General features: G+C 63.1%; 204 protein-coding genes, 3 tRNA genes, 3 pseudogenes and 2 riboswitches (1 of these 212 cut by a window edge). Of the genes and pseudogenes, 97 read left to right on the forward strand and 113 right to left on the reverse strand.

Annotated elements, in window-relative coordinates; translation table 11 throughout:
- The 8 genes from NCR39_RS13415 to flgB form a co-directional block, all read right to left on the reverse strand.
- Window positions 1-124, reverse strand: partial view of a flagellar basal body P-ring protein FlgI gene (locus NCR39_RS13415; protein WP_250452608.1) — the start only. 1,004 nt of this gene lie to the left of the window's left edge; 124 of the gene's 1,128 nt are visible here — the first part of the coding sequence; the start codon lies at window positions 122-124; its stop codon lies beyond the left edge, outside the window.
- 2 nt (window positions 125-126) lie between these two features.
- Entirely contained in the window at window positions 127-810 is a 684-nt protein-coding gene (locus tag NCR39_RS13420) for a flagellar basal body L-ring protein FlgH (RefSeq protein WP_250452609.1), read from the reverse strand.
- A gap of 76 nt (window positions 811-886) precedes the next feature.
- Window positions 887-1,675 carry a flagellar basal-body rod protein FlgG gene (gene flgG, locus NCR39_RS13425; protein ID WP_040052864.1) on the reverse strand — a complete coding sequence of 263 codons (789 nt, stop codon included), beginning with the start codon at window positions 1,673-1,675 and terminating at the stop codon, window positions 887-889.
- 26 nt (window positions 1,676-1,701) lie between these two features.
- The gene (gene flgF, locus NCR39_RS13430) at window positions 1,702-2,454 is read right to left on the reverse strand and encodes a flagellar basal-body rod protein FlgF (RefSeq protein WP_250452610.1); all 753 of its coding nucleotides are present in this window, start codon (window positions 2,452-2,454) and stop codon (window positions 1,702-1,704) included.
- A 37-nt stretch (window positions 2,455-2,491) separates the two neighbouring features.
- On the reverse strand, window positions 2,492-3,760 hold the full coding sequence (flgE, locus tag NCR39_RS13435) for a flagellar hook protein FlgE (RefSeq protein WP_250452611.1): 1,269 nt from the start codon (window positions 3,758-3,760) through the stop codon (window positions 2,492-2,494).
- 46 nt (window positions 3,761-3,806) lie between these two features.
- Entirely contained in the window at window positions 3,807-4,535 is a 729-nt protein-coding gene (locus NCR39_RS13440) for a flagellar hook assembly protein FlgD (RefSeq protein ID WP_250452612.1), read from the reverse strand.
- 22 nt (window positions 4,536-4,557) lie between these two features.
- Entirely contained in the window at window positions 4,558-4,983 is a 426-nt protein-coding gene (flgC, locus tag NCR39_RS13445; protein ID WP_250452613.1) for a flagellar basal body rod protein FlgC, read from the reverse strand.
- 28 nt (window positions 4,984-5,011) lie between these two features.
- Window positions 5,012-5,500 (reverse strand): flagellar basal body rod protein FlgB, encoded by a 489-nt coding sequence (flgB, locus tag NCR39_RS13450; RefSeq protein WP_250452614.1) that lies wholly within the window; start codon window positions 5,498-5,500, stop codon window positions 5,012-5,014.
- Window positions 5,501-5,791: 291 nt separating this feature from the next.
- Here flgB and flgA point away from each other — a divergent pair, with 291 nt between their 5' ends.
- From flgA to flhA, 5 genes are all read left to right on the forward strand, one after another.
- Window positions 5,792-7,120, forward strand: a complete 1,329-nt coding sequence (gene flgA / locus NCR39_RS13455; RefSeq protein WP_250452615.1) for a flagellar basal body P-ring formation chaperone FlgA — start codon at window positions 5,792-5,794, stop codon at window positions 7,118-7,120.
- Window positions 7,121-7,335: 215 nt separating this feature from the next.
- Window positions 7,336-7,695, forward strand: a complete 360-nt coding sequence (flgM, locus tag NCR39_RS13460; RefSeq protein WP_284507210.1) for a flagellar biosynthesis anti-sigma factor FlgM — start codon at window positions 7,336-7,338, stop codon at window positions 7,693-7,695.
- Between the two features lie 83 nt (window positions 7,696-7,778).
- Window positions 7,779-8,213: a flagella synthesis protein FlgN gene (locus NCR39_RS13465; RefSeq protein WP_250452616.1), complete on the forward strand. Its 435-nt coding sequence runs from the start codon at window positions 7,779-7,781 to the stop codon at window positions 8,211-8,213.
- A 211-nt stretch (window positions 8,214-8,424) separates the two neighbouring features.
- Window positions 8,425-9,633 (forward strand): flagellar biosynthesis protein FlhB, encoded by a 1,209-nt coding sequence (flhB, locus tag NCR39_RS13470; protein WP_250452784.1) that lies wholly within the window; start codon window positions 8,425-8,427, stop codon window positions 9,631-9,633.
- Window positions 9,630-11,735, forward strand: a complete 2,106-nt coding sequence (gene flhA, locus NCR39_RS13475) for a flagellar biosynthesis protein FlhA (RefSeq protein ID WP_250452617.1) — start codon at window positions 9,630-9,632, stop codon at window positions 11,733-11,735. The genes flhB and flhA overlap by 4 nt, the downstream gene beginning before the upstream one ends.
- 9 nt (window positions 11,736-11,744) lie before the next feature.
- Here the strand turns inward: flhA and NCR39_RS13480 are convergent, their stop codons facing one another.
- From NCR39_RS13480 to gcvT, 7 genes are all read right to left on the reverse strand, one after another.
- Window positions 11,745-12,500, reverse strand: a complete 756-nt coding sequence (locus NCR39_RS13480) for a hypothetical protein (protein WP_250452618.1) — start codon at window positions 12,498-12,500, stop codon at window positions 11,745-11,747.
- Complete coding sequence (locus NCR39_RS13485) at window positions 12,491-12,988, reverse strand: hypothetical protein (RefSeq protein ID WP_250452619.1); 498 nt, start codon at window positions 12,986-12,988, stop codon at window positions 12,491-12,493. The genes NCR39_RS13480 and NCR39_RS13485 overlap by 10 nt, the downstream gene beginning before the upstream one ends.
- Window positions 12,989-13,140: 152 nt before the next feature.
- On the reverse strand, window positions 13,141-14,529 hold the full coding sequence (locus NCR39_RS13490) for an L-serine ammonia-lyase (protein ID WP_250452620.1): 1,389 nt from the start codon (window positions 14,527-14,529) through the stop codon (window positions 13,141-13,143).
- Window positions 14,530-14,548: 19 nt separating this feature from the next.
- Window positions 14,549-15,613, reverse strand: coding sequence for an alginate lyase family protein (locus NCR39_RS13495; RefSeq protein WP_250452785.1), 1,065 nt, complete (start codon window positions 15,611-15,613; stop codon window positions 14,549-14,551).
- A gap of 157 nt (window positions 15,614-15,770) precedes the next feature.
- Entirely contained in the window at window positions 15,771-18,701 is a 2,931-nt protein-coding gene (gene gcvP / locus NCR39_RS13500) for an aminomethyl-transferring glycine dehydrogenase (RefSeq protein WP_250452621.1), read from the reverse strand.
- Between the two features lie 51 nt (window positions 18,702-18,752).
- Window positions 18,753-19,133, reverse strand: a complete 381-nt coding sequence (gene gcvH, locus NCR39_RS13505) for a glycine cleavage system protein GcvH (RefSeq protein WP_250452622.1) — start codon at window positions 19,131-19,133, stop codon at window positions 18,753-18,755.
- Window positions 19,134-19,194: 61 nt separating this feature from the next.
- Complete coding sequence (gene gcvT, locus NCR39_RS13510) at window positions 19,195-20,319, reverse strand: glycine cleavage system aminomethyltransferase GcvT (protein WP_250452623.1); 1,125 nt, start codon at window positions 20,317-20,319, stop codon at window positions 19,195-19,197.
- 112 nt (window positions 20,320-20,431) lie between these two features.
- Window positions 20,432-20,563, reverse strand: a riboswitch (glycine riboswitch).
- Window positions 20,564-20,571: 8 nt separating this feature from the next.
- A riboswitch (glycine riboswitch) is annotated at window positions 20,572-20,683 on the reverse strand.
- A 148-nt stretch (window positions 20,684-20,831) separates the two neighbouring features.
- Here gcvT and NCR39_RS13515 point away from each other — a divergent pair.
- Entirely contained in the window at window positions 20,832-21,158 is a 327-nt protein-coding gene (locus NCR39_RS13515; protein WP_250452624.1) for a hypothetical protein, read from the forward strand.
- Window positions 21,159-21,161: 3 nt separating this feature from the next.
- On the opposite strand, the gene NCR39_RS13520 is transcribed toward NCR39_RS13515, so the two are convergent.
- Complete coding sequence (locus tag NCR39_RS13520) at window positions 21,162-22,205, reverse strand: oxidoreductase (RefSeq protein ID WP_250452625.1); 1,044 nt, start codon at window positions 22,203-22,205, stop codon at window positions 21,162-21,164.
- A gap of 230 nt (window positions 22,206-22,435) precedes the next feature.
- Between NCR39_RS13520 and NCR39_RS13525 the strand changes: the two genes are divergently transcribed.
- Window positions 22,436-24,523 carry a UvrD-helicase domain-containing protein gene (locus NCR39_RS13525; protein WP_250452626.1) on the forward strand — a complete coding sequence of 696 codons (2,088 nt, stop codon included), beginning with the start codon at window positions 22,436-22,438 and terminating at the stop codon, window positions 24,521-24,523.
- Window positions 24,524-24,588: 65 nt separating this feature from the next.
- Here the strand turns inward: NCR39_RS13525 and NCR39_RS13530 are convergent, their stop codons facing one another.
- Window positions 24,589-25,494 (reverse strand): c-type cytochrome, encoded by a 906-nt coding sequence (locus NCR39_RS13530; RefSeq protein WP_250452627.1) that lies wholly within the window; start codon window positions 25,492-25,494, stop codon window positions 24,589-24,591.
- Window positions 25,495-25,779: 285 nt separating this feature from the next.
- Here NCR39_RS13530 and NCR39_RS13535 point away from each other — a divergent pair.
- A tRNA-Arg gene (locus tag NCR39_RS13535) sits at window positions 25,780-25,855 on the forward strand.
- Between the two features lie 141 nt (window positions 25,856-25,996).
- Here the strand turns inward: NCR39_RS13535 and NCR39_RS13540 are convergent.
- From NCR39_RS13540 to flhF, 3 genes are read right to left on the reverse strand one after another with little or no spacing between them, the layout of a single operon-like run.
- Window positions 25,997-26,728 (reverse strand): RNA polymerase sigma factor FliA, encoded by a 732-nt coding sequence (locus NCR39_RS13540; RefSeq protein WP_040052846.1) that lies wholly within the window; start codon window positions 26,726-26,728, stop codon window positions 25,997-25,999.
- 20 nt (window positions 26,729-26,748) lie between these two features.
- Window positions 26,749-27,666: a MinD/ParA family ATP-binding protein gene (locus NCR39_RS13545; protein ID WP_250452628.1), complete on the reverse strand. Its 918-nt coding sequence runs from the start codon at window positions 27,664-27,666 to the stop codon at window positions 26,749-26,751.
- Entirely contained in the window at window positions 27,659-29,392 is a 1,734-nt protein-coding gene (gene flhF / locus NCR39_RS13550; RefSeq protein WP_250452629.1) for a flagellar biosynthesis GTPase FlhF, read from the reverse strand. Before flhF ends, NCR39_RS13545 begins: the two co-directional genes overlap by 8 nt.
- Before the next feature lie 351 nt (window positions 29,393-29,743).
- On the opposite strand from flhF, the gene NCR39_RS13555 reads away from it, so the two are divergent.
- From NCR39_RS13555 to NCR39_RS13565, 3 genes are all read left to right on the forward strand, one after another.
- The gene (locus tag NCR39_RS13555; RefSeq protein WP_250452630.1) at window positions 29,744-31,444 is read left to right on the forward strand and encodes a thiamine pyrophosphate-binding protein; all 1,701 of its coding nucleotides are present in this window, start codon (window positions 29,744-29,746) and stop codon (window positions 31,442-31,444) included.
- 76 nt (window positions 31,445-31,520) lie between these two features.
- Entirely contained in the window at window positions 31,521-31,784 is a 264-nt protein-coding gene (locus NCR39_RS13560) for a PepSY domain-containing protein (protein ID WP_250452631.1), read from the forward strand.
- A 20-nt stretch (window positions 31,785-31,804) separates the two neighbouring features.
- A complete protein-coding gene (locus NCR39_RS13565) occupies window positions 31,805-32,326 on the forward strand; it encodes a cytochrome b/b6 domain-containing protein (protein WP_250452786.1) in 522 nt (173 codons plus the stop codon).
- A gap of 103 nt (window positions 32,327-32,429) precedes the next feature.
- Here NCR39_RS13565 and NCR39_RS13570 read toward each other — a convergent pair whose 3' ends face one another.
- Together NCR39_RS13570 and putA are read right to left on the reverse strand one after the other, a co-directional pair.
- Window positions 32,430-33,578, reverse strand: coding sequence for a branched-chain amino acid ABC transporter substrate-binding protein (locus tag NCR39_RS13570; protein ID WP_250452632.1), 1,149 nt, complete (start codon window positions 33,576-33,578; stop codon window positions 32,430-32,432).
- 97 nt (window positions 33,579-33,675) lie between these two features.
- Window positions 33,676-37,605 (reverse strand): trifunctional transcriptional regulator/proline dehydrogenase/L-glutamate gamma-semialdehyde dehydrogenase, encoded by a 3,930-nt coding sequence (gene putA / locus NCR39_RS13575; RefSeq protein WP_250452633.1) that lies wholly within the window; start codon window positions 37,603-37,605, stop codon window positions 33,676-33,678.
- Window positions 37,606-37,902: 297 nt separating this feature from the next.
- Between putA and NCR39_RS13580 the strand changes: the two genes are divergently transcribed.
- Window positions 37,903-38,058 (forward strand): hypothetical protein, encoded by a 156-nt coding sequence (locus tag NCR39_RS13580; RefSeq protein ID WP_250452634.1) that lies wholly within the window; start codon window positions 37,903-37,905, stop codon window positions 38,056-38,058.
- Window positions 38,059-38,064: 6 nt separating this feature from the next.
- Here NCR39_RS13580 and NCR39_RS13585 read toward each other — a convergent pair whose 3' ends face one another.
- Together NCR39_RS13585 and hemE are read right to left on the reverse strand one after the other, a co-directional pair.
- A complete protein-coding gene (locus NCR39_RS13585; RefSeq protein ID WP_250452635.1) occupies window positions 38,065-40,299 on the reverse strand; it encodes a primosomal protein N' in 2,235 nt (744 codons plus the stop codon).
- 417 nt (window positions 40,300-40,716) lie between these two features.
- Window positions 40,717-41,802 carry a uroporphyrinogen decarboxylase gene (gene hemE / locus NCR39_RS13590; RefSeq protein ID WP_350029672.1) on the reverse strand — a complete coding sequence of 362 codons (1,086 nt, stop codon included), beginning with the start codon at window positions 41,800-41,802 and terminating at the stop codon, window positions 40,717-40,719.
- A 180-nt stretch (window positions 41,803-41,982) separates the two neighbouring features.
- On the opposite strand from hemE, the gene NCR39_RS13595 reads away from it, so the two are divergent.
- On the forward strand, window positions 41,983-42,816 hold the full coding sequence (locus tag NCR39_RS13595) for a transporter substrate-binding domain-containing protein (RefSeq protein WP_250452637.1): 834 nt from the start codon (window positions 41,983-41,985) through the stop codon (window positions 42,814-42,816).
- 4 nt (window positions 42,817-42,820) lie between these two features.
- On the opposite strand, the gene NCR39_RS13600 is transcribed toward NCR39_RS13595, so the two are convergent.
- The 28 genes from NCR39_RS13600 to NCR39_RS13735 all read right to left on the reverse strand — a co-directional run bounded on the left by NCR39_RS13600 (window position 42,821) and on the right by NCR39_RS13735 (window position 73,463).
- Complete coding sequence (locus NCR39_RS13600; RefSeq protein ID WP_250452638.1) at window positions 42,821-43,768, reverse strand: alpha/beta hydrolase; 948 nt, start codon at window positions 43,766-43,768, stop codon at window positions 42,821-42,823.
- 100 nt (window positions 43,769-43,868) lie between these two features.
- Window positions 43,869-44,132: a hypothetical protein gene (locus NCR39_RS13605; protein ID WP_250452639.1), complete on the reverse strand. Its 264-nt coding sequence runs from the start codon at window positions 44,130-44,132 to the stop codon at window positions 43,869-43,871.
- 238 nt (window positions 44,133-44,370) lie between these two features.
- The gene (locus NCR39_RS13610; RefSeq protein ID WP_250452640.1) at window positions 44,371-46,101 is read right to left on the reverse strand and encodes an AMP-binding protein; all 1,731 of its coding nucleotides are present in this window, start codon (window positions 46,099-46,101) and stop codon (window positions 44,371-44,373) included.
- A 237-nt stretch (window positions 46,102-46,338) separates the two neighbouring features.
- Window positions 46,339-46,764, reverse strand: a complete 426-nt coding sequence (locus NCR39_RS13615) for a F0F1 ATP synthase subunit epsilon (protein ID WP_008352481.1) — start codon at window positions 46,762-46,764, stop codon at window positions 46,339-46,341.
- Between the two features lie 75 nt (window positions 46,765-46,839).
- On the reverse strand, window positions 46,840-48,234 hold the full coding sequence (gene atpD / locus NCR39_RS13620; RefSeq protein ID WP_040052834.1) for a F0F1 ATP synthase subunit beta: 1,395 nt from the start codon (window positions 48,232-48,234) through the stop codon (window positions 46,840-46,842).
- Between the two features lie 38 nt (window positions 48,235-48,272).
- Window positions 48,273-49,157, reverse strand: a complete 885-nt coding sequence (gene atpG / locus NCR39_RS13625) for a F0F1 ATP synthase subunit gamma (protein WP_250452641.1) — start codon at window positions 49,155-49,157, stop codon at window positions 48,273-48,275.
- A 70-nt stretch (window positions 49,158-49,227) separates the two neighbouring features.
- Window positions 49,228-50,769: a F0F1 ATP synthase subunit alpha gene (gene atpA / locus NCR39_RS13630; protein WP_040052832.1), complete on the reverse strand. Its 1,542-nt coding sequence runs from the start codon at window positions 50,767-50,769 to the stop codon at window positions 49,228-49,230.
- Between the two features lie 57 nt (window positions 50,770-50,826).
- On the reverse strand, window positions 50,827-51,369 hold the full coding sequence (locus tag NCR39_RS13635) for a F0F1 ATP synthase subunit delta (RefSeq protein WP_250452642.1): 543 nt from the start codon (window positions 51,367-51,369) through the stop codon (window positions 50,827-50,829).
- Between the two features lie 2 nt (window positions 51,370-51,371).
- The gene (locus tag NCR39_RS13640) at window positions 51,372-51,842 is read right to left on the reverse strand and encodes a F0F1 ATP synthase subunit B (RefSeq protein ID WP_250452643.1); all 471 of its coding nucleotides are present in this window, start codon (window positions 51,840-51,842) and stop codon (window positions 51,372-51,374) included.
- Window positions 51,843-51,975: 133 nt separating this feature from the next.
- Window positions 51,976-52,245, reverse strand: coding sequence for a F0F1 ATP synthase subunit C (gene atpE, locus NCR39_RS13645; protein ID WP_007180033.1), 270 nt, complete (start codon window positions 52,243-52,245; stop codon window positions 51,976-51,978).
- A gap of 89 nt (window positions 52,246-52,334) precedes the next feature.
- Window positions 52,335-53,186, reverse strand: a complete 852-nt coding sequence (gene atpB, locus NCR39_RS13650; protein WP_250452644.1) for a F0F1 ATP synthase subunit A — start codon at window positions 53,184-53,186, stop codon at window positions 52,335-52,337.
- A 183-nt stretch (window positions 53,187-53,369) separates the two neighbouring features.
- Window positions 53,370-53,876 (reverse strand): ATP synthase subunit I, encoded by a 507-nt coding sequence (locus NCR39_RS13655; RefSeq protein WP_250452645.1) that lies wholly within the window; start codon window positions 53,874-53,876, stop codon window positions 53,370-53,372.
- Between the two features lie 293 nt (window positions 53,877-54,169).
- Window positions 54,170-55,267, reverse strand: a complete 1,098-nt coding sequence (locus NCR39_RS13660) for an SLC13 family permease (protein WP_250452787.1) — start codon at window positions 55,265-55,267, stop codon at window positions 54,170-54,172.
- Between the two features lie 52 nt (window positions 55,268-55,319).
- Window positions 55,320-56,225 carry a ParB/RepB/Spo0J family partition protein gene (locus NCR39_RS13665; protein WP_250452646.1) on the reverse strand — a complete coding sequence of 302 codons (906 nt, stop codon included), beginning with the start codon at window positions 56,223-56,225 and terminating at the stop codon, window positions 55,320-55,322.
- A complete protein-coding gene (locus tag NCR39_RS13670) occupies window positions 56,222-57,037 on the reverse strand; it encodes a ParA family protein (protein WP_250452647.1) in 816 nt (271 codons plus the stop codon). Before NCR39_RS13670 ends, NCR39_RS13665 begins: the two co-directional genes overlap by 4 nt.
- A gap of 61 nt (window positions 57,038-57,098) precedes the next feature.
- Window positions 57,099-57,749 (reverse strand): 16S rRNA (guanine(527)-N(7))-methyltransferase RsmG, encoded by a 651-nt coding sequence (gene rsmG / locus NCR39_RS13675; RefSeq protein WP_250452648.1) that lies wholly within the window; start codon window positions 57,747-57,749, stop codon window positions 57,099-57,101.
- Entirely contained in the window at window positions 57,746-59,704 is a 1,959-nt protein-coding gene (mnmG, locus tag NCR39_RS13680) for a tRNA uridine-5-carboxymethylaminomethyl(34) synthesis enzyme MnmG (protein ID WP_250452649.1), read from the reverse strand. Before mnmG ends, rsmG begins: the two co-directional genes overlap by 4 nt.
- A 155-nt stretch (window positions 59,705-59,859) precedes the next feature.
- Entirely contained in the window at window positions 59,860-60,606 is a 747-nt protein-coding gene (locus NCR39_RS13685) for an ABC transporter ATP-binding protein (protein WP_502800214.1), read from the reverse strand.
- Window positions 60,606-62,378 (reverse strand): branched-chain amino acid ABC transporter ATP-binding protein/permease, encoded by a 1,773-nt coding sequence (locus tag NCR39_RS13690; RefSeq protein WP_502800211.1) that lies wholly within the window; start codon window positions 62,376-62,378, stop codon window positions 60,606-60,608. The genes NCR39_RS13685 and NCR39_RS13690 overlap by 1 nt, the downstream gene beginning before the upstream one ends.
- 4 nt (window positions 62,379-62,382) lie before the next feature.
- Window positions 62,383-63,438: a branched-chain amino acid ABC transporter permease gene (locus NCR39_RS13695; protein WP_250452652.1), complete on the reverse strand. Its 1,056-nt coding sequence runs from the start codon at window positions 63,436-63,438 to the stop codon at window positions 62,383-62,385.
- A 143-nt stretch (window positions 63,439-63,581) separates the two neighbouring features.
- Window positions 63,582-64,754 (reverse strand): ABC transporter substrate-binding protein, encoded by a 1,173-nt coding sequence (locus tag NCR39_RS13700; protein WP_250452653.1) that lies wholly within the window; start codon window positions 64,752-64,754, stop codon window positions 63,582-63,584.
- Window positions 64,755-65,026: 272 nt separating this feature from the next.
- Window positions 65,027-66,193, reverse strand: coding sequence for an ABC transporter substrate-binding protein (locus NCR39_RS13705; protein WP_040052821.1), 1,167 nt, complete (start codon window positions 66,191-66,193; stop codon window positions 65,027-65,029).
- Between the two features lie 520 nt (window positions 66,194-66,713).
- Window positions 66,714-67,685 (reverse strand): branched-chain amino acid ABC transporter permease, encoded by a 972-nt coding sequence (locus NCR39_RS13710; protein WP_250452788.1) that lies wholly within the window; start codon window positions 67,683-67,685, stop codon window positions 66,714-66,716.
- Entirely contained in the window at window positions 67,685-68,569 is an 885-nt protein-coding gene (locus tag NCR39_RS13715) for a branched-chain amino acid ABC transporter permease (protein WP_250452654.1), read from the reverse strand. Before NCR39_RS13715 ends, NCR39_RS13710 begins: the two co-directional genes overlap by 1 nt.
- Window positions 68,570-68,640: 71 nt before the next feature.
- Complete coding sequence (locus NCR39_RS13720; protein WP_250452655.1) at window positions 68,641-69,861, reverse strand: ABC transporter substrate-binding protein; 1,221 nt, start codon at window positions 69,859-69,861, stop codon at window positions 68,641-68,643.
- Between the two features lie 88 nt (window positions 69,862-69,949).
- Complete coding sequence (locus NCR39_RS13725) at window positions 69,950-70,711, reverse strand: ABC transporter ATP-binding protein (RefSeq protein ID WP_250452656.1); 762 nt, start codon at window positions 70,709-70,711, stop codon at window positions 69,950-69,952.
- Window positions 70,708-71,487: an ABC transporter ATP-binding protein gene (locus NCR39_RS13730; RefSeq protein ID WP_250452657.1), complete on the reverse strand. Its 780-nt coding sequence runs from the start codon at window positions 71,485-71,487 to the stop codon at window positions 70,708-70,710. Before NCR39_RS13730 ends, NCR39_RS13725 begins: the two co-directional genes overlap by 4 nt.
- A 299-nt stretch (window positions 71,488-71,786) precedes the next feature.
- Window positions 71,787-73,463: a GMC family oxidoreductase gene (locus NCR39_RS13735; protein WP_250452658.1), complete on the reverse strand. Its 1,677-nt coding sequence runs from the start codon at window positions 73,461-73,463 to the stop codon at window positions 71,787-71,789.
- A 435-nt stretch (window positions 73,464-73,898) separates the two neighbouring features.
- Here NCR39_RS13735 and NCR39_RS13740 point away from each other — a divergent pair, with 435 nt between their 5' ends.
- Window positions 73,899-74,801, forward strand: a complete 903-nt coding sequence (locus NCR39_RS13740; RefSeq protein ID WP_250452659.1) for a LysR family transcriptional regulator — start codon at window positions 73,899-73,901, stop codon at window positions 74,799-74,801.
- A 59-nt stretch (window positions 74,802-74,860) separates the two neighbouring features.
- Window positions 74,861-75,400 (forward strand): class IV adenylate cyclase, encoded by a 540-nt coding sequence (locus tag NCR39_RS13745; RefSeq protein ID WP_250452660.1) that lies wholly within the window; start codon window positions 74,861-74,863, stop codon window positions 75,398-75,400.
- Here NCR39_RS13745 and NCR39_RS13750 read toward each other — a convergent pair.
- Entirely contained in the window at window positions 75,376-75,861 is a 486-nt protein-coding gene (locus NCR39_RS13750; protein ID WP_250452661.1) for an Lrp/AsnC family transcriptional regulator, read from the reverse strand. The genes NCR39_RS13745 and NCR39_RS13750 overlap by 25 nt on opposite strands.
- A 149-nt stretch (window positions 75,862-76,010) precedes the next feature.
- Between NCR39_RS13750 and NCR39_RS13755 the strand changes: the two genes are divergently transcribed.
- From NCR39_RS13755 to NCR39_RS13765, 3 genes are all read left to right on the forward strand, one after another.
- Window positions 76,011-76,340, forward strand: a complete 330-nt coding sequence (locus NCR39_RS13755) for a hypothetical protein (RefSeq protein WP_250452662.1) — start codon at window positions 76,011-76,013, stop codon at window positions 76,338-76,340.
- 8 nt (window positions 76,341-76,348) lie between these two features.
- A complete protein-coding gene (locus NCR39_RS13760; RefSeq protein WP_035962098.1) occupies window positions 76,349-77,035 on the forward strand; it encodes a response regulator transcription factor in 687 nt (228 codons plus the stop codon).
- An 89-nt stretch (window positions 77,036-77,124) separates the two neighbouring features.
- Window positions 77,125-78,603, forward strand: coding sequence for a sensor histidine kinase (locus tag NCR39_RS13765; RefSeq protein ID WP_250452789.1), 1,479 nt, complete (start codon window positions 77,125-77,127; stop codon window positions 78,601-78,603).
- 9 nt (window positions 78,604-78,612) lie between these two features.
- On the opposite strand, the gene NCR39_RS13770 is transcribed toward NCR39_RS13765, so the two are convergent.
- The 7 genes from NCR39_RS13770 to mnmC1 form a co-directional block, all read right to left on the reverse strand.
- Window positions 78,613-79,065: an SET domain-containing protein gene (locus NCR39_RS13770; protein ID WP_040052813.1), complete on the reverse strand. Its 453-nt coding sequence runs from the start codon at window positions 79,063-79,065 to the stop codon at window positions 78,613-78,615.
- Between the two features lie 147 nt (window positions 79,066-79,212).
- Window positions 79,213-80,325 (reverse strand): NADH:flavin oxidoreductase/NADH oxidase, encoded by a 1,113-nt coding sequence (locus NCR39_RS13775; RefSeq protein WP_250452663.1) that lies wholly within the window; start codon window positions 80,323-80,325, stop codon window positions 79,213-79,215.
- A 72-nt stretch (window positions 80,326-80,397) separates the two neighbouring features.
- Window positions 80,398-81,114 (reverse strand): glutamine amidotransferase, encoded by a 717-nt coding sequence (locus tag NCR39_RS13780; RefSeq protein WP_250452664.1) that lies wholly within the window; start codon window positions 81,112-81,114, stop codon window positions 80,398-80,400.
- 153 nt (window positions 81,115-81,267) lie between these two features.
- Window positions 81,268-81,912, reverse strand: coding sequence for a MarR family winged helix-turn-helix transcriptional regulator (locus tag NCR39_RS13785; protein ID WP_040052810.1), 645 nt, complete (start codon window positions 81,910-81,912; stop codon window positions 81,268-81,270).
- A 716-nt stretch (window positions 81,913-82,628) separates the two neighbouring features.
- Entirely contained in the window at window positions 82,629-83,744 is a 1,116-nt protein-coding gene (locus NCR39_RS13790; RefSeq protein ID WP_250452665.1) for a YbdK family carboxylate-amine ligase, read from the reverse strand.
- Window positions 83,745-83,784: 40 nt separating this feature from the next.
- Window positions 83,785-84,987, reverse strand: a complete 1,203-nt coding sequence (locus NCR39_RS13795) for a cation:proton antiporter (RefSeq protein WP_250452666.1) — start codon at window positions 84,985-84,987, stop codon at window positions 83,785-83,787.
- A 753-nt stretch (window positions 84,988-85,740) separates the two neighbouring features.
- On the reverse strand, window positions 85,741-87,570 hold the full coding sequence (mnmC1, locus tag NCR39_RS13800; protein WP_250452667.1) for an FAD-dependent 5-carboxymethylaminomethyl-2-thiouridine(34) oxidoreductase MnmC1: 1,830 nt from the start codon (window positions 87,568-87,570) through the stop codon (window positions 85,741-85,743).
- Between the two features lie 503 nt (window positions 87,571-88,073).
- Between mnmC1 and NCR39_RS13805 the strand changes: the two genes are divergently transcribed.
- Window positions 88,074-88,352 (forward strand): HU family DNA-binding protein, encoded by a 279-nt coding sequence (locus NCR39_RS13805; protein WP_035962086.1) that lies wholly within the window; start codon window positions 88,074-88,076, stop codon window positions 88,350-88,352.
- A 186-nt stretch (window positions 88,353-88,538) separates the two neighbouring features.
- Here the strand turns inward: NCR39_RS13805 and NCR39_RS13810 are convergent, their stop codons facing one another.
- Window positions 88,539-89,726: a GTP-binding protein gene (locus tag NCR39_RS13810; RefSeq protein ID WP_250452668.1), complete on the reverse strand. Its 1,188-nt coding sequence runs from the start codon at window positions 89,724-89,726 to the stop codon at window positions 88,539-88,541.
- Between the two features lie 156 nt (window positions 89,727-89,882).
- Window positions 89,883-90,329, reverse strand: a complete 447-nt coding sequence (locus NCR39_RS13815; RefSeq protein WP_250452669.1) for a lytic transglycosylase domain-containing protein — start codon at window positions 90,327-90,329, stop codon at window positions 89,883-89,885.
- Between the two features lie 634 nt (window positions 90,330-90,963).
- On the opposite strand from NCR39_RS13815, the gene gspD reads away from it, so the two are divergent.
- From gspD to NCR39_RS13875, 12 genes are all read left to right on the forward strand, one after another.
- On the forward strand, window positions 90,964-93,426 hold the full coding sequence (gene gspD / locus NCR39_RS13820) for a type II secretion system secretin GspD (protein WP_250452670.1): 2,463 nt from the start codon (window positions 90,964-90,966) through the stop codon (window positions 93,424-93,426).
- Window positions 93,427-93,431: 5 nt separating this feature from the next.
- On the forward strand, window positions 93,432-94,943 hold the full coding sequence (gene gspE, locus NCR39_RS13825; protein WP_250452790.1) for a type II secretion system ATPase GspE: 1,512 nt from the start codon (window positions 93,432-93,434) through the stop codon (window positions 94,941-94,943).
- 16 nt (window positions 94,944-94,959) lie between these two features.
- Window positions 94,960-96,177, forward strand: coding sequence for a type II secretion system inner membrane protein GspF (gene gspF / locus NCR39_RS13830; protein WP_250452671.1), 1,218 nt, complete (start codon window positions 94,960-94,962; stop codon window positions 96,175-96,177).
- On the forward strand, window positions 96,177-96,590 hold the full coding sequence (locus tag NCR39_RS13835; RefSeq protein WP_250452672.1) for a type II secretion system protein N: 414 nt from the start codon (window positions 96,177-96,179) through the stop codon (window positions 96,588-96,590). The genes gspF and NCR39_RS13835 overlap by 1 nt, the downstream gene beginning before the upstream one ends.
- A gap of 153 nt (window positions 96,591-96,743) precedes the next feature.
- The gene (gspG, locus tag NCR39_RS13840) at window positions 96,744-97,208 is read left to right on the forward strand and encodes a type II secretion system major pseudopilin GspG (RefSeq protein ID WP_040052801.1); all 465 of its coding nucleotides are present in this window, start codon (window positions 96,744-96,746) and stop codon (window positions 97,206-97,208) included.
- A gap of 23 nt (window positions 97,209-97,231) precedes the next feature.
- Window positions 97,232-97,705, forward strand: a complete 474-nt coding sequence (locus NCR39_RS13845; RefSeq protein WP_250452673.1) for a GspH/FimT family pseudopilin — start codon at window positions 97,232-97,234, stop codon at window positions 97,703-97,705.
- Window positions 97,705-98,091: a type II secretion system minor pseudopilin GspI gene (gene gspI / locus NCR39_RS13850; RefSeq protein WP_250452674.1), complete on the forward strand. Its 387-nt coding sequence runs from the start codon at window positions 97,705-97,707 to the stop codon at window positions 98,089-98,091. Before NCR39_RS13845 ends, gspI begins: the two co-directional genes overlap by 1 nt.
- Window positions 98,069-98,752, forward strand: a complete 684-nt coding sequence (locus tag NCR39_RS13855; RefSeq protein WP_250452675.1) for a prepilin-type N-terminal cleavage/methylation domain-containing protein — start codon at window positions 98,069-98,071, stop codon at window positions 98,750-98,752. The genes gspI and NCR39_RS13855 overlap by 23 nt, the downstream gene beginning before the upstream one ends.
- Window positions 98,749-99,864 (forward strand): type II secretion system minor pseudopilin GspK, encoded by a 1,116-nt coding sequence (gspK, locus tag NCR39_RS13860; protein ID WP_250452676.1) that lies wholly within the window; start codon window positions 98,749-98,751, stop codon window positions 99,862-99,864. Before NCR39_RS13855 ends, gspK begins: the two co-directional genes overlap by 4 nt.
- Before the next feature lie 31 nt (window positions 99,865-99,895).
- Window positions 99,896-101,245 carry a type II secretion system protein GspL gene (gene gspL, locus NCR39_RS13865; RefSeq protein ID WP_250452677.1) on the forward strand — a complete coding sequence of 450 codons (1,350 nt, stop codon included), beginning with the start codon at window positions 99,896-99,898 and terminating at the stop codon, window positions 101,243-101,245.
- Entirely contained in the window at window positions 101,242-101,745 is a 504-nt protein-coding gene (locus tag NCR39_RS13870) for a type II secretion system protein M (RefSeq protein ID WP_250452678.1), read from the forward strand. The genes gspL and NCR39_RS13870 overlap by 4 nt, the downstream gene beginning before the upstream one ends.
- Window positions 101,742-102,524: a type II secretion system protein N gene (locus NCR39_RS13875; protein ID WP_250452679.1), complete on the forward strand. Its 783-nt coding sequence runs from the start codon at window positions 101,742-101,744 to the stop codon at window positions 102,522-102,524. The genes NCR39_RS13870 and NCR39_RS13875 overlap by 4 nt, the downstream gene beginning before the upstream one ends.
- Here NCR39_RS13875 and NCR39_RS13880 read toward each other — a convergent pair.
- Window positions 102,521-104,098: an efflux transporter outer membrane subunit gene (locus NCR39_RS13880; RefSeq protein ID WP_250452680.1), complete on the reverse strand. Its 1,578-nt coding sequence runs from the start codon at window positions 104,096-104,098 to the stop codon at window positions 102,521-102,523. The two genes, NCR39_RS13875 and NCR39_RS13880, sit on opposite strands and share 4 nt — an antisense overlap.
- Window positions 104,099-104,295: 197 nt before the next feature.
- Window positions 104,296-104,589 (reverse strand): hypothetical protein, encoded by a 294-nt coding sequence (locus tag NCR39_RS13885; RefSeq protein ID WP_250452681.1) that lies wholly within the window; start codon window positions 104,587-104,589, stop codon window positions 104,296-104,298.
- 183 nt (window positions 104,590-104,772) lie between these two features.
- Here NCR39_RS13885 and NCR39_RS13890 point away from each other — a divergent pair, with 183 nt between their 5' ends.
- On the forward strand, window positions 104,773-105,267 hold the full coding sequence (locus NCR39_RS13890) for a MarR family winged helix-turn-helix transcriptional regulator (protein WP_250452682.1): 495 nt from the start codon (window positions 104,773-104,775) through the stop codon (window positions 105,265-105,267).
- A 93-nt stretch (window positions 105,268-105,360) separates the two neighbouring features.
- Window positions 105,361-106,932, forward strand: coding sequence for a DHA2 family efflux MFS transporter permease subunit (locus tag NCR39_RS13895; protein ID WP_284507213.1), 1,572 nt, complete (start codon window positions 105,361-105,363; stop codon window positions 106,930-106,932).
- Window positions 106,933-106,955: 23 nt separating this feature from the next.
- Here the strand turns inward: NCR39_RS13895 and NCR39_RS13900 are convergent, their stop codons facing one another.
- From NCR39_RS13900 to NCR39_RS13955, 12 genes are all read right to left on the reverse strand, one after another.
- Window positions 106,956-107,471, reverse strand: coding sequence for a hypothetical protein (locus tag NCR39_RS13900; RefSeq protein WP_250452683.1), 516 nt, complete (start codon window positions 107,469-107,471; stop codon window positions 106,956-106,958).
- A 155-nt stretch (window positions 107,472-107,626) separates the two neighbouring features.
- Entirely contained in the window at window positions 107,627-109,246 is a 1,620-nt protein-coding gene (gene gshA / locus NCR39_RS13905; RefSeq protein WP_250452684.1) for a glutamate--cysteine ligase, read from the reverse strand.
- A gap of 210 nt (window positions 109,247-109,456) precedes the next feature.
- Window positions 109,457-110,542: a bifunctional DNA-binding transcriptional regulator/O6-methylguanine-DNA methyltransferase Ada gene (gene ada, locus NCR39_RS13910; RefSeq protein WP_250452685.1), complete on the reverse strand. Its 1,086-nt coding sequence runs from the start codon at window positions 110,540-110,542 to the stop codon at window positions 109,457-109,459.
- Window positions 110,543-110,887: 345 nt separating this feature from the next.
- Complete coding sequence (gene hslU, locus NCR39_RS13915; RefSeq protein WP_250452686.1) at window positions 110,888-112,225, reverse strand: ATP-dependent protease ATPase subunit HslU; 1,338 nt, start codon at window positions 112,223-112,225, stop codon at window positions 110,888-110,890.
- A gap of 12 nt (window positions 112,226-112,237) precedes the next feature.
- A complete protein-coding gene (gene hslV / locus NCR39_RS13920) occupies window positions 112,238-112,774 on the reverse strand; it encodes an ATP-dependent protease subunit HslV (protein WP_250452687.1) in 537 nt (178 codons plus the stop codon).
- Between the two features lie 360 nt (window positions 112,775-113,134).
- Window positions 113,135-113,551 carry an RNA polymerase-binding protein DksA gene (gene dksA / locus NCR39_RS13925; protein WP_035962045.1) on the reverse strand — a complete coding sequence of 139 codons (417 nt, stop codon included), beginning with the start codon at window positions 113,549-113,551 and terminating at the stop codon, window positions 113,135-113,137.
- A 562-nt stretch (window positions 113,552-114,113) separates the two neighbouring features.
- Complete coding sequence (locus NCR39_RS13930) at window positions 114,114-115,184, reverse strand: CobW family GTP-binding protein (protein ID WP_250452688.1); 1,071 nt, start codon at window positions 115,182-115,184, stop codon at window positions 114,114-114,116.
- A gap of 107 nt (window positions 115,185-115,291) precedes the next feature.
- Window positions 115,292-116,491 (reverse strand): class I SAM-dependent rRNA methyltransferase, encoded by a 1,200-nt coding sequence (locus NCR39_RS13935; RefSeq protein ID WP_250452689.1) that lies wholly within the window; start codon window positions 116,489-116,491, stop codon window positions 115,292-115,294.
- A 34-nt stretch (window positions 116,492-116,525) separates the two neighbouring features.
- Window positions 116,526-117,452: a tyrosine recombinase XerC gene (gene xerC, locus NCR39_RS13940; RefSeq protein ID WP_250452690.1), complete on the reverse strand. Its 927-nt coding sequence runs from the start codon at window positions 117,450-117,452 to the stop codon at window positions 116,526-116,528.
- 11 nt (window positions 117,453-117,463) lie between these two features.
- Window positions 117,464-118,174, reverse strand: a complete 711-nt coding sequence (locus NCR39_RS13945) for a DUF484 family protein (protein WP_250452691.1) — start codon at window positions 118,172-118,174, stop codon at window positions 117,464-117,466.
- 33 nt (window positions 118,175-118,207) lie between these two features.
- Entirely contained in the window at window positions 118,208-119,080 is an 873-nt protein-coding gene (dapF, locus tag NCR39_RS13950; protein WP_250452692.1) for a diaminopimelate epimerase, read from the reverse strand.
- A gap of 61 nt (window positions 119,081-119,141) precedes the next feature.
- Window positions 119,142-120,026 carry a lipid A biosynthesis lauroyl acyltransferase gene (locus tag NCR39_RS13955; protein WP_250452693.1) on the reverse strand — a complete coding sequence of 295 codons (885 nt, stop codon included), beginning with the start codon at window positions 120,024-120,026 and terminating at the stop codon, window positions 119,142-119,144.
- Between the two features lie 273 nt (window positions 120,027-120,299).
- Between NCR39_RS13955 and metK the strand changes: the two genes are divergently transcribed.
- The gene (gene metK, locus NCR39_RS13960; RefSeq protein WP_250452694.1) at window positions 120,300-121,487 is read left to right on the forward strand and encodes a methionine adenosyltransferase; all 1,188 of its coding nucleotides are present in this window, start codon (window positions 120,300-120,302) and stop codon (window positions 121,485-121,487) included.
- An 84-nt stretch (window positions 121,488-121,571) separates the two neighbouring features.
- Here metK and NCR39_RS13965 read toward each other — a convergent pair whose 3' ends face one another.
- Window positions 121,572-121,922, reverse strand: a complete 351-nt coding sequence (locus tag NCR39_RS13965; RefSeq protein ID WP_250452695.1) for a hypothetical protein — start codon at window positions 121,920-121,922, stop codon at window positions 121,572-121,574.
- 316 nt (window positions 121,923-122,238) lie between these two features.
- On the opposite strand from NCR39_RS13965, the gene NCR39_RS13970 reads away from it, so the two are divergent.
- Window positions 122,239-123,015 (forward strand): phytanoyl-CoA dioxygenase family protein, encoded by a 777-nt coding sequence (locus NCR39_RS13970; RefSeq protein ID WP_250452696.1) that lies wholly within the window; start codon window positions 122,239-122,241, stop codon window positions 123,013-123,015.
- Window positions 123,016-123,025: 10 nt separating this feature from the next.
- On the opposite strand, the gene NCR39_RS13975 is transcribed toward NCR39_RS13970, so the two are convergent.
- Window positions 123,026-123,229, reverse strand: coding sequence for a DUF3185 family protein (locus NCR39_RS13975; RefSeq protein ID WP_250452697.1), 204 nt, complete (start codon window positions 123,227-123,229; stop codon window positions 123,026-123,028).
- Window positions 123,230-123,311: 82 nt separating this feature from the next.
- Window positions 123,312-124,106, reverse strand: a complete 795-nt coding sequence (locus tag NCR39_RS13980; protein ID WP_250452698.1) for a mechanosensitive ion channel family protein — start codon at window positions 124,104-124,106, stop codon at window positions 123,312-123,314.
- Between the two features lie 213 nt (window positions 124,107-124,319).
- Between NCR39_RS13980 and mgrA the strand changes: the two genes are divergently transcribed.
- The 12 genes from mgrA to NCR39_RS14040 all read left to right on the forward strand — a co-directional run bounded on the left by mgrA (window position 124,320) and on the right by NCR39_RS14040 (window position 137,596).
- On the forward strand, window positions 124,320-125,363 hold the full coding sequence (mgrA, locus tag NCR39_RS13985) for an L-glyceraldehyde 3-phosphate reductase (RefSeq protein WP_250452699.1): 1,044 nt from the start codon (window positions 124,320-124,322) through the stop codon (window positions 125,361-125,363).
- Window positions 125,364-125,723: 360 nt separating this feature from the next.
- Complete coding sequence (locus NCR39_RS13990) at window positions 125,724-126,494, forward strand: ferredoxin--NADP reductase (protein WP_040052776.1); 771 nt, start codon at window positions 125,724-125,726, stop codon at window positions 126,492-126,494.
- Window positions 126,495-126,814: 320 nt separating this feature from the next.
- Window positions 126,815-127,651, forward strand: coding sequence for a sensor histidine kinase (locus NCR39_RS13995; protein ID WP_250452700.1), 837 nt, complete (start codon window positions 126,815-126,817; stop codon window positions 127,649-127,651).
- Between the two features lie 9 nt (window positions 127,652-127,660).
- A complete protein-coding gene (rqpR, locus tag NCR39_RS14000) occupies window positions 127,661-128,317 on the forward strand; it encodes a response regulator transcription factor RqpR (protein ID WP_250452701.1) in 657 nt (218 codons plus the stop codon).
- Between the two features lie 147 nt (window positions 128,318-128,464).
- Entirely contained in the window at window positions 128,465-129,898 is a 1,434-nt protein-coding gene (gene bcaP / locus NCR39_RS14005) for a branched-chain amino acid transporter BcaP (protein ID WP_250452702.1), read from the forward strand.
- A gap of 319 nt (window positions 129,899-130,217) precedes the next feature.
- Entirely contained in the window at window positions 130,218-130,694 is a 477-nt protein-coding gene (locus tag NCR39_RS14010) for a (2Fe-2S)-binding protein (RefSeq protein WP_250452703.1), read from the forward strand.
- A gap of 55 nt (window positions 130,695-130,749) precedes the next feature.
- Window positions 130,750-133,131 (forward strand): xanthine dehydrogenase family protein molybdopterin-binding subunit, encoded by a 2,382-nt coding sequence (locus NCR39_RS14015; RefSeq protein WP_250452704.1) that lies wholly within the window; start codon window positions 130,750-130,752, stop codon window positions 133,129-133,131.
- Between the two features lie 11 nt (window positions 133,132-133,142).
- Window positions 133,143-133,949 (forward strand): FAD binding domain-containing protein, encoded by an 807-nt coding sequence (locus tag NCR39_RS14020; RefSeq protein ID WP_250452705.1) that lies wholly within the window; start codon window positions 133,143-133,145, stop codon window positions 133,947-133,949.
- On the forward strand, window positions 133,949-134,857 hold the full coding sequence (locus tag NCR39_RS14025; RefSeq protein WP_250452706.1) for an AAA family ATPase: 909 nt from the start codon (window positions 133,949-133,951) through the stop codon (window positions 134,855-134,857). The genes NCR39_RS14020 and NCR39_RS14025 overlap by 1 nt, the downstream gene beginning before the upstream one ends.
- Window positions 134,821-136,053 carry a vWA domain-containing protein gene (locus NCR39_RS14030; RefSeq protein ID WP_250452707.1) on the forward strand — a complete coding sequence of 411 codons (1,233 nt, stop codon included), beginning with the start codon at window positions 134,821-134,823 and terminating at the stop codon, window positions 136,051-136,053. The genes NCR39_RS14025 and NCR39_RS14030 overlap by 37 nt, the downstream gene beginning before the upstream one ends.
- The gene (locus NCR39_RS14035; RefSeq protein WP_250452708.1) at window positions 136,044-136,604 is read left to right on the forward strand and encodes an SRPBCC family protein; all 561 of its coding nucleotides are present in this window, start codon (window positions 136,044-136,046) and stop codon (window positions 136,602-136,604) included. Before NCR39_RS14030 ends, NCR39_RS14035 begins: the two co-directional genes overlap by 10 nt.
- Window positions 136,577-137,596: an XdhC family protein gene (locus NCR39_RS14040; protein WP_250452709.1), complete on the forward strand. Its 1,020-nt coding sequence runs from the start codon at window positions 136,577-136,579 to the stop codon at window positions 137,594-137,596. Before NCR39_RS14035 ends, NCR39_RS14040 begins: the two co-directional genes overlap by 28 nt.
- Window positions 137,597-137,637: 41 nt before the next feature.
- Here NCR39_RS14040 and NCR39_RS14045 read toward each other — a convergent pair whose 3' ends face one another.
- The 3 genes from NCR39_RS14045 to NCR39_RS14055 all read right to left on the reverse strand — a co-directional run bounded on the left by NCR39_RS14045 (window position 137,638) and on the right by NCR39_RS14055 (window position 139,822).
- Entirely contained in the window at window positions 137,638-138,360 is a 723-nt protein-coding gene (locus NCR39_RS14045) for a PepSY-associated TM helix domain-containing protein (RefSeq protein ID WP_250452710.1), read from the reverse strand.
- A gap of 165 nt (window positions 138,361-138,525) precedes the next feature.
- Window positions 138,526-139,557 (reverse strand): serine/threonine protein kinase, encoded by a 1,032-nt coding sequence (locus tag NCR39_RS14050; protein WP_250452711.1) that lies wholly within the window; start codon window positions 139,555-139,557, stop codon window positions 138,526-138,528.
- Window positions 139,558-139,609: 52 nt separating this feature from the next.
- Complete coding sequence (locus NCR39_RS14055; protein WP_250452712.1) at window positions 139,610-139,822, reverse strand: hypothetical protein; 213 nt, start codon at window positions 139,820-139,822, stop codon at window positions 139,610-139,612.
- A gap of 333 nt (window positions 139,823-140,155) precedes the next feature.
- On the opposite strand from NCR39_RS14055, the gene NCR39_RS14060 reads away from it, so the two are divergent.
- Window positions 140,156-141,412, forward strand: a complete 1,257-nt coding sequence (locus tag NCR39_RS14060; protein WP_250452713.1) for an MFS transporter — start codon at window positions 140,156-140,158, stop codon at window positions 141,410-141,412.
- 208 nt (window positions 141,413-141,620) lie between these two features.
- A complete protein-coding gene (locus NCR39_RS14065; protein WP_250452714.1) occupies window positions 141,621-141,803 on the forward strand; it encodes a hypothetical protein in 183 nt (60 codons plus the stop codon).
- A gap of 45 nt (window positions 141,804-141,848) precedes the next feature.
- On the opposite strand, the gene NCR39_RS14070 is transcribed toward NCR39_RS14065, so the two are convergent.
- A complete protein-coding gene (locus NCR39_RS14070; RefSeq protein ID WP_250452715.1) occupies window positions 141,849-142,553 on the reverse strand; it encodes a dienelactone hydrolase family protein in 705 nt (234 codons plus the stop codon).
- Window positions 142,554-143,113: 560 nt separating this feature from the next.
- Here NCR39_RS14070 and NCR39_RS14075 point away from each other — a divergent pair.
- On the forward strand, window positions 143,114-144,259 hold the full coding sequence (locus tag NCR39_RS14075; RefSeq protein ID WP_250452716.1) for a branched-chain amino acid ABC transporter substrate-binding protein: 1,146 nt from the start codon (window positions 143,114-143,116) through the stop codon (window positions 144,257-144,259).
- A 56-nt stretch (window positions 144,260-144,315) separates the two neighbouring features.
- On the opposite strand, the gene NCR39_RS14080 is transcribed toward NCR39_RS14075, so the two are convergent.
- Window positions 144,316-145,539: an MFS transporter gene (locus tag NCR39_RS14080; protein WP_250452717.1), complete on the reverse strand. Its 1,224-nt coding sequence runs from the start codon at window positions 145,537-145,539 to the stop codon at window positions 144,316-144,318.
- Between the two features lie 170 nt (window positions 145,540-145,709).
- On the opposite strand from NCR39_RS14080, the gene NCR39_RS14085 reads away from it, so the two are divergent.
- From NCR39_RS14085 to NCR39_RS14095, 3 genes are all read left to right on the forward strand, one after another.
- Window positions 145,710-146,375: a HugZ family pyridoxamine 5'-phosphate oxidase gene (locus NCR39_RS14085; RefSeq protein WP_250452718.1), complete on the forward strand. Its 666-nt coding sequence runs from the start codon at window positions 145,710-145,712 to the stop codon at window positions 146,373-146,375.
- A gap of 349 nt (window positions 146,376-146,724) precedes the next feature.
- Complete coding sequence (locus tag NCR39_RS14090) at window positions 146,725-147,030, forward strand: H-NS histone family protein (RefSeq protein WP_040052759.1); 306 nt, start codon at window positions 146,725-146,727, stop codon at window positions 147,028-147,030.
- Window positions 147,031-147,240: 210 nt separating this feature from the next.
- Window positions 147,241-148,419 (forward strand): cation diffusion facilitator family transporter, encoded by a 1,179-nt coding sequence (locus NCR39_RS14095; RefSeq protein WP_250452719.1) that lies wholly within the window; start codon window positions 147,241-147,243, stop codon window positions 148,417-148,419.
- 25 nt (window positions 148,420-148,444) lie between these two features.
- On the opposite strand, the gene NCR39_RS14100 is transcribed toward NCR39_RS14095, so the two are convergent.
- The 3 genes from NCR39_RS14100 to NCR39_RS14110 all read right to left on the reverse strand — a co-directional run bounded on the left by NCR39_RS14100 (window position 148,445) and on the right by NCR39_RS14110 (window position 150,288).
- Entirely contained in the window at window positions 148,445-148,903 is a 459-nt protein-coding gene (locus NCR39_RS14100) for an Lrp/AsnC family transcriptional regulator (RefSeq protein ID WP_040052757.1), read from the reverse strand.
- Window positions 148,904-149,020: 117 nt separating this feature from the next.
- The gene (locus NCR39_RS14105) at window positions 149,021-149,647 is read right to left on the reverse strand and encodes a 3'-5' exonuclease family protein (protein ID WP_250452720.1); all 627 of its coding nucleotides are present in this window, start codon (window positions 149,645-149,647) and stop codon (window positions 149,021-149,023) included.
- Window positions 149,644-150,288: an MBL fold metallo-hydrolase gene (locus tag NCR39_RS14110; RefSeq protein WP_250452721.1), complete on the reverse strand. Its 645-nt coding sequence runs from the start codon at window positions 150,286-150,288 to the stop codon at window positions 149,644-149,646. The genes NCR39_RS14105 and NCR39_RS14110 overlap by 4 nt, the downstream gene beginning before the upstream one ends.
- 667 nt (window positions 150,289-150,955) lie before the next feature.
- On the opposite strand from NCR39_RS14110, the gene NCR39_RS14115 reads away from it, so the two are divergent.
- Window positions 150,956-151,576, forward strand: coding sequence for a septal ring lytic transglycosylase RlpA family protein (locus tag NCR39_RS14115; RefSeq protein ID WP_250452722.1), 621 nt, complete (start codon window positions 150,956-150,958; stop codon window positions 151,574-151,576).
- A 56-nt stretch (window positions 151,577-151,632) separates the two neighbouring features.
- On the opposite strand, the gene rsmI is transcribed toward NCR39_RS14115, so the two are convergent.
- Window positions 151,633-152,517, reverse strand: a complete 885-nt coding sequence (gene rsmI / locus NCR39_RS14120; RefSeq protein WP_250452723.1) for a 16S rRNA (cytidine(1402)-2'-O)-methyltransferase — start codon at window positions 152,515-152,517, stop codon at window positions 151,633-151,635.
- Between the two features lie 63 nt (window positions 152,518-152,580).
- On the opposite strand from rsmI, the gene NCR39_RS14125 reads away from it, so the two are divergent.
- From NCR39_RS14125 to dnaB, 11 genes are all read left to right on the forward strand, one after another.
- Window positions 152,581-152,940: a YraN family protein gene (locus NCR39_RS14125; RefSeq protein ID WP_250452724.1), complete on the forward strand. Its 360-nt coding sequence runs from the start codon at window positions 152,581-152,583 to the stop codon at window positions 152,938-152,940.
- A 120-nt stretch (window positions 152,941-153,060) separates the two neighbouring features.
- Window positions 153,061-153,648, forward strand: coding sequence for a phosphoheptose isomerase (locus tag NCR39_RS14130; RefSeq protein ID WP_250452725.1), 588 nt, complete (start codon window positions 153,061-153,063; stop codon window positions 153,646-153,648).
- A gap of 24 nt (window positions 153,649-153,672) precedes the next feature.
- Complete coding sequence (locus NCR39_RS14135; RefSeq protein ID WP_250452726.1) at window positions 153,673-154,464, forward strand: BON domain-containing protein; 792 nt, start codon at window positions 153,673-153,675, stop codon at window positions 154,462-154,464.
- A 12-nt stretch (window positions 154,465-154,476) separates the two neighbouring features.
- Window positions 154,477-154,833 carry a c-type cytochrome gene (locus tag NCR39_RS14140; protein ID WP_502800215.1) on the forward strand — a complete coding sequence of 119 codons (357 nt, stop codon included), beginning with the start codon at window positions 154,477-154,479 and terminating at the stop codon, window positions 154,831-154,833.
- Between the two features lie 67 nt (window positions 154,834-154,900).
- Window positions 154,901-154,976: transfer RNA gene (locus NCR39_RS14145), tRNA-Ala, on the forward strand.
- A 165-nt stretch (window positions 154,977-155,141) separates the two neighbouring features.
- Window positions 155,142-155,408, forward strand: a complete 267-nt coding sequence (locus NCR39_RS14150) for an Arm DNA-binding domain-containing protein (protein ID WP_250452727.1) — start codon at window positions 155,142-155,144, stop codon at window positions 155,406-155,408.
- Between the two features lie 73 nt (window positions 155,409-155,481).
- Complete coding sequence (locus tag NCR39_RS14155) at window positions 155,482-156,666, forward strand: tyrosine-type recombinase/integrase (RefSeq protein ID WP_250452728.1); 1,185 nt, start codon at window positions 155,482-155,484, stop codon at window positions 156,664-156,666.
- 891 nt (window positions 156,667-157,557) lie between these two features.
- Complete coding sequence (locus NCR39_RS14160) at window positions 157,558-157,857, forward strand: helix-turn-helix transcriptional regulator (protein WP_250452729.1); 300 nt, start codon at window positions 157,558-157,560, stop codon at window positions 157,855-157,857.
- A gap of 512 nt (window positions 157,858-158,369) precedes the next feature.
- Window positions 158,370-158,612, forward strand: coding sequence for a hypothetical protein (locus NCR39_RS14165; protein WP_250452730.1), 243 nt, complete (start codon window positions 158,370-158,372; stop codon window positions 158,610-158,612).
- The gene (locus NCR39_RS14170; protein WP_250452731.1) at window positions 158,612-159,664 is read left to right on the forward strand and encodes a hypothetical protein; all 1,053 of its coding nucleotides are present in this window, start codon (window positions 158,612-158,614) and stop codon (window positions 159,662-159,664) included. The genes NCR39_RS14165 and NCR39_RS14170 overlap by 1 nt, the downstream gene beginning before the upstream one ends.
- Window positions 159,661-161,058 carry a replicative DNA helicase gene (gene dnaB, locus NCR39_RS14175; RefSeq protein ID WP_250452732.1) on the forward strand — a complete coding sequence of 466 codons (1,398 nt, stop codon included), beginning with the start codon at window positions 159,661-159,663 and terminating at the stop codon, window positions 161,056-161,058. The genes NCR39_RS14170 and dnaB overlap by 4 nt, the downstream gene beginning before the upstream one ends.
- 1,200 nt (window positions 161,059-162,258) lie before the next feature.
- Here the strand turns inward: dnaB and NCR39_RS14185 are convergent.
- Together NCR39_RS14185 and NCR39_RS14190 are read right to left on the reverse strand one after the other, a co-directional pair.
- Complete coding sequence (locus NCR39_RS14185) at window positions 162,259-162,618, reverse strand: hypothetical protein (RefSeq protein ID WP_250452733.1); 360 nt, start codon at window positions 162,616-162,618, stop codon at window positions 162,259-162,261.
- Window positions 162,619-163,102: 484 nt separating this feature from the next.
- Entirely contained in the window at window positions 163,103-163,249 is a 147-nt protein-coding gene (locus tag NCR39_RS14190; RefSeq protein ID WP_250452734.1) for a hypothetical protein, read from the reverse strand.
- Window positions 163,250-163,446: 197 nt separating this feature from the next.
- On the opposite strand from NCR39_RS14190, the gene NCR39_RS14195 reads away from it, so the two are divergent.
- Together NCR39_RS14195 and NCR39_RS14200 are read left to right on the forward strand one after the other, a co-directional pair.
- The gene (locus tag NCR39_RS14195) at window positions 163,447-163,800 is read left to right on the forward strand and encodes a hypothetical protein (RefSeq protein WP_250452735.1); all 354 of its coding nucleotides are present in this window, start codon (window positions 163,447-163,449) and stop codon (window positions 163,798-163,800) included.
- Window positions 163,801-164,343: 543 nt separating this feature from the next.
- Window positions 164,344-165,267 carry a hypothetical protein gene (locus NCR39_RS14200; protein WP_250452736.1) on the forward strand — a complete coding sequence of 308 codons (924 nt, stop codon included), beginning with the start codon at window positions 164,344-164,346 and terminating at the stop codon, window positions 165,265-165,267.
- A gap of 401 nt (window positions 165,268-165,668) precedes the next feature.
- Here NCR39_RS14200 and NCR39_RS29905 read toward each other — a convergent pair.
- The 3 genes and pseudogenes from NCR39_RS29905 to NCR39_RS14215 form a co-directional block, all read right to left on the reverse strand.
- Window positions 165,669-165,808: pseudogene (locus NCR39_RS29905) on the reverse strand (IS66 family transposase); the annotation flags it as partial.
- Between the two features lie 132 nt (window positions 165,809-165,940).
- Complete coding sequence (locus tag NCR39_RS14210) at window positions 165,941-167,236, reverse strand: HNH endonuclease (protein ID WP_250452737.1); 1,296 nt, start codon at window positions 167,234-167,236, stop codon at window positions 165,941-165,943.
- Window positions 167,233-167,688 (reverse strand): DUF29 domain-containing protein, encoded by a 456-nt coding sequence (locus tag NCR39_RS14215; protein ID WP_250452738.1) that lies wholly within the window; start codon window positions 167,686-167,688, stop codon window positions 167,233-167,235. The genes NCR39_RS14210 and NCR39_RS14215 overlap by 4 nt, the downstream gene beginning before the upstream one ends.
- A gap of 516 nt (window positions 167,689-168,204) precedes the next feature.
- On the opposite strand from NCR39_RS14215, the gene NCR39_RS14220 reads away from it, so the two are divergent.
- The 4 genes from NCR39_RS14220 to NCR39_RS14230 are packed head-to-tail and all read left to right on the forward strand — an operon-like array spanning window position 168,205 to window position 169,458.
- Window positions 168,205-168,378, forward strand: a complete 174-nt coding sequence (locus NCR39_RS14220; protein WP_250452739.1) for a hypothetical protein — start codon at window positions 168,205-168,207, stop codon at window positions 168,376-168,378.
- On the forward strand, window positions 168,378-168,512 hold the full coding sequence (locus NCR39_RS29640; RefSeq protein ID WP_284507214.1) for a hypothetical protein: 135 nt from the start codon (window positions 168,378-168,380) through the stop codon (window positions 168,510-168,512). Before NCR39_RS14220 ends, NCR39_RS29640 begins: the two co-directional genes overlap by 1 nt.
- Window positions 168,513-168,553: 41 nt before the next feature.
- Complete coding sequence (locus NCR39_RS14225) at window positions 168,554-169,084, forward strand: hypothetical protein (protein ID WP_250452740.1); 531 nt, start codon at window positions 168,554-168,556, stop codon at window positions 169,082-169,084.
- Window positions 169,081-169,458, forward strand: coding sequence for a beta-sandwich lipoprotein (locus NCR39_RS14230; RefSeq protein ID WP_250452741.1), 378 nt, complete (start codon window positions 169,081-169,083; stop codon window positions 169,456-169,458). The genes NCR39_RS14225 and NCR39_RS14230 overlap by 4 nt, the downstream gene beginning before the upstream one ends.
- 357 nt (window positions 169,459-169,815) lie before the next feature.
- Here NCR39_RS14230 and NCR39_RS14235 read toward each other — a convergent pair.
- The 4 genes and pseudogenes from NCR39_RS14235 to NCR39_RS14250 form a co-directional block, all read right to left on the reverse strand.
- Window positions 169,816-170,407: pseudogene (locus NCR39_RS14235) on the reverse strand (recombinase family protein).
- 457 nt (window positions 170,408-170,864) lie between these two features.
- Window positions 170,865-172,688, reverse strand: a complete 1,824-nt coding sequence (locus NCR39_RS14240; protein ID WP_250452742.1) for a hypothetical protein — start codon at window positions 172,686-172,688, stop codon at window positions 170,865-170,867.
- Between the two features lie 114 nt (window positions 172,689-172,802).
- On the reverse strand, window positions 172,803-173,357 hold the full coding sequence (locus NCR39_RS14245; protein ID WP_250452743.1) for a YfbU family protein: 555 nt from the start codon (window positions 173,355-173,357) through the stop codon (window positions 172,803-172,805).
- Window positions 173,358-174,128: 771 nt separating this feature from the next.
- Window positions 174,129-174,467 carry a hypothetical protein gene (locus tag NCR39_RS14250; RefSeq protein WP_250452744.1) on the reverse strand — a complete coding sequence of 113 codons (339 nt, stop codon included), beginning with the start codon at window positions 174,465-174,467 and terminating at the stop codon, window positions 174,129-174,131.
- Window positions 174,468-175,924: 1,457 nt separating this feature from the next.
- On the opposite strand from NCR39_RS14250, the gene NCR39_RS29790 reads away from it, so the two are divergent.
- The 9 genes from NCR39_RS29790 to NCR39_RS14290 all read left to right on the forward strand — a co-directional run bounded on the left by NCR39_RS29790 (window position 175,925) and on the right by NCR39_RS14290 (window position 184,532).
- Window positions 175,925-176,143 carry a helix-turn-helix transcriptional regulator gene (locus NCR39_RS29790; protein ID WP_350029674.1) on the forward strand — a complete coding sequence of 73 codons (219 nt, stop codon included), beginning with the start codon at window positions 175,925-175,927 and terminating at the stop codon, window positions 176,141-176,143.
- On the forward strand, window positions 176,086-176,598 hold the full coding sequence (locus tag NCR39_RS14255) for a hypothetical protein (RefSeq protein WP_250452745.1): 513 nt from the start codon (window positions 176,086-176,088) through the stop codon (window positions 176,596-176,598). Before NCR39_RS29790 ends, NCR39_RS14255 begins: the two co-directional genes overlap by 58 nt.
- On the forward strand, window positions 176,595-176,849 hold the full coding sequence (locus tag NCR39_RS14260) for a hypothetical protein (RefSeq protein WP_250452746.1): 255 nt from the start codon (window positions 176,595-176,597) through the stop codon (window positions 176,847-176,849). The genes NCR39_RS14255 and NCR39_RS14260 overlap by 4 nt, the downstream gene beginning before the upstream one ends.
- Before the next feature lie 6 nt (window positions 176,850-176,855).
- The gene (locus tag NCR39_RS14265) at window positions 176,856-177,362 is read left to right on the forward strand and encodes a hypothetical protein (protein WP_250452747.1); all 507 of its coding nucleotides are present in this window, start codon (window positions 176,856-176,858) and stop codon (window positions 177,360-177,362) included.
- A gap of 477 nt (window positions 177,363-177,839) precedes the next feature.
- On the forward strand, window positions 177,840-178,937 hold the full coding sequence (locus NCR39_RS14270) for a DNA adenine methylase (RefSeq protein ID WP_284507226.1): 1,098 nt from the start codon (window positions 177,840-177,842) through the stop codon (window positions 178,935-178,937).
- Window positions 178,938-178,949: 12 nt separating this feature from the next.
- Entirely contained in the window at window positions 178,950-179,444 is a 495-nt protein-coding gene (locus tag NCR39_RS14275; protein ID WP_250452749.1) for a hypothetical protein, read from the forward strand.
- The gene (locus tag NCR39_RS14280; RefSeq protein WP_250452750.1) at window positions 179,441-180,622 is read left to right on the forward strand and encodes an McrB family protein; all 1,182 of its coding nucleotides are present in this window, start codon (window positions 179,441-179,443) and stop codon (window positions 180,620-180,622) included. The genes NCR39_RS14275 and NCR39_RS14280 overlap by 4 nt, the downstream gene beginning before the upstream one ends.
- Before the next feature lie 21 nt (window positions 180,623-180,643).
- Window positions 180,644-182,014, forward strand: coding sequence for an McrC family protein (locus tag NCR39_RS14285; protein ID WP_250452751.1), 1,371 nt, complete (start codon window positions 180,644-180,646; stop codon window positions 182,012-182,014).
- A complete protein-coding gene (locus NCR39_RS14290; RefSeq protein WP_250452752.1) occupies window positions 182,001-184,532 on the forward strand; it encodes an Eco57I restriction-modification methylase domain-containing protein in 2,532 nt (843 codons plus the stop codon). Before NCR39_RS14285 ends, NCR39_RS14290 begins: the two co-directional genes overlap by 14 nt.
- A gap of 353 nt (window positions 184,533-184,885) precedes the next feature.
- On the opposite strand, the gene NCR39_RS14295 is transcribed toward NCR39_RS14290, so the two are convergent.
- Window positions 184,886-185,437, reverse strand: coding sequence for a YaeQ family protein (locus NCR39_RS14295; protein WP_250452753.1), 552 nt, complete (start codon window positions 185,435-185,437; stop codon window positions 184,886-184,888).
- A 217-nt stretch (window positions 185,438-185,654) separates the two neighbouring features.
- Window positions 185,655-185,999, reverse strand: coding sequence for a surface attachment protein Sap1 (gene sap1, locus NCR39_RS14300; protein WP_250452754.1), 345 nt, complete (start codon window positions 185,997-185,999; stop codon window positions 185,655-185,657).
- Between the two features lie 419 nt (window positions 186,000-186,418).
- Between sap1 and NCR39_RS14305 the strand changes: the two genes are divergently transcribed.
- The gene (locus NCR39_RS14305) at window positions 186,419-187,045 is read left to right on the forward strand and encodes a LysE family translocator (RefSeq protein WP_250452755.1); all 627 of its coding nucleotides are present in this window, start codon (window positions 186,419-186,421) and stop codon (window positions 187,043-187,045) included.
- The gene (locus NCR39_RS14310) at window positions 187,042-187,512 is read left to right on the forward strand and encodes an SgcJ/EcaC family oxidoreductase (protein ID WP_250452756.1); all 471 of its coding nucleotides are present in this window, start codon (window positions 187,042-187,044) and stop codon (window positions 187,510-187,512) included. Before NCR39_RS14305 ends, NCR39_RS14310 begins: the two co-directional genes overlap by 4 nt.
- Here NCR39_RS14310 and mnmE read toward each other — a convergent pair whose 3' ends face one another.
- The gene (gene mnmE / locus NCR39_RS14315; protein WP_250452757.1) at window positions 187,513-188,901 is read right to left on the reverse strand and encodes a tRNA uridine-5-carboxymethylaminomethyl(34) synthesis GTPase MnmE; all 1,389 of its coding nucleotides are present in this window, start codon (window positions 188,899-188,901) and stop codon (window positions 187,513-187,515) included.
- A gap of 300 nt (window positions 188,902-189,201) precedes the next feature.
- Between mnmE and NCR39_RS14320 the strand changes: the two genes are divergently transcribed.
- On the forward strand, window positions 189,202-189,618 hold the full coding sequence (locus NCR39_RS14320) for a helix-turn-helix domain-containing protein (RefSeq protein ID WP_250452758.1): 417 nt from the start codon (window positions 189,202-189,204) through the stop codon (window positions 189,616-189,618).
- A gap of 81 nt (window positions 189,619-189,699) precedes the next feature.
- Here NCR39_RS14320 and yidC read toward each other — a convergent pair whose 3' ends face one another.
- The 4 genes from yidC to rpmH all read right to left on the reverse strand — a co-directional run bounded on the left by yidC (window position 189,700) and on the right by rpmH (window position 192,458).
- A complete protein-coding gene (gene yidC, locus NCR39_RS14325; protein ID WP_250452759.1) occupies window positions 189,700-191,367 on the reverse strand; it encodes a membrane protein insertase YidC in 1,668 nt (555 codons plus the stop codon).
- 30 nt (window positions 191,368-191,397) lie between these two features.
- Complete coding sequence (gene yidD / locus NCR39_RS14330; protein ID WP_250452760.1) at window positions 191,398-191,724, reverse strand: membrane protein insertion efficiency factor YidD; 327 nt, start codon at window positions 191,722-191,724, stop codon at window positions 191,398-191,400.
- 58 nt (window positions 191,725-191,782) lie between these two features.
- Window positions 191,783-192,259, reverse strand: a complete 477-nt coding sequence (gene rnpA, locus NCR39_RS14335; RefSeq protein WP_250452761.1) for a ribonuclease P protein component — start codon at window positions 192,257-192,259, stop codon at window positions 191,783-191,785.
- 64 nt (window positions 192,260-192,323) lie between these two features.
- Complete coding sequence (gene rpmH, locus NCR39_RS14340) at window positions 192,324-192,458, reverse strand: 50S ribosomal protein L34 (RefSeq protein ID WP_006998755.1); 135 nt, start codon at window positions 192,456-192,458, stop codon at window positions 192,324-192,326.
- Between the two features lie 406 nt (window positions 192,459-192,864).
- Here rpmH and dnaA point away from each other — a divergent pair, with 406 nt between their 5' ends.
- The 6 genes from dnaA (at window position 192,865) to dbpA (ending at window position 201,059) form a co-directional block, all read left to right on the forward strand.
- Window positions 192,865-194,442 carry a chromosomal replication initiator protein DnaA gene (gene dnaA, locus NCR39_RS14345; protein ID WP_040053226.1) on the forward strand — a complete coding sequence of 526 codons (1,578 nt, stop codon included), beginning with the start codon at window positions 192,865-192,867 and terminating at the stop codon, window positions 194,440-194,442.
- A 284-nt stretch (window positions 194,443-194,726) separates the two neighbouring features.
- On the forward strand, window positions 194,727-195,833 hold the full coding sequence (gene dnaN, locus NCR39_RS14350; RefSeq protein WP_040053225.1) for a DNA polymerase III subunit beta: 1,107 nt from the start codon (window positions 194,727-194,729) through the stop codon (window positions 195,831-195,833).
- Window positions 195,834-195,946: 113 nt separating this feature from the next.
- Window positions 195,947-198,418, forward strand: coding sequence for a DNA topoisomerase (ATP-hydrolyzing) subunit B (gyrB, locus tag NCR39_RS14355; RefSeq protein ID WP_250452762.1), 2,472 nt, complete (start codon window positions 195,947-195,949; stop codon window positions 198,416-198,418).
- A 76-nt stretch (window positions 198,419-198,494) separates the two neighbouring features.
- On the forward strand, window positions 198,495-199,406 hold the full coding sequence (locus NCR39_RS14360; RefSeq protein ID WP_250452763.1) for a phosphorothioated DNA-binding restriction endonuclease: 912 nt from the start codon (window positions 198,495-198,497) through the stop codon (window positions 199,404-199,406).
- A 73-nt stretch (window positions 199,407-199,479) separates the two neighbouring features.
- The gene (locus tag NCR39_RS14365) at window positions 199,480-199,674 is read left to right on the forward strand and encodes a hypothetical protein (protein WP_250452764.1); all 195 of its coding nucleotides are present in this window, start codon (window positions 199,480-199,482) and stop codon (window positions 199,672-199,674) included.
- A gap of 2 nt (window positions 199,675-199,676) precedes the next feature.
- Window positions 199,677-201,059, forward strand: a complete 1,383-nt coding sequence (gene dbpA, locus NCR39_RS14370) for an ATP-dependent RNA helicase DbpA (RefSeq protein WP_250452765.1) — start codon at window positions 199,677-199,679, stop codon at window positions 201,057-201,059.
- Window positions 201,060-201,206: 147 nt separating this feature from the next.
- Here dbpA and NCR39_RS14375 read toward each other — a convergent pair whose 3' ends face one another.
- Window positions 201,207-202,571 (reverse strand): MFS transporter, encoded by a 1,365-nt coding sequence (locus tag NCR39_RS14375; RefSeq protein WP_250452794.1) that lies wholly within the window; start codon window positions 202,569-202,571, stop codon window positions 201,207-201,209.
- 198 nt (window positions 202,572-202,769) lie between these two features.
- On the opposite strand from NCR39_RS14375, the gene NCR39_RS14380 reads away from it, so the two are divergent.
- Window positions 202,770-203,156, forward strand: coding sequence for a DUF488 domain-containing protein (locus NCR39_RS14380; RefSeq protein WP_250452766.1), 387 nt, complete (start codon window positions 202,770-202,772; stop codon window positions 203,154-203,156).
- 47 nt (window positions 203,157-203,203) lie between these two features.
- Here the strand turns inward: NCR39_RS14380 and NCR39_RS14385 are convergent, their stop codons facing one another.
- From NCR39_RS14385 to NCR39_RS14400, 4 genes are all read right to left on the reverse strand, one after another.
- Complete coding sequence (locus NCR39_RS14385) at window positions 203,204-203,881, reverse strand: DUF799 domain-containing protein (RefSeq protein ID WP_250452767.1); 678 nt, start codon at window positions 203,879-203,881, stop codon at window positions 203,204-203,206.
- Between the two features lie 9 nt (window positions 203,882-203,890).
- Window positions 203,891-204,256 (reverse strand): DUF4810 domain-containing protein, encoded by a 366-nt coding sequence (locus NCR39_RS14390; RefSeq protein ID WP_250452768.1) that lies wholly within the window; start codon window positions 204,254-204,256, stop codon window positions 203,891-203,893.
- 30 nt (window positions 204,257-204,286) lie between these two features.
- Complete coding sequence (locus tag NCR39_RS14395) at window positions 204,287-204,964, reverse strand: CsgG/HfaB family protein (protein ID WP_250452769.1); 678 nt, start codon at window positions 204,962-204,964, stop codon at window positions 204,287-204,289.
- A 237-nt stretch (window positions 204,965-205,201) separates the two neighbouring features.
- A tRNA-Lys gene (locus NCR39_RS14400) sits at window positions 205,202-205,277 on the reverse strand.
- Window positions 205,278-205,436: 159 nt separating this feature from the next.
- Here NCR39_RS14400 and NCR39_RS14405 point away from each other — a divergent pair.
- From NCR39_RS14405 to NCR39_RS14415, 3 genes are read left to right on the forward strand one after another with little or no spacing between them, the layout of a single operon-like run.
- Entirely contained in the window at window positions 205,437-205,844 is a 408-nt protein-coding gene (locus NCR39_RS14405) for a PaaI family thioesterase (RefSeq protein WP_250452770.1), read from the forward strand.
- Entirely contained in the window at window positions 205,845-206,714 is an 870-nt protein-coding gene (locus tag NCR39_RS14410; protein WP_250452771.1) for a patatin-like phospholipase family protein, read from the forward strand.
- Between the two features lie 10 nt (window positions 206,715-206,724).
- Window positions 206,725-207,201 (forward strand): OsmC family protein, encoded by a 477-nt coding sequence (locus NCR39_RS14415; protein WP_040053218.1) that lies wholly within the window; start codon window positions 206,725-206,727, stop codon window positions 207,199-207,201.
- A 3-nt stretch (window positions 207,202-207,204) separates the two neighbouring features.
- On the opposite strand, the gene NCR39_RS14420 is transcribed toward NCR39_RS14415, so the two are convergent.
- Window positions 207,205-208,221: a D-2-hydroxyacid dehydrogenase family protein gene (locus NCR39_RS14420; protein WP_250452772.1), complete on the reverse strand. Its 1,017-nt coding sequence runs from the start codon at window positions 208,219-208,221 to the stop codon at window positions 207,205-207,207.
- A gap of 499 nt (window positions 208,222-208,720) precedes the next feature.
- Here NCR39_RS14420 and NCR39_RS14425 point away from each other — a divergent pair, with 499 nt between their 5' ends.
- Window positions 208,721-210,592 (forward strand): phosphoenolpyruvate carboxykinase (GTP), encoded by a 1,872-nt coding sequence (locus NCR39_RS14425; RefSeq protein WP_250452773.1) that lies wholly within the window; start codon window positions 208,721-208,723, stop codon window positions 210,590-210,592.
- Between the two features lie 220 nt (window positions 210,593-210,812).
- On the forward strand, window positions 210,813-211,907 hold the full coding sequence (locus NCR39_RS14430) for a transcriptional regulator GvmR (protein WP_040053215.1): 1,095 nt from the start codon (window positions 210,813-210,815) through the stop codon (window positions 211,905-211,907).
- Between the two features lie 142 nt (window positions 211,908-212,049).
- On the opposite strand, the gene NCR39_RS14435 is transcribed toward NCR39_RS14430, so the two are convergent.
- From NCR39_RS14435 to dprA, 3 genes are all read right to left on the reverse strand, one after another.
- The gene (locus tag NCR39_RS14435) at window positions 212,050-214,707 is read right to left on the reverse strand and encodes a DNA topoisomerase III (RefSeq protein WP_250452774.1); all 2,658 of its coding nucleotides are present in this window, start codon (window positions 214,705-214,707) and stop codon (window positions 212,050-212,052) included.
- A 160-nt stretch (window positions 214,708-214,867) separates the two neighbouring features.
- On the reverse strand, window positions 214,868-215,245 hold the full coding sequence (locus NCR39_RS14440; RefSeq protein ID WP_040053213.1) for a thioredoxin family protein: 378 nt from the start codon (window positions 215,243-215,245) through the stop codon (window positions 214,868-214,870).
- Between the two features lie 71 nt (window positions 215,246-215,316).
- Window positions 215,317-216,540 (reverse strand): DNA-processing protein DprA, encoded by a 1,224-nt coding sequence (gene dprA / locus NCR39_RS14445; protein WP_250452775.1) that lies wholly within the window; start codon window positions 216,538-216,540, stop codon window positions 215,317-215,319.
- Window positions 216,541-216,740: 200 nt separating this feature from the next.
- Between dprA and def the strand changes: the two genes are divergently transcribed.
- Complete coding sequence (def, locus tag NCR39_RS14450) at window positions 216,741-217,244, forward strand: peptide deformylase (protein WP_040053212.1); 504 nt, start codon at window positions 216,741-216,743, stop codon at window positions 217,242-217,244.
- 39 nt (window positions 217,245-217,283) lie between these two features.
- Window positions 217,284-217,667 (forward strand): annotated as a pseudogene (locus NCR39_RS14455) (methionyl-tRNA formyltransferase); the annotation flags it as partial.
- Window positions 217,668-217,772 lie beyond the last annotated feature (105 nt).

Genomic DNA, 217,772 nt, shown 5'->3' on the forward strand with positions numbered 1-217,772 from the left:
TGTCGCGCACGCCCTGGAACGAGACGAGATCCTTGAGACGTTCGGCATGCGCGTGCTGCGCGGCGCCGATGGCGACCAGCGCGGCCGCGAGCGAGAACGAAAGGAAACGTTGGAGCGGAGTCATGATCAGAACGGCGCGACGTTGAGGAAGAAGCGTTGGAGCCAGCCCATGTTCTCCGCTTCGTCGATATAGCCCTTCGCCGAATATTCGATCTTCGCGTCGGCGATTTGCGTGGAGTACACGGTGTTGCTGCCCGAGATGGTCGTCGGATTGACGACGCCCGAGAAGCGCACGAATTCGTTGCCCTGGTTGATGAGCATCTGCTTCTCGCCGCTCACCATCAGGTTCCCGTTCGGCAGCACTTCGGTGACGGTCACGGTCAGCGTGCCGCTGAACGTGTTGGCCGCGCTCGCGCCGCCCGCCGCCGTGAACTTGTTCGCGCCGGTCGCCGACAGATTCGTGTTGTTGAAGAGACCGCCGAAGATGCCGGGCGTCGTCGGCACGGAGAACGAGCCGGAGCCGCCGCGGTTGGTGTTCGCCGCCGACGACTTCGTCGCGTTGACGTTTTCGGAAATCACGATCGTCAGGATGTCGCCGACATTGCGCGGCCGCTGGTCTTCGAAAAGCGGCCGGCCCGCGTAGCCCGCGTTGTAGATCGCGCCGGGCGAGCGCGTGCCGGAAGGCGGCTGCGGCGGACGCGCGGTCATCGGCTGCTGGATGATCGGCTCTTTCGGCACGAGGCCGCATGCGGCCAGCGCGGCAACCAGCGCCGCCGTCGAGGCACGCGCGAGGAGGTGTTTAAGCGACATCTTGATAACTCGTCTGATGCGAAATGTAGCGCTAGTGTGACGCCATCCTCGCGAATTCCATCTGTCGAATAGAGGGTTAAACCTGCATTTGCGAGAGCGTCTGCAGCATCTGGTCGGACGTCGTCACGGCCTTGCTGTTGATTTCGTACGCGCGCTGCGTCTGGATCATGTTGACGAGTTCCTGCACCACGTTCACGTTCGACGCTTCCACGTAGCCTTGCTGCAGCGAGCCCGCGCCGTTCAGTCCCGGCTGCGACACGTTCGGCGCGCCCGAGCTGCCCGTTTCGGAGAACAGGTTTTCGCCGCGCGCTTCGAGACCGGCCGGGTTGATGAACGTCGCGAGCTGAATGGCGCCGACGTTCGTGGCGGCCGTCGTGCCCGGCTGCGTGATCGACACCGTGCCGTCCGAGCCGATGGTGATCGACGTCGCGTTCTGCGGAATGGTGATCGCCGGATTCAGCTGATAGCCGCTCGACGTCACGAGCTGGCCTTGCGCGTTGGTCTGGAAGGAGCCGTCGCGCGTGTAGGCGGTGGTGCCGTCGGGCATCGTCACCTGAAAGAAGCCTTGCCCGTTGATGGCGACGTCCTTCGAATTGCCCGTCTGCTGCAGGTTGCCCTGCGTGTAGAGGCGCTCGGTCGCGACTTGCTGCACGCCGGTGCCGAGCTGGATGCCCGAGGCGAGTTCGGTTTGCTGCGTCGAGTTCGCGCCCGGCTGGCGGGTCGTCTGATACAGCAGGTCCTCGAACACCGCGCGCGAACCCTTGAAGCCGTTGGTGGCCACGTTCGCGAGGTTGTTCGAGATCACGTCCATCTGCGCTTGCTGCGCGTTCATGCCGGTCGCGGCGATGTAAAGAGAGCGATTCATGTTCGTTTCCTGATGTGCTTCGCCGCTTAGGAGAAGTTAAGCAACTTGTTGGCCGATTGTTCGTTCTGGTCCGCCGATTCCATGAGCTTCGTCTGCATCTGGAACTGGCGCGCGTTGGTGATCATCGAGACCATCGCGGAGACCGGATTCACGTTGCTGCCTTCGAGCGCGCCGCCGGCCACGACGACGCTCGGGTCCGCGTCGGCGGGGTCGCCGCTCGCGGTGCGATACAGGCCGTCGTCGCCGCGCGTGAGCGTCGCCGGATCGGGATTGACGAGCTTCAACTGATCGACGGTTGCGATGGCGGTCGGCGGATCGCCCGGAATCAGCGCGGAGATCGTGCCGTCTTTCCCGATGGTCACTTCGGCGCCCGGCGGCACCGACATCGGGCCGCCGTTGCCGAGCACCGGCAGGTTGTTCGCCGTGACGAGCTGACCGTTCTGATCGACGTGCAGATTGCCCGCGCGCGTGTACGCCTCGCCGCCGTCCGCCGTTTGCACGGAGAGCCAGCCCGGTCCCTGAATGGCGACGTCGAGCGGATTGCCGGTCTGCTGGATCGGGCCGGCGGAGTAGTCGGCGGTCGGCGTCGACGAGAGCACGAAGGTGCGCGTCGAGCCGTCGGCGGACTGGTTCTCGAACGACATCGGCACCTGACGGAACGCCGCGAGCTGCGCCTTGAAACCCGTGGTCGATGCGTTCGCGAGGTTGTTCGCGACGACGGCTTGCTGCTCGAGCGACTGGCTTGCGCCGGTCATCGCGGTGTAGATCAGACGGTCCATGAATCGCTTTCCTGTTTCCTATGCGTGCGGACGCTGCTTACAGATTGATCAGCGTCTGGTCGACGGTCTGCTGCGTCTTGATCGTTTGCGCGTTCGCCTGATAGTTGCGCTGCGCGGTGATCAGGTTCACGAGCTCGCTCGTCAGGTCCACGTTCGAGTCTTCCACCGCGCCGCCTTGCAGCGTGCCGTGGTTCGTCGAGCCGGGCACGCCCACTTGCGCCGCGCCCGAAGCCGCCGTCTGCGCGTACACGTTGCCGCCGAGGTTCTGCAGGCCGTTCTGGTTGTTGAAGTTCGCGATGGCGATCTGGCCGAGCGCCTTCGTTTCGCCGTTCGAGTAGTTGCCGGTCAGCATGCCGTCCGTGCCGACGGTGAAGCCCGTCAGTTCGCCCGTGCTGTTGCCGTCCTGATGCAGGTTCGACAGGCCGCTCGTCGCGCCGTACTGGGTCGTGCCGGACAGATCGAGCGTGATCGTCTGCGTCGCGCCCGGCGTCTTGTCGGCGCCGTTGGGAATCGTGAACGTGAACTTGGTGCCGCCGCTCGACGGCACGCTCACGCCCGACGTCGACGTGGACGACAACGCCGTGCCCGTCAGCGCGCCCGACGAATTGAAGCTCACCGCGCCGAGGTCGGTTTGCTGCGAGACGGGGTCGCCGTAGCCGGCATACGCTTCCCACGTGCCGGTGTCGGTCTTGGTGAAGTAGACGGACACTTTCTGCGTGCCGCCGAGCGAGTCGTACACATCCACCGAAGTCGATGCGTTGTACGTGTTGCCGTTGGTCGGATCGAAGCCGGAAACGGGCTTGTCGGCGTCCTGCGAGTTCAGGTTGAACGCCGCGGTGATCGTCTTCGTCGCGCTCGGCGCGATGTTCGCGGTCGGCACCGTGAGCGGCACCGTGCTCGCGCTGTTGACGACGCCGCCCGAATCGGCTGCGTAGCCCATCAGTTGCAGGCCGGCCGAGTTGACGATCTTGCCGCTGTCGTCCAGATGGAACACGCCGTTGCGCGAATACACGATCGAGCCGTTGTTCGACAGCTGATAGAAACCGTTGCCGTTGATGGCGACGTCGAGCGCCTGGTTGGTCGTCGTGATCGTGCCTTGCGAGAACTGCTGCTGCACTTCCGCGAGGCGCGTGCCGATGCCGATCTGGTTCGACACGGCCGTGGCCATGGAACTCGCGTACATGTCGGCGAACTGCGCGGCGCCCTGCTTGAAGCCGACGGTATTCGCGTTCGCGATGTTGTTGCCGATCACATCGAGGTCGCTCGACGCGGCGCCCAGACCGCTCAATGCTTGTTGGTAGCTCATGTTTGTCTCTCGGCCGGGCGTGTCCCGGCATCAAAGGAATAGGGAATCAAAGAATCGAGGCGACGCTGGACAGCGCGACCGTCGAACCGTTCGCGAGCTTGAGGCCCGGCGCGCCGCCCGACATCTGCACGACGCTCTGCACCTGCGAAGCCGACAGCGTCGTGGCGGTCGCCTGCTGGCCGTTGATCGTGCCTTGCGCGGTGATCGTGTAGCTGCCGTCCGCGAGCGTGGCGCCCTTCGAATCGACCGGCGTCCAGCCCGATACCGGCACGACGCCCGCGCCTTGCGCGCCGAGATCGAGCGTGTTGACGATGTTCCCCGACTTGTCCTTCACGACGATCTGCAGGTCGCTGACATCGTTGGCGAGCTGCACGCCGAAGTTCGACGACGCGCCGCTCGACACGCTCACCGTGTTGCCCGGCGCGAGCACGTTCGAGCCGATGAGCAGCGCGGCTTGCGTCGACTGGCCGGCGGAGAGTTGCGTCGCGAGCGAACTGAGCGACGTGTTCAACTGGCCGATGCCCGACACGGTGTTGATCTGCGCGAGCTGCGAAGTCATCTGCGAGCTGTCGGCGGGATTGGTCGGGTCCTGGTTCTTGAGCTGCGTCACGAGCAGCGTCAGGAACGTGTTCTGCAGATCCGAGGCGGACGTGCCGGACGTGCCGCTCGTGCTGCTGCTGGATGACGACGACGCGCTCGACGCGCCGTTCATGGTGTCGAGCAGCGTCTGCGACACGGTGGTGCCGTTGCTGCCGATCGTGGTGTTGGTGGTCACGGGTTAATCCTCAGAGTCCGGTTCAGGTTCCGATGGTCAAGGTCTTGAGCATCAATTGCTTGGCGGTATTGAGCGTCTCGACGTTCGCCTGATAGGAACGCGACGCGGAAATCATGTTGACCATCTCCTGCACGGGATCGACGTTCGGCATCGTCACGTAGCCGTCCGCGTTCGCTGCGGGATTGCTCGGGTCGTAGCTGGTTTTCATGGGGCTCGGATCGTCGATGACGCCCGTGACCTGCACGCCGCCGACCTGCTGGCCGGAGCCGCTTTTCGCGCCGCCGAGCGGATCGACGGCGAACACGACCTGCTTCGCCTTGTACGGCTGGCCGTCCGGGCCGGTCGTGCTGTCCGCGTTCGCGAGATTCGACGCGGTCACGTTCAGGCGCTGCGCCTGAGCCGACATCGCCGAACCGGCGACGCTGAATATGTTCATCAATGAAGGCATGGCTTCCCTTAACCTTTCTTAACTGCGCTTAGCTGTTGGACGTGATGGCGGACAGCATCGACTTGATCTGCGAGCTGAGCACCGTCATGCCGGCTTCGAAGTGCAGCGCGTTGTCCGCGAACTGCACGCGCTCCGAGTCCAGATCGACGGTGTTGCCGTCGAGCGACGGCTGGCTCGGCACGCGATACGCGAGCCGGCCGTAGTCGTCGCTCGAACCGCCGGATGCGGCGAGCGTCGACGTGCCGGACATGTGACCTTGCGCGGTCACGGCCATCGACGCGCCGCTGCTGATCGAGACCGGCTGCGCCATCTTGAGCGTCGATCCATTCGATGCCGCCGATGCCCCGCCGCCCTGCTTCAGCGCGCCGGCGAGCGCGGTCGAGAAATCGACGTCGCGCGCCTTGTAGCCGGGCGTGTCGGCGTTGGCGATATTCGACGACAGCAGTTCCTGCCGGTAAGCGCGTACGTCGAGCGCCTCGCGGCCGAACGCGAATTCCTTGTCGAGCTTGTCTAGCATTCCCGGGGTTCCCCAAGTTGGTGTCGCATGCGCCCGGCGCACCGCGCGGGCCTTTTTGCATGACACGCATCTTAGGAGCGGCGCGCAATTACTAATCCGATGAATAACCGGGAAACGCGGCCTCTATTCGAGGCTTGGACGCGGCGCGGCGTATCTAGAATCTGGGTCGTGGTGAGAAGCCGGCGTTTTTTCCGGCGCTTGGGCCAGGTTGCCGCCGTGGGCGGATCGAATGAATCGAACGAATCGAATGACGCGTGTGCGCCTTGGCGCGGCGAGCGAGGGAGAGAAGTGATGAGCAGGTCCGCCAGGCATCCGTCGAAAGCAGCGGCGCTTCGTGCAGCGTCGTTCGCACGCAGCGCGTCGCGATGCGTGGCGGGCGTGTCGCTGTTCGTCGGCGTCGCTACGGGCGCGTTCGCGCAGCAAAGCGACGGCTTCATCGCGATTCCCGGCAACGCGGAGACGAATCCGTCAGCGGTGGCGGACATGGCGAAAGGGTTGGCCGCGAAGCCTGCCGCTGCGCCGTCTGCGTCGGTGGCCGTCGCCGCTCCCGCTCCGGCGCCCGCGCCCTATCTCGCGCCTGTGCCCAGCTATCGCGCCGCGACGAAGGCCGCCGATGCCGCCATGCGCCACGCCGCGCTCGCGCTCGATGCCCGCGCCGAAGCCGCCGCCGACGCAATGGACGCAATGGACGACGCCAGCGGAATGATCGTCATTCCCGGAACCGGCGAGCCGAAGCCCGCTGCTGCGGTTGCCGCGACTGCCGCCGTTGCGCCAGCAAAGCCGGCCGCATCGCGCGATGTGATTCCCGTCGTGGTCACGCGCGACGACACGGCTGCGTCCCGCAACGCCAGCGCGCGTCCGATCGCGGCCGGCGATGCATCGCCCGTCAAGCGCGCCACTTACAACACGCCCGCGAGCGCGGACGCCGCTTCCCCGATGAAGCGCGTGAGCTTTTCGCCGTCATCGGCAACGACGCAAGCGCCCGCTGCCGCCGCCACGGCGCAGGACGGCGAAGCCATCCGCGCCGCTGCGCTCTCGTTTCTCCAGCAACAGACCGCGGGCCTGCCCGGCAAGGTCGATATCACCGTCACGCCCGTTTTCCCGCGCGGCCTCGCCGCCTGCTCGGTGCTCGATCCGTTCATGCCCACGGGCGCGCGTCTCTGGGGCCGCGTGACGGTCGGCGTGCGCTGCGTCGGCGAGCGCCCGTGGACGCTGTATGTCCAGGCGCGCATCTCGATCAACGCGACGTACTACACCGCCGCGCGCGCCATTTCGCCGGGCGAAGTGCTCGCCAGCGCCGACCTCGTCGCCCGCGACGGCGATCTCACCGCGATGCCGCAAGCCGTCGTCACGGATCCGTCGCAGGCAGTCGGCGCGGTCGCGTTGTCGCGCGTGCCGGCGGGCCTGCCGCTGCGCACCGACATGCTGCGCGCGGCGAGTTCGGTGGCGATCGGCCAGACGGTTCACGTGGTCGCGGACGGCTCCGGCTTCTCCATTTCCTCCGAAGGCAGCGCGATGAACAACGCCGCGCCCGGCCAGCAAATCCGCGTGAAAACGGCGGGGGGCCAGATCATCACGGGCGTCGTGAAGGACAGCCAGACGGTGGAGATCCGGATGTAAAGAGGCGCTGGCCGTCCATTCCCGACCGGGCCAGCGCGGTTCAGATCGCATCGAAAATCGTCACCAGCTAGATGTTTCATTTTGTTGCAATTCCAGCGAATCCCCGTCCGACAAGGCTTTCCGGGCGATGATCGCGCCGAACGTGTGTTGCGCCACACAGGCCAGGGTAAAGTTTTCCAAACCCTCCGCCGATAAAAGACTCAACACGTTCGGGAATGGACATCGTGAAAATCGAATCGAATAGCAACACCACTCTGGCGAGCCTGCAAGACGGCGCGCAACGTGCATCGCAGGGCGATGCGAAAACTGCCGCAACCACCGCGCCGGCGAATGACGTCAAAGCGGACGTGAGCGCGGGCGGGAAAGCGGGCGGAACATCGACGGTCAGCCTGTCGACGTTGTCGTCCGACTTGCGCGCATCGAACGGTTCGGACATCGATACGGCGAAAGTCGAATCGATCAAGGCCGCGATCCGCGACGGCAGCCTGAAGATGGACACCAGCAAGATCGCCGACGGCATTTTGAGCACCGCGCGCGACCTGCTGCAAACGAGAACCCCGCCGACCGGCGGCTGAAACGCAACGACCCGGGTTCGCCCGGAATACGACGTGGACAGCGCCGGGCGGCTTCGACCCAACCCGCGTTTTAGCGAGCTGCAATGAGAGACGCCCTGCTTGCCACTGTCATCGAAGAAGTCGCCGCCGTTCTGGCGTTCGAATCCCTCCTCGCCCACGAGGAAAAAGCGCTGATCGCCGCGCAGCCGCTCGCCGCGCTGCCGGGGATCATCGAGGAAAAGACCGCGCTGACCGAGCGCATCGGCACACTCGAAAAGCAGCGCGACGCGCAACTTGGCGCGCTCGGGCTGCCGGGCGGATTCATCGGCATGGAAGCCGCCGCCGAAACCGACGCGCAGATCGCCGAGCAATGGGCGCTGCTGTGCGCCGCCGCCCGCCGCGCGAAACAGGGCAACAACAACAACGGCGTGCTGATCCGCACGCGCATGGAATACAACCGCAAGACGCTCGCGGCGTTGCAGGTCGCGCCGTCGAGAGCCGGTTTCTACGGCCCGGACGGACGCGTGCCCGGCGCCTGACGCGCGTTTCTCCCCTACTCTCACGGCGCATGACTTCACCGGTCATGCGCCGTTTCCATTGCCGCTTCCGCTATCCGTCGATTAACCCGGTTTTTGCGAGCCTAATCCGCCGATGGCCGCTCGACGCCTTCCGCAATAATCGCTTCCATCAGAAAACGGCTCGATGCCGTTTGCAACCTGCTGGACAGCGAAGTACGGAGCGGAGCACGCGGTGTCGGAAGAAAGCGATCTCGAAAAAACCGAATCAGCCACTCCCAAGCGCCTGGAAAAGGCGCGGGAGGAAGGCCAGGTTGCGCGCTCGCGGGAACTCGCGTCGTTTGCGCTGCTGGCGGCGGGATTTTTCGGCGTGTGGGGTTTGTCGGGGCCGATCAGCGGTCATTTGCAATCCATTCTGCGCGGCGCGTTCACGTTCAATCACGAGACCGTGCTCGACACGCGCCAGATGATGATCGGCGCGGCCAACGCCAGCAAGGAAGGGATGCTTGCCGTGCTGCCGGTGCTCGCGCTGACGGCCGTCGCCGCGCTCGCCGCGCCGATGGCGCTCGGCGGCTGGCTCATCACCACGAAGCCGCTCGCGCCGAACTTCGGGCGGCTCAATCCGGTCAGCGGCCTCGGCAAGATGTTCTCGTCGCAGGGACCGATTCAGCTCGGCATGTCGATTCTGAAGACGATCGTCGTCGGCGGCATGGCGGGATCGGCAATGTGGAGCCGCAAGGCCGAAGTGCTCGGTCTCCTGACCAAGCCGCTCGGCCTCGCGCTCGCGGATGTCATGCATCTCATCGTCGTGTGCTGCGGCATGGCGATCGGCGGACTGTTTCTCGTCGCCGTCGTCGATGTGCCGTACCAGATGTGGTCGCACGCGAAGAAGCTGCGCATGAGCAAGGAAGAAGTGAAGCGCGAGCACAAGGAAAGCGAAGGCGATCCGCACATCAAGGGCAAGATTCGCGCGCAGCAGCGCGCGGCCGCGCGCCGCCGGATGATGCAGGCGATTCCGACCGCCGACGTCATCGTCACGAACCCGACGCACTTCGCGGTCGCGCTGAAGTACGCCGACGGCGAGATGCGCGCGCCGAGGGTCGTCGCGAAGGGCGTGAATCTGGTCGCGGCGCGCATCCGCGAACTGGGCCGCGAAAACAACGTGCCGCTGCTCGAAGCGCCGCCGCTTGCGCGCGCGCTGTATCACAACGTCGAGATCAACCGCGAGATTCCGGGCGCGCTGTACGGCGCGGTCGCGCAAGTGCTGGCGTGGGTGTATCAGCTCAAGCGTTATCACGATGAAGGCGGCATCCGTCCCGACGATCCCACGGATCTCGACGTGCCGAAGGAACTGGACAAAGGCGGCGTATCCGACGCCGACGCCGACGAGGAAGCCGCTGAAGCGCTTTCCGGCGACAACCCATCACAAGGAGCCGCAGCATGAACGCGCGCGCTGGATTTTTCGCCAAACGGCCGGACGCGCTCGGCACGCAGAACCTGCGGGCGCTCGCCGGCCCGATCCTGATCTGCATGATCCTCGGCATGATGATTCTGCCGTTGCCTGCGTTTCTGCTGGATCTGCTGTTCACGTTCAACATCGCGCTTTCGGTGATGGTGTTGCTCGTCAGCATGTACACGCAAAAGCCGCTCGATTTCGCGGCGTTCCCGAGCGTGCTGCTGTTCTCGACGCTGCTGCGGCTTTCGCTGAACGTGGCATCGACGCGAATCGTGCTGCTGCAAGGCCATACGGGTCCGGACGCGGCGGGCCAGGTGATCGAATCGTTCGGGCACTTTCTCGTCGGCGGGAATTTCGCCGTGGGTATCGTCGTGTTCGTGATCCTGATGATCATCAACTTCATGGTGATCACGAAGGGCGCGGGACGTATCGCGGAAGTCGGCGCGCGCTTCACGCTCGACGCGATGCCCGGCAAGCAGATGGCCATCGACGCCGACCTGAACGCCGGCCTCATCAACGAGGAAACCGCGAAGAAACGCCGCACGGCGGTGGCGCAGGAATCCGAGTTCTACGGCTCGATGGACGGTGCATCGAAGTTCGTGCGCGGCGACGCGATCGCGGGCTTGCTGATCATGGTGATCAACATCGTGGGCGGGCTGATCGTGGGCATGCTCCAGCACGACATGGACTTCGCGCACGCGGCGACCAATTACACGCTGCTGACCATCGGCGATGGCCTCGTCGCGCAGATTCCGTCGCTCATCATTTCGACGGCGGCGGGCGTGATCGTGTCGCGCGTCGCGACCGACGAGGACATCGGCACGCAGTTGACCGGACAGTTGTTCCAGAACCCGCGCGTGCTGATGATTACCGGCGTGATCATCGGCGTGATGGGGCTGATTCCCGGCATGCCGCACTTCGCGTTCTTGCTGCTGGGCGGCGGGCTCATCTACGCGGCCCGTTCGATGAACAAGCGCGCCGAAGCGAAGAAGAAAGCCGGCGTCGTCACCGATGTCACGCCGATCGCCGCCGCCGCTGCCGCGTCCGCCGAGAGCGCGGAAGCAAGCTGGGAGGATGTCACGCTCATCGATCCGCTCGGGCTGGAAGTGGGCTATCGGCTGATTCCGCTCGTCGATCGCAATGCGGACGGCGAACTGCTCAAGCGCATCAAGGGCATTCGCAAGAAGTTCGCTCAGGAAATCGGCTTTCTGCCGCCGGTCATTCATATTCGCGACAATCTGGAGCTGCGGCCGAACGGGTATCGCATTGCGCTGAAGGGCGTGGAAGTGGGCATCGGCGAGGCGTTTCCGGGTCAATGGCTCGCGATCAATCCGGGCCAGGTTTCGGCGACGCTGCCGGGCGCGCAAACTACCGATCCGGCGTTCGGCCTGCCGGCGGTGTGGATTGATACCAACATGCGCGAACAGGCGCAGGTGTATGGCTACACGGTCGTCGATGCGAGCACGGTGGTCGCGACGCATTTGAACCATCTCGTCGTGACGCACGCGGCGGAACTGCTCGGGCGACAGGAAGTGCAGGCGCTCTTGGAGCGCATCGGCAAGGACACGCCTTCGCTCACCGACGATCTCGTGCCGAAGGTGTTGTCGCTCACGACGTTGCAGAAGGTGTTGCAGAATCTGCTCGACGAGAGCGTGCCGATCCGCGACATGCGCACGATTCTCGACGCGCTGCAGGAACACGCGCCGCGCATTTCGGACGCGTACGAATTGACGGCGGCGGTGCGTCTGTCGCTGGGGCGCGCGATCACGCAGCAGTGGTATCCGGGCAGCAACGACTTGCAGGTGATGGGCCTCGATCCGACGCTGGAGCGGGTGTTGTCGCAGGCGCTATCGACGGGGCCGAATCCGGGGCTGGAGCCGGGGCTGGCGCAAACGCTGATGAATTCGACGCAGAACGCGATGATGCGACAGCAGAATCTCGGGTTGCCGCCGGTGCTGCTGGTTCAGCATTCGCTGCGCGCGATGCTCGCGCGGTTCCTGAGACGGAGCTTGCCGCAGTTGAAGGTGATCTCGTATGCCGAAGTGCCGGATACGAGGAACGTGAAGGTGGTTAATTTGATTGGGGGGTGAGCGTTCACCCTAGTGGAGCGACGAAGCAATCATGCCTTTGAGGTTGCCGGCGTCGAACGCGACGGTCTTGTCCGTGTAGTAACTCGCGCGCTCGAACTGCTTCTTCGTGACGGCTTTCTGGCTTTCCGCAATGGCGAGCACGTAACCGTCCATCTTCTGCACCTTGTACTGCATGAAGATCATCTCGGCTTCGAGTAGCCGCGCGGCACTCGACGCACCGATGATGATCAGTGGCTTCTCGATATCCACGACGTGGTCCGCGACCCAGCCGCCCGCGATCGGCAGTTCGACATCGGACCGAAGCCGAACGCCGAGTTCCTGTGCGATTTCGACGAGCACGCTCGTCAATTGCTCCTTGAAATCGCTGCCGGATTGCCGGTCAGCCTGCGACGTCGCCACGGCATAGAGTTGCTGCGCGGCTTCCGCGACGCGAAACACGTAGGGCGCGATCAGCCGCTGGTCGTCCGTGGTGGCGCGAATGACTTCGTCGCCGCAAAGACGCGCGGGACTCAGCTCGGCGAGCTCCTGAGACCATCGGCTGACCGCCGCCGATTCGACATCGCCGCCCGCCATGCTTGCATTGAGGCAAGCTTCACCGTTTTCATCGATCACATAGCCGCTGTTCTCGGGCCGAACGCGCACGACCACGCGGTCGCCGGTTCCCGCGTATTCGAGCGGCGTAACGATTCGATGCACGCCGTTGGTATCGGCGTGCACTTCGAAGAGCGAGCAAATGCCACCCGCGAGCGTCTGCGTTAATTCCATAACTGGCCCTGGCGAACGTCTTCGAACATCGTCTCGATTCCCACTGCCTTGCAGAAAACTTTGATCAATGCGGCGCGATCGTGCTCCGACGCCGGATCGAACTCGCGGGAAGGCTTGAGCGTAAGCTCGGGCGCGCCCGGCAGCAAGCGGTTGCGGTAGTTCGCGCCCGTCTGACAAGGCACTTTGCAGTGCAGGCCCTTGTGAGCAGGATGATAGTGGAACTCAAAGAGCGGATACAGATCGCCGTTTCGCGCAACGCTCAGGAGATACGCGTAGAACGAGCGGTCGGTACGTTCCGGGCCATCGTGCCACATGAACAGAACGCGATGATCGTCCGACACGGCCAGCAAATCAGTGGACTGACTGCCTTGCCGCCCGATTCTATTGAACGGCTTGGGCAGCGCATTGCGCACGAGCTTCCTGAATTTGGGCGCGGCTGCCAACAGCTTGGGCGCGCTCTTATGAGCGGCGAGGTCCTTCGGGTGCAATTGCGGCTCCCTCGATTCGACTAGTAGGCAACCGCAATGCAGCGAAACAGGTAATGCGGTCGGCGAACGCGATTTTCATACCGATGCTATACGCATCCACCGCCCGCCAATCCTTCGTTGAACGAATGTTTCAGTTGGCTTCAGCGCCCGCCTCAACACTCCACGATATTCACCGCCAACCCGCCGCGCGACGTCTCCTTGTACTTCGTCTTCATATCGGCCCCGGTTTCGCGCATCGTCTTGATGACCGAATCGAGCGACACATAATGCGACCCATCCCCGCGCATCGCCATGCGCGCGGCGTTCACCGCTTTCACCGATCCCATCGCGTTTCGCTCGATGCACGGAATCTGCACCATCCCGCCGACCGGATCGCACGTCAGCCCCAGGTTGTGCTCCATGCCGATTTCCGCCGCGTTCTCCACCTGCGCCGGCGTGCCGCCGAGCACCGCCGCGAGCGCGCCCGCCGCCATCGAACACGCGACGCCCACTTCGCCCTGACACCCGACTTCCGCGCCGGAAATCGACGCGTTCATCTTGTACAGAATGCCGATGGCCGCCGCCGTCAGCAGAAAGTCGATCACGCCCTGCGCGTTCGATCCCGGCACGAAGCGGTCGTAGTAATGCAGCACGGCCGGGATGATGCCCGCCGCGCCGTTCGTCGGCGCCGTCACGACGCGTCCGCCCACCGCGTTCTCTTCGTTCACGGCGATCGCGTAGAGGTTGATCCAGTCGATCATCGACAACGGATCGCGCAGCGCCTGCTCAGGCTTCCCCGCGAGCGCGCGATAAAGCTGCGGCGCACGACGCTTCACCTGAAACGGACCGGGCAAGTTGCCGTCCGCTTCCGGATTGCCGATGCCGCATCCGCGCGCGACGCAATCCTGCATCACGTCCCAGATGCGCATGAGGCCCGCGCGAATCTCGTCTTCGCTGCGCCAGATGCGCTCGTTCTCCCACATCAGTTGCGCAATCGACTTGCCGGATTCGGCGCACATCTTCATCAGCTCGTCGCCCGTGTGGAACGGATACGGCAACTGCTCGTGCGCCGTCAGCACCGCCGTGTTCGCCGCGCCCGCCGTCACCACGAAGCCGCCGCCCACCGACAGATACGTCGCTTCGCGCAAGAGCTGGCCGTTCGCATCGAATGCATGCAGCTTCATGCCGTTCGGATGCTCAGGCAGCGCCTGCCGATAAAACGCGATGTTCTCCTTCAGCGCGAACGGAATCTCGTGCGTGCCGAGCAGCGCGAGCGTCTTCGACGTGCGCACGGCCTCGAGTCTGGGAACGATGCTCGACGCATCGACGGTATCGGGGGCGTCGCCCATCAGGCCGAGCATCACGCCGCGATCCGTGCCGTGGCCCTTTCCGGTCGCACCGAGCGATCCGTACAGCTCGCATTTCACCGATGCCACCGCGCCCAGCAGCCCGTCGCGCTCGAGCCCTTGCGCGAACATCAACGCGGCGCGCATGGGTCCGACGGTGTGCGAACTCGAAGGTCCGATGCCGATTTTGAAGAGATCGAAAACGCTGACTGCCATGACTGTTCCTGCTGAATGATTAGCGCGCCGGCAGCGGCAGACACACCGCGAGCCACGCGGGCGGCGTCGGCGCGAGCCGCAGTGCCACCGGCGCATAGCGGCCGTCCAGACGCGCCGCCAGATGAAAGAGTTCCGCCGCGTTCTTCGGGTCCCATTGGCCCGAAAAACCCGGCAGGCCGGCCTCGCGACGCTTCGCATCGAAAGGTACGGTCGAATGCACGAACTCGTCGTGCGTCCGGGTGCCGAGCGCATACGGCGTGAGCCAGTTGAGCGCATCGGCCAAGGTCGCGCCCGTCGCCGCGCGCTCGGGCAGCCAGTTGCGGTTGTGGCGACGCGCGGCGAGCGCCGCCGTCACGAGCGGTTGCAGGTCATACGTGACGTAGTGCAGCGCATCGCGTTCGGAGAAATCGACCGTCGATCCGTCCGGCGCGATGTTGTCGCCGATATGCTCCACGAAGAGCCGCTGCGCCGCGTTGATCAGCTTGCGATCGTCGATGGTGAACGCGCCCATCGCCACCAGCTTCACGCGATGGCTCTGCCAGTTGTTCCGGTACGTGCCCTTGAGCGGACGCGCCTGTTTGTCGATGTCGGCGATATAGCCCGTCACCATCTTCGCGATGAACGCGTTCGCCGCGTTGCGCGTCTTCACGGGCAGCGCGCTCGCCGTCAGGTCGTACGCGAGGATCAGCGACTCGAAGTTCGTTTCGTCGATCGGATTGAAGCTCGGCCGGTACGTCGTCGTCCACGCGAGCAGAAAGCGGTCGACGAGGCGCAGATAGCGCTCGTTGCCCGTCGCGCGCCAGGCGAGCGCCGCGTCGCGCATGAGGTCGAGATCGCGCTCCGCTTCGACGCTTTGATCGTAAATGCCTTCGTGCGGCAGCGTGCCTTCCGTGTGCAGCGTGGCGCGCGGCTTCGGCTGATCGTCCACATGCGATTGCACCGATTTCACCAGCGCCTTCACGCCCGGATCGGCCTGAATGCGTTCGCTCGCCTGCATGGCGGGCGCGGCGCAGAAGTTCATCGCCGCGTGCGCGGCCGGTGCGGCCAGCAGCGTGCAAAGCGCGGCCAGCGTGGCGTGCTTCATCGAAAAACGGCTCGCCTCGTTCACCTTTCGCACCTTCCGCGTCATATGAACTCCCTGATTGCTTTGGTCAGGGGTGAGATGTTAGCCGTTCCCGAACGCGCCGCAAGCTCGCCGACAATGCTTTACGCTTGCCGGCGACTCGCGGCGCGCCGCAGCGTCACGCGTCCGCGTACTCCGAAACCGGCACGCACGAGCACATCAGGTTGCGGTCGCCATACGCGTTGTCCGCGCGGCCCACCGGCGACCAGTACTTGCGCGCGACCAGCGACTTCACCGGATACGCCGCCGCCTCGCGCGTGTACGCGTGATTCCACTCGTTCGCGGTGACGACCGCCGCCGTGTGGGGCGCGTTCTTCAGCACGTTGTCCTCGCGGTCGGCGCGGCCTTCTTCCACCGCGCGGATTTCTTCGCGAATGGCGATCATCGCGTCGATGAAGCGGTCCAGCTCTTCCTTCGACTCCGATTCGGTCGGCTCGACCATCAGCGTGCCGGGGACGGGGAAGCTCATCGTCGGCGCGTGGAAGCCGTAGTCGATCAGGCGTTTCGCCACGTCTTCCACCGAGATGCCGCTTGCTTCCTTGATCGGCCGCACGTCCAGAATGCACTCGTGCGCGACAAGCCCGCCCGCGCCGCTGTAGAGCACCGGATAGTGCGGCGCGAGTCGCTTCGCGACATAGTTCGCCGCGAGAATCGCGCTTTCGGTGGCGGCGGTGAGACCTTGCGCGCCCATCATCGCGATATACATCCACGAGATCGGCAGGATCGCAGCCGATCCGTACGGCGCCGACGACACCGCGCCAATGCCCGCTTCGTCGCGCTTGTAACCGGTGGACGCCTGATTCGGCAGGAACTTCGCCAGATGCGCGCCGACCGCGACCGGACCGACGCCCGGTCCGCCGCCGCCGTGCGGAATGCAGAACGTCTTGTGCAGGTTCAAATGCGAGACGTCGCCGCCGAACTGGCCGGGCGCGCAGAGGCCGACCATCGCGTTCATGTTCGCGCCATCGACATAAACCTGGCCGCCGTGCTGATGCACGATGTCGCAAATCTCGCGCACGTTGCGCTCGAACACGCCGTGCGTGGACGGATACGTGATCATGATCGCCGCGAGATTCGCCGAATGCTTTTCGGCCTTCGCCTTGAGATCGTCGATATCGACGTTGCCGTTCGAATCGCACGCGACGACGACGACCTGCATGCCCGCCATTTGCGCCGACGCCGGATTCGTGCCGTGCGCGGACGCCGGAATCAGACACACATTGCGATGCCCTTCCCCGCGCGACTCGTGATACGCGTGAATGATGAGCAAGCCCGCGTATTCGCCCTGCGATCCCGCGTTCGGTTGCAGCGAAACAGCCGCGTAACCCGTGCACGCGACGAGCATCTGTTCGAGCTGATCGATCATCGTGCGATAGCCGACCGTCTGCTCGGCGGGCGCGAACGGATGAATCTGCGCGAACTCGGGCCACGTGACGGGCAGCATTTCCGACGTGGCGTTGAGCTTCATCGTGCAGGAGCCGAGCGGGATCATCGTGCGGTCGAGCGCGAGATCCTTGTCGGCGAGGCTGCGCAAATAGCGCAGCATTTCGTGTTCGGAGTGATGGCGGTTGAAGACCGGATGCGTGAGGTAATCGCTCGTGCGCTTGATGTCCGCCGGAAGCGAGTCTTTCAGCGCGGCGTCGAGCGCGTCGATATCGAACGTTTCGGTCTTGCCCGCGACATCCGCGAAGAGCGCGAAGAGCTTCTGCAAGTCGTCGCGCGTGGTGGTTTCATCGAGCGATACGCCGACCTGGGTCGCGCTCACGCGGCGCAGGTTGATGTGCGCGGCATACGCGGCCTGATGCAGCGCGTTGGTGTTCGCGCCGCTGTCGATGGTCACCGTATCGAAGAACGTTTCGTTGGCGATGCCGTAGCCGAGCTTCGCGACGCCCGCCGCGAAAATCGACGCGACGCGGTTCACGCGCAACGCGATCGTCTTCAGACCTTGCGGACCGTGATAAACGGCGTACATGCTCGCCATGATCGCGAGCAGCGCTTGCGCCGTGCAGACATTCGACGTCGCCTTCTCGCGGCGAATGTGCTGTTCGCGCGTTTGCAGCGCGAGGCGCAGCGCGGAATTGCCTTGCGCGTCGACGGTCACGCCGACGAGACGCCCCGGCATCTGGCGCTTGAATTCGTCGCGCACGGCCATGTACGCCGCGTGCGGACCGCCGAAGCCGACCGGCACGCCGAAGCGCTGCGTATTGCCGATGGCCACGTCCGCGCCCCATTCGCCCGGCGGCGTGATGAGCGTGAGCGCAAGCAGATCCGCCGCCGCGACCACATGCCCGCCCGCCGCGTGTATGGCTTCGGCGAGCGCGCGGTAGTCGCGCACATCGCCATTCGCGCCGGGATATTGCAGCAGCACGCCGAACGCGTTCGCGCTCGCGGCGTCCGCAGCCGGCCCGACCTTGACGTCGATGCCCGCCGGTTTCGCGCGCGTCTTCACCACTTCGATGGTTTGCGGCAGCACGTCGTCGGCGACGTAAAACACGTTCGACTTCGGCTTGCCGACGCGTTGCAGCAGCGTCATGGCTTCGGCGGCGGCCGTGGCTTCGTCGAGCAGCGATGCATTCGCCATCGCGAGACCGGTCAGGTCCATCACCATTTGCTGGAAATTGAGCAGCGCTTCGAGCCGCCCTTGCGAAATTTCCGGCTGATACGGCGTGTAAGCCGTGTACCACGCCGGATTTTCGAGCACGTTGCGCAGGATCACGGTCGGCGTGTGCGTGCCGTAGTAACCCTGGCCGATGAAGGTTCGAAACACCAGATTCTCGTCCGCGAGCTTGCGCAGCGACGCGAGCGCTTCCGCCTCGCTCTTCGGCTGCGTGAACGCGGCGAGCGGCAGCGTCTCCTTGCGGCGGATCGTGTCAGGAATCACCGCGTCGATGAAAGCCGCGCGCGATGCGAAACCGAGCGCGTCGAGCATGGCGCGCTGATCGGCGTCGTCGGGACCGATGTGCCGGCCGGCGAACGCATCGTGACATTCGAGCGCGGCGAGTGACAGGGAGGTGCGGTTCATCAGGCGATCCGGGTGTTCGAGCTTCATGTGAATTCCGACTGACGACGAAGGCGCGGCGGCCTTCGTCCATGAGAAAAGTTATTCGCCGATCGACTTGCCGTAGCCTTCGGCGTCGAGCAGCTTCTCGAGGCCCGCGTCGCTCGCGGGCTTGATCTTGAAGAGCCAGCTTTCGTACGGCGCGCCGTTCACCTGATCCGGCGACGACGTCAGCGCGTCGTTGGATTCGACGATTTCGCCCGAGACCGGCGCGTAAATGTCGGATGCCGCCTTCACCGATTCGATGACGGCGATCGCATCGCCCGCCGCAACGGACTTGCCCGCCGCCGGCAGCTCGACGAACACGATGTCGCCGAGCGCTTCCTGCGCGTGATCGGTAATGCCGACGGTCAGCGTGCCGTCGGATTCCGTGCGGACCCATTCGTGCGATTCGGTGTATTTCAGATCGGCCGGGATGCTCATTGGATGCTCCTTGCGTGGTTCGTTCGTGAGTTTCTTGATCGGTGGGACGCGCGCATCCGGCTTATTGAAGGTCCACGAGAACCTTGCCGTTGCGCACGAACGGAAGTTTTACCACGCGCGCGGGGACTTGCTTGTCGCGGATGACGACCTGCACCGTATCGCCCGGTGCGACCGCCGTCGGGACGCGGGCGAACGCAATGGATTCCTGCATCGACGGGGAAAACGTGCCGCTCGTGATTTCGCCGTCGCCGTGCGGCGTGACGACTTTCTGATGCGCGCGTAGCACGCCGCCCGCACGACCGTTTTCCTTGATGAGCACCAATCCGACGAAGCTCGCCTCCGAGCCGTTCGCTTCCAGCGCCGCCCGGCCGACGAAATCGCGCGGCGTCTTGAGATCGACGGTCCAGGCGAGGCCCGCGTCGAGCGGCGACACGTTTTCGTCCATGTCCTGGCCGTAGAGATTCATGCCGGCTTCCAGACGCAGCGTGTCGCGCGCGCCGAGGCCGGCGGGCTTCACGCCGGCTGCGTGCAGCGCGTTCCAGAGCGCTTCGACGTGCGTCGCCGGAACGACGATCTCGAAGCCGTCCTCGCCGGTATAGCCGGTGCGCGCGAGCATCACGTCGCCGAATGCGGTGGACGGAAAATCGACTGCGTTGAACGGCTTGATGTCCTGCGTCTGCGCGCGCGTGTCCGGCAGCACTTGCCAGACTTTTTCGCGCGCGTTCGGCCCCTGCACGGCGATGATGCCGAGATCGCCGCGCGGCGTGATCGACAGGTTGAATTCGCCCTCGGCGTTCAACTGCCCGAACCACGCGATGTCCTTGTCCGCGGTGCTCGCGTTCACGACGACGCGGAAATACGTTTCGGAAAAGTAATAGACGATGAGGTCATCGATCACGCCGCCGTCGCTCTTGAGCAGGCACGAATAGAGCGCTTTGCCGGGCGTCGTGAGTTTGTCGACGTTATTGGCGATGGCGTAGCGGAAGAAGTCGCGGACGGCCTCGCCGTGGAAATCGACGACGCGCATGTGGGAGACGTCGAACATGCCGGCGTCGGTGCGCACGGCGCGGTGTTCGTCGATTTGCGAACCGTAGTTGACGGGCATGTCCCAGCCGCCGAAATCGACCATGCGCGCGTTGAGCGCGAGGTGTGCGGCATGCAAGGGCGTGTGTTGAAGAGAAGTCATCGGGGCCTCGGTTCGCCAGACAAAAAAGGCCACGCAGCGAACGTCCGTCAGCGGAAACGCGCCTTCGCCGCTGGATGCGGCATGCGGGCGCGACCGCGATGCGGTTGCGATGCGTGACCCCTCTGTCCTCGGTACCTGAGAGATTGCGCGGACACCGGCGTGTGCCGGCGGTCCATCGCGCGCCCCTTCGGTGGGCAACTGGTTTCGTTCGACGAAGCCGCTGCCGCTCTCCAGAGTGCGAGGAAATGCTTCCTCGACGCGGCCGGTCCTTTTGCCTGAGAGTTTGCGGGTGTGCCCCTTCGGCGGCGCGGCGTTCGCTGATTTTTCGCCCAGCGGCGGCCACGCGCTCTCCCGACGCGTGCGGCAGAATTTACGCGACGCCAATTGCCTTGTCAAACGGATTCGGACCGCGGTGATTGCCTGAATTAGCCGGGTGTGATGGGCACGAATCGTGACGTTCGCGGTGCGGCACGCGCCTACACTCGGGGTTTGCAACTTACTCTGGAATGGTCATGGCATCCGTCACCATCAATGGCCGCACGGTCACCGGCAAGAACATCTCGATACGCGGCAAGCAAGTGACCGTCGACGGCGAAATCGTCAGCGGCGATAGCTCGCCGGGCGTGACCGTCGAGATTCATGGCGATGTCGAAAAGATCGACGTCGAGAGCTGCGACAAGCTCACGGTGCATGGGCAGGTCGGAGCGGTGTCGGCCGTATCGGGCAATGTGTATTGCGGCGATGTCGGCGGGTCGGTGCAGACGGTGTCGGGAAGCGTCGCTTGCCGCGACGTCGGCGGGAACGTGAGCACGACGTCGGGGAGCATCAGGCGGGGGTGAGAATCACCCCCGCACGAACTCCACCCTCCGCCCTTCCCGCTCGCTCTGCATCGCCAGTTCGATGACCGTCATCGTATCCACCGCATCCTGCGGCGTCACGGGAAACGCCTTGCCATCCAGCACCGACGCCGCCAGCGCGCGATAAAACTCCACGTAAGCGCCATCGCGCGTGGCGAATTCGTGGCGCAGATCGTGATCGCCATCCACTTCGCGCAGCAGTCCCGGCGGATTCTTGCCGAAGCCCGCATCGCCCGGACGCATGCCCGAGCGCAACTGGTCTTCCTGCACGTCGAGACCCGTCTTCACGTAACTGCCGCGCGTGCCGTGGATCGCGAAACGTGGCGGCTCCAGCGCGGCCAGCGCGCTCGCGTGCAAGACGGCTTCCTTGTCCGCGTAACCGAGCACGAGATGCACGTAATCCGGCGCGTGCGCGTGATCACGATGCGCCTTCACGAACGCCGTCACCGTCTGCGGCGCGCCGAACAACGCGAGCGCCTGATCGATCAGATGCGGCCCGAGATCGAACAGCAAACCGCCGCCGCGCGCCGCTTCCTCGCGCCAGCGCTGCGGCACTTTCGGGCGAAACCGGTCGAAATGCGATTCGTAATGCGTGATGCGCCCGAGTCGCCCGCTCTCTATCAGCCCGCGCGCCGTCATGAAATCGCCATCCCAGCGGCGATTGTGAAACGGCGCGAACAGCAGGCCGCGCTCGGCGGCGAGGTCGGCGAGCGCGCGGGCATCGCGTGCGGAAAGCGTCACCGGCTTGTCGACGACCACGTGCCTGCCCGCCGACAACGCGCGCCGCGCGAGATCGAAGTGCGTGTCGTTCGGCGTGGCGATGACAATGCACGCGATGTCGTCGATGGCGAGCAGCGCATCGAAGTCGGCGACGATTTGCGCATCCGGATAGTCGGCCTGCGCGCGCTCGGCCTGGCTCGTCGCGATGGCCGCCACGCTCGCGCGTTCGCAATGCTCGATGACGGGCGCGTGGAACGTCGCGCCGGCAAGTCCATAGCCCATCAGGCCGACTTTCAGTGCTGAACTCATGTGGGCATCATCCTGTGGTGAATCGTGAATCGACTCGACATTGTGGCACGCGCCCGAAACGCCGCCACCATGAAACGAACGAGGGCCAAAACCCGCCGCGTTCTATCGTGTTAACATCGCGCTCTCGAATTCGCCGCGCGCGTGCATCGTCTCGTGCGCGGTCTCGCAGTCCATCAGCGGCGGTGTTTTTTACCGCTCGCCGCTCGCCTCACTCTCCAAAGTCCAGAACGATGTCCGCAGGTCTCAACGCCGCGCAAAGCGAAGCGGTGCGCTATCTCGATGGTCCCTGTCTCGTGCTCGCCGGCGCGGGCAGCGGCAAGACGCGCGTGATCACGCAGAAGATCGCGCATCTGATCGAAGGACGCGGCTTCGAGCCGAAGCACATCGCCGCGCTCACCTTCACGAACAAGGCCGCGCTCGAAATGCGCGAGCGCACCGCGAAGCTGCTCGAAGGCAAGACGCTCACCACGCCCGGCAAGGAAGGCCGCAAGGTGCCGGTCAACCAGTTGACCATCTGCACGTTCCACTCGCTCGGCGTGCAGATCATGCGGCAGGAAGCGGAGCACGTCGGCCTGAAACCGCAGTTCTCGATCATGGATTCCGACGACTGCTTCGGCATGGTTCAAGAGCAGCTCGGCACCACGGACAAGGGCTTGATCCGCAAGATCCAGTCGATCATCTCGCTGTGGAAGAACGCGATGGTCTCGCCCGATCAGGCGTCCGTGCTCGCGAGCAACGAGGACGAGCATCAGGCGGCGATCGTCTATCGCAGCTACGCCGCGACGCTGCATGCGTATCAGGCGCTCGATTTCGACGATCTCATCCTGCGTCCCGCGCAACTTTTCGCCGAGAACGAGCAGGTGCGTGAGAAGTGGCAGAACCGCCTGCGCTATCTGCTGATCGACGAATATCAGGACACCAACGCCTGCCAGTATGAATTGCTGAAGCTGCTGGCCGGCCCGCGCGCCGCGTTCACGGCCGTGGGCGACGACGATCAGGCCATCTACGGCTGGCGCGGCGCGACGCTCGAAAATCTCGCGCAGTTGAGCAAGGACTTTCCGAAGCTGCACGTCATCAAGCTGGAGCAGAACTATCGCTCGACGGTGCGCATTCTGACGGCGGCGAACAACGTCATCGCGAACAATCCGAAGCTCTTCGAGAAGAAGCTGTGGTCCGAGCACGGCATGGGCGACACGATCACCGTCACCGGCTGCAACGACGAAGAGCACGAAGCCGAATCCGTCGTGTTCCGGCTGTCGGCGCACAAGTTCGAGCGGCGCGCAGCGTTTCGCGACTACGCCATTCTGTATCGCGGGAATTTTCAGGCGCGCATTTTCGAGCAGGTGCTGCGGCGCGAGCGCATTCCGTATGTGCTGTCGGGCGGGCAGTCGTTTTTCGATCGCGCGGAGATCAAGGACATCATTTCGTACTTGCGGCTGATCGCGAATCCCGACGACGATCCCGCGTTCATCCGCGCGATCACGACGCCCCGGCGCGGCGTCGGCAACACGACGCTCGAAGCGCTCGGCGCGTTCGCGGGCGCGGCGAAGGTGTCGCTGTTCGAAGCGGTGTTCATGGGCGGCATCGAGGCGCGGCTGTCGGCGCGTCAGGTCGAACCGCTGCGCACGTTCTGCGAGTGGATTCGCCGCCTGTCCGACCGCGCCGCGCGCGATCCGGCGACCACCGTGCTCGACGACATGATGGAAGCCATCCATTACGAAGCCTATCTCTACGATGCCTTCGACGAGCGGCAGGCTCAATCGAAATGGCAGAACGTGCTGGAGTTTTGCGAGTGGCTGAAGCGCAAGGGCACGAAGCCGGAGGCGTCGCCCGAAACGGAACAGACCGGCTACGACACCGCCGACGGTCTCTCCGACGACGGCAAGAATCTGCTCGGCCTGATCCAGACCGTCGCGCTGATGTCGATGCTCGAAGGCAAGGACGAAGATCCCGACGCGGTGCGGCTTTCGACGGTGCATGCGTCGAAGGGGCTGGAGTATCCGCACGTGTTTCTGGTGGGCGTGGAGGAAGGCATCATGCCGCATCGGGGGAATTCGGACGATGACAGTCCCGTCGACGATGCGCGCATCGAGGAAGAGCGCCGGCTGATGTACGTGGCGATCACGCGGGCGCAGCGCAGTCTGCATCTGAACTGGTGCAAGAAGCGCAAGCGCGCGCGGGAGACGGTGGTGTGCGAGCCGTCGCGCTTCATCCCCGAAATGCTGCTCGACGATGCGCCGCCGCCGACCGCGGAAGAAGCGCCGCTGTCGCCGAAAGACCGGATGGCGATGCTGAAGGCGATGCTGCAAAAGGGCTGATCGACGCCCGAAAAAAACCCTGCGACGCGTGATGCGTGCGCAGGGTTTTTTCTATCGCCGCGACGTTACTTCGACGCGTTCACCATGTAATCGACGGCGGCTTTCACGTCGGCGTCCGGCGCATTCGATCCGCCTTTCGGCGGCATCGCGCCCTTGCCGTGCAGCGCGTAGTTGTAGACGGTATCCATCGAATCCTTGAGGCGCGGCGCCCAGGCGGCTTTATCGCCGAACTTCGGTGCGTTCAGCACGCCCGCCGCGTGACACGCCTGGCAGACCTGTTCGTAGAGCGCCTTGCCCGCTTGCGATGCATCCGCGCTTTGCGCGCCCGCAGCCGGAGCCGATGCCGTCTGCGGCACGGACGCCAGCGCGGCGACGGCGGCAGCGGCCTGCGCGTTTTCGGTGGCGCCCGAAGCAGCCGCCGGAGCCGATGCCGATCCTGGAGCCGACGCGCCCGTCGATGCCGCCGCGCCCGATGCCGGTTGCGCCGGCTCCGCGAACTTGCCGCCGCCGTTGTTCGCCATGTAGACGACGGCGCGCGCGATTTCGAAGTCGCTGTAATCGTCGGGGCTGGTGCCGCCGCGCGGGGGCATCGCGCCCTTGCCGTTGAGCGCGTTGTGCAGCAGCGTGTCGTAGCCTTCGCCGATGCGCGGGGCCCACGCGCCGGAATCGCCGAATTTGGGTGCGCCGGCTGTGCCTGTCGCGTGACAGGTGGAGCAGACGGCCTTGAACACTTCCTCGCCGGTTTTGTAGACGCGGGGCGCGTTGGCGTCGCGGATATCGACCTTCGCGGCGGGCGCGATGCGCTCGACGACGGAAGCGTCGATGTTGGTGCCGGCGCCGGTGCGCGTCGAGGAATCGACGTAGACGGCCAGCAGAATGATGATGGCGACCGGGATGCCGAACCCCGCGATCACCGCCGCGATGAGTTGGCCGGGCGTTCTGATCGGGGCTCCGTGGGGGGCTTCGCTCATGCTTGTCTCGTCTCCCGTTTTTTGATTGAGTCGGTTCAGACAGCGTGACGGCTACGGCTTTGCCCTTTGCGTCGCCAAGGGCACGGTCGATTATAGACGGAACGTTTAACGGAAGGCGCAGGGGCGGCGAGGCGTGTAGCGGGCGTTTACCCGCATTTTCGCCGATGCCGCGCGGCCCGCCGAACCCTGCGCGATGGACGGATCTGCGGAAAACAGGTATTCTCTCGGATTCGCATGGGTCTTGCTGTCGCCTTTCGGCACCTGCAAGCAAGGCCTTCCGCCGATGCGCCCGTAGCTCAATGGATAGAGTACTGCCCTCCGAAGGCAGGGGTTGCTGGTTCGATCCCAGCCGGGCGCGCCATCTTTGTCGTGCAACAGCCGACGCGCTGACCACCAGTTGCCAACAACCCGAGCGTAAACCTGCATCGCTCGTAAACCAACAGCGGCCGAGTCACCCAAGACCCCAGCCGCCGCGCCAAGCCACGAAACCTGAGCTAAAAGCTCAAGCCTCCACGCCCGTCCACTCCTGCTCCCGCAACTTCGCCCGCAGCCGCGCCACCGCCTGGCTATGCAGCTGGCACACGCGCGACTCGCTCACTTCCATCACCGCGCCGATTTCCCGCAGATTCAGCCCGCGCTCGTAATAGAGGCTCATCAGCAGCTTCTCCCGCTCCGGCAAGCGATCGATCGCCTCGATCAGCGCGCCGCGCAAGCTATCGTCGAGCAACGCCGACAGCGGGTCCGACCGATCCACGCAGTATCGATCCAGAAACGGCTCGTCATCCGCCGAACGATCGAAGTCTTCGTAATAGATCAACTGGCTGCCGTGCAAGTCCTGCAGCATCGACTGGTACTCGTCGAGCGGCAACTGCATGTGCTCGGCGATCTCCATCTCGCTCGCCGACCGGCCGAGGCTCTGCTCGACCTTGTGCACCGCCGATTCCACCTCGCGCGACGTCTTGCGCATGCTGCGCGGCAGCCAGTCGTTCGCACGCAGTTCGTCGAGCATCGCGCCGCGAATCCGCTGGCTCGCGTACGTTTCGAACTGCGCGCCCTGATCTTCCTTGTAACGGCTCGCCGCATCCATCAGGCCGATCATGCCGGCCTGAATCAGATCGTCGAGATCCACGCTCGCCGGCATCTTGGCGACGAGTTGCAACCCCAGTCGACGCACGAGCGGCGCATAGCGCGTCAGCACGTCGGATTGCGAGAGTTTGCCTTGGGCGTTGTACATCTGGGTCACCTTTGTCTTGATCACATCGACGCCGTACTGCTCAATGCATGGCCGGAAAACGCCGGCGCTCTGCGCACCGTTTCCCGCCCGCCCTTGTCAGACTCGCCAACCAAAAACCGCGCATCGTCTCCGGCTTCCGCGTCGCGCGCACCAGGCGCGGCCCGCATCGGCCAGTGCAGAAGCTCCGCCGCGATCTGGCGGTAATCGCGTGCCGCAGCCGTAGCCGGAAACGCTTCCACCGCCGAGCGCGAGAGCTCCCTCGCCCGAGCGACGCGCGCATCCTCGGACACATATCCCGCCTGCACGAGCGACACAGCCAGATACCGGCTCGCCACACCCGACAGGTTCTCGAACGCGACCGCCGCATCGGCCGGGTTCTGCACATGATTCATCAGCACGCGGAACTGGCCGATCGCATGCGCGTAATGCAGACGCTTCATGCACGCGTACGCCTCGGTGATCGCCGCCGCGGCCACGCGCGTCACGATCAGAAAGTCATGCGCCTGCGCCGCGAGCGACGACAACGCGCCATGCCGATCCAGCTGCGCATCGATCAGCACGATGTCCGCCGGGCCGTCGAGCAGCGCGCGACACTGCGCGGCATCGTGGCTCACGCGTTCGTCGCGGGGCGCGGCGATCAGCGAAAAGCCGAGCGGCGTGCGCGTCACCACGTCCTGCGGCGCTTGCCGTCCGGACATCACCGCGGCGAGCGCCTGCGAATCCGAAAGCCCCGCCATGCGCGTCACCGATGCGCTGTTCTGCCGCTCGTCGATGACGAGCACATCCTTGCCATGCACGGCGAGCGCCGCGCCGAGATTCACCACCGCCGACGTGCAGCCGATGCCCGCCGGTCCGCCCGCGACCGCCACCACGCGCGAACCTGCACGCGTGAGAAGCCGTCTCAGGCCTTCAGCCTGGTCGAGCACGAGCTTATCCAAAGCGAACCTCATGAAGTTCGGCCGTCGCGCGCGCGGACAATGCGGAGAGCAGTGCCGGCACTTCCTCGTCCTGCGGCACGAACGGCGAGCCGTCGCGCGGAATGCAGAACGCACTCTTGATCAGAAAACGCTTGGTCGCGACGTACAGGTTCTCCGGCACCTTCTGTCCGGTCGATACGTAATGCACCGGCAGCTTGTAGCGGATGACCGTGTCGAGCACGCCGCCGAGATTCGTCGCTTCGTCGAGCTTGGTCAGAATGCAGCCGGCGAGCGGCGGCTGATCGACCGCGCTCTTGTACGCCTGCACGACTTCGTTGAGCGTGTCGCCGTGGCTCGTCGCGTTGAGCAGCAGAATGCGCTGCACCGGATGACCCGCGCCGCACAGCATCGAAATCTGGTCGGAGACCATGCGATCGCGCTGGCTCATGCCGATCGTGTCGATCAGCACGATGTGTTTGTTGCGCAGTTCGGAGAGCGCGAGTTGCAGGTCCGCCGCGTCCTTCACCGCATGCACCGAGACGCCGAGAATCTTGCCGAAGATGCGCAGTTGCTCGTGCGCGCCGATCCGGTAGCTGTCCGTCGTCAGAAGCGCGACCTTGCTCGCGCCGAAGCGCATCACGCAGCGCGCGGCGAGCTTCGCGGTGGTCGTCGTCTTGCCGACGCCCGTCGGGCCCATCAGCGCGAACACGCCGCCGCGTTCCATCAGCGCGTCTTCGCTCGCCATCACCGGCAAATTCGATTCGAGCACCTGCTGCACCCATTCCATCGCGTGCTCGGCGCTTTGCATTTCCGGCATGTTGTCGATGACCATGCGCACGAGTTGCGCCGAAAAGCCGGCGGCGAAAAGACGCTTGGTCAGCACGGCGTCGCTCGGCGTGCGGCGCTGGCGGTCGCTCCAGAGCAGACCCGAGAAGTGTTCTTCCATCATGGCGCGCATCGACGAAAGCTCGTTCATCACGGTTTCGTTGACGACCTGCTCCATGCGCGCACGGATCGCTTCCGTGACGACAGCCGCCGCGTTCGCGGGCAAGCCATCGAACGCACCTTCCGCCGATACAGCCGGCACGTTCACCGCCGGCGATGCGTCCACTTGCGGCGCGCTCGCGTTGATCTTCTGCGCGGCGCGGCGTGCGGCGACCTGCGCGGCTTCGCGCGCCCACTCGGGCGTGTCGATCTTCGCCGGCGCGGGCTGGCGCTGGGCGTGGATCGCGGGTTCGGGCTTGTCGATGGCCGGTGCTTTCGGCGCGACGGGCACGCCGAGACCGCGCGCAATCGCCGACGATGCCGACAGCGGCCGGCTCGACGGCGTCGCGGCCTGTTCGGCGATGCGTCGCGCATGCTCGATCAGCCACGGATTCGAATCGGCCATCGTGCGCGATGCGTCATCGGCGGGCGATTCGTCGTCGGCGTCGGTATTCGCGCCGAACACGGACGAGAACACATCGCCGCTTGCATACGGATTCGACGCGGCCGGCTTGGCCGCAGCGGCCGCCGCCTGCGCGAGCGCGGCGCGCGGCGTGGCGCTTGCAAACGGCGCGGGTGCCGATGCGGCCTGCTCCGCTGCGGGCGAAATGGACGCGATATCGCTGTCCGCGACGCCCATGATTTCAACGGAACCGTCGTCGAGGGTACGGTTCGACAACACGATTGCATCGGGGCCGAGCGCTTCCCGAACCTGTCGCAGTGCGTCGCGGCTGTTCGCGCCAATGAATTTACGAATGTTCAAACTTGCCCCCGATGAGGAATAACTGCGATCTTTGCGAGGCGGACGCCGCCGGATGTTTCGTCGTGTCCGCTTTTCAGTGAAGCCATTATTGCGAACTTGAGGCCTCGCCTATCGCTGGATAAAGGGTGTGAAAAAGGGGTATTTCGGCTGATGGACGGCAGCGACGCGTTCGGCGAGCGCGTCGCGGAAAAAGATTCCGCTTCCGGCGGCGTCCACGGCGGCGCGTCGCGGCGTAAGCTGTAGGGCGCTCGCGCGGCGCGCAGCCGCGCCGGAAGAACCGACAACCCGCTTTCACGCGACCCAGGTCAGCGACGCCGAGCGCTGGCCGGCACCGACAGGAGACTTTTACGCATGGCGTCCGATGTTTCCCCCGCTTCGACCGCTTCCTCTCAAACCACCGGCGCGCGTCTCGTCGTCGATGCGCTCGTGCATCACGGCGTCGAGCGCGTGTTCTGCGTGCCCGGCGAGAGCTTTCTCGCCGTGCTCGATTCGCTGCACGACGAGACCGGCCAGATAGAGACCATCGTGTGCCGCCACGAGGCGGGCGCGGCGAACATGGCCGAAGCGGTCGGCAAGCTGACCGGCCGGCCGGGCGTCGCCATCGTGACGCGCGGCCCGGGCGCGACGCACGCGTCCATCGGCGTGCACACGGCGTATCAGGATTCGACGCCGATGATCCTGCTCATCGGCCAATGCGCGCGCGACCACATGGATCGCGAGGCGTTTCAGGAGATCGACTATCGGCGCATGTTCGGGCAGATGGCGAAGTGGGTCGCGCAGATCGACGATCCGCGCCGCGTGCCCGAATACATGAGTCACGCCTTTCATGTCGCGACGGCGGGGCGTCCGGGGCCGGTCGTGCTCGCGCTGCCCGAAGACATGCTGACCGAAGCCTGCGACGCCGTGCCCGCCGCGCCGCGATATCAGCGCGTGGCGGCATCGCCTTCGGCGGCGCAGATCCAACGCCTGCGCGACACGCTCGCGAATGCGAAGCAGCCGTTCGTGATCGCGGGCGGCAGCGGCTGGACGCAGGACGCCACGCAAGACTTCGCGCGCTTCATCGAGCGCTGGCAGTTGCCCGCGGGCTGCGCGTTCCGCTTTCAGGACACGCTGAACAACGAGCATCCGAACTATGCGGGCGATGTCGGCCTCGGCATCAATCCGGCGCTCGCCGCGCGCGTGCGCGATGCCGACGTGCTCTTCGTGCTCGGCCCGCGCATGGGCGAATCGACGACGGGCGGCTACACGCTGCTCGACATCCCGAAGACGAAGCAGACGCTCATCCACGTGCATCAGGGCGCGGAGGAACTCGGGCGCGTCTATAGCGCGGATTTGCCGATCGTCTCGGGCATGCCGGAGATCGCGTCTCTTCTGGCCTCTCTGGAACCGCCCGCCAACGTGCCCTGGGCCGGAAGCGCCGAAGCCGCGCACGCCGCGTATCTCGAATGGCGCAAGCCGAAGCCGATGATGGGCGACGTTCAGCTCGGCGAAATCATGCGCCAGCTCGCGGAAACGATTCCCGCCGATTCGATCCTGACGAACGGCGCGGGCAATTACGCGACGTGGCTGCATCGGCACTATTCGTATCGGCATTTCCGCTCGCAAGTGGCGCCGACGAGCGGCGCGATGGGCTACGGCGTGCCCGCCGCCATCGCCGCGAAGTCGCTGTATCCGGAGCGCACGGTGATCGCGTTCGCCGGCGACGGCTGCTTCATGATGTCGAGCCACGAAATCGCCACGGCGATGCAGTACGGACTGGCGGTGATCTTCGTCGTCGTGAACAACGCGCAGTACGGCACGATCCGCATGCATCAGGAGCGGCACTATCCGCATCGCGTGCACGGGACGGGACTCACGAACCCGGATTTCGCCGCCTATGCGCGCGCGTTCGGGGCGCACGGCGAACTCGTCGAGACGACGGACCAGTTCATGCCCGCGTTCGATCGCGCGGTGAGTTCGGGGCTGCCCGCGGTCATCGAGATTCGCATCCCGCAGGATCAGAGCACGCCCGGCGCCACGCTCGAACAAATTCGGCAACAAGGCAAGCGATAGTTCTAGCTTTCGATTTGCTTGCAGTTAACTTCCGGTGGCAGTAGAGTGATCCGCTCGAAAACACCGGGAGTTAGCGATGCTTAAGATTGTTGCGGTTGCTTTGGCGCTGGGCTTTTCGGGCGCGGCGTTCGCGAAGGCCGATTGCGCGGCGCATCCGAAAAGCGAGTGGATGAAGGAATCGGACGCGAAGGCGAAGATCGAGTCGCAGGGCTACAAGATCCGCAAGTTCAAGGTCGATGGCAACTGCTACGAAATCTACGGTCACGACAAGGACGGCAAGAAAGTCGAGATTTACTACGACACGAAAACGCTCGATGTCGTGAAGTCCGAAGTCGACTGAGCGCGCCGTCTCTCATGCCGATGCGCGTAAAAGTGTGGGACATCTGGGTCCGGCTCACGCACTGGACGGTGGCGGGCATCGTCGTGTGGAATCTGTTCGGACCGACCGATGCCACGCATCGGCTATTGGGATACGTCGCGGCGGGACTGGTGATGGCGCGCATCGTGTGGGGCTTCGTCGGCTCGGCGAATGCGCGCTTCTCCGCCTGGTGGCCCACGCCCGCGCGACTGCGGCACTATGTGCGCTCGCTCGCGGCGGGAAGGCCTGCGCATCATCGGTCGCACAATCCGCTTGGCGGCCTGATGGCGCTCTTTCTGTGGTTCCTGATTCTCGCGCTCGGCGTGTCGGGATGGCTCATGCGGCTCGATGCCTTCTGGGGCGAAGACTGGCCGCAGGAGATTCATACGTGGCTTTCGCTGATCATCGAGATTTGCGTTTGCGTGCACGTCGCGGCGGCGGTGCTCATGACGATGTGGACACGCGAAGGCCTCATTCGCGCGATGGTGACGGGGTATAAGCGAGGCGGGAAGGCGTCGGATTGAGTGGTTTGTCGGCAAAAAACAAAACGGCCCGGCCGCTTTCGCGAACCGGGCCGTTCCGATCAAGCCTCGAAGCCTCGAAGCCTCGAAGCCTGAAGCGTGACGCTTACTTGCCGCCCACGCTTTGCAGCGTCGTCCACTTGCCGCCGACAACCTTGTACAGCGTGATGCCGCCGTTCTTCAGATCGCCCTTCGCGTCGTACGACAGATGCTTCGCCGTCACGCCCTGCATGTCGGTCTTCGCGAGCACCGGCAGGTACTTCGCCGGATCCGTCGAGTTCGCGGCCTTCATCGCGTCGAACATGGCCATTGCGCCGTCGTAAGCGTACGGCGAGTACGTCTGCACGTCTTCGTTGAAGCGCTTCTTGTACTTCGCTTCGTATGCCGCGCCGCCCGGCATTTCGTTCATCGGCAGACCGGCCAGCGATGCCACCGTGCCGTCAGCCGCGTCGCCCGCGATCTTCAGGAACGTGTCGGTCTTCACCATTTCGCCCGCCATCAGCGGTGCGCGGAAGCCGAGCGTCTTCATCTGCTTGACCATCGGGCCGGCTTGCGAATCGGCGCCGCCGTAGTACACGAGGTCCGGATTCGTCGACTTGATCTTGGTCAGAATCGCCTTGAAGTCGACAGCCTTGTCGTTCGTGAATTCGCGATCGACGATGGTGCCGCCCGCGGCCTTCGCCGCCTTCTCGAACTGGTCGGCGAGACCCTGGCCGTATGCCGTGCGGTCATCGACGATAGCGATCTTCTTGACCTTCAGCGTCTTCACCGCGAACTCGCCCGCGACCGAACCCTGCTGCGTGTCGGACGTCATCATGCGGAACGTGGTCTTGAAACCTTGCGTCGTGTATTCCGGCGCGGTCGCCATCGCGATCTGCGGAATGCCCGCGTTCGCGTAGATGCGCGATGCCGGAATGGTCGTGCCCGAGTTGAAGTGGCCGAGCATGCCCTTGATGCCGTCATCCACCAGCTTCTGCGCGACGGTCGTGCCCGTGCGCGGGTCGGCCTGGTCGTCCGCCGAATCCAGCACGATGCGAACCGGCTTGCCGCCGATCACCGGCTTCGTCGCGTTGAAATCTTCGACCGCGAGCGTGATGCCGTTCTGGAAGTCCTTGCCGTAGTGCGCTTGCGCGCCGGTCATCGGGCCGGCGAAACCGACCTTCACGTCCTCGGCTTGCTGGGCAAACGCGGTCCCCGTCAGCGACAGGCCGGCGAGCGTGAGGGCTGCCGCCAGCTTGTTCATCGTGTACTTCATAGCTTCTCCTAGTACCAGTGTGGATGGCAGCTTCTGCCGGGATCGCCGTGCCGGCTGCCGTTTGTTTGAATTTGTTGAACCGAGCGCCGCGAACGTCTCAACCGATCGTCATCAAATTCGCATTGCCGCCCGCCGCCGCCGTGTTCACGCTCACCGAGCGTTCCGTCAGCAGACGTTCGAGCGCGTAGTCTTCGCCGTCGTGGCCAGCGTCGGCGAAGGCCCCCGCCGCGACGCCCTGCACCGATACGATCGGCCCGGGGCGCTTGGCGATTTCCTTCACGAGCGACAGCAGTTCGTCGCTGTCGCCTTCGAACAGCACGGCATCGAAGCCGGCTGCGGGATCCTTCTTCACCGCTGCATGCGCCTTCAGCGACGCCGGCAGCGACGCGGCCAATTGCTCGCCCGCCGATCCCGCGAAGAGCGCCTTGTTGCCCGTCGCCAGCACGGCGGCGAACTGCGCGCGCGCCCCGCTTTCCGTCGATGCCACGCACAGCACCGTGCCGCGCGCGCTCAGCGTGTACGTGTTGCGCTCGCCGGTCGGGCCGGCCAGCACGGCGGTCGCGCCCGCCAGCACGTGCTGCAGATAACCGTCGCAACGCGCGGCGGTCTGCGGATCGCGCTCGCCGATGGCCCAGTCGCGCAAGGCGGCAAGCGCGGCGGCGGGCGTATCGGCGGATGCGGTTTCATCGACGACGAGCGTGCTCGCAAGCGACTTCGGCAAGCCGGTCGGGCGCTTGGCGAGCAGACGCTGCAAGTACAGTGCGCCACCCGCCTTCGGACCCGTGCCGGACAAACCTTCGCCGCCGAACGGCTGCACGCCGACCACCGCGCCGATCACATTGCGGTTCACGTAGATGTTGCCCACGTGCGCGCGCGAGATCACATGCGCGATGGTTTCGTCGATTCGCGTGTGGATGCCGAGCGTCAGTCCGTAACCCGTCGTGCGAATTTGGTCGAGGAGTTTATCAAGAGACGCGCGGCGATAACGCACCACGTGCAGCACCGGCCCGAAGACTTCGCGCTTCAACTCGTCGATGCTGTCCAGTTCGATGAGCGTCGGCGGCACGAACGTGCCTTGCGCGCAGCCTTCCGGCAGCGGCAGTTGCACGACCTTGCGACCCTTCTCGCGCATCGATGCGATGTGCGCGTCGATGCTGCGCTTCGCGTCGATATCGATGACCGGGCCGACATCCGCCGACAGCCGGTCCGGATTGCCCACGGCGAGCTGCTTCATCGCGCCGGTCAGCATTTCGAGCGTGCGGTCCGCGACGTCGTCCTGCAGGCAAAGCACGCGCAGCGCCGAGCAGCGCTGGCCGGCGGAATCGAACGACGACTGCATCACGTCCGCGACGACCTGCTCCGCGAGCGCCGACGAATCGACGATCATCGCGTTCTGGCCGCCGGTTTCGGCGATCAGCGGAATCGGGCGGCCTTCGGGATCGAGGCGCTCGGACAGCGTCTTGTTGATGAGGCGCGCCACTTCCGTCGAGCCGGTGAACATGACGGCGCGCGTGCGCGAATCCGCGACGAGCGCCGCGCCGACGGTCTCGCCATCGCCCGGCAGCAGTTGCACCGCGCCCGCCGGCACGCCGGCCTCGCGCAGAATCCGCACGGCTTGCGCGGCGATCAGCGGCGTCTGTTCCGCGGGCTTCGCGAGCACCGGATTGCCGGCCGCGAGCGCTGCCGCGACCTGACCCATGAAAATCGCGAGCGGGAAATTCCACGGGCTGATGCAGACCACCGGCCCGAGCGGACGATGCGTGTCGTTGGAAAACTCCGCGCGAATCTGCGACGCGTAGTAGCGCAGGAAATCGACGGCTTCGCGAATCTCGGCGATCGCGTTCGGCAGCGACTTGCCCGCCTCGCGGATGATGAGGCCCATCAGCGTGTGCATTTGCGCTTCGAGCAGATCGGCGGCGCGCGCGAGGCAGTCGGCGCGATCTTCGACGGGCGTCGCCTGCCAGATGGGCGCGGCGGCCACCGCGTTCGCGAGCGCGGCGCTCACCTGTTCCGACGACGCTTCGATCACCGCGCCGACCACATCGCGATGATCCGCCGGATTGCGGATGTCGCGCGCGACACCGTGGACGGCCGTGCCGCCTTCGAGCATCGGCGCGGCTTGCCACGGATGATTGCCGCTCGCCAAGAGCGCCGACGACAGCGACGCCAACCGATGCTCGTTCGACAGATCGAGGCCCATCGAATTGAGGCGCTCGTTGCCGTAGAGTTGGCGCGGCAGCGGAATCTTCGCGTGCGGCGCGCCGAGCGGCGTGATCTTCTGCGCTTCGTCGATCGGATCCTGCACGAGATCCTTCACCGGAATCGATTCATCCGCGATGCGGTTCACGAACGACGTGTTCGCGCCGTTTTCGAGCAGACGCCGCACGAGATACGCGAGCAGCGTTTCGTGCGTGCCGACGGGCGCATACACGCGGCACGGACGGTTCAGCTTGTCGCGGCCGGTGACTTCTTCGTAAAGCGGCTCGCCCATGCCGTGCAGGCACTGGAATTCGTACTGGCCGGGATAGTAGTTCTGCCCCGCGAGGTGATAGATGGCCGAAAGCGTGAACGCGTTGTGCGTCGCGAATTGCGGATACACGGCGTCAGGAGCCGCGAGCAGCTTCTTCGCGCACGCGAGATACGAGATGTCCGTGTAGATCTTGCGCGTGTAGACGGGATAACCTTCGAGGCCGTCGACTTGCGCGCGCTTGATTTCGGTGTCCCAGTACGCGCCCTTCACGAGACGAATCATCAAACGATGACGGCTGCGTCGCGCCAGATCGATCAGATAGTCGATCACGAACGGGCAGCGCTTCTGATATCCCTGCACCACGAAACCGATGCCGTTCCAGCCCGCGAGTTCGGAATCGAAGCACAGCGCTTCGAGCAGATCGAGCGAGAGTTCGAGGCGATCCGCTTCTTCGGCGTCGATGTTCAGGCCGATGTCATAGCGGCGCGCGAGTTGCGCCAGCGCACGCACGCGCGGCAGCAGTTCGGTCATCGTGCGCTCTTGCTGCGAGCGCGAATAACGCGGATGCAGCGCCGAGAGCTTGATCGAGATGCCCGGGCCTTCGTAGATGCCGCGCCCGCCCGCCGCCTTGCCGATGGCGTGAATCGCCTGCTCGTAGGACGCGTAGTAGCGCTGCGCGTCTTCCTCGGTCGTCGCCGCCTCGCCGAGCATGTCGTAGGAGTAGCGGAAACCGCGCGCTTCGAACTTGCGGCTGTTCGCGAGCGCTTCGGAAATCGTCTCACCGGTGACGAACTGCTCGCCCATCAGGCGCATCGCCATGTCGACGCCCTTGCGGATCAGCGGTTCGCCGCCCTTGCCGATCATGCGCGTCAGCGCCGACGACAAGCCCGCTTCGCTATTCGTCGTCACGAGCTTGCCGGTGATCATCAGGCCCCACGTCGCCGCGTTCACGAACAGCGACGGCGCCTGGCCCATGTGCGAGCGCCAGTCGCCCTTGCTGATCTTGTCGCGGATGAGCGCGTCGCGGGTCGCGCGGTCGGGAATGCGCAGAAGCGCTTCGGCGAGGCACATCAGCGCGACGCCTTCCTGACTCGACAGCGAGAACTCGTGGATCAGCCCTTCGACGCCGCCGCCCGTGCTCTTCGCGCGCAACGCTTCGACGAGCTTCGTCGCGAGCTTTTCGGTGTCGGCGGCGACGGTGGTCGGCAGCCGCGCCTGGCCGATCAGGAACGGCACGCACTCCGGCTCCGGCCGGCGATACGCCGCCGTGATCGCCGCGCGCAGCACCGATTGCGGCTGCACGTTCTGCGCGAAATCGAGAAAGGGATGCGGCGCGCCGTCTTCGTCGCTGTCGACGGAAGCGGCGTCGCTCAGATCGGATGCGCCGTTCACGCCCGACAGTTCCGGCGGAAGCTGGCCATGCTCGATGCGTTCGAGATAGGCGAAGATCGCCTGCTTGATGAGCCAGTGCGGGGTGCGTTCCAGCCGCGTGGCGGCGTCTTTCAGCCGGGACCGCAGCAAATCGTCGACTTTCACGCCAAGGGTTGTGCTCGCCATAATTCCTTCGTTTGCCGGTCGTGCCCACCCGGCCAGAGACCAAAAAGTTGGCGAATCGTACCCCGCTGATTTAAAAGGTGCAACCGATGTTTCCGAGATGGTTGCACCCCGTTCAAACCGTTGTGCCACAAGGCTTTGCGCCATTCGCCCGCTGGCTGGCGGATGGCGGAAATTGCCTAGTAGTTTCCCTAACTCAAGTTTTTTGGGACAAAGCCCTAAGTAAATGCGGCTCCGGAGCCGATATAAAGGCGACGCCCGCCAACGACGCGGCTTGGGGCTTACGGGGAGAAGAGGAGCATGAGTACTTGGATGTGGGTTGTCGGCGCCTGGATCATTTTCGCGATCTGCGTCGTGCTGTTCGTGCGCGGGGCGTCGGCGCGCACGGATGCGGTCGATGAATCGCGCCAGGAAACGGCGCCCGCGCAGGGCGAGCGCTCGGGCGCGAAGGTCTGAACGCGCTCAGACGTCGAGCGGATCGACTTCCACGTTCCAGCGCAACACGCCCTTGAGCGAGCGCAGGACCGGTTGCCACGCGCGCAACGCGGACTGCAGCGCGGCCCGCGATCCGCTTTCCAGCAGCAATTGCGCGCGATGCACGTTGAACACTTTCACGATGGTGAGCGGCACCGGATCGTAGACCGTCACGCGATCCGCGCCCGGCAAGGGCGCAAACACCGCCGCCGCTTCTTCGAGAAACGCGATGGCCGCCTCCAGCGTGCGACCTTCGGCGCGCAGCATCGCCTGATAGACGAACGGCGGCAGGCGCGCGTCGCGGCGCTCGGCGAGCGTCGCGTTGGCGAATCCGACGTAGTCCTGCCGCGATAACGCCAGATACAGCGCGTGACGCGGATAACGCGTCTGAATTAGCACTTCTCCCGGCAGACCGGCGCGGCCCGCGCGGCCGCTGACCTGCGTGAGCTGCGCGAAAAGCCGCTCGCTCGCGCGGAAGTCGTGCGAAAAGAGCGCGGTGTCGGCGTTCAGCACGCCGACGAGCGTCACGCGGCGAAAGTCGTGTCCCTTCGCGATCATCTGCGTGCCGACGAGAATATCGACTTCGCCCGCGTGGACATCGGAGAAAAGCGCCTCGGCGCTGCCCTTGCGGCGCGTGCTGTCGGCGTCGATACGCAACACGCGCGCGCCCGGCACCACGCTCGCGAGCGTCTCCTCGACGCGCTGCGTGCCGCGTCCCATCGGCGCGATATCGATGTTTCCGCACTCCGGGCACGACTTCGGAATACGCGATTCCCAGCCGCAATGGTGGCAGCGCAGCGCGCGCTCGGGCTTGTGCAGCACGGCGTAGGCGCTGCAGCGCGGGCAGCCCGCGACCCAGCCGCACGCTTCGCAGGAAAGGATCGGCGCGTAGCCACGGCGATTCAGGAACACGAGACTTTGCTCGCCGCGTTCGAGCCGCGATTTCAGCGCGGCGATCAGCGGCCCCGACAGCCCTTCCACCGATGCGCGGCCACGCTGCCGTGCCTCTTCCAGATCGACGAGCCGCACGGCTGGCAGCGCGGCGTCGGCCACGGCGCGGCGCGTGAGCGTCAGGCGCGTGTAGCGGCCCTGCTCGGCCTGCCACCAGGTTTCGAGCGATGGCGTCGCGGACCCGAGCACCACCGGAATATCCAGTTGCTTCGCGCGATACACGGCCAGATCGCGCGCCGAATAGCGCAAACCTTCCTGCTGCTTGTACGCGGGATCGTGTTCCTCATCGACGACGATCATCGCGAGCTTCGGCAGCGACGCGAGGATCGCGAGCCGCGTTCCCAGCACGATCCGCGCGCTTCCCATATGCGCCGCGAGCCAGTTCCGCGCGCGTTCGCCTTCCGCGAGTCCGCTGTGCATCGTGACGATGGAACCCGCCGCGAGCGCCGCGAATCGCGCGCGAAACGCCGCTTCGAACTGCGGCGTCAGGTTGATTTCCGGCACGAGCACGAGCGCCTGGGCATCCGGCTGCGCGGACAGCATTTCCGCGAGCGCGTGAAGATAAACCTCGGTCTTGCCGCTGCCCGTCACGCCGTGCAGCAGGAACGGCGCAAAACCTTGCGCGCCGGCGATGGCCGTCACCGCGTCGCGTTGTTCGTCGGTCAGTCGGGGAAGCTGCGCGGCGCCGGTCGGCGATCGATGCTGCGGCGGCGTCTCAGGCGCGGCCCGCTCGATCCATCCGCGCGCGAGCCAGTCGTCGAAGATCGCGGCGGCTTTCGGATGCAGCGCGCGGGCATCGGACAAGCCGAGCGACTTTTCCGCCGCGAGCGCATCCGCCAGCCGACGCAGCGCGGTCGCGCGCGCGGGCAACGCATCGTGGATTTCGGCGCGTCCGGACGGCAGCAGGCTGAAGCGCTCCTCCACCGCGAGCAGGCGTTCCCAGCGCGAGGCATCGCGCAACGCCTGCGGCAGCGCGGGCAACGCCACTTCGCCGAGTCCGCGCTGATAGTAGTCCGCCGCGAAACTCGCCAGCGCGATCCATTGCGCCGAAAGCGGCGGGCAATCGAGGCAGATCTTGCTGACGTCGCGCAGCTTGTTCGCCGGAACATCCGTCGCCGATAGCACTTCGCAAATCAGCCCGACCACCTCGCGTCGTCCGAACGGCACGAGCACGAGCTTGCCGGCGATGGGATCGGCAGCGAGCGAATAGCGGTAGTCGAACAGCACGGGCATCGGCTGATCGATGGCAACGCGCACGAAAACGTCGGTCATCGTCCGGCGCGGGCGAAAAAGCTCGCCGTGAAACGTGCACACGGTGCGACAGGCCGTCGCGTAGCGAAGTTAAAGTGAAACATCACAATCGGCCGTAAGTAGCCGATTATTTTTAGATTTCCCGCGCTTTCCACAGGGCTGTGGATAACTTTGTTGAGAAGTCCGCGCGGCGCGGCCCGAAGGAATGTCACGAATCGCTTATGTGCGTTTGCCCACATTCCGGACAAGACTCGCTAAAGTTGTTAGAAATCAGATACTTGCGACGAGAATAGAGCGACTTTATTGGCCGCGTGCGTCCATATGTCTGATGGCGCGACGCAACGAACAAAATGTGCATAAGTCGATCTTGACATCTCGGCGCGCCGCAAAGGACGGGCGATGCGGCCGACGCTGCACCGCAGCATCATTTCGCCTTCATTACGCCGCGCGCATTTTACGGCTGTGCCGGTGAACTTCGTCGACGAGTTCGGCGACGTGATCGGGCGGCGTGAATTGCGAAATGCCGTGGCCCAGATTGAAGACGTGGCCCGGAAAATTCCCGAAGCTCTCGAGAACACCGCGCGCTTCGGCGCGAATCGTCTCAGGCGGCGCGAACAGCACGGCCGGGTCGATGTTGCCCTGAAGCGCCACGCGGTCGCCTACACGCTCGCGCGCGACGCCGAGATTCACCGTCCAGTCGAGGCCGACCGCATCTACGCCGGTCGCGGCGATCTCGTCGAGCCACAGCCCGCCGCCCTTCGTGAACGTGATGACCGGCACGCGTGCGCCGTCGTGCTCGCGCTTCAAGCCGGCGACCACCTTCGCGATGTAGTCGAGCGAAAAGCGCTGATACGCGCCGTCGGCAAGCGCCCCGCCCCATGTGTCGAAGATCATCAAGGCTTGCGCGCCCGCTTCGATCTGCGCGTTCAGATACGCGGTCACGGCTTGCGCGTTGACGTCCAGAATGCGATGCATCAGGTCCGGCCGGGCATAAGCCATCGACTTCACCGTGCGATGGTCGTCCGAGCCGCCGCCTTCCACCATGTAGCAGGCAAGCGTCCACGGACTGCCGGAAAAGCCGATCAGCGGCACTTTCTGGCGGCCCTGCGCGTCGGTGAGCGCGCGGCGGATCTGGCTCACGGCGTCGGTGACATAGCGCAGCGTCGCGTCGATGTCCGGCACGGCCAGGCGCTTCACGTCGTCTTCGGTGCGGACGGTGCGCTCGAAGCGCGGACCTTCGCCCTGCACGAAGTTCAGGCCGAGGCCCATCGCGTCGGGAACGGTCAGGATGTCGGAGAACAGAATGGCGGCGTCGAGCGGAAAGCGTTCGAGCGGCTGCAGCGTCACTTCCGTCGCGAAATCCGGATTCTTCGCCAGCCCGAGGAAACTGCCGGCGCGCGCGCGCGTGGCGTTGTATTCGGGCAGATAGCGGCCCGCCTGGCGCATGAGCCAGATCGGCGTGTAGTCGGTCGGCTGGCGCAGCAGCGCACGCAGGAAAGTGTCGTTGAGAAGAGTCTGTGCCACGTCGCTCGGTGCTGAAGCCAGAAGAGAATCGTCCATTCTACCGGACCGGCTGCCCGTTTTCGTGGCAGCGCGGCGGCAAATCCGCGCGGCGCGCCTATTTTCGAGACGATGTTCAGACGCCCGCGTGCTCGCTATCATCGATGGCCGCCTCATCGCCATTACAACAACTCAGGAGCATCGATGAAACGCACGTCCTTCTGTCTCGCCGCGTGTGCCTTTGCGTGGTCGCTTTCAACGTCGGGCGTCGCGCACGCCCAGACGGTTCAGGCCGGCAGCGTCGCGCAAGCCGCGCCCGCGCCGGCCGCGCCGACCGCATCCCGGCTCGACGACATCCTCGCGCGTCACACGCTGCGCGTCTGCACCACCGGCGACTACAAGCCGTACACGTTCCTGCGGCCGGACGGGCAGTTCGAAGGCATCGATATCGATCTCGCGGACAACCTCGCCAAATCGCTCGGGGCGAAGGCCGAGTACGTGAAAACGTCGTGGTCGAATTTGATGAACGACTTCATCGCGAAATGCGATATCGCGGTGGGCGGCGTCTCGACCACGCTCGATCGCCAGAAGCGCGCGTTCTTCACGGCGCCGTACATGGAAGACGGCAAGACGCCGATCGTGCGTTGCGCCGACGTCGACAAATACCAGACCGTCGCGGCGATCGATCAGCCGGGCGTGCGCACGATCGTCAATCCCGGCGGGACCAACGAACGCTTCGCGAAGCAGTTCTTCCCGCACTCGCAGTTGATCGAGTATCCGGACAACGTGACGATCTTCAAGCAGATCCTCGACGGCCAAGCCGATGTCATGGTCACCGATGCGTCCGAAACGCTGCTCCAGCAGAAACTGAATCCCGGCCTGTGCTCGGTGCATCCCGACAAGCCGTTCCAGTTCGGCGAGAAGGCTTATTTGCTGCCGCGCGGGGATATCGCGTGGCAGCAGTATGTCGATCAATGGCTGCACCTCGCGCGATCGACCGGCGAGTTTCAGGCGGTCGTCGACAAGTGGCTCAAGTAAGCGCTCATCGCTCGGCGCGCAGCAACTCGCCTGCGCGTTCGCCGATCGTCCGGAACCAGCCGAGCGCCGCGTCCGATTGCGTGTGCAGCCGCGCGAAGCCATGCGTCATGTCGTTGGCATCGATCATTTCGACGCGGCCGCCGTTCGTTTCGAGGAAGCGCTGAAGCTCGAAGGCGTCGTCGTACAGCGGATCGTAGGCCGCCGCGACGATCAGCGCCCGCGCCGGCGTGCGCTCGAACGGCTCGGCGAGCGGGAAGGCGCGCACGTCGTGATCGCCGGGCGCGACGCCGGACAGGAATTGCGTCCAGTACCACTTCATTTCGTCGTTCGTGAGACCCGGCCCGTTCGCGTTGGCGATGCAGCTCGCGCTCTCGAATTGCCGGCGCATCACCGGATAAAGCAGCAGTTGCAGGCCGACGAGTCCCGCCACGCGCTCGTTCGCGCCGCGCGCCGCGACGACGGCCAGATGCGCGCCCGCACTGTCGCCGCCGACGCCCAGACGGTCGGTTGCGAACCCCATCCGCGAGCGATGCTCCGCGAACCAGATCAGCGCGTCGAGGGCGTCATCGCAGGGCGCGGGAAACGGATGCTCGGGCGCGAGGCGATAATCGACGCTCGCCACCGCGCATTGCGCGTCGCGCGCGAGGCGGGCAACGAGCGCGTCGTGCGTATCGAGATCGCCGACCACCCAGCCGCCGCCGTGGAAATACACGAGCAACGGCAGCGGGCCGGACGTCGCCTTCGGCTTGTAAATGCGCGCGGCAAGCGTCCGCGCCTGTAAAGCAATCTCAATCTCCTCGACGGTCACAGCGTCGTCACGCGCGCGCGCGTAGGCTTGCGCTACGTCCTTGAACCGCTGGCGTATCGCGGGCGCATCGGCGTCCGGTCCGAGCGGCGGGAACGCTTCCGCGACCTCCCGGTAATAGCGGAGCAAGGCTGCGTCGATGGTCATGCAAGTCTCCAAGATTGGTTTTTGATGAGAGAAACGAGCGTAATCTCTGCGTGAAATCGATTTTCATCCGTCCGCACGTGCTATTTCTCGTACGAATCGCTTAAAGGCCGCTGACCCAAAAAATCGCATTTTGCCGATAATCGCCGACAACAGAATAAATGCCCTGAATAAAAGACAACATTTGAACGACAAATGCAGAATTTGCGCGAGAATGTTTAATCACATTTCCCCATATGCGAGTTACAACCTGAAACACTTTGTTACGGCGATCCGGATTCAATTCGCCCACAATCTGTTCAAACGGTTTCAACACGGATGGGTTCGGGCGCGCAGTGCAAATGCCGCGTGTCTCGATGGTCGGCACAGTTCGAAGCTCTTTTCAGGGGCATCCGTGTTGGGATCGTTCTTCGATGTGGTATCGAAGTCTCCCACAGTTGGTCTCCTCGCGCTAACCCCGTAGCGTGTGGTTTTTAGCGGGCTCCAGGCCCGCTTTTTTTTCGCTTGAACAAACGTTTGCGCCTCGTGTGCCCAACGGGTGTTCCTTGACAGAAGGGAGCGCAACGCGCTCCCTTTGTCTTTTCCGGCGCGCTACAGCGGCGCGTTCACGCGGTTTTGGCTTCGGCAAGTTTCAGTTCGTCGATCATGCGCGCGCGCATCACGAACTTCTGCGCCTTGCCGGTCACGGTCATCGGCAATTCGTCGACAAAACGGATATAGCGCGGAATCTTGTAATGCGCGATCTGCCCTTGGCAAAACGCGCGGATATCGTCCTCGCTTGCCTGTTCGCCGGGCCGCACCACGATCCACGCGCAGACTTCCTCGCCGTACTTTTCGTCGGGCACGCCGAACACTTGCACCGATTGGATCTTCGGATGCCGAAACAGGAATTCTTCAATTTCACGCGGATAAACATTCTCGCCGCCGCGAATGACCATGTCCTTTAGCCGGCCGACGATATTGCAGTAGCCATCCGCGTCGAGCGTGGCGAGGTCGCCGGTGTGCATCCATCCGTCGATAATCACTTCGCGCGTCCTGGCGTCGTCGCCCCAATAGCCCTTCATCACCGAATAGCCGCGCGTGCAGAGTTCGCCCGTCTCGCCGACCGGCACGATCTCGCCGAGCGGATCGACGATCTTCACTTCGAGATGCGGCTGAATGCGGCCGACGGTCGTCGTGCGCTTGTCGAGCGGGTCCGTCGTCGAACTCTGGAACGACACGGGGCTCGTCTCCGTCATGCCGTACGCGATCGTGATTTCCGCCAGATGCATCGTGGAAACGACGCGTTTCATCGTTTCGATCGGACACGGCGAGCCCGCCATGATGCCGGTGCGCAATCGGCTGAGATCGTATTTCGCGAAGTCGGGGTGATCGAGCTCGGCGATGAACATCGTCGGCACGCCGTGCAGCGCGGTGCATTTTTCCTCGTGGACGGCGGCGAGTGTCGCGACGGGATCGAACGCTTCGCCGGGGAAGATCATCGCGGCGCCGGTCGAGACGCACGCGAGCACCGCCAGCACCATGCCGAAGCAGTGATACAGCGGCACCGGGATGCACAGCGAGTCTTGTTCGGTGAGGCGCATCGCCATCGCGATGTATCGCGCGTTGTTGACGATATTGCGATGCGTGAGCGTCGCGCCCTTCGGATTGCCCGTCGTGCCACTCGTGAACTGGATGTTGATCGCGTCGTCGGGGGACAGCTTCGCTTCCAGCGCGTCGAGCCGCGCCGTGTCGAGGGCAGCGCGGCCCTGGCGCATCACGTCATCGAAATTCAGCATGCCGGGCGTGGCGGTGTCGCCCATGCGGATCACCGTGCGAAGTTCGGGCAGCCGCGCTGCGTGCAGCGCGTTCGGCTCGGCATCGGCGAGTTCGGGCGCGAGCGTCTGAAGCATCTCCAGATACTTCGACGTCTTGAACTGTTCCGCCGCGACGATCGCCTTGCAACCGACCTTGTTCAGCGCGTACTCGAGTTCCGCCAGCCGATACGCCGGATTGATGTTGACGAGGATCGCGCCCATGCGCGCGGTCGCGAACTGCGTCAGCAGCCATTCCACGCGATTCGGCGACCAGATACCGACGCGATCACCCGCTTCGATTCCGAGTTCCAGCAGTCCGCTCGCGAGCACATCGACTTGATCGGCGAACTCGCGCCACGTCCAGCGGATGCCCTGCTCGCGGAACACGACGGCCGGCCGGTCCGGAAATCGGCCGACGGTGTCGAGCAGGAAGCGCGGCACGGTGGCGTCGCTCAAGGGAATATCGGTCGCGCCGCGGACATAGGAAAGCCCGTCGCGTGGTTCGATCTGCGCGCCGGCCTGCGTCGGTTCAGTTGCCATCGATGGTCTCCGCCGAATGTAGGCTCATTGGAAGGCCATTGTGCACGCCGGTCGAACGTGCGGGCATTGAGTGTTACCCGCAGCGGATTTCGGAAACCGCTTTGAATCAAGCGCTTGAGCGATCAGCGGCGCTTCGCATGTTCGATATGCAGTTTTGCAGGCAAAGCCGCGCGCATAAAAAAAGCAGCCCGAAGGCTGCTTTCTTCAACTGCTTACGAAGCGTGTTGCTAGCGCTGCTTAATGCTTCGCGTGCGCCTTGCGCAGACGCTGAATTGCTGCGAGCTGAGCGGTCGCATACGCGAGTTCGGCTTGCGCCGTGGCGTATTCGAGCTCCGAGGTGTTGTTTTGAATCGCTTCCTCGGCGCGCTTCTTCGCCTGCTCGGCCTTCGCTTCGTCGAGATCGGCGCCGCGGATGGCGGTATCGGCGAGCACGGTCACGATGCCCGGCTGAATTTCGAGAATTCCGCCAGCCACGAACACGAACTCTTCCGTGCCGTCTTCCGCCTCGATGCGCACCGCGCCCGGACGAATACGCGTGATGAGCGGCGTGTGGCCCGGCAGAATGCCCAGCTCACCCGCTTCGCCCGGCAGCGCGACGAACTTCGCCTGGCCCGAGAAGATTTGCTCTTCCGCGCTGACGACGTCTACCTTGATGGTTGCCATATGTGTCGACTCCAAGTTGAGTGTAGTTCGCGGACGTCAGCCGTCAGACCGACGCCCTCAGAGACACACTCGCCTTTACTGGATCTTCTTGGCCTTTTCGAAGGCTTCGTCGATCGTGCCGACCATGTAGAACGCCTGCTCCGGCAGATGATCGCATTCACCTTCGACGATCATCTTGAAGCCGCGGATGGTTTCCTTCAGCGGCACGTACTTGCCCGGCGAACCCGTGAACACTTCAGCAACGTGGAACGGCTGCGACAGGAAACGCTGGATCTTACGAGCGCGCGCGACCGACAGCTTGTCTTCCGGCGACAGTTCGTCCATGCCCAGAATCGCGATAATGTCGCGCAGTTCCTTGTAGCGCTGCAGCGTTTGCTGAACGCCGCGCGTGATCGAGTAGTGCTCTTCGCCGATCACGTTCGGGTCGATCTGACGCGAGGTCGAATCGAGCGGGTCCACTGCCGGATAAATACCGAGCGATGCGATGTCACGCGACAACACGACGGTTGCGTCCAGGTGGCCGAAGGTCGTAGCCGGCGACGGGTCGGTCAAGTCGTCCGCAGGGACGTACACGGCCTGCACGGACGTGATCGAGCCGGTCTTCGTCGACGTGATGCGCTCTTGCAGCTTGCCCATTTCTTCAGCCAGCGTCGGCTGATAGCCCACTGCCGAAGGCATACGGCCGAGCAGAGCGGACACTTCCGTACCCGCCAGCGTGAAACGATAGATGTTGTCGACGAAGAACAGCACGTCGAGGCCTTCGTCACGGAAGTGCTCGGCCATCGTCAGACCGGTCAGCGCAACGCGCAGACGGTTGCCCGGCGGCTCGTTCATCTGGCCGTACACCAGCGCGACCTTGTCCAGAACGTTCGAGTCCTTCATTTCGTGATAGAAGTCGTTCCCTTCACGGGTACGCTCACCTACACCCGCGAACACGGAGTAACCGCCGTGTTCCTTCGCGATGTTGTTGATGAGTTCCATCATGTTCACGGTCTTGCCCACGCCTGCACCGCCGAACAGACCGACCTTGCCGCCCTTGGCGAACGGGCAGATCAGGTCGATAACCTTGATGCCGGTTTCGAGCAGTTCCGTCGACGGCGACAGTTCGTCGAACGAAGGCGCGTGCTGGTGGATCGAGCGCGTGGTTTCCGACGTGATCGGACCGGCTTCGTCGATCGGACGGCCGAGCACGTCCATGATGCGGCCGAGCGTCGGCTTGCCGACCGGCACGCTGATGGGCTTGCCCGTGTTCTTGACCATGGTGCCGCGGCGCAGACCGTCGGAGGCACCCAGACAGATGGTGCGCACCACGCCGTCGCCCAGCTGCTGCTGGACTTCGAGCGTCAGTTCGGTGCCTTCCAGAATGAGCGCGTCGTAAATCTTCGGCATTTGCGCACGCGGGAATTCCACGTCGATAACGGCGCCGATGCACTGTACGATCTTGCCTTCTACCAAAGCAGTGGTACTCATCGCATTTCCTTTAGATACTGTGTTCTTTCACGCGGCCGTCAGACCGCTGCGGCGCCGCCGACGATTTCCGACAATTCTTTCGTAATCGCGGCCTGGCGGCTCTTGTTGTAGACGAGCTGCAGTTCGTTGATCACGGTCTTCGCGTTGTCGGACGCGGCTTTCATCGCGACCATGCGCGCCGATTGCTCCGACGCCATGTTTTCCGCGACCGCCTGATACACGAGCGCTTCCACGTAGCGCACGAGCAAATCGTCCACCACCGTCTGAGCGTCCGGCTCGTAGATGTAGTCCCACGACGTCTTCGGCGTCTCGCCGTCCGCGCCCTTCTGTTGCAGGTCATCGACCGACAGCGGCAGCAACTGCTCGATCACCGCTTCCTGCTTCATCGTGTTGACGAAGCGCGTGTACGCGAGGTACACCGCGTTGATCTTGCCTTCCGAATACAGGTCGAGCTGCACCTTGATCGCGCCGATCAGCTTTTCCAGATGCGGCGTGTCGCCCAGTTGCGTGACTTGCGACACGACCTTGGCGCGCAACCGGTTCAGGAAGCCGAGCCCCTTGCCGCCGATCGCCGACGCTTCAACGGACACGCCCGACTGGTCGAGTTCCTTGATCTTGCTCAGCGACGCACGCAGGATGTTCGTGTTCATGCCGCCGCACAGACCCTTGTCGGTCGTGACGAGGATCAGGCCGGCCGTCTTCGCGCCGTCGTTCTTCACCATGAACGGGTGACGATACTCGGGGTTCGCTGCGCTCATGTGCGCGGCGATTGCGCGGACCTTGTCGGCATACGGACGGGCGGAACGCATGCGCTCCTGGGCGCGGCGCATCTTCGATGCGGCGACCATTTCCATCGCTTTCGTGATCTTGCGCGTGTTTTGCACGCTCTTGATCTTGCCGCGAATTTCCTTCATTCCAGCCATTGCTTACTCCTTGATCGAAGCCGCGCGGCGTTCATTCGATGATGCGCCGCGCGTGGCTCCTCTGTCCCGATCAATAAGCGCCCGACTTCTTGAAGTCCTTCAGCGCGGCATGCAGTGCGCCTTCGTCGTCCTTCGACAAGTCTTTGTTGTCTTCGATGCGCTTGATCAAATCGGCATGGCTCGTCTTCAGGTATTCGCGCATGCCCTTTTCGAACGGCAGCACCTGCGCAACTTCCAGATCGTCGAGATAGCCGTTGTTGGCCGCGAACAGCGCCACCGACAGCTCCCACACCTGCAGCGGCTGATACTGCGGCTGCTTCAGCAGTTCCGTCACGCGGCGGCCGCGCTCCAGCTGCTTGCGGGTGGCTTCGTCGAGGTCCGACGCGAACTGCGCGAACGCCGCCAGTTCACGATACTGCGCGAGGTCGGTACGGATACCGCCCGACAGCTTCTTCACGACCTTGGTCTGAGCCGCACCACCGACGCGCGACACCGACACGCCCGCGTTGATCGCAGGGCGGATACCGGCGTTGAACAGGTCGGTTTCGAGGAAGATCTGGCCGTCGGTAATCGAGATCACGTTCGTCGGAACGAAGGCGGTCACGTCGCCGGCTTGCGTTTCAATGACGGGCAGTGCCGTCAGCGAGCCGCTCTTGCCCTTCACTTCGCCGTTGGTGAACTTCTCGACGTACTCTTCCGAGACGCGAGCAGCACGTTCCAAAAGACGCGAGTGCAGGTAGAACACGTCGCCCGGATACGCTTCGCGGCCCGGCGGACGGCGCAGCAGCAGCGAAATCTGACGATACGCCCATGCTTGCTTGGTCAAGTCGTCATAGACGATCAGCGCGTCCTGGCCGCGATCGCGGAAGTATTCGCCCATCGTGCAGCCGGCGTACGGCGCGAGGTATTGCATCGCGGCCGATTCCGAAGCCGACGCCGCCACGACGATGGTGTAAGCCATCGCGCCGGTTTCTTCGAGCTTGCGCACCACGTTCATGATCGACGAAGCCTTCTGGCCGATCGCGACGTAGATACAGATGAGGTCCTTGCCCTTCTGGTTGATGATCGCGTCGACAGCCACGGCGCTCTTGCCGCACTGACGGTCGCCGATGATCAGCTCGCGCTGGCCGCGGCCGATCGGCACCATGGCGTCGATCGACTTGAGACCCGTCTGCACCGGCTGCGACACCGACTTACGCCAGATCACGCCCGGGGCGATCTTTTCGATCGCGTCGGTCATCTTCGCGTTGACCGGACCCTTGCCGTCGATCGGGTTGCCGAGTGCATCGACCACGCGGCCGATCAGTTCCGGGCCGACCGGCACTTCGAGAATGCGGCCCGTCGTCTTGACGATGTCGCCTTCCGTGATGTGCTCGTACTCACCGAGAATAACGGCGCCGACCGAGTCGCGCTCGAGGTTCAGCGCGAGGCCGAACGTGTTGCCCGGGAATTCGAGCATTTCGCCCTGCATCACGTCCGACAGGCCGTGGATACGCACGATACCGTCGGTCACGGAGATCACGGTGCCCTGGTTGCGAACGTCCGCGCTCGCTTCAAGGCCCTGGATCCGGCTCTTGATCAGCTCGCTGATCTCAGAGGGATTGAGTTGCATTATTCGCTCCTGATAGTCAATTCTGTTGCGTGCCAGCTAAGGCGCTTCCTGGAAGCGTCAGGCGGTCAGAGCCGTCTGCATGCTGGCGAGGCGCGCGCGGACCGAGGTATCGAGCACTTCGTCGCCAACCGTCACGCGAACGCCGCCGATCAGCGACTGATCGATTTCGACGATCGGCTTCAGCTTGCGCTCGAACTTGCGTTCGAGGCTTGCGACCAAGTCGTTCAACTGTGCGCCTTCGAGGGGGAACGCGCTGACGATATGCGCGTCGGCCGCACCTTCACGGGCGTTCTTCAGCTCGTCGAACTGGACGGCGATTTCCGGCAGCAGCGGCAGACGATGATTCTCCACCAGCATGCGCACGAAGTTCTTAGCCTGAGCATTGCCTTGGGCGAGCGGCGACTTCACCGCGGCGAGCAGCAAATCGGAGATCTGCTCGCGGCTCACCTTCGGGCTCGAGGCGACCGATTCCACTTCGGGCAGACGCGCAACCTGTGCCAGCTCCTCGACGAAGGTGGACCAGCCCGCGAGATCGCCGGTTTCGGCCACGCGGAACAGCGCTTCTGCGTAAGGACGAGCGATGGTTGCAAGTTCGGCCATGATCAGAGCTCGGTTTTGAGTTGATTCAGCAGATCGGCGTGAGCCTTCTGATCGACTTCGCGCTTCAGAATTTGCTCGGCGCCCTTCACGGCCAGCGCGGCGACTTCGGCGCGCAGTGCTTCGCGTGCCTTGACGACCTGCTGGTCGGCGTCCGCCTTGGCTTGCGCCACGATACGCGCGGCTTCAGCGTGAGCGTTGGCCTTGATTTCTTCGGCGACGGCGGCAGCGCGCTTTTCGGCATCAGCAATACGCTGCTGGCCGTCGTTGCGTGCCTGGGCGAGTTCCTGGTCGACGCGCTTGTGCGCTGCTTCGAGTTCCGCCTTGCCCTTGTCGGCGGCGGCGAGGCCGTCGGCGATCTTCTTCGAGCGCTCGTCGAGGGCGTTGATCAACGGCGGCCACACGAACTTCATCGTGAACCACGCGAGGATCAGAAACACGACCATTTGCGCAAACAGGGTTGCGTTGAGATTCACGGTGTTTCCTTAAACGTTGCTTGATCGGAGGTGAAACGGTTAAAAGGCGCTCATCGGCTTGTTGAGCTCGATCAGCGCCTCACCCGTTCCGTTCAGGCGTCTTTAAAAGTCAGACGCACAGTTCCGAGGAACCTCAGCCTGCGAGCTTCGAGAGCAGCGGGTTCGCAAACGCAAACAGCATTGCCACACCAACGCCGATCAGGAACGCCGCGTCGATCAGACCAGCCAGCAGGAACATCTTGGTCTGCAGCGGGTTCATCAGTTCCGGCTGGCGGGCGCATGCTTCAATGTACTTGCCGCCCATCAGACCGATACCGATACAGGCGCCGATTGCACCCAGGCCGATGATGATGCCGATACCGATGGCGGTCAGACCCTGGATGTTGGCGATGAAAGCTTGCATGATCACTCCTTTGATTAAAGACTTTGGAACTGGATTTATAGAAAACGAAAACCTAAAACCTGAACGATTCCGGAACGTGCCGCAACGCGTCAGTGTGAGTCATGCGCCTGGCCGATATAAACCAGCGTCAGCATCATGAAAATGAACGCCTGCAACAGCACGATCAGAATGTGGAAGATCGCCCAAACCGTGCCCGCGACCACATGGCCGATGAAGCCGAGCAACGAAGCGTCCGCACCGAACGTCCACATGCTGCCCAGAAGGGCGATCAGGAGGAACAGCAGTTCGCCGGCGTACATGTTGCCGAAAAGCCGCATGCCGAGCGAAACCGTCTTGGCGACGAACTCGATGATGTTCAGCGCGAGATTCGGAATCCACAAGAGCGGATGCGCGCCGAACGGAGCGGACAGCAGTTCATGCACGAAGCCGCCGGCGCCCTTGATTTTGAAGTTGTAGTAGATCATCAGCACGAACACGCCGAGCGCGATGCCGATGGTGCCGTTGAGATCGGCCGTAGGCACGATGCGATGATGCGGCAGCACTTCCGACAGACCCAGCCAGCCGATGACGCGGCCCGGAAGATCAACGGGAATGAAGTCGAGCGAGTTCATCAGGGCGACCCAGACGAACACGGTCAGTGCGAGCGGAGCGATGAAGCGGCGGCTGCCGTGAATCATCGACTTCGACTGGTCTTCGACCATTTCGACCAGCATCTCGATGGCGCACTGGAACCGCCCGGGAACACCGGAGGTTGCCTTGCGTGCGGCAAGACCGAGAATGATGATGGTCAAGAGACCGCACACGATCGACCAGAACAGCGTGTCGAGATTCCAGACGTGAATGTCGAAAATCGACGTCTGCGTGTGCGTGGAAAGATTCTGCAAGTGGTGCGCAATGTACTCGGACGGGTCCAGAGCGTGCGTTCCTTCGCTAGCTGCCATATCGTTAAAGCCACCCAAATTGTCAAAAATCTTTCGACGCCTGCCGCATCCGAGCCGCCGCTTCGCGTCGCGGCTCCGGGGCGGGAGGCCCGTGTGCGGAACGTGTTCCGCACATGTTCAATCTAGTTGCCGCGCAGCCGTCCCGCACTTACCTGGGAGGTCATCGCGGCCAAACACGCCGGGTTATCGCAGGGCCATTGCAATCCAGTACGTCTTCAAAGCCACGATGTACGTGACGAGCAGCGGCAGCCACAACGCGCTCTTGTACCAGAATGCAACCGCGACGAACATAGCAATCGTCGCTCCCATCTTGATTGCTTCGCCGACCATCCAGCTCATGATCGTCTCCGCGCCGGTCTTCGCTCGCAGACGCGCCGCGAACAGCGCGGCAGGCAGCCAGCAGATCGCTCCTCCCAGAAAGGCGGACAGCGCAGCATCGCCCGGCGGCTTATAGAACAGCCACCACAGGAGCGTCGCACCCAGGGACAAAACCATTTGCGCCGCCACGATCCTAAACGGCGTGACACGCGATGGACGACTCACTTCGGGGCCGAACAGCTTCTCTGCCTGATCCCGTGTGAGCGGAACGATATTGTTATCTTGCGCTTCGGCATCCCACGAGTCGTCAGAGGGGCGCGGCTGATTTCCGGATGTGTTGGTATCGCCGGTTGAGCGAGCGCTGACTTGCATGTTTCGTTCGCGCATTTCCGTCGCATTTGCTGAAGACTCGCGCGCCCGTTTTGCTCTCGCGCCGTCTTCCAGCCCTCAACCGAGAGTCCGGGGAATCACCCTGCGCTTTCGTCGCGCTTTCGAGGTGGCCTAGCTGATAAATCCGGGCGATTGTAAGCGATTGTTGTCACGGATTCAATAGTTTAGGTGTGTCAAAAGCCAAGCAAAGAGAGCTTGAAAATTGGTCTCAAAACCGAGATTTTTCTTGTGACTGCAAGCAGAATTTCAGATTGCTTCGTGGGTTGTTCGAGTCGTCAAACGAGCGCCCATCCGATCAGGGCCGCGGCGATCCAGAACGGGATCGAGACCGCGTGGAATCGCATCCACATGTTCTTTTCGCCTGACAAACGGACCGCGATGAGATTCGCGAGCGAGCCGATCGCGACGCCGAAACCGCCGACGCTCACGCCGAACGCCAGCGCGCGCCAGTCCTTCGAGAACTCGGCGAGCACGATCGCGGCGGGAACGTTGCTGATGCCTTGCGACAGAACCGCGCCGGCGGCGAACGCACGCACGGGCGAGCCGACGCCGAGATGTGCGATCGCATCATGAACCGATGGCAACGCGGCCGCGCTGCGCAGCACGATGAACATCAGCACGAAGATCAGCAGCAAAAGCCAGTCGATGCTGAATACGATCTTGCGCCGCCACAATAGAAAGCCGATCGCGACGGCGGCCAGCCCCGGCCCCGCATGATGCGCGTCCGCGAGCGCCACGAAGCCGGCGAACGCGACCGCGCTCACGGCGCACAGCACGCGATCCACGGGATGCGCTTCGACATCGCCCGAAAGGTCGAGCGGCGCGTTGCGAAACATCGCGAAGGTGACGACGGCGAGCAAGGCCATCAACGCGGCGCAGAGCGGCAAAAGCGCCCACACGAACGCGCCGAACGACACGCCGCTCGTCTGCCATAGGAAAAGATTCTGAGGATTCCCAAGCGGTGTGAGAATCGATCCCGCGTTGACGGACAGCGCGATCACGATCACGAGCCGCTTCATCGGCAACGGCGCGAGCTTGTGCAACGACAACGTGAGCGGCACGACGGCGAAAAGCGCGACATCGTTCGTCAATACCGTCGAAAGCGCTGCCGCCAGCGCGACGAGAAAGAGCGCAAGGCCGCGCACGCCGTGAATGTGATGCACGAGCCGATGCGCCGCCCACATCAGGAATCCTGAATATTCGATGGCCTTCGTCAAAATCAGCAAGCCCGCGAGCGTCAGTACCGTCTGCCAGTCGACGAGACCCGGCAGCGATATCCACGGGCGCGGGCGCACGATCTGCAAGAGCACCAGCGCCGCAACGAGGATGGCGAGAACCGGTTCCTTACAGACGATTCTCCAGACGCGCGTCAACCAGTCGGGCCGTACGCCCTTCGCGTTGAATTCGGACAAAGCCGGGGCTGGCTCAGACTGCGGTCGTCGGCGCTTCGACGTTGCTGCCGCGCAGCTTCGTCAGGATGCCTTCGAGCGCGTCGAGGTTGCCGAAGTCGATCGTCACCTTCCCGCGCCCTCTTCCGCCGAGCTTGATCTTGACGCTGGCCGCGAGCAAATCCGAAAGCTCTTCTTCGAGGCGTCGCGTGTCGCGGCCGCCGTCGTTGGCCGCACGCGCTTTCGTCGCGGGCGTTTGCTTCAGCGTCGCGGCGACCAGGCGTTCCGTTTCACGCACCGACAAACGGCGATTCACGACATGGTTGGCAAGCTGGATTTGCGTGGCGGCATCGACGGCGAGCAGCGCGCGCGCGTGGCCCATGTCGAGATCGCCGGCGAGCAACATCGTCTGAACGGGCGATGCGAGGTTCAGCAAACGCAGCAGGTTCGACACCGCGCTCCGCGAACGGCCGACCGCTTCGGCGGCTTGCTCGTGCGTGAACGTGAACTCGTCGAGCAGACGCTGGATGCCCTGCGCCTCTTCCAGCGGATTCAGGTCCTCGCGCTGGATGTTCTCGATGAGCGCCATCGCGGCGGCGGCCTGATCGGGCACGTTCTTGACGAGCACCGGCACTTCGTCCAGGCCGGCCAGACGCGCGGCGCGGAAACGCCGCTCGCCCGCGATGATTTCATACCGCTGATCGCCGATCGAGCGCACGAGAATCGGCTGCATCAGGCCTTGCGCGCGGATGCTCGCCGCCAGCTCCTGCAGCGCGCCTTCGTCCATGCGCGTGCGGGGCTGATACTTGCCTGCTTGCAGCTTGTCGAGCGGCAAGACATTGGGCGTGCCCTCGCCGCGCACGGCTTCGGTGATATCCACGCTGCCGCCGAGCAATGCGTCCAGACCGCGGCCAAGCCCCTTCTTCTTCATCACAGCGCTCATTTCGATTCCTCCGTCGGCGATTCCTGCCGCATCGAATGGGGTTGCAGCGCGCGCACGCGCTCGATCATTTCCGTGCCGAACTGGATGTACGCCTGCGCGCCGCGCGACGACTTGTCGAACACGACGCCCGGCAGCCCGTAGCTCGGCGCCTCGGCGAGACGCACGTTGCGCGGGATCACGACATCGAAAACCTTGTCGCCGAAATGCGCCTTCAGTTGGTCGGACACCTGCTGCTGCAGCGTGATCCGCGGATCGAACATCACCCGCAACAAGCCGATGACCTTCAGATCGCGGTTGAGGTTCGCGTGAATCTGTTTGATTGTGTTGACGAGGTCCGACAGCCCTTCCAGCGCAAAGTATTCGCACTGCATCGGAATGACGACGCCGTGCGCCGCGCACAACGCGTTCAGCGTGAGCAATGACAGCGCGGGCGGGCAATCGATCAGAACGAAATCATAGTCATCCGCTATATCGGCGATGGCGTCGCGGAGAATCCGCTCGCGATTTTCCATGCCGACAAGCTCGACTTCAGCGCCCGCCAGTTCGCGATTTGCGGGCAGCACGTCGTAACCGACTGCTTCCGGACGCACGCGCGCTTCGCGCAACGTCACGCCATCGACGAGCACTTCGTACACCGTGTTCTCGCACGCGGCCTTGTCGACGCCGCTGCCCATCGTCGCGTTGCCCTGCGGATCGAGGTCGATCAACAGCACGCGCTGCCCGAGCCCGGTGAGGCTCGCCGCGAGATTGACCGCGGTCGTCGTCTTTCCAACGCCGCCCTTCTGATTCGCGACGCAGAAGATTTTTGCCATCGTTTAGTGTCCTCGTTTCTTCGCTGTCAGAAGATCAGCATGGCTGGGTCGGTGCGGGCACTCAGGCATCGAACGCGACTTCGATCAGATGCCGCTCGGCATCGAGCATCGGCACGGTCAAGCGGTCGATGCGCGTTGCCGTCGCGTCGGCCGGCAAGCGGGCGATTTCGGCGTCCGGTTTGACGCCCTTCATCGCGAGAATCCGGCCGCCTTCCGCCACCAGATGACGCGAAAGTGTAACGAAATCCGAGAGCTCTGCGAATGCGCGCGACACGATTACGGCGAATTTTTCCGGGACTTCGACGCCCGGCGTCAGACTCTCGACGCGGCCAGTCACGACCGACAGGTTCGACAGGCCCAAATGCGCCTTCGCCTGCGATTGAAACGCGGTCTTCTTATGAACGATATCGTTCAGCGTGACGTGCACGTTCGGCAACGCGATCGCGATGACGATGCCCGGCAGTCCGCCGCCCGAGCCGACATCGAGCACGTTGGATGCGGTGCGCTCGCTGATCGCCGGGACGATCGCGAGCGAATCCAGAATGTGCTGAATCATCATCTGCTTCGGGTCGCGGATGGCCGTCAGGTTGTAGACGGCATTCCACTTTCCGAGGAGCGCCACGTAGTCGAGCAATTGCTGCTTTTGACCTGCCGACAGCGCCACGCCGAGTTGCGCGGCGCCATCGTCGAGCATTCTTGCCAGATCCGTCATTGAGCCGCCGTCGTGCTGGATGCCGCATCGCCACCGGCGTTCTTGCCGCGACGTCCGAGCCCGCGTTTGAGGTGCACCATCAGCAGCGAAATCGCGGCTGGCGTGATGCCCGAGATACGCGACGCCTGCCCGATCGTCTCCGGTCGATGCTGCGACAGCTTCTGGCGCGCTTCGAACGAAAGCCCGCGCACTTCGCTGTAGTCGATTCCGTCGGGCAAGCGCGTGTTTTCCTGCGCTCCGTTGCGGACGATCTCATCGGCCTGGCGGTCGATATAACCTTGATACTTCACGCCAATCTCGATCTGCTCTTTGATCTGCGCGAGCAACACCCGATCGTCGGCAAGCGGCGCTTCCGGACCGCAATCGCCACCACGCAGTGCGCAGATTCCATCGTACGAAACGCCCGGACGTCGCAGCAAATCGGCCAAGCTGTACTCGTGATCGATCGGCTTGCCGAGGAGCGCTGTCGCCTCTTCTGCCGGCAGCGTCTTCGGATTCACCCACGTCGAGCGCAAACGCTCTGTTTCACGTGAAACAGCGTCGCGCTTTCGGCTGAATGCGTCCCAGCGGACATCGTCGATCACGCCAAGTTCGCGCCCGACTTCCGTCAAGCGCATGTCAGCGTTGTCTTCGCGCAGGGAAAGGCGATATTCCGCCCGGCTCGTGAACATGCGATAAGGCTCCGAGACGCCGCGCGTCACGAGGTCATCGACCAACACGCCGAGGTACGCTTGATCGCGACGCGGCGACCATGCTTCCTTGCCCTGAACCTGCAAGCCCGCATTGATGCCGGCGAGCAGCCCTTGAGCCGCCGCCTCTTCATAGCCGGTCGTGCCGTTGATCTGTCCGGCGAAGAACAGCCCGCTGATTGCCTTCGTTTCCAGCGACGCCCTCAGCGCGCGCGGATCGAAGTAATCGTATTCGATCGCATAGCCGGGCCGCAGGATGTGCGCATGCTCAAGGCCACGCATCGAACGCACGAGTTCCAGCTGAACGTCGAACGGAAGGCTCGTGGAAATGCCGTTCGGATAGAACTCGTTCGTCGTCAGCCCTTCCGGCTCAAGAAAGATCTGATGCGCATCCTTCGACGCAAATCGATGAATCTTGTCCTCGATCGACGGGCAATAGCGCGGTCCGACGCCCTCGATCACGCCGGTGTACATCGGCGAACGATCCAATCCGGAGCGAATGATGTCGTGCGTCTGCGCGTTCGTATGCGTGACCCAGCACGGCATCTGGCGCGGATGCTGCTCGACGCGGCCCAAGAACGAGAAAACGGGAATGGGATCGAGGTCCCCCGGCTGCTCTTCGAGCTTGTAAAAATCGATCGTGCGGCCGTCGATTCGCGGCGGCGTGCCCGTCTTGAGGCGGCCTTGCGGCAGCTTCAGCTCTTTCAATCGTGCCGAGAGCGACACGGCGGCGGGGTCGCCTGCGCGGCCACCGACGTAATTATTGAGGCCCACGTGGATCTTGCCGTCGAGGAACGTGCCGGCGGTCAGCACGACCGCACGCGCGCGAAAGCGTAGTCCAACCTGCGTCACAGCGCCGACGACGCGATCGCCTTCGACCATCAGATCGTCGACTGCTTGCTGGAAGAGCCACAAATTCGGCTGATTTTCGAGCCGATGGCGAATCGCCTGCTTATAAAGCAGCCGGTCCGCCTGCGCGCGCGTGGCACGGACAGCCGGCCCCTTCGACGAATTAAGAATGCGAAACTGGATGCCCGACTCGTCCGTTGCGGCTGCCATGGCGCCGCCGAGCGCATCGACTTCCTTGACCAAATGGCCTTTGCCGATGCCGCCAATCGACGGATTGCAGCTCATTTGGCCCAGCGTCTCGATATTGTGGGTCAAAAGCAGTGTTTTGCAGCCCATTCGAGCGGACGCGAGGGCCGCTTCTGTGCCTGCATGACCGCCGCCAACGACGATCACATCGAATTCTGTGGGATAAAGCATTGGGATTTCGTGTGCGAACGACACGAACCTGAAGATGGAATATCGCAGGATTATATAGGCTTCCGCCGCGCGCGATTCGCCTCGCCCCGCGCAGACGAAAAAAATGGCGTGTTTCACGTGAAACACGCCACTCGAAAACGACCGGTCGCGCTTGTTTAAGCGGCCTTTTTAGCCAGGCCGAGATAGGTTTCGATGACCTGCGGATTGTGCTGCAGTTCGTCCGCTTTGCCTTCGAGCGCAAATTCGCCGGTTTCCAGCACATAGCCGTAGTCGGAAATTTGCAACGCCGCTCGGGCGTTTTGCTCGATGAGCAGCGTCGCCACACCCGTCTGCCTGAGCGCACTGATGATGTGGAAGATTTCCTTCACGATCAGCGGCGCGAGTCCCAGACTCGGCTCGTCGAGCATGAGCAACTGCGGCTTGCCCATCAGCGCACGCCCCACTGCCAGCATTTGCCGTTCACCGCCCGATAGCGTCCCCGCCGCCTGCTTCCGACGCTCCTTCAGTCGCGGAAAAAGTTCGAAGACGTGATCGAGCTGGTCGAGGAAATTGCGCTCACCGGCTCGCTTGCGCCGATACGCCCCCAGCACGAGATTGTCCTCAACGGTCATCGATGCAAAAAGCTCGCGCTTCTCCGGCACCAGACACATTCCACGTGCGACACGGCGTTCGATCGCAACCGCCGATACGTCCTCGCTCAAGTACCGAACGCTTCCTTTCGCATGGCCCGTTTGCGGCAGTGCGCCCATGATCGCGTTCAACAGCGTAGATTTGCCCGCGCCGTTCGGCCCGATGACCGACACGATTTGTCCCGCGCCGACCTTCAGCTTCGCGTCGTGCAACGCCTCGACCTTTCCGTATCGCACGGACAAGCCGGTTACTTCCAGAATCGATCCGCTCATCATTCCACCCCGCCCAAATACGCTTCGAGCACTGCCGGATCCTTCTGGACTTCCTCCGGCAAGCCTTCCGCGATCTTCGTTCCGAACTCCATCACGACCAGCCGATCCGTCAGATTCATCACGAAATCCATGTCGTGCTCGACGAGCAAAATGCTCATGCCTTCCGCGCGCAGCTTGCGCAGCAACTCGGCGAGCTGCTGCTTCTCTTGATAACGAAGACCCGCCGCCGGCTCATCGAGAAGCAGCAGCGTCGGATCGCAACAGAGCGCGCGCGCAATCTCCAGAATGCGCTGCTGGCCGAGCGCGAGACTGCCCGCCTCGCTGTACATGTGTTTTTCCAAGCCGACGCGCGTAATCTGCTTCGCCGCTTCCGCCATCAGCCGCGCTTCTTCAGCCGCGTTGAGCCGCGCGATGCTGCGCCACACGCCCGTATTCCCGCGCAAATGCGCGCCGATGGCCACGTTCTCCAGCACGCTCATCCCCGGCAGCATCTTGACGTGCTGGAACGTCCGCCCGATGCCGCGCTTCACGATCATCCGCGACGTCAGTTTCTCGATGCGTTCGCCGTGAAAAGTGATCGCACCGCTCGTCGCCTGAAGAACGCCGGTGACCAGATTGAACGTCGTCGACTTGCCCGCGCCGTTCGGACCGATCAGGCCGATGATCTCGCCGGCTTTGACATCGAAGCTCACGTCGTTGACGGCGACGAGACCGCCGAACTGCTTTCGCGCCTTGTCGACGACCAGCAGCGGCTCGCCCGCCGACGGTTTGCTGCGCTGCGGCAACGGCTCGCCGTGATCCGGCACATGGGCGCGCGGACCACGCGGAAACAGTCGCGCGACGAACGGCCATACGCCCTGCCGCGCGTACTGCAACAGCAGCACCATCACGACGCCGAAGACGATGATCTCGAAATTGCCGTTCGCGCCGATCAGCTTCGGAAGCAGCGTCTGCAGATAGTCCTGAAGGACGGTGAGGATCGTCGCGCCGAGAATCGCACCCCAAACATGCGACACCCCGCCGACCACCGCCATGAACAGGAATTCGATGCCGTGATTCAGCCCGAACGGCGTCGGATTCACCGCGCGCTGCAGATGCGCGTAGAGGAAGCCGGAAATCGCCGCGAGGACCGCCGCGTAGATGAAGATCACCACGCGCATCCATGCGGTGTTGACGCCCATCGCTTCCGCCATGATGCCGCCGCCGCGAAGCGCGCGGATCGCGCGTCCCGGTCGACTATTAAGCAGATTCTGAACAGAGACCACCGCCAGCAGCACGACGACCCAGATCAGGTAGTAGATGCTGCGCCCCGATTCGAGCTGCCAGCCGAACACGTTCAGCACGGGAATGCCGTTGATGCCGTCGTACTTGCCGAGCATCTCCATGTTTCCGAACAGATAGAACAGCGACAGCCCCCACGCGATGGTCCCGAGCGGCAGAAAGTGACCTGAAAGCCGCATCGTGACGAGTCCGAGCAGCAGCGCGATGAACGCCGTCAGCACGACGCCCGCGATCAGCGCGAGCCACGGCGAGATGCCGTAGCTCGTCGTGAGGAACGCGGTAGCGTAGGCGCCGACGCCGACGAACGCCGCCTGCCCGAAGCTCGTCATGCCGCCGATGCCCGTCAGCAGCACGAGGCCGATCGCGACGATCGAATAGAGGCCGATGTAGTTCAGCAGCGTGATCCAATATTCCGGCACCGCAACCGGCCCCGGCAACACGGGCAACGCGAATACGACCAGCAAGAAGACCCAGAAAAGTCGGAATTTCATCGGATTACTCCTCGTCTTCATCCGAATGCGGGCTCGCCAGGCTTCGCCACAGCAGCACCGGAATGATCAGCGTGAAGACGATGACCTCCTTGTATGCACTCGCCCAGAACGACGAATACGACTCCAGCAGCCCGACCAGCAGCGATCCGGCCGCCGCGAGCGGATAGCTCACCAGCCCGCCGACGATCGCGCCGACGAAGCCCTTCAGGCCGATCAGAAAGCCCGAGTCGTAGTAGATGGTCGTGATCGGCGCGACGAGCACGCCACACAACGCGCCGAGGCCCGCCGCGAGCGTGAACGCGAGGCGTCCCGCCTGCGTCGTTCCGATGCCGACCAGCCGCGCGCCCAGCCGATTCACCGACGTCGCGCGCAGCGCCTTGCCCGAGATCGAACGGTCGAAGTAGAAGTACAGCGCCGCGATCAGCACGACGGCCGTGCCGACGACCCACAGGCTTTGCCCGGAAATCGAGACGCCGCCGATATCGAAGTTGGCGTCCGAGAACGCGGTCGTGCGCGATCCTTCCGCGCCGAACATCACGAGCCCGAGGCCGACCATCGCGAAATGCACGGCCACCGCGACGATCAGAAGCAGCAGCGTGCTCGCCTCCGCGATCGGCTCATACGCGAGCCGATACACGAACGGTCCCATCGGCACGACGATGAGCAGCGTCAGCGCGATCTGCGCGATCATCGGCAACGGCTGCGCGAAGACGGATTGCGTCAGTCCCCACACGGCGACGGGAAACAGCAGATACTTGCCGGCCAGCACCGCGAGCAGGCGACCGATCTGGTGGTAACGCGCAGGATGCCGCACGATCGATGCGACTTCCGCGACGAAGCAGCCCACGCCCATCGCGATGAGCAGAAAGCACGTCGCGGGCAGCTTCTGCGTTTGCAGCGCCGCCAGCGTCAGCGCGCCATACGCGACGAACTCCCCCTGCGGAATGAAAATGACGCGTGTCACGGAAAACACGAGCACCAAGGCGAGCGCGAGCAAGGCGTAGATCGCTCCCGTCGTGATCCCGTCTTGCGCGAGAATCGCCGCAATCGATAAGTCCATACTTCCTCTTTGAGCTTCCTGAAAAACCTGAAGGGCCGCGAAAGCCCGTGGAACATGGGAAAGCGGCGCACCATCGGCGCGCCGCTTCCCTATCTTGAAAATTGGAGGCGAGCACGCTCACACACGGCCACGCCTCGCACGGCTTAGTCGTTCAGCAGCTTCCACTTGCCGTCGACGATCTGCACCATCACGCGTGCGCGATTGTCGAAGCCGTTGTGATCGTTCGTCGTGGTGTTCATGATGCCGTGCGCGACCGGCAAGTCCTTCAGGTTCTCGAGCGCGGCGCGCAGCGCTTCGCGGAACTCGGGCGTGCCCGGCTGCGCTTTCTTCAGCGCCTCGGGGATGGCACGCTCGAGCATCTGACCGGCATCCCACGCGTGGCCGCCGAACGTCGACAGCGATCCCGCGCCGTTGGCCTTCTCGTACGCGTCCTTGTACGCCGCCGACGACTTCTTCACCGGATTGCTGTCCGGCAGTTGCTCGGTGACGAGCACCGGACCCGCCGGCAGGATTTCGCCTTCGCAGTCCTTGCCGCACACGCGCAGGAAGTCGTTGTTCGCGACACCGTGCGTCTGATAGACCTTGCCCTTGTAGCCGCGCTCCTTCAGCGCCTTCGCCGGCAGCGCGGACGGCGTGCCCGCGCCCGCGATCAGCACCGCGTCCGGGTTCGCGCCCATCGTCTTCAGCACCTGGCCCGTGACGGACGTGTCCGTGCGGTTATAGCGTTCGTTCGTGACGATCTTCAGCTTGTGCGCCGCGGCCGCCGTGTTGAACACGTTGTACCAGCCGTCGCCGTAGGCATCCGCGAAGCCGATGAAGCCCACCGTCTTCACGCCGTGCTTCTCCATGTAACCGGCGATGGCGTCGGCCATGAGCGCGTCGTTCTGCGGCGTCTTGAAGACCCACGCCTTTTTCGCGTCCATCGGCGCGATGATCGCGGCGGATGCGGCCATCGAGATCATCGGCGTCTTCGCGCTGGATGCCGGATCGATCATCGCGAGCGAATTCGGCGTGACCGTCGAGCCGATGATCGCGTCGACATGATCCTCGTCGATCAGCTTGCGCGTGTTTTGCACGGCGCGGCTCGTGTCGGAACCGTCATCGAGCACGATGTATTGCACCGACTTGCCGCCCATCTCCTTCGGCAGCAGCGCGACGGTATTTTTCTCGGGAATCCCGAGCGATGCCGCCGGACCCGTCGCCGACAACGTCACGCCGATCTTCACCTGCGCGAACGCGGCGCCCGTGCCGAAAATCGCGCTGCCCGCGAGTGCGAACGCGATGCTCCTGCCAACCCATGCTTTCTTCGTTTTCATTGCTCGTCTCCAAACGCGACTGTGCTCGTTTTGCTGTCAGGCACCCTTGCGGTGCGCTGCTGCGAGTTTTTATCCATGCGCCCGACTTGAGGCGCACTCAATCTATTTACCGCGTTACACCATGCCAAGGCTCGTTTTCCCTGACCATTACCGCGCGATGCCCAAGCCAATGCGCGGGGCTTTGCGCCCTCTTCTTTCCACTTCTGCACAACAAAAAAGGCGCGTTCGTTGCAACGCGCCTTTGATGTCCGGATCGATTCACATATCGACGTTCAGTTAGCCGACAACTTCCACTTGCCGCCGACGATCTCCACCATCACGCGCGCTCGCTGATCGAGTCCGGAGTGATCGTTCGCGCTCATGTTGAAGATGCCGTGCGACGCGGGCAGGTTCTTCGTCTCTTCGATGGCCGCGCGCAACGCCTCGCGGAAAGCCGGCGTGCCCGGCTGGCCCTTCTTCAACGCGATGGGAATCGCGCGTTGGAGAATGAGGCCCGCGTCCCACGCGTGACCGCCGAACGTCGAGACCGATCCCGCGCCGTTCGCCCCTTCGTATGCCTTCTTGTAGGCGAGCGCGGCCGGCTTCACGGGATTGCTGTCGGGCAACTGCTCGGCGACCAGCAGCGGTCCCGCCGGCAGGAACGTGCCTTCGCAATCCTTGCCGCACACGCGCAGGAAGTCGTTATTGGCGACGCCGTGCGTCTGATAGATCTTGCCCTTGTAGCCGCGCTCCTTGAGCGTCTTCTGCGGCAGCGCGGCCGGCGTGCCCGCGCCCGCGATCAGCACCGCGTCCGCGTTCTGCGACACCATCTTCAGCACCTGGCCCGTCACCGACGCGTCGTTGCGCGCGAAGCGCTCGTTCGCGACGACCTTCAGCTTCGCCAGATCCGCCGCCTTCGAGAACTCCTTGAACCAGCTCTCGCCGTACGCATCCGCGAAGCCGATGAACGCGACCGTCTTCACGCCGTGATTCGCCATGTGCTGCGCGATGGCCGTCGCCATGAGGATGTCGTTCTGCGGCGTCTTGAAGACCCACGCGCGCTTGCTGTCCATCGGTTCGACGATGCTGGCGGCCGCGGCCATCGAGATCATCGGCGTGGTGGTTTCGGCAGCGATGTCGATCATCGCGAGGGAATTCGGAACGACGGTCGAACCGATGAGCGCATCGACGTGATCTTCGCTCGTGAGCTTGCGCGCATTCTTGACGGCTTGCGTGGAATCGGTGGCGTCGTCGAGCACGATGTATTGCACCTTTTGCCCCGCCACTTCCTTCGGCAATAACGCGATGGTGTTCTTCTCCGGAATGCCGAGCGATGCGGCCGGGCCTGTCGCCGAAACCGTCACGCCTATTTTCACGTCCGCCCGAACCTGCGTGCTCATAACCGCCGTTAATCCCGCAACGGCCATAGCGACCGCTTTACCGCGTAACGCCCACTTCATTGATTTGCACCCCGTGAATCGTCAGTTCGAATTGAAGTAATGCCAGGAAGAAGTCATGCTTGAACGCCCGCGGATTTTATGTCGCGAATCGCCGACCAGCGGGTCGGGAAATGCAGTTTAGCGGACGCAAGCGCCGCGCAGCAAGCGTTTTGAAGGGCTTGCGCCCCGCCGCGTGAGGCTTGGCGCACGTGACGCGATGGCTTGAAAAGCTCGCCCGCATTATCTGTCTGTTAAATCGCTTGAGCGGCGAACGTATTATCGGCGGGCAAATAAAAAAGCGCTGTTGGAGTCATCCAACAGCGCTTTCGATTTGGGCACTTTGTGCCTCATGTCTCCTCGTTCTCCACCTCAAAATTCGGGTGCAACAGAACTAGGAAGGATATTAATGTCGTGACCATAACACGACAACCTAGCATTTACCCTAGTGGTGCATGCAAGCACCTTAAATGGGCGCATTTTGCGCCGTCAACCATGCGCTTTCCGATGCATGCCATTCGTTCGGATTTCCAATTAAATCGCGTTATCCCTGCAACGGTCTCACGCGCGCCACGATTTCCCCGACGATCCCGCGCCGGAACGCCAGCACGCACGCGATGAAAATCACGCCGGTCACGATCGTCACCGATTCGCCGAGCGACTGGAACCACTCGACGCCCGTGAGATTCGCGATGCTCGTGCCGATATCGCCCAGCCGGTCTTCCAACGCCACGATGATCGCCGCGCCGAGCAGCGGCCCGAACATCGTGCTCATACCGCCGACGAGCGTCATCAGCACGACGAGGCCGGACATCGTCCAGTAGGCGTCGCCGAGCGTTTCGAAGCCGAGCACGAGCGTCTTCGTCGCGCCCGCGAGACCCGCGAGCCCCGCCGACAGCACGAACGCGAGCAGCTTGTAGCGCGCCGTGTCATAGCCGAGCGATACCGCGCGCGGCTCGTTCTCCTTGATCGCGATCAGCACCTGCCCGAACGGCGAATGCACGATGCGCACGATCAGCGCGAACGCCAGCAGCATCACCACGAGCACGATGTAGTACAGCGTGATGTCGCTGCTCAAGCTCAAGATGCCGAACAGCTTGCCGCGCGGCACGCCCTGCAGGCCGTCCTCGCCGTGTGTGAACGGCGCCTGCAGGAACACGAAGTAGACCATCTGCGCGAGCGCGAGCGTGACCATCGCGAAGTAGATGCCTTGACGCCGGATCGCGAGCAGCCCGACGACCACGCCGAGCAGCGTCGCCACCACCGTGCCGGCGATCACGCCGAGTTCGGGCGTGAAACCGAGCGTCTGGATCGCATGACCGGTCGTGTAGCCGGCGCTCGCGAGGAACATCGCGTGCCCGAAGGAGAGCAGCCCCGTATAGCCGATCAGCAGGTTGAACGCCGCCGCGAACAGCGCGAAGCACAGCACCTTCATCATGAAGACCGGGTACACGCCCGCGAACGGCGCGATCAGGAGACCGATCAGCAACAGGCCGTAAAGCGCTTTTCTCTGCATCATTTTTCCTTGCCGAAGAGCCCTGCCGGACGCACGAGCAGCACGAGCGCCATGATGACGAAGACGACCGTCGCGGACGCTTCCGGATAGAACACGCGCGTGAAGCCTTCGATCACGCCGAGCAGCAGGCCCGTGAGGATCGAGCCCATGATCGATCCCATCCCGCCGATCACCACGACCGCGAACACGGTGATGATCATCGACTGCCCCATCAGCGGCGAGACCTGGATGACCGGCGCGGCCAGCACGCCCGCGAACGCCGCGAGCGCGACGCCGAAGCCGTAGGTCAGCGTGATCATCAGCGGCACGTTGACGCCGAATGCCTCGACGAGCTTCGGGTTCTCCGTGCCCGCGCGCAGATAAGCGCCGATGCGCGTCTTTTCGATGACGAACCACGTCGCGAAGCAGACGATGAGCGACGCCACGACCACCCATGCGCGATAGTTCGGCAGGAACATGAAGCCGAGATTCGTCGCGCCGGACAAAAGCGACGGCACGTCGTACGGTTGCCCCGACGAGCCGTAGATGGAACGGAACACGCCTTCGATCACGAGCGTGAGGCCGAACGTGAGCAGCAAGCCGTAGAGATGATCGAGCTTGTAGAGCCAGCGCAGCATCGATCGTTCGATGACCATGCCCAGCAAGCCCACGATGACGGGCGCGAGCAGAAGCATCGCCCAATACGGGACGTTGAAGTATGAGTAGCCCATCCACGCGAGCATTGCGCCCAGCATGAAGAGCGCGCCGTGCGCGAAGTTGATGACGTTGAGCAAGCCGAAGATCACCGCGAGTCCCAGACTCAGGATCGCGTAGAACGAACCGTTCACCAGCCCGAGCAGCAACTGGCTCATCATCGCGGCGAGCGGGATGCCGAATATTTCCATTGAACCGCCGTCAGAAACGTTGTGGCGACGGGCGGCCCGCGAGCCGCCCGCCACGTCTGCTCACCGAAAACCTACTTCCAGGCCGCGCAGCGCGATTCCGCCTTGGTGCCGAACGCCTGATCGCCCGGAATCGTCGCCGTGATCTTGTAGTAGTCCCACGGTTCTTTGGACTCCGAAGGTTTCTTCACTTCCATCAGGTACATGTCGTGAATCATCGCGCCGTCCTGGCGGATGTAGCCCTTCGCGTAGAAGTCGTCGATCTTCGTCTTCTTCATCTCGGCCATGACCTTGTCGCTGTCCGTGCTGCCCGTCGCTTTCACGGCCTTCAGATACGTCGTGACGGCGGAGTAGTCGGCGGCCTGAAGACTCGTCGGCATCTTCTTCATCTTCGCGAAGTAGCGCTTCGCCCATTCGCGCGTCTTGTCGTCCTTGTTCCAGTACCAGCTATCCGTCGCGACGAGACCTTGCGTCGTTTCGAGGCCGAGGCTGTGGATGTCCGTCAGGAAGATGAGCAGCGCGGCGATCTTCATCGACTTGGTGATGCCGAATTCCTTCGCGGCCTTGATCGAGTTGATGGTGTCGCCGCCCGCGTTCGCCAAGCCGAGCACTTGCGCCTTCGATCCTTGCGCCTGCAACAGGAACGACGAGAAGTCCGACGCCGACAGCGGATGACGCACCGCGCCCAGCACCTGGCCGCCGTTGGCCTTCACGACATCCGACGTGTTCTTTTCCAGCGCCTTGCCGAACGCGTAGTCGGCGGTGAGGAAGTACCACGTCTTGCCGCCCTGCTTCGTCACCGCGGAACCGGTGCCTTTGGCGAGCGCCATCGTGTCGTAGGCGTAGTGGACGGTGTACGGCGAGCACTGCTCGTTCGTGAGGTTGTCCGCGCCCGCGCCGATGTTGATGTACGGCACCTTCTTTTCTGCCGACACTTGCGCGGTGGAAAGCGCGGTCGCCGAGTTGGTGCCGCCGATGATCACGTTCACGCCGTCACGGTCGATCCACTCGCGCGCGCGCGATGCCGCGATATCCGCCTTGTTCTGGTGATCCGCGTACACGAGTTCGATCGGCTTGCCGTTCACCTTGCCGCCGAAATCGGCGATCGCCATGCGGATGGCTTCGAGGCCGCCTTGCCCGTCGATGTCGGCGTAGAGGCCCGACAAGTCGGTGACGAAGCCGATCTTGACGCTGTTGGCATCGGCCGCCTGCGCGCCGCTGCTCATCAGCGTCACACTCGCCGCCGCAGCCGCAAAACAAAAAGTAGAGAGGCGCGCGAGGGTCTTCTTTTTCATTCCAGTCTCCGTGAGTTTTGGTTCTTGCCGTGTTACTGGTCGTGCTTGCTGCCCTACTGCGATGCAGTCCTTGCCGCGTTGCCGGCGATCACACGCCGAGCAGTTCGTGCAGCACCGGCATCTTCGCTTCGAGTTCCCCCGCACCGAAATGCTCGACGATGTTCCCGTGCTCCATCACATAGAAGCGGTCCGCGAGCGGCGCCGCGAATCGAAAATTCTGTTCGACCATCACGATGGTGTAGCCGCGCGCCTTGAGCATGAGGATCATGCGCGCGAGTGTCTGCACGATGACGGGCGCGAGGCCCTCCGAGATTTCATCGAGCAGGAGAAGATTGGCGCCCGTGCGCAGAATGCGCGCGACGGCGAGCATCTGCTGTTCGCCGCCCGAAAGACGCGTGCCCTGGCTCGCGCGCCGTTCCTGCAGGTTCGGGAACATGGCGTACAACTCGTCGAGCGGCATCGCTTCCTTCGGATTGCCGACGAGCGGCGGCAGCAGCAGATTCTCTTCGCACGACAGGCTCGAAAAGATGCCGCGCTCTTCCGGGCAATAGCCGACGCCGAAGTGCGCGATCTTGTGCGTCGGCAACCCGATGGTCTCGCGTCCGCTCACGCGAATGGAACCCGTGCGCCGCCCGGTGAGGCCCATGATCGCGCGCAACGTGGTCGTGCGTCCGGCGCCGTTGCGGCCGAGCAGCGTGACGACTTCGCCGCGATTCACCTTCAGATCGACGCCATGCAGGATGTGCGATTCCCCGTACCACGCCTGCAATCCCGCGATTTCCAGCGCGGGCGCATTGCCCGCCGCGCCGTTCGCCTCGCGCGAGCGGCGCTCTTCCACGATCGTACTCATGCGTGCGCTCCGGTGAGCGCCGCGTCGGCGCTGCCCATGTAGGCTTCCATCACCAGCGGATTCTTCGACACTTCCGCGTAGTTGCCTTCCGCGAGCACTTCGCCGCGCTGAAGCACGGTGATGGTGTCGGAGATGCCGGCGATCACGTTCATGTTGTGTTCGACCATCAGGATCGTGCGCCCCGCCGATACTTTCTTGATGAGCGCCGTCACGCGATCGACATCTTCGTGGCCCATGCCTTGCGTCGGTTCGTCGAGCAGCATGAGTTCGGGTTCCATCGAAAGCGTCGTCGCGATTTCGAGCGCGCGCTTGCGTCCGTATGACAGCTCGACGGTTTTGGTATCGGCGAAATCGGTGAGGCCGACTTGCGTGAGCAGGTCCATCGCGCGATCGTTCAGGGCGTCGAGCGAACGTTCGCTGCGCCAGAACTGAAACGACGTGCCGAGTTGCCGCTGCAAGCCGATACGCACGTTCTGCATCACGCTCAAATGCGGAAACACGGCGGAAATCTGAAACGAACGGATGATGCCGCGTCGCGCGATATGGGCGGGACGTTCGCGCGTGATATCGGTACCGTTGAAGACGATCTGGCCCGCCGTGGGTTCGAGAAACTTGGTGAGCAGGTTGAAGCACGTGGTCTTGCCCGCGCCGTTCGGGCCGATCAGCGCATGGATCGAGCCACGGCGCACGCGCAGGTTCACGCCATTCACGGCCGTGAAGCCCTTGAATTCTTTCGTGAGCCCTCGCGTTTCCAGAATGGTATCGCCGAGAATCATGTCCCCTTCCATGCGAAGTGAGGCGCTAAACGATGAATTCGCCTGCGCCTTATTGTTCTTTCCGCGCGCGCCCGAACGTTGTCTCCATTCCGGCGCGGCGTCGCTTCGTGCTGCGACTCTATGTGCATTGCGTGCTGCACAAAGCGGACACGAGGTAAGCCGAGCATCACTTTGATTCGGGGCCATTGTCGCGCCAATGATGCAGCGCAATCATTGGGATTTGCACTAACTCACGCGGCACGCAAAGTAGCCGTCGATGCACGCGATCGGGGCACGCCGCGTGCTCGTGCTCGTCACATTCACGCAAGCGCGGATGCGATCACTTCGTGTGTATGAAGCGCGTCGCGGTCTTCGCGGATCATCTGGCTCGCGCGCTCGGCGATCATCAGCGTCGGCGAATTCGTGTTGCCCGATGTGATGACCGGCATCACCGATGCATCCACCACGCGCAATCCGCGCACGCCGATCACGCGCAAGCGGCTATCGACGACCGCCGCCGGATCGTTGTCCGCGCCCATGCGGCACGTGCCGACCGGATGAAAGATCGTCGTGCCGATATTGCCCGCTGCTTCGACGAGTTCTTCCTGCGTCTGGAACTGAATGCCCGGCAAGATCTCTTCGGGCGCATGACGCGCCAGCGCCGGCGCGCTCACGATGCGTCGCGTGAGACGCAGCGAGTTCACGGCGATTTCGCGATCGCGGTCCGTCGAAAGATAATTCGGCGCGATCAACGGCGCGGCATGCGCATCCGGCGATTCGATATGCACGCTGCCGCGCGACGTCGGCCGCAGATTGCACACCGATGCAGTGAACGCGTTGAACGGATGCAGCGGTTCGCCAAAGCGTTCGAGCGACAAAGGCTGAACGTGGTATTCGACATCGGCGCGCTTGCTGGATGCATCGTCAGGATTAGACTTCGCGAACACGCCGAGCTGCGACGGCGCCATCGACATCGGGCCGCTTCGCATGAGCGCGTATTGCATGCCGATGAAGAGCTTGCCCCACCAGCGCGCGGACAACGTGTTGAGCGTGCGCGCGCCGTTCACCTTGTACGCCATGCGCAGTTGCAAGTGGTCCTGCAGATTTTCGCCGACGCCGCGCAGATGATGCACGACATCGATGCCGAGCCGCTGCAGCCGCGCGCCATTGCCGATGCCCGATAGTTCGAGAATCTGCGGTGAATTCACCGCGCCCGCGCTCAGCACGACTTCGCATCGCGCCCTCGCGATGAAATCGGTATCGCCGCCGCGATATTCCACGCCCACGCAACGTGCGCCTTCGAACACGAGCCTTTGCGTATGCGCGCCGGTGATCGTCGTCAGATTCGGGCGCTTCATCGCTTCGCGCAGGAACGCTTTGGCCGCGTTCCATCGGATGCCGCCGCGCTGGTTCACATCGAAATAGCCGACGCCCGTGTTGTCGCCGCGATTGAAGTCGTCGGTCGCGGGGATGCCGGTTTGTTGCGCGGCCTGCGCGAAGGTTTCAAGGATCTTCCACTTCAGACGCTGTTTTTCCACGCGCCATTCGCCGCCCGCGCCGTGCCATTCGTTCTCACCGCCGTGATGGTCTTCGCTGCGCTTGAAGATCGGCAGGACCGAGTCCCACGACCAGTTCGAATCGCCCGTGATGTGCGCCCAATCGTCGTAGTCCTCGCGCTGGCCGCGCATGTAGATCATGCCGTTGATCGACGAGCATCCTCCTAGCACTTTTCCTCTCGGGTAGGAGAGCGATCGGTTGTTCAGGCCGGGTTCTTTTTGCGTCTTGTACAGCCAGTCGGTGCGCGGGTTGCCTATGCAGTACAAATATCCCACCGGGATGTGGATCCAGTGGTAATCGTCCTTGCCGCCGGCTTCCAGCAGCAACACGTTCGTGTTCGGATCCTCCGTCAGGCGGTTCGCCAGCACGCAGCCCGCCGTGCCCGCGCCTATCACTATGTAGTCGTATGTGCCCTCTTCTTTCCTTGCTGTCTGTTTCATCTCTGTCTCCTGTCTGTTTTTGCCTTTTTTTCTCTCTCTCTCTTGCGGCTTTTCGTGTCGGTCTATTAGTGCGCCCCTCCCCGGGGCGGGGGTCACTTTCTTTGCTGCTGCAAAGAAAGTAACCAAAGAAAGCAGCTCTCTTTCGCCCGCAGCACGCCCTTGCTCGCCCATTCTTGACGCTTGCCTTGGCACTCGCCTAAGTGTCGCCCTCATCAGTCCCACCCGGCTTGGTGCGAATAGCCACTGGCTCATCGCACCTTCTCACTTTCTGGCACAGCACCAAATTGCTCCGCCCCCCGCTTCGCGGGCGTTCGGTCTATTCGTCCTTCTTCTTAGTCTTCTTGGTCGTCTTAGTCTTCTTAGACTAGTGCTAAGTCGCCGTCTTAATCCAATCAGATTCGTTCAAACGCTTTATAAGTCGCGCTAATATCACGCATGGACTACACCCTCCTGCGCGCCTTTCTCACCGTCGCCCGCGAAGGCAATCTCACGCGCGCCGCTGCACAACTCCATCTCACGCAGCCCGCCGTCAGTCTCCAAATCAAGAACCTCCAGGAAATGCTCGGGGTCGTCCTCTTCACCCGAACCTCCCACGGACTCCTCCTCACTCGCGACGGCGAAGCGCTCCTCCCCCACGCCGAACGCGCACTCGCCGCCGCCGCCGACGTCAAGCGCGCCGCTGCCGCACTGCGGCACGAACTCTCCGGGACACTTCGCATCGGCACTATTCTCGATCCGGAATTTCTGCGGCTCGGCGGATTTCTCCGGCAGTTCGTCGAAACGTATCCGCGCATCGAAACCGCACTGCGGCACGGCATGTCCGGATGGGTCATCGAACGCGTCCGCGCCCGCGATCTCGACGTCGGCTACTACATCGGCGATCCCACCATCGACGGCACGCGCGACGGCGACCGCTTTCACGTCGTCCGGCTCACGCCATTCCTGTATCGCGTGCTCGCGCCCGCCGGATGGCACAACCGCGTCAACAAAGGCAAACGCTACTGGGCCACACTCGCCAAGCTGCCCTGGATCTGGACGCCGCCCGAATCCGCCCACAACCGGCTGCTCTCGCGCGTGTTCCGCGAAGCCGGCGCCACGCCCGTCATCGTCGCGGAAGTCGATCAGGAACCGTCCATGCTCGATCTCGTGAAATCCGGCGTCGGGCTCTCGCTCGCGCGGGATTCCATCGCGCTCGCCCAGGCGCACGCCCACGCGCTCACCATCGTCGATGGCGTCACCGTGCCGACACAACTCTCCTTCGTCACGCTCGCCGAACGTCGCGAAGAACCGGCCATCGCCGCCGCGCTCAAACTCATCGACGCCCAATGGTCCGTGTAACGCACGGGTCACGGTATGCTTGGTACGCTCGGAATCAGCCCACCAACGGAGACCTTTCCATGGCACGCAACATCGAAATCAAGGCGCGCGCGCATCAGTTCGACCAGTTGCGCGAGCGCGCAGCCGCCCTCGCCACCGATGCGCCCCTCGTCTTTCGCCAACAGGATTTCTTCTACGACGTGCCCACCGGCCGTCTCAAGCTGCGCCAGTTCGACGACGGCACGCCGCCCGAACTCATCTTCTATCAACGCGACGACCGCGATGGCCCGAAAGTCTCCTACTACTCGCGCAGCCCCGTGACGAACGCCGAAGCCATGCACACGCTGCTCGCGCAGGCGCTCACGACGCGCGGCATCGTTTCGAAGGAGCGGCATGTTTATCTGGTCGGGCGCACGCGCATTCATCTGGATCGCGTGGACGGACTAGGCGATTTCGTCGAGCTGGAAGTGCTGCTCGGCCAGGACGACGACGAAGCCGGCGGCGAACAGGAAGCGCACGACATGTTCGCGCGGCTGGGCGTCGCGCAAGCGGACCTCGTGCCGGTCGCGTACGTCGATTTGCTGAATCCCGCGCCTCAGGCGGCGTCGCCGGAAAGGTGAGCGAGCGGCAGCGGGCCGTTGCGCTTGAACGTCGTCAGCACGATGTTCGAGCGCACGCTATCCACGCCCGGCACGCGCATCAGCTTCTTCATCACGAAACCGGACAGCGCGTTCAGGTCCGGCGCGACGATGCGCAGCAGGTAATCCGCATCGCCGACGGTCGCATGGCATTCGAGCACTTCCGGCAGCGCGTCGATTTGCTGCTGGAACTGCTCGATGACCGAATCGCCATGATGCTTGAGCTTCAGGCTCGTGAACGCCGTCACGCCGAGGCCGAGCTTCTCCGGCCGCAACACCACGCGATAACCTTCGATCACGCCCGTCGCTTCCAGGCGCTGCAGGCGTCGCCCGATTTGCGACGGCGATAGCGGCACCTGCTCCCCAAGCTGCTGATGCGTGGCGCGCCCGAAACGCTGCAGGACGTCGAGCAGGGCAAGGTCGAAATGATCGAGTTCCAGCATGAGGCGAATTCGCGCGAAGTCCCAGGGAAATGCGACTTTAGCGCATCGGCGGGGCATGGATCATCATCCCGGCGCACTCAAGCGCACTTGCGCGCGCATATTAATACTTGCTTACATCGCCCAACAAGGTAACGGACGTATTACGAATCGTGACACCTGCGAAAGCGGTCGCCGCCGAAAACGCGCCCGAAAAAGGCTGTTTGGAAGCAGATCAAAATGCGCACGTAAGCCGATTCGCGGCGTATCTTTCAGTGATGAAGGCGGATTTTCAACCGCTCGTAAACTCCGCGAACGGTGCAAGATACCGCCTGCTGGCGCGCTGGTCGGCGTGCGCGCCCGAAGCGGTACAATCGGCAGCGAATTATTTCGATGTCACCCGCGCGGCGCCGCATGTAACGGTTTTGATCCGGCCGACCCCGCGCTGCCGCCGCCGCCTCGCGCGGCCTGCGCGCCGGATCGCATTCAACCCTTTGTACTGAGCGACTTCATGCGAATCCTCCTGATCGAAGACGACCGCCCCATCGCGCGCGGCATTCAAAGCAGCCTCGAGCAATCGGGCTTCACCGTCGACATGGTTCACGACGGCATCTTCGCCGAGCAGGCGCTCGCGCAGAACCGCCACGAACTCGTCATCCTGGATCTGGGCCTGCCCGGCATCGACGGCATGACGCTGCTTTCGCGCTTCCGGCAAGGCAATCGCCACACGCCGGTCATCATCCTCACCGCGCGCGACGAACTGCACGACCGCGTGCAAGGCCTCAACAGCGGCGCCGACGACTACATGCTCAAGCCGTTCGAGCCGCAGGAACTCGAAGCGCGTATCCGCGCGGTGATGCGCCGCAGCGGTCCGCACGGCGACGTGCCGCGCCCCGAAGTCACGCTGGGCGGCTTGCGCCTGTCGGGCGTCGATCGCCGCATCTTCAACGACGAACGCCCGCTCGAACTCTCGCCGCGCGAATTCGCGGTGCTGGAAATGCTGCTTTTGCGTCACGGCCGCGTGGTGAGCAAGGCGCAGTTGCAGGATCACCTGACGCATTTCGGCGGCGATCTCGGCGATACGGCCATCGAAGTGTATGTGCATCGCGTGCGCAAGAAACTCGAAAACACGCGTGTGGAAATCGTGACGGTGCGCGGCTTCGGTTATCTGCTTCAGGAGATCCGGCAGGCGGCGTGATGCATCGCGCGTCGTTGCCGTAAAACGCTTTGCGACTTCCCACCCGGCGCGCGGGCGATCAGCGTTTCGCCCGCGAAGACTGGCTCGATCTGGCGCGATCGACGCCCACCCAACCTCCTGCGCCGCCGAGCCTGCGGCGCACGTTGTTGCGCCGTCTTGCCGCGCCGCTCTCGCTGCTTGCGCTGATGAGCGGTCTCATGGCGTACTGGCTCGCGTGGCAGTACACGCAGCACGTGGTCGACCGCTCGCTCGCCGATCTCGCCACCGCCATCTCGAAGCAAATCCAGCTCGCGGGCGTCGATGCCCCCGTCACCGTTCCGCCGCTCGCCCAGGCGATGTTCTCCGATCCCGTCGAGCAGCTCGTCTACCGCATCAGCACGGGCGACGAGGAAATCGCCGGCGACTCCGATTTGCCGCTCACCGGCACGGCCGTGCGGCGCATTCATTACGCGTACGTCTTCGAGACGCATTACCAGGGCACGAGCGTGCGCGCCGCGCAGGTGCGCGTGCCGCAGCAGACCGGCAATCCGATCGTCGTCGAGGTGGCGCAGCGCGTGGGGTCGCGCTATCGCATCGCGGTGGAGTTTCTGATCGCGATCATGATGCCGCTGCTGCTTCTGCTGCTCGCCGGCTGGGTGATCGTGTGGCGCGTCGTGAATCAGCAGTTGAACCCGCTCACCGATCTCGCCGACGCGCTGAATCGCCAGACGCATAGCTCGCTGGAGCCGGTCGACGAATCGCATGTGCCGAGCGAAATCCGCCCGCTCACGAGCGCGATGAACGGCCTGCTCGTGCGTCTGCAAGCGGCGCTGGATGCGCAGCGCAAGTTCATCGCCGATGCCGCGCATCAGTTGCGCACGCCGCTCACCGCCGTGAAGCTGCACGCGGAGCAGGCGCTCAGTTCACGCGATCCCGCGAAGGCCGTCGAAGCGGTGAAGGAATTGCGCGCATCGGCGGACCGGGCGGTGCGGCTGTCGAATCAGTTGTTGTCGCTCGCGCGCGCCGAGCCGGGCGAACAGGCCGCGCGCTTCACGGACTTCGATCTCGCCGCGCTCGCGTTCGAAACCGGCGCGGAATGGGTGCCGCGCGCGCTGGCGGCGCGGGTCGATCTGGGCTTTCAGCGCACCGACGATCCGGAAAACGAGCATCCGATGATCGTGCGCGGCAATGTCGTGCTCGTGCGCGAAGTGCTGGCGAATCTCATCGACAACGCGCTCAAGTACGTGCCGCCCGCGCGTTACGAAGGCGCGCGCATCACGCTGACGGTCGGCGACTGGCGCGATCCGCAAGATGCGCAGGGCGCGCGATTCGGCGAAGTGGTGATCGAGGACAACGGTCCCGGCGTGCCGCCCGACCAGCAGCCCGATCTCTTCAAGCGCTTCTTCCGGGGCGACGGCCAGAGCGTGGAAGGCGGCGCGGGACTGGGACTCGCGATCGTGCATGACATCGTCGTGCTGCACGGCGGCAGCGTGCATTACGAAGACGCGCCCGAAGGCGGCGCGCGCTTCATCGTGCGGATACCGCTGAAGGCGCAAGCCGACGCCCGCGCCACGGATTCCGAGAAGTAAGCGGAGCGCTTATTTCTTTTTGAGCGCGAGCATGGTGCCGCGGCACTTCTTCGCGCCGCAGCGGCACTCGTATTCCTTCTTGAGCTTCTTGGTGATCCGCCCTTCGATCACGAGCCCGTAGTCGTAATTCAGCTCTTCATCGGGGTCGATGTCGCGCAGCGCGTGAATGAACACGCGCCCTTCCACTTCCTCGGCCTCGCAGTTCGGCGCGCACGAATGATTGATGTACTTCGCGCTGTTGCCGTCGATCTTGCCGTCGATCACGCGGCCGTCGTCGAGCGCGAAGTAGAAGGTGTGATTCGGTTCGTCCGGATTGTGCGGATGACGGCGCAGCGCTTCCTTCCACGAAATGCGTTCGCCCTTGTATTCCATCACCTTGTCGCCCGCGGCAATCGGCTTCACGGCAAACACGCCCTTGCCATGCACGCCCGAGCGGCGAACGGTGACCTTGCGTGAACTCATCGAACGAATCCTTAAAAACGAATCGGTGGGGACGTCATGCGCGCGCGGACGCGGGCATAAAAAAACGCGGTGGCCATGAAGGCACCGCGTTCAACGGTATCGACGGTATCGTACACTCCCGCGCGCTCGCTGCTCAACTGTGTCGAATCAACGCTGCCCGAACGAGATGTCGCCGAACAGATGCTTCTGCTCGCGCGGCTGCGAACGCCAGTACTGCGGCGGCGCGCTGACGGTCGCGCCGAGTTCGGCGGCCGCGTGCCACGGCCAGCGCGGATCGTAGAGCATGGCGCGCGCCATCGCGATGAAATCGGCCTGCCCGCTCGCGACGATCTCTTCCGCGTGCGCAGCCTCCGTGATCAGCCCGACGGCAATGGTCGTCACGCCCGTCGCTTCCTTGACCGCCTTCGCGAACGGCACCTGATAGCCGGGTTCGAGCGGAATCTTCTGTTGTGGCGATACGCCGCCCGACGACACGTCGATCCAGTCGACGCCTCGCTTCTTCAACTCCGACGCGAACGCGATCGTGTCTTCGATGCCCCATCCGGCTTCGACCCAATCCGTCGCCGAAACGCGCACGCCGACGGGCTTGTCGCCGGGAAACGCGGCGCGCACGGCATCGAAGATGTCGAGCGGATAGCGCATGCGGTTCTCGCGCGAACCGCCGTATTCGTCGGTGCGCTGATTCGCGATCGGCGAGAGGAACTGATGCAGCAAGTAACCGTGCGCCGCGTGAATTTCGAGCGCGTCGATACCGAGGCGCGCCGCGCGCCTCGCCGACGCCACGAACGCTTCCTTCACGCGCAGAAGGCCTGCGGTATCGAGCGCGAGCGGCGGCGTTTCATCGGGCTTGTGCGCGATCGCAGATGGCGCGTGCGTCATCCAGCCGCCATCCGCGACGGAAATGAGCTGGCCGCCTTCCCACGGCGTGTGGCTCGATGCCTTGCGGCCCGCATGCGCGAGCTGCATCGTCACCGCGATGTTCGAGTGCTGGCGGATCGCGGCGAGCACCGGACGCAGCGCCGCTTCGGTCGCGTCGTCCCAGAGGCCGAGATCGCCGGGCGTGATGCGTCCGTCAGGCTCGACCGCCGTCGCCTCGATGCACAGCATGCCCGCGCCGGACAGCGCCAGATGGCCGAGATGGATCATGTGCCACGCCTGGGCCTCGCCGCGTTCGGCGGAGTACTGGCACATCGGCGAAACGACGATGCGATTCGGAACTTGCAGACCGCGAAGGGTCGCGGGAGTGAAGAGCGCGCTCATGTCTTAAGCTCATCGCGAAGAAGGAAGCGGTCGAGAATAGCACCGCACTTTTCTTCGTGCAGCGCCGGCTGCTCAGGCGGGACGCGGCGCGCCCGGAAAGCGGTCGAGCCATTCGCCGAACATCGCGCGGGCGGCGGTTTCGAGCGCGGCGCCGTGGCGCGCGGTGGCCTCGCGCAATCCGGCGACGGTCGCGCCGCTTTGCGCGATATCGCCGGGATACGTGATCAGCCAGTTCTCGAAGCGGTCCGTCAGCACTTCGGCATGACATTGCAGCGCGAGCACGTGCCCGCCCCACGAGAACGCCTGATGCGCGCACGCTTCTGTCGATGCGAGCAGCGTCGCGCCTTCGGGCAGATCGAACGTGTCGCCGTGCCAGTGAAAGACGGGCACCGAACCGAGATGATTGAGCGGCGACGCGCGCCCCGCTTCGGTCAACGCAAGCGGCGACCAGCCGAGTTCGAGCGCGCCCGACGAATACACGCGCGCGCCGAGCGCCCGCGCGATCAGTTGCGAGCCGAGACAGATGCCGAGCGTGGGAAGCCCCGCCGCGATGCGTTTTTCGAGCATCGACAGCAGCGGAGCGAGATGGGGATACTGCGCGTCTTCGTAAGCGCCGATCGGCCCGCCGAGCACGACGAGCAACGACGGATCCAGCGGATTGGGCGCCGCGATGCGTCCGCGCCCGACATCGAGATAACGCACGAGGTGGCCGCGGTCGCCGAGGACCAGTTCCAGACTGCCGAGATCTTCGAAATGGACGTGGCGAATCGCCAGGACTTCATGTTTCATCGGCGCTTCCAGAAATCGACGCGTGGCTCGGAACACAAACGAGGGACGAGCCGCGCCTCGCTGCGAGGCGCGACGGCACAGTCTAACCGACTCGCCGACGCCCCACAGCGCGGAATGCCACCGACGCCGCCAAAGCCGGCGGCCTTATCGATCTCAGGCGATCTGCGCGAAGATCTTCCAGACCTTCTTTTGCTGAGTGAGATCGCCTTCTTCGTATACCGAACAGTCGAGACGGAGATCCGTGTCGGCCATGTCGATCTGAAGGAGCGCGCAATGGTGCGGGACCTTCTTCGGATTCTTGCTGACTTCGAGATGCGAGCACGAAAGGCACATGCGATGCGCCGGAATCTGCTGCTGCGTCTCGAGCTGGCGAATGGTCTTGAGCAGCGAGCGATACAGCGACGCCTGCTCCTCTTCGCGCAGCGTGCCGACCGCCTTCGAGAGGAAGTCCGGCCATTGCAGCGCCTTCTTCGCGGCGGTGCGGCCGCGTGCGGTCAGACGGACCGCCAGGGCGCGGCCATCGTCCAGCGCGCGGCGCTTTTCGACGAGCCCCTTGCCTTCGAGCGTGCTCACGGCATCGCTCGTCGTCGCGGCGGTCAGCGCGGTTTCGCGCGCGATCTCGCCCAGTCGCATCGGCCCCTTACGCTGCATCAGCAGCACCAGGATTTCACCTTGAGTCGGCGTGAGCCCCGCTCCTTCCGCCCACTCCCATGCCTGGCTGCGCATCGCGGTGCTCAGCCTCAGCAGGCCGTGGGTCACCCGCCCCGTCGCCTGCTCTCCGTAAACGCCTTCACTCATAATATTTCGCTTGTTTTCCGCTTTATAGGTTTCGACGGCATGTTCGCATGAAACCGCGAACCCCTCGTCCCGAAAGCCCGCCCCGATTCACGTTTCCCGTTCGTCGGGATGCCTCCCGGTTCGTGGTCCCCGCCGTCTCAAAATTCAGGCGTACAAAGCCAATTCGCTGTGCCTAATGGGGACATTGCAACCCTCTTCGTTTTGCGCCTTCTTGTGTGCAGCCGTGGCGCTCATTCGCCGACTATAACCCGCCGTCGCGAAAGTCGCCATTCTAAGCGACTGAGACCAAACGTACACCTTAATTATCCACGCAAAACTGTGGATAACCCGTGGAAAACCGCCTTATTTCGTTGTGAGTGAGGTTTTCATAACGGCCACATCGTGCGCAAGGCCACCTTTCCGGTCGCGCCGCTTTGCACGGCGGCGGACATCGATCGACAAAGGTTGATCGGCGCGTCTCGTGACTCGGCTGCGGACTCACCTGCGGCAATCGATCTTTTTCGTTACCGAGTATTACTCAGGTATACGGACGCTGAATGCAAACCTTAAGGATGCCGTTCCGCTTTCCCTCCAAACGATGACGACGCGAAGTTATTCCATCGACCGACATGCACGCGTTTCATACAGACACGTCGCGCGGCCCGGAAAACAAAAAGACCGCTTCGATGTTCGGAAGCGGTCTTTCGACTCCTCATGCTTTCAGCGCGTTTAACGCCTCACGCGCGCCACTGCAGACATTGCTGCCGGACGGCTTCATGCAGGGACTTTTCCTTGTCGAACACGCCGCGCAGCCAGGTTGCATCGTTGATGCCGCCGCGTGCAATGTCCGCCACCTGCGCGAGCGCGGCCTGCGAACCGAGCGCTTCGGCGTGCGGCGCGAGCACGTCGATGGTCGCGAGAATGTCTTCGCCGATGGTATGCCGCTCGCCCGTCTGCGGATGGACGCACGTGCCTTCCAGCCCGAAGCGGCACGCCTCGAACCGGTTGAACGTATAGACGAGGTAGTCGTCTTCCTGCGGCATGAGCGGCTTGTCGAGCAGCAAATAGCGCGACAGCGTCTGGATGTAGCACGCGATGGCCGCGGCGCGATCGACGGAAAGCGGCGTGTCCATCACGCGGACTTCTATCGTGCCGAAACCCGGCTTCGGCCGGATGTCCCAGTAGAAGTCCTTCATGCTGTTGACGACGCCCGTGTGGACCATCTTCGAGAAATACTCCTCGAAGCTGTCCCACGTCAGCACGAACGGCGCGCGCCCGGACAGCGGAAACGCGAACACCGAGTTGAGCCGCGCCGAGTGAAAGCCCGTGTCGACGCCCTGAATGTAAGGCGACGAAGCCGACAGCGCGATGAAATGCGGGATGTAGCGCGACATGGCGTGCAGCAGGAACAGCGCGCTATTCGGATTCGGACAGCCGATATGCACGTGCTGCCCGAACACCGTGAACTGCTTGGCGAGATAGCCGTACAGCTCGGAGATGTACTGGAAACGCGGCGCATCGTAGATCTGGCGGTCGCTCCATTGCTGGAACGCGTGCGTGCCGCCGCCCGCGAGTCCCACGTTCAGTTGATCCGCCGCGGCGACGAGCGTATCGCGGATCGTGCGCAGATCGGTGACGGCCTGCTCGTGCGTCGTGCAGATGCCGGTGGAAAGCTCGATCATGCTTTCGGTGATTTCGGGCGTGATGTTGCCCGGAATCTTTTCGTCCTTGATGAGCCGCATCAGGTCGGATGCGGCGCGTGTCAGATCGTAGTCGTGCGTATTGACGACCTGGATCTCCAGCTCCACGCCGAACGTGAACGGCTCGGAGTCGATGAATGGTTCTAGTGCCATGACGCCTCTTGTTGATCAATGCATGAGCGCCGGCGCGCGCCTATTCGCGGCGCTCGCCGACCGCCGACAAACTACGGTAGACCACGAACGGCGTCGCGATCTGAAGCACGACGATCGAACACATGACGATCGCGCGCAAGGTCGGGTCGTAGTCGGGATAAAGCACGTACATGTCGTCGACGAGCAGATAGGCAAGCGCCGACATCGGCGTGAGCGCGACGCCCAGCGCCGCGCCCTGCTTCCAGTTGAGTCCGCTTGGCTTGGCGAACATCAGCACGCCGACGAGTTTGCCGATCACGCGCGCGACGATCAGCCCGAGCGCCGCGACGCCGCCGAGCGCGATATCGCGCCAATGGAACGACGTGAGCGTGAGCGCGAACAGGATGACGGTCAGAAGCCATCCCGCCGATCCGAAATGCGACGGCCACAACTGCGGCCGCTCGTCGGCGTTCTTCACGATGATCCCCGCCGCGAGCAGCGCGAGAATCGTCGAGAGCTTGAAGATGTGCGCGACCGCGATCGCCAGCAGCACGAGGCCGAACAAAGCAACGAAGGAATGCTCATCATTCGCATTCAGACGACGATAAAGCAGGTTGCATGCGCGTGCCAGCAGGAACGCGAGCACGAGCGAACCGATCAGCAAATAGAGCGGCTGGAGAATCGTCGCGAACGTGTTGCCGTAGATCTCCTGATGCAGCACGCCCGCCGCGAGCTTTTCGACGATCACCGCGTACATGCTGTTCAGCGCGGTGAGCGTCATCAGGCGTTGCGTGACCTGGCCTTCCGCGCGCAGTTCGGTCTTGAGCTGGATGACCATCGCGGGCGACGTCGCCATCGCGATCGCGGCGATGACGATGGACGGCATCGTCGGCACCTTCACGAGCATCAGCGCGATGAGCACGAGGCCGAACGTCAGCGTCGATTCCGCGATGCTCGACAAAATCAGATAAGGATTGCGGCGGATCCAGCGCAGATCCAGCCGTCCGCCGAGTTCGAATAGCAGAAGCCCGAGCGCGACATCGAGCAGCGGACGCGACAGGCCGCCCGCGCTGGCGTCGATCACGCCGAGGCCGGCGTTGCCCGCGATCAGCCCGATCACCGCATAGCCCGTGATGCGCGGCAGCCGCCACGCGCGCCACAGCAGTTCTCCGGCGAGACCCGCCGTGACGAGCGCGAGACCGGCCCAGAGAATGGCGTCGGGTTCGAGCGGCCACGCGGGCAGAAATGAAAATGCCGAATTCATCTTGGGGGCTTCTCCTTCGTTGCTGCAGCAGAGGACACGCCCGATCGCATGAGTTCGCTCGTCACAGCGAGACTCGCGGGCGGCGTCGATGCGCGACCCGTCGATTGAGCGTTGCTTCAGTTATTCATTCAGGCGAAACGAAATCGACCGAACACGGCGTCACGGACGAGCCGTGCAAGCCTTTCGACGCGTCCGGCTCCAGATACGGACTTGCTCGCATCTCTACTCTTGGATAAGCATCTGCGATGCTTCGGCGCAAACGCTGGCCGGACTCAGTAAACGACCTTGCGGCTTGATGATCGGATTGTCGATTCGCAAGCATCGTTCCATTGAAGCGTCCGCCGTTGACCGGCGCGACGCAGGAAGAAGCGCGATTGTGCCACACCGCGCTCTCGGCGACCGAACAGCAACCTCATGATTCTTATGAAGTAAAAGCGACTGCGAAGTTCCGTCCATGCGGAAAGGCTGACCGGCCGGGACTTCGATGATCCGCTTCCGATGGCTTCGCCTTCAGGTGTTTACAGGTTTACTGTATATAAACGTAGTAGTAGTTAACAAGGCGCGGCCGCATCTGTGGACAACCGGCGTTTACCGCTACGAATCAACGACCTGCACGCGGAAGAACCGCGCGGTAAACATGTTCGCGCCGCGCCGTTAACCCGGAACAACTTTTGGCCGCCGAGACGGCGTCGCCGGCTTGTCCCGTTTACGTGCACAACGCGTGCACAGCTCTTTCTGGCGCAATTCGCCGGGTTATCCACAGCGATTCGAGGATAACTGCGCCGCGCCGATCTCTCCGTGACGTAACGCTCGCAAAAAGAATCGCGCCGGATCGACGGCTTCGGCCAGTTCGCGTTCGATCGGCCACGGCTCGCCTTCCATCTGCGACGCGATGAGTTCCGCCGCGAGCGTCGCCCAGATGAGGCCGCGCGAGCCGAACGCGAACGCGCCGTAAAGACCGTCGATGCGCGGCAGATCCAGCGGCCACGCGCCCGATAGACGTTGCGCGTCGCGGCGGGCGGCGGTTTCGTCGGCGAGCTGGCCGATCATCGGCATGCGGTCGCTCGTCACGCAGCGAAACGCCACGCGCCCGTGCGAAACCGATGCGCTTTCCAGCGCCGGCAGCATGCGTCCGACGCGCTCGATGTTTTCCTGATGCCCCGCGTCGCGGATGTGCGGATCGGTGTCGTCGATGTCGTAGGTCGCGCCGATCAGCGTGCGCCGTTCGCCGAGCGGCACCGCGTATCCGTCGCCGATGACGGGCACGCGCAGCGCGTCGAGCGGACTCGCGTCGAGCATCGAAAGCTGGCCGCGCACGCCGCGCGTCGGATCGCCGAAAAGATGGCCGAGGCGCGCGGCATCGTGCGCGTTCGCCAGCACGACGACCGGCGCTTGCCCGATGACCGCGCCGCTCGCGTCGAACGCGCGCCAGTTGCGGCCGTCGCGCTCGATGCGCGCCACTTCCGTGTTCCAGCGCGCGGCGAGCGCATCGCCGGCGGCGGCGAGTTGCGCCGCGCAGACGGCGGCCGGCGAAATGGCGCCGCCGTGCGGGAAGAACCATCCGCCGCGCGCGACATCGACGCCCGCCACGCGCGAGGCTTCATCGCGCGACATTGCGGCGACGTACTCGCGCGGATAGCCGAACCGGTCGATGGCGGCGGCAAGCGCTTGCGCGTCTTCTTGTGTATCGGCGATTTGCAGCAGGCCCGCGCGGCTGCGGCGCAGGTCGTGGCCGGCGGCTTCGAGCGCGTGCCATCTGCCGAGCGTGTGGAGAAACGCGGCGCGCGTCAGCCGTGCGGCGATGCTGTCGTCGCGCCAGACAATCGGGTGAAAGACGCCCGCCGGATTCCCCGATGCATCGCGCGCGGGCGACGCATGGCGGTCGATGAGCGTGACGCGCCATCCACGGGACGCGAGCGCCGATGTCGCCGCGCAGCCCGCGAGCCCCGCGCCGATCACCATGGCTTCGCGCGCCGGGGCATCGCTGGCGGCCGGCGGTTCGTGACGGCGGACTCGCCAGCGCGGCGCGAAGCGGCCCGTCATGCCATCGGGCGTGGCGGCGGTATCGAAGCCGGAATGGGCGAGCAATTTCAGCAGCGCGGCTTGCGCGGACTCGGGCGCTGACGCCGTGACCGTCGCGCCGTCGGCGGCGAAGCGCGCGAGCGTCTTGCAGAGCTTGCGCGGATCGTCGTGTTGCGATGCGTCGAAGTGGAAGGCATCCGCGCGCAGCCACAGTTTCGACAGCATGTCGTCTTCATCGCCGATGACGAGCGTCAGCGCGACGCGGCCCGCATCGAATTCCAGCCGATGCACGCCCGGCACGCGCCAAGGCAACGCTCGCGCGAGTTCGGCCGCGAGCGGGTCGCTATCGTGCGGCGCATCAAGCGACGCAGCGGCCACGAGATGAAGGCGCTCGCTCCGCTCATCGCACGCGCGCCATCGACGCCAAACCGAAAACAACGCGCTTTGGCTGCCGAAATGCGCGTCGGCATCGACGAACGTGAAGCTGCGCTTGCCTTTCCAGCGCGAAGAAAGGGTGTGGAATGCGAGCAGCGGCTCGCAGGGCGGCGATGTTTCGGTCATGCGTCGGGCATCGGTGATGAGATCAACTCGACACTGTATCGCCCGCGCTTGGCGAAGACCGAAAGACGATCCTTGGCCCACGCGTCAGCACGCATCGCAGCCAGTCGCGACAAGGCCTCCGGCGCTGCCGGCCAAGGCTTTTCACGCCTAAACGTTGGCAAAAACCAACGCGGGGCGGCGAATCGAGCACGCGCTCGGAAAGGACTTGCCGGCTCGCGAAGATCGCGCGTCAAAAAGCCGTCCGCAACCCCTGGTTACATAAGGGTAAATCTTTGAAACCCTTGTCCTGATTGGATTTGCGCTGCGCTATCATACGAAGCGCCGCGTTCGAAGGCGGCGCGAGAGCTTTGATGTGAGGCAATGCCAGTGAAGTGGCGCGAAACCGCGCCTATTCGTCCGGCGGGCACGCCAGAAGGCCGCCCCCACTCGACTGCACGGCTTGCGCACGTATAATCGGCGCGTTCGCGCTGTTCGTGTCAACCTAAACTGATAAAGGAACCTTAATGAACAAACAGGAATTGATCGACGCCGTAGCCGCTCAGACCGGCGCCAGCAAAGCTCAAACGGGCGAAACGCTCGACACGTTGCTCGAAGTGATCAAGAAGGCTGTCTCGAAAGGTGACGCGGTGCAGTTGATCGGTTTCGGCAGCTTCGGTTCGGGAAAGCGCGCAGCGCGCACCGGCCGTAACCCGAAGACCGGCGAATCCATCAAGATTCCGGCGGCAAAGACGGTCAAGTTCACGGCCGGCAAGGCATTCAAGGACGCAGTGAACAAGAAGTAAGTTTTCTTGCCGTGTGGCGCTTCCCGCAACGTTGCGCAGCGCCTCCCAGCACTTCAAGCACTGCCAGCAGTACCGCATGCCAGCGCCTCTAGCAGCACCTGTTAGTCAGGTTCTTCCGCATGTGCGGAGATAAGCCGGAGACCACGAAGTTCGTAAACCCGCCATCGGCGGGTTTTTTTTTCGTCCTCAGTGCTGGTGATCGTCGCAGCCGCAGTCGGGGCCGTGATCGTGCGCATGATCGTGATCGCCGTGGTCGTGCTCTTCCACGTCCCACGCGGGAAACGGATCGCTGAAGCGCTGCCAGTTTTCCGCGCCTGCCGCCCATTCGTCGTCCGTGAGCAGGCATGCGTCGAACTTGCGGCGCCACGCGTCGGTATCGAGATCGAGGCCGATCAGCACCAGCTCCTGCCGCCGATCGCCGATGCTGTTGTCATCCGGATCGCCGAACCATTCCGCGACGATCTCCGCTTCCAGTTCGGGATCGTCCGTCGGCCATTCGCTGCGGTCTTGCGCGGCCCACCACACGCCCGCCGGACCATGACGCAGCGTGCCGCCCGCCTGCGATAGCGATCCGCCCACGACACTGCGCGTCGCGAGCCAGAAAAAGCCCTTCGCGCGCAGCACGTCCGGCCATTCCTGATGCAGCAGATTCCAGAGCCGCTCCGGATGAAACGGCCTGCGCGCGCGATACACAAAATGCTCTACGGCATCGGAATCATCCGATTCGTGTTCGCCGTTCAGAATCGCGAGCCAGCCGGGCGCGCTCGCCGTCGTATCGAAATCGAAGCGGCCGGTATCGATCACTTCGTCGAGCGGCGTTCGGCCGAACTGCGCGCGGATCTGCACGGCGCGGGGATTCAGACCGCGCAGCACGCGCGCGAGCTTTTCGACTTCCTCTTCGCCGACGAGATCGGTCTTGTTCAGCACGATCACATCGCAGAATTCGATCTGCTCGACGAGCGTTTCGACGACCGTCTTGCCTTCGTCGCCGTTCTCTTCGTCGATGTCGATGCCCCGCTCCGCCAGCGAATCCGCCGATGCGTAATCGCGCATGAAGCTCGCTGCATCGACGACGGTCACGAACGTATCGAGATGCGCGCGCCCGGCGAGCGCGGCCTGATCGTCGTCGCCGAAAGCGAGATGCTCGGCGATGTCCATCGGGTTCGCGATACCCGTCGATTCGATCACGATCGCATCGAAACGCTGCTGCTCCGCGAGTTCGACGATCGCCTGTTCCATGTCGTGCGGCGAACGGCCCGCGATCGCCCCGACGCGCACGTTCTGGCCGTTGGCGAGGAGCGCATCGAGCAGCGTGGTCTTGCCCGCGCCGACGAAGCCCGAAAGCACGGTGACTGGCAGTGGTGTCTGGTTCATTGCGAGGGATCAGTGGAAGTGCGGCAGGAAATGCTCGCGGATCGAGCGGCGGCATGCGGCGAGCGCGTCGCGGTGTGGTGCGACGCGCTTCGGTCGAAGCAACGATTTTGCATCAAATGTGACGAAAGCGGCGCGCCGTCCGTCCGATGGCGGGATTTACTTCGAGGCTTGCAGGAGCTTCCAGCGCCGCAGAATTTCGATGATCTGCGACGAGTATTTGTCGCGCAGCGCAGGCGTTTCGGAATGGTAAGCACCGACCGCCTGCCACGAATTGCCGTACTTGTTCATTTTCTGGCGCAGATGCCAGGCCGCGACATAGACGCTCTTGCACGGCTCCATGAGCGTGCCGCTGGAAATGCCGTATTGCGACAGCGTGTTCAGGTGGATGGAGTTGATCTGCATCAGCCCGTAATCGGTCGAACCGTTGGCGTTCTTGTTGATGGCGTCGGGCCGGTTGTGCGATTCCTGCCAGGCAATGGCGCGCAGTATGAGCGGATTCACCTTCTGATACTTCGCCGCTTCGTCGAAACAGTCGGCGTGAGCGGACGCGGCCGCGAACATCGCGCCGCACGCTATCACAGGTAATCGCAGGAATCTCTTCATCGTGTTTCTACTCCATCCGCCCGGTGCGGAACGTCATACCGCCGACGCGGCGCGCCAAGCGCCCACGCCAGAAAATTCAATGTCCGCGCCGGAGCGCCATCGGGAAAACCCACCCGTTACGCACGCGCCAGCCAAGCGGAACCGCCCGTATCATACCGGCTGACGTTTCAGGCCATAAGTTGGCTAGCCGACATAGGTCCAAGGGAACGCGGGAAGTGAAACAATCGCGGTCCGGTAGCGCGGCAATGCGCAGCTAAACGTATGAATAATAAAGTAATGTGTTCGGGTTACAATCCGGCACCTGCGCGGATCCCGCGTGGAACCCGTGCGATTTTCGGTCGTCCGATGAAAACCCGCCATACGGTGTATCGGCAGGCTTTCGGAAGGCTTGAGACGCGCCGGGAATCATTCGGCAGTCAGCCGGAATCTTGGCGACTGCGAGCATCTGCGTCGGCGATTTGAACAAATTCGTTACACAAAGCTGCTATCGTCACATTTTTATAAATAATCGTGGTGGGGCGAAAACGCTCGCACCTCGGTCGGCAGCGCCTTCGGATTGGCGAACGGTGCTGCCTTAGCCGGCTAATTTTTTTTGAGATCCGGCTCAGACATCACATCCATGAGAAGACAACCTATGGCACTGCGTCGCATGGCGACGGCACTGCTGGCGGCGGGACTTATCGTCGCGCAAGCCGCGCACGCGCAAGTGACGTTGAATTTCGTCAACGCCGATATCGACCAGGTCGCGAAAGCGATCGGTGCGGCCACCGGCAAAACCATCATCGTCGATCCCCGCGTCAAGGGGCAGCTCAACCTCGTCTCCGAAAATCCGGTGCCCGAGGAACAGGCGCTGAAGACGCTGCAGTCGTCGCTGCGCATGCAGGGCTTCGCGCTCGTGCAGGATCACGGCGTTCTGAAAGTCGTCCCCGAAGCCGACGCCAAGCTGCAAGGCGTGCCGACGTACGTGGGCAATGCGCCCGGCGCGCGCGGCGATCAGGTGATCACGCAGGTCTTCACGCTGCGCAACGAATCGGCGAACAACCTGCTGCCGGTGCTGCGCCCGCTGATCTCGCCGAACAACACGATCGCCGCCTATCCGGCGAACAACACGCTCGTCGTCACGGATTACGCCGACAACGTGCGGCGCATCGCGGGCATCATCGCGGGCATCGATACCGCGGCGGGCCGCGAAGTCGATGTCGTCGCGCTGAAGAACGCGAACGCCATCGACGTCGCCGAGCAGATGAACAAGCTGCTCGATCCCGGCACCATCGGCAGCACCGACGCGACGCTCAAAGTCACCGTCACGCCGGACGCGCGCACGAATTCGCTGATGTTCCGCGCATCGAGCAGCGCGCGCCTCGCGGCTGCGAAGGCGCTGGCCAAGAAGCTCGACGCGCCCACGTCCGAACCCGGCAACATGCACGTCGTGGCGCTGCGCAACGCCGACGCCACGCGCCTCGCCAAAACGCTGCGCGCCATGATGGGCAAGGGCGGCGGCGGCTCGGACAATTCGTCGAGTTCGGGCTCGAATGCGTCGAGCTCGTTCGGACAAAGCGGCCTCGGCAACTCGTCGACATCGACGGGAACCGCCGGCACGCCGCCGCTGCCGGGCGGCTTCGGCAGCAACAGCTCGGGCACCGGCAACAATCCGATGTCCGGCTCGGGCTCCAATCGCGACACCGGCTTCTCGTCCAACAAGGACAGCGACACCGGTAACGACACGAGCGGCGGCGGCATGATCCAGGCGGATTCCGCGACGAATTCGCTCATCATCACCGCGCCGGATCCCGTCTACCGCAACCTGCGCACGGTGATCGACCAGCTCGACGCGCGCCGCGCGCAGGTCTATATCGAGGCGCTGATCGTCGAGCTTTCCGCGACGACGGGCGCGAACCTCGGCATTCAGTGGCAAGGTCTGCTGCTGTCGAACGGCGGCAACAACGCGCTCTACGGCAGTTCGAGCTTCGGCTCCGGCAACACGAACATCTTCGATTTGACCGTGCAGGGCAATGCGATCGCGCAGAATCCGTCGTCGATCACGTCGACGACCGGGCTGCTCGCGAACGGCCTGAACATCGGCTTGCTGCACCGCTTCGGCAATCTGTTCGGTCTCGGCGGGCTGCTGCAGGCGCTGTCCACGTCGGCGGATGCGAACATCCTTTCGACGCCGAATCTCATCACGCTCGACAACGAGGAAGCGAAGATCGTCGTCGGCCAGAACGTGCCGGTGGTGACCGGTTCGTACGCGACGCCGACGGCGAACGCGGCGACGTCGGTGACGGCGTTCAACACGTTCGACCGCCGCGACGTCGGCGTGACGCTGCACGTGAAGCCGCAGATCACCGAAGGCGGCGTGCTCAAGATGCAGATCTATCAGGAAGATTCGAGCGTCGATGCGACCACCAAGAACGATCCGGGCGGCGTGACCATCAATACGCGCTCGGTGCAATCGACCATTCTGGCCGACGACGGCGAGATCGTCGTGCTCGGCGGTTTGATGCAGGATCAGTACAACAACAACAACAGCAAGATTCCGCTGCTCGGCGACATTCCGTTCATCGGCAGTCTGTTTCGCAGCGAAAGCAAGACGCGCACGAAAACGAACCTGATGGTGTTCCTGCGCCCGGTCATCGTGCGCGATCAGGCGACGGCCACGCAGATCGCGAATACGCGCTACGACTATCTGCGTCAGCAACAGTACGGATCGACGACGGATAACCGCCTCATCAAGGATCAGAACGTTCCGATGATGCCGCCGAAGCCGCTCGGCCCGAGCGAAGGCGGTGGCGCGCCGGCCCAGAATCTGCTGGACTGGAACAATCTGACGCGCGGCGTGCCGAGTACGACGCTGCCTCAGGATCCGAACGCCGGTCCCGCGCCGCAGCCGTATCAGCAGGCGCCGCAGAGCACGAATCCGCCGCCCGCGAACGGCGCGACGAACGTCATGCCCGGTAACGCCGCGACCAACGCGATGCCTGGCAACGCCGCGACGAACGCCCTGCCGGGCAACGCCGCGACGAGCAACTACGCGGTGCCGAACAACATGCCGAGCGCGCAGCCGCTCGAAAGCAGTCCGACAGGAGCCCGACCGTGAGCACGGTGAACGCGGTAGCCGAAAGCACGAACCTCAGCGCCGATGCGGCCGAGCACGGGGCCGCGACGGCCGCGTCTCCGCTCGCCGCGCGGCTCGTGCCTTACGGCTTCGCGCGGACCGGGCAGATTCTGCTCGCGCATCAGCATGCGGACAGCATCGAAGTGTGGATCAGCGAGCGCACGACCGATGCCGCGCTCGCCGAAGTCGCGCGCAATTTCGGCGCGCTGTCGATTCAGCGCAAACCCGCCGACGAACTCGCCGCCGCGATCAATTCCGCCTATGCCCGCAACGACGGCAGCGCGGCGCAGGTTGTCGGCGAAGTGGAAGGTGAAGTCGATCTGTCGCGTCTGATGCAGGACATTCCGGAAGTCGAAGACCTGCTGGAATCCGAAGACGACGCGCCGATCATCCGCATGATCAACGCGCTGCTCACGCAGGCGGCGCGCGAACAGGCGTCGGATATTCACATCGAGCCGTTCGAGAACGCGTCGGTCGTGCGGTTTCGCGTCGATGGCACGCTGCGCGACGTCGTGCGCCCGAAAAAGGCGCTGCACGGCGCGCTGATCTCGCGGATCAAGATCATGGCGCAGCTCGATATCGCCGAGAAACGTTTGCCGCAGGACGGCCGCATCACGCTGCGCGTCGGCGGCCGTCCGGTCGATGTCCGCGTGTCCACGCTGCCGACGGGCCACGGCGAACGCGCGGTGCTGCGTCTGCTCGAAAAAGACGCGCAGCGCCTGAATCTCGAAACGCTCGGCATGGCGCGCGACACGCTCGTCCACTTCGACAAGCTGATCGGCAAGCCGCACGGCATCGTGCTCGTGACCGGGCCGACCGGTTCCGGCAAGACGACCACGCTTTACGCGTCGATGTCGCGGCTGGAAACCACGACCACCAACATCATGACGGTGGAAGACCCGATCGAATACGATTTGTCGGGCATCGGGCAGACGCAGGTGAACGAGCGCATCGGCATGACGTTCGCGCGGGCGCTGCGCTCCATTCTTCGTCAGGATCCGGACATCATCATGATCGGTGAAATCCGCGACCTGGAAACCGCGCAGATCGCGGTGCAGGCTTCGCTGACCGGTCACCTGGTGCTCGCGACGCTGCACACGAACGACGCCGCATCCGCCGTCACGCGTCTCACCGACATGGGCGTGGAGCCGTATCTGCTGGCGTCGTCGCTGCTGGGCGTTCTCGCGCAGCGGCTCGTGCGCCAGTTGTGTCCGGTGTGCAAGGAAGCGCGTGAGGAAGAAGACGGCGTGAAGCACTGGCATCCTGTCGGTTGCGACCGATGCGGCCAGTCGGGCTACGTGGGCCGTCGCGGCGTGTACGAACTTCTGCTGATCGACGACGCCATTCGTCCGCTGATCCATCGCAACGCCGCCGACGCCGAGATTCTCGCGGCGGGCCGCGCGAACGGCATGCGCACGCTGCGCGAGGACGGCGACCGCTGGCTGGCGGCGGGCGTGACGTCGCTCGAAGAAGTGCTGCGCGTGACCGGTGGCGATTAAGGGCGGAGCGTAACGTATGCCAGCTTTCCGTTTCGAAGCGATCGACCACGCGGGCAAGACGCAGACCGGCGTGCTCGATGCCGACAGCGCCCGCGCCGCGCGCAGCCAGTTGCGCACGCAAGGGCTGACGCCGCTCGTCGTCGAGGCCGCGGGCACGCGCACGCGCGGCGAGCGTCAGCAGCGGCTGTCGCTCGGGCGCCGTCTGTCGCAGCGCGAACAGGCCATTCTGACGCGCCAGCTCGCGAGTCTGCTGATCGCGGGCTTGCCGCTCGGCGAAACGCTTCAGGTGCTGACCGAGCAATCCGAACGCGACTACATCCGCGAACTGATGGCCGCGATCCGCGCCGAAGTGCTCGGCGGCCATTCGTTCGCCAATGCGCTCGCGCAGCATCCGAAGGACTTTCCCGAGATTTATCGCGCGCTGGTAGCGGCGGGCGAGCACACCGGCAAGCTCGGGCTCGTGCTGTCGCGTCTCGCCGATTACATCGAGCAGCGCAATGCGCTCAAGCAGAAGATCATTCTGGCGTTCACGTATCCGGGCATCGTGACGATCATCGCGTTCGGCATCGTCACGTTCCTGCTGAGCTATGTCGTGCCGCAAGTGGTGAACGTGTTCGCCAGCACGAAGCAGGCGCTGCCCTTCCTCACCGTGATGATGATGGCGCTCTCCGCCTTCGTGCGAAGTTACTGGTGGGCGGTGCTGATCGGCGTCGCGATCGTCGCGTGGCTCGTGCGGCGCATTCTGTCGCGGCCCGGACCGCGCATGGCGTTCGACCGCTGGCTCCTCACCGCGCCGCTCGTCGGCAAGCTGGTGCGCGGCTATAACACCGTGCGTTTCGCGAGCACGCTCGCCATTCTGACCGCCGCCGGCGTGCCGATCCTGCGCGCGCTGCAAGCCGCCGGCGAAACGCTCAGCAATACCGCGATGCGCAATAACGTCGACGACGCCATCGTGCGGGTGCGCGAAGGCTCGTCGTTGTCGCGCGCGCTCGGCAACACGAAGACGTTTCCGCCCGTGCTCGTGCATTTGATCCGCTCGGGCGAAGCCACCGGCGACGTCACCACGATGCTCGACCGCGCCTCCGAAGGCGAGGCGCGCGAGCTCGAACGCCGCACGATGTTCCTGACGAGCCTGCTCGAACCGTTGCTGATTCTGGCGATGGGCGGCGTGGTGCTGGTCATCGTGCTCGCGGTGATGCTGCCGATCATCGAACTGAATAATCTGGTGCAGTAATGAACGCCCTGCAAACCCGCCTGCTCACGCTTGCCGCCCTCGCGCTCTTTTGCGTGACGGTGACGTACTGGGTCGTCACGCTGACCTCGCGCCAGACCGCGCCGCTGCCCGCCGCCGCCGCGACGCGCACGCCGTCGGTCGAACAGGCCGCGACCATTTTCGGCGGACAGCTGGAGCGCCAGGCGAACTCGGACGTGCATCTGTTCGGCATTCTCGCGTTGCAGGGCGGCGCGGCGGCCATCGTCAGCTACGGCGGCGAACCGGCGCGCGCGGTGTCGCTCGGCAGCGCGCTCACGCAGGGCGTGAAGCTCTCGGAAGTGCGGCCGCGTTCGATCATCATCGATCGCAAAGGCACGAAGTCGGAAATTTTCCTGCCGCCGATGCCGCCCGGACCGACGATCTACGTGCGCTGACCGCGCGGCGATCGCTGCGTCGCGCGTTGACTGCTGTCACGGCGCGGCGTTCAGGGATGGATAGAATCCCCGGCGGCTCCGGTCATCCGTCAAGCCGCTTATTCTTTAATCAAAAGCGGGCGCAAGCCCAGAATCAACAACGAGGTAGCAGTCATGCAAATGTGGACGCAACGCCGCATGGAAATCACTCAGGCCAAGGCGCGCCGTCAACGGGGCTTCACGCTCATCGAAATCATGGTCGTGATCGCGATTCTCGGCATTCTCGCCGCGCTGATCGTGCCGAAGATCATGAGCCGTCCGGACGAAGCGCGCCGCGTGGCCGCGAAGCAGGACATCGGCACCATCATGCAGGCGATGAAGCTGTATCGCCTCGACAACGGCCGCTATCCGACGCAAGAGCAAGGCTTGCGCGCGCTGATCGAGAAGCCGTCGACGGAGCCGGTGCCCAACAACTGGAAGGACGGCGGCTATCTGGAACGCCTGCCGGCCGATCCGTGGGGCGGCCAGTATCAATATCTGAATCCGGGCGTGCACGGCGAAATCGACGTGTTCAGCTACGGCGCAGACCAGAAGGCGGGCGGCGAAGGCAACGATGCCGACGTCGGCTCGTGGCAATAGTCATCGCGTAGTTGAGGATCAGCGTGAACGGGCATCGAAAAGCGCGTCGTCAGGCAGGTTTCACGCTGCTGGAAATGCTCGTCGTGCTGGTGATCGCGGGCTTGCTCGTGTCGCTCGCGTCGCTGCAGCTCACCCGCAATCCGCGCACCGATCTGAACGAGGAAGCGCAGCGGCTCGCGCTGCTGTTCGAATCCGCGGGCGACGAAGCGCAAGTGCGCGCGCGGCCGATCGCGTGGCAGCCGACCGACGGCGGCTTTCGCTTCGATATCCGCACCGACGACGGCTGGCGTCCGCTGCGCGACGACCTGCTGCGCGCGCGGCGCTGGGAAGGCGGCGTGACCGGCGTGTCGATTCAATTCCTCGATTCGGACAAGTCGGTGAGCCGGCTCGTTTTCGGCACGGAAGCCATCGATACGCCGATGGAAATCACGCTCGTCTCGGCGGCGGGCCGCGCGACGATCATCGGCAGCGGCAACGGCCGCTTTCAGGTGCGGTGATGCGCGCGCAATCCAAAACTGCCGGCTTCACGATGATCGAAGTGCTCGTCGCGCTGGCGATCATCGCGGTGGCGCTCGCGGCGTCGCTGCGCGCGGTCGGCTCGCTCGCGACGGGCGAAGCGGACTTGCATCGGCGGCTGCTCGCGGGCTGGAGCGCGGACAACGAACTCGCGCAGCTTCGTCTTTCGCGCGCGTTTCCGGACATCGGCTCGCGCACGTTCGACTGCTCGCAAGGCAATCTGAAGCTCGTCTGCACGCAGCGCGTCACCGCGACGCCGAACCCGATTTTCCGGCGCGTGGAAATGTTCGTGTCGATGCCCGGCCGTTCCGGCAATCTCGCGCAAATGGTCACGGTGGTGGCGAATGAAACGAACCGCTCGCTCTGAGGCCCGGCGCACGGGCCGGCGGCAGCGCGGTTTCACGCTGCTGGAAATGCTCATCGCCATCGCGATTCTCGCGGTGATCGCGGTGCTGTCGTGGCGCGGGCTCGATTCGATCATTCGCTCGCGCGCGACCATCACGAATTCGATGGAAGACGAGCGCGTGGTCGCGCAGTTGTTCGACCAGATGCGCATCGACGCGCGCCAGGCCGCAACCGACGACGAAGCCGGCCAGCCCGCCGTGTCGCTCGGCAACGGGTCGCTGCAGATCGTGCGCGGCGTGTTCGCGCCGAACACCGCGCCGCGCCTTCAGGTGGTGCGGTATCGGCTGACGAACGGGCGCATCGTGCGGTACGCGTCGCCGCCGCTCGAAAACGTGGGCGAAGTGCGGCGCGCGCTGTCATCGGGCGATACCGCCGATGGCTGGAGCGCCGTGCCGCTGATGGGCGGCGTGGGGTCGCTGGCGGCGCGCGTCTATATTCCGGCGAAAGGCTGGACGACGCGCATGGCCGACGTGGTCTCGCAGATCAACGACAACGACAACAACCTGAAGGTGCCGCAACTCGGCAACGCGCCGCTCCCGCGCGCGGTGTCGGGCATTCAGGTGGCGGTCGGCGCGCCGAATTTGCGCGTGCCGATCACGCGCGTGTTCCTGGTCGGAGAATGACGATGCGCGCATCGGGCCGAAACGGAAAAGAACGCGGCGTCGCGATCATCAGCGCGCTGCTGGTCGTCGCGCTGTCCGCCATTCTCGTGTCGGGCATGCTGTGGCGGCAGCAAGTGCAGGTGCGGCGCATCGAGAATCAGCGGCTGCTTGCGCAGGCGCAGTGGATTTCGCGCAGCGCGCTCGACTGGACGCGGCTGATTCTGCGTTCCGAAGCGGATACGTCGCCGACCGTCACGTATCTCGGCGGCGTGTGGGGCGTGCCCATCGCGAAGACGAAGCTCTCCGATTTCCTCGGGCAGATCGGCGAAGTGCGCGCGCAGGAAGGCGCGCAGACGTATCTGTCCGGCTCGATCGAGGACGCGCAGGCGAAGTTCAACCTGCGCAATCTGGTCGCCACGCCGACGCCCGGCGTGCTGACCATCAACGTGCAGCAGATTCAGTCGTTCCAGCGGCTGTTGACGCTGCTCGGCATCAACGGATCGCTCGCGAAGACGGTGGCGTTGCAGATGCGCGCAGGACTCGCGCGTTCCGCCACGCGCTTTCAGACGCAGACCGGCAACGGCACGAGCCTCGCGACGACCAATCCGGAAGAGACGATGGCCGCGATCGCGCAGGGCGGCGGCACGGGCGGCGGCAATTTCACCGACGATCCCGGCATGAAGGACGCCGATAGCAACGCGCCCGTCGCGCCGCTGCAGATGATCAGCGTGGACTCGCTGCTCGACGTGCCGGGTTTTTCGGCGGAAGCGGTCGCGAAGCTCCGCAAGTTCGTGACCGTGCTGCCGACGACGACGCCCGTCAACATGAACACCGCGCCCGCGGAAGTGATCGCGGCGGTGGTGGAAGGCATGAGTCTGTCGCAGGCGCAGGCGTTCGTCGCGCGCCGCGAGACGGTGTTCTTCCACGACGCCGGCAACGTGCAGCTCGCGCTGACCGGCGCGGGCGTGAAATCGACGTCGATCGATCCGAGCGAGTTCGACGTCACCACGCGCTATTTCGTGATTCACGGGCGCGTCGACCACGAGCGCGCGCAACTCGAGCGCACGACGCTCGTGTACCGCGACCCGACGACGCACACCACGCGCATCGTCTACACGCGCGACGCGCTCTGATGACGATGTTTCTGACAAGAGGAAGTGGCCTTTGAGCACACTGATCGTTCTATTGCCGCCGCGCGATCCCGCGGTGCGCTCGCAGGAATGGCATCTGCCGGACCTGCCGTTCTTGCTGCTGGACAAGCGCGGCCAGACGCAGCGCGCCGGCCGCGCGGCGGTCGGCCTTTTGCCGCACGCCAGCGCGACGGTGCTGATCGTCGCCGCGCGCGACACCCTGCTGCTCGCCGCCGCCGTGCCGCCGCTCAAAGGGCCGCGGCTGCGCCAGGCGCTGCCGAACGTCGTCGAGGATCAGCTGATTCAGGATCCGCAGACGTGTCACATCGCGGTCGATCCCGCCGCGCTCGCGGATGGGCGGCGCGTGGTCGCGGTCATCGATCGCGGATGGTTCCGCTTCGTGTGCGATGCGTTCATGTCGGCGGGGCATCGGAATCTGAAGGCGGTGCCGGCCATGCGCTGCCTGCCCGTGCCGGTCGCGCAAGCTGTCGAACCCGTTGAAGGTGCCGAAGCCATCGAAGGCGAAGCCGTCGTGCAGACGCCGTTCATCGCGGGATTGCTCGGCAACGTGGTATCGACCGCGCCCGCGCTGATCGGCGAACTGGCGGCGACCGCGCCCGCGGCGACCGCACCGCGCGTGGAAATCGCGATTGCGCGCGGCGAAGGCGCGGCGCTCGGCGAAGGGCTCGCGCTGCCGGCGGATTCCATCGCGCCGACGCTCGCCGCGCTCGCGGGCGATCACGCGCTCACGCTGTATTCGCTCGTCGATCTGCCCGGCGACGAGCCGCGTCTCGCGTCCGCGCGCACGAGCGCGGCCATGATGGACGCGCATCCGCTCGCGTTCGAAGCGTTCGCGCGGCAGGCGCTCGCGAGCCGCTTCGACCTGTGCCAGTTCGAATTCGCCGCGCAGCCGTGGCGGCTCGACCGCGCGACGATGCGTCGCCTGCGCGTGCCGATCGCGCTCGTGGCGGCGTCGGTCATCGTGTCGATCATCGGCATCAACGTGCAATGGCTGCAGCTTGCGCGTCAGCGCGACGCCATCGCCGCGCAGATGACCGAACTGCTGCTCAACGCGTTCCCGAAAACGACCGTCGTGCTCGACGCGCCCGACCAGATGTCGCGCAACCTCGACCGCCTGCGCGTGGCGTCGGGCGAGCTGTCGCCATCGGATTTCCTTTCCCTCGCCGACGGCCTCGCGCGGTCGCTCGGTCCGGTGCCGGTGAACGGCATCGCCGGGCTGGATTATCGCGAGCGGCATCTGGAAGTCACCTTCAAGCCGACCACCAAGGTCGATCCCGACCTGTCGAAGCGCCTCGCCGCGAACGGCCTGAACGGCGCAATCGACACCAACACCGGCAAATGGATGATCAGGAGCGGCCAATGAAAGCGGAAATCGGACAGACGCTTTCCGAGTTCTGGGAAGCGCGCACGCCGCGCGAAAAGACGCTGCTGCTGTGGGGCGGCGTCGCGCTCGGCATCGTGTTGATTTATCTCGTGCTGTGGGCGCCGGCTTTCGAAGGCCGCGAGCGCCTTCGCCAAACGCTGCCGGCCATGCAGCGCCAGCTCGCGACGATGACCGCGCAAGCCAACGAAGCGCGTTCGCTCGCGGGCAGCGCGGAAGGCGTGACGCCGACCGGCGGCGCGCTGCGCGATGCGCTCGCGAAGTCGCTCGCCGACAACGGCATGCAGCCGACGCAGGTTCAGGTGATCGGCGCGGCGGTGCAGATTCAGTTGAAGAACGCGTCGTTTCCGAACTGGACGATGTGGCTTGACGACGCGCGCAAGCAGTTCAAGGTGCAGGTCTCGGAGGCGCACGTGACGGCGCTCCAGCCGGACGGTCAGGTGGATCTGACGGCATCGCTGCAACCGGCCACGGTCAAATGAGCTACTGGACGCGCAGAATCCGGCTCGCGCTGCCGGGACTTTTCGTGATGGTGATTTCGATTGCGGGCACGCTGCTCGCGATGATGCCCGCCGCGTGGATCACGCCGCAGTTCGCGCGCGCGACGGGCGGCCACGTGAATCTCGTCGATCCGGCGGGTTCGCTGTGGCACGGCTCCGCGACGCTGATGCTCGCGGCGGGCGGCGACGGCGGCGGCGCGACGCTGCTGCCGGGGCGCATCGAATGGACGACCGCGTTCTTGCCGCTTTTCACGGGCCGCGTCCACATGACGATGCGCCAGACCGAAGCCATGCCCGACGCCGTGATCGTGGATGCCACGCCGCGCGGCGCGTCGCTTTCGCCCGGCGCGATGGCCGTGCCCGCGACGCTGCTCGCCGGCCTCGGCGCGCCGTTCAACACGCTGAACTTCGACGGAACCGTGCGGCTTTCGTGGACCGAATTCCGCGTGCTCGGGCGCAATGCCTACGGGCAATTCGTCGTGACGCTCGACGACATGGCCTCGCGCGTATCGCGTGTGAAGCCGCTCGGGTCGTATCGCGTGGCGTTGCAGGCGCAGGGCGCCTCGGCGGCGATCGATCTTTCGACGACCAAAGGGCCGCTATTGCTGACCGGCCACGGGACTTTGGCGGAAGGACAGACGTCGTTCGAAGGCATCGCGAAGGCCGAGCCGCAGCAGCGCGAGAATCTCGCCGGCTTGCTGAATCTGCTCGGACGGCATACCGATCCGGATACCGTCGCCCTGACGTTCGCGCGGTATTAGACGGCCGGCTTCTGCGCCGCCGACGTCGCCGCAGCGGAAGGCGCGGATGCGGCGGCCGGCGCTTCGACGCCGCCCGTTTCGCGATCCATCTGTCCGGCGTCCCATCCGCCGCCCAGCGCCTTCACCAGCCCGACCGACGACACCATCCGCTGCCCCGCGATGTTCGCGAGCTTCTGCTGCGCGGTGAACGCGGTCGTCTGCGCGGTCAGCACGCTGATGAACGCGACGGTTCCCGCCTTGTACTGATTGTTGATGATCGCCAGCGCCTGTTGCGCCGACTCGACCGCCTGCTGCTGCACGACGATTTCCCGCTCCAGAATCCGCAGCGACGCGAGATTGTCTTCGACATCCTGGAACGCGCTCAGCACGGTTTGCCGATACGTCGCGACGTTCTGATCGTAGGCGGCGCGGGCGGCGTCGGTGCGGGCGGCGCGCAGACCGCCGTCGAAAATGGTCGCGGCGATATCCGGTCCGAGCGTCCAGAAGCGCGACGGCGCGCGCAGCAATTGCGACAGCACCGAACTCTCGAAGCCGCCCTGCGCCGACAGCGTCAGCGACGGAAAGTAAGCCGCGATTTCAATGCCGATCTGTTCGTTCGCCGCCGCCGCCTTGCGCTCGGCGGACGCGATGTCCGGACGCCGTTCGAGAATCGCCGACGGCATCTCGGCGGGCACCGTCGGCGGCGTGGCGTCGAGCGGAATCGGCGGAATGGAGAACGTGGACGCCGGTTCGCCGACGAGCGCCGCAATCGCGTGCTCGTACTGCGCGCGCGCGATGCCGTTATCGATTGCGGATGCCTGCGCCGACTGCAACTGCGTCTGCGCCTGAATCACGTCGGAGCGCGCCACGATGCCCTGCGCATACTGATTCTGCGTGAGCTTGAGCGATTGCTGATAAGCGCCGACGGTATCGTCGAGCAGCTTTTGCTGGGCGTCGAGCGAGCGCATCTGAAAGTACGTCTGCGCGAGCGTGGCCTGCGCGGAGAGACGCGCGTTCGCGAGGTCGGCGGCGGCGCCCTGCTGCCCGGCCTTCTGCGCATTCACGGTTCGCCCGATGCTGCCCCACAGGTCCGGCTCCCACGTCGCATCGAGCGACAGGCTGAACTGATTGTTGATCGACCCCTGCTGGCCGAAGCTGGAACTGCTCGTCGACCGGTTGCCCGCGCCGGTTCCGGAACGCGACGCCGAAGCGGACGCGCCGATGGTCGGGAAATACGCAGCCCTTGCCTCGCCGACGAGCGCCCGCGCCTGCCGATACGCCGCCGCGTATTGCGCGATGCTCTGGTTCGACTGATTCAGGCGCGTTTCGAGGTCGTCGAGGCGCGTGTCGTTGTAGATGGTCCACCACGCGCCGCGATCGAACTGATCGGACGGCTGCGCGACTTTCCAGCCTTGCGGCGCTTCCTTGTAGCTGGCCGGCATCGGCGTGGAAGGACGCTGATAATTCGGGCCGACCGAGCAGCCGGCAAGCGACACGGCGAGCGCGGCTGCAAGGGCGATGGCGCTGAACGGCCGCACGGAGCGGTGGGCGGCGCGAGCGGAGAACGATACGGAAGCGGCGGAGCGAGACGGCATCTGCTTGTGGAAATCCTGTCGGCGGCGGTTCGTCCAGTGCGACGAACGCGGTCAGCCGAAATAGTAACGGAACGCCCGCGAGGCAGCGCGAGGCGGGCGTCGGGCAGACGTTAGCGTAACGGCTTCGCCGTAAGCCTGGTGTTACGCGGATGGAGGATTGAGTTACGGCGCGTTACTGCGGCGCGCCCGCAGGCCGGTCAGCGGCCCGTCGCGCCGCAGCTTCCCGTGCAGGGCGGCGGCGGTGCGGCGAGCATGCGGCGCTCGGCGGCAGGTTTGGCAGGCTTAGCGGAAGCCTGTTTTCTGCGATTGCGGTTTTCGAACCATCCCATGGCGAGCACCGCGAACGATCCGCCCGGCAGCAGGAACACGATCAGATAAAGCGCGAGCTTCCACACGTTCAGCTTCGACGGAACGAACTGACGGGAAGCACGGGCGATCGTGCTGCTGACATCGCCGAAGCGTCGGCGGGCGGTGCGGGCGAGGCGGGTCATCGGATGGTCCTGGGGGCGTCGGAAATCGACGCGGCTGGTGTCAAAACATGGTCTCGGGTGGCGCATGAAGCGCTTAACTCGTTGGTTTAAATAATATTGACTGGGCAAGTATTTTTCAAGATACTAGCGCCAGCTTTTTTGAACCTGTTGTTTCGCGGCACGCCGCACCGACGTCATATCCGCATGGACAGCGAACCGCTCTACGACCCCGCCACGATTCAGCTCGAAACCAGCCTCGGCTATCACCTCGCGAAGGCGCGCAACGTGTTGATCGCGCGGACCGATCAGGCGCTGAAGCCGCTCGATCTGACGTCGCAGCAGATCGGCGTGATTCTGTGTCTGTCGTCGGGGCGGGCGCGCTCGCCGCTGGAGCTGTCGCGGGAAATGTCGTACGACAGCGGCTCCATGACGCGCATGCTCGACAGGCTCGAAAAGAAAGGCTTCGTGCGCCGCACGCGCAGCGACGCGGACCGGCGCATCGTCGAACTGAGGCTCACCGAGCGCGGACAGGAAGCGGCGGCGCGCCTGCCGGCCATCGGCGCGGCGGTGCTCAACGAACAGTTGCGCGGATTCAGCCGCGCGGAACTGGATTCGCTGATCGGCATGCTGGCGCGCATCATCGGCAATTCGCCGGGCGACGATTGTCCCGGCTGCGCGCTCGACGACGAAGCCGGCTGAAAACCTTCGCTGCATCGGCATAAATTCGCCCATTTCACTGTCTGGGCAGAGAATGCCGCGACACTCACTTACAAATGGCTGGAGCATAAGAAAATGTCAACGACCGCGACGACGACACCGCCCGATCCCGCCGCCCCGCCCGCCCCGACACCGCTCGCGGGCGGCGTGCTCGCGCTGCTGACGATGGGCCTCGCGCTCGGCACGTTCATGGAAGTGCTCGATACGTCCATCGCGAACGTCGCCGTGCCGACGATCTCCGGCAGCCTCGGCGTAGCGACGAGCGAAGGCACGTGGGTGATTTCGTCCTACTCGGTGGCGTCGGCGATCGCCGTGCCGCTGACCGGCTGGCTTGCGCGACGCGTCGGCGAGGTCAAGCTCTTCACGATCTCCGTGCTGCTGTTTTCGGTCGCCTCGGCGCTCTGCGGCTTCGCGCACAACTTCGAATCGCTGATCGCGTTCCGGCTGCTGCAAGGGCTCGTGTCCGGCCCGATGGTCCCGCTCTCGCAAACCATCCTCATGCGCAGTTATCCGCCGGAGAAGCGCGGCCTCGCGCTCGGTCTCTGGGCGATGACCGTCATCGTCGCGCCGATCTTCGGCCCCGTGATGGGCGGCTACATCACCGATAACTACACGTGGCCGTGGATCTTCTACATCAACGTGCCGATCGGCATATTTTCAGCGGCGATCGCGTACTTCCTGCTGCGCGGCCACGAAACGAAAACGACGAAGCAGCGCATCGACGGCGTCGGGCTGACGCTGCTCGTGGTCGGCGTCGCGAGCCTGCAAATGATGCTCGACCTCGGCAAGGACCGCGACTGGTTCAACTCGACGTTCATCGTCGCGCTGGCGATCGTCGCGGCGGTGTCGCTCGCGTTCATGTTCGTGTGGGAAATCACGGAGAAGGAGCCGGTCATCGACCTTTCGCTGTTCCGCGACCGCAATTTCGCGATGGGCGTGCTCATCACGTCGCTCGGTTTTCTCGCGTTCTTCGGCTCCGTGGTCGTGCTGCCGCTCTGGCTGCAAACCGTGCTCGGCTACACGCCGTGGCTCGCGGGCCTGGCGACGGCGCCCGTCGGCATTCTCGCGCTCGTGCTTTCGCCGATGATCGGCCAGAACATGCATCGCATGAACTTGCGCGTGGTGGCGAGCTTCGCGTTCGTCGTGTTCGCGCTCGTGTCGTACTGGAACTCGACGTTCACGCTCGATACGCCGTTCCACGACATCGTTTATCCGCGTCTCGTGCAGGGCATCGGTGTGGCGTGTTTCTTCGTGCCGATGACGACGATCACGCTCTCCAGCGTCAGCGACGACCGGCTCGCGGGCGCGGCGGGCCTCTCGAATTTCCTGCGGACGCTGTCGGGTGCGATCGGCACGGCCGTCAGCACGACTTTCTGGGAAAACGACATGATCCGGCATCACGCGGTGCTGACCGAATCGGTCACGGCGTACTCGCCGGCCACCACGGATTATTCGAGCACGCTGTCGGGCATCGGCTTGTCGGGGCAGGCGCTCACGGCGCAACTGGAACGCGTGGTGGCGGCGCAGGCGTACATGATGTCGACGAACGACTTCTTCCGCATTTCCTTCTACGCGTTCCTGGTGCTCGCCGCGATGGTCTGGTTGACGCGTCCGAAGAAGGGCGCGTCAGCGTCGATGGGACACTGAGACGAATGACCGATCCGCCCGCGTCACTGCGGCGCGAGCGGCGTGACGGACTCGGCGGGCTGGCTCTCGAGATTGAGCGGCACCGGCTGCGGCGGCGGCGGAGCCTGCACTGCTTGCGGCGTCGCGGTCGCGGGGCGCGGTGCGCCGTTGCGCACGAACTGCTTGAAGTCCGCGCCGGCCGCCCACGGATTCGGCTCGCAGCCGAGCGGATTCTCGCAGTGCGCGGCGAAGCCGATCGTCGCCGTGCCTTCGTTGCTCGGCGTCTTGGTGATCTGATACGCGAGCGCGCGCTTGCCGCTGGATGGCCCGGCGGTCTGGATGATCGAATCCGTGATGGCCTGCAGCTTGTATTCCGAGTGATTCGTGACCCAGACTTGCGCGCGCGCCCACCACGCGTCGCATTCGAGCTTGCTCATGCAGGTGAGCGGCGCGGTGGCCTGTTCCATCGTCTGGCTGCTGACTTGCGTTTCCGCCGCGCAGCCGGCGAGCAAGGCGAGCGACGCAGCCGCGCTTATCACGCTTGTTAGTTTGTGGTTCATCGCATCCCTCATTGCTTCATCGTTGGCGCCGCCGGTTGATCAGAGCCAATTTTCGACCCTTCATCGACGATGATGTTCGGTGCGTTTCCCTCTGTTGCAAAACGAGTAATTCTTTCCTCAGACGCAATGCGCGCGGCAAGAAAAACCTGCTGCGTTCAAGCGCCGACGCGATCGAGCTTGTAGTCGCGATAAGCCGTCACGAACGAATCGAACGATTCGGTTTCGCTGCGCTCGATGGCGGCCTGCTCTTCCAGCGACTTCGCGGCGAGCGCTTCCATGTCGCGCTCCTCGCCGGCCGGCAGCGGATGCTCGCGATAGTGCTGCGCGTGCCGAAGGCTCAGATCGAGCGCGAACGCGGCGAAGGATTGCTGCTTGTCGCGCATGGTTTCGAGCACGCGCGCGGACGGCGTGAGCGACGCATCCGCGATGCGCGGCCGAAGCGCGTCCAGCGTGCGCACGTGGTCGTCGGTGCCGATGAGCGCATCGAGCGTGCGCGCGACAGGCTCGATGGCATCGAACAGTTCGTTCGCCCATTGCTGCATGGAGACCGCCGCGCCGTCGCGATGAAGTACGAGCCCCGGCTTGCGCCCTTGCTTCGCGATTGCGCTGAAGTTGTCGTTTGCTTCCACGCTCGCGTCGCGCGGCAAAAGCGGACTGTCTTCGAGCGCGCAATAGAGCAGATAGGCATCCAGAAAGCGCGCGGTTTCCAGCGAAATGCCAGCCGGCGCGAACGGATCGATGTCCAGGCAACGCACTTCGATGTACTGCACGCCGCGCTCGGACAGCGCATGCAACGGCCGCTCGCCGGATCGCGCGATGCGCTTCGGACGGATCGTCGAGTAGAACTCGTTCTCGATCTGCAGCACGTTGGTGTTGATCTGCACCCACTCGCCGTCGCGCTGCGTGCCGATGGCCTCGTAAGGCGCGTACGGCTGGCTCACGGCCTTGGCGAGCACGCCGAGATACGCGTCGAGATTGTCGTAGCTCGGCAAAAGGTCCGCCTGCGCGGGATTGTTCGTGTAGCCGAGATCGCTCATGCGCAGGCTGGTCGCGTGCGGGAGATAGAACGTGTCGGCGTCGAAGGTTTCGAGCGAATGCGTCTTGCCTTCGACAAAACGCTTGTCCAGCGCCGGCGATGCGCCGAACAGATACATCAGCAGCCAGCTCGTGCGCCGGAAGTTGCGGATCATCGCGAAATAGCGCTCGGAGCGGAAATCCTGCTCTGACAGCGCGCTCGCGGGATCGAGCGCCTGCCAGGCGCGCCAGACCTGATCGTCGAGCGAATAGTTATAGTGAATGCCCGCGATGCATTGCATCGTGCGGCCATAGCGCAGCGAAAGTCCCTGCCGATACACATGCTTCAGCTTGCCGATATTCGACGTGCCGTACCGGCCGATCGGAATCTGATCGTCGGGCGGCAGCGCGTTGGGCATCGAGTTGTTCCACAACAGCTCGTCGCCGAGATGCGCGTACGTGAAGCGATGAATCGCATCGAGACGGTCGATGGCGTGCGCCGAATCGGACTCGGCGGGCGTGATCAGTTCGACGAGCGCTTCGGAATAATCGGTCGTGACGAGCGGATGCGTCAGCGCCGAGCCGAGCGCGCGCGGATGCGGCGTCATGGCGAGCTTGCCGTCGGGCGTCACGCGCAGGCTTTCTTTTTCGATGCCGCGCAAGCCTTGGCGCAAGGCATCGGCATGCGGACCGGATGCGAGCGCGGCAAGCCTGCGCCGATACGCGCCGGCTGCGGGGTGAGCGGGATTCTTGTTTGCCATTGAAGCGGTCTGCGAAGAGCGCGAGCGGCTCGCGCCCGGTCATATTTTCGGGTAGCGGGCACTTTAACATCTCGATGTTTCGCGTGCTTGGGGCGACGTCAGGCAAGGATTTGCGCGATTTGGCGGCCATCGCGCAGGCAAGATGACGGAGACGAAAACGCCCGCGCGTCTTTCGACGGCGGGCGCTTCCTTGCTTCGATTTCCCTTCGTTCAGGCGACTTTGCCGGCTTCGTCGTGCGCGCGCTCGGTGTCGAGCAGCTTCTCCTTGCGCGCCATTCCCCAGCGATACCCCGCAATCGCGCCGTCCTTCCCGATCACGCGATGACACGGAATGGCGAGCGCCACCGGGTTCGACGCGCATGCGTTCGCGACCGCCCGCACCGCGCCCGGCGATCCGACCGACGCGGCGATCTCCGTGTAGCTGCGCGTCTGTCCGTACGGGATTTGCCGCAGCGCGTCCCACACGCGCCGCTGAAACGCGGTCGCGCCGATGTCGAGCGGCAGGTCGAATCGCTCGCGCGTGCCTTGCAGATACGCGCGGACCTGCTCGACGAACGGCGCGAGATGCGCGGCGTCCTCGATGCGTTCGGCCAGCGCGAAATCCGCCGCAAGCTGATTGACGAGCGCGTCGCGGTCGTCGCCGAAAGCGATCTTGCAGACGCCCTTTTCCGTCGCGGCGATCAGCACGATGCCGAGCGGCGTGTCCGCGATGGAATAGCGCACCGTCAGCCCCGCGCCCTTGCGCCGATACGCCGAGGGCGTCATGCCCAGCTCCGCCGCCGCCGATTCGTACATGCGCGACGGCGAACCGAAGCCGGCGTCGTGCGTGGCGCGGGTCACGTCGCGGCCGCGCTGCAACGCGTCGCGCAGGACGTCCGCGCGCTGCGCCGCCTGATACTGCCGCGGCGAAATCCCGACGATCCGCGAAAACAGCCGCTGCAAATGGAACGGGCTGACGTGGACGGCGTCGCTCAGTTGCGCGAGCGTGATGCGCTGCTGCGGATCGGCGTCGAGCACCTTGCACGCGCGCTCGACGATCGCGAGTTCGCGCGGCAGGCTCGTCGGCCGGCAGCGCTTGCACGGGCGATATCCGGCGGCGGCGGCTTCGTCCGTCGTCGCGAAGAAAGACACGTTCTCGCGACGCGGCGCCCGCGACGCGCACGATGGCCGGCAGAACACGCCGGTCGTGCGGACGGCGAAGAAGAACGCGCCGTCGGCGCGGGCGTCGCGCTCGGCGACGGCTTGCCAGCGGCTTTCGTCGGAATGATATTGGGGATCGATGCGAACGGTATTCATGATGACCTCGTCGGCTTCAGGGTACGCGTCCACTGTAGAGCCGCGCCGACGAGGTTACGCGCCGTTTCTTGCGCTGTCATTGGGCGTTTCGTCCAGCGCTGACACAAAAAGTGACGCACAGATACCACACATCGACGCCATAGGGGTTTTTACTAAAAAAACTATTGCGTCGCATCAACCCGCTGTGTATGATTGGAACTGTCTCCTCCATGTCTCCTCCTGATATGGATTCAGCCCGCCAACTAGGCGGGCTTTTTTTCGTCCATACGTTTCGCCCTTATGTTTTGCGCGATGGACGAAAAAAACCGGGCGCGTGGCCCGGTTTCTTTTCATCGCAGCGTCCGACTACAGCACGTAGCGCGACAAATCCTCGTCCTGTGCGACATCGCCGAGCGCGCGATCCACATACGCTGCGTCGATCTTCACCGGCTGGCCGGCGTGATTCCCCGCCGCGAACGACACCTCTTCCAGCAGCTTCTCGATGACCGTATAAAGCCGCCGCGCGCCGATGTTCTCCGTCTTCTCGTTGACCGAATACGCGATTTCCGCGAGCCGGCGGATGCCGTCGTCGGCGAAATCGAGTTCGACGCCTTCCGTATCGAGCAGCGCCTTGTACTGCTTGACGAGGCTCGCGTCGGTCGAATTCAGGATCGATTCGAAGTCCTGCACCGAAAGCGAATCCAGTTCGACGCGAATCGGAAAGCGGCCCTGCAGCTCGGGAATCAGATCGCTCGGCTTCGCGAGATGGAACGCGCCGCTCGCGATGAACAGAATGTGATCCGTCTTGATCATTCCGTACTTCGTGTTGATCGTCGTGCCTTCGACGAGCGGCAGCAAATCGCGCTGCACGCCCGCGCGCGACACTTCCGCCCCGCCGACTTCGCTGCGCGACGCGATCTTGTCGATTTCATCCAGAAACACGATGCCGTTCTGCTCGACGTTCTGCACCGCGCGGCTCTTGACCTCTTCGTCGTTGAGCATCTTGCCGGCTTCCTCGTCGGTGAGGAGCTTGAGCGCTTCCTTGACCTTCACCTTGCGGCGCGTTTTCTTGCCGCCGCCGATGTTCGCGAACATCGAACGGATCTGCTCGGTCATGTCTTCCATGCCCGGCGGCCCCATGATGTCCATGCCGACCTGCGGCATTTCGACATCCAGTTCGATTTCCTTGTCGTCGAGCGCGCCTTCGCGCAGGCGCTTACGGAAGGTCTGGCGCGTGGCGTTGTCGCCTTCGCCGCTGGTTTCCGCCGCGCCGAAGCCGACCGGACGCGCGCTCGGCAGCAGAATATCGAGAATGCGGTCTTCCGCGCGATCCTCGGCCTTCGTGCGCACCTTCTTCATCTCGGATTCGCGCGTCTGCTTGACCGAAATCTCGATCAGATCGCGCACGATGCTGTCCACATCGCGGCCCACGTAGCCGACTTCGGTGAACTTCGTCGCTTCGATCTTGATGAACGGCGCATCCGCGAGCTTGGCGAGACGCCGCGCGATTTCCGTTTTGCCGACGCCCGTCGGCCCGATCATCAGAATGTTCTTCGGCGTGATTTCCTGGCGCAGCGGCTCCGCGACCTGCTGACGGCGCCAGCGGTTGCGCAGCGCGACGGCGACGGCTTTCTTCGCGCGTCCCTGACCGATGATGTGCTTATCGAGTTCGGAGACGATTTCGGAGGGAGTCATGGTGGTCATCGCTTGGGTCCTTTATTCGATCGTCTCGATGACGCGATTGTGATTGGTGTAGATGCACATGTCGCCGGCGATGGTCAGCGCCTTTTCGACGATATCGCGCGGCGAAAGCTCGGTGTTTTCCGCGAGCGCCTGCGCGGCGGCCTGCGCGTACGCACCGCCGGAGCCGATCGCGCAGATGCCGTTTTCGGGATCGAGCACGTCGCCGTTGCCGGTGATGACGAGCGTCGCGTCCTTGTCGGCGGTGATCAGCATGGCTTCGAGCCGGCGCAGCATGCGGTCGGTGCGCCAGTCCTTCGCCAGTTCGACGGCGGCGCGCGTCAGATTGCCCTGATGCTTTTCGAGCTTGGCTTCGAAGCGGTCGAGCAGCGAGAACGCGTCGGCGGTGCCGCCGGCGAATCCGACCAGCACCTTGCCGCCATAAATGCGCCGCACCTTTCTGGCGCCGCCTTTCATGACGATGTTGCCGAGCGTCACCTGACCGTCGCCGCCCAGTGCGACCTTGCCGCCGCGTCGCACGGAGACGATGGTCGTGCCGTGAAATTGTTCCATGTGCGTTCCTTAAGAAAACGGAAGAACGCGGGCGGCTGGGCGTTGAGTGACGAGCCGCCACGCAGTCGAGAATTCGATGGAGTGCACGGCGCGGGGTTCCGCCGGCCGGATGAGGCCCGAGGCGAACGGCGCCGCGCGCGCGCCTTCGTGTGAGCGGGCGCGTTCTGCTTATCTTAGGGCGCGGCGGGAGATATCAAGTGCGGGCTTGCAGCGCGGCGCGGCGGTCGCAGCGATGGAAAAACAAAAAGGCACACGTCGATCGTGTGCCTTTTCATTGCGCGGCGGACTGCGAAGCCATTTCTCGCGGCGGCGTCTTCCCCGTTGCGGGCGGTCCCGCGACGTCGCCTCGCGGCTGGCGCTTCAGTCGCCGAAGAGCTTCTGACGCAACTCGCGGCGTTCTTGCGCTTCGAGCGAGAGCGTGGCGGTCGGACGCGCGATCAGACGCGGAATGCCGATCGGCTCGCCCGTTTCTTCGCACCAGCCGTAATCGCCGGACTCGATGCGCGCGAGCGATTGCTGCACCTTCTTCAGGAGCTTGCGTTCGCGATCACGCGTGCGCAGTTCCAGTGCGTGCTCTTCCTCGATGGTCGCGCGATCCGCCGGGTCCGGCACGATCACCGTTTCCCGCAGATTTTCGGTCGTCTGCCCGGCATTCTTGAGAATGTCCGCTTGCAACTGCTCGAGCCGGTTCTTGAAGAAGGCGAGTTGTTCCTCGTTCATGTAGTCCTTCTCGCTCATCTTCAGGATTTCGGCTTCGGTCAAGAGTTTCGTTGTCATCTGCTTGCTTCTTCAATGTAGGGCGATGTCTTCGCAACGCCCGCACTTGCGTTACCCGCATGCCTGCAGCGTTTTGGCATCACGCGACACGACACTCGATGCGGGGCCGAACTCCTCTGGAACCGATACTGGATGCTGCTCCGAAACGGCCTCGTGGCTCCAGCTTCGGCCCGGGCGCGCTGCTCTGACCGTCTCTCCCCGGCCAGCCGAGACATCGTCCCGTGAGGCATCCTTTCTAGTGACATCCGCCGGGAAACGTCGATCGACGCGTGCCGTGCGAGTCTGCCCTTCTCCAGTGGGGCTGTATTGTAACTGAACCGCAATTTCCGACGATAACGAGGAAAACCCTGTCAAAAACTGTCGGAATTTCAAAAATATAACGCCTGAACGTACAAAAAGCGATGACGCTTCGTGGGCGCGATTACACATATCGAGCGAAATGCTCCACGAAAAACGCCGCACGCGAAAATCGCGGCGGCGTGGGTCGGCATCGCCCGAATCGCCATGCAGCGCAACGGCACGCATAAGCGAGATGCGTGCCGGGCGCGCGTGGCGCGGCGCTTTACTTCACGAGACAGGCGTCGAGACCGTCGATGATCAGATCCTTCGGCAGCTCGATCCCGATGAACACCATCTTGCTGTTCTTCTTTTCGATCGGCAGCCACTTGCCCGCGAGGTCGCTGCCCATCATCTGATGCACGCCCTGGAACACGACCTTGCGATCCACGCCCTTCATATACAGCACGCCCTTGTAGCGCAGCAGGCGCTCGCCGTAGATCTGCAGGATGCCGCCGAGAAAGTCTTCGAGGCGGTTCGGATCGAACGGCTTGTCGCTGCGATACACGAACGACTTGATCTTGTCGTCGTGATGCGCGTGATGATGATGGTGGTGATGCTCGTGATCGTGGCTATGGTCGTGACCGCACGTCGAGTGGTCATGATCGTCATCATGAGCGTGGTCGTGCGCGTGGTCATGATCGTCTTCCGCGAGGAAGTCCGGATCGATTTCCAGCTTCGAATTCAGATTGAAGCCGCGCAGATCGAAGATTTCCTTGATGTCCGCTTCGCCGAAATTGACGACCTTGATCGCCGCGCGCGGATTCATGTGCAGCAGCCGATGCTTCAGCGCTTCGAGTTCATCGGCGGAAACGAGATCGGACTTCGTGACGAACAGGCGATCCGCGAAACCGACCTGACGCTGCACCACTTCCTGCTGATCGAGCTGCGTGTTCGCGTGCTTCGCGTCGACGAGCGTGATGATCGCGTCGAGCAGGAATTCGTCGGCGACGGTGTTGTCCATGAAGAACGTCTGCGCGACCGGGCCCGGATTCGCGAGACCGGTCGTTTCGATCACCACGCGGTCGAAATCGAGCGTGCCGGCTTTCTTGCGGTTCGCGAGATCTTCGAGCGCGCGCGCCAGGTCGCCGCGAATCGTGCAGCAGATGCAGCCGTTGCTCATCTGAATGATCTGCTCGTTCGTGTCCTGCACGAGAATTTCGTTGTCGATGTTCTCTTCGCCGAACTCGTTCTCGATCACGGCGATCTTCATGCCGTGCTTCTCGTTCAGGATTCGCTTGAGCAGCGTGGTTTTGCCGCTGCCCAGAAAGCCGGTCAGGATGGTTACGGGAATCATGGTGTCGCCTGTTTCCTTGTCAGTGTTCGGGGATCGCGTCGAATCGCTTATTGGAACATATTCGACAAGCCGACGCTTCGCCGGCCATCGCGCTTAAGTGAGGCCGCTCAGGCGATTTGCAACAGCAATCCCTTCAGGTACTCGCCCTCGGGAAACGCGGTCAAAAGCGGATGATCGACGCCCGCGCCGAGCCGCTTGAGAATGCGCGCATCGACGCGCGCATCGGCGGCCGCGCCCGCGACGATCTTCTGGAACAGGTCGGAATCGATCGCGCCGGAGCACGAATACGTGAAGAGCAGGCCGCCCGGACGCAGCAGTTTGAAGCCGCTCAGGTTGATGTCCTTGTACGCGCGCGCGGCGCGATCGACGGTTTCCTTCGACGGCGCGAACTTCGGCGGATCGAGCACGATCAGGTCGAAGCGCTGGCCTTCGTCGTGGAGACGGCGCAGCGTCTTGAACGCATCGGCGTCGAGCCATTCGGCTTTTTCCGCGTCGAAGCCGTTCGCCTTCACGTTCTCGCGCGCGAGCGCGAGCGCTTCGCCGGACGAATCGACCGACACCACGCGCGTCGCTCCGCCCTTCAGCGCCGCGAGCGAAAAGCCGCCCGTGTAGCAGAAGCAGTTCAGCACGTCGCGGCCCTGCGCGTTCTGCTGCACGAGCACGCGGTTGTCGCGCTGATCGACATAGAAGCCCGTCTTGTGCCCGTTGCGCACGTCGACGTGATAGCGCACGCCGCATTCGTTCGTGATGAGCGTCTCGGGCGGCGCGTCGCCGGCCAGCACGCCGGTGATCTGTTCGAGGCCTTCCTTCTGGCGAATCGACACGTCCGAGCGTTCGTAGACGTTCGGGCAGCCGGTCGCGGCGACGAGCGCCTGCACGATCGGCTCCTTCCACGCTTCGACGCCCGTCGCCATGAACTGGCAGACGAGTTGCGAATGCGCTTCGCGGTCCGCGACGTAGTAATCGACGATCAAGCCGGGCAAGCCGTCCGCCTCGCCGAAAATGAGACGCGTCGCGCCGGTATCGCGGACCATCGCCTGCCGATGCGCGACCGCGCGCTGCACGCGTCGCTTGAAGAAAGCGTGATCGACGGGCTCGGCTTCGTCGAACGTCCAGACGCGCGCGCGAATCTGCGAATGCGGGCTATACGATGCCCGCGCGAGGAAACGGCCGTCGGCGGCGCGCACGGTGACGGTCGCGCCGGGCGCGGGATTGCCGTCGATGCGCGCGATGGCGTTCGCGTAAATCCACGGATGGCGGCGGACGAGCGACTTGTCCTTCGCCGGTTTGAGCGTGATGGTGTTCATTGCGTAGATCGAGGCGCGCAAGCCGCGCGCCGGGTTAGTCGCGCTTCTTCGCGCGCGGATGCGCCGAGTCGTAGACGCGGGCCAGATGTTGAAAGTCGAGCGACGTATAAACCTGCGTCGCGGTGATGCTCGCATGGCCGAGCAGTTCCTGCACCGCGCGCAAATCGCCGCTCGATTGCAGAACGTGCGTGGCGAACGAATGGCGCAGCACGTGCGGATGCACGTTCGCCGGAATGCCGGCCAAAAGCGCCATGCGTTTCACGCGCTCGCGCACCACGCCCGGCGACATGCGATTGCCGCGCACCGAAAGAAAAAGCGCGTGCGGATCGAGCTTGACGAACTGATCGCGGACGTCGATCCACGCGCGCAATGCGTCGATCGCCTTGCGGCCGACCGGCACCGAGCGCCGCCGCCCGCCCTTGCCGAGCACGGTCACTTCTTCGTGCGCGAGATCGAGCCAACTGGCGGACGTGTCGAAGTAGCGAACGTCGAGGCTCACCAGTTCCGCGAGCCGCAGCCCGGACGAGTAGAAGAGTTCGAGCATCGCATGATCGCGCAGCGCTTCGGGCGTGCCGGACTGCGGCACGTCCATCAGCGTCATGGCGTCGTCGACCGAAAGCGCCTTCGGCAGCGTCTTCTCGCGCTTCGGCGCGCGCACGGTCGCGACCGGATTCGCGGGCATCGGAACGCGTTCGGCGAGCCATCGATAAAACGCGCGCCACGCCGACAGCCGATGCGAAATCGATCGCGCCGACAGCCCCGCCGAGTGCGCGCGCACGACCGCGCCGCGCATGTCCGTTGCCGTCAGCGTTTCGAGCGCGCGGCCCTTGGCGAGCGCGCGCAGTTCGCTCAGTTCGTGCGTGTAGCCGCGCAGCGTGTGTTCCGAGAGACGCCGCTCGTGTTGGAGCATCGCCAGATAAGCGGCGATGGCGTCCTTCGGCGTGTCGCTGGCGGCGTCCATGCGTGATCGGCTCAGTTGGGCAGCAGGCGGCTCAGCGCCGCGCTCGCCAGCACGCCGATCTGCGTGAGGAAATCGGTGGCCATGCCTTCGTGGAAGCGACGCGGATCGGGCGATCCCATCACGAGCAGGCCGAACGCGGGCGCATCCGGACCGGCTTGCGGATCGCGCAATGCGAGCAGCGCCACCGACTCGATGCCGCGCTCAGCCGTCGCGCCGGCATCGCTCGTCGCGGATGCCGAATTCGCCGCGCCCAGCCACTGCGCCGCCGCGAAGCCGCTGTTCGCGCCGCAGTACGGCGCGTCGAGACTGTGCGCGAAGATGCGCACTTCTTCGCCGACATGGCGCGCGAAATCCGCCTGGCGATACGCTTCGTCGACATCCCAGACGCGCAGCGCGGCGTGCGGCACGTCGAACACGTCGCACAGGCCGCGGCTGATGGTGGCGGGCAGCGCGTACGGATCGCGCTGGCCGATCACGCGCATGGTCCAACGGTTGAATTTCGTGGAGATGCTGTCGTTTTCGTGGCCATATCGCAGGAGTTCGGCCAAGCGCCGTTCGAGCTGCTTGTTCTTGTCGCGCAGCATTTCCATCTGGCGTTCCTGCAGCGACACGGCGGCCTTGCCGTGCGGATTCGACAGCCGGATGGTGCCGAGCAGTTCGGCGTGCTCGACGAAGAAATCGGGGTTGTCGAGCAGATAGTCGGCGACTTCGCGTGGATTCATGTTTGCCTGATACATAGGAATGCGTGGTCCGGCTCAGCCGATGCCGGGAAACTCGATCTCGCCTTCGAAGACCGTCGTGGCGGGGCCGGCCATGAAGAGCGCGGCGGATTCGTCGCGCGCGCCGTCCCAGCGGATGGTCAGCGTGCCGCCGTGCGTTTGCACGCGCACCGGCGAATCCAGCAGGCCGCGCCGGATGCCCGCCGCCACCGCCGCGCACGCGCCCGTGCCGCACGCGAGCGTTTCGCCCGCGCCGCGCTCGTAGACGCGCAGCTTCACCGAATGACGATCGACGATCTGCATGAAGCCCGCGTTCACGCGCTTCGGAAAGCGTGCGTGGCGCTCGATCAGCGGACCTTCGGTCAGCACGGGATACGCTTCAACGTCGTCCACGATCCGCACCGCGTGCGGATTGCCCATCGACACGGCCGAAATCCAGCGCGTCTCGCCATCCACGTCGAGCGGCCAGAGCGTGTCGTTGCCTTCGCGGCGGCCTTCGAGACCGGTGGCGTCGAACGGCACTTGAGGCGGATCGAAGACCGGCGTGCTCATATCGACGACGACTTCGCCGTTCTCCTGCATCGTCAGCGTGATGACGCCTTGCTGCACCTGCACGCGGATGGTCGACGCGTCGGTCAGCCCGCGATCCCGCACGAACTTCACGAAGCAGCGCGCGCCGTTGCCGCAATGCTCGACCTCGCCGCCATCGCAATTGAAGATGCGGTACTTGAAATCGACGCCGTCGATCGTCGGCTTTTCGACGAGCAGCAACTGATCCGCGCCCACGCCGAAATGTCGATCCGCGAGCGCGCGCACTTGCGCGGGACTCGGATCGAGCGCCTGCGAGTAGCCGTCGAGCACCACGAAGTCGTTGCCCGCGCCCTGCATTTTGGTGAACTTGAGTTTCATGGCCGCTATTGTATGTGAGCGGTGCGGCGGCGTTTCGCGCCGCTTTCGGCTGACGTTTCGCTCAATAGAAACCGGGCTCGCCGGGCGGCCGCGTCTTGAAGCGCTTGTGGACCCAGTAATACTGCTCCGGAATGCGCGGAATCTGCTCTTCGAGAAATGCGTTCATACGGCGCGCGTCGGCTTCGTCGTCGCCGGTCGGATAGTTCTGCCACGGCTCGAAAATCTTCAGCCGATAACCCTTGTAGTTGGGCAGCACTTCGCCGATGAACGGCACCACTTGCGCCTTGCCCGTCTTCGCGAGCCGGCCGACCGCCGTTAGCGTGCACGTCTGAATACCGAAGAACGGCACGAACGTCGAATTGCGCATGCCGTAATCCATGTCCGCGCCGAGCATCACGGGCTTGCGGTCGCGCAGCCAGCGCAGCACGATGCGCGCGCTGTCCGCACGGCTCGCCATGTCCGCGCCGAAACGGGCGCGCTGCGTTTTCGCGACTTCCTCGACCTGCGGATTCGAAAACGGCTGATAGAGCGATCCGCATTGCCGATGCAGCGAGTAATTGAGGAAAATCGATCCCGCCTCGATGCCGACGAAATGCAGCCCGAGAAACAGCGTGGGCGGCAGATCGGGATCGGTGAGATCGACGGCGCTATCGACTTCGATCAGCTTTTCGAGCTTTTTCGCCGAGCCGAACCATTGCACGCTGCGCTCCACGTAGCTGCGGATAGCGTGGCGGAAATGCATCTGCGCGACCTCTTCGCGGCGCTCGGGCGTCCACTCGGGGAAGCAGAGCTCCAGATTCGTATGCACGATGCGCTTGCGCCGGCTCGGAATCTGATAAAGCAGCCAGCCTAAGCCGTCGCCGAAGCGGGCCGTGACGCCATAAGGGATGACAGCCAGAAACTTGAGAAAGCCAATGGCGAGCGAGACTCCGAGGCGCCCTAGCATGACGTGCCCCAGCGAACAGACGGGCCGCTGCGACGGGCGAAATATTGACGCGGGACGAATGACAACAAGCGTTCGGCTCTGTGAAAAAACGGGAAACCGGTATAATAAGACCTTCGCCGAGTTAATGGACAACTTGCGGGGCGAAGCCGGCTGAAGCCTGATGAATATCGGGCCCCAGTCCGGAGAAAGGACATCCGCTAAAGCGTCGCCGCTTCAGACTCCAAACGAAGCCGGCTACGTGAATCTCAACCGTACTCAATTGGAGTCTGAAGCGTGTCTAACGACTATCTCTTTACTTCCGAATCCGTTTCCGAAGGCCACCCGGACAAGGTCGCCGACCAAATCTCCGACGCCATCCTCGACGCCATCCTGTCGCAGGACAAATACTCGCGCGTCGCAGCGGAAACGCTCTGCAACACCGGCCTCGTCGTGCTCGCGGGCGAAATCACCACCACCGCGAACGTCGATTACATCCAGATCGCGCGCGACACCATCAAGCGCATCGGTTACGACAACACCGATTACGGCATCGACTATCGCGGCTGCGCGGTGCTGGTCGCGTATGACAAGCAATCGCCGGACATCGCGCAAGGCGTGAACAAGGCGCACGACGACAACCTCGACCAAGGCGCCGGCGACCAGGGCCTCATGTTCGGCTACGCGTGCGACGAAACGCCCGAACTCATGCCGCTGCCCATTCACCTGTCGCACCGTCTGGTCGAGCGTCAGGCGAACCTGCGCCGCGACGGCCGTCTGCCGTGGCTGCGTCCGGACGCGAAGTCGCAAGTCACCGTGCGTTATGTCGACGGCAAGCCGCACTCCATCGATACCGTCGTGCTCTCCACGCAGCATTCGCCGGACATCGATCTGCCGCAACTGCGCGAAGCGGTCATCGAAGAAGTCATCAAGCCGACGCTGCCGCAGGAACTCATCAAGGGCGACATCAAGTTCCTGGTGAACCCGACCGGCCGGTTCGTGATCGGCGGTCCGCAAGGCGATTGCGGTCTGACGGGCCGCAAGATCATCGTCGATACGTACGGCGGCGCGGCTCCGCACGGCGGCGGCGCGTTCTCGGGCAAGGATCCGTCGAAGGTCGACCGCTCGGCGGCGTACGCGGGCCGTTATGTCGCGAAGAACATCGTCGCGGCGGGTCTGGCATCGCGCGCGCTCATTCAGGTTTCGTACGCAATCGGCGTCGCGCGTCCGACTTCGGTGATGGTCAACACGTTCGGCACGGGCCGCGTGTCGGATGCGGAAATCACGAAGCTCGTGCTCGAGCACTTCGATCTGCGTCCGAAGGGCATCATCCAGATGCTCGACCTGCTGCGCCCGATCTACGAAAAGACGGCGGCGTACGGCCACTTCGGCCGCGAAGAGCCGGAATTCTCGTGGGAAGCGGCGGACAAGGCGCTCGTGCTCGCCGAAGCAGCCGGCACGGAACCGGTCGCTCGCGTGGCGTAAGCCGGCGCGGCTCGCAAAAGAAAAAACCGGCAGGCCTCACGCCTGCCGGTTTTTTTATGGCCGTTCGTCAAGCGATGCCGGGAATCAGCGCAGCGCGAAGTCGTACCAGCCCGCGCTGCTCGCCGATACGCGACGCGGCCGGCGGCTCGTCAGCTTCGCGCTCTTCGGCTTGGATGCCGGCGCGCGCAGTTGCATCGGACGGCGCAGCAGCGTTTTCAACGACACGCTGCGCGACGCCGCGCGCACGCGGATGTTGAAGAAGAATCCGCGAAACCAGGAGCGGATGCCATCGACCGGATGCACGTTCCTGATTTGCTCGGCGAGCGCCTGCGTGCGCGCCGAATGATGACGCAGCGCGCGGATCACGCCGCGCCGTGCGGGCCGCGCCGCGCTCGATGCCGCGCGTCGAAGGCCAGTGGCGATTCTTTGGGTCATGTCGGCAAAAGGTCCGTTTGCGTGAGGGCAAACCTGACGATAGTCCTCTCAAAATTAGCGTTCAACGTTTCGATTCACCCTCGTATTCGAAAGTTGCACCGAAACGATGCAGTCAATGTACAAGAGCTTTATTACTGCGTTAAGTCCGCGTTTTCCCTGCCGATCGTTGAAGCAAACGCTTCATGCAATCGGCGGAACGTCAGGCTGCACGGGTTCTTGCGGCATGTCCGACTTACAATGAACGTATTCGCCCCAATTTCGGGTATTGCGCTGGCTGCATGAGGCGATATGAACGCCGCGCCGAGGCTGAACGAACATGTCTGATCACACGTCGCTTAAATCGAAGAAAGAGCAAGTACAGGAGTTGCGCGAGACGGGCTTCGTCATCGTGAACGGGCTGGTGCCCGAAGCGCGATGCGACGCCATGCGCGAAACCGCGCAGTTGCAACTGGCCGAAGCCGCCGCGCCGGTGGAATACGAAGCCGATCTGCAATATCCCGGCGCGCCGCAATCGAGGCACGCGCCCGGCGGACAAACCGTGCGGCGCCTGCTCGACGCCTACGCGCGCCATCCGCTGTTCGCGGAATTCGCGACATCGCCGGAAGTGCGAGGCTGGATGGAGCTGTACTTCGGCGAAACGCCGTATCTCTCGCGCGCGCATCACAACTGCGTGATGACCAAGCATCCGGCGTACGGCAGTTTGACCGGCTGGCATCGCGATGTGCGCTACTGGGCGTTCGAGCGCGACGATCTCGTGTCCGCGTGGGTCGCGCTCGGCGACGAAACCGTCGATAACGGCGCGCTGTGGTTCGTGCCGCGATCGCATCGGCTGGCGTTCACGTCGGATCGTTTCGACGAAGCGAAGTTTTTCCGCTCGGACCTGCCGGAAAACGCCGCGCTCATCCGCACGGCATTTTCACCGGCGCTCAAGAAGGGCGATGTCGTGTTCTTCCACTGCAACACGCTGCATTCGGCCGGCAAGAATCTGACCGATCACGTGAAGTTCTCGCTCGTGTACACGTATCGCGGCGCGAGCAACGCGGCGCTGCCGGGCACGCGGTCGGCGTCGAAGCCGGAAGTGGCGCTGGTTTGAAGCGGCGGCTTCAGCGCTTCGAAGGCAGCGCGACGCCGATCAACCCGGCCAGACTCGCGACGATGCCGCCCGCGATCAGCCAGATCGTCTTGTTCGTCGGCGAGCCCGTGAAGAATCGCGATACGTCGTTGCTGAGCGAATGAAACGACTGGCCGCCGAAGTAAAGCAGCACGACGCCGCCGACTAGCAACGCAACAGAAATCGCCCGGGTCATGGGTGTCCTCGTTCATTTCAAGATAGGGCGCGCCAGCTTACAAGGCGCACGAAGGCGCGTCCAGCGCGTCCGGCGAATCCCGTCAGGCAGCGACGGGCACGCGCGTCAGCGGCTGAATCTGGCGCAGCAAGTCGGCTTGCACGTCGGCGTGATCGCTCGCGCGCGTCCACACACCGACGTTGAACTTGACGCCGGTATCGGTGTAATCGGTGACGGCGAACCACGGCGCCGACGCTCCGTCCTGAACGATGCGCGCATCCTGCGCCACCATGCGCCGCAGTTCGGCCAGCACGCGCTCGACGTCCTGTCCGTGTTGAGCGAGGAAATTGAGCACGACGCGGCGGCGCTCGTTCGCGCTGTAGTTCGTCACCGGATTCGCCCAGATGATGCTGTTCGGCACGTACATCACGATGCCATCGGCTTTCGTGAGCCGCGTCGTGAAGAGGCCGATCTCGTTGACGGTGCCCGCCGTCACGCCGATGCCCTCGATGTAATCGCCGACGCGAAACGGCCGCAGCAGCAGGAGCATCAGCCCCGCCGCGATATTCTGCAGCGTGCCCTGCAGCGCGAGCCCGATGGCGAGTCCCGCCGCGCCCAGCACGGTGAGAATGCTGGCCGCCGCGATGCCGAACTTGCCGAGCGCGGCGACGATGGCGACCACGCGGATCGCCCACATCGCGACGCTGGCGAGCACGGGCGTGAGCGTCGCATCGACATTGGTGCGGGCGAGCGTGCGCCGCAGCGCGTTCGACACGAGATTCGAAATCCACCAGCCGACGGCGACGATCAGGATCGCCATCAGGATGTTGACGCCGTAAGTCAGCCCGAGCGTGAGCATGAAGTCGTAGGCGGGGCGCAGTCTGTCGATTGAATCCATGGGTGAACTCCTTTCTTCGGATGGATGTTCGGCAAGGCGCGCGAGGTTCCCGCATAGCAGGACGGCACGCGTGCAACGCTCGCGCTGACGCCGATTGCCTTACCATTAACGGTTTTCGGCCGGAGGCGCGAGCGTATCGCGGCTGTCCGGGTGATCGACCGGTCACGCTTGTCAAAGTTAGTCCAATTCCGCAACCCGCAAAGGAAATCCGTCATGGCTTACGAAGCAGCTTCCGAGCGCTACACGCAGATGCAATACCGCACGTGCGGCAAGAGCGGGCTGAAACTGCCGGCGCTGTCGCTGGGCTTGTGGCACAACTTCGGCGATACCACGCCGCTCTCGACGCAGCGCGAGATTCTGCGCACCGCGTTCGATCTCGGCATCACGCATTTCGATCTGGCGAACAACTACGGGCCGCCGTACGGCAGCGCGGAAAGCAACTTCGGGCGTCTTTTCAAGGACGATTTCCGGCCGTATCGCGATGAGTTGCTGATTTCGTCGAAGGCCGGCTGGGACATGTGGCCCGGCCCGTACGGCCAGGGCGGCGGATCGCGCAAGTACGTGCTCGCGAGCCTCGACCAGAGCCTGAAGCGCATGGGTCTCGATTACGTCGATATCTTCTACTCGCATCGTTTCGACGCCGACACGCCGCTCGAAGAAACCGCCGGCGCGCTCGCCACCGCCGTGCATTCGGGCAAGGCGCTGTATGTCGGCATTTCGTCGTATTCGGCGGCCAAGACGCGCGAAATGGCGAAGCTGCTCGCCGAGCACAAGGTGCCGCTGCTGATCCATCAGCCGTCGTACAACATGCTGAACCGCTGGATCGAGCACGAACTGCTCGACACGCTCGACGATATCGGCGCGGGCAGCATCGCGTTCACGCCGCTCGCGCAAGGCCTGTTGACGAGCAAGTACCTGAACGGCGTGCCGCAGGACGCGCGCGTCAACAAGCCGGGCGGCGGGTCGCTCAAGCAGGAGCATTTGAGCGATGCCAACCTCGCGCACGTGCGCAAGCTGAACGAACTGGCCGAGCGGCGCGGCCAGAGCCTCGCGCAGATGGCGCTCGCGTGGGCGCTGCGCGGCGGGCGCGTGACGTCCGTGCTGATCGGCGCGAGCCGCGCGGAACAGGTCGCGGAGAACGTCGGCGCGTTGAAGAACCTCGACTTCAGCCAGGAAGAACTCGCGGAAATCGACCAGCACGCGCAGGAAGGCGGCATCAACCTGTGGGAGAAGCCGTCGACGGATCAGCGCATCTAAACAACGCGCTGCGGCCTTTTGACAGCAGGGTATTTCTGAATAGGCGCGGCGGCGGTTGCTATCATGCGGGTCGCAGGCTACTCATTGCTTTTTGGCAATAGATAGCCCTGCGGCCCGGCCGCCAGCGGTTCATGAGCCGAAGGCGCCACAGGCGCCGCCTCGGGACGCTTCAGTACGCCAAACGGCTATCGGGTAAAATATCCGATTGCGCTGCGGCACAGGCGCGGCCATCGAAGTGAAAATCGCGCGGGATTCGTGGACATCGAGCTCATCGAATTGTCCTTTCGCGCAGCGTCGAGCGTAGCGCCCTTCTGACGTCCAGCCCGTGAGCGTCACCGTTTTCGCCTAGTCCAAGAAGCCATGAGCAACCTTAACTCTCAAACCGTTCTGAGCGTCCATCACTGGACCGACACGCTTTTCAGTTTCACCTGCACCCGCGATAGCTCGTTCCGCTTTGAGAACGGCCAGTTCACGATGGTGGGCCTCGAAGTCGACGGCAAGCCGCTCCTGCGCGCCTACAGCCTCGCGAGCGCGAACTACGAAGAGCATCTCGAATTTCTGAGCATCAAGGTGCCGGACGGCCCGCTGACGTCGCGTCTGCAGCATCTGAAAGTGGGCGATTCCGTGCTGATCGGCAAGAAGCCGACGGGCACGCTCGTCGCGGACAACCTGCTGCCCGGCAAGACGCTGTGGCTGCTCTCGACGGGCACGGGCCTCGCGCCGTTCATGTCGATCATCAAGGATCCGGACGTCTACGACCGCTTCGACAAGATCGTGCTGACGCATACGTGCCGCTTCGTCGACGAACTCGCGTACAAGGACTTCATCACCGAGCACTTGCCGGCGCACGAGCATATCGGCGAAATCGTGTCGGAAAAGCTCGTGTATTACCCGACGGTGACGCGCGAAGAGTTCGCGAACCGTGGCCGCATCACGGATCTGATCGAAACGAAGAAGCTGTTCGCCGATATCGGCGTGGAGCCGTTCTCGATCGAAAACGACCGCGTGATGCTTTGCGGCAGCCCGCACATGCTGCGCGACACGCGTCAATTGCTCGACTCGATGGGCTTCCAGGAAGGCAGCAACAACCATCCGGGGCATTATGTCGTGGAGAAGGCGTTCGTCGGCTGATCGGCGGGACGTCCGCGCACCGGAAACCGGAGCTTCGTGCTCCGGTTTTTTTTCGCCCGCACGCGGCGTCTTGTTACAACTTGCGTAGGCGTTCTTCCTACAAATTCGTTGCGCCAATGTTGCTAACCGACTTGAAGTTCATGCGCGAAACCGTTGTCGTCTAATCGATTCGTCATAATTTTGAGATATGATGCGAACGATTAGATTGAGCGCGGAAAGCGCTTTCGTCCGTCTTCGATGTTACAGAGTGTAAATTCAGTTACGCCCGCTCGTGAGTCGGCCGAGGACGTAACTTCCGTTGCGCTCAAAGCGAGGGAACAATGAACACGTCGGCCATGGCCGCGCTCGATGAGCGCACCACGCCCCGCGCGAGCTTGCGCGGCGTCTCGTCATTGGCGATGGAGGCGTCGAATTCGCCTCTTTCCGCGCTCGTCGACGCCAAGCTGCGCGGCGATCGCGAGCTTCAGCGCCTGAACGCGCGTGTGCGCGAACTGACCGCGCAACTCGCCGCCGCCGACGAGCGCGCGCGCCGCAGCATCGCCGGCGATCTGCACGACGAAACCGGCGCCCTTTTCACCGCCGCGAATCTCGCGATCGGCCGCGCCGAATTTTTCCTTCCCGCCGATGCGCCCGCCGCGTGCGTCGAAGCGTTGCGTCAGGCGCGCGAATGTCTCGTCGAAGCCGCCGACGCGAGCCATCGTATCGTCGAAGGTTTGCATGCGCCGGCTTTCAACTCCGGATTCGCCGATGCGCTCGCTGACTGGATCGACAGGTTCGGTGCGCGCTCGGCGCTTCACGTAAATTTATCTTGTTCAGTTGAAATTCGGGTTCCGGGCGACATGGCGCTCGCGCTCTTTCGCGTCGCGCAGGAAGCGCTCGGCAACGTCGCGCGGCACGCGCGCGCGGAGCGCGTGACCGTCGCCGTCACCGCCGATGCGCACGGCGTGTCGCTCGTCGTCGAGGACGATGGCGTCGGCATCACACCTGCCGCGCGCCGCAAAACCGGGCGATTCGGACTCGCGGGCATGCGGGCGCGCTGCGAGGCGTTCGGCGGCAGCTTGCGCGTGGCGGCATCGAAAACGGGCGGCACGTCGGTGCGTGCGCGCCTGCCCTGGACCGCCGCGCCGCGCACCATGCTGCGCGCGGTCAACGCTTAAGGCGTGCCGATGACGCTCAAAGTCCTGCTCGCCGACGACCACGCCATCGTGCGCCGGGGCGTCGCGCAATTGCTGACGGAGCGCGGCGTCGCATCGGACGTGAACGAAGCGGAAACCGGCGCGGATGCGCTCGCGCTGGCGGCGCGCGGCGCGTACGACGTCGTGCTGCTCGACATCTCGCTGCCGGACATCAACGGCCTCGACGTGCTCAAGCGTTTGAAGCGCGACACGCCGACCCTGCCGGTGCTGATGTTCTCGATGTACCGCGAAGACCAGTACGCGGTTCGCGCGCTGAAGGCCGGCGCGTCGGGCTATCTGTCCAAAACCGCCGATCCCGCGCTCATGATCCGCGCGGTCCAGCAAGTCGCCGCCGGCCGCAAATACGTGAGCCCTGAAATGGCCGAGGCGCTCGCCACGTACGTCTCGCTCGACGCCGAGCGGATGCCGCATGAAAAGCTCTCGGACCGCGAATTCCAGACGCTGTGCATGCTCGCGTCGGGCAAGCGGCTGACGGACATCGCGCATGCGCTGTCGCTGTCGGTGAAGACGGTGAGCGTCTATCGCACGCGCCTGCTCGAAAAGATGAAGCTCGCGAACAACGCCGAACTCACGTTCTATGTGATGAGCAATCGCCTTGTCGACATGAATCCGGCCATCGCGGGATAGCGAAATTTTATCCCGCGCAGGATAAATGTAAAACGTCGTACCTAAAACGGGCACGTCGCCCCATTCGTGGGCATTCTCCTTTACTCCGCTAAAATGTCGGGTTTTCCCGAGGGAAGGCGCACCGCGCGCTGAAAGGAGACTTACCGTATGTCGTTGTTCCGCAAGAAAAATATCGAGCACATGCTTGCCGGCGCGCAAAGCACGTCTCTCAAGAAAACGCTTGGCGCGCTGGATCTCACTTTTCTGGGCATCGGGGCAATCATCGGCACCGGCATTTTCGTGCTGACCGGCACGGGCGCGGTGCAGGCCGGCCCGGCGCTCATGGTGTCGTTTCTCGTGGCGGCGATCGCGTGCTGCTTCGCCGCCCTCGCCTACGCCGAATTCTCATCGACGATTCCCGTCGCCGGTTCCATCTACACCTATTCCTACGCGACGCTCGGCGAACTGGCCGCGTGGATCATCGGCTGGGACTTGATGCTCGAATACGGGCTCGCGACGTCGGCGGTGTCGGTCGGATGGTCGGGTTATCTGCAATCGCTGCTTTCCGGCTTCGGCATCAGCCTGCCGACCGCGTTGTCGGCCGCACCCGGCGCGCTGCCGGGCCACGTCACCTACTTCAACCTGCCCGCCTTCCTCGTGATGATGGTCATCACGTGGCTGCTGTCGATCGGCGTGAAGGAATCGACGCGCATCAACAACATCATGGTCGCGATCAAGGTCACGGTCGTGCTGATGGTGATCGCGGTCGGCGTGTTCCACGTGACGCCCGCGAACTGGCATCCGTTCATGCCGCACGGCTGGTCCGGCGTGTTCGGCGCGGCGGCGGTGATGTTCTTCGCGTTCATCGGCTTCGATTCGGTGTCGTCGGCGGCGGAAGAAGTGAAGAATCCGAAGCGCGATCTGCCCATCGGCATCATTTCGTCGCTCGCCGTGTGCGCGGTGCTGTACGTGGCGGTCGCGGCGGTCGTGACGGGCATCGTGCCGGCGGCGCAGTTCGCGAACATCTCGCATCCGGTGTCGTATGCGCTGCAAGTGGCCGGACAAAACTGGGTCGCGGGTTTCATCGATCTCGGCGCGGTGCTCGGCATGCTCACCGTGATTCTCGTGATGAGCTACGGCCAGACGCGCATCATCTACGCGATGTCGCGTGACGGCCTCTTGCCCGCGAAGCTGTCGAGCGTGCATCCGCGCTACGCGACGCCGTTCTTCACGACATGGCTCGTCGGCATTTTCTTCGGGCTGATCGGCGCGCTCGTGCCGCTCAACGTGCTGGCCGAGCTGATCAACATCGGCACGCTCGCCGCGTTCTCGATGGTCTCCATCGCCGTGCTGATCCTGCGCCGCACGCATCCTGAACTGCCGCGCGCGTTCCGTTGCCCGGGCGTGCCCGTGGTGCCGGTTCTCGCGGTGGCGTCGTGCCTGTTCCTCATGCTCAATCTGGCGAAGACGACGTGGATCGCGTTCGTCGTGTGGCTCGTGATCGGCCTCGCGATTTACTTCGCGTACTCGCGTCATCATTCGAAGCTGGGCCGCACGGTCAGCCGCGCGGCAAGCCCGGAGCGCGAAGCCGTGACGCGCTGAACGCCTGCGCAATCCGCGAAAACGACGCCGCCCCTCGGGGCGGCGTTTTGCATTTCGGGCTGTCGGCGCGCGCGGAATACGCAGAATGCGCGGAATTCAACGACGGCACGGGCGTGCGCCTAATGGCGACGCCCGTCGATTTGTGTTTTACTCGCCGTGACACACGACACGAATTCCCCAGCCGGACGCTTAGCCCAAGCCAGGTTCAGGACGTGATGTAGTGCAGGCGCGAGCGGCGTGAGGCGGGTCCATCCCGGCAATATCGTGCAAGGACCGGAAAGGCGCGTGAAAGCGCCGCTCCGGCCTCAAGGAGACAGTCATGCCGCTCAGCATCAGCCTGACGGTCAACGGAAAACCGGTGACCGCGAACGTCGAACCGCATCTTCTGCTCGTCCAGTTTCTCCGCGAACAACTCAGACTCACCGGCACGCATATCGGCTGCGATACCGCGCAGTGCGGCGCGTGCACCGTTCATCTCGATGGCCGCGCGATCAAGTCGTGCAACATCCTCGCGGCGCAAGCCGATGGCATGGAAGTGACGACCATCGAAGGCATGAGCCGCGACGGCGAGCTTCATCCGATGCAGGCGGCGTTCAGGGAATGCCACGGCCTGCAATGCGGCTTCTGCACGCCGGGCATGGTGATGACCGCGGCCGCGCTCGCAGCCGAATCGCCCGATCTCTCCGAAGAAGAAGTGCGCGAGCAGCTCGACGGCAATCTGTGCCGCTGCACCGGCTATCACAACATCGTGAAAGCGGTTCTCCAGGGCGCCGAAAACATGAAGGCGCGCGCCTGACGCGAAGCCATCTCTGACAGATGTAATCGCGCCTAATGTCGACAGGAGAACCGCGATGAACGCACCTGAACAACAGAAACTGATCGGCGCCGGCGTCAAGCGCAAGGAAGACTATCGCTTCCTGACGGGCGCGGGCCAATACACCGACGACGTCGTCATGCCGCAGCAAAGCCACGGCGTCTTCCTTCGATCGCCGCACGCGCACGCGCGCATCCGCTCGATCGATATCGAAGCGGCGAAGGCGTCGCCGGGCGTGATCGCCATTTTCACGGGCAAGGATCTCGCGGGCGAGAACGTCGGCGGATTGCCGTGCGGATGGCTGATCCACAGCACCGATGGCTCGCCGATGCACGAGCCGCCGCATCCCGTCATCGCGCACGAGAAGGTGTTGCACGTGGGCGATCAGGTCGCGCTCGTCGTGGCCGAATCGCTGAAGGAAGCGAAGGACGCGGTCGAGCTGATCGCCGTGGACTACGAAGAACTGCCCGCGGTGGTCGATACGGCGAGCGCGTCGGATGCCGGCAAGCCGCTCGTTCACGACAGCGTGCCGGACAACGTCTGCTACAACTGGGGCCACGGCGACAAGGCGCGCACCGACGCCGCGTTCGCGCAGGCCGCGCACGTGACGACGCTCGATATCGTCAACCAGCGCCTCGTGCCGAACGCCATCGAGCCGCGCGCCGTCAACGCGAGCTACTCGAAGCACGACGACAGCTACACCGTCTACGTCGCGAACCAGAATCCGCACGTCGAGCGCTTGCTGATGGCGGCGTTCGTGCTGTCGCTGCCGGAATCGAAGCTGCGCGTGATCGCGCCGGATGTCGGCGGCGGCTTCGGCTCGAAGATCTTTCTGTATCCCGAGGATGTCGCGCTGACGTGGGCATCGAAGAAAGTGGGGCGTCCCATCAAGTGGGCCGCCGAGCGCTCCGAAGCCTTTCTCTCCGACGCCCACGGCCGCGATCACGTGACGAAAGCCGAACTCGCGCTCGACAACGACGGCAAGTTCCTCGCCATGCGCGTGCACACGACCGCGAACATGGGCGCGTACCTGTCGACGTTCGCATCGTCCATTCCGACGATTCTTTACGCGACGCTGCTTGCCGGTCAGTACGCGACGCCCGCGATCTACGCCGAAGTGAAGGCGGTCTTCACGAACACCGTTCCCGTCGATGCCTACCGTGGCGCGGGCCGCCCCGAAGCGACGTACGTGGTCGAACGGCTCGTGGAAACGGCGGCGCGCGAGCTGAACATCGACCCGGTGGAACTGCGCCGCCGCAACTTCATCCGCGAGTTTCCATACGCGACGCCCGTCGGCCTCACGTACGACACCGGCGATTACGACGCCATTCTCGATCGCGCGATCGAACTCGCGGATGTCGCGGGCTTCGAGAAGCGCCGCGAGGAATCGAAGCAGAAGGGCAAGCTGCGCGGCATCGGCTATTCGTGCTACATCGAGGCGTGCGGTCTCGCGCCGTCGAACGTGGCCGGCGCGTTGGGCGCACGCGCGGGTCTCTTCGAAGCGGGCGAAGTGCGCGTGCATCCGACCGGCTCCGTCACCGTGTTCACCGGCTCGCACAGCCACGGACAGGGGCACGAAACGACCTTCGCGCAAGTGGTCGCGGACCGGCTCGGCGTGGCGATCGAGAACGTCGAAATCATTCACGGCGATACGGGCCGCATTCCGTTCGGCATGGGCACGTATGGATCGCGGTCGATTTCGGTCGGCGGATCGGCCATCGTGAAGGCGCTCGACAAGATCGAAGCCAAGGCGAAGAAGATCGCCGCGCATCTGCTGGAAGCTTCGCCGCAGGACATCGAGTTCAGCAACGGCGTGTTCCGCGTCGCGGGCACGGACCGGACGAAGACGTTCGCGGATGTATCGCTCGCGGCGTACGTGCCGCACAATTTTCCGCTGGAGACGCTGGAGCCGGGTCTCAATGAAAACGCGTTCTACGATCCGACCAACTTCACGTATCCGTCCGGCGCGTACGTGTGCGAAGTCGAAGTGGATCGCGATACCGGCGAGACGCGCATCGAGAAATTCACCGCCGTCGACGACTTCGGCAACGTGATCAATCCGATGATCGTCGAAGGGCAAGTGCATGGCGGGCTGGGGCAGGGCATCGGCCAGGCGATGCTCGAACGCTGCGTGTACGACAAGGACAGCGGCCAGTTGCTGTCCGGCTCGTTCATGGACTACGCGATGCCGCACGCGAGCGACCTGCCGAGCTTCAACGTGGAGACCGCGAAGGGCACGCCGTGCACGCACAATCCGCTCGGCGTGAAGGGCTGCGGCGAAGCGGGCGCGATCGGTTCGCCGCCCGCCGTCATCAACGCGATCATCGATGCGCTCAGCGACCTCGGCGTGAAGGACCTGCAGATGCCGGCGACGCCGCATCGTGTATGGACCGCGATGCACGCCGCTCAACACGCCTGACGGAGACCGCCATGTACACATTCGACTATCAACGCCCGGACGAGGCGAAAGCGGCGGTAACCGCGCTCTCCGCCAACGGCGACGCCAAGTTCCTCGCGGGCGGACAAAGCCTGCTGCCGACCATGCGCCTGCGGCTCGCGCAGCCTTCGGCGCTGGTCGACGTGACGCGCATCGCGTCGATGAAAACGATCACGCTCGATGGCGGCAAGCTGACCATCGGCGGGGCGATGTGCCACGCGCAGGTCGCATCGAACGCGGATGTGAAGCGCGCGCTACCGGGACTCGCGGATCTCGCGAGCCGCATCGGCGACAGACAGGTGCGCGAGCGCGGGACCATCGGCGGTTCGCTCGCCAACGACGATCCCGCCGCGTGCTATCCCGCAGCCGTCCTCGCGCTGAACGCGACCGTCGTGACGGACCGGCGGCGCATCGCGGCCGACGACTTTTTCATCGGCATGTACGAGACCGCGCTCGAACCCGACGAACTGATCACCGCCGTCGAGTTTCCGCTGGCCGAGCGCGCGGGCTACGAGAAGTTTCGCAATCCCGCGTCGCATTTCGCGCTCGTCGGCGTGTTCGTCGCGAAGCTCGCGGATGGCGTGCGCGTCGGCGTGACGGGCGCGGCGCCTTCCGTGTTCCGTCCGAAGGAGCTGGAGGCGGCGTTGTCGAAGGACTTCACGGTGGCGTCGGCGCGCAGCGTGACGATTTCCGCCGACGGCCTCAACGACGACATGCACGCGAGCGCGGAATATCGCGCGCATCTGATTCCGGTGCTCGCGGGCCGCGCGATCGAACGCGCGATGTCGTTTTCGGCGTGATGCAGAGCGAGCCCGATTCGATCGACGACACGCTCGCCCGCCTGCGCGAGCATCAGTACTTCGCGAGCCGCGAGCTGGCGACGGCGCTGTTTCTCGCGTTGAAAATGCAGCGGCCGCTTTTTCTCGAAGGCGAGCCGGGCGTCGGCAAGACGGAACTCGCGAAGGCGGCGGCAGGGCTGTGCGGAACGACGCTTTTGCGGCTGCAATGCTACGAAGGTCTCGACACGGCGAGCGCGCTGTACGAGTGGGACTATCCGCGGCAGATCATGGCGTTGCGGCTCGCGGAGGCATCGGGCGAAACGCCGTCGAACGATTCGCTGTATCGCGGGGAGTTTCTGCTGAAGCGTCCGCTGCTTCAGGCGCTTTTGCCCGATCCCGACAACGCCGCCGCGCGCCGCGTTTTGCTGATCGATGAAATCGACCGCGCCGACGAGCCGTTCGAAGCGTTCCTGCTCGAATTGCTGTCGGACTTTCAGGTGTCGATTCCCGAATACGGCACGGTGCGCGCGGCGCGGCCGCCGCTCGTCGTGATGACGTCGAACCGCACGCGCGAAGTCCACGACGCGCTCAAGCGCCGCTGTCTGTATCAGTGGATCGGCTATCCGGAACGCGATGTCGAACTCGCGATCGTCGCGGCGCGCGCGCCCGAAGCGAGCCGCGCGTTGCAGGCGAGGGCGGTCGCGTTCGTCCACGAGTTGCGCACGATGGATCTGTTCAAGGCGCCGGGCGTGGCGGAAACCATCGACTGGTGCCGGGCGCTGGCGGCGCTGTCGGTGTCGGAACTGGACCCGCAATCGGTGCAGAACACGTTGGGCGTGCTGCTCAAGTATCAGGACGATCTCGCGCGCATGGATGCATCGACGCTCGCGCAATGTTTGTCGAACGCGGCGAAAGCAGCGAAGGCGTGACGATGGAACCGTTCGCGCGCAACGTCGTTCATTTCGTGCGCCTGTTGCGGGGCGCGGGGCTCGGCATGTCGCCGGCGCACGCGGTCGATGCGCTCGACGCGCTGCGGTTCATCGACCTGCGCCGCCGCGACGATGTCCGCGCGACGCTCGCGTGCCTGCTCGTTCACGCCGCCGACGAGCGCGATATCTTCGATTCCGCGTTCGATCTCTTCTGGCGCGATCCCGACTGGGAAGGCAAGCTGCGCGCGCTTTTGCTGCCGAAGGTCGAAAGCGGTGCGCCGCCGCCGAAGCGCAACAACCGTCTCGCCGATGCTTTGGCCGCGCGCTCCGGTCAGAAGACGGCGGCCGCGCCTGAATCGAAGCCCGAACAAACCTACGCGCGCATGAGCTTCAGTGCGCAAGAGCGGCTGAGTCATCGCGATTTCGACACGCTCACCGCCGACGAATGGCGCGCGCTGCGGCATCAGATTCGCGCGCATCGTGTGCCGCTCGCCACCGAGCCGACGCGCAGGCTCAAGGCGGCGTCGCACGGCACGCACGCCGATCTGCGCGCGAGCGCGCGCCAGGCCGTGCGCGCGGGCGGCGACTGGACCGTGTGGAAGTATCGCGCGGTGGTGGAGCGCCGGCCGCCGCTCGTCTTGCTGCTCGACATTTCCGGTTCGATGAGCGCGTATTCGCGCGCCGTGCTGTACTTCTGCCATGCGCTGCTGCAATCGCGCGAGCGCCTGCAAGTGTTCCTGTTCGGCACGCGCCTGACGAACGCGACGCGGACGCTGCGCGAGCGCGATCCCGATGTCGCGATCACCGCGCTCGGCGAACAGGTCGCGGACTGGTCGGGCGGCACGCGCATCGGGGCGGCGCTCGCGGAATTCAATCGTCGATGGGCGCGCCGCGTGCTTGCCGGCCGGGCGACGGTGCTGCTCGTCACCGATGGACTGGATCACGAAGCCATCGACGTGCTCGATGCAGAAATGGCGCGGCTCAAGCGCTTTGCGCATCGGCTCGTCTGGCTCAACCCGCTTTTGCGATACCCCGGCTTCACGCCCCGCGCGCGCGGCGTTCGCGCGATCCTGCCGCACGTCGATGCGATGCTCGCGGCTCACAACCTCGACAGCCTGGCCGCTGTCGGGCGGGAACTCGCGGCGCTGCCGGCGCGCGGTGCCCGCACGCATGGAGGAGATACGCGATGGAACTGACCGAAACGCATACGCTGCCCGTTCCGCAGGCGCGCGCATGGGAAGCGCTCAACGACACGGCGATCCTGAAGGCGTGCATTCCCGGCTGCGACAGCATCGAGGCGGACGGTGAAAATGCCTATGCCGTTGGGATGACTGCCGCCGTCGGCCCGGTCAAGGCACGCTTCAAGGGAAGGATGGAACTGACGGACATCGACGCGCCGCACACGTACACGATCGTCTTCGAGGGGCAGGGCGGCGCGGCCGGTTTCAGCAAGGGCACCGCGAAAGTGAACCTGGAACCGGGCGACGACGCCGACACCACGAAGCTCAGCTACAGCGCGAACGCGCAGGTGGGCGGCAAGCTCGCGCAGATCGGCTCACGCCTCGTGGATGGCGCAGCGCGTAAGATTGCAGCTGAATTCTTCAAACGATTCGGCGCGCAGTTGCAGGGCGCGAAACAGTCGAACGAAGCACAGGAATCGCAGGATATTCCCGCCGACGACCAATCCGGCGGCGAAAAGGAAGAGAAAGGAAAGAAATCATGGACAGCGTGGATCTCGAAGTCCTGAAACACAGCGCGCAATGGCTCGAAGAGGGCAAGCGCGTGTTGCTGGTCACGGTGGTGAAGACGTGGGGATCGTCGCCGCGGCCCGAAGGCGCGATGCTCGCGGTGCGCGGCGATGGGCACGTGGTCGGTTCCGTGTCGGGCGGCTGCATCGAGGACGATCTGATCGAACGCGTGCGGCAACGGGGCATCGAGCAGACGAAGCCCGAAGCGGTGAAGTACGGCATTAGCGCGGAAGAGGCGCACAGGTTCGGCTTGCCCTGCGGCGGCACCATTCAGCTCGTGCTGGAGCCGCTCACGCGCGAAAGCGGCATCGCAGAACTGTGCGCGGCGGTGGAAAGCGGGCGGCTCGTCGCGCGCACGCTCGACATGGCGACGGGCGCGGCGCATCTCGAACCCGCGCAGGCCACGGATGGCGTCGTCTTCGACGAAGCGACGCTGCTCACCATTCACGGTCCGCGTTATCGCATGCTCGTGATCGGCGCGGGGCAGTTGTCGCGGTATCTGTGCAGCATCGCGGTCGGGCTGGATTATCACGTCACGGTTTGCGATCCGCGCGTCGAATACACGGACGAATGGAACGTGCCGGGAACGACCATCGTGCGCACCATGCCCGACGACACCGTGATGGACATGAAACTCGACGAGCGTTGTGCCGTCATCGCGCTGACGCACGATCCCAAGCTCGACGATCTCGCGCTGATGGAAGCGTTGAAGACGCCGGCGTTCTATGTCGGCGCGCTGGGCTCGCGTCGAAACAACGCGGCGCGGCGCGAGCGTCTGAAGGAATTCGATCTGAGCGATGCCGAACTCGCGCGGCTGCACGGGCCGGTGGGAATTTTCATCGGCAGCAGAACGCCGCCGGAGATTGCCGTATCGATTCTCGCGGAAGTCACCGCCGCGAAGAACGGCGTTTCGCTGCCCGAACTGCTGCGCGTGGAAGGCGCGAAGGCGGCGCGCGAGGTGGCAGGCAGCAGCGAAGCGTGCGGCGTTTGATCATGCGGCAGCGGTCCGCTTGAGAAAGCGGCCCGCGCGCATCACATCAGGCCGCAGACGATCATCGCGACGAGCGACACCGTCACGATGGCCGCGCCCACCGTCTTGCGCTTGTTCAGCTCGGTCCACAGCAAGACGCCCGTCAGCGACAGCAGAATCAGACTGCCCGCGAGCGTATCGATGAGAAGCACCCAGCCGACGCTCAAGCCGACGCCCTTGTGCAGGTTCGTCATCATCGCGAGGAAGGTGTTCTCGGTGCGCTTCACCGAGACGAAGTTGTTGCCCACCCAGTATTCCGCCATCACGCTGCTGCCGGGCGTCGAGATCATGGTGGACCATTGCTCGGGCTGTATCGTGCTCTTGTCGCCCCAGCCGACGGCATGCGCCGGCTCCCGGCGCGTGCGGCCCAGATTGCCGTCGATTTTCAACTCGCGCTTGAGCCACACGCCCATGTCGCGCGGCGACTTGAAGCCGCCCGCCGGCAGCGCAAGCTGCATCTGCGAAACCTGCGGCTCGCCGGTGGAAATGCGCATCGGCGGCGCGCGATGGTTCAGCAGAAAGCCCGTCATGCCGAACAGCAGGCCGAGCAGCGCACCCCACAGGCCAACCCAGCCGTGCACCTTGCGCAGCCACTTGAGGAACGTGGAGCGGCGCGAGCGGTTCTTGCGAACGATCTGCTCGGCGTCGTCGATCAGGCGTCCATGCGGGCGATATTGAGTTGAGCCGCTCGTCGGCTGAGGATTGAGGGTGTCAGGCGCGTTCACGCGTCTCTCCGGAGTCGGGGCGTTCTTGGACGAAGCCGCGCCCCGATCGCGCATCAGACGCGGCAATCGAATCGCGGGCAAATGAGAATTGTTATCATTACATGCGCGATTGCGGAACACAATCCATTGCGATTGCCTGACAGTCCGCGTGTGTGACGAAAAATTTCAGACGGGCCAGAGCGGGCCTTCCTGTATCGCGCCGACCTGCTCGCGCAACTCGAGAATGCGGTCTTCCCAGTAACGCTGCGTGTTGAACCACGGGAACGCGACGGGGAAAGCCGGATCGTGCCAGCGGCGCGCGAGCCACGCGGCGTAGTGAATGAGGCGCAGCGTCCGGAGCGCCTCGATGAGATGCAGCTCGCGCTGATCGAACTCGCGGAAGTCCTCGTAACCGGCGAGCAGATCGGCGAGCGCGCCCGATGCTTCCGCGCGACCGGCGGGAAGCAGCAGCCATAAATCCTGAATTGCGGGACCCATGCGGCTGTCGTCGAAATCGACGAAATGCGGGCCTGCGTCGGTCCAGAGCACATTGCTCGGATGGCAATCGCCGTGCAGCCGAAGCTGCGCGACATCGCCCGCGCGCTCGAAACATTGCGCGACGCCTTCGAGCGCCATCTCCACGACGCGTTCGTATGCCTCGCGAACGTCGTCCGGCACGAAGCGATGCGTCAGCAGAAATTCGCGCGGCTCGTAACCGAATGTCTGGATATCGAGCGTCGGCCGCTCGCGATACGGCTCGATCGCGCCGACCGCATGAATGCGCCCGATGAAGCGCCCGAGCCATTCGAGCGTGTCGCGGCGGTCGAGGTCCGGCGCGCGTCCGCCACGCCGCTCGAAGACGGAGAAGCGAAAGCCGTCGAATTCGTGGAGCGTCGTGCCTTCGAACTCGCGCGCCGGCACGGCCGGAATCTCGCGCGCGACGAGGCTCGCGACGAACGCGTGCTCTTCGAGAATGGCTTCGTTCGACCAGCGTTTCGGGCGATAGAACTTCGCGATCACCGGCGGGCCGTCTTCGACGCCGACCTGATACACGCGGTTCTCGTAGCTGTTGAGCGGCAGCAGGCGACCGTCGGTGCGTGCGCCTGCGGGCATCAGGAGACCGTCGACGGCATCGAGCACGCGCTCGGGCGTGAGGCCGGCGAAGGGCGGGGCGTCGTCGTCGGACGCGCCGGTGGAATCGGGATGATGTGCGTTCATCCCGACATTGTGCCCCGCCTTCAGACGGCCGGCACGACGGCGAAATCGCCGCTCAATGAACGACCGTGTTCGAGGGGCGCACGACGTCGCCCGTATCGATCAGGTCTTCGAGAAAAAACGGCTCGGTATTGAGCAGCTTGGTCACGCCGGGCTCGCCCGCGTACCAGGCGACCATGGCCATGTCGCCAAGAATGCGCATGACGATGCCGCGCGCGCCATGAGGCACGGCAATATGCACGGAGCGGACAATCGAACCGATTTGCATGATGAATCCCCGTTTGCATGCCGGCGATCAACTGAATGATACGCCGGGCAAGTGTTGCACCCGCACAGGCTTTTTCACGGCTCGTGCACCGACAATCGCCGCGTCTTTGTTACGCAAAGCGCGACACGCGCGGCTTTCATGAACGATTGTGCGCTTACTTTAGCGCACGGCGGCGCGCGAACGCGATGCCGAAAGCCGTGAATTGTTGCCTAACGCAGACATCGCAAGCGCCAGACCTGTGTTGCGGCATGCAGAATGCGCCGCCGTATCAGGCAAAACCCTTAGGAACGGCGTATCGTTACGGGTTTCCCGTTTTAAGCGGAGACTTCATTCGTGAACGCTTCACCGGCGCCGCAGCGTCCCTCAACCGACGATTCGACCGTCTACCTCGAACGCGGCTCGCGCGCGTACTGGCGCGCGTCGCTCGCGCTGCTGTTCGCCGGGTACGCCACATTCTCGCTGCTTTACTGCGTGCAGCCGCTGCTTCCCGAATTCACGCGATCCTTCGGCGTCAGTCCGGCGGTGAGCGCGCTCGCGGTCTCGGTGAGCACGGCGGCGCTGGCCATCGCGATCTTCATCGCGGGATTCGCCTCGGAAAGCTGGAGCCGGCATCGGCTGATGACGCTGTCGCTGCTCGCGTCGTCCGTGCTGACGGTGATCGTGGCGCTGTTGCCGGACTGGCACGCGCTGCTCGTCGTGCGCGCGCTCGAAGGCTTCGCGCTCGGCGGCGTGCCGGCCGTCGCGATGGCGTATCTCGCGGAAGAAGTGCATCCCGAAGGGCTCGGTCTCGCGATGGGCCTTTACGTCGGCGGGACCGCGATCGGCGGCATGGCCGGACGCGTGATCAGCGGCGTGCTCGCGGATTTCTTCGGCTGGCGCGTGGCGATCGGCGGAATCGGCCTGCTCGGTTTGCTCGCGACGTTCGCGTTCCGCTCGCTGCTGCCGCCGTCGCGACGCTTCAAGCCGCGGCGCGGCGTCGGCTTCGCGCACCATCGGAACTCACTTGCGGGGCATTTGCGGCATCGCGGATTGCCGTTTCTGTTTCTCATCGGCTTCGTACTGATGGGCGGCTTCGTCACGCTCTACAACTTTGCGGGCTATCGGCTGCTCGGCGCGCCGTTTCGCCTGAATCAGACGGAGATCGGCGCGATCTTCACCGTTTATCTGACAGGCGTGGTCGCGTCGCCGTGGTCCGGCAAGATGGCCGATGTCTTCGGACGCGGACGCGTGCTCATGGCGAGCGTGCTGCTGATGATGATCGGCGTGGCGCTGACACTGTCGATGTCGCTGCCGGTCATCATCGGCGGGATCGCGTGCGTGACGTTCGGCTTCTTCGCCGGGCATTCGGTGGCGAGCGGCTGGGTCGGACGGCTCGCCGCGCAAGCGAAGGGACAGGCCGCCGCGCTTTATCTGCTCGCGTATTACCTCGGGTCGAGCCTGATCGGATCGTACGGCGGACACTTCTGGACCGCGTTCGGATGGCCGGGCGTCGCGGGTTTGATCGCGGTGTTGCTGGTAATCGGCTTCGCGTCGGCGGCGTATCTCAACGTGCGCGAACGCGCGGCGGCGCGTCTGACGAAAGCCGAATGAAATACGACGAAACCTAGGGTTTTACCGCGTCCGCTTAAAAAACTTCCGCGCGCGCCTTATTCCACAAGGGCGCGCGCGGCGAGGTCGCCTTTCGGCCATCCATCGTCCGGCAACGCGCGTTTGCATGCGGCCTATACTCGAATCGTCGATGCGGCGCGTTTAATGCGTGTGCATCGAGAACGAAAAGCAAGACGATGGGAGACGCACCATGACGTATTTCACGATCGGCGACTTCATTCTTGTCATTCCGATGGCGCTCGCTGGCGCGCTGTTTCTCGGCGCCATTCCATGCGCGTCGCACTTCAGGAACAATGTACTCAGGGCATTCGGCGCGCTCGTCGGCGTGCTCGTCGCGTTTCTGCTCGTGGAAGGATTGCCTGCGCTGATATGACGCCGCCGCAGCGACGTCATCCAAAAGGCCCGCGACGCCCGCTCTTTACAGATGCTCGCCCAGGAACGCCAGCGTGCGTCCGTGCGCGAACGCGGATGCCTTCGCGTTGTACGACGCGCGCTCGCCGCAGTTGAAGCCGTGATCGGCGTCCGGATACACATATAGCTCGGCGTCCGCGCGGCCCGCGAAGCGCTGACGAACGGCGTCGACGGCATCGGCGGGAATGTGGGCGTCGAGTTCGCCGTAGTGGAACTGGATCGGCGCTTTCACCTGATCGGCCTTGTCGAGCTGATTCTGGATGCCGCCGCCGTAGTACGCGACAGCGACGTCCACCGTGCCTTGCGCCGCCGCCAGATACGCGAGCCGGCCGCCGAAGCAATAGCCGATCGCCGCGACCTTGCCGCTCACTTCGGGCAGTGCGCGCAATGCCTTGGCCGCCGCGCCGACATCGGCGACGGCCGTATCCAGATCGGTCTTTTGCAGCAGTTCCATCGCTTTTTCGCGATCCGCGCCTTCATAGCCCAGTTCGACGCGCGGCTGCGTGCGCCAGAAAACATCGGGCGCGAGCGCGATATAGCCATCGGCGGCATATTGATCCGCGACGCTGCGGATATGCGAATTCACGCCGAAGATTTCCTGCAGGATGATGACCGCAGGTCCGGTCCCCGTCTTGGGCAGCGCGAGATAACCCTGGAAGCTGCCGCCGTCGGCGGGGATGTCGATCCAGCGGGAAGTCACGGAAACGGTCACGTCGATACTCCTTGCTTGTTGAATATGAGATGCAGGCGAGTGAGTGTGCCAGCTTTCCCTTTCAGTCGCCTGAGCGCGCACGCGTCGTCCGCGAGGCGCGCTGGCACGACGTTTGACGAAGCAGACGATTTTTAGAGGTCCATGTCTAAACGCAACGAGAAAGCGCGCTTATAAAACAGGCTAATGAAGATAGGGCGGCGGATTATCGGCAGCGTCGCGGGGAAGTTGAAGAACGCGTGAAGCATCTGCGCGCCGATGCGCTCGAAACCCGCATGGACAGTACGTTCGCGTCGAATCGCCACCACAAAGTCGCGTGCTTCTCAACTGGCCGTTAATCGGTAGTCACACCAGTATCTTAAAAAACTTCCCTAAATTAATTTGACAACCCTACACTTGCGCGCAGTGCGGATGGCGGGCGCCACGAACGGCCGCCGGAAGGACTTCCCAAGTGCATGACGATGCATCCGGCGTGGTCGTCCACGGGACTGAGCGATCGTGATGAAAGACGGGGCACAGGGCGATTACGTTGTCGTTGTTTTGGACCGAAACTGGAGACTTACATGAACACCAAGCTTCACAAAGTGTTGCCGATCAGCGCTGCAGCCGTGCTGTTCGCTACGTTGGCAACGTCCGCAGCAGCCGACCAGGTCGTCAAGATCGGTCACGTCGCACCGCTGACCGGCGGTATCGCTCACCTGGGCAAGGACAACGAAAACGGCGCGCGGCTCGCAGTCGAAGAGATCAACGCGAAGGGTCTCACCATCGGCGGCGAGAAGATCACCCTGCAACTGGACCCGCAAGACGATGCAGCCGACCCGCGTACCGCCACGCAAGTCGCGCAGAAGCTCGTCGATGACAAGGTCGTCGCGGTCGTCGGTCACCTGAACTCCGGCACGTCCATTCCGGCATCGAAGATTTATAGCGACGCGGGCATCGTTCAGATCTCGCCGTCGGCAACGAACCCGGCCTACACGCAGCAAGGCTTCAAGACGACGTACCGCGTCGTCGCGACCGATGCGCAGCAAGGCCCGGCGCTCGCCAACTACGCGGCGAAGAGCCTGAAGGTGAAGACCGTCGCCGTCGTCGACGACTCCACCGCTTACGGCCAGGGTCTCGCGAACGAGTTCGAGAAGACCGCCAAGTCGCTCGGCCTGAAGGTCGTTTCGCATGACGCGACCAACGACAAGGCCGTGGACTTCCGCGCGATTCTGACGAAGATCAAGGGCGAAAATCCCGACGCCGTGATGTACGGCGGCATGGACGCGACCGGCGGCCCGTTCGCGAAGCAGGCGAAGCAGCTCGGCCTGCGCGCGAAGGTGCTGGCAGGCGACGGCGTCTGCACGGAAAAGCTGGCCGACCTGGCCGGCGACGCGACCGACAACGTCGTGTGCTCGGAAGCAGGCATGGCGCTCGAGAAGATGGAAGGCGGCGCGGCATTCGCGGCCAAGTTCCAGAAGCGCTTCGGCCAGCCGATCCAGATCTACGCGCCGTTCACGTATGACGCGGTGTACATCATCGTCGACGCGATGAAGCGTGCGAACTCGGTCGATCCGGCCAAGATTCTCGCCGCGATGCCGAATACGGACTACAAGGGCGTGATCGGCCAGACGAGCTTCGACTCGAAGGGCGACCTGAAGCACGGCGTGATCTCGCTGTACGACTACAAGAAGGGCAAGAAGACGCTGCTCGACGTCGTGAAGATGTAACGTCGCCGGACATTCGTCCTGAAAAACGCGCGGACCTCTAAGGTCCGCGCGTTTTTTTATATCTTGAGCCGCTTGAGGATGCGCGGACCGATCAGCGTGATCGCCGCGCAGCATGCCGCGACGACGCAGAGTCCGACCGGCAGCGAACTCACTTGCGCGACGCCGCCGATCAGCACCGGCCCGAGCAGCAAGCCGAAATACGCGAGACCCGCGACCTGCGCGAGACCTTCGGCTGCCGTCACGCCTTCGACGCGCGCAGCCGCCGCGAAGAGCACCGGCATCATGTTCGCGAGACCGAGGCCCATCAGCGTGAAGCCGGTCATGGTGACGAGCGCGTTCGGAAAGACGAGCGCCATCAACATGCCGATGAACGCGAGGCCCGCGCTGCCGAACACGAGTTGCGGCGCGCCGAAGCGCGCGCGCACCGCGTCGCCGCCGAAGCGACCGGCCGCCATGCCGCCCGAGAACGCGGCGTACGCGGCGCTGGAAAGCGAGTGCGAGGCGAGCACGACATCGCGCATATAGACGGTGGCCCAGTCGTACATCGCGCCTTCCGCGATCAGCGCGACGAGCGCGAGGCCGCCCAACGCCCACAACGCGCCCGAGCGCCAGCGGTTCGACGACGACGCCTTCGCGTGCGCCTCGTGATGCGGCACGTGCGGCAGCACCGAGGGCATCGACGCGAGCAGCACGACGACGCTCGCCCCCGACGCCAGCGCCAGATGCAGCGCCGGCGCGAGTCCGTGCGCGATGAGCGCCCCGCCGATCGCCGCGCCCGCCATCCCGCCGATGCTAAACATGCCGTGCAGCGACGACATGATCGGCCGCCCGAGCGCTTCTTCGACGGCGCTGGCTTCCGCGTTCATCGCGACATCGAGCGTCGCCATGCCGCAGCCGAACACCGCGAGCACGATCAGCAGCAGCCAGAAACTCGGCACGACGAGGATCAGCGCGCCGCACACGGTCATCGTGATGCCGCCCGCCATGCACGCGGTGCGCGTTCCGGCGCGCGCGATCCACGACGCGGTGGTGAGCATCGCGAAGATGGAGCCGCCCGCGACGGCGAAGAGCGCGAGCGACAGCATGCCGGGGCTGAGCGCGAATTTGTCGCGCACGGTCGGCACGTGCACGCCCCACGAGGCGTACATCATGCCGGCGATGAAGAAGACGGCCATCGTCGCGTAGCGGGCGCGCTGGCGGGTCGCGTGAGGCAGGCTGCGATGCAGTGCGAGCGTCGGATTGGACTCGCAGGCGGAGGAGGCGGTAGTCGAGTCGGACACGGGGAAACCGTTGAAAAGAGTGGCGCGATGCGGGCGGTGCGCCGGAGAGACGCAGGTCAACCGGACAGCATGCCATCCGGCGCGGAAGCTTACGATTCTATCGAACGGCCAGGAGACACGCTCGCGGGCGGTGCATTACCATTTTCCGAAGCACATTCTGGACTAACGGCATGAACATTCCGCCGCAGGCGCCGCTGCACCTCATTCATCGCATGTCCGTCGGCACGCTCGCCACGCATTCGCGCGAGCCGGCCGGCTTTCCGTATCCGACCGCGCTGCCTTTCGCGCCGACTGCCCGCCATGCGCCGATGCTGCTCATCAGCCGCTTGGCCGAGCACACCCGCAATCTCGAGGCCGATGCGCGCGCCGGCTTTCTCGTCGCGCACGCGGCGGCCGGCCAAGTGCTCGAAGGCCAGCGGCTCACGCTGCTCGGAACCTTCGCGCCGGCCGCGGAGAACGAGCAGGCCGAACTGGCGCGGCGCTATTTGCGGTATCACCCCGACGCGGAGCGCTATCTGCAATTAGGAGATTTCGCATTCTGGGTAATGAAGCCGGAGCGGATGCGGTTTATCGGCGGATTCGGCGCGATGGGCTGGCTCGGCGGCGATGAGATCGATCCGTTAGAACCGCTCGGCGCCACGGACGAATCGTCGCTATGCGGATTTTTCGATGCTTATGCGGGCCGTCCCGCAAATGTGGAGCTATTGGGGATTGATCGCTATGGCTGCGATTTGATCACGGACGGAACTCGCAATCGTTTTACATTCGATAACCCCAAGCTCACAAGGGACGCTTTGAAAGCGGCGGTTATCGATTGTTTAGAGCGGCAAGCATGAGAACGAGGCAGCGATAAGTGGATCGAATCCTAAAAGCGCACGTTCGGGATTGAGCTTGGCTAAGAAGTTCCCATCGGATGGGAGTCTTCGCAGGCCTGCGGGCAGTGCTTTCATTTCATGCTATCGGAACACACCCGATGTTTTCGCATAATTTCGACAAACAGCGACAACTTTGAAAAGTCGCCCATTGTCGGCAAATGTTACGAGCCAATAGCGTTATTCAGTTAATGACAACGGAGCGTGCCGCCATAATCGGTTTTGTGTTAATCTGCGGTCCAGTCCGAGGCTATACTCATAACCGATTGAGCGGGCATCGACTCGCAAAACAGCACACCACCAAGGAATTGCCATGCCTTCATACAAGGAACTGCTCGCGCAGCGCGAGTCTCTCGAACGTCAGATCGAAGAAGCGAAGTCGCGCGAATACGCCGAAGTGCTTAATGAGATCAAGCAGAAGATGGCCGATTATGGCATCACGCTTCAGGAATTGGCCGGTGGCCGTGGCGGCAAATCCGCGAAGGCATCGTCGCGTGGCCGTTCTGGCGTTGCGCCGAAATATCGCGACCCGGAAAGCGGCAGCACCTGGTCGGGCCGTGGCAAGCCGCCGAAGTGGATTGCGGGCCAGGACCGCGACAGCTTCTTGATCGGCAAATAAGCAGCGCCGAATCAGCAGCACGCAGCGCCGAATTAAAGATGCACGCAAGCCGCGCCTTTGCGCGGCTTTTTCTTTGCCCATGCGAATCTCCCGAGGCGCCGGCCAGAGCTTCATAGGTCATTGATTCATAAGCGCTTCAGTGACGACGGCGGCGCGCCGGTATTACGCCGCGCTGATAAAATGAGCCGTTGAGAACACGAGATAAATTACATGTCACTTTCAGGGGCGGACGCAGCGGAAAAACAGGCGGTCGCCGTCCGCACGACGTGGACGAGTATCGCGCTAAATAGCGGCTTGATGGTCGCGCAGCTGATCGTCGGCATAATCGCGCACTCTCAGGCTTTGATTGCGGACGGCGTTCACTCGCTGGCGGACCTCGTGTCGGATTTTGTCGTATTGATCGCGAACAAAAAGGCGGCCGCCGTTCCGGATATCGATCACAACTACGGTCACAGCCGGTATGAAACCGTCGCGTCCTTATTCCTCGGCGGATTGTTGATCGCCGTGGGCGCGGGAATGTTATGGCGCGCGGGAACGCGCATCATGCATCTTCAGGATATTCCCGCAGTGCACGCGAGCGCGCTGGCCGTCGCGATAATCGTCCTCGTTTCGAAGGAAGCGCTTTTCCGATATATGTTGCGAGCCGCCGAACGCGTGCGCTCCGCAATGCTCGTCGCGAATGCGTGGCATGCGCGGTCGGATGCGGCTTCTTCGCTGGTCGTCGCGCTCGGTATCGTGGGAAGTCTCGCGGGTTTTCGCATTCTCGATCCGATTGCCGCCGCGCTCGTCGGTTTCATGATCGGAAAAATGGGATGGAGCTTCGCCTGGGACGCGTTGCAAGATCTTTCTGATCGCGCACTGGACGAAGCGACCACAGCCGATTTACGCGACATTTTGCTGCGCACGCCGGGCGTGCGGGATGTCGATGAACTGCGCACGCGCAAAATGGGCGACCTCGCGATTGTCGACGCCCATATCCTCGTCGATCCGCTGATTACCGTTTCCGAAGGCCATTTCATTGCGGAATCCGCGCGGGCGCATATGCTCGCGGATTCGCGGGTGATCGACGCGCTTATTCACGTCGATCCGGAAAGCGATTCCGCCAATCCGCTGCCCGGCAATTACCCGCTGCGCTCGACGGTCACGGAAGCCGTGCGCCGTGCGCTCGCGGAGCAGGGCTTATCCGCCGATGCGCTCAATCTGCATTATCTGAAGCGCGGTTTCGACGTGGAGATCGTCCTGCCGCACGTCGCGGAAAGTGACAGCGCGTCGCGGCTCGCGAGCATCGATCTGGATGCGCTCAGGCGCACGCTCGGCGCGCGCGAGATTCGCGTGGCGCAGAAGATGAAACACGCCGCGGTTCAGCCGGAAAAGCACGCGGCCCGTTAGTACGGCGAGTACGGCGCGCGCCATTTCACAGTGGCAATTGCGTATCGAACTTGATTTCCCGAAGCACGACGCTCGTGCGAACCTGCGCGACCGCCGGAATCTTGAAGATGCGGTCATGCAGGAAAGCGTCGTACGCCTTGATGTCGGGCGCAACGATCTTGAGGATGTAATCGGATTCGCCCGTGGTGCTATAGCACTCGGTCACTTCCGCGCACGTGGCGATCTCGCGTTCGAACTGCTCGACGCCGCCTTCCGTGTGCCGTGTCAGATGGATATGCGCGAGCGCGCAAACATGCAGGCCGAGCTTTTCGCGGTCCAGCAGCGCGGTGTAGCGCTGGATGACGCCGGACTGTTCCATGTCCTTGATGCGCCGCCAGCATGGCGTGCTGGAGAGCCCGACCTGATCGGAAATTTCCTGAACGGAACGCCGCGCGTCCAGTTGCAGAAGACGCAGGATTTTTTGTGAGAACGTATCGAGAGTCAACTGCGCCTCCGTTCGGTCGCGATTTGACTCTCATAGTAGAGGCGTCAGAAAAGAAAGGCAATGCAACGGCGGCGCGATGAGGTAGTTTCCCTAACTCCCCGGCTCGACGGCGCGTTTTTACCTTTCGGATGCGTCGTCTGCCAACGGCGTCGGATTTTCGACCGCTTTTGCCGCCGCTTCGTGCGTCGCCCGCAACTCCGCGAGCATGTTGCAGAACAACGCGCCTTGCTCGATGGCATCGTCCAGCGCGACGTGCGTATGCGGCAGTTCATCGAACCAGTGCTTGGGCAGACGCGGCTTGATGGCCTTGCGATATGGCAGGCCGGTCATCGCGAAGGCGAGCGTCTTGATGTCGAGCGCGGACCACGAGAACGGGCAGCGCCCGGCGAAGCGCATCATGTACCAGAACATATGGGTGAAGTCGAAGCCCGCCGGATACGCGACGAACACCGGCTTGCCCGGCAGCGCCTCGACCCATTCCACGTACTTCACGAGCGCGATTTCCGGCTTCTGCAAATCCGTACGGCACGCGGCCCACGCTTCGGGCTGCGTCTTCCACCACGCGGCCTGCACGGGATGCGGCGCGGCGCCTTCGAGCGTTTCGAGATTCGCGGAGAACGTGCTGACGAGCTGCTTGTCCGCCGTATAAGCCGCCGACGCGAAGCTCAGCATCGAATGCGGACCGGGGATCGGGCCGTCGGCTTCGACGTCGGTGCTGACGTAGATTTCGGGGATCGCGTTCATGCTGCGACTCCATCGCGCACGAACGGATTGGTGCGTCGCTCTTCGCCGAATGTCGATGCAGGACCGTGGCCGGGAACGAACGTGACGTCGTCGCCGAGCGGCCAGAGCTTTTCGCGGATCGACTCGATGAGCTGCGCATGATTGCCGCGCGGGAAGTCGGTGCGGCCGATGGAGCCCGCGAACAACACGTCGCCCACGAAAGCCAGCCGATGCGCGCGGCTGAAGAACACCACATGCCCCGGCGTATGACCGGGGCAGAAATAGACTTCCATGCTTTCGTCGCCGAAGCGGACGGTCTCGCCGTCCTCGAGCCAGCGCTCGGGCGTGAACGCCTCGGCGTTCGAGAAGCCGAAGCGCTGCGTCTGCGCGGGCAACTGATCGATCCAGAACGCGTCTTCCTTGTGCGGACCTTCGATGGACACGCCGTAATGGTCCGCCAGCGCCTTTGCGCCGCCGCAGTGATCGAGATGGCCGTGCGTCAGCAGAATCTTCTCGACGGTCGCGCCGTTTCGCTCGACTTCCGCGATGATCCGTTCGATGTCGCCGCCCGGATCGACGACGGCCGCGCGCTGCGTCGCTTCGCAAATGACGATGGAGCAGTTTTGCTGGAAGGGCGTCACGGGAACAAGGATGACTTTCATGGGTCTGTCTTAAGTGCGGACGCGCGTGTAAAAACGTTCATTGTACCGGCGGCTGCCGGCGAAGACGGAGCGCGCGGCAGTGGGCCGGATCGCTCAAAAAAGCGGCAATTCTTACGGTCATAGCGAGAATCAATGACGTTTCTCGCAGTCCGCCCGGCCGGACCCCGATTTTTTTGTATAATGCCTTCACTTGTGCATTGGTTTCACCATGCCGTCAACGGGTGATCGTGGAACGCCAGAGCGTTTTTTACAATCACCATCAGTACGCTGTTAGGGGCCAAAAGCCTCGCAACTGCAACTCAAAGCACCTTCTCGTAGGTGCACACGTCTTGTCCAGCCGGGCGCCGCGCGTCCGTTCGATGGCCTTAGCCGCCGTCACGCTGGATGGGGCCTACGCCGCCGTTCCTGCGTCGTCTCGTGGTCGAGGCGAGCACGAGCGTGATGCCACGTTCGATGGCGGCATGTGGGGTCTGGTCAGGCTGCCGGGGACAGGTTGCGCCAGACGTGAACGATAACCGGGCGTTTGCGGCACACGTACGCCGCATCCGGGCATCAGTCCGCCGTTCGCACGATCGAACGGCGCGCTGCTTTGCACGGAAAAGCCTATGGCTGCCTTCGCGCGCTCAACGGCGCAGCGCGGTGGCCCTTTTACCGTTGGTACACGTCTATGGATGTTCGATTCATTCGACATATCGCGAGCTTGCTAGCCGTTGGGTTGCTGGCCGGTTGCGCGGCGCCGGGTTCGGGCGACGTTGCTTCCGTACCGCCCGCATCGTCTTATCATCAGACGGCAAACAGTAGCAGCACGCCGAGTGCCCGCTCCGACACGCCGCTCGCATTCGACTCGAAGCTGAATTCGCTGCCGTCGCAGGACGCGGACAAAGGCCAGTCGCTCGCGAACGCCGAACCGATCACGACCGGTCCGGATATCGGCAACTTCGAGCAGAAGGGCAAGGCGTCGTGGTACGGCCGCCTGTTCCACGGCCGCAAGACCGCGAGCGGCGAGAAATTCAACATGAACGCGATGACCGCCGCGCACCGCACGCTGCCGCTCGCTTCGTGGGTGCGCGTGACGAACGAGTCGAATCACAAGACCGTCGTCGTGAAGATCAACGATCGCGGTCCTTACGTGGGCAATCGCGTGATCGATCTGTCGTACGCGGCTGCGTCGGCGCTCGGCATGCGCGGCGTGGGCACGCAGAAGGTGAAGATCGAAGGCCTCACGCAGCAGGAAGCGCGCGCGGCTCGTGAACAATCGCAATCGCTCGCCGACGACAACGTGAACTGAACGTTCACCGCGCGTTGGACATACGAAGGGCCGTCTCTCGACGGCCCTTTGCTTTTCTACTCTTCTTCCTGCCGCTTGCCGAGCCGCAGCGCGCGCTCGTAAAGCGCATTGCGCGACGCGCCCGTCAGCGTCGCGGCGATGCGCGCGGCGCTCTTCACCGACAACTCTTCCAGCAGCGTGGAAAGCAGCGCGTCGTGCGCGTCTTCCGCTTCCTCCGTTTCCGGCGCGCCTTGAACCACCAGCACGAATTCGCCGCGCTGACGGTTCGCATCGCCTTCGAGCCACGTTGGCCCTTCGGCCAGGGTGCAGCGATGAATGCTCTCGTGTAACTTCGTCAACTCGCGTGCGATGAGCAGTTGCCGGTCGCCGCCGAGCGCATCGAGTAGCGCGCGCGTTGTTTCGACAATGCGATGCGGCGCTTCGTAGAACACGAGCGCCGTCGGATGCTTAGCCAGCGTGCGAAGCTGCGACGCGCGCTGCTTCGCTTTGGCCGGCAGAAAGCCGACGAACGTGAATCCGCTCACCCACGCGCCCGCCGCGCTCAACGCGGTGATGACGGCGCTCGCGCCCGGCAGCGGCACGACCGGCAGGCCGGCTTCACGCACGGCATCGACGAGACGCGCGCCCGGATCCGAGATGCCGGGCGTGCCGGCATCCGACACGCACGCGATCCGCTCGCCGTTGCGCAAATGCTCGATCACGCGCTCGGCGGCGCTGCGTTCGTTGTGTTCGTGCACGGCGATGGACGGCTTCGAGATGCCGTAGCGCGCGAGCAGTTGCGCGGTGTTGCGCGTGTCTTCGGCGGCGATGCGATCCGCCAGCGCGAGCACATGCAGCGCGCGCACGGTGATGTCGGCGGCATTGCCGATGGGCGTCGCGACCACGTAGAGCGCGCCCGTCGGATAGTGCTGCCCGTCGGCCAATTCGGAGATCTGAAGCATGTGCGCGGGCGTGCAGGGAAAGGACGATATTTTGCCACGCGCACGGTCGACAACTTTAGCGAGATGCTCATGTCCAAAACGCTCGGCGATGCCTTCGAAGCGCGCGCGCTCGATTATCTGCAGCGGCAACGCATGCGCCTCGTCGCGCGCAACGTGCGGTGCCGTGGCGGCGAGATCGATCTCGTGATGACCGACGAACGCGGCGCGCTCGTGTTCGTCGAAGTGCGTGCGCGCGCGAGCCGCCGTTTCGCGGACGCGGCGGCGAGCGTCGGTGCGGCGAAGCGCGGGCGGATCGTGCGGGCCGCGCAGCACTATCTGACGACATGGCGCGGCGCGTTGCCGGCGTGCCGTTTCGATGTGATCGCCTTCGATGCGGGCCGCATCCGCTGGATTCCGGATGCGTTTCGCGCCGACGAGTCCTGAGCGCACGGTTAAGCGCATGATGCATGCGGTAAACTGCGCAGACTCAACACGGGACGCGCGCCTCGCGCTGCCATCACATGCAACGAACGCCGCATCGTCGCGGCCGATAACCGAGAGTCGATGTCAGTCGAACGCATTCAACAGCAATTCCGCGACAGCGCCGCGCTCCAACTCGAAGCACTCGATTCGCTCGCGGTCCCGATCGCGGCCGCCGTCGACACGCTCTTCAGCGTGCTCGCCAACGGCTCGAAGATTCTCGTCTGCGGCAACGGCGGATCGGCCGCTGAAGCGCAACGCTTCGCGGCGCTCTTGATCGGCCGATTCGAGCGCGAGCGTCCGGGCTTGCCGGCCATCGCGCTGACCACGGATTCATCGATACTGACGGCCATCGGCAACGACTATGCGTTCGAGCAGATCTTCTCGAACCAGGTGCGCGCGCTGGGCCAGGCGGGCGACGTGCTGCTCGCCATCAGCACATCGGGCAATTCGGTCAACGTGCTCGCGGCGGTTCAGGAAGCGCACGAGCGCGAGATGATCGTGATCGCGCTGACCGGCAACGGCGGCGGCGTGATGTCCGAAGTGCTCGTCGATACCGACATCCATATTTGCGTGCCGTCCGAGCGGACCGCGCGCATCCAGGAAATCCATCTGCTGACCATCCATTGCCTGTGCGACGGCATCGACGCGATGCTGCTGGGCGAAGACTGAACTTCAATAAGGGGAACGGATTTGATGAAGAAGACACGCGTCAAGGCGGCGCTGGCGAACGCCACGCTGATGGTGAGCCTGTTGTCCGGCGTCGCGCTGACATTGCAGGGCTGTGCGCTCGCCGTGGTCGGCGCGGCTGCGGGCGGCACGCTGATCGCCACCGATCGCCGCACGCTCGGCGCGCAGACCGAAGACCGCGAGATTCAGGTGAAGGCGCTTTCGCGCATCAAGGACAACGTGTCCGATCAGGCGCATGTCAACGTGACCGTGTTCAACCGGCGCGTGCTGCTGACGGGCGAAGTGCCCGACGATGCATCGAAGCAGCGCGCCGAAGCCGTCGTGCGCGAGATCAACAACGTGGGCAGCATCGTGAACGAACTGGCGGTGCAGCCGGCGAGCTCGTATTCGTCGCGCGCCAACGATTCGTATCTCGAAGGCCGCGTGAAGACCGCGATGGTCGGCGAGAAGGATCTGTCCGCGAACTACTACAAGGTGGTCTGCGAGCGCAGCATCGTTTATTTGATGGGCCTTGTGACGCAGGATGAAGGCGCTCATGGCGCGGATGTCGCGGCGCGCGTGCCGGGCGTCGAGCAGGTCGTGAAGGTCTTCCAGTACATCAAGCCGGACGAGGCGAAGGCGCTGGAAGCGGCGGCGGCATCGGGCGCGAGCGCGCCTGCCGCGAGTGCGCCCGCAACGGACGCGACGGTCGGCGCGGTGCCGGATTCATCGGTGACGTCGCGGCCGCTGGATCAGCAGTCGCCTGCGCCGGTCAAGAACTCGGACGTGCATCCGGGCGGTTCCACTTCGGGTAAGTGATAAATGTCGATGATGTCTGAAGCAAGGGTTGTCGCCGCGCTGGTGGCGGCGGTGTCGTGCGTGTTCGTGTCGATGTCGGCGGTCGCGGCGGATCAGCCAGTATCGACGGCGAATGCGATCGCCATCGCGCGCGCCAATGCGTGCATGGGCTGTCATGCGGTGGATCGCAAGCTGGTCGGGCCTTCGTTCCAGCAGGTCGCCGCGAAGTACAAGGGCGATGCGCAGGCGCCCGCGAAGCTCGCGAAGAAGGTGAAGGATGGCGGCGCGGGCGTGTGGGGATCGATCCCGATGCCCTCGCACCCGGCGATGAACGATGGCGATATCAAGACTGTCGTCGCGTGGGTGCTGGCGGGAGCGCCGCAGAAATAGCGCGTCGGTTGGACGCTCCTTGGGCTTGCTTTTCGTCGGAGGTGCTGTGGTAGAATTTCTGTTCGTTGGGGGGGTAGCTCAGCTGGGAGAGCGTCGCGTTCGCAATGCGAAGGTCGGGAGTTCGATCCTCCTCCTCTCCACCAACAAGATTTCAAGCGTTCACAACGTTTCACCAGAAAACCCCGCCGGGCTTGGCCCCGCGGGGTTTTTTATTGCACACTACCACTAGGTTCTCCCAGTGGCTGCAACCCCCAGTTTGGGGTAACGCTGGGGGTCGCTCCTAAGCCTCCCGGATCGGTTACCCCAAAATGGCTAAGACTGCCAGGACTCCTTTGGCGGATGCGGCTATACGCATAGCGGAGCCGCGCTCGAAGAACTGGCGGCTGTACGACAGCCTGGGCCTGATGCTGGAGGTCCAGCCGGTCGGGGGAAAGTACTGGCGGCTCAAGTGCCAAGTGGCGGGTGGGGAAGCGCCTCTCGCCGGGAATGTTTCCGGTGTGAGCGTTAGCGAGGCCCGTGAGCGACGCGACAAAGCGCGCGAGATGCTTGCTGCAGGCGTTGATCCCGATGCATAAATCTTACCGGCGCGCAAACTGCTGGACGTCGTGTCTTTCTCGACGCGACGCGCGCCGTCATTCGACACTAGACATGGCGCTTACAGATCTGAAGGTGCGCAACGCCAAGCCCACTGAAAAGCAGCAGAAGCTGTTCGACGAACGCGGGCTCTTTTTGCTTGTTACCCCTGCTGGGGGTAAGTGGTGGCGGCTTAAGTACCGGTTCGCGGGTAAAGAGAAAAGCCTGTCGATGGGCGTCTATCCGGATGTTGGTCTGAAGGAGGCTCGTGAACGCCGCGATGCCGCTCGCAAACTGCTGGCCAACGGCGTTGATCCTGGTATCGATCGCAAGGTGCAACGGGCGGGGGCGGCGCAGCGCGCAACCAACAGCTTTGAGGTTGTCGCTCGGGAGTGGTTTGCGAAGTACGAGCCGGGATGGGCAGAGTCCCATGCCGAAAAGATCTTGGGGCGCCTCGAGAAGGACGTGTTTCCGTGGCTCGGTGCTCGGGCCATCGCCGAGATCAATGCGCCAGATGTGCTGGCAGTGCTGCGCCGGGTCGAGGCCCGCGGGGCGCTTGATACCGCGCATCGCGTTCACCAAAACTGCGGCCAGATTTTCCGCTACGCCATTGCTACTGGCCGAGCTGATCGCGACGTTGCGGCGGACCTTCGCGGTGCACTGCCGCCGGCGCGTCACACACATTTCCCATCCGTTACCGATCCGTCCGAGGTGGCCGGCCTGCTGCGCGCTCTTGACGCATTCCAGGGCACATTCGTCGTGCAGTGCGCGTTGCGGCTGGCACCGCTCCTGTTTGTCCGGCCGGGAGAGCTGCGTGCCGCCGAGTGGTCACAGTTTGACCTCGACAAGGGGCAGTGGCGCTACACGGTCTCGAAGACCAAGACTGAGCATTTGGTGCCGCTCGCCCGGCAGGCCGTTGCGATTCTCCGCGAGCTACACGCACTTACTGGTCAACGCACGTACGTCTTCCCGGGGCGGGATGTCAAGAAGCCGATGAGTGGGGCTGCCGTGAACGCGGCGTTGCGGCGAATGGGGTTCGACACGAAGACGGAAATTACGGGCCATGGCTTCCGGGCAATGGCCCGGACGATCCTGCACGAGCAACTGCGTTTCCCGGGCGAGGTGATCGAGCACCAGCTCGCGCACAATGTGCCGGATCCGCTCGGCAAGGCTTACAACCGTACCAAGTTCATTGATGACAGGGTCAAGATGATGCAGGCATGGGCGGACTATCTCGAGCAGCTCAAAGCCGGTGAATAGAGCGGTATTCAACGGAATTTGTACTATGGCACGCCTTCGTGTGCTGCCTCACTTCTCGCATGGGCTTGAAAGTTTCTGCAATGGGTCGTATTGACGATGTTCTCGGGGAATTGGACGCCGATTTCGTAAGCCTTAGATCGCTCGTGGAGCAAATCGCGGAGCAGAATGGCGCGACACATCAAACGGCGGCCGCGCTACTGTATCGTGTACTAAGCGGCAGTGTCGTGGGCGCTCCGAAGTTGCAGTCCCGTCACCCTGTGTACGGCATTCACGATGCGAGCGTCGAAGATGAACGGCGGGCAGTCGAGGTGATTCAAGGTGCGGCGAAATCACATCGATGGCCGCTCTTCATCACGGACCTAAAGATGGGCCGGCCTCGTCCTGAGCAATGCCTAGGGTTCAATAGGGACAAGATTTTTCCGTTTGTCGACAATTTGCTCCGCCATCCGATAGGCCATCGGAAGGTCGCGTCCACGAAGCCTGAGGTAGCTGACACGCTAAGTCCGGGTGTCTGGCCTTGGGGTAATCACGAAACGGCCGACCTTCGCGCACTGGCAGCTGCTGCCGAGAGATTCTGGACGTTATACGACCCCTCTGATCCTGCAACGGCGCCGACAAATGAACAAGTGATCGCGTGGCTTATGGCTGAGCGCGAACTTCCGGAACGTAAGGCCGAGATAATGGCCTCGATCCTCCGTCCCAGGGATTTGCCGAGCGGGCCACGCAAGCGAAAATAGGGAGTTCCCTGCGCCCACTCTTGGCCATGCCAAATGGGGGCTGCGCATTATTTGTCTGCACGTCGGGCTCAGTTAGCGCAGTTAACTGCATCTATTTCGGCTGCATTTGGCACGCTACTCTGCCGCCAGTTCACACAACCGCGAGGTTCCACAAATGGCTGCAATAAAGCAATCTGCGCCGAAACGCGTTTCTCCAATTCGCGCCGATCATGTCGACCCTGCGCTCGCGGAGCGTAAAGAGCCGCCACAAATCCCACCCGTGGGTTTCACGCGCTGGGACGTGCTGAAGCAAATCGTTCCGCTCAGTCACGAGTCCGTTCGCTTGCGCGAGAAGGCCGGCCGTTTCCCAAAACGCGTACAGCTTGGCTCCGCGCGCTGCGTGGCCTGGGACAATCAGCAAATTCACGCCTGGTTGCGCGACCCGTCCGGCTACCGCACTCCTGTAACTGAGTGACTTGCAAATGCGCGCGGCTATGCCAATATGCAATCGCCGTCTGCGTTCTGAGACTTGGCGGACCAAATTTCGGCGCTTGAAACTTCTTCTGCGGACAGGCTGATAACGCCTGACAACGACTAATTTGGACTTGATGGATAAATTTTTTCTACCGTATATTGAAGTTACATAGAGAAAATTGCTTGATCGCATTTCCCGTTGAAAAGGCTTCGAATCGGTGGCCGCACCTTGCTGGACGCAATTTTCGGGTGTTCCGAGCCAGTACCTGCAGAGTTACGATTGCGGCGTTGGTACCAACTCAATAGCGCACTCGGCGGGTTTTTGATGACGAAAAAAAACCCACCTAGTGCGGTGGGTCTTTCAAAACTGTGTACGACGTAGTGGTGATTCGCAGGATCGACGTCTAGCACACGAAGATCCAGCCACTGAGGCGCATTCTAACCGCTCGGTTTATCTCGCGCAACGCGAGTTTTGCGGATCGCTGCTACTCGTTCTTGAACGGATGATTAGCAATGCAAATTATTGAATCCACAAAGGATTTTGGACCTTCCGTAGCGGCCTCGCCCGCCGCTCCCTCGATCGCAGACCGTTGGCAGAGCGCCCACTGGTTTGCGGAAGTTGCAGCAACCGGTGATGCCGAATCCAAATCGTTTGGTCCTGTCGGCTGTCTCGGCATGATGCTGAGCATTCTGCCGGACGCTCACGCCGATCGCGCTGCCGTGTTCCACGACCGCCGCGGCTCGGAGCTTCGCTGATGCCACTCAAAGTCGAAAAGCACCTGTTTCGTCGCATCGAGGTCCGCATGTGGGCTGACGACAAGTTCCGTGGACTGTCGCCAATCCCGGCGTGCGGCCAGGGGCTGTGGCTCTACCTGCTGACCGGTCCTCACACGGGACCGATTCCCGGGCTGTTTCGCGCGGGCCGTGCGGCGATGGCGGAAGACCTCGACTGGGATCAGGAAGCCTTTGATAAAGCCTTCGCGGAGGCCTTTCAACAAGGCATGGTCAAAGCCGACTGGAGGGCTAAGCTCGTATGGGTCCCTAATGCCATTCGTTGCAATCCTCCGGCGTCCCCGAACGTCGTGACGTCGTGGACCAAATACTGGGGCCTGCTCCCTGAATGTGACCTGAAGCGCGAGGCCCTCGACTCACTGCGAGCCGCTGTGTACGGGATCGGACGGGCTTTCGCGGAGGCTTTTGATAAGGAATTCGGAAAAGCCTCCACGAAGCCTTCCACGAAGACTATAGGGAATCAGGAACAGGAACAGGAACAGGAACAGGAACAGGAACAGGAACAGGAACAAGAGAAAACCACAACCACAACGTCGCCGTCGCCGTCGCCTTGCGGCAACGGCGACCCGGCAGTGCTGTCGGCTGCGAGCAATGATTCGGTTGCTGCACATGCTGACGGCGCACGTCCGTTCGCGCTTACGGAGTCCACAGGTGCAGCAAGGGTGACCAAGTTGCCTCCGTGTCCGACAGAGCAGATCGTAGAGCTGTACCACTTGTGCATGCCCCGGAACCCTGAGGTGCGCGTGCTGAGCAAGGCGCGCCGACGCGTTGCGGAGACTCGTTGGCGCGAAGCTGCGGCCATGGCGTGTGAGCCCTTCGGCTACGCGACAAAAGCCGACGGCTTGGCTGCGTGGCGTTCGTACTTCGAGATCTGCAACGAGTCGCCGTTCCTAACGAACCAGACGCCACCGCGTCCCGGCCACGAAAACTGGAAAGCGGATTTCGATTTTCTGATCAGCGAAAGGGGCTTCACTCGAGCTCTCGAGAACCGATACCACCGCGGAGAGGCAGCATGAACAGCATTCTGGAAGCTCCTGTGGCAGACGTTACTACCGAAGCCGAGCAGTGGATTTTGGGTGCTTTGCTTGTCGATTCACGCGCCATCGACAAAGTCGATTTTTTGCGTGAAGAGCACTTCCAGCTGCAAAGGCACCGTCGCATCTTTGCTGCAGTTCGAAGACTGGCCGCTAAGGGCGACGTACCGGATACGATGCTGGTGTGGTCCGCGATGAAGGACGCGGGCCATGCCGACGTTGATTCGCTTCCTTACCTCAACGATCTGGCACAGAGCGCTCCAGGGGGCGCTAACGCGAAGCGCTACGCACAGATGGTCGTCGACCGCTGGACGCAGCGCAACATCGTCAGCTTCGCTCTCGATCTGGTCGCGAAGGCCCGCAATCCGCAGGGTATGGAGCCGCGTAAGATCGTTGAGGGCGCAATTGTGTCGCTGGAAGCGCTGCTGCCGAAGGCTCCCAAGGGTCGGCGGTTCCTGAGCGGCTGGCTGACTGAGATCGTTGAGCGTATCGACGCCGAATACGGCGGCAGCGACGCGCACACGATGCTGGCGTCGACCGGCCTGCGTGCGCTGGACGCAAAGCTCGACGGTGGCATGCGCGCTGGGGAAGTCGTCATCGTCGCCGGTCGTCCCGGCATGGGCAAAACAGCCGCCGCGCTGGGCATTGCAGATGCCTCAAGTTCCGCGGCTGCGCCTGCGCTTATCTTCTCCCAGGAGATGCCGGGCGAACAGTTGACGCTACGAGCGCTGTCGCGTGCGTCGGGCATTGCGATCAACCGACTGAAAAATGGCAGCAAGATGGCAGACGCCGACTTTGCGCTTCTCACAAAGGGTGTCACCGATCTTATGGACGACAAAATCATCATCGATGACCGTCCTGCGCTGTCGATCGCCGAGATTCGAAGCGCTGCGCGCGAGGCGAAGCGGGAGCACGGGAAGCTAGGCGTCATCGTGGTCGACTATCTGCAACTGATGGCCGAGTCCGAAGGCGATAACCGGACACAATCTGTCGGTGCGAACAGCCGCGGGCTGAAGGCGCTGGCGAAAGAGCTAGATGTCCCTGTCGTCGTGCTTGCGCAGCTTTCGCGGAGGGTCGAAGAGCGTCCGAATAAGCGTCCGCTGATGTCGGACCTGCGCGACTCCGGGGAGATCGAGCAAGATGCGGACATTGTGGTGCTACTGTATCGCGACGAGTACTATCACCCGGACTCGATCGACAAGGGCGTCGTCGAGATCAACGTTGCAAAGCAGCGTAATGGCTCGATCGGCGTGGTGCCCGCGATTTACGTTGGCGAGCGAACGGCATTCTATGACGCGGCCGAGGGTACTGACTTCGGTGCGCCGCGTGAAAAAAAATCGGCTGGTTTCGGCGCGAGGGCGCGCAGCTCCGCGTAGCGGCGGACATGCACTCCGTGGGAGGAACGTGTCCGTCTAACGAGCGGACGTGCCACTCGCGGTCGTGACTTCAATCTGCTCATGACCTTTGGGTCGTCCAAAACCGCAGCGCCTAGCCCCGACCAAAGCACCGGTCGGGGATTCTTTTTTTATCTGCACTTCGGTGCCATGCGCTCAGTCCTTTTCGCCGACACAGTGGCCTTGTGGGCGGGCACGCAGATGTCCCAAGTGGGCAGTGCGTCTGCGTCTTCCAGCAGGTGCACATCTGTCGCGCCTTTGGGAAGCGGTGATAGGCCGTCCCACTCTGTGATGTGCACGGGCTTATCGTTTTGCTCCACGTCTTAACTCCCTAGGCCAGTCGTTGGACTTCCGATTATGGCCGCGGCAGGCGAAAAATGTTGGTTGCGATGGTCTGTGCGGCCCGGAGTCGTGACGCGACGCTTAAGAAGGTTAAACAGTCCCGCTCGGGTTGCAGGAGTCGCTCATGAGTTCCGGAAGTCACCCATTGATGAAGCCGACGGAGGTCGCGGGAGCGCTCCGCCTCGCATACGCAACGATCCGCGGTTGGAGTGCCGGTGGACGCGGCCCCATCAAACCGGTGAAGGTGGGGGGACGCGTATTCTGGCGCCGCTCGGACGTTGAGCGGCTGGTCGCCGGAGGTGCGGAATGACCACCCAAACCCGTTGGACGTCCGAGGACGTCGCCAGTCGCGCGGCCCAGCACGGCGCACCGCCCGCCATGACTACGCGGAGGCTTGTGAGCGTTTCAAGGCGCGCTACGGCCTCGAGCGCGTCGATACCGCTGCTCCGGCATTCCGCAGAGTCACGAAGAAAGCATATACAGCATACGAACGTGCGCGTCAGCTCGAACGCAACTCCGCTCGCCGTCTTGAGACTGCAGTGCGCGGTAGTCAGCTGTTCCATGAGGTGCGCAGTGACTATGATCTTTAATATTGCGGTTAATCTCGGGGCGGACGGCGGCCGTCTGCGCATGCGTGACCCGTGCCGGTGGTCGACAGTCTAGTGACCGCGCGAGTTTGGTCGGCGGCATGACAACGTGCTAAAGACGCTCAATTCGCTGATCGCGGACGGCACGATCGACCGCCTTGTTTTAAGGCGGTTGAACACGTGGATGCCAAGGGCGAGAAGCGCCGCACGAGTCTGCAAAAGGGGGTGATACCGTGTGATCAGCGTTGCTTCTTCATCGAGGACGGGTCTCAGCGGACCCCCCGACAAGCCGCTCCAGATGCGTCTCCAGAACTTCTCGAAGAACATTAGGATCAACGTCACCAATGATGCGCGTCTCCCCTTCTTTACTGGCGATTTGCAAGGTTGCACTTCCGAGCGTCAACTGGTATTCGTACCACTCGGACCTGCTTAACCTCTCGACAATCTCTAAAAGGCTTCCTTCCTGACCCTCAAGCAACCGACGACGCGATAGTTCTTCAGCCTTCGCCTTGATTTGGGCGAAAGGGGTGAGTCGGTGATCTTGCTGTAGCTTGTCGGGACTTCGACGCTCGCACATAGAAGCCATAAGTGCTGCATGGCGCTTCTTTGACATGTTGCCTCCCTCGACCGTATATCGACAGACCTATTAATAAAGCCCCGTTGACTCACGAATTCGGAAGCCTAGCAATCTAATTCTCAGCGTTCAACTTTCCATTCACCGAAATCCTCGTCGGAATATGGAAAGTCTGGGTCGAAGCGTTCTAGCTTCATGTAGACCACCGTCTACAAAGGCCGTCTACTAACTACTGTCGTGATGTCATTGTCTACGAACGCACGATTCACATGGCATCCATATGACCTTTCCACGAATGAGTGCCGACGATTGGCGACGCGCCCGCATCGCGTGGGAGTCGGAGCCGACGGCCAGCTACGGACAAGTCGCTGGTTCTTTCGGCGTTTCGAAGGCTCTTGTTGGTCGGAAGGCGAAGGAGCAGGGCTGGCAAAAGCGTCTCTCTGCAAACGCTGCCGCCGACCGCGCCCACGAGATAGCAGCTTCAGCATTCACACATTCGGCTGTTGCACCGTTCGGGGGGAAGTCAGATGTAGACGCGAATCGTGTTGAAATTAGGCCTGGCCTGCCGACGGTGACCGGCGGCGTCCCGGTCGAGCAAGCTCGGGCCGCTGCCGAGGCGTCTGCCGTCGATCGCCGCGCTGGAGTGGAAATCCGGCACGGTCAGGAGCATGCTGCGGCTCGCAGTCTTCTCTACGGGGCGATGAAGTCTCGTGACGTCGAATCCACGAAACAGGCAAAGCTCGCTCTCGAGAGCCTAAAAATCCTGCACGATCTCGAGCGACGAGCTTGGCGACTTGATACTCCCGCCAGAACCCTTCCGGCGGTGTCGATCACAATCAACCGGCGCTCCCGCGCGAAGGACGACACGTGAAGAAGACCATCACACTCGAAGGCGTCGAAGCCAGCGAGATTTCGATGGAACTGGATTTTTGTTCTATTGCCGCGCGTGCGCATGCGGCCGCTGATGCACTCATGAGCGATGATCGATTGCGACACGCTCTCGAGAGGGAACTGGATGCGTTGCTGTCGTCGCCGGAAGATCGCGGGGAAGGTCGGGACGCCCCGCCGCTTACGCGGCAGCGAGCCGATTGGGAGACCGTGCGCACGCTCGCGGTCACCGCTGCCCGAGCCCGTGACGTCGATGGCGCTCGATCCGCACGCCACGCAGCCGAGGCCTTGAGTTTTGTTTACGCGGGACTGCATAGCGCGCTCGGGGGATGACTACGATGGAGGTGTCCCCAAACTGGGGGCCTCGCGGATTTCCCAGAAGAGGCGACTGTCGACCCGCTGCCATCCAGCCCGGATAAGGTTTGCCCTGCCCCGCAAACTGTCGTCGAAATTGACCAGGTACGCCCAGGCACACGCCGTTTTCCGCCTCGAAGCGGTCGAAGTCATAGGCAACGCGGGCGATCCCCGCATCGAACTCGCCTTTGCCACGGGCTGGACCAACGCCTGCATCGAGGCGATGCGCCGACGTGCTCGCGCGACTTGCGAGCTGACCAGCAAGCCGGTTTCGTTGTGCCAGCCCGCGCGGACGCCGCATCATGGCTGGGAGTGTCGCGTGCTGTGCGATGAAAAGGCGCGCGAACTCCGCTATAGAAAAGTCACGAAATTTCGGCGCCTTCGAGGCAAGCTTGCGCAGCGACGGACGCCCCTTCAGACATCAAAGAGACAATAGAGATGACGTGGTTCGAGCAAGTCTTCGGTTTCAATGAATCGACTTATGCGGAAACGCAAAAGCGCTTCCGCGTCGAATCGGAGCAGTTGCTGACCGATAGCGATCCGCCAAGAAATTTTCATGTCGGATCGTTGAGCGTCCCGCGCCTGGACGAATTGCGCGCGCAAGTTGCGAAGCTTCCGCGGCCGGACGGAACACGGCTGACGCTGCGCACCGTCATCGCCGATGCTTATGCGCTCCATACATGGCCCGAAGCCAACGGGGCGCTGATTCAGGTCGCCAGTCAGTTCAATCTGCTCGAAATGGTCGGTCCGAGCGTCGCGCCGGAGGACGGCATCACGCGTTATCGGAACGACTTCACGCAAGGTCCCGCCTGCGCGATGGCGTGCGCGCCCGCGACGGTGTTCCGCAACTATCTGGTGTCCGTCGGAGGCCGACGGGGACACACGCGCGAAAGCCAGATCAATGCCCTGCAAGATCTCGACCGAGCGCTCGGTTTCCCCGGCATCCGTATGCAGAACGGCTATGCGCTACTGGACACGCGCACCGTGCAGGCAATCGGGCAGCACATTCGAGGCCTCGACGAGCACGGCCGGGATGCGCTGCGCAAGCAGCTGCGAATCGGTCTGCATAGTGACACTGAGGTCACTGCGGATGGCACACCATCCGGGCAACGCGTTACCCAAGCCTTGTGCTCCGCCTTGCCGGTCGCGTACAACTCCGCGAAGAGTGTGGACTGGGCGCCGTTCGCGTCGCTGGTGCTGGAAGCCAGCTATGAATCGGCGCTGCTGGCCGCCGTGCTCAATCACCGACGAACCGGCAACTCGAAGGTGTTTCTGACGACCGTCGGCGGCGGTGCCTTCGGAAACGAACGCGAATGGATCATTGGCGCCGTGCGACGCGCATTGCGGTGCGTGCGGGATAACCCGCTCGACGTCGCGATGGTTTGCTTCGGCAAGGTGTCGTCGGATCTCGAGGACTTGGCGGTCGAGAACAACGCAGTCGGCTAGCGCGCAGTATCTGCTTCGGTTCTCCGTTTCTGTCGCTCGGGCTACATCAGCGCACTAGCGCAGCAGGTGCCCCCGTGTTTGCAGCGCAAAGTTGAAAACCAGTCGACCGAGACCGACCTGTGAGCCGCGGTTGAGACTCGGGCTAAGGCAACGGCCGGTCCCGAGGCATAGCCTCCCTTGACCCTTTGTCGCACAGTGCTCTTGGCGTCCGCTGCTTAGGCAGACTGCACAGGCCGCTCGCGAACGCCACCGGCGGAGTGCGATAGGCGGAGCGCTTGCCGTCCGCCGTCCCTGACGCGAGCGGCACGTCGGCCAAAACGGCGAGCACATCCACCGACGACCGTCAGTGGAGCGCAAGGCCAGCGGTAGAACCACACCGCGGCCGGCTCCTTCGAACCCTAACCGCTGTCGTCGCGCACGTACACCAAGAGTCATCCGGTCTTCGACTCTTGTTTCCCGGCGCGAGCACCGGGATCCGTGTGTCGTCCCCGTGCAGCTTCGACGTTGCCATCGTGTAGCGACGCAGCGCCTCGGTTAGTGGCTCGCCGCCTGCAATGTCCATTTTCGCGTCCCGCGACCAGCACCCCGGCAGCACGCTCGGTCATCGTTAGCGTCCGCGAACGCCTCGACGACTGGGACTGCGATTGCACGTCGTTGTGGCGCCGAACCATCGCTACGCCCTAGGTTTTTGCTTCTCAACAAGCTCGAGATGTTTGGACAGGTGTTCGCTCATGTATTTTTCAAACCGCCGCTCGTCCGACAATCCTAGTTGCGCCACGGAAAGTCTCGCGCCGTCGGCGATGCCCGCGCGTTTGGCCTCCAGCCGCAGCTGCGGATGAACGACGCAAACATACTCGCCGTTTGTCTTCTTAAAGCTCATGAGATGGCGATCAAACAACCGGTCCGCATGGGCCGCGAGCAGCAACCCGTTCATCGGGTCCAGCCGCTCGTGGTTCTCCGAGTCGCGCCAGGCCTTGATGTGCGACGCGACAAGCATCTCGGGAATGGCGATGCCGGTAAGCGCGCAGACCTCCCCGCGCGCCCACTTAGCGGCGACACTCGCGCGAAAGCGCCCTTGCCCCACCCGCGCTTTAGCCAACTGCTCACGCTCCGTGATATCCGGCACGTCCCGTTCGATCTCCGCAAGATCCGCGACTAAGACGCTGGCCGCGATCTCAGCCGGCGCTTTGGCCCTGTTGCCGCTGGTCGCTTTGTCAAGATCATCGGGCGTGTAGTCTCGGTCTCCGACCCAAATGAAGGTTTGTACGTCGACCATGTCACGAGGCCGGAGTCCGCGGTCGGCGAGCGAAGCGCGCAGAGCAGATAAAAAGTCGAGCAGCCACCGATAGTCCTCCCCGTTGAGGGGCTGGGGCGGCTGCTTCTCGTTCGCCAAGGCCTCCATAGCTCGCTTGAATTCTTCGCTCTTGACAATGCAGTGCCGCTGCGGGTCCGACAGCATCAGCAAGAAGGTGGGCAAGATGCGCGATTTGGCGGGCCACGATTCGAGATCGTCACCGCCCTCGGCAAGCAACTCGCGAAGCGTCGGCACGAAGGCGTCTATGCGCGCCTCGATGGAGCCGGGGCCATAGAGAAGAGCCGCGACCGCCACGGCGAAATCGCTTTGCCCGTCGCCCTTGAGACGCGTCAGAGCGGTCCAATATCGCCAATTGACGAGGTTTTGCGCGGAACCATCGCTCAGGCGTCGCGTGAAAAATGCGGCGATTTGCGCGCCGATCTGACGTCGCTCGGAGGCTTCCGCCGACAGCTTTCCCAAACGATGCGCAAGCTCCGTTTGGAAGAGCTGCACCAGCTCCATCTTGTAATTTCGCTCCGTGGCGTCGACGGCCCCGTCGCCGCTCCCAAAAGCGCGGAAGGTCGGGAAATTGACGCGGATGCGTTGGAGGTATGCCGAGATGCCTTCGTCTGCGATTTGGACGTCCCTGCTTTTGGGGTGGCCTTCTTCGTTCATGGGGGCAGCTCCCTCCATCCTTTTTCGTCTGGTAGATAATAGCCTTTGATCGACAGCACCTGCTGCACGGTCCACGGACAGGTCTTGGGCATCAGGTCGAAGTTAAGACCCATCGCCTTGTGGACTTCGAGGACCGCGGCTCCCCACAGATGTTCGATCAGCTCAGGGACATCGACGTTCGGGTTGTCATCGAGGGCGGTTTCGATCCATCTGCGGTGCTCGCCTATCTTCTCCTGCCAGTTCATGCAGCGCAATCCTTCGAAGGAGTTCCACCTGATCATGGCCGCTAACAGCGGCTCCAGATGTCGCTCGACTTCGTCTTCGATCTGGCGCGAAAGGCTTTCGACCTCTTCGATCAGGTTCTCCAGGTCAAGCTCGTGGAACCGCTTTTCGCGCAGCAGTTTCGCCTGACGTAACGCCCACTTCGAAAAGTCTTCATCGTACCCGGCCATAGCCCGCCTCCCTGTGCATTAATCGATTGTATGCGGGGCGGCCTGCTTCAGTGCTCTGCTCAAGAACATGCGGGAAGGGGCAAATCGACGCGGACGCCAGTCGTGTACGGTCTCATACTATTAAGGCAACAACCGCTGTTCATCACGTCGCTCGGCTGCGATACCATTCAGAGATTAAAGCGGGAGACGGACGTGGGCGCCGACATCAGAACCGTAGCCGCCGAGAGGCGCGACGCAAACAAGCGGACTGAAGAACGGCTACGCTCACCGGAGGAAGATCGGGAGCAGTTGTCGGCATACCCTTTATCTTGTTGACGATGATGGTGCTTCTTTGGCTGTATACGTTTCTTCCCTGCAGTCGTCAGGGAGATCATCGCTGCCTCGGCCGAATGGCGGGCGGTATAGCATTGAGGTTGTGATGAACATGGACCGCCTGCTGCCGGTTCTGGTCGGGCTTGGCGCAATGAAGAACATCGCGGCACCGATTATCTACATGCTCAAGCCCTGAGGTACGCGATGCCGACCGAGGAAGAGCGCATGCAGCGCTCGCGGGATACGGTGGACCAGGTTCGCGAATCCGTGCAACGCATGGTTGAGGACAACAAGCGCTGGGCCAAAGAACGCGAAGCTAAGCGCGAAGCCGACTTGGCCTACCGCAGAAGCACGGCGGCAAGTCGAAGGACGACGTGATGATGAAGTGGGTCGTCGGCGTGCCCGTCGTCCTGTTCGTGCTGACGTTCCTCGTGTTGATGTACGCGATGCTGCCCTTGCTCATCAACATCGTCATCAGAGCAACGGCCGAATGGAGTGCCCTGCTGCATTAGCCTTTTCCACAGTTTTTGGCAACAACCCTGCGAGCAACGCCATGGACACACTCAAGTTCGCCTACGCGCTTGAAGCCGAAGGCATGGATCCCGATCAGGCCGGCGTCATCGCGCACGAGCTCTATGCGCTCTACGCGCACTCGGTGCTGGGCGGGAAGTATCAAGCGGTCGACTACGGCGACTTCGACGCGTTGCGGGCGAAGGCCCAGAAGGTCAGCGAAGAAAAGCAAGCGACGGTGAACGCGCTGCGCAAGCTGAACGAAGAAATGCAGCTGGAGCGAGATAAGCGGGAGGCGGAGCGGCAGGCCGACGAAGCGAGACGTGCGGAGCAAGCGCAAGCTGATGCAAAAGCCCAGGAGACCTTTCGCGAGACGAACGCCTACCTGAAGGTCCGGCTAGAGCTGCACAAAGAACAGGGCCGACTCGACTTCGTACTGAAGAATGGCTTGCCGACGGAGCGCGACGGTCAGTTTCGCTATCACAGCTGGGCGCACCTTGGCTGGTTCAAAACTCAGCGCGAAGCGATCGACGCGGCGGTCAAATATCCGCCCGAGGAAGAGGAACGAACATGAAGAAACTGCTCCTTGTCATCGCATGCACGGCAACACTCGCCGGCTGTTCTCGTGATGCCGATGTGGCATCCCGAAATCTGTCTAATGACGCTGACAACTTCAAGATCTTACGCCGGGTGGTCTTCTACAACGGCATTACCGGTGAGTACATTCTGGAGGTGCAGGGCTACTGTGCCATCGGCAACTCGGACGCGGCCCGAAAGCTGTCGATCACCTGCAAGCTCGACAACGGCACCTACAAGAAGCACTACCTCGGACTGTCCGACAACGTGACATTCTTCGCTGAACAGATCGACGGTGTGGCAGAAGGCACGTCACATTACAAGGTGACGTTCAAGCCGAGCGTGATCATCCCGGACGTGCAGATGCGCTGAGTGCGCTAAAGGTTGTTCGGGTGGCGGCCACTGACCCAGAGTGGGCTCGGAAGCATGTCGCGCTGCTCCATGATTGAACCAAAAGTCCGCCCTGGAGCCGCCCGTGTTCGGATGCCTCCCCAGAAGGTTGACTTGGTCGACTCGGTAGCAAGTTAGCAAGTTAGCAAGTTATCCGGTGGAAGTCGAACGAAGGGCGCAAGGAGTGTCGCCGTTGCGCGTCCCAACGCTCGGTAATCGTGCAGGTCAATGCCTCTAACCAAGCCGAACGGTCTCTCGAACGACTCCCCACCGGCAACAGCGAACGGCGGCACTTGCGCGCTCGCCAGTTAGCGACTGATGCGGAAAGCGATCGCGATTTCATGCGTCTACCGGCATAGCGCAATCGCGGATTCGCATAACCGTTGGCCGCGAGACGCCAAGCGCCCGGGCAATGGCGGAGACGGTTTCGCCGGCGGCAAAGCGGTCGAGAACTGCGTCACGCTGCTGATCACTAAGTGCGCGAGGACGGCCGATGGTCTTACCCTCTGCGCGCGCTCGCGCGAGGCCCGCCTGAGTGCGTTCGATCAACAGATCCCGTTCGAACTCTGCGACCGCGGCGACGACGCCCATCGTCATCTTTCCTGCCGCGCTGGTGAGGTCCACGCCTCCGAGCGCCATGCAATGCACCCGCACGCCGATGCTCGCGAGGTGTTCGACGGTCGCGCGCACGTCCATCGCGTTGCGGCCGAGCCGATCCAACTTTGTGACGATCAGCACGTCGCCGTCCTCGAGGCGGTCAAGAAGCCTAGCGAAGCCCGGGCGCTCGCGCGCGGGCAATGCTGCCGCTTATGTTCTCCGCGACGATGCGCCTCGGCTGGATCGAAAAGCCGGCAGCCGCAACCTCGGCCAATTGATTTGCGGTGGTCTGATCCGCCGTGCTTACACGTGCGTAGAGGAACGTCCTGCTCATATTCTTTGTTCTCCGGATGTCCAAAAACGACGTACCGATTATGGTCGGCGAACACAACTAGTCAAGGCTAGTTTTTGGACATACCTTCTCGGGATGGCCATAACCGCTTGTATTCGCGCAGAGCTTGTGTGCGCATTTTCGCGACAACAGAATGCCTGCTTTTGGAAAACGGGCCAATTGAGAGGACGTGTCCCGATGCCAAGAGGAAGTTTATTCGGCCAGCGCTCGGCGCGGAAGCGTCGCGGTGAAACGGAGAGTTCCTTAATTTCGAACCGCACGGTGAGGGGTGCCGTCAATGAAGAGATTCTTTCATACGCCAAGCGCTCGGCGCTTGGCGTTTCAGCGTCGCTGATTGACCCGCTCCGGTCGGACTGCCGTCTCCGACGCGGTCAGTCAGTTGACGCGAGGTTTTGCGAACTGGAACGTCATAAAGCGGCCGTTGGCCACCTCAGCGTCGCTAAATGATCGGCATCGGAACGATGCTTTCTAATGTCGCGATGGGGTCTTTCCCCGCAGCTCTAGCCACCACCAACTCAGCTCCCATCTTCGCAGCCGTTAAGAGATCAACGATCGAGTATGTCGTTCCTTCTTCCGCGCTAGCGGATGCCGTGGAAATCGCCCGGTAACATACTGCGACGTAGTCCAACAAATGAGTGATCAATTGCGGACGCACCCCCTTGTAATGGCCAGTGTGCGCAATTTTATTTCGAAGAAAGTAAATGCGACGAAGTTGTCGAGCCACGTCGTCCTCTGACCTCGAAAGTCGAGAGCCTATTGACTTGTTATTTTTCAGTTCGTTGAAAACATACATCAGTCTAAATTTCAAATGCTCACGATGATTCAAGCTGTTGAATAGGTCTATCGAAACTGATTCACTCCTCAAAATCGAAAATATGTGTGAATCGGTGACAGATCCGTCAAATTTCATGACGTCAGGAAGGATGCTTGCTCGAACCGCTTCAGTTGTCTGAACCTCATTTGCAACGAGAAGCTCTCTTAAATAGGCCACCCGACGCCGCAACCCCGCGGTCGCATGCAGCAACGGGACGTATTCCAGCATGTTGCTCAGAATTCCAGCTCCCAGATCTGCAAAGAGCGATTCGAGAGATATCCACAAATTCAATAGTTTCTGTTCGAGCGATGCTGAATGCCTGGCCAAGCGCAAGTATCTTAGGGACCGGCCTAGTTGGTCCGTGGCTGCTTCGTTCAAACCTTTGAATGTCTGTCGAATTGAGGGCTGCGAATGCGTGAACGAACTCCCAATCTCACTGGACATGAATGAAAGAAGCATATCTACATTCAACGTGTGCTTATGCGTCGAATTCTGAATTTGATAGATCACCACACAATGAGCCGAGACTTGGACCTGTGAGTTCAACTCGAGCGCGGTGGCAGCGTCTAGAATTCGGTCGAGTTTTTCTTTAGTCCGGAGGGCTGCGCTAACGTGATCTGTAGCCTCCATTCGAGATTTAGCGACCAACGTAATTTCTATGTTTTTTTTTAATTTTTCTAGATCGGCGCCGTTAATCTCGGGCGGTACGACGTCAGTGAACTCGAAATCTGGGTCGTCTTTGATGCCTAGAAAGTTACTTGGTTTATTCGTACGAAGCGCGTAGTAAACATCGACGGAAATTTTATGGGTTCTAAGACGCTCGGTGACAAATCTGAATTGCTGAGAGAAATTTCTATCCGAATAATTTCCTCCTCTTGAAAACATATCAACGCGATTGAACAAATACGTTGGCGAATACCCTTTGTTCAGTAGATGCGTCGTATAAAGTCCCGTCAGACGATCGATCTGTGTGGTGATTCTGTCACGTTGATCAAGATCGGCAGCCCCAACAACTGCCTCCTCAAGAGCTATCAAAAGAGCCGACGTGTACTTCTCTGCGCGCGAGAGAATTGCGCGACAGAACACCCGGATGCGATGTAGCGTGCTTTGTCCTATATCACCACCTTTTACGCTTTTTTCAAGATTTTCTTTTAAACCTGATAGATTCGCGAATAGCTCTTGGGCGACAGGATCCATATCCCAACATTGACCGATCTCCTTCATCGAAGACGTTACGTATCCTAGGTTTTTTTCATTCCATTGCATTTCGTCAACATACTGAACCATCTCATTGCACGCGCTGAACAAATTCATCAATCTTGCTTGATAAAAGTGCGGCGTATGCATCCTCAGTTTTTCAGAGAATGTTTCAACGAAAAATCGCGCCCTAAAATCGTCTATAGGTAACTTATCCCACGTTGCATCAGGAAGGTATCTCAGCATTTTCATTTAACGTGCGGCTATTATCAATCTTTCTTGCCTGCTATCGGAGCACCGCTCCATATTCGGGGCGACGCTAGCCCTCTAGGGGCACGCGTAACATTCGTCCTCGAGCTGCAAGAGCTAACCATTCTCGGCGCGACGCATCGCTTTCAGCAATCTAATCACTTGTTCCGGACTTAGGCCGCCAGGACCGACTAGCGAAGCACGCATAGGCTCGAATTCTCTATACATCCTCGCGTAGTTTGATAAAAGTGGGGCATGCGAGTTGAGATCGCGCCCCTTGAAACGGCTGAACCTGCCCATATCTTCGACTAATACCAACGCAATGCTGAACGCGTCGCCTTCGTTGTTCCCGTCGAAGCCAGGAAACCGCACGTGCTTACCAAACGGGGCGGCTTCTTTTTCAACTCTCTCTCTGGCGACGTCGTCGAAGGACGAATATGCCTCTTCCAGAAAGCTCCACATATCGAGGTAATTGACAACATCTTTTACTAGAGGAGGAGTAGGCTCTGCGTCGCTGCCGACAACTCCGGACATGTCCCAGTCCAGCGCCCAAGTGTTCTCGCTATAAATTGCCGATCGAATTAGCTTGGTGTCGATCTGATCTAGACCAAGTTTGTCGTAGACCTCGCTCAGCATTAGGAGGATGAGTTTTTCGGGATTAGTAAGTTTCATGTGGCCAGTTTTTAATCAGTCAATAATGGCTATCAAATGGATGGAGGTAACTCGACAGCGTCCGTCTTATGATGAGGGAGATGCGCAAGAATCCTTTGCGTGAACATCCTCCGATCGATCGTCCGCCGAACTTTACGCCTGAACGTCCATTCTTGGAAGTCGAACGGACGCGAAAACGCTTCCGTGTTGCGGTTCAGCTAGATGATCCGGGCGAGGCAATCCACTTACAATCTGCTCGTCGGAAACCGGTCATTGCGCAAGCCCGCATGAGTCCTCGCCGGTTTGAACTGGGCGACAACATCGATTGGCCGTTCCTGGCCGCCCGAGGCCTGCAGCGACTTATGCGGCTGTCATGGGACGCTTATCATTAGCAAGGATTTTCGCGTTTCAGCAGCGTCGTTGCAGCAGTCCAAGCGACGGCTCGCTCCCACTCTCATTGACTCGACAGATATAATTGCAGCAGCTAAACGACAATCGGTGCACGAATGGGACCTCTGCCGTCGTTCTAACAAGCGCCGTCGCCGCGAGCGGGGCAGCAGCCACGGCGAGCAACTCTATCTACCCAGCGTTACTCAATTTCGCTGGAGCAGTGATAGGCGCTGAATTAGCGCAGGGAGTGGCCCTGGTCCTATGGCAAGCGAACGGGCGAGCTGACGAAAGAAAGGATGCAGTTCGTCGGGTTTTTGACTCTGCAGGCTCCCATGTCGTTGAAATAACCTTTGACAAATGGCTGAATTATTCTGGTAGGAGCAGTTCTAGGAACGAGCCTATTCAAAGTCGTTCACAAAGCTCGCGGCCTCGCGCTTCGCCGTTGTTTGGGAAGTCGAGATGATCGGAATACACGTTGTCGGTGATCCTGCGCGCAAGTTCGCGCAATTCTTGAGCCTTCTTTTTATTGTGAACAAAGGTCAGAATAGTACCCTCGTCATTAGCGAGTGCCCGCGTTTCATCCCAGTGCTCGCCAATCGACACCGAGGCGAAACGTCCGAACTGACCGCAGAAGTCGGATCTTGTCTGATAGAGCGCATCCGCGTCGTCCGCGTACCTGTGTTCATGTGCGTATACGCCCGTCGCTGTCAGAGAGGCAATAACAAGTAAGATTCCTTTCATGGAGGTCTCCGGGAGTATGTCCGTGCTAACGGCAGACTTCCTAAGAGCTTGAATAAGTTTCGCGCAGACGACACCTGCTCGCGAAGATGTCCTCGAAGCTCGTGCGGATGTGCTTGTCGACGTTGAGGAAGCCGTCAACGCCACGCGCGCCTTGTCCGCCCCGACTTTGCCGCCGTTCGCACTGCCGCCGAGGGCCAGGAGCTTCTAGTGCATTGAGCGGAAGCTAAAAGCTCGCTACGGTCCGAGCATTGGTACCTTAGGTGGCTCGCCGATAGCATTATAAGTACTCGCGCAGTTGGTAAGCGGCACGTTCGCTGCGCGCTTCGGCGGGCTTTCGCCCCAGAAGCGGGCAGTCGCTCTTTCGCGTTCCTTTTCACGGGAGACAAGAACCTGGCTGTTTTCGATACCCTTAAACTTGCGCCGCAACTCGAAGACACGGGCTGCGGCGTGATCAGGCGGCGGGTTCTTTCGTTAACGTGCAACAGGGCGCTTTTCGATTCGGCCGCGAACGGGCTATCGTTACGGAAAATGAATGAGAAGCAACTGGCAGACATCGCGATCAAGGTCTGAAGCACTGCGGATGCCCGCGACGCGAGGTTTCCTAGTCAGTTCGCCTTTATTGAATAGCCTACTTTGAAGGGGACTGGCGGTGCGAATTGGTCAATCAAGACGCGACCGGTCGATACGCTGCCATTGTCCAGTCGGGCCAGCGACGCTCCGCCAAGCGACGCGCTTCTTCCTCCCCGGAGCACAATCCGATATCAACGATCTGGTGACTTCCTTGGCACTCGATTTCGATCTGAGCTAGTTTCAATTGCGCCCACTTGACTGGGCGTCCGCCCTTCGCGTTTGCGCCCAGCAAGACCTCGCGCTCGCGGTTGTAGCACGACACGCAGATCGTGCGACCGCGAACGAGGCGCATGCGACCGATAAGACGCTTCTTCGAGGCCGCGGTGTGCCCGCATCGAACGCAAGGCAGCGCAGACGCACTTCCATCGCTCGCTCGCAATGCCGCTCGGCGCGCGAGGTTGTCGCGATGGGCGATTTTTCGTGTGTTGGTGGCTTCTGTGGTCGCCGGCCTTTCATGTCGTACGTATAGAGCGGCACCTATCGCGCAGTCGACGCACGAATCGTATCTGGCCTCTTCGTAGTTCCGCGCGCATGCACTCGCGGATATGGCGGCACGTAGGAGAGCGCAATCGAAAAGCTTTATACCGTGAAGCTCTTTCGACTCAGGCGGGGCAATGACGGGCGTCGCGGGCGTTTCGAGGTGGCGCATTCGAGCAGGACGTGCATTTCGACGTCCCTAGCCTCGCGTCACGACAGATCCTCGAACTCGTTGCAAAGGCAGCTCATCGAACAATGACGTGCTGAACTCCGGCGTTCCATGACACGTCATGGGTGCTCAGCGCGCGGTCGTGACGGAAGCATAGAGATTCGCAACCAGCGCTACCGCTATGCCTACATCAAAAGAGAGCCTCATCCGGCGACCCGCAGTCCTCCAGACGACGTCGCTTGCCTCGTCAACGCTCGAGCGCCTGCTTGTCGCCGGCGAATTTCCGGCCGCTGTACGCGTTTCCCGCGGCACGGTCGCGTGGCGGCAGACGGAAGTCCAGCAATGGATCAGATCCCGCCGGCGCGTCGGTCGTGGCAAAGCAGAGCGGGGGCTGTCGTGAGCAAAGGACCGTTCGAACGACTGGTCAAGGCACTCCGGACAGAAGTTAATCCGCGCCCGTCAGCCCAACCTGAGAATTCGCGTCGCGTTGTTTCCGTGAAGGCCTCGGCAGTGCACGCGCGGGCATCAGCAACGCTCGCGCCATCGCCTGCGGCCAAGGTCGCGGCGTTGCTGCCGGCGCAAGAGCGGATGTCTTCAGGCGCCGGGCGTGTTCTCGGCCTACCAGCAGATCCGCGCGTCGCGAATCCAGAGCCGGGCAAACCAGCCGGCAGTGGCTACCGCATACGCGTTGGCGACAGCGAGTTCACCGAGCAGCAAGTGCGCGAAGTGTGCCGGCAGGCGCTTGATGCCCGGCGGCTGCGGCCAAGTGACGCCACGCGAATCGAAACCATCATCAATTTGCGCGGACAGCTTCCAACTGGTCTGATCGCCAAACTCTACGCATCGCAGCCATGACTCACAACCTTGAAACCCGCCGGCAGCGTCTGCGAGAGACGCTGCTATCTGGCGCGGATACCGCGCTGCTGCGTGCCGAAATCGACGGCCTGGAGATGGCACAGGAGCGCTCCAAGGCTCAAGTCGAGCGCTGCAACGCCGAACGAGCCGCCATAGTCGACGAGGCCATGGCGCGCGAAGCATGTGCGCGTGCAGAGGCATCGGTGAATCGCTTGAAAAACCTCATTAGACGTCTCGAACCGGAGGGCTGAAACCTTATGGATCACCTTTATAAAGCACTGGTGCGCGCCGAAGCGGAACATAAAGCCGCAACAGTCGCATGCGAACAGATCGTGAACACGACCTCTTCCATCAACCAACGTCTCGCCGAGAAAGCGCAAGCCCGCGCACAGATCGTCGGAGACGTTCAGTCCGGCAAGATCGACGAGGCGCTAGCTGCCCTCCGGCTCGCCGTAATCGATGCGGACGCCCGTGACTTGTCTGCCTTTCTTGCGCAGGAGCAGCAGCGAGAAGCAGGGACCGCCGTTGACATCGATGCGGCCGCGCAAAAACTTGAACGTGCGAAAGCAGCGGTGGACGCCTACGAGCACTCGCAGGCGGAAACGGCGCTCGACAAGGCGATCTTAGTGCTTGAAGAAAAGCTCCTCATGGCGTTGGCTGAACGATACGTCGCTAGCGGTCGGACCAATCGTTCGCTGTGGAATCTTTGGTCGCCGTCTGCGAAACTGGTCGCGGCGGTAACCTCCTATGAGGCGATGATCTAGGTTACGCAAAGGTCATCCGGACCGTCATATACTGGCGACGCACTTGCGATGTAACGCCAATCATCGCGAAGTACTATTCCGGAAAAATGCACGCAAGACGAAAGCAAACGATCCCACATCGCGGAGCGGACGTCTTGCCGTGGCGCCCTAGAACCAGCGAGGCTAACGGATTGCCGATGGTCTTGCCTGACATACTTGCCGTCTAGCCGAGGGAGATCGTCACTGCCGGCGGTGGGTTCTCGCGACTGCTCCGTGGCTGTCAGAGCGTGGGATTTCTTGCCGTGTCGCCGTGATACAATTTCCGGTCGACTTACCGGGAACGAAGCTACCACGCACAAGTATGCGACAGGTCCTCTTACCCCTGGCATCGATTGACAGTTGGGTACGCCTCTTTCGTCTGTGCGCACGAGCGTCGGGCGGCGCAATTCCGACTGGTTGTCGTCAGCAAATCAAATTACAACCGTCCCGCTTCCCAAAATGTTTGAGCTGACGCCCACCGTTAATCAGTTACCCTCGCTAGCAACCGAATATATAGGTAGCAAGCGGTCCCTCTTGGATTTCATTACTCGCACGGTTGTCGAGCTTAGTGGCGACGGCCCTCGCGAGATCGTTGACTTATTTTCGGGCACTGGCATTGTGTCCGCAGCGTTCAAGGCGCTAGGTTATTCGGTCACTGCAAACGATCACCTAGCCACCTGCTTCACTCTCACCGCGGCGGCACTACTTAATCACGATGAACCAACGTTCGCCGGGCTAACAACGCAAGTCGACGGTCTGCAAACTACAAGGCGACCGTATCAACGAGTGCTCGATTACCTAAATAATCTTTCGCCGGTACCGCTGGGCTTCATACATAAGCATTACTCTCCTGCATCCTATGCGGAGTCGCGGGTCGAGCGCCGTTATTTTACTGAGGCGAATGCACAGCGCATCGATACTGTCAGAGATACGATCGAGGCGTGGAAGCCTTTGCTAAGCGAGGCCGAGCACGCTCTTTTGATAAGCGACTTAGTACGTGCTGCCAGTGCTGTCAGTAACGTTGCCGGCACGTTCGGATGTTATTTGAAACAATGGAAGCCGCGCGCGCTTGCGCCGCTTACTCTGACGCCGAACCGTTTCATAGATGGCCGGCGAGATGGCCACGCTATCTGGTCGCTCGAGGCGCATGAGGCGGTCGTTAGAAGCCGAGCTCGGATTATCTATGCGGATCCACCTTATACAAAGCGGCAGTATGCGGCTTATTACCATATTCTCGAGACGATAGTGCGCAACGACAGCCCCTTGCTTTCAGGGACAACGGGGCTACGCAACTGGGAAACGCACGCTTCAGATTTTTGTTATAAGCGGCGCGCAGTCGGCGCTCTTAGACGCGTACTCGACGCAATGCAATGCGAGCATTTCTTCCTGAGCTATAACGAAGACGGGCAAATGACCCACGATGACATTATGGATCTCTTGAAAGAATATGGTCGAGTATCTTTCCGTGAACTCTCACTGCGTCGATATCGCAGCAGTGCGTTGCCTCATAAAGGCCCGATCGTTGCTGAGCGAATCTATCATTTGTCTGTGACGTGAGCGGAGGCTTTTTTGTTTAAGGTGATAAGCGCGATTCTCTGGCGCAAGTGCAATCAGGCCACTTTTGACTCTTTGAATGGCACGTCACGAGGGCAATACGACATTCGCTTAACGAGGCGCGCTTTCGAAGGTTTCTTCAAGGGCATTCCAAAGACGAATCCGACGAAACTCGGCGGCTTCGACTTGGTAGTGCCGATCCAACCATTCACGGGTACTCCCTCCGTTCCTGAAACGGAGATTACCGTACGTTACATGGGCGACGATTCCCAGCGGAAGGATTGGAATATTCCGTCCCAACGCCCCGATACCGCGTATGCCCTGTGGGCACCAGGAAGAGGGGTGGATACGACATTTGACATCGGCAAGCGCGATTACGCGTTAATCATTCGCGATGTCGACGGAGGGTTTCACGCGCGATGGATAAAAGATGCAGAATTCGAGAAATTGCCAGGATCTGTGCGTGCATTAATGACTTCGGCGGAAGTCGGCTGGGAGGAATGTGAATGACGGTCTCAGTTAACGCCGTGATTGCCGCTTTGCTTAAGCACAAAAACGTCCTGATCTACGGTCCGCCAGGCACCGGGAAGTCGCATCTAATGAATGAAGTTGCGCGGGAGTTTGCCAATTTCGTCGAAGGCTCAAACGGCTCGAAGTCGGTTTATTTAGACACCGATGCAGAGCGCGTTCCTTTAGTCGAGAGAGCGCAGCGGAATTTCGTTACCCGATGGGTCACTTTTCATCAGGGCTATTCCTACGAGGACTTCGTGCTCGGAATGCGACCGGAAGCGAGCGGCGACAAATTGTTTTCGCTGGCACCTCGGGCCGGAGTCCTGCTCCAACTCGCTGCGGAAGCACAGAAAGGTACGGCGCTGCTGCTGATAGACGAGATCAACCGTGGGAACACATCGAGGATTTTCGGTGAGTTCATCACGTTGATGGAGCCCGGGAAGCGTTTGGACGAAAACGGCGCTCGGGCATCAACGACAATCACAGTAGAGCTCCCGTATTTGGCTCCGGACGAGAGTTTAGTCGTGAATGTGTCGTCCGGGGACGCTGTTACGATCGGCCAATCCTTCGCGATGCCGGCTCGTCTTTACACCCTCGCTAGCATGAATTCTGTGGACAAGTCTATCGCGCCGATCGATACGGCGCTACGTCGACGGTTCCACATCATCGGCCTGTTTCCATCGACGGCAGACTTAAGAGAGGCGGCGGGATTGTCGCGTACCGATGACGGAGCGCTCGATCCCATCGGAGCGACGTTGGACAAGCCAGGCGTCGCGCGGCTCGCTGTTGCTGTGTTAGAAAAGCTTAACCGGGGAATCGGCCTTCATCTCGGCCAGGACTTCATGCTAGGTCAGTGGTATTTAGAAGCTGTACGTCGCGCAGATGCATCGGACGCGCCGTCCGAATTGGTCCAAACATGGCTTTTTCGAATAGTCCCGCAGTTGATGGAGCTGTTTCACGGTCGTATCGAGGTTCTAATTTCACTTCTGAACCTTGCGCAAGCCAAGGGCAAGTCCGGCTTGCTTATGTTCGAGCCAGACAGTGACGAGTTGGAGGCCGGGGCAATCGCGTACTTGGCGAGCCAAGAGCCGCCTCCTGAGGAAGGGGAAATAGTCGAGTTTTTGCAGTGGCTGGGCGACGCTCCCAAAAGCACCTCAGATCATACTGCGCCAGCATAACCAAACCCAGCTCTAGCCAAAGTGAACGTCGATATACCTTTGCTCGTCGAAAATCAGGATTGGAAGTCGTGGAAGTCACTTATCGGGACAACTGGTATCGAGCTAGCTACCGCGAAGCGTTCGCTTGAGTCACTGGGCACGCGTCTGAGAAAGCAGCTTGGGTTGCGCGGGGATCCGTTTGTGTTCCGCATCCAAGAGAACGGAGACGTTGCGGTCCGCACATCGGGAATAGCCGGGACCGTCAGCCTCGGCGGCTTCGCCTTGGACATCGCTCCAAAGTTCGCCCTCCGTCCAGATGGCGTACTGCAGTGGAACGTGAGTATGTTGCTTCTCATGCAGTACGCGAGAAAGACAGACCTCTCGTTAGTACGATCTGAGCACCTCGCTGCTGGTCGCCACAGCTTCCTGGACCTTCTTGGGATGGCGTTTGCGGATGCAGCAGAGGCCGGTCTCGCCGACCAGTTGATCCAGACGTACAAGATCTCCGCTGAAAGCCTGCCGGTGCTCCGCGGCAGACTTGCCTTATCCAGACAGATGAGGAGAGCGTTTACGTCACCGCAGCTGATTGAGTGCGACGTCGACCAGTTGGATGTGAACAACGCTTTCAATGCGTTGCTGAAATGGGCCGCAGAAGCGTTGGTCCGGTCGGTTCGCTCGTCGACGCTTAAGCGACGTTTGCACGCAATAGCCCATAAGTTACCCGGTCGGCCAGATCGAGGAGCGCCGAACCGAGGTCGCGAATTCGCTCCACCGCCTCAATTCCGGGTATGGAACGAAGCTCTGCAGATCGCATCGCTACTAGCGTCAGGGCTCGCTCACACCACTGGACGTGGCATCCAGCACGGTTACTCCTTCGTGTTCAACATGGAGCGGCTCTTCGAACACTTTGTCGAAATAAGCTTAGTGCGAGCGCTATCTACACTAGGCGATTCCGAGGTAACGTCTTGTCGACAGGCTTCAACCCAATACGCGACGCCGCATTGGCAAACGAAGGTTCCTTTTTTTTCCAGGCCTGACAATCTGGTCGTCAGGAATGGTAAGCCGTTGATTGTGGTTGATGCGAAGTATAAGCGCCTATCGGATTCGGAAGGCATTCGGAACAGGAAGCCCATTAACGCAGACGTGTACGAACTGGTAGCGGCTATGACGGCGCATCGTTGCCCCCTGGGCCTCTTAGTTTATCCACGCGTCGCTGGTGACGCTGTACTGACCGATAGCGAACTGAGAATGTGGACAGTTCAAGCTTTCGGTAAGTGCCTCTTCGTCGGTGCGCTTGCACTAGACCTCACCGGGCTTCGTACGCACGCCGACCTACACGCGGTCGATCAGAAACTTGGTGCCGCCCTAAGCTCATTGATCACCGAATGGACGAACAGTAATGACTGGCTCTAACCGCCTATCGCTCCAAGCGCTACTGAATGACCTAATTGTTGCTTTCGCTGAAGAATCGTTCGGGCAATATGGAACGAATCTCTCGGAGTTGTTTGAGGTGTCCCTGGCGCGCGCAATGGACGCGGCAATTGGCACGCTGTTTCCGGAAGCGGAAACAGCGGCGGCAGGACACACCTTGGATTCCCCCAGCACCGCCCGGACGTTCGAGGGTGCCCTCCAAGTGTTTGTAAGGCAGCAGGGGGACGAAAGGCTAGTTGCCGCTGCGCTCAGTAGCGCTTTCGAGAGGGCGCGCGGACTGCGTCTCAGCGTCGACCCAGATGGGAGAATAACCGTTGAGACCTCCCCCGAGCGCCGCGGTAAAGGCATTTATTTCACCCCGCATAGGCTCGCGGAGGAGCTCGTCAAACCCGCGCTGTCACTCGTGTTGGCGTCAGTCATCGATCCAAGCGGCCTTGCTAATGTGAAGATCGTGGACCCTGCGGCCGGATGCGGTGCTTTCCTTTTGGCTTCTATCCGAGTCGCGTCCGAGATCTTGATTGCGCGAGACGGCTTTTCGCAGCTCTCGCTCGCTGAGCTGCAAGCCGAAATCGCTTCCAACTGCATCTTCGGCGTGGACCTGGACCCGATCGCCATTGCAACGACGCGAGCTTTGATACGGGCGCAGGTAGGTTTGACAACGTGGAACAGTGAGACGCTGGACAAGCATCTTCATGTCGCGGACGCCGTTGGCTCAAGCATCCAAGATTGGGCGCGCTGGTTCCCCAGCGTGTTCCCAGGTGGATTTAGCTTGGTGGTCACGAACCCGCCATGGAGTAAGCTTCGACCACTGCGGCATGAGTTCTTCCAACACATGGATGCGCGCGTCCGCTTGTATCAAGGAACGCAACTTGGGCGATACCTCAGCGCACACCTTGACGAGCTCGTGTGCGGCGATTGGGAGGAATATGCCAGAAGGACCCAGGCTCTCTCCAGCCAGCTTCGGAGTTCAGCGGAATATACCATCAACAGCGGATCAACCGGCGACGCCGATCTGTACAAGTTCTTCACTGAGCGATCATTGGCGCTCCTGGGGTCCAACGGTATCGCCGCCTTATTACTGCCTTCCGGAGTGCTGCGAGCGCAGGGCTCAACTGGGCTGAGGTCGTTGCTGCGGACTTGCGGTCGCGTAAAGCGCTTGGTCGAGTACATCAATCGAAAGAACATCTTCGATATTCACTCGATGTATAGGTTCTGCAGCGTTCTGTTCCAAAAGGGGACGGCCGGAGGCGTGGACGAGGCCGCGTTCCGCGAAGACTCTGTCATGCCCGACCGAGCGCGGCAGTATGTAGGGCTCAATAGTGACTTCTTGGCGTCCGTCGGTGGTAACGATCTCTTAATTCCGGAGGTCAGAACCGCTGACGAACGCGATCTATTACTGAGACTGTACCGAAGCTTCCCGACGTCCGCCCAAGCCACTAGCGGATGGCGATTCAATTTCCGGCGCGAACTCGATATGACAAACGACGCCGATGCCTTCATTTCACTCGATCAAGCGATGCAGGAGGGCTATAAGAAGACCAGCGATGGACGGTGGCATCGAGACAGTCCAGCTTCCACGTTGTTGCCCGTCTACGAGGGCCGAATGGTGCACCAATTCGACCATTGCGCGAAGGTTTACGAGGCGGGGCATGGGCGGTCTGCGAAGTGGTCAATTCCACCTCCGGGTGAAGGACACGTAATCCCCCATTTCCTGGTCCCTGAAGCGTACGCGATTCAGCGCGGCTGGCGACCAGGGGCGAGAATCGGCTATTGCGAGATCAGTGGACATGCGAACGAGCGCACGTTGCTGGCCGCGCTGTTACCTGAACACTGCGTCTGTGGCAACAAAGTTCCGGTGCTTCAGCTCCACGGCGCTTCAATGGACGATCAATTCCTATGGTTGGCGTACGCAAATTCGTTTGTCGTCGATTGGATTTTTCGTCGATTCGTATCAACGACCGTTAACCACTTCTACTGGAAAAACGTTCCGCTGCCGGCCAAGGGGAGCAAACCTGAACTCGAGCAGTTGCTCGTCCGTGCAGCGCGAAAGCTAAGCGACGACGAGGTTGGACAACAGCCTGCAAACGCTTGGCTTGGGCACCGTGCACTTTTGCGTGCAACGGTCGACGTAATCGTTATGGAGATGTACGGCATATCAGATTCTGAGCGCGCGACGGTTTTGAACGACTTTCCTCAGGTGCTCGCCGCTCATTCGAGAGGCGAGGCGGGAAGCGTATCGATAGAATCGTTACTTCACCGTGCAGGCGAAGTCCTGAGAGCCGGCCGCTTAGACCTCGATTCGATTGAGCTGTCGATTGGTCTGCCGGCTACGGAAGTCGCTGCGGCTTACACGCCCAGGGATCAGGCAATGGCTTTTCTGCACCCCCGATCCGCGACCGTCAGCCGGCGGTCAGCACAGAAGAAGATCGGCCCGCCGGCAGCCGCTGTTCGGCGGGAGCATTCGGGCCATGTGGCAGCGATGGCGGATGATGCTGCCTGAACGGTGAAGCTGGACTGCGAAAAGGTGCGAATCGTTCAGATGTCCGTCCGCTCACAACTGCGGCGTGACGGAGAGACAGGAACAAGGTCCGACAGTGAGTCACGGCTCGAACACGTTCGAAACGCAGTATGAAGCATCGGTCGTCGACCGCGCCTATAGTCCTTCGTTTGTGGGGGTAGCTCTGGGGGTAACTGATTTCGGGGTCGTCTTGACACCGAAGCCGCATGCGGCAAGGCTGCGTCAGTATCGGTGCCCTCCTCTCCACCACGAATTCAAAAGGGCTTGGCAATGCGCCAAGCCCTTTTTCGTTTCTGCGCCCCCACTGCAAACCGCAACAAGGCGGCCAGACAAGCTCACTCCACCGCCCCCTTCAGCACATTCCACCGAATTGCAACCGGATCGACCGTCGCGCTCCCCAGCGATGCCTCGCCGTCCTGCACCATGAGCTGCAGCCGCATCGTCCGTTCGGCCAGCTTGCCGAGCGCCTCCGCGACGCCATCCGCGAGCGACCACACCGTCACGTTGCGCAGGCGTTCGACCTTGCCCTTCACGCCTTGCCACCAGATATCCGCCGTCTTGCCCGCATACGCGATGATCACCACGCGCTCCGAGCGCCCGCTCGCCTTCGCGATGCGTCGTTCATCCGGCTGGCCCGCTTCGATCCACAACTCGATCTGACCAGTGAGGTCCTTCTGCCAAAGGTCGGGCTCATCGGTATCGGATAGCCCTTTGCAGAACTCGAGCCTCTCGCTCGCGAACAGGCCGAACGCCGCGACGCGCACCATCATGCGTTCGTCGGTCTCGGACGGATGCCGCGCGATGGTCAGGGAATGATCGCCGTAGTAGTGGCGATCCATGTCGGCGATCTGGAGATCGGCCTTGTAGATGGTGGATTTGAGAGCCATGCAGCAATGAGCGCCGGCGTGGTCGCCCGGCGAATGAGTTGGAAGGGAGCGGCATGGCGGGACGGAGCACCGCGCATCGGACGCAAACGAGTCCGATATTGTGCGGCGAATCGATGCAGAAATGGAAGCCCGGATGCACGCGCATCGGGCGCAGGGACACTCGCCGGCGAAGTTTCAAACCGCGCCGGCAAGCCGGAGTTTCGAATAATCGAACCGCTTATTGATCGATGAATCGATCCGCGGTCCACATGCCTTGCGTATCGTTATTCGCGGCATTCACGAATTCGACATCATGGCCGACGACGCGCAATACCCGAAAATGCGATTCGACCGGTGTGGATACGCATTCGAAGCCTTCGAAAAACTGCTGCATTTGCTGATGCTCGCCGGCTTTCGCGTGTTTGTCGGCGGAATCGAATTTGTCTTTAGACAAACAGCCGTATGAATTGGGCCGGAATTTGAATGTCTGCTGAGGCTGGACGGCGTTGTCCTGAGCCTGCGCGGCCGATACGACGGCAAACAAACCCATCGCGACGAAGAGAGCACTGGCGCGTTTCTTCATGTACTAGGCCTCCAAACGATACGTTTCGGCATTAGCTACATATTTAAAAGCTCGGTAATGCAAGACTGATGCTAGATGAGCGCGTGAAAGTTGCAAGCATATGTTGTGTGCGATCGCAACACGACAGAATGTCGCAGGTGACATCGATTATTAACGTCCGCGCGATTCGATGGCGCGATATCGCTAATTACTCGAAGCGCGAAAAATAATCGGCGCGCAATGGCCATTCACGGGGCGATTTATCTCGAATGCTAATTTGTGCGGCGCATGAACGCGCTGTGAGCGCAATCCGACGATGCGGCTGGTGCGGCTACCACAGGCCCTACAGCGCAAAAAGCTGGCCGAACGGCCTATTGCCATGCGCCGCCGTTCGTGGATAAATCGACTCTTCCAACAGGAGACCTTCAGGAGAAAGACGAATGACTCTCGCACAATGGCTGCCGTTCGCCATCGCATCGGCCATTCTGGTCGCGATTCCCGGGCCGACCGTGCTGCTCGTGGTGTCGTACGCGCTCGGCCACGGCCGCAAGTACGCGCTCGCGACCACACTTGGCGTTGCGCTCGGCGACTTCACCGCGATGACCGCATCGATGCTCGGCCTCGGCGTGTTGCTCGCGGCATCGGCCGAGTTGTTCATGGTGGTGAAATGGATCGGCGCGGCGTACTTGTTCTATCTGGGCGTGAAGCTGTGGCGCGCGCCCGTCGTCGATACGGACGCCGTCACGCCCAGCAACGACTTGCGCACGGGACGCATCTTGGCCCATGCGTACGCCGTCACCACGCTCAATCCGAAGAGCATCATTTTCTTCGTCGCGTTCGTGCCGCAATTCGTCGATCCGCACGCGGCGAGCGTCTCGCAGATCGCCATTCTCGAGGCGACGTTCGTCGGTCTCGCGGCGGCCAACGCGTTCGCTTATGCGCTGCTCGCGTCGGGCGCGCGGCGGGCCATCCGCAAGCCGGGCGTCCAGCGCACGGTGAACCGCACCGGCGGCGCGCTTTTGATGGGCGCGGGCGTGTTCGCGGCGGCGTGGAAGAAGGCAGCATGAGCCAGCCCGACGATTGGGCCTCGAGCGCGCGGCACGTCTATGACGCGCTGCTCGGCGACTGGAACCGCCAGGACGCCGCCGCCATGGCCGCGCGCTTCACCGAGCGCGGCAGTCTGGTCGGCTTCGACGGCAGCACAATCGACGGACGCGCTTGCATCGAGGCGCATCTGGAGCCCATCTTCGCGCAGCATCCGACGCCGCTCTTCGTCGCGAAAGTGCGCGAGATAAGGCGTCTCGCCGGGGAGCAGACGTTGTTGCTGCGCGCCGTCGCCGGCATGTGGCCGCGTGGGGCCACCGCGCTCGACGAGCGACTAAACGCCATTCAGACGCTCGTGCTGTCGCTGTGCGATGGGGTGTATCGAATCGAGATGTTCCAGAACACGCCGGCCGCGTTTCATGGCCGGCCGGAAGAGGTCGAAGCGCTCAGCGCGGAATTGCGCGAACTCGGGCGACCGGAAGGCGCGTAATCACTTTCCGATGCAGAACCGGCTGAAAATCACGCCCAGCAGATCATCCGACGTGAATTCGCCGGTAATCGCGTTGAGGCTGTCCTGCGCGAGCCGCAACTCTTCGGCGAACAAGTCCAATACCTGCGACTGCTGATTCGCGTGATCGGCGGCGAACGCGAGATGATCCCGCGCCGCGCGTAAGGCGATCAAATGCCGCTCGCGCGCGAGATACACGCTTTCAGCGCCCGCTTGCCAACCGGCGATTTTGAGCAGTTCGCCGCGTAGTAGCTCGATGCCGTCGCCCGTTTTTGCGGACAGATTCACTTCGCGCGCGTGGTCGTCGCCCTCGCGCACGGCCGCGAGCGTCCCTGCGAGGTCCGTCTTGTTCAACACTCGCACGACCGGCACGCCCGGCGGAAACCGCGCGGCGATCGCTTCGTCTTCGGACGTGGTCGCGGCGCGCGCATCGAGCAGATGGAGCACGACGTCGGCGCGTTCGATTTCGCCCCACGTCCGCTCGATGCCAATACGCTCCACTTCGTCCTCGGTCTCGCGCAAACCGGCGGTATCGATGATATGCAGCGGAATGCCTTCCACCTGAATCGTCTGCGCGACCTTGTCGCGCGTGGTGCCGGCAATCGGCGTGACGATCGCCAGTTCCGCGCCCGCAAGCGCATTCAACAGCGACGACTTGCCGACGTTCGGCTGTCCCGCCAGCACCACCGACATCCCTTCGCGCAGCAACGCGCCCTGACGCGCGTCCGCGAGCACGGCGTCCAGGCGTTGCCGGATGCGCGTGAGCTTGCCGCGTGCGTCGGCGGCTTCGAGAAAGTCGATTTCTTCTTCGGGGAAATCGAGCGTCGCTTCGACCAGCATTCGCAGCGTGATGACGTCTTCCACGAGCGCGTGAATTTCGCGCGAGAACGCGCCTTCGAGCGAACGGCCGGCCGATCGCGCGGCGGCTTCCGTGCTCGCTTCGATCAAATCGGCGACGGCTTCGGCCTGCGCGAGATCCAGCTTGTCGTTGAGAAAGGCGCGGCGCGTGAACTCGCCCGGCTCGGCGAGGCGGATGCCAAAGCCTCGGCCCGCTTCGATCGCCCGTTGCAGCACGAGTTGCAGCACGATCGGGCCGCCGTGGCCCTGCAATTCCAGCACGTGTTCGCCGGTGTACGAATGCGGCGCGGGAAAGTACAGCGCGATGCCGCGATCGAGCGCTTCCCCGTTGCCGTCGATGAACGGCACGTAGCTCGCGTGACGCGGCGCGAGCGGCTGGCCGCATAGCGCGCGCATCGCCTCCTGGGCGGCCGCTTCGCCCGCGCGCCCGAACGACAGCCGCACGACGCCGATCCCGCCACGCCCGGGCGCGGTAGCAATGGCGACGATCGGATCGGTGTCGTTGGTCAACATGATGATGGCGTGTCAGTGTGAAAGCAGAGGTGCCGGCATTGTATCGCGCGGGTCCGATCGCCCAGCGTTAGGACGATTCTTGCATTATCTTAAACAAGATAGGTCTTTGATTCGGCCGTCGCTGTCTCGGTAGCGAAACAATCGCGGAGAGCGCCCGTCGCATGCGGTAAGACACGGCTAATTGCTTGCCTTGAAGCAGTAATCGATTAAGCCTGAGAAAGATAAAAGCGCTCCGATTTCCGCCAGATATCGCCCGGCTGGTTGACTACTAGGCAATGATTGCCTTGCACAATCGAAAGCATGCCCACACCACAAGAAAAAGCCGATTTCTCGGAACGGCTCAAATTTTCGATGACCCGCTCGCCCGAGAGGATGCGCGGCGCCACCGACCTCGCAAACAAATTCAACCTGCGCTTTCAGGGCGAACCGGTTTCCGCTCAGACGGCGCACAAATGGCTCACGGGACGCTCGATTCCCACCGTCGACAAACTGCAGTTGCTTGCCGAGTGGCTGAAGGTGGATCTGCACTGGCTGCACTACGGTCCGCCGCCGAGCGGCAATTCGCAGACCACGCCGAAGCCGCTCGCGCGCGACGAGAAGTACCCGGCATCGGAGGAGACGCTGGAACTGGCGTCGAAGATCGAGGCGCTGTCGCCGCATCACCGGTATCTGCTGGAAGAACTCATCGGCCAGTTTTATGGAGCGATGAAGCGCTGATTCCCACGATCCGCAGGCACCAATAAAAAACGCCCGGCCAAAGCCGGGCGTTTCCACTTCAAACCAACGTAGACACGAGCCTCAAGCCGCTTTCTTCCGGCCTTTGCCCATCATCCGCGTGATGTAGTACTGCTGCGCGATCGACAGCACGTTGTTCACCACGTAGTACAGCACGAGACCCGCCGGGAAGAAGAAGAACATGACCGAGAACGCGATCGGCATGAACATCATCATCTTGGCTTGCACCGGGTCCGGCGGCGTCGGGTTCAGCTTCGTCTGCAGGAACATCGAGACGGCCATCAGCACCGGCAGGATGAAGTACGGGTCCTGCTGCGACAGATCGTGAATCCAGCCGATCCACGGCGCGCCGCGCATTTCCACCGACGACAGCAGCACCCAGTACAGCGAGATGAACACCGGAATCTGCACGACCACCGGCAGACAGCCGCCGAACGGATTCACCTTCTCGGTCTTGTACAGCTCCATCAGCTGCGCGTTCATCTTCTGCGGATCGCTCTTGAAGCGCTCGCGAATCTGCTGCATGCGCGGCGTGATTTCCTTCATGCGCGCCATCGACTTGTAGCTCGCCGCCGACAGCGGGAAAAACACCGCCTTGATCAGCAGCGTGAGCAGCACGATCGCCCAGCCCCAGTTGCCGACGAAGCCGTGAATCTTCTCGAGCAGCCAGAAAAGCGGCTTGGCGATGATCGTCACCATGCCGTAGTCCTTCACCAGCTCCAGACCCGGCGCGATGCCTTCCAGCATGCGCTCTTCCTCCGGACCGGCGAAGAGGCGCGCATCGACATTCACGCTTTGTCCCGGCGCGATCGTCGGCACCGACTGCTGCACGCCGACGCGATACAGCACCGGATCGATCTTCTGCACGTAGATGTCGCGCGGCGTGCCTTCCTTCGGAATCCAGGCGGACGCGAAGTAATGCTGCACCATCGCGATCCAGCCGTTGTTCGCGGACGGCACGAACGTGGCCTTGTTCTTGTCGATGTCGGAGAAATCGATCTTCTGGAAGTGCTTCGCTTCCGTATAGACAGCCGGCCCGATGAACGTGTGCGAGAAGCGCGGCGTTTCCACCGGCGTGTTGTCGCGCACGAGTTCCATGTAGAGCTTCGGCGTGACCGGCGCGCTGCCGACGTTCTCGATCTTCGTATCGACGTTGATCACGTAGCTGCCGCGCGTGAACGTGTACGTCTTCACGACCTTCACGCCACCCTTCACCGGCGATTCGAGCGCGAGCGTCAGCGTCTTCGCATCGCCCGACAGCGAGGTCTGGCCGGGCACCGGCGTGAAGACATCGTTGTGGTTCGGGAAGTCGCCGCCGAGCAGGCCCGTGCGCGCGAGGTACGTGTGGTTCGCGGTGTGATCGAACAGCGTGATGTAGAGGTCGGGCTGCTTGCCGTCGCCTTCCTTCAGGAGCGACAGCTTCGAGAGCGTGCCGCCGCGCGTGTCGATCTCACCCGAATACACGTCCGTCGTGAACTTCACCAGTTGCGATGCCGCCGTGGCGGGCGGCGTCGCGGTGCCGGGCGCCGTGCCGGCCGGCGCGTTGGGCAGTTCGGACGGCTGCGTGCCCGGCGTCGCCGAGCCCGGTGCCGGATTGCTGGCGGTCTTGGCCGGCTGCGTCGCGCTCGGGAAGAACATCGACGGGCGCCCATGGTCGCGCTGCCAGTTGTCGAACAGCATGACAACTGACACAAAGAAGATGACCCATAGGACGGTGCGTTTGATATCCATGCGTTGTCTCAGTGTCGATCGATAAGCGCCTTAGGCGCCGTTTAGTGGTGAATGCTTTTTTTGAGCGGCTTGCGCTGCCGGTTCTTCTTCGAGAAGGCCGGCAACTCGCGGATCGAGCGTGTCGGGAAAATCAGCGCGCCCGGCGGGCGGCGGCACGAGATCGATCCCGCCCGCCGAAAAAGGATGGCAGCGGCAAAGTCTTCTCGCGGCCAGATACGTGCCACGCGCGGCGCCATGATACTGGATTGCCTCGCGCGCGTAGTCGGAACAGGAAGGGCAAAAGCGGCACCGGTTGCCGAGCAGCGGGCTCACGGCAACCTTGTAGAAGCGCAACAACGCGATGAGTGCCGTTTGCATAAGCTTCGCGCCGCGCGTCACGTCCGCCGCGAGGGCCGGACATGACGAAGCCTGCGCTTCATGACCCCGAAGGGCCGGATGAATCGTCGACGGCGGGCGCGCTCGGCGGCGCCGTCACGGTTTCGGCCGCGCGGCGCGCAGCTTCGCGCACGGCACGGTCGAGCAATGTTTCAAGTTCGTCCCGGCACAACGCAAGGAGCGGCGGCGAACTGGCGCTCGGCATGGCTTTGCGGTCGATCTTCGCGTGCAGACGCACGAGAATGTCGAATCCGCGCAGCTTGTCGCGCCGCAGACGAAACGCCTCGCGCGCGAGCCGCTTGATCAGATTGCGCGTGACCGCGCGCGGCGCCTGCTTCTTGCCGATGACGAGACCCAGCCGCGCCTCGCCGCCCGTGGGCTTGCCGTACAGAACGAAGTGCGGCGAGCGTCGCCAGGGGCGCAAACGAAAAACGGATGAGAACTCATCCGTTTTCAGCAGCCTTGCGGCCTTGGGGAACGCGGCGTGCGCCGGCAACTGAACGATGTCCTGTTTCAAGACTTCTGTGCGGTGCAGAGCACGCGCCCGTTACCGCCGTTACCGAGCAGCAACCGGGCGGTCTTTAGACTGCCAGGCGCTTGCGGCCCTTCGCGCGGCGAGCGTTGATGACCTTGCGGCCGCCAGCGGTCTTCATGCGAACGCGAAAGCCGTGGGTGCGCTTGCGACGGGTAACGGAAGGTTGGTAAGTACGTTTCATGGTGCTCTCACTTGAGTTGATTGACCGCGCGGGCTAAGGCTCCAGTGTGGTCACTGCAAGCGCGATGGCCGGAGGTTCAGGAATTCTGTTTTCGCGGAACCCGCTATTTAAACCGTTTTCCTATTGACCGTCAATAGTTTAGCGCTTACGGGCGATACATCGGCTGTTTCGCGGCACCGATCCTCGCGCTGATTTGACCCTGTGGATAACTCGCGCGTCCTGCTGGTTTGGCGTTAGAATCTCGCCTTACTCCCAAATATCCGCCCGCTGCTTCGGCCCGCCGTTCGCCCGCAAACCCTTGCGGCGTAAGCCTCCGGAGCATACCTGCATGGCCGTGCCGGGACTTGCCCATCATTCTGGCAAGCATGGCCGCAGGTGCGCGCAGCAACCATAACGACCGCATTCGATGAACGATTTCTGGGAACACTGTTCCGCATTGCTGGAGCGCGAGCTCACGCCCCAGCAGTACGTCACGTGGATCAAGCCGCTGACCCCGGTCGACTTCGATGCCGACGCAAGCACCCTGCGCATCGCCGCCCCGAATCGCTTCAAGCTCGACTGGGTGAAGAGCCAGTTCTCCGGACGCATCGCCGATGTGGCGCGCGAGTTCTTCAGCGCGCCCATCGACGTGCAATTCGTTCTCGATCCCAAAGCCACCGCGCGCAACGCGATCGGCGGCGGGCCGAATGCGGCGCCGCGTCCGAGCGTGACCGCGCCGCGTCCGCCGGCGCCGTCGGCGCCATCGCCCGCGCAACAGGCGCCGACCGTCGTCGCGCACGCGAACGCCGCCGCGCACATCAACGCGCTCGCGGCCGAAGCCGCGCAGCAGGCGCAGGCGATGCAGGAAGACCAGGCGGACCTGGATCTCCCGAGCCTCGACGCCAACGAAGCCGCCGCTGGCCGGCGCACGTGGCGTCCGGGCGGCGCGCCTTCGGCCGGCGGTGAAAACGATTCCGCGTTCGAACGTTCGAAGCTCAATCCGGTGCTCACGTTCGACAACTTCGTGACCGGTAAGGCGAACCAACTCGCGCGCGCGGCGGCCATTCAGGTCGCCGACAACCCGGGCATCTCGTACAACCCGCTCTTTCTGTACGGCGGCGTGGGTCTCGGCAAGACGCACCTGATTCACGCCATCGGCAATCAGTTGCTGATGGACAAGGCCGGCGCGCGCATCCGCTACATCCACGCGGAGCAGTACGTGTCCGACGTGGTGAAGGCGTACCAGCGCAAGGCGTTCGACGACTTCAAGCGCTATTACCACTCGCTCGACCTGCTGCTCATCGACGATATTCAGTTCTTCTCCGGCAAGTCCCGCACGCAGGAAGAATTCTTCTATGCGTTCGAGGCGCTCGTCGCGAACAAGGCGCAGGTCATCATCACGAGCGATACGTATCCGAAGGAAATCTCCGGTATCGACGATCGCCTCATCTCGCGATTCGACTCGGGGCTGACGGTCGCCATCGAGCCGCCCGAGCTGGAAATGCGCGTCGCCATTCTGATGCGCAAGGCGTTCTCCGAAGGCGTGAGCCTGTCCGAAGACGTCGCGTTCTTCGTCGCGAAGCATCTGCGCTCGAACGTGCGCGAGCTCGAAGGCGCGCTGCGCAAGATCCTCGCGTATTCGAAGTTCCATGGGCGCGAGATCACCATCGAACTGACGCGCGAAGCGCTGAAAGACCTGCTGACGGTGCAGAACCGGCAGATTTCGGTGGAGAACATCCAGAAGACTGTCGCCGATTTTTACAACATCAAGGTCGCCGACATGTATTCGAAGAAGCGGCCGGCCAATATCGCGCGCCCGCGCCAGATCGCGATGTATCTGGCGAAGGAACTGACGCAGAAGAGCCTGCCGGAAATCGGGGAATTGTTCGGCGGACGCGACCATACGACCGTCCTGCACGCGGTGCGCAAAATCGCGGCGGAGCGCGGCAACGACGCGCAACTGAACCACGAACTGCACGTGCTGGAGCAGACGCTCAAGGGCTGAGCCCGCGCGATGCGGGACTGAAGAACGCACGCCTCGAAAAGCGCATGACGCGGGCCTGTTTATTGGCGAAAACGCCCCTATTTTTAGGGAGTGGTTCCGTTTTGAGGCACAATACAGGTTTGCCGTCCGTTGGCCTGGGCGGTACTTAGCGCAAGCATTCGCGAGTGACCGGCGGGGGGCCGGCAACGCGTGTTACGAGGTTGTCCGGCGGTGTAGCACCAAGCAGCGGTGGTGAACCGGTTTGCGAGCCGCTGGACAGGCCGTCACATCAATGAAGGAACTCTATGCAACTGGTCAAGACCGAACGAGATAATCTTCTAAGGCCGCTGCAAACCGTGAGCGGTATCGTAGAACGCCGCCATACGTTGCCTATCCTCGCGAATCTGCTCATCACCAAGAACGGCGCGGACGTGTCGTTCCTTTCGACGGACCTCGAACTGCAGATCACCACGCGCGCGGATTTCGGCGTCGGCGGCGATCAGGTCGCGACCACTGTCGCCGCGCGCAAGCTGCTCGACATCCTGCGCGCCATGCCCTCCGGCGAAGTCGCGCTCGACCTGTCCGACAAGCGCCTCACCGTGCGCTCGGGCAAGAGCCGCTTCGCGCTGCAGACGCTCGCCGCGGACGAATTTCCCACGGTCAACCAGGCTACTGACTTCGGCGCGAGCCTGTCGGTTCCGCAAAAGACGTTCCGCCAGCTGCTCGGCATGGTGTATTTCGCCATGGCGCAGCAGGACATCCGCTATTACCTGAACGGCATGCTGCTCGTGGTGGACGGCGACCAGCTGATGGCCGTCGCAACGGACGGCCACCGTCTCGCTTTCTCGTCGATGAAGATCGACGGCGGCGCGTTCCCGCGTCAGGAAGTCATCATTCCGCGCAAGACCATTCTGGAACTCCAGCGCCTGCTGGAAGACATCGACGACACGCTGAAGATCGACATCGCCGCCACGCAGGTGAAGTTCACGTTCGGTCAGGTGGAACTGGTGTCGAAGCTCGTGGAAGGCAAGTTCCCGGATTTCCAGCGCGTGATTCCGAAGTCGCACAAGAACACGTTCGAAATCGGCCGCGAGGAATTGCAGCGCTCGCTGCAGCGCGCGGCCATTCTAACGTCCGACAAGTTCAAGGGCGTGCGCTGCCTGATCGAGCCGGGCCAGTTGAAGATCATGTCGACCAACGCGGATCAGGAAGAGGCGCAGGAAGAACTCGAGATCGCGTATCAGGGCGATACCGTCGATATCGGATTCAACGTCACGTATCTGCTCGACGTGCTCGCGAATCTGAAGGTCGACACGCTGCAAGTCGCGCTGGGCGACGCCAATTCGAGCGCGCTCATTACGATTCCCGAGAACGAGGAATTCAAATACGTGGTGATGCCGATGCGCATCTGATGCGCGCGATACCGATGACACTCCAAGGGGCGGCGCGCCCCTTTGGTGTTTTTAAGGTGTTTTGAAAAGTTCGAGCAGTAACCGAAGCAGTGACGCAGAACCGGAAGAAATCCATGACTGAAAACACAAATTCGCAACCCGACAACAGCTACGGCGCATCGTCCATTCAGATCCTCGAAGGTCTGGAGGCGGTGCGCAAGCGCCCGGGCATGTATATCGGCGATACGTCGGATGGCACCGGTCTGCATCACCTCGTATTCGAAGTGCTGGACAACTCCATCGACGAAGCGCTCGCGGGCTATTGCGACGACATCCACGTGACCATTCACGCGGACAACTCCATCTCCGTGACCGACAACGGCCGCGGCGTGCCGACCGGCCTGAAGCGCGACGACAAGCACGATCCGAAGCGCAGCGCCGCCGAGATCGTGATGACCGAGCTGCACGCGGGCGGCAAGTTCGACCAGAACAGCTACAAGGTGTCGGGCGGCCTGCACGGCGTGGGCGTGTCGTGCGTGAACGCGCTGTCCGAATGGCTGCGCCTCACGGTGCGCCGCGACGGCAAGAAGCACTTCATGGAATTCGCGCGCGGCGTCGTGCAGAACCGCGAGATCGTCGAGGAAGACGGCGTGCAGTATTCGCCGATGCCCGTCGTCGGCGACACGGAAAATCGCGGCACCGAAGTGCACTTCCTGGCTGACGCGACCATCTTCGGCAATGTCGAATTTCATTACGACATTCTCGCCAAGCGCATGCGCGAGCTTTCGTTCCTGAACAACGGCGTGCGTATCCGGCTGACGGATCTGCGCACCGGCAAGGAAGACGATTTCGCGTTCGCGGGCGGCGTGAAGGGCTTCGTCGAGTACATCAACAAGCAGAAGCAGGTGCTGCATCCGACCGTGTTCCACGCGACGGGCGAGCGCGAGAACGTGACCGTCGAAGTGGCGATGCAGTGGAACGACAGCTTCAACGAAAGCGTGCTGTGCTTCACGAACAACATTCCGCAGCGCGACGGCGGCACGCACCTCACGGGCCTGCGCGCCGCGATGACGCGCGTCATCAACAAGTACATCACGGACAACGATATCGCGAAGAAGGCGAAGGTCGAGACGACCGGCGACGATATGCGCGAAGGTCTTTCGTGCGTGCTGTCGGTGAAGGTGCCGGAGCCGAAGTTCAGTTCGCAGACGAAGGACAAGCTGGTGTCGTCGGAGGTGCGCGCGCCGGTCGAGGAAATCGTCGCGAAGGCGCTGGAAGATTATCTGCAGGAAACGCCGAACGACGCGAAGATCATCACGAGCAAGATCGTCGATGCGGCGCGCGCTCGCGATGCGGCGCGCAAGGCGCGCGAGATGACGCGTCGCAAGGGCGTGCTCGACGGCATCGGTTTGCCGGGGAAGCTCGCGGATTGCCAGGAAAAGGATCCGGCGAAGTCGGAGATTTATATCGTCGAGGGCGACTCGGCGGGTGGATCGGCGAAGCAAGGGCGTGATCGCAAATTCCAGGCTATTTTGCCGTTGCGCGGAAAGGTGCTGAACGTCGAGAAGGCGCGCTTCGACAAGCTGATTTCGTCCGAGCAGATCGTGACGCTGGTGACGGCGCTCGGCTGCGGTATCGGCAAGGACGACTACAACCTCGACAAGCTGCGCTATCACCGCATCATCATCATGACGGATGCGGACGTGGACGGCGCGCACATCCGCACGCTCCTGCTGACGTTCTTCTACCGGCAGATGCCGGAGATCGTCGAGCGCGGGTATATCTACATCGCGCAGCCGCCGCTCTACAAGATCAAGGCGGGCAAGGACGAGCGGTATATGAAGGACGCGCACGAGCTGAACCAGCACATGCTGAAGCTCGCGCTGCACGGCTCCGAGCTGATTCCGAGCGAAGGCGCGGAAGCCATTTCCGGCGATGCGCTCGGCGAACTCGCGAGGGCGTATCTGCTGGCGCAGGCGGTGGTGGATCGTATCAGCCGTATTTACGATGCCGCCGCGCTCGAAGCGGTAATGGATGGCGTGGTGATCGATCTGTCGTCGCAGGAACAGGCGGAGGCATCGGCGAAGCGGCTGCAAGAGCGTTTGCGCGCGGATCCGCTGAAGCCGGAAGTGTCGGTCGAAGCGGCTTACGATCAGGTTCGCGAACTGCGTTCGCTGCATATCAAGCGGCGTCATCATGGCAACGTGAAGGTGTCCGTGTTCGACGAAGACCTGCAGTTGACCGCGGACTACAAGCAGCTCGTGTCGACGGCGGATACGTTCAAGGGCCTGATCGGCGAAGGCGCGCTGATCAAGCGCGGCGAGCGGTCGATGGCCGTGTCGGACTTCAAGAACGCGATGAAATGGCTGATCGCGGATGCGGAGCGCAACGTTTCGAAGCAGCGGTACAAGGGCTTGGGCGAGATGAATCCCGAGCAGCTTTGGGAAACGACGATGGATCCGAACGTGCGGCGCCTGCTGCGCGTGCAGATCGAAGACGCGATTGCGGCGGACGGCATTTTCACGACGCTCATGGGCGACGACGTCGAGCCGCGTCGCGCGTTTATCGAGACGAATGCGCTGCGGGCGGGGAATATTGATGTTTGAGGGATGAGCAGTCGCGTAGGAATCGACGATCCCTACGCGACCGCCTCGCCTCAAGCTTCATCGACATCGAAGCCGCATGAAAGCCTCGCATCCGCCGGACATCCTTCAACGTTTCGATGCGTTGAAGGTCTGGCAGCGCGGCGACGAACGCGCGCCGCACAAACCTTTGCTCGCGCTGCTGGCGCTGGGTTTATACCGTCGCGGCATCCACGCCGTCCCGTTCGTTCAGTACGAAAGCAAGCTCAACGAACTGCTGCGCGAATTCGGTCCTTCGCGCCGGACGCTATACCCTGAAATGCCCTTTCTTCGCCTGCAAAGCGACGACGTGTGGCAAGTCCAGACAGGCGACGCGACGAACCGCATCGCGTCGAACGCTGATCTCGGCAAGACGCAATTGCGCCGCATCGACGCCATCGGCCGGTTCTCCGATGACGTGCAGCGCGTCTTCGACACTCATCCGCAAGCCATCGGCGCCGTCGCGCGCATGCTGCTCAACGCGCATTTCGCCGACAGCATGCACGAGGACATTCTCGCGGCAGTCGGCCTGTCGCTCGACGAAGCCTTCGACGAAGCGCCCGAGCGCGGCAAGACGCGCCGCGATCCCGAATTCCGCGACAACGTGCTGCGTGCGTATCAGTACCGCTGCGCGCTGTGCAATTGGGACATGCGGATCTGCAACCGCACGATCGGTCTCGAAGCGGCGCATATCAAGTGGTTCCAGTATCGCGGCCCGGATGTGGTCGAAAACGGCATCGCGCTGTGCTGCCTGCACCACAAGCTCTTCGACATGGGCGCTTTCACGCTCGCCGACGATCGCCGCGTGCTGGTCTCCGAAGACGCCCACGGCACGGAGCAGTTCGAACATATCTTGCTGAGACATCACGGCGGCCAACTGAATGCGCCCGTGCGGCTGGAGCATCATCCGTCTCACTCGTTCGTCTCGTGGCATCGCGCGCAGGTCTTCAGAGGGCGCGCGCGCCCGTTCTGATTCGCACGCCGCGCGCCTCCGACCCGCGTACACTCTCGCCTTTGAACCCATCGATCGCGTCAGCGACCCCACCATGTTCACCTGCCGAAACCAGTCCTGCGGCGCCGACTGGCAACTCTCCGACGTCGTCATCCACAACGAAGGCCAAGGCCTGCTCTTTCGCTGCCCGATGTGCGGCGCGCGCAATTACGTGACGCGCCAGAAAGACGCACAAGGCGAGGTCACGTACGAGCAAGTCAAGGACGTTCCGCCCTACGGAAAGCACTAACCATGACGACCGACACCTCCTTCGCCAGCCTGCCGCTCTCGCCCGCGATGCAGGCGAACCTGCAACAACTCGGCTACGCGTCGATGACGCCGATCCAGGCCGCCAGCCTGCCGCACGCGCTCGCGGGTCACGATCTCATCGCGCAGGCGAAAACCGGCAGCGGCAAGACCGCCGCCTTCACGCTGCCGCTGCTCGCCCGGCTCGATACCAGCCAGTTCGCCGTGCAAGCGCTCGTGCTCTGCCCGACGCGCGAACTCGCCGATCAGGTCACGCAGGAAATCCGCCGACTCGCGCGCGCCGAGGAAAACATCAAGGTGCTGACGCTGTGCGGCGGCACGCCGATGCGTCCGCAGATCGCGAGTCTCGAACACGGCGCGCATATCGTCGTCGGGACGCCGGGGCGGATCATGGATCACCTGCAGCGCGAGACGCTTTCGCTCGACGCGGTCCGCACGCTCGTCCTCGACGAAGCGGATCGCATGCTCGACATGGGCTTTTTCGACGATATCGCGTCGGTGGCGCGGCAGTGTCCGAAGGATCGGCAAACGCTGCTGTTTTCGGCGACGTATCCGGAAGGCATCGCGAAACTGAGCCAGCAGTTCCTGCGCAATCCGCGCGAAATCAAGCTCACCGAGCAGCACAGCAACGCGAAGATCAAGCAGCGCTTCTATCAGGTCGAAGATCATGAGCGGCTGCACGCGGTCGGCTTGCTGCTCGATCACTATCGCCCGGTCAGCACGCTCGCGTTCTGCAACACGAAGCAGCAATGCCGCGATCTGCTCGACGTGCTGCTGGCGCAGGGCTTCGAAGCGCTGACGCTGCACGGCGAGCTGGAGCAGCGCGAACGCGATCAGGTGCTCGTGCAGTTCGCCAATCGCAGTTGCTCCGTGCTCGTCGCCACCGATGTCGCCGCGCGCGGACTCGACATCGCGCAACTGGAAGCGGTCATCAACGTCGATGTGACGCCGGATCCCGAAGTGCACGTGCATCGCATCGGACGCACGGGGCGCGCGGGTGAGGAAGGCTGGGCGCTGTCGCTCGCGAGCATGGACGAGATGGGGCGCGTCGGGGCGATCGAAGAGGCGCAGCGCGCGGAAGTGGAGTGGCATCCGCTGTCGGAACTGACGTCGGCGGAACCGGGGCATCTGAAGCCGCCGATGGCGACGCTGCAGATTCTCGGCGGCCGCAAGGACAAGATCCGCCCCGGCGATGTGCTCGGCGCGCTCACCGGCGAGGCGGGCTTCAAGGGCGAGCAGATCGGCAAGATCAACGTGATGGATATGGTGACTTACGTCGCCGTGGAGCGGGGCGTCGCGGACGATGCCGTGCGCAAGCTGAGCGTCGGGAAGCTCAAGGGACGCAAGGTCAAGGTTCGGCGGATGTGAGGGCGTGGCGGCGCGGGCGATCGCCTGGCGTTTCGCACATGAGCGCAGGTCGCTCGCCGCGTCCTTCGAACGCGCGGCGAGCGGCGGCGTTTTACTTCGCGCGCCCTCGACGTCGCCACGCGACGATCCCTTGTCGACGCCCGCCGCTCACTCCCGCGCCATCTCCACCGCCTTCTCCCCACGATCCCGCGTCACCAGCCGCAACCCGCTCGCGACACTCGCCGCGCCCGCGAATCCCGCGCCCAGCGAGAGCGCGAGCCCCGGCCCGTGCTTGCCCGCGATCCCGAAGCACAGCGCCACGAGCGCCGCGCCGACCGCCTGCCCGATGAGCCGCGCCGTCGCGACCACGCCGCTCGCGCCGCCGCTGCGCTCACGCGGCGCGCTCGCCATGAACGCCTTCAGATTCGGCGACTGAAAGAAGCCGAAGCCCGCGCCACAGATCGCCATGCGGATGCAGATATCGAGCGCATGCGGATTGGCCGGCAACGCCGCCAGCGACACCATGCCCGCGCACAGCGTCGCCAGCCCGATGCCGCCCAGCAGACCCGGCGGATAACGATCCGACAGCCGGCCCGCGACCGGCGCCATCAACGCGACGAGCGCCGACCACGGCGTCATCAGAAAGCCGGTTTCGACCTGCGTGCGGCCGAGCACGCTTTCGAAATAGAACGGCAGCGACACGAACGCGAGCCCTTGCGCGGCGAACGAGCAGACGGCGGTCATCGTCGAGAGCGCGAACATCGGGCGCCGGAAGAGATCGACGGGCAGCATGGGCGCCGGATGCCCGCGCTCGCGACGCAGCATCAGCGCGCCCGCGACGAGCGCCACGCCGAACGATGCGATCACGGTCCCCGACGGCGCGCGCTGCGCCGCTTCGCCCAGCGCGAAAATCAGCGACGCGAACGTCACGACGTTGAGCGCCGCCGCGACGCGATCGAACCCGTGCGTGCTGCGCTTCGTTTGCGGCAACGCGGGCCACGCGATCGCGAACGCAAGCACGCCGACCGGCAGATTCACGGCGAAGAGCCACGGCCAGGTGCCGAGCGAGAGCACGATCGACGCGACCGTCGGCCCCACGGCGAACGCGATGCCGACCACGAGCGCATTCAGCCCGACGCCGCGCCCGAGCCGATGCAGCGGAAAAATCGCGCTGATGAGCGCGGTGTTGACGCTCATGATCGCGCTCGCGCCGAGCCCTTGCAGCAGGCGCGCGGCGACGAGCGTCGGCAGCGACCACGAGAACGCGCATACCGCCGATGCAATCGTGAACACAACGAGCCCGCTCAGATAAACGCGCCGATGCCCGACGATCCCGCCGAGCGCGGCGAGCGGCAACAGCGTGGCGACCATCGCGAGCTGGTACGCATTGATGATCCAGACGGACGCGGCGGGCGTGGCGTGCAGGTCGGCGGCGATGGCGGGCAGCGCCGTGTTGGCGATGGCGGTATCGAGTGTCGCGAGCGCGACGGCGAGCAGCATCGCGGCCATGCCGCGGCGCTCCAGCGAGGTCATCGGCGCGTCGGGGTCGCGGGGCGTGGTTTGCGGGGTATCGGCGGACACGTCGGTGAAGTTTCCGGATCTAAGCGGATAGAGAATAATTCGACACGATACGGGAAGCCGGCGCATTACGCTCGCCCATGCCGCGCAAGCTTTCATCGACATATCGGCGGCGGCTATGCTGTGCCGATCGTCATGCAAGGAGACAAGAAAATGGCCATTCGAATCGTGCGGCTCGGCTCACCGCGCGCGGAAAACGAAGGCTTGCGCGTCGGCACGGTTCGTCGTCCGCCGCGCGGCGTGCCGAAGTCCGAGTTCGCGAGCCGCGATTTCTACGACGTGTGGTATCCGAATCTGTCGCCGCCGGCGGAACTGGTGGCCGAAGCGCTGCACGCGGAAACGGACAAGGACTGGCGCGACTTCGTGAAGAAGTTCAAGGCGAAGATGGCGGAGAGCGATGCGAGCAAGTCGCTGGATCTGCTGGCGGCGCTGTCGCATACGACGAATTTATCGGTCGGATGTTATTGCGAGGACGAGGCGCGATGCCATCGGTCGGTGCTGCGGGAGTTGCTGGTGAAGCGCGGCGCGGAGGTGGTCTAGTCGAAAAAGGGCGATAGACGCCTGAAGCAGCGTCTATCGCCGACGTCTTAGTCGGTGCCGAATTTCGGCGAGCGCGGGCCGTACAGCAGACCCGTCTTGCCGCCCGTCGCGAGCAAGCGCTGGCTCGTCAGGCCGGCGACGTCGAAGGATTTGTCCGTCAGCGAATGCGTGACCTGCTTCGCGATTCCCTGCACGAGAACGCCGACGAGACCGCCCGTGCCTACGCCGACGTTGTAGCCGACTTCGTTACCGTTCGCGGTGGCCGTGCCTTTCCAGAGTTCGTCGCCCGACCGCAGATCGACCAGTTTGGCATTCGCCGACACCACGGTCTTGCTGTCGATGAGCACGAACTTCGTGCCGTAGTTCGTCACCGTCGTGTACAAGGCGGCATCCGCGCCGAAGATTTCGCGCAGCTTCGCGGGCGCGACGTTCTGAATATCGGTGGGCGTGGTCAAGCCGTTGTGCTTGAACGTTTCCTCCATTTCGGCGACAGGCACGACGTAGTAGCCGCCTTCGGCGAGCGGCATCGTCATTTGCGCGAGCATGCCGTGCGTCGCGTTGACGTCGGAAGTCTCGTTGACGGGCGGCAGCACGAGAATCGAATGCGGCTTGCTGTTGCGCAAAGCCGTGTAATCGGCCTGCTGCGGGGCGCGCGAGGCGCATGCGCTCAGCATCAGCAGAGCGGAGAACATCGCGAAGAGCTTGCGGGAGAAGTTCATGGTCATGGCCGGCGCTTACTTGAGGTGGCTCAACAGAAAGTCCATGTAGACGGACGACTCGGGGAACGATTGCTTTTCGGCGTTGAGTTCCTGCCTGGCTGAATCGGCATTTCCGATGCTGGCGTACAGCGTACCGAGATGCGCGTGGAAACCCGGCGGCAGCGCGTTGCCCTTCGCGAGAATCTGCTGACGCGCTTTTTCCATGGCGTCGATCTGTTCGGACGGGCTCTTTTGGCCTTTGAAGTATTCGTACACTTGCGGCTGATAGCCGTCCCATTGATAGAGCGGCGGCGTGCCTTGCGTCGCGCAACCGGCCAGCAGCGCGCACGCTGCTGCGACCGGCAGCGCGAGGCCGGTCAGGAATTGCTTCTTGTGATGCATGGTGAGACCTGAGTATGAGTGTTGATGCTGTTACTTCGCGGCTTGCAGCGCGCCTGCGTCGACTTTTTCGACGAGATGATTGACGGCTTCCTGAATCGCCAGATCGAGCACTTTGCCGTTAAGCGTGGAGTCGTAGCTCGCGGTGCCGCCGAAGCCGATGACTTCGCGATTCGACAGGCTGTATTCGCCCGCGCCCTGGCTCGATGCGACCACTTCGGACGTCGTCGTATCGACGATATTGAGGCTGACCTTCGCGTACGCGACTTGAGTCTTGCCGCTTCCGAGGATGCCGAAGAGCTGGTGGTCGCCGACGTCCTTGCGGCCGAATTCCGTCACGTCGCCGGTGACGACGTAGTTCGCGCCTTTGAGCGCCTGGCTCTTGTTCGCGAAAGTGGCTTCCTGCTTGAGTTCGTTGAGGTTGTCGCGCTCGAGAACGGTGAAGCGGCGGCTTTGCTGGAGCGTCGTGAGGAGAATGGTCTTCGCCTGACTGCCGACGCGATCCACGCCATCCGAGAACACGCCGCGCATGTAGCTGGAGCGGTTGTCGAACTTGCCGACGGAAACGGTCACCAGCTTGCCCGCGTAGGGCGTGTGTGCGCTGCTGACTTCGGGCACGGGCAAGGAACGTGATGCTTCGGTTGCGCATCCGGACAGGCCCGCGACGACAGAAATGGCGATGAGCGCTGTGCGCGCTTTCGTTGATTTCATTGATTTGCCTCTGGAAGAAGGCCGTCGTTCCTGGTTGCGCGTCGGGTTGCGACGGAAATGGCCGACGGCGAATCGGAGAAGCGAATTGTCGAGCGATTCCAGGCGTGGGACGCTCAGATCGGTCTGAAATTTGGGACGGCGGGGTGAAAGGCGCGAGGACGCGCAGAGAGGGGGAGTGATCGACGCGGAAAAGCAAAAGGCCGGTCAGCTTTCGCTAGACCGGCCTTTCAAATCTGGTGGTGGGGCGTGAGTGACTCGAACACTCGACCTACGGATTAAGAGTCCGCTGCTCTACCAACTGAGCTAACGCCCCAACAGAAGCGAAATTATAGCGGGAGAATTTCGAATAGCGCAAGCCCTTCGCGCAAGAATTTTTGCATCGCGTGAAGAGGCCGTACAGCCGACGCAGCCGCATCGAGAAATCACCCGGTATCATGACGCCTCTCCCAACCGCACCGAACCGCGAAGAAAAATGGACGAAGCCGCCATCCGCGCGTTGCTGGACAACATCCTCGCGCCGTGGGTGCGCGAGTTGTCGCTGGAACCCGAATCCATCGGCGATGACTGCGTCACCTTGCGTCTGCCGTATTCGGATCATCTGCGGCACGCGGGCGGCGTCATCTGCGGTCAGGTCTTCATGGCCGCCGCCGATACCGCGATGGTCGTCGCCATCTCCCACGCCATGGGCGGCTTCTCGCCGATGACCACCGTCTCGCTCAACACCACGTTCATTCGCCCGGTGAAAACCGGCGACGTGCTCGTCACCGCGCGCGTCATGCGTCGCGGACGCAATCTCGTGTTCGGCGAAATCGACATGCACGACGCCAACGGCGAACTCGCCGCCCACGCCACGACAACCTACGCGCTCATCAGCAAATAAATGTTCGATCAGGTCGTATTCGCCGGCGGCGGCAACCGCTGCTGGTGGCAAGCCGGTTTCTGGGACGTCATCCGGCCGGAACTCGGACTCAGGCCGCGCATCGTCGCGGGCATCTCGGCGGGCGCGGCCACCGCGTGCATGCTCTACACCAACGACGCGCGCTGGGTCATGGACTACTACGCGCAAGCCCTGCGCGGCAACACGAAGAACGCGTACTGGGGCAACCTGCTGCGCGGACAATCGGTGTTTCCGCATTACCGGATCTATCGGCAGGCGCTGCTCGACATCTTCGCCGACCGCTTCACCGAACTCGCTTCGGCGCCGGAGATTCGCATCGGCGTGTCGCATCTGCCGCGCTGGCTCGGCGCACGCAGCGCCGTCGCGGCCGGGCTGATCGCGTATAACATCGAAAAGTACGTGCGCAAGACGCTGCATCCGACGCTCGGCCAGGCACTCGGCTTTCATCCCGAGTTCGTGACGGCGCAGGAATGCGCGAGCATCGAGGATCTCGCGGATCTGATCTTGCAATCGTCGAGCACGCCGCCTTTCACGCCGATCCTCCGCCGCAACGGCCGCCCCGTGCTCGACGGCGGCATGGTCGACAACGTGCCCGTCTCCGCGCTCGATGCATCGCCGGGAACGGTGCTCGTGATGGTCACGCGGCTGTATCCGCGTGAGCGCATGTTCGTCGTGCCGCACGGCGACCAGCGGCGTCTCTACGTGCAGCCGTCGCGCAAGGTGCCGATATCGAGCTGGGACTACACGAGTCCTTCGCAAATGCAGCACGCCTACGACCTGGGCCGCGTGGACGGCGAGGACTTTCTCGAACGCCTTCCGCGTCTTCTGGAAACCGCATCGCACGTCGCTTGAGGAGCCAGTCATGGCGAAACAGCACATCTACGAACTCACCGTCGCGTGGACGGGCAATCGCGGCTCGGGCACGTCCGCCTACGATGCCTACTCGCGCGATCACGTCGTGCGCGTCGGGAGCAAGCCCGCCATCGACGCATCCAGCGATCCCGCGTTTCGCGGCGACGCCGCGCGCCACAATCCGGAGGAGTTGTTCGTGGCCTCGCTGTCGTCGTGTCACATGCTGTGGTATCTGCACCTGTGCGCGGTCAATGGAATCGTGGTGACCGGCTATGTGGATCAAGCCATCGGCCAGATGCAGGAAGACGCGAACGGAAGCGGCCGCTTCACCGATGTGCTGCTGCGCCCGGCCGTGAGCATCGGCGCGGGCGCGGATGCCGGGCTCGCGGCGCGCCTGCACGAAGAGGCGCACCGCTTTTGTTTCATCGCGAACTCGGTGAATTTTCCGGTGCGATGCGAGCCTTCCATCCAGATCGAGACGCTCTGAACGTCACCGGCGGCGGGCGTGCTGAAGCGCTTCGGGATTCGCGACGCTCGACGTATCGCCGGCATCGAACGCGAGGATGTTCTTGAACGCCGCGCTGAAGTACAGCTCGTAGCTCTCGCGCTCCACATAGCCGATATGCGGCGTGCAGATCACGTTCTCCATGCGCAACAGGCTGTAGCCTTGCAGGATCGGCTCGCTTTCGAAGACATCGACGGCGACCATGCCCGGCCGATTGTGATGTAGCGAGTTCAGCAGCGCGTTCTCTTCGAGCAGTTCCGCGCGGCTCGTGTTGACGAAGAGCGCGGTCGGCTTCATGCGCATCAAGTCATCGGTCCGCACGATGCCGCGCGTTTCGTCGTTCAGCCGAAGATGCAGCGTGAGGACGTCGCTTTGCTCGAAGAACGCCTCGCGGCTTTCCGCGACGGCAAAGCCATCTTCGCGCGCCGCTTCCAGCGAATGTTCGCGGCCATGCACGAGCACGTTCATGCCGAACGCCTTGCCATAGCCCGCCACCATCTGGCCGATCTTGCCGTAGCCCCAGATGCCGAGCGTCTGGCCGCGCAGCACTTGTCCGAGACCGAAGTTCGGCGGCAGCGCGGACGTCTTTAGCCCCGACTGCTGCCACGCGCCCTGCTTCAGGTTAGCGACGTACTGCGGAATGCGCCGCTGCGCCGCCATGATGAGCGCCCACGTCAGCTCGGCCGGCGCGACCGGCGAACCCGTGCCCTCGAGCACGGCGATGCCGCGTTCCGTACACGCGTCGATATCGATATGGCCGCCGCCCGCGCGCCCGGTCTGGCTGATCATGCGCAATTTCGGGCATTTATCGAGAAGCTGCGAGCTGATTCGCGTGCGTTCGCGGATCAGCACCAGCGCATCCACTTCCGACAGTCTGCTAGCCAACTGTCCGAGTCCACGCACCGTGTTATTAAAGACCTTTACCTCATGGTCATCGAGTAAATGGAAGCAGTCGAGCTTCCGAACGGCGTCCTGGTAGTCGTCGAGAATGGCGATTTTCATGGGCATTGTTGATTGGCTTTGAGTAGGCATTAAACCTGCTGCGCGGTCCTATTGGCTCGCAGAAATGGAGCGATTAACTTCGGGTAATTACCGACATATTCGCTCTTTGGTCGCGTGAACGAGTCTTCACTGCGGAGTATCGAAGGCAGCGCTGCTCTGCGGTGCTATGCTTGATTCCCCTTTTTGGAGTGCAATGGCCACTGTGAAAATGCCTCAAAAGCAGGACCGCGAAAGCAAAACGCGGCGCCATTGCGGAAAACACGGTAATCCTCAAAGGGACAGGCCGCTTAGTATCTCTTTTTAACAGTTTGTTCCTTCGCGATGCAAGCCGCCTCACGGCGGAGTCGCAGGGATCAGGCCCGATGACGCAGCAACGGCCATGGAAACCGCCTTTCGTGCGACAAATATCTCCCGAAAAGCATGGCGGTTCCAGTTGCAAACGCCTCTCGCATGCAGCGTCCGGGCGCAAGGTTTTCATTGCAGACACGGAGACAGCTCGATGAACCAGCCCGCAGTAGTCGAAGAAAACAAAAACAACGTCGTCGACGTTCAGGCGCCGGCTTATGTCCGGCACCGACGATTGATCGAATGGGTTCAACGCGTTGCATCGCTGACCAAGCCGGATCGCATCGTATGGTGCGACGGCACGCAAGCCGAGTACGACCGGCTCTGCGAACAGATGGTCGCCGCCGGCACGATGAAGAAGCTCAACCCCGCCAAACGCCCCAATTCCTTCCTGGCCTGTTCCGATCCCTCGGATGTCGCGCGCGTCGAAGACAGAACGTTCATCTGCTCGGAACGTCGCGAAGACGCGGGCCCGACGAACAACTGGATCGACCCGAAGGAAATGCGCTCGACGCTCGACGGTCTCTTCAACGGCTCCATGCGCGGCCGCACGATGTACGTCGTGCCGTTCTCGATGGGCCCGCTCGGCTCGCCCATCGCGCATATCGGCGTGGAGTTGTCGGATAGCCCGTACGTCGCCACGAATATGCGCATCATGACGCGCATGGGCCGCGAAGTGTTCGACGTGCTCGGCGAAGACGGCGAGTTCGTGCCGTGCGTGCATTCGGTCGGGGCGCCGCTCGCGGATGGCCGCAAGGACGTGCCGTGGCCGTGCAACGACACGAAGTACATCGTGCATTTCCCCGAATCGCGCGAAATCTGGAGCTTCGGCTCGGGCTACGGCGGCAACGCGCTGCTCGGCAAGAAGTGCTTCGCGCTGCGCATTGCATCGACGATGGGCCGCGACGAAGGCTGGCTCGCCGAACACATGCTGATTCTCGGCGTCACGTCGCCCGAGGGCCGCAAGCATCACGTCGCGGCGGCGTTCCCGTCCGCGTGCGGCAAGACCAACTTCGCGATGCTGATTCCGCCGCAAGACCTGAACGGCTGGAAGGTGACGACCATCGGCGACGACATCGCGTGGATCAAGCCGGGCAAGGACGGCCGCCTCTACGCGATCAACCCGGAAGCGGGCTACTTCGGCGTGGCGCCCGGCACGAGCGAAAAGACCAACTTCAACGCCATGGCGACGCTGAAGGAAAACGTGATCTTCACGAACGTCGCGCTGACCGACGACGGCGACGTCTGGTGGGAAGGCATGACCGACACGCCGCCCGCACACCTCATCGACTGGCAAGGCCGCGACTGGACGCCGGAAATCGCGAAGGAAACGGGCGCGAAGGCCGCGCATCCGAACGCGCGCTTCACGGCGCCGGCGTCGCAGTGTCCGTCGATCGATCCGGATTGGGAGAATCCGGCGGGCGTGCCCATCGACGCGTTCATCTTCGGCGGACGCCGCTCGACCACGGTGCCGCTCGTGACCGAGGCGCGCGACTGGAAGGAAGGCGTCTACATGGCCGCGACGATGGGCTCCGAAACCACGGCCGCTGCCGCGGGCCAGCAGGGCGTCGTGCGCCGCGATCCGTTCGCGATGCTGCCGTTCTGCGGCTACAACATGAGCGATTACTTCGGCCACTGGCTGAAGATCGGCGAACGCCTGGAAGCGCTCGACGCGAAAGCGCCGAAGTTCTTCTGCGTCAACTGGTTCCGCAAGGGCGACGACGGCAAGTTCGTGTGGCCGGGCTTCGGCGAAAACATGCGCGTGCTGAACTGGATGGTCGGCCGCATCGAAGGCACGGCGAGCGGCGAGGAACATGCGTTCGGCATTTCGCCGCGTTACGAGGACATCGACTGGGGCGGACTGGATTTCACGCGCGACCAGTTCGAGCAAGTCATCTCGGTCAACGACGCTGCCTGGCGCGATGAACTCGCGCTCCACGACGAGCTGTTCAGCAAGCTGCAAAGCGGACTTCCGCAGGCGCTGCCGGAAGCCAAGGCCGGCATGGAAAAGCGGCTCGCGGCCTGATTGTCCGTAGCGTTTTGCCGCCCGGCGATCGCGGTCGCCGGGCGCGCGTCAGTTTCGCGTTGGCGGCGGGTCATCTTTCGCTGCCGAACGCGATTCTTCAACGGTTTTTTTCGATAAGGCGACGCCCGTCCGCAACTTCTGCACGATTTCGCTAGTCCTAGGATAATTCTGAATTGCCTTGCAGCAGAATTTATAGCCGCCTGGCGGCAGGAGTTGTCCCATGGATCATTTGCAGTCGATGAGAGTGTTCGTCCGCGTGGCCGATCTCGGCAGTTTTGCCAGAGCCGCGAACGCGATGGACATCTCGAACGCGGTCGCGACGCGGCACGTCGCGGACCTCGAGAGCCGTCTCGGCACCCGCCTGCTCAACCGCACCACGCGCAGTCTTTCGCTCACGGAATCCGGTCAGGTTTATCTGGAGCGTGCGCGCCAAATTCTCGATGAACTCGAAGACGTCGAACAGATGGTCGTCGCGCGCAATCACGAGCCGCTCGGCTCGCTGCGCATCGTCGCGCCTGTCGTGTTCGGCCTGCACAATCTCGCGCCGGTGCTCCAGACGTACGCGCAGCGCTATCCGAAAGTCATCCCCGATGTGACGCTGGTGGACCGCCAGGTGGATCTGGTGGAGGAAGGATTCGATGTCGGCATCGTCATTGCGCGGCAGGTGAAGAGCGCGAGCGTCGTCACGCGGCGGCTGACCACGGGCTGCATGACCGTGTGCGCGACGCCCGCGTATCTCGAAAAGCATGGCACCCCGACGCGCCCCGAGCATTTGCTGGAGCATCCGTGTCTCAGTTTGCCGTCCGAGTATTGGGGCGACGAACGCGTGTTCACCGGCCCGGAAGGCGAAGTGCGCGTGCGGCCGTCGAACGTGATCATCGCGAATAACACGGAAATGCTGCGCCAGTTCGCGCTGCTCGGCATGGGCATCGCGATTCTGCCGAGCTACTTGATCGGCAACGATACGACGCGCGGCCAGCTCGTGCGCCTCCTGAGCGATTATCAGTTGCCGCAGGTCGAGATCAACGTGGCGTATCCGAGCCGGCGGCACTTGCCGGCGAAGGTTCGGACGTTCATCGATCACCTCGTCGAGCATTTCAGCCAGACGCCGAATCATCAGCTCGGCGAACAATGGATTCGCGACGGCAAGGGCAAGCCGGCGCCCACCAGCGTGCAGCCGCATTACGAACAGGCCGACGAACCGCAAGCGCCGCCGCCCGCGCCGCGCCCGCGTTCGATGGACGGCGAACTGGGGCCGAAGTTGTCCAAGCCTTCGAGGACGCGAGGGCGTGTGCCGGCGGCGTCGCCGTTTTAATTCTCGAAGTTCTGTTCTGAAGGCCCGCGAGTGTCGTCTCTCGCGGGCTTTTTTGCCTTTTCAGCGGGCGTAAAAAAGCCCGCGAATCGCTTCGCGGGCTTCGTGCTTCATGGCGATGGCGTTCCGCGCAATCGCGCCCGGATCACCCCGCCTTCCGCGCCGCAGTCTTCTTCGCCGCGGCCTTCTTTGCCGGCGCTTTCTTCGCCGCGACGGTCTTGGTCGCGGCCTTCGCGCGCGTCGTTTTTGCGGCTACGGCGACATCGCTATCGCCTTCGTCGGCGGCATCGTTCTGCGGCTCGGCCGCCGCGCCGCGCTTCGCAGCCGTCTTCGCGCCCGGCTTCGCTTCCTTCTTCTCGAATTCGAAGCCGATCTTGCCGTCCGGCTGCTTGACGAGGAACGCCTTGAAGTTGCGCCCGGTCCGCGACGATTTGAAGTTCGTCAGCAAGTCCGTGCGGCCTTCGTTCAGCAGCTTTTCCATCTGCTCACGCGCGATTTCCTGTTGCAGGATCACCTTGCCGGAGCGGAAATCGCAGGTTTTCGGATTCGCGACCGAGTTTTCGCAGACGTAGCTCATGCCGTGCTCGAACACGCGCGACTGACACTTCGGGCACGCGCCGACCGGCGTCTGCTCGGAGAAATCCGGGGGTTCGCCGTCTTCGCCGCCGGTGTCCTGGCCGAAGTCGAACTCCAGCTTGAAGTTCTTGATCTCGTCGTCGAACGCGAGCTTCAGAATGGCCGAGAACGGACGGCCCATCTTGCTGCGGAAACCCGACAGCGGCCCGATGGTTTTCTCGCGCAGTAATTCCTCCACTTCCGGAATCTCGAACTGGCGTCCGCCCGGGATCTTCGAAATCGAGAACTCGCACTTCGTACACGCAAAGCGGCGATAGTTCTCCTTCACCTGCGCGCCGCAATGCGGGCACGGCGTTTCGAGCGTCGCGTAGTCGCCGGGAATGGTGTCGGAGTCGTACTCCTTCGCGCGCTTCACGATGGTCTGCGTCATGCGGGCGATTTCCTGCATGAACGCATCGCGATGCAGGTTGCCGCGCTCCATCTGCGAGAGCTTGTGTTCCCACTGGCCGGTCAGTTCGGGCGCGGTGAGTTCCTCGACGCCCAGGCCGCGCAGCAGCGTCATCAACTGGAACGCCTTGGCCGTCGGAATCAGCTCGCGGCCTTCGCGCACCATGTACTTCTCGCCAAGCAACCCTTCGATGATCGCCGCACGCGTGGCCGGCGTGCCGAGACCTTTCGCGGCCATCGCGTCGCGCAGCTCTTCGTCTTCGACGAGCTTGCCCGCGCCTTCCATCGCCGAAAGCAGCGACGCTTCGTTGTAGCGCGCCGGCGGCTTCGTCACGAGACCTTGAGCGGCGATCTTGTCGACATCGACCTTCTCGTCCTTTTGCACCGGCACGAGATTGCCTTCCTCGCCTGCAGCCTCGCGGCCGTAGACCTGCAGCCAGCCCGGCTCGACGAGCACCTTGCCTTCCGTCTTGAAGTGATGCCCCACGACTTCCGTGATGCGCGTCGTCACCAGATATTCGGCCGCCGGGAAGAACACGGACAGGAAGCGCTTGACGACGAGGTCGTACAGCTTCTGCTCCGGCTCCGACAGCGATTTCGGCGCCTGCAGCGTCGGGATGATGGCGAAGTGATCGCTGATCTTCGAGTTGTCGAAAATGCGCTTGTTCGGCTTCACCCAGCCCTTGTCGAGCACCTGCTTGGCGAACGGCAGATAGTTGTTGCTCTCCTTCAGCATGGTCAGCGTTTCCTTGACCGTGCCGAGATAGTCTTCCGGCAGCGCGCGCGAATCGGTACGCGGGTACGTCAGCACCTTGTGCTTTTCGTACAGCGCCTGCGCGAGGCCGAGCGTGTTCTTCGCGGAGAAACCGAAACGGCTGTTCGCTTCGCGCTGCAGACTCGTCAGATCGAAGAGCAGCGGCGACATTTGCGTCGACGGCTTCGATTCCTCGGTGACGGTGCCGGTCTTGCCGCGACACGCCGCCACCACCGATTCCGCCGCCGCGAGACTCCACAGGCGCGAGTCGCGCTGTTCGGGATCGTTTTCGACGCGCTTGAACTTCGGATCGAACCAGCGGCCTTCGTAGATGCCCTTCGCCGCGACGAATTCGGCGCGCACTTCCCAATAGTCGCGCGGCACGAAGCGGCGAATTTTCTCTTCGCGTTCGACGACGATAGACAACGTTGGCGTCTGAACCCGGCCGACGGTCGTCAGGAAGAACCCGCCGCCCTTGCTGTTGAACGCGGTCATCGCGCGCGTGCCGTTGATGCCGACGAGCCAGTCCGCTTCGGAACGGCAGCGGGCGGCGTCGGCGAGCGGCTGCATGTCCGCGTCGCTGCGCAGATTCGCGAAGCCTTCGCGGATGGCGGCGGGCGTCATCGACTGGAGCCAGAGGCGCTGGACGGGCTGCTTGGCCTTCGCGTGCTGCGCGATCAGGCGGAAAATCAGTTCGCCCTCGCGCCCCGCGTCGCATGCGTTGATGAGCCGGTCGATGTCCTTGCGTTTCAACAGTTTCGTCAGAACTTTCAGGCGCGACTCGCTCTTCGCGATCGGGTTCAGATCGAAATGCGGCGGGATGACGGGCAGGTTCGCGAAGCTCCATTTACCGCGCTTGACGTCGTATTCTTCCGGCGCGGCGATTTCGAGCAGGTGGCCGACCGCGGACGAGAGCACGTAGTCGTCGCTCTCGTAGTACTCGTCATGCTTCGTGAAGCCGCCCAGCGCGCGCGCGATGTCGTTCGCGACGGAAGGCTTCTCGGCGATGATCAGGGCTTTGGACATGACTCAATATGGTTGGGGTCTGGCAGCGGCCCCGTTTGGACCGCTTTAACGACCGCTTTATAGCACAGGCTTTGTGCGATGCGCGTCGCGGCTTCGATAACGACGTCCGCTGAAGCGGTGCGCCGCGTTCGTTTCGGCCGCCGCAATGCAGCGCTTTTGTCTACGCTGTAGCAAGCGCCGGGCGCAGCTTCGGGGCGCCCGCCATGTTCGGCAGCGCGGTCAGGTCGGTGAGCATCCGCTCGACGATCGACACCTGCGGCAGCACCGTGCCGAAGAACCGCGTGGTGACCGAATCTTCGATCAGAATGGTCGGGAAATTCTCGACATCGAGGTCGTCGAAACGGTCTGCGTGATTCTCGATGTCGATCCACGCGAAGCAGACGTCCGGGTGCGCGTCGGCGAGCTTGTCGAAGCCTTCGCGATATTCGCGGCAGGTCCCGCACCACTCCGCGCACAGGCACGCGACGAACAGCGTGCCGGGTTCGGCGATGCGCTCGGCGATTTGATCGGCGTCGGTGTCGAGATTGAACGCGGACATGGCGTTGGCGGAATCCTTACTGGGGCGGTGCGTGACAGCGTGATTTTCCGCGAATGTAGCACGAGCCGAGTTCACGAGCGTTCGAGCGGGGCGTAGCGGCCGCCCGGCAGCGCGGTCACGACGCCCGCGAGTTCGAGCTGAAGCAGCGCGCCTTGAAGCGCGGCTCCGTCGAGATCGGTGCGGGTGGCGAGAATTTCAAGCGTCGCGGGCGCGTGACCGAGCGCGGCGAGCACGCGTTCGGCGTCCGCCGATGGCGCCGTGTCCGGCAAGCGCGCCGACGCCCACGACGCGCTCGTCGGGCGCGGTTTCTCGCGTGCCGTGCGGCCACGCCTCTGTGCAACGGGAAAGCCGAACTCTTCGAGCACGTCTTCCGGCGTTTCGACGAGCTTCGCGCCCTGCTTGATGATCCGATGACAACCCTGCGACAGCGGTGCGTGGATCGATCCGGGAATCGCGAAGACATCGCGCCCCATTTCGTTGGCGAGCCGCGCGGTGATGAGCGATCCGGACCGCATCGCTGCTTCCACGATCAGCACCCCGCCCGAGAGGCCCGCGATCAGCCGGTTGCGCTGCGGGAAGTTCGCCGATCGCGCGGGCGTGCCGAGCGGCCATTCGGAGAGGATGACGCCGCCGCGAACGATCTCGTGCGCGAGCGTATGGTTTTGCGCCGGGTAGACGAGATCCGCCCCCGTGCCGATGACTGCGATCGTTCCGGCGCGCCCGTCGAGCGCTCCGCGATGCGCGGCGGCGTCGATGCCGACCGCGAGCCCCGACACCACGGCGAGCCCGGCATCGGACAGCGTGCGGGCGAAACGGCGCGCATCCTCCGCGCCTTGCGGCGACGCGTGCCGGCTGCCGACAATCGCCACCGCGCGCGCTTGCAGCACGTCGAGCCGGCCTTTCGCGTAGAGCAGCGGCGGCGGATCGGGCATCGTCAGCAGGGCTTGCGGATACTGCGCGTCGGCGAGCGTCAGGATGTGGTTGTCCGGTTCGGACGCCCATCCGCGAGCGTGCTCAATATAGTCATCGAGCGGAACGCCTTCGATATCGCTAGGCAGCGCGACGACGGCTTTCGCAGCATTGTCGTCGGCGGCTCGGGCGAGCGCGGCGAAGCTTTCCGACAGCACTTCCAGCGGCCCGCCGAACGCGCCGAGCAGCGTGCGCAGCGCGAGCGGGCGCAGGCCCTTCGCGTGCGCGAGGCGCAACCAGGCGCGCAGTTCGTCGGCATGGGCGTCGAACGGCGGCGCGAGGGCTTCGGAAGCGGCGGTATCGGTCGGCAGGGTGGCGGTCGTCATGTTAAGATTTTTGATCCCGTACATATTAGAAATGTCGCCCGGCCGCGCTCAACGGCTCGTAGCGACGCTGTCTGGCCGCTTGCCGGCGGCGTTGAATCCAGTGGGTTCACCCGCATATCTTCGGCATGCCGCCACTCACCCGCAACCTGGCCGAATGGCCGACTTCACACGCGTCGCGGCGCGCGTAGATAATCCGAATCATGGCTCTGCTCAACATACTCAACTACCCGGACAAGCGGCTGAACAAGGTGGCGAAGCCCGTCGCCGTGGTGGACGACCGCATCCGCAAGCTCGTCGCGGACATGGCCGAGACCATGTACGCCGCGCCCGGCGTCGGCCTCGCGGCGACGCAGGTGGACGTGCACGAGCGCGTGATCGTCATCGACGTGTCGGACACGCACGACCAGCTGATGGTCTTCATCAATCCGGAAATCGTCTGGGCGAGCGAAGTCAAGAAAGAGTGGGAAGAGGGCTGCCTTTCGGTGCCGGGCATTTATGACTTCGTCGAGCGGCCCGACAAGGTGCGCGTCAAGGCGCTGAACGAGAAGGGCGAAACCTTCGAACTCGATTGCGACGGCCTGCTCGCGGTCTGCATCCAGCACGAGATGGATCATCTGGCGGGACACGTGTTCGTCGAATATCTGTCGCCGCTCAAGCAGACCCGCATTCGCGGCAAGATGAAAAAGCTCGAAAAAGCGCTGTAAAGGCGCACCGGAATCCGTTTTTGCAGGTAGGTTTCATCGATGACTCAATCGCTGCGCGTCGTTTTTGCCGGTACGCCTGAATTTGCCGCCGCCGCGCTCGCGGCGATTCACGCGGCGGGTTTCCACGTTCCGCTCGTTCTGACGCAGCCCGACCGGCCCGCCGGACGCGGCATGAAACTGACCGCGAGCCCGGTCAAACGCTTTGCGCTGGAACATGACCTCGCGGTTGCGCAGCCCACGTCGCTGCGTCGCGCGGGGAAATATCCGCAGGAAGCGGCGGATGCCATCGAGTTGCTGCGCGCCACGCCGCACGACGTCATGGTGGTGGCCGCCTATGGCCTCATTCTTCCGCAGGAAGTGCTCGACATTCCGCGTCACGGCGCGATCAACATCCACGCTTCGTTGCTGCCGCGCTGGGGGGGGGGGGGGGGGGGGGGGGGGGGGGGGCGGCGCCCCCCCCCCCCCCCCCCCACGACCTCGTCTTCTCGCTTCTCGTTGTTATGTTGTTTTGGGGGGGGGGGGGGGGGG

The sequence above is a fragment of the Caballeronia sp. ATUFL_M2_KS44 genome, assembly GCF_023630965.1.
GTDB lineage: Bacteria > Pseudomonadota > Gammaproteobacteria > Burkholderiales > Burkholderiaceae > Caballeronia > Caballeronia concitans.

What these genes read in the sequence shown, in the direction of transcription:
- NCR39_RS13420 (WP_250452609.1), bottom strand. Translation starts at nt 810, where the DNA reads ATGTCGCTTAAACACCTCCTCGCGCGTGCCTCGACGGCGGCGCTGGTT.
- flgG (WP_040052864.1), bottom strand. Translation starts at nt 1,675, where the DNA reads ATGAATCGCTCTCTTTACATCGCCGCGACCGGCATGAACGCGCAGCAA.
- flgF (WP_250452610.1), bottom strand. Translation starts at nt 2,454, where the DNA reads ATGGACCGTCTGATCTACACCGCGATGACCGGCGCAAGCCAGTCGCTC.
- flgE (WP_250452611.1), bottom strand. Translation starts at nt 3,760, where the DNA reads ATGAGCTACCAACAAGCATTGAGCGGTCTGGGCGCCGCGTCGAGCGAC.
- flgC (WP_250452613.1), bottom strand. Translation starts at nt 4,983, where the DNA reads ATGCCTTCATTGATGAACATATTCAGCGTCGCCGGTTCGGCGATGTCG.
- flgB (WP_250452614.1), bottom strand. Translation starts at nt 5,500, where the DNA reads ATGCTAGACAAGCTCGACAAGGAATTCGCGTTCGGCCGCGAGGCGCTC.
- flgA (WP_250452615.1), top strand. Translation starts at nt 5,792, where the DNA reads ATGAGCAGGTCCGCCAGGCATCCGTCGAAAGCAGCGGCGCTTCGTGCA.
- flgM (WP_284507210.1), top strand. Translation starts at nt 7,336, where the DNA reads ATGGACATCGTGAAAATCGAATCGAATAGCAACACCACTCTGGCGAGC.
- NCR39_RS13465 (WP_250452616.1), top strand. Translation starts at nt 7,779, where the DNA reads ATGAGAGACGCCCTGCTTGCCACTGTCATCGAAGAAGTCGCCGCCGTT.
- flhA (WP_250452617.1), top strand. Translation starts at nt 9,630, where the DNA reads ATGAACGCGCGCGCTGGATTTTTCGCCAAACGGCCGGACGCGCTCGGC.
- NCR39_RS13480 (WP_250452618.1), bottom strand. Translation starts at nt 12,500, where the DNA reads ATGGAATTAACGCAGACGCTCGCGGGTGGCATTTGCTCGCTCTTCGAA.
- NCR39_RS13490 (WP_250452620.1), bottom strand. Translation starts at nt 14,529, where the DNA reads ATGGCAGTCAGCGTTTTCGATCTCTTCAAAATCGGCATCGGACCTTCG.
- NCR39_RS13495 (WP_250452785.1), bottom strand. Translation starts at nt 15,613, where the DNA reads ATGAAGCACGCCACGCTGGCCGCGCTTTGCACGCTGCTGGCCGCACCG.
- gcvP (WP_250452621.1), bottom strand. Translation starts at nt 18,701, where the DNA reads ATGAAGCTCGAACACCCGGATCGCCTGATGAACCGCACCTCCCTGTCA.
- gcvH (WP_250452622.1), bottom strand. Translation starts at nt 19,133, where the DNA reads ATGAGCATCCCGGCCGATCTGAAATACACCGAATCGCACGAATGGGTC.
- gcvT (WP_250452623.1), bottom strand. Translation starts at nt 20,319, where the DNA reads ATGACTTCTCTTCAACACACGCCCTTGCATGCCGCACACCTCGCGCTC.
- NCR39_RS13515 (WP_250452624.1), top strand. Translation starts at nt 20,832, where the DNA reads ATGGCATCCGTCACCATCAATGGCCGCACGGTCACCGGCAAGAACATC.
- NCR39_RS13520 (WP_250452625.1), bottom strand. Translation starts at nt 22,205, where the DNA reads ATGAGTTCAGCACTGAAAGTCGGCCTGATGGGCTATGGACTTGCCGGC.
- NCR39_RS13525 (WP_250452626.1), top strand. Translation starts at nt 22,436, where the DNA reads ATGTCCGCAGGTCTCAACGCCGCGCAAAGCGAAGCGGTGCGCTATCTC.
- NCR39_RS13530 (WP_250452627.1), bottom strand. Translation starts at nt 25,494, where the DNA reads ATGAGCGAAGCCCCCCACGGAGCCCCGATCAGAACGCCCGGCCAACTC.
- NCR39_RS13540 (WP_040052846.1), bottom strand. Translation starts at nt 26,728, where the DNA reads ATGTACAACGCCCAAGGCAAACTCTCGCAATCCGACGTGCTGACGCGC.
- NCR39_RS13555 (WP_250452630.1), top strand. Translation starts at nt 29,744, where the DNA reads ATGGCGTCCGATGTTTCCCCCGCTTCGACCGCTTCCTCTCAAACCACC.
- NCR39_RS13560 (WP_250452631.1), top strand. Translation starts at nt 31,521, where the DNA reads ATGCTTAAGATTGTTGCGGTTGCTTTGGCGCTGGGCTTTTCGGGCGCG.
- NCR39_RS13565 (WP_250452786.1), top strand. Translation starts at nt 31,805, where the DNA reads ATGCGCGTAAAAGTGTGGGACATCTGGGTCCGGCTCACGCACTGGACG.
- NCR39_RS13570 (WP_250452632.1), bottom strand. Translation starts at nt 33,578, where the DNA reads ATGAAGTACACGATGAACAAGCTGGCGGCAGCCCTCACGCTCGCCGGC.
- putA (WP_250452633.1), bottom strand. Translation starts at nt 37,605, where the DNA reads ATGGCGAGCACAACCCTTGGCGTGAAAGTCGACGATTTGCTGCGGTCC.
- NCR39_RS13580 (WP_250452634.1), top strand. Translation starts at nt 37,903, where the DNA reads ATGAGTACTTGGATGTGGGTTGTCGGCGCCTGGATCATTTTCGCGATC.
- NCR39_RS13585 (WP_250452635.1), bottom strand. Translation starts at nt 40,299, where the DNA reads ATGACCGACGTTTTCGTGCGCGTTGCCATCGATCAGCCGATGCCCGTG.
- NCR39_RS13595 (WP_250452637.1), top strand. Translation starts at nt 41,983, where the DNA reads ATGAAACGCACGTCCTTCTGTCTCGCCGCGTGTGCCTTTGCGTGGTCG.
- NCR39_RS13600 (WP_250452638.1), bottom strand. Translation starts at nt 43,768, where the DNA reads ATGACCATCGACGCAGCCTTGCTCCGCTATTACCGGGAGGTCGCGGAA.
- NCR39_RS13610 (WP_250452640.1), bottom strand. Translation starts at nt 46,101, where the DNA reads ATGGCAACTGAACCGACGCAGGCCGGCGCGCAGATCGAACCACGCGAC.
- NCR39_RS13615 (WP_008352481.1), bottom strand. Translation starts at nt 46,764, where the DNA reads ATGGCAACCATCAAGGTAGACGTCGTCAGCGCGGAAGAGCAAATCTTC.
- atpD (WP_040052834.1), bottom strand. Translation starts at nt 48,234, where the DNA reads ATGAGTACCACTGCTTTGGTAGAAGGCAAGATCGTACAGTGCATCGGC.
- atpG (WP_250452641.1), bottom strand. Translation starts at nt 49,157, where the DNA reads ATGGCTGGAATGAAGGAAATTCGCGGCAAGATCAAGAGCGTGCAAAAC.
- atpA (WP_040052832.1), bottom strand. Translation starts at nt 50,769, where the DNA reads ATGCAACTCAATCCCTCTGAGATCAGCGAGCTGATCAAGAGCCGGATC.
- NCR39_RS13635 (WP_250452642.1), bottom strand. Translation starts at nt 51,369, where the DNA reads ATGGCCGAACTTGCAACCATCGCTCGTCCTTACGCAGAAGCGCTGTTC.
- atpE (WP_007180033.1), bottom strand. Translation starts at nt 52,245, where the DNA reads ATGCAAGCTTTCATCGCCAACATCCAGGGTCTGACCGCCATCGGTATC.
- atpB (WP_250452644.1), bottom strand. Translation starts at nt 53,186, where the DNA reads ATGGCAGCTAGCGAAGGAACGCACGCTCTGGACCCGTCCGAGTACATT.
- NCR39_RS13655 (WP_250452645.1), bottom strand. Translation starts at nt 53,876, where the DNA reads ATGCAAGTCAGCGCTCGCTCAACCGGCGATACCAACACATCCGGAAAT.
- NCR39_RS13665 (WP_250452646.1), bottom strand. Translation starts at nt 56,225, where the DNA reads ATGAGCGCTGTGATGAAGAAGAAGGGGCTTGGCCGCGGTCTGGACGCA.
- NCR39_RS13670 (WP_250452647.1), bottom strand. Translation starts at nt 57,037, where the DNA reads ATGGCAAAAATCTTCTGCGTCGCGAATCAGAAGGGCGGCGTTGGAAAG.
- rsmG (WP_250452648.1), bottom strand. Translation starts at nt 57,749, where the DNA reads ATGACGGATCTGGCAAGAATGCTCGACGATGGCGCCGCGCAACTCGGC.
- mnmG (WP_250452649.1), bottom strand. Translation starts at nt 59,704, where the DNA reads ATGCTTTATCCCACAGAATTCGATGTGATCGTCGTTGGCGGCGGTCAT.
- NCR39_RS13685 (WP_502800214.1), bottom strand. Translation starts at nt 60,606, where the DNA reads ATGAGCGGATCGATTCTGGAAGTAACCGGCTTGTCCGTGCGATACGGA.
- NCR39_RS13690 (WP_502800211.1), bottom strand. Translation starts at nt 62,378, where the DNA reads ATGAAATTCCGACTTTTCTGGGTCTTCTTGCTGGTCGTATTCGCGTTG.
- NCR39_RS13695 (WP_250452652.1), bottom strand. Translation starts at nt 63,438, where the DNA reads ATGGACTTATCGATTGCGGCGATTCTCGCGCAAGACGGGATCACGACG.
- NCR39_RS13700 (WP_250452653.1), bottom strand. Translation starts at nt 64,754, where the DNA reads ATGAAAACGAAGAAAGCATGGGTTGGCAGGAGCATCGCGTTCGCACTC.
- NCR39_RS13705 (WP_040052821.1), bottom strand. Translation starts at nt 66,193, where the DNA reads ATGAAGTGGGCGTTACGCGGTAAAGCGGTCGCTATGGCCGTTGCGGGA.
- NCR39_RS13710 (WP_250452788.1), bottom strand. Translation starts at nt 67,685, where the DNA reads ATGCAGAGAAAAGCGCTTTACGGCCTGTTGCTGATCGGTCTCCTGATC.
- NCR39_RS13715 (WP_250452654.1), bottom strand. Translation starts at nt 68,569, where the DNA reads ATGGAAATATTCGGCATCCCGCTCGCCGCGATGATGAGCCAGTTGCTG.
- NCR39_RS13720 (WP_250452655.1), bottom strand. Translation starts at nt 69,861, where the DNA reads ATGAAAAAGAAGACCCTCGCGCGCCTCTCTACTTTTTGTTTTGCGGCT.
- NCR39_RS13725 (WP_250452656.1), bottom strand. Translation starts at nt 70,711, where the DNA reads ATGAGTACGATCGTGGAAGAGCGCCGCTCGCGCGAGGCGAACGGCGCG.
- NCR39_RS13730 (WP_250452657.1), bottom strand. Translation starts at nt 71,487, where the DNA reads ATGATTCTCGGCGATACCATTCTGGAAACGCGAGGGCTCACGAAAGAA.
- NCR39_RS13735 (WP_250452658.1), bottom strand. Translation starts at nt 73,463, where the DNA reads ATGAAACAGACAGCAAGGAAAGAAGAGGGCACATACGACTACATAGTG.
- NCR39_RS13740 (WP_250452659.1), top strand. Translation starts at nt 73,899, where the DNA reads ATGGACTACACCCTCCTGCGCGCCTTTCTCACCGTCGCCCGCGAAGGC.
- NCR39_RS13745 (WP_250452660.1), top strand. Translation starts at nt 74,861, where the DNA reads ATGGCACGCAACATCGAAATCAAGGCGCGCGCGCATCAGTTCGACCAG.
- NCR39_RS13750 (WP_250452661.1), bottom strand. Translation starts at nt 75,861, where the DNA reads ATGCTGGAACTCGATCATTTCGACCTTGCCCTGCTCGACGTCCTGCAG.
- NCR39_RS13760 (WP_035962098.1), top strand. Translation starts at nt 76,349, where the DNA reads ATGCGAATCCTCCTGATCGAAGACGACCGCCCCATCGCGCGCGGCATT.
- NCR39_RS13770 (WP_040052813.1), bottom strand. Translation starts at nt 79,065, where the DNA reads ATGAGTTCACGCAAGGTCACCGTTCGCCGCTCGGGCGTGCATGGCAAG.
- NCR39_RS13775 (WP_250452663.1), bottom strand. Translation starts at nt 80,325, where the DNA reads ATGAGCGCGCTCTTCACTCCCGCGACCCTTCGCGGTCTGCAAGTTCCG.
- NCR39_RS13780 (WP_250452664.1), bottom strand. Translation starts at nt 81,114, where the DNA reads ATGAAACATGAAGTCCTGGCGATTCGCCACGTCCATTTCGAAGATCTC.
- NCR39_RS13785 (WP_040052810.1), bottom strand. Translation starts at nt 81,912, where the DNA reads ATGAGTGAAGGCGTTTACGGAGAGCAGGCGACGGGGCGGGTGACCCAC.
- NCR39_RS13790 (WP_250452665.1), bottom strand. Translation starts at nt 83,744, where the DNA reads ATGGCACTAGAACCATTCATCGACTCCGAGCCGTTCACGTTCGGCGTG.
- NCR39_RS13795 (WP_250452666.1), bottom strand. Translation starts at nt 84,987, where the DNA reads ATGAATTCGGCATTTTCATTTCTGCCCGCGTGGCCGCTCGAACCCGAC.
- mnmC1 (WP_250452667.1), bottom strand. Translation starts at nt 87,570, where the DNA reads ATGACCGAAACATCGCCGCCCTGCGAGCCGCTGCTCGCATTCCACACC.
- NCR39_RS13805 (WP_035962086.1), top strand. Translation starts at nt 88,074, where the DNA reads ATGAACAAACAGGAATTGATCGACGCCGTAGCCGCTCAGACCGGCGCC.
- NCR39_RS13810 (WP_250452668.1), bottom strand. Translation starts at nt 89,726, where the DNA reads ATGAACCAGACACCACTGCCAGTCACCGTGCTTTCGGGCTTCGTCGGC.
- NCR39_RS13815 (WP_250452669.1), bottom strand. Translation starts at nt 90,329, where the DNA reads ATGAAGAGATTCCTGCGATTACCTGTGATAGCGTGCGGCGCGATGTTC.
- gspD (WP_250452670.1), top strand. Translation starts at nt 90,964, where the DNA reads ATGGCACTGCGTCGCATGGCGACGGCACTGCTGGCGGCGGGACTTATC.
- gspF (WP_250452671.1), top strand. Translation starts at nt 94,960, where the DNA reads ATGCCAGCTTTCCGTTTCGAAGCGATCGACCACGCGGGCAAGACGCAG.
- NCR39_RS13835 (WP_250452672.1), top strand. Translation starts at nt 96,177, where the DNA reads ATGAACGCCCTGCAAACCCGCCTGCTCACGCTTGCCGCCCTCGCGCTC.
- gspG (WP_040052801.1), top strand. Translation starts at nt 96,744, where the DNA reads ATGCAAATGTGGACGCAACGCCGCATGGAAATCACTCAGGCCAAGGCG.
- gspI (WP_250452674.1), top strand. Translation starts at nt 97,705, where the DNA reads ATGCGCGCGCAATCCAAAACTGCCGGCTTCACGATGATCGAAGTGCTC.
- NCR39_RS13855 (WP_250452675.1), top strand. Translation starts at nt 98,069, where the DNA reads ATGAAACGAACCGCTCGCTCTGAGGCCCGGCGCACGGGCCGGCGGCAG.
- gspK (WP_250452676.1), top strand. Translation starts at nt 98,749, where the DNA reads ATGACGATGCGCGCATCGGGCCGAAACGGAAAAGAACGCGGCGTCGCG.
- NCR39_RS13870 (WP_250452678.1), top strand. Translation starts at nt 101,242, where the DNA reads ATGAAAGCGGAAATCGGACAGACGCTTTCCGAGTTCTGGGAAGCGCGC.
- NCR39_RS13875 (WP_250452679.1), top strand. Translation starts at nt 101,742, where the DNA reads ATGAGCTACTGGACGCGCAGAATCCGGCTCGCGCTGCCGGGACTTTTC.
- NCR39_RS13880 (WP_250452680.1), bottom strand. Translation starts at nt 104,098, where the DNA reads ATGCCGTCTCGCTCCGCCGCTTCCGTATCGTTCTCCGCTCGCGCCGCC.
- NCR39_RS13885 (WP_250452681.1), bottom strand. Translation starts at nt 104,589, where the DNA reads ATGACCCGCCTCGCCCGCACCGCCCGCCGACGCTTCGGCGATGTCAGC.
- NCR39_RS13890 (WP_250452682.1), top strand. Translation starts at nt 104,773, where the DNA reads ATGGACAGCGAACCGCTCTACGACCCCGCCACGATTCAGCTCGAAACC.
- NCR39_RS13895 (WP_284507213.1), top strand. Translation starts at nt 105,361, where the DNA reads ATGTCAACGACCGCGACGACGACACCGCCCGATCCCGCCGCCCCGCCC.
- NCR39_RS13900 (WP_250452683.1), bottom strand. Translation starts at nt 107,471, where the DNA reads ATGAACCACAAACTAACAAGCGTGATAAGCGCGGCTGCGTCGCTCGCC.
- gshA (WP_250452684.1), bottom strand. Translation starts at nt 109,246, where the DNA reads ATGGCAAACAAGAATCCCGCTCACCCCGCAGCCGGCGCGTATCGGCGC.
- ada (WP_250452685.1), bottom strand. Translation starts at nt 110,542, where the DNA reads ATGAATACCGTTCGCATCGATCCCCAATATCATTCCGACGAAAGCCGC.
- hslU (WP_250452686.1), bottom strand. Translation starts at nt 112,225, where the DNA reads ATGACCACCATGACTCCCTCCGAAATCGTCTCCGAACTCGATAAGCAC.
- hslV (WP_250452687.1), bottom strand. Translation starts at nt 112,774, where the DNA reads ATGGAACAATTTCACGGCACGACCATCGTCTCCGTGCGACGCGGCGGC.
- dksA (WP_035962045.1), bottom strand. Translation starts at nt 113,551, where the DNA reads ATGACAACGAAACTCTTGACCGAAGCCGAAATCCTGAAGATGAGCGAG.
- NCR39_RS13930 (WP_250452688.1), bottom strand. Translation starts at nt 115,184, where the DNA reads ATGATTCCCGTAACCATCCTGACCGGCTTTCTGGGCAGCGGCAAAACC.
- NCR39_RS13935 (WP_250452689.1), bottom strand. Translation starts at nt 116,491, where the DNA reads ATGAACACCATCACGCTCAAACCGGCGAAGGACAAGTCGCTCGTCCGC.
- xerC (WP_250452690.1), bottom strand. Translation starts at nt 117,452, where the DNA reads ATGGACGCCGCCAGCGACACGCCGAAGGACGCCATCGCCGCTTATCTG.
- NCR39_RS13945 (WP_250452691.1), bottom strand. Translation starts at nt 118,174, where the DNA reads ATGAATCCACGCGAAGTCGCCGACTATCTGCTCGACAACCCCGATTTC.
- dapF (WP_250452692.1), bottom strand. Translation starts at nt 119,080, where the DNA reads ATGAAACTCAAGTTCACCAAAATGCAGGGCGCGGGCAACGACTTCGTG.
- NCR39_RS13955 (WP_250452693.1), bottom strand. Translation starts at nt 120,026, where the DNA reads ATGCTAGGGCGCCTCGGAGTCTCGCTCGCCATTGGCTTTCTCAAGTTT.
- NCR39_RS13965 (WP_250452695.1), bottom strand. Translation starts at nt 121,922, where the DNA reads ATGACCCAAAGAATCGCCACTGGCCTTCGACGCGCGGCATCGAGCGCG.
- NCR39_RS13970 (WP_250452696.1), top strand. Translation starts at nt 122,239, where the DNA reads ATGTCTGATCACACGTCGCTTAAATCGAAGAAAGAGCAAGTACAGGAG.
- NCR39_RS13975 (WP_250452697.1), bottom strand. Translation starts at nt 123,229, where the DNA reads ATGACCCGGGCGATTTCTGTTGCGTTGCTAGTCGGCGGCGTCGTGCTG.
- NCR39_RS13980 (WP_250452698.1), bottom strand. Translation starts at nt 124,106, where the DNA reads ATGGATTCAATCGACAGACTGCGCCCCGCCTACGACTTCATGCTCACG.
- mgrA (WP_250452699.1), top strand. Translation starts at nt 124,320, where the DNA reads ATGGCTTACGAAGCAGCTTCCGAGCGCTACACGCAGATGCAATACCGC.
- NCR39_RS13990 (WP_040052776.1), top strand. Translation starts at nt 125,724, where the DNA reads ATGAGCAACCTTAACTCTCAAACCGTTCTGAGCGTCCATCACTGGACC.
- NCR39_RS13995 (WP_250452700.1), top strand. Translation starts at nt 126,815, where the DNA reads ATGAACACGTCGGCCATGGCCGCGCTCGATGAGCGCACCACGCCCCGC.
- rqpR (WP_250452701.1), top strand. Translation starts at nt 127,661, where the DNA reads ATGACGCTCAAAGTCCTGCTCGCCGACGACCACGCCATCGTGCGCCGG.
- bcaP (WP_250452702.1), top strand. Translation starts at nt 128,465, where the DNA reads ATGTCGTTGTTCCGCAAGAAAAATATCGAGCACATGCTTGCCGGCGCG.
- NCR39_RS14010 (WP_250452703.1), top strand. Translation starts at nt 130,218, where the DNA reads ATGCCGCTCAGCATCAGCCTGACGGTCAACGGAAAACCGGTGACCGCG.
- NCR39_RS14015 (WP_250452704.1), top strand. Translation starts at nt 130,750, where the DNA reads ATGAACGCACCTGAACAACAGAAACTGATCGGCGCCGGCGTCAAGCGC.
- NCR39_RS14020 (WP_250452705.1), top strand. Translation starts at nt 133,143, where the DNA reads ATGTACACATTCGACTATCAACGCCCGGACGAGGCGAAAGCGGCGGTA.
- NCR39_RS14025 (WP_250452706.1), top strand. Translation starts at nt 133,949, where the DNA reads ATGCAGAGCGAGCCCGATTCGATCGACGACACGCTCGCCCGCCTGCGC.
- NCR39_RS14030 (WP_250452707.1), top strand. Translation starts at nt 134,821, where the DNA reads ATGTTTGTCGAACGCGGCGAAAGCAGCGAAGGCGTGACGATGGAACCG.
- NCR39_RS14035 (WP_250452708.1), top strand. Translation starts at nt 136,044, where the DNA reads ATGGAACTGACCGAAACGCATACGCTGCCCGTTCCGCAGGCGCGCGCA.
- NCR39_RS14040 (WP_250452709.1), top strand. Translation starts at nt 136,577, where the DNA reads ATGGACAGCGTGGATCTCGAAGTCCTGAAACACAGCGCGCAATGGCTC.
- NCR39_RS14050 (WP_250452711.1), bottom strand. Translation starts at nt 139,557, where the DNA reads ATGAACGCACATCATCCCGATTCCACCGGCGCGTCCGACGACGACGCC.
- NCR39_RS14055 (WP_250452712.1), bottom strand. Translation starts at nt 139,822, where the DNA reads ATGCAAATCGGTTCGATTGTCCGCTCCGTGCATATTGCCGTGCCTCAT.
- NCR39_RS14065 (WP_250452714.1), top strand. Translation starts at nt 141,621, where the DNA reads ATGACGTATTTCACGATCGGCGACTTCATTCTTGTCATTCCGATGGCG.
- NCR39_RS14075 (WP_250452716.1), top strand. Translation starts at nt 143,114, where the DNA reads ATGAACACCAAGCTTCACAAAGTGTTGCCGATCAGCGCTGCAGCCGTG.
- NCR39_RS14085 (WP_250452718.1), top strand. Translation starts at nt 145,710, where the DNA reads ATGAACATTCCGCCGCAGGCGCCGCTGCACCTCATTCATCGCATGTCC.
- NCR39_RS14090 (WP_040052759.1), top strand. Translation starts at nt 146,725, where the DNA reads ATGCCTTCATACAAGGAACTGCTCGCGCAGCGCGAGTCTCTCGAACGT.
- NCR39_RS14095 (WP_250452719.1), top strand. Translation starts at nt 147,241, where the DNA reads ATGTCACTTTCAGGGGCGGACGCAGCGGAAAAACAGGCGGTCGCCGTC.
- NCR39_RS14105 (WP_250452720.1), bottom strand. Translation starts at nt 149,647, where the DNA reads ATGAACGCGATCCCCGAAATCTACGTCAGCACCGACGTCGAAGCCGAC.
- NCR39_RS14110 (WP_250452721.1), bottom strand. Translation starts at nt 150,288, where the DNA reads ATGAAAGTCATCCTTGTTCCCGTGACGCCCTTCCAGCAAAACTGCTCC.
- NCR39_RS14115 (WP_250452722.1), top strand. Translation starts at nt 150,956, where the DNA reads ATGGATGTTCGATTCATTCGACATATCGCGAGCTTGCTAGCCGTTGGG.
- rsmI (WP_250452723.1), bottom strand. Translation starts at nt 152,517, where the DNA reads ATGCTTCAGATCTCCGAATTGGCCGACGGGCAGCACTATCCGACGGGC.
- NCR39_RS14125 (WP_250452724.1), top strand. Translation starts at nt 152,581, where the DNA reads ATGCTCATGTCCAAAACGCTCGGCGATGCCTTCGAAGCGCGCGCGCTC.
- NCR39_RS14130 (WP_250452725.1), top strand. Translation starts at nt 153,061, where the DNA reads ATGTCAGTCGAACGCATTCAACAGCAATTCCGCGACAGCGCCGCGCTC.
- NCR39_RS14135 (WP_250452726.1), top strand. Translation starts at nt 153,673, where the DNA reads ATGAAGAAGACACGCGTCAAGGCGGCGCTGGCGAACGCCACGCTGATG.
- NCR39_RS14140 (WP_502800215.1), top strand. Translation starts at nt 154,477, where the DNA reads ATGTCTGAAGCAAGGGTTGTCGCCGCGCTGGTGGCGGCGGTGTCGTGC.
- NCR39_RS14150 (WP_250452727.1), top strand. Translation starts at nt 155,142, where the DNA reads ATGGCTAAGACTGCCAGGACTCCTTTGGCGGATGCGGCTATACGCATA.
- NCR39_RS14155 (WP_250452728.1), top strand. Translation starts at nt 155,482, where the DNA reads ATGGCGCTTACAGATCTGAAGGTGCGCAACGCCAAGCCCACTGAAAAG.
- NCR39_RS14160 (WP_250452729.1), top strand. Translation starts at nt 157,558, where the DNA reads ATGGCTGCAATAAAGCAATCTGCGCCGAAACGCGTTTCTCCAATTCGC.
- NCR39_RS14165 (WP_250452730.1), top strand. Translation starts at nt 158,370, where the DNA reads ATGCAAATTATTGAATCCACAAAGGATTTTGGACCTTCCGTAGCGGCC.
- NCR39_RS14170 (WP_250452731.1), top strand. Translation starts at nt 158,612, where the DNA reads ATGCCACTCAAAGTCGAAAAGCACCTGTTTCGTCGCATCGAGGTCCGC.
- dnaB (WP_250452732.1), top strand. Translation starts at nt 159,661, where the DNA reads ATGAACAGCATTCTGGAAGCTCCTGTGGCAGACGTTACTACCGAAGCC.
- NCR39_RS14185 (WP_250452733.1), bottom strand. Translation starts at nt 162,618, where the DNA reads ATGTCAAAGAAGCGCCATGCAGCACTTATGGCTTCTATGTGCGAGCGT.
- NCR39_RS14190 (WP_250452734.1), bottom strand. Translation starts at nt 163,249, where the DNA reads ATGCTCCTGACCGTGCCGGATTTCCACTCCAGCGCGGCGATCGACGGC.
- NCR39_RS14210 (WP_250452737.1), bottom strand. Translation starts at nt 167,236, where the DNA reads ATGAACGAAGAAGGCCACCCCAAAAGCAGGGACGTCCAAATCGCAGAC.
- NCR39_RS14215 (WP_250452738.1), bottom strand. Translation starts at nt 167,688, where the DNA reads ATGGCCGGGTACGATGAAGACTTTTCGAAGTGGGCGTTACGTCAGGCG.
- NCR39_RS14220 (WP_250452739.1), top strand. Translation starts at nt 168,205, where the DNA reads ATGCCGACCGAGGAAGAGCGCATGCAGCGCTCGCGGGATACGGTGGAC.
- NCR39_RS29640 (WP_284507214.1), top strand. Translation starts at nt 168,378, where the DNA reads ATGATGAAGTGGGTCGTCGGCGTGCCCGTCGTCCTGTTCGTGCTGACG.
- NCR39_RS14225 (WP_250452740.1), top strand. Translation starts at nt 168,554, where the DNA reads ATGGACACACTCAAGTTCGCCTACGCGCTTGAAGCCGAAGGCATGGAT.
- NCR39_RS14230 (WP_250452741.1), top strand. Translation starts at nt 169,081, where the DNA reads ATGAAGAAACTGCTCCTTGTCATCGCATGCACGGCAACACTCGCCGGC.
- NCR39_RS14240 (WP_250452742.1), bottom strand. Translation starts at nt 172,688, where the DNA reads ATGAAAATGCTGAGATACCTTCCTGATGCAACGTGGGATAAGTTACCT.
- NCR39_RS14245 (WP_250452743.1), bottom strand. Translation starts at nt 173,357, where the DNA reads ATGAAACTTACTAATCCCGAAAAACTCATCCTCCTAATGCTGAGCGAG.
- NCR39_RS14250 (WP_250452744.1), bottom strand. Translation starts at nt 174,467, where the DNA reads ATGAAAGGAATCTTACTTGTTATTGCCTCTCTGACAGCGACGGGCGTA.
- NCR39_RS29790 (WP_350029674.1), top strand. Translation starts at nt 175,925, where the DNA reads ATGCCTACATCAAAAGAGAGCCTCATCCGGCGACCCGCAGTCCTCCAG.
- NCR39_RS14255 (WP_250452745.1), top strand. Translation starts at nt 176,086, where the DNA reads ATGGATCAGATCCCGCCGGCGCGTCGGTCGTGGCAAAGCAGAGCGGGG.
- NCR39_RS14260 (WP_250452746.1), top strand. Translation starts at nt 176,595, where the DNA reads ATGACTCACAACCTTGAAACCCGCCGGCAGCGTCTGCGAGAGACGCTG.
- NCR39_RS14265 (WP_250452747.1), top strand. Translation starts at nt 176,856, where the DNA reads ATGGATCACCTTTATAAAGCACTGGTGCGCGCCGAAGCGGAACATAAA.
- NCR39_RS14270 (WP_284507226.1), top strand. Translation starts at nt 177,840, where the DNA reads ATGTTTGAGCTGACGCCCACCGTTAATCAGTTACCCTCGCTAGCAACC.
- NCR39_RS14280 (WP_250452750.1), top strand. Translation starts at nt 179,441, where the DNA reads ATGACGGTCTCAGTTAACGCCGTGATTGCCGCTTTGCTTAAGCACAAA.
- NCR39_RS14290 (WP_250452752.1), top strand. Translation starts at nt 182,001, where the DNA reads ATGACTGGCTCTAACCGCCTATCGCTCCAAGCGCTACTGAATGACCTA.
- NCR39_RS14295 (WP_250452753.1), bottom strand. Translation starts at nt 185,437, where the DNA reads ATGGCTCTCAAATCCACCATCTACAAGGCCGATCTCCAGATCGCCGAC.
- sap1 (WP_250452754.1), bottom strand. Translation starts at nt 185,999, where the DNA reads ATGAAGAAACGCGCCAGTGCTCTCTTCGTCGCGATGGGTTTGTTTGCC.
- NCR39_RS14305 (WP_250452755.1), top strand. Translation starts at nt 186,419, where the DNA reads ATGACTCTCGCACAATGGCTGCCGTTCGCCATCGCATCGGCCATTCTG.
- NCR39_RS14310 (WP_250452756.1), top strand. Translation starts at nt 187,042, where the DNA reads ATGAGCCAGCCCGACGATTGGGCCTCGAGCGCGCGGCACGTCTATGAC.
- mnmE (WP_250452757.1), bottom strand. Translation starts at nt 188,901, where the DNA reads ATGTTGACCAACGACACCGATCCGATCGTCGCCATTGCTACCGCGCCC.
- NCR39_RS14320 (WP_250452758.1), top strand. Translation starts at nt 189,202, where the DNA reads ATGCCCACACCACAAGAAAAAGCCGATTTCTCGGAACGGCTCAAATTT.
- yidC (WP_250452759.1), bottom strand. Translation starts at nt 191,367, where the DNA reads ATGGATATCAAACGCACCGTCCTATGGGTCATCTTCTTTGTGTCAGTT.
- yidD (WP_250452760.1), bottom strand. Translation starts at nt 191,724, where the DNA reads ATGCAAACGGCACTCATCGCGTTGTTGCGCTTCTACAAGGTTGCCGTG.
- rpmH (WP_006998755.1), bottom strand. Translation starts at nt 192,458, where the DNA reads ATGAAACGTACTTACCAACCTTCCGTTACCCGTCGCAAGCGCACCCAC.
- dnaA (WP_040053226.1), top strand. Translation starts at nt 192,865, where the DNA reads ATGAACGATTTCTGGGAACACTGTTCCGCATTGCTGGAGCGCGAGCTC.
- dnaN (WP_040053225.1), top strand. Translation starts at nt 194,727, where the DNA reads ATGCAACTGGTCAAGACCGAACGAGATAATCTTCTAAGGCCGCTGCAA.
- gyrB (WP_250452762.1), top strand. Translation starts at nt 195,947, where the DNA reads ATGACTGAAAACACAAATTCGCAACCCGACAACAGCTACGGCGCATCG.
- NCR39_RS14360 (WP_250452763.1), top strand. Translation starts at nt 198,495, where the DNA reads ATGAAAGCCTCGCATCCGCCGGACATCCTTCAACGTTTCGATGCGTTG.
- NCR39_RS14365 (WP_250452764.1), top strand. Translation starts at nt 199,480, where the DNA reads ATGTTCACCTGCCGAAACCAGTCCTGCGGCGCCGACTGGCAACTCTCC.
- dbpA (WP_250452765.1), top strand. Translation starts at nt 199,677, where the DNA reads ATGACGACCGACACCTCCTTCGCCAGCCTGCCGCTCTCGCCCGCGATG.
- NCR39_RS14375 (WP_250452794.1), bottom strand. Translation starts at nt 202,571, where the DNA reads ATGACCTCGCTGGAGCGCCGCGGCATGGCCGCGATGCTGCTCGCCGTC.
- NCR39_RS14380 (WP_250452766.1), top strand. Translation starts at nt 202,770, where the DNA reads ATGGCCATTCGAATCGTGCGGCTCGGCTCACCGCGCGCGGAAAACGAA.
- NCR39_RS14385 (WP_250452767.1), bottom strand. Translation starts at nt 203,881, where the DNA reads ATGACCATGAACTTCTCCCGCAAGCTCTTCGCGATGTTCTCCGCTCTG.
- NCR39_RS14390 (WP_250452768.1), bottom strand. Translation starts at nt 204,256, where the DNA reads ATGCATCACAAGAAGCAATTCCTGACCGGCCTCGCGCTGCCGGTCGCA.
- NCR39_RS14395 (WP_250452769.1), bottom strand. Translation starts at nt 204,964, where the DNA reads ATGAAATCAACGAAAGCGCGCACAGCGCTCATCGCCATTTCTGTCGTC.
- NCR39_RS14405 (WP_250452770.1), top strand. Translation starts at nt 205,437, where the DNA reads ATGGACGAAGCCGCCATCCGCGCGTTGCTGGACAACATCCTCGCGCCG.
- NCR39_RS14410 (WP_250452771.1), top strand. Translation starts at nt 205,845, where the DNA reads ATGTTCGATCAGGTCGTATTCGCCGGCGGCGGCAACCGCTGCTGGTGG.
- NCR39_RS14415 (WP_040053218.1), top strand. Translation starts at nt 206,725, where the DNA reads ATGGCGAAACAGCACATCTACGAACTCACCGTCGCGTGGACGGGCAAT.
- NCR39_RS14420 (WP_250452772.1), bottom strand. Translation starts at nt 208,221, where the DNA reads ATGAAAATCGCCATTCTCGACGACTACCAGGACGCCGTTCGGAAGCTC.
- NCR39_RS14425 (WP_250452773.1), top strand. Translation starts at nt 208,721, where the DNA reads ATGAACCAGCCCGCAGTAGTCGAAGAAAACAAAAACAACGTCGTCGAC.
- NCR39_RS14430 (WP_040053215.1), top strand. Translation starts at nt 210,813, where the DNA reads ATGGATCATTTGCAGTCGATGAGAGTGTTCGTCCGCGTGGCCGATCTC.
- NCR39_RS14435 (WP_250452774.1), bottom strand. Translation starts at nt 214,707, where the DNA reads ATGTCCAAAGCCCTGATCATCGCCGAGAAGCCTTCCGTCGCGAACGAC.
- NCR39_RS14440 (WP_040053213.1), bottom strand. Translation starts at nt 215,245, where the DNA reads ATGTCCGCGTTCAATCTCGACACCGACGCCGATCAAATCGCCGAGCGC.
- dprA (WP_250452775.1), bottom strand. Translation starts at nt 216,540, where the DNA reads ATGACGACCGCCACCCTGCCGACCGATACCGCCGCTTCCGAAGCCCTC.
- def (WP_040053212.1), top strand. Translation starts at nt 216,741, where the DNA reads ATGGCTCTGCTCAACATACTCAACTACCCGGACAAGCGGCTGAACAAG.